This is a genomic window from Cedecea davisae, from assembly GCF_044095835.1.
GTDB classification, from domain to species: domain Bacteria; phylum Pseudomonadota; class Gammaproteobacteria; order Enterobacterales; family Enterobacteriaceae; genus Cedecea; species Cedecea davisae.
The window spans coordinates 2,342,208-2,572,893 of the sequence record NZ_CP172054.1; the positions used below are offsets into that span (position 1 = coordinate 2,342,208).

Consider the following 230,686-nt stretch of genomic DNA (forward strand, 5'->3'; position numbering starts at 1 on the left):
GGCACTGGATGCGTTCGCAGAAAAATGGGATGACAAATATCCGCAAATCAGCAAAAGCTGGCGTGCGCACTGGGAAAATCTCAATACGTTCTTCGGCTATCCGCCTGACATCCGAAAAGCTATCTACACCACGAATGCCATCGAATCGCTGAACAGCGTTATCCGTGCCGCTATAAAGAAACGCAAGGTGTTCCCGACGGATGACTCGGTGCGGAAGGTGGTGTATCTGGCGATACAGGCAGCATCGAAAAAATGGAGCATGCCGATCCAGAACTGGCGGCTGGCGATGAGCCGTTTTATTATCGAGTTCGGTGACCGCCTGAGCGATCACCTTTAACACGATGGCAGTTACACAGAATTATTTACAGGGTCCCAATCTTCATTTTGTTTCTGACCTTCTTTTCTGACCCCGTAAAACTGTGCGATGTGGTTTTCTTGATGATCGAAAATCTCCAGGCTAGTAATGTAATCGTCATTTGATCTCTTATTTACCACCCATGCCTGAGCAATATCTTTTTTTGATAAATTGATGACTGCTGGTTCTCCTTCTTTTGTTACTCCATGAATAAATATTTTATCACTGCCTTTCACTTCGGCGATCTTTAATACCGGACCGGTATATATCTGTACAACGGCATTGTTGCCAACGAAGGCCATGATGTTATCTTTTCTCTTATGTATATTCTGTAGAGTCAGCCCTAAACTATCGGTGTCAACCCGGGAGGCCAGATCGGGCGGCACACGCCGAAAAGCGTCCAGCTTGCTTATCCCAAGCTGCTGTAACATAGGATAAAAATGATGAGGGTCCGTCATGCCTCTCCAGAGTTCCTCAATGCTTTTTTGACTGTCGATACTCTTCATTTGGATTTGTCTGGAGTAGACAGGCCTGGCGCCGCTATCAATTTTTTCATTAGAGGTAAAGCTCATGCTCATCACATCATTGCTATCACAATCTTTAAACCGGGCCTTGTATCTATCACCTGAAACGTTCTCGTATTCAACGTTATTTATTTTCCCTGGTATTATTCTGACGTCAACACCCTCCGGATTGAGGATTAAATGACCATTTGCGGAGGGTTGTTTTACCCGCCCACACACGCGTATGTTCGAACGATTAAGTGGCCCTGGGGTAGCGACCTCAACATTTGAGTTAGCGACATTTTTTATACTTTCTATTATATTTTTTAATGATGAGGGGGTTGGTGTTTTGTTTAAATCAACGCCCCAGGCATTACTCGTTTCCTTTATTGAATAGTTTACATTGTTAATCATAATGAACTCCTGTTTTAAAAAATATTAAAAATCATTTTACTTTTAGTTTACCTCCATAAAATAATCTATCAAAAAAAGGCTATATTAAATAAAGTGACGATCGGTTAGTTATTGTCGTAATAATTAGTGGCAATGCTCAATAAATAACCCGATCGCCATGTTTCCTGTGCGATATTTAATCAATTTGAGCCCGATCGATAAGGGAAATAAAAGCCTCAAGCTGCCGCGTTTTAGCATCCCGTCGCCACAGCAGCCAGGTGTCCAGATAGCGCTTCTCCTCCGGCAGCGGCCAGGTGCTCACCTGATGACTGCCAGGCATACTCTCCAGCATGCTTTTGGGCATTAACGCCAGCCCGGCTCCGGCAATAACGCAGGCCAGCATGCCGTGATACGACTCCATTTCGTGGATTTTCCCCGGTATGGCTTTGTCATCGTGAAACCAGCCCTCGAAGTGGCGGCGATAGGAGCAATTGGCCCGGAAGGCGTAGATATTAGCGCCGTTCACCTGGCTTCCCCGCAGAATTGGCGGATGGTCGGCGGGCGCGACGATAACCATCTCCTCCCGGTAAACCGCAATGCCTTCAAGCGACGGATGCAGCACCGGCCCGTCAACAAAAGCGGCGGAAAGCCTGCCCTCAAGCACGCCGTCGATCTGGTCCCCGGAAGGCCCGGTAGCCAGTGAAAGATGGATTTTGGGATAGCGCTGGTTAAAGTTCGCCAGCAGCCCGGGAATGCGTACGGCCGCTGTGCTTTCAAGCGAGCCTAAAGCCAGCGGCCCCTGAGGCTCATCGCCGGAAACGACCGTTCGGGCCTCATCCACCAGCGCCAGAATGCGTTTGCTGTAGTCGAGGAAGCTGTGGCCGGAAGGCGAAAGCCTCAGCCGCTGGTTTTCGCGGATAAATAGCGCAACCCCGAGGTCAGCCTCCAGTTGTTTGATGCGGGTAGTGAGGTTAGACGGTACGCGGTGTACCTGCTGCGCGGCGGCGCTGATACTGCCCGTTTCGGCCACGGCGTTAAACATTTCCAGCTGGGTCAGGTCCATGAGCTTTCTCAAATCGTGAATGGTTTGCTCAGTATTATTCATTTTTAAACTTCGTGCCTCAAGGCTACTGTTAACATCTCATTCACCTGTCGAGGCACCACCATGCAATCAGTAACCGGGCAAACCCACGCCATTTCACGCAATCCCGCTACCGGTGAGCGCATTGCGGTTTATCCTTTCGAGAACGCAGAGCAGATTAATGCCGCGCTTGCCCGCAACCACCAGGCTTTTAAACAGTGGCGGGCTACGCCGCTGGAAGCCCGCGCGCAAAAGCTGCGTGATTTAGGTGAAGCGGTGCGCCAGCACGGTGAGGCGATGGCGCAGATGATAAGCGCCGAGATGGGTAAGCCTATCCTTCAGGCTCGTGCCGAAGTCGCTAAGTCGGCCAACCTCTGCGACTGGTATGCGGAACACGGCCCGGCGATGCTCGGCGCTGAGTCCACGCTGGTTGAAAATAATAAAGCGGTTATTGAGTACCGTCCTTTGGGGCCGATCCTTGCCGTGATGCCGTGGAACTTCCCTTTGTGGCAGGTGCTGCGAGGTGCGGTGCCGATTTTGCTGGCCGGTAACAGCTATGTGTTGAAACACGCTCCAAATGTGATGGGCTGCGCCGAGATTATTCGCCAGATGTTTATCGCTGCGGGTTTCCCTGCCTCGCTGTTCGAATTGCTTAACGTCACGCCGGAAGGCGTTAGCCAGGCGATTAACGACCCACGAATTGCCGCCGTCACGGTGACCGGCAGCGGCAGAGCGGGGGCGGCAATTGGCGCTCAGGCAAGCGCGGCGCTGAAAAAATGTGTGCTGGAGCTTGGCGGTTCCGATCCGTTTATCGTCCTGAACGATGCCGACCTTGACGAGGCGGTAAAAGCCGCGGTGGCGGGCCGTTTCCAGAATACCGGGCAGGTCTGCGCCGCGGCGAAAAGATTTATCGTTGAAGCGGGTATCGCCGATGCCTTTACCGACAAATTCATTGCCGAGCTTAAACACTACCAGCTGGGTGCGCCGCAGGAAGAGTCAACCCGTATCGGGCCTATGGCTCGCTACGATCTACGAGATGAGCTGCATGAGCAAGTGACAACGTCACTTAGTCAGGGTGCAAAATTGTTGATTGGCGGCGAAAAACTGGCCGGAGAAGGCAATTACTATGCGCCAACGGTGCTGGCTGGTGTTACGCCAGATATGACCGCCTTCCGCCAGGAACTGTTTGGCCCGGTGGCCGCTATTACCGTTGCCCGCGATAGTCAACATGCCCTGGAATTGGCTAACGACAGCGATTTCGGCCTGTCGGCAACGGTCTTTACCGCTAACGAGAACCTGGCGCTGGAAATGGCGGCTGGCCTTGAGTGCGGCGGCGTATTTATCAACGGCTACAGCGCCAGTGACCCACGAGTAGCATTTGGCGGGGTGAAAAAGAGCGGTTTTGGCCGCGAACTTTCCCACTTTGGCCTGCATGAGTTCTGTAACATTCAGACCGTATGGAAGGATCGTCGCTAGTTTAAACCACACCAGACTGCCGGCGGATAATGCTCCATTGTCGCCTCAAATTAAGAGATAGAGCTGGATTTTGGTGATTTAACCAGCACTAAACAAGGTCACTCTTCAGGTGGCCTTGTTTGTCATGGGAATGAAATATTTCTGTCATTTTCGCTCAGTACACTCGCGGCATCGTTGTGTTACTGAAGAAAATCATGAACATAAGTCAAATTTTTCGCCGTTTAAATCCCCTTAACCTGTTCATCGGGCGGCCGCGCGAGTTTGGGCTGTTGAGCGGGGTTGTTGGCGTGATTGCGCTGTTTTCGGTGCTGCAAATTCTCTCGACCGTTTCGCTTTCCAACATCCTCCGTGATACCCGCCAAAGCGTGCTTGAAAGCGGCCAGCTTCACCAGCAGCAGGTGGTAATGGAAAAGGCGAGAACTTCATTGTTAATGACCAGCGACCTCTTAAACCGCGCGGGTGTCTACTTTATGCAGGATAAAGAAACCGGCTCGGTCGGCAGCTGGAACAGCCTGGTAGATGAAGCCGATAAGTCGTTAAAAGAGTCGCAGCAAAACTTCTCCGCCTGGCAAAAACTGCACCCGGCAAGCAGCGACGCGCTGGCCAGCAGCTATCAGTTATTTTTCAGCGGCCTGAAAGAGCAACTAGAAGGGATGCAGAAACACGCCTCGATAGACGCATTCTTTGAAGTGCCGATTCAGGCGTTTCAGTCCGATTTCAACGAGCAGTACGCGCGCTACCAGAGCGAGGGTGAGAAGCAAACCGTGCAGGCCAGCGGCTCGCTTCTGAGCAGCCTGAGCCAGGCGCAGACTTTGTTTATTATCGCGTTGGGTATTCTGTTGGTTGTTGCAATCGCGGTATGGCTCGGCGTCGCACGCTGGGTTATCCGCCCGCTTAGAGGGTTGATTGAGCATCTGCATGTGCTGGCAGCCGGAGATTTATCGCGCCTGCCAGCCGAACGCAGGCTGGTAAACCGCGAAGTGAAGCAGCTCCACGGCAGCGTGCTGGAAATGCAGCAGGGAATACAGCAGCTGGTGCTGGAGGTGCGAGAATCTTCCGCTACGCTGCTGAGTAATATCGGCCAGCTCGCCGAGAGTAATAATGAGCTGTTTAACCAATCCGCTCAACAAGAGCAGGAGCTGGAAAGGGTGACGCAGCACATTACCGAGCTGGAATCTCGCGTTCAGGAAAACAGTCAGTATGCTATTCAGGCCAACCAGCGCGCCGATGAAGCGCGGGAGATGGTAGCCGGAGGTGACCAGATGATGCATACGGTTAACGCCTCGATGCAGGATATTGTCACCCGTTCGGCGGAAATGCGCGGCATTGTGGCGATGATCGATAATGTCGCCTTCCAGACTAATATCCTGGCGCTTAATGCCGCAATTGAGGCTGCTCATGCCGGTAATCAGGGGCGTGGCTTCGCCGTTGTGGCGCGTGAAGTTGGCCTGCTGGCGAAGCAGAGCAGCCAGTCAACGAGAAATATTCAGGCGCTTATCAACAACTCGTTGCAGGGCATTGAACAGGGCAGCGAGGCGGTGTCGGAACTGGAGAATCAACTCAAGAGCGTTATTGCTCAGGTCACTCGTCTGAGCGGGTTGTTAAACGAAATTTCCAGCGCTTCGGTAGACCAGGGGACCAGCGTACATCATGTGACTAGCCGTATTACCACGCTCAACCAGGCGGTGAATCAAACAGGACGGCTGATTAAGGCTTCGACGCATACCTCCCAGCGGCTGCTCAGCGAGTCGCAGCGACTGGAAAAAGCCGTTGCTCGCTTCCAGATGACGGCCTGAGTTCGTTTTATTATCGGCCCGTCGCTCTGATATACTTGCGCCGCTTAACACATCGCTCAGGAGAGCACGGTGCCGGTCCAATTAAATAATCAGTTACTGGAAGAGATCCTCGAACAAGTCCGTCCTTTGCTCGGTAAAGGGAAGGTTGCCGACTATATTCCCGCGCTGGCAGAAGTGTCCGGCAGTAAGCTTGGCATCGCGGTGTGTACCGTTGACGGGGAATTCTTTAGCGCCGGGGACGCCGCTGAACGCTTTTCTATTCAGTCGATTTCAAAAGTTCTGAGCCTGACGCTGGCGCTGGGCCGCTACGAAGAAGATGAAATTTGGCAGCGCGTGGGCAAAGAGCCTTCCGGCCAGCCGTTTAACTCGCTTGTGCAGCTGGAGCTGGAGCAGGGAAAGCCGCGAAATCCGTTTATTAATGCCGGGGCGCTGGTCGTGTGCGATATGCTGCAAACGCGGCTCAGCGCGCCGAAACAACGCATGCTGGAAGTGGTACGCCAGCTTTCAGGCGCAGACGATTTGGTTTACGACACCCGCGTGGCGCGTTCCGAATTTGAACATTCTGCCCGCAACGCCGCCATTGCCTGGCTAATGAAGTCCTTCGGCAACTTTGAAAATGACGTAATAACGGTGCTGCAAACTTATTTCCATTATTGTGCGCTGGAAATGAGCTGCCTTGAACTGGCTAAAACTTTCCTGTTCCTGGCAAACCAGGGGCAGGCATTGCATCTCGATGAGCCGGTGGTTTCGGCCCAGCACGCAAGGCAGATTAACGCCCTGATGATAACCAGCGGGATGTATGACGGAGCGGGCGAATTCGCTTATCGTGTTGGCCTGCCGGGTAAGTCCGGCGTCGGCGGCGGGATTATCGCAGTGGTGCCGAACGAGATGTCTATCGCGGTGTGGTGCCCTGAACTGGATGCGTCAGGTAACTCTCTGGCGGGCACGGCAGCGCTGGAAATACTTTCTCAGCGCATTGGGCGTTCAATTTTCTAAACTTGCCGGGGTTTACAGCAGCAACAATCCCGGCACACGCAACCACAGGACGCCAACCAGGCTAACGGTTGCCAGAACGGTTAGCATAATGGCGGTGATGATTAATCGTTCCGCCCACGGTGTTTTGCGCATTTCATCTCCGGGAAAACCTGTATGCTGTGACTATAAGGCAGTCACTTTAAACATCGGTTAAACCTGAGGCTGCTAATTATTAATTGGCAATAAGTCTGAATTTTTAGTCAGAAATCCCGAAGCTTTCCATCACCAGGTTATCAAGTGGCGAGAATTTAGCTTATGAGTAATAGTTGATGCGGTGAGTCGGGCCAGGGCGGTGATTTTCCCTTTTTCTCTCAACAACCGGGCTCCTGGCCGCAGCAAACATGCTAAGCTATTGCTTATTTCCGCAATCACCTGATGGCGCTATTCTTTTCAGCGGTGAATGAATAAACATGAATCATGATGGCATGATTAATCGACCTAAGTTTTTATTCTTTTCCCCGGAAAAGATGCTGTTAAATGCTGTCAGTATCTTCGTTTTTACCACGCTGTTTTACTTCTTCGGCGCCTCATTGCGGCTGGTTAACGATCTGTCGCTATTTTGGCCGTTGAACGCGGTGCTGGCCGCCATTTTTGTGCGTAATCCGTGGCTCAATAAAGCCGTATATTACTTTATTAGCTATGCGGCAATGCTGGTTTATGACGCGTTCACTACGCAGTGGGGCTGGCAGTCAACCATCATTAACTTTTCCAACATGGTGTTTATCGTTACCGCGGCGCGGCTATTATTGCGCTATTCGCGGAATATGGACGAGAGCAACTGGGCGCTAAACGCCTTTAATATTTTCAACTTTTCGCTCATTGCGGCGATATTAAGCTCGTTGTTCGGTGCAATAGGTTCACTTGGCATAAGCGGCGACTACCATGAAAAATTTATGCCGCTGTACGCCGACTGGGTGAGCGAACAGTTCTCAACCGGCGTGCTTATGTTGCCTTGTTTGCTCAGCGCGAGTTGGCCGAAATGGCGCAAAATGCCCTCATTGGTGCCTTCCGATCTTTATCCGCTGTTCGCTGTGGTTATCGCAGTCGGCACCGCTATTGCTATCGGTGGGGCGGGTAGCCTCGCTTTCCCGCTTCCGGCGTTAATCTGGTGCGCCATTCGTTATCCGCTGCCGGTCACTGCGCTGCTGACGCTTATCACGGGTGCGACGGAGATAGTGCTGGTTTCCCACGCCGCGATTAACCTGCATTCCGAGCAGCCTTTACTGCTGGTCGATCAGATGTTTTCCGCCCGCCTGGGGATTGCAACAATTGCCATCTGCCCGCTGATTGTGTCTATCAGCGTGGATGCGATCAATCAGCTAATAAAGCAGACCTCACTGCGCGCCGACTTCGACTATCTTACCGGCGTTTATTCTCGCTCCGGCCTGTTTGAAGCATTAAAACGCACCGGGCATCTGCCGCTGAACAAGCAGCCGCTGCTGTGTGTAATGCTGCTTGATATCGATTTCTTCAAGCGCATAAATGACAGCTGGGGCCACGAATGCGGAGACGCGGTGCTGGCATCTTTTGCCGCCAGGGTACTGGACACCGTAGGCGATCGGGGGATGGTGGCTCGTATCGGCGGCGAGGAGTTCGTGGTGGTTTGCCGAACCCATGATCTGCAGGAAGGCTACGAAATTGCAGAGCAGATCCGTAAAACCATCGAGCAGGGCAGTTTCTTGTACCAGCAGCAGCCGTTATTTATTACCGTGAGCATCGGGCTTGCAGCCGGAGAAGTGGCAGAAAAAACGCTGGAAGATACCTTTAATATGCTTATCCCGGAAGCGGACAAGAATCTTTATTTGTCGAAGCGACAGGGGAGAAACAAGACGAGCATCACGGATAGCGGAGGCGAAGAGATGCCCGCGACGCCTCGGTAATCTTATGGCATAGCTTTGTCCATATGAGATCTCTTACACTCTATTGTTAGTGTTGCTGCCGGTCTGTTTGCCTGAGAAATTTATGATAGCCCCCGATCCTGCACCAAAAGCCAGAAAAAAAGGCTCACGATTCGTCAACCGCATGTATCTGATGCGGATGTTGGGCACGCTGCTGTGTTTCTTTCCTATCTTGTCGGTGCTGAACCAACACGGCGCGTCGTTACCGGTTATCTGCCTGCTGGTGGCTAACGCCTTTGTGTGGCCGCACGTTGCACTGCTGAAGGCTCGTTTCTCACGCTCCCCGGTAAACAGTGAAAAGCAAAACCTGGTGATAGATGCTGCCGCTGGCGGTTTCTGGATTGCCATGATGGCGCTAAGCCCGCTGCCATCGGTTGCCATCGTCACTATACTCATCTCCGACCGCCTGGCCGCCGGGGGAAAACCGCTGATGATCAAAGCCATGTTGGCGATGGTCGTGACGTTCCTGCTCACCTGGCTGAGCCACGGCATGCCGTTTGAGTCTGCCGTTTCGACGCGAACGATGTACGCCACGCTTCCGCTTATTTCCGTTTACACCATCGCGCTTAGCATGCTTACCGCCTCGATTGCGGTAAAGCTGCGTGAGAAAAGCCGCGAGCTGGAAAGCATTGCGATGATGGATCCGCTGCTGGGTATAGCCAACCGTCGCCTGCTTGAGAAAAAGATTGATAATGAACTCGCCAGGCTGCGCAGCGCCTGCGGCAGCTCGGCGTTAATGTTTATCGACATCGATAACTTCAAAGAAGTTAACGATCGCTTCGGGCACAAAGTCGGGGATTCAATTCTGATGGCGGTTTCTGACGTACTGCGGGTCGTAACACGCTCGACCGACACCCCGGCCCGGCTGGGGGGCGATGAATTTGTGGTGCTTATGCCGATAACCACGCTGGAAGAAGCAGAGGGCATTGCACAGAGGATATTGCTGGAGTCGATTAACGTACGTGTATTGCCGGAAAAGAACGCTTACTGCACGCTGAGCATCGGCATTGCCTGCGCGACTAAGGAGATGCCGGATGCCGTTGAATGGCTAAAGGCCGCCGACGATGCGCTTTACAACGCGAAGCGGGCAGGCAAGAACCGTATCTTTGCTTCCTGAAAATGGCTTAGTAATGAAAGCACGCCTGCGGCAGGTGCAGGCGTGCAACCGGGTTATTCTTTATTTGTTTTAGATATAATACGCATACCGATAAACGCAGTGTAAAGGTCACTTAAGGTATCCACTGAGGTATCAAAAATTGAATCATTTATTGTGGAGTCTATGCCGTTTAATCTTTGATGCTGGCTGAAGAGAGTGGTTAAATCTCCGTTCGCATGGTTTATTAACAGGTCTTCTGAATAGGCTGAAACATTAACAACTCCCTTGTTTTTGCTTAGCACAGCATAAGCGAGCGCCGTTCTGGATTGATCCTGATTTGTATGATATTTATTGTAGTCAAATGTCGTTACGTTAGTATATAAGTTTGATGTTATTCTCGTACTTCCTGTTGTTTTTGTATTCTTCCCTAAATAGGTTATTAAAGAACTGGAATAATCAGAGAAAATTGATGGCAGATCCTGGTTTTTTAATAGTGCTGTCTCAAAGCCAGATACCGACGTTCCTTTCATTAAAACATGAGCATTATAGATGCTCCGGACCCCTTGTTGGCTTGTTAGCCACTCGGTATCACCGGGTTGTTGCCCGGCATGATAAGCATAAAAATAGTGGTTGTCAGTTGCATAAATCATTGTGCAGCCACTGAGATTTCCGGCTGAAACAATCACCGGTTTGCCTTCAGGTAGTAGGTCAAAGGCTATTTTTATTGCTACACACCCTGAGTTTCCATTAGATATTTGTATGAATTCTACATTTTCATCCAGCTCTCCGAGTTTCCATTTTCCGATAATAGGCCCATTTATAGTTTGAGACGACAGATGATTTCCAGTTGTTGATTTTATTTTTCCTTGTAAAGTGCCTTTTAGATCAGAATGGGCGAACTCTTTTGTTATTGCCATATTAAATTTATTATCACGACGAACGTATGTAAATGGCGTTAAGATTTTTGTATTGCTCTTAACATCAAGAATGCCTTTGCTCCTAAAAGGAAGCGTCGAACCTGAAATTAATTGTTTCTGTAACGCATTGGTTTTGGCCTTGCCAGGAATTGTAGAGCGGTGATCAATAACCCATCGGTAATCGATAAAGTTCATGCAAATGAGGCTGGTATCTAACTCTATTAATGCTGTTTGTCTGGCCATCGCTCTCCCGGTATATATTTTATATAATTTTCCATCATTGATAACATAACGTATGTTTGACACTGTGGCTAAACCATACTCATCAATAGATTGTATCGAATTCATCACAGGTGATGTGATATCCTCTGAAATAGATATCGCCTCCGGGGTTGATAAGAATGATGCAATTTCATCAGAAACCGGGGTGTTAAATATAATTTTATTGTGTTCGGTTAATAGGTTTACTTTGTTGAAATATAGATAGTTAGATAGCCTGATTGGTAAACGTTGCACGCACTCCAATTCTTCTATTATTCTTCTGGTTTTTGTTAGTGTAGTTTCAATCCTATTGGGTACGGAAATATTTTTATTGACATATTTAGTTTCTTCATCCTGAAGATGTTGCAGAATGGTTTTCTGCGTATCTATTTTCTCATCAATTGAGTCAAGCATACTTAAGGTTGTTGCATTTTTGACTCTATGACTATCTGTAGAGTATGTGTGTGCGAAATCATTAATAAATCCCTTTGGGATATTTACCATGTGGAAATCAGGATCTTTTACAAATGATGATTCAAGGTAATTATAACTGCCAACATTAGATAATTCATAGTTTGCGGCGGTAAGATTATCATATTCCTTTAGGATAATAAGATTGTTTTTTAACTTATCAGATTGAGTAATATCTCTAACCCATTGCTCCCAGGATGTGATCCTAATCTTATACTTCCGATCCATTAAGGAAACAAACTGTTCAAAAGTTGCATCGATGAGCAATTTATCATCAGCTTTATTAGCTAAAACAGTATAATGGGTAAGTGGGGCGGTATCTGACGGGAATTTGTATACCAGACATCCGATGATTTTTGTGTCGTAGCCATGACTTTGCAATATATTAGACGCTTGTTGGCAGGCTTTATCAGATTGCCCCTGAGGTATTCGAACAAATTTTTCTAGTATTTGATCTGTAAATAATTTATTGGGGGCTCGTGATATCATTTCATCCAGTTCAATACCTGTTATTTCATCAATATATTTGTAATTATAGGCCGGGTTTCCTGTAAAATATTTTGATTCTGGATTGGTAATTGTCATACCTGTAGCGGGTATTTTGATCGATATATTATTACTATCACCGAGAATTGTCCCCCTTGTTCTGGTTGATGTTTTTATTATGGCACGGTTACCCAGACCTGCTAATTTAGAACCCATAAGTATAAAAGGATCAATAGGGTTTAGTAGAGAAGCGGAGAATTCAATGGTATTAACAATAGCATCCTGAATTCTGGGTATTTTTTTTCGCACCATAGGTAATGATAGCTGGAGGGTTTTTATATATTTTTCTGTTCCTCTAAGGGTGGGGTCAGATTTTAATAACATTTTTTGAGTTTTTCTTGTGATTTTTTTAAAAGTGTGGAAAGCAGAATTTGCGAGTTTAATGCCGGGAAAAGAAAGTCCTGCGCCGACATCTATAATATCCCACACCATGTCTGCCATAACAGGTTGATACTGTGGGTCGTAAATTTTTCTTTTTAGCATCGAATAGAATGGTATTAATGAAAGTAAATCGTCGAAAATAGATTGATTACCTTTGTTTTTTAACTCATTAGCGGCGTGGGTGTATCTTTTATGGAAATCATCGATAATTACATTCTTGAAGATCACAGAATCTGAATGATTTTTTTTGTCAACCTCTATCAAAATCTCCGCAATTGTTATGTTATCATTAAAAGGCATTTTTGCCTGGAATGAAAGGTCATCGCCAATATTCAATGCTTTATACACATGGGTGTATAATTCCTCATATTTTGGTGTTGCACTGATTTTCTTTGTTAGTTTTTTATCGAGGTTAATTAGTGCCGGATGACCAAGTATGTTGGTATATAAATATTTTTCTGAGCCTTCAAGTTCTATGGTTATCGCTGAACCAAGATACTCTCTTTTTATCGGATAATGGCCCACCCTGGAGTCTTTTATCGAGATTTCACGTATGTATTTATATTCCTGTGTGCTTTCAACTGTTTTTATAAGACTTTCCCATGAAATAAATTGCTCTCCAAATAAATAAAAGAAATTTGTTGCCGTTATAATAGCCTCTTTTTTTGCATCGCTGACAATGTAGTCATTGTAAATCCTGTACAATTTTTTTGCGGTTATAGAAGCACCGTGAGCTTCTCTCTGTACCTGTTCAAGAGGATGTAGGTTTCTTTCAAAGAAGCTGCCCGTTAATAATGGAACGGATTTTATTTCAAGCATGTTGCGGTCTATTGAATAGAATGTCTCAGGGGAAAAATCTGAATTTTTATACTCTTTGGTGCCTTTCGACATGTATTGATACAGCAGGTAACTTCCTGTTTTTATATAATTATCAATTTCATATTTTAACGTTATTGCTCTATTGGATAGATCCAACGCCAGTGCATCATAGAAGTCATGTCTAATTTCAATGCTTTGGATTTTTTCTACTTCGTCTAATGTCTTTTGAATAGCGGTTGATTTTAAAATCTTTAGAAAATTAGATATATTGTCATCTTTAGTATTATAAAGAGCGATTACTTTTGAATTTATTTCTTTATCATTAATAAGATCTCGCCAATACAACATTATTTTATCCCATTCCTGTTTGAAAGAGGCTATTTTGTTTATTTGCAACGAAAGCGTAATGTATAATGCGTACTGCTGATAAGCATCTGGTGGACTAGTGAAGTTTTCAATTAAAAGAGTTGAGATTTCATTTCTATCGTTTAATAAACTATTGATGGCTGAAGTTGCGGCAAGAGAATATAAATTACCATTATTGCCTGTTGTTGTTTTGGGTAAATTATTTTTTATGATCTCCATATAATCAATGCTACATTTTGCCCATTTTTTCCGGTAGTTTAATAATTTTGTTGAATTGATAAAGCTTACATCAGTTTTGAGTGCTATAGACTGAGAGTTTTTTATAAATCCATCATAATCACTTGTGAGCATGATGTTAATAATTTTATCTCTGCCGCGTATTAGCATGTATTCCATCTCATCCAGAGACACATCATAACGATCATCCTGTTGTAAGGAATTTACTTTCTTTATTAAGAAATCAAAGGCTGATTTTTTATCAGTGATGACATCATCGGTTTTATCAAGTTTAAATAATTCTTTCGATATCAACTCTTCGAGTTTTTTATAAGTGTCTTCCGCGTACGGACCAATCTGATTACGGAATGAAAGATTTTTATTTTCGGACTCCATTAAATCTCTGAGGTGTGGAAATTGGTTAAATCCAAAAATAATACTATTGCACATAAAGTCGTAAATTATCTCAGGAATGTTATTTTTTGTTGCGTGTTTTGTATATAAATTTGCAGAGAGATTATTTTCAATAAAATAACATAGGATGTGATATTCAATGGTTGCTGAAACCCTTTTATTTATGTCCACACCAGGATTTATTCTATTTATCCTCGAGATCATTTTATCCAATAGAATGAGGCTGTAGATGAAATACTCTGCATCAAATTGAGTTGGTGATAAAGATGAAGATGAGTTACCTTGTGGATGAAGATTTTGCACATAATTACTGAGGGTTTTCATGAAAAATAAGATTGCTCCAGAAACAATTTTCGTTTCCTCTTTGATGGGGGGATTTTCAGCATTTAATATATTAATAAATGTGCTGATGTGTTTATTAATTATCTTATTGGACGAAATATTCCATGTTTTGAAACGGAGATTAATATCACTGAGGCCTAACTCTGGCTCTGGCTTGTTGTAATTTTGAGCAATTCGTGTTGCATTGCCAGGACTTAACTCGCGTTTCACCCTGGTTGCTCTGGTATTTAATGCTGGTTCGTGATGTTTAGCCTGGTCGCGGTACTCATCATTAAGTATATCCCTGAAAACCTGCTGCAACGTTAGCGTCTTTTCTGCTCCCCAGTTCTGCCAGGCAACCCAGGCTGTAGCGGCTCCCATACCTGAAAGAAGTGCTATTGGTACAATATATTTATGGCCATGAGCCGGTGCAGTAGTCGGGGGGATCGTCGTTACGCCCTGTGGTTGTAGTTCCTGCATCTCGGCCCCGGTTGCGATTTCCCGCTGAGGAGCCTGGGGATTATAGGCGCGCCAGAACATATAGAGCGAGGCCAGCCACCCCGCAGACAACCCGGCAACCACGCCAATTTCTTTTGCGGGAGAGGTATCACCTTTTGCCCATACTGACTTATTGCCTTTGTCGTATTCCTGGGCAATTTCGAAGAGTTCCAGTAGGAATTCGCTTTCCTCCTTTTGAACTACACCGTCGTTTTCTTCTACCAGGGCCTGCGGTATAACGGCCGCGTCGGCTTCAGGAAAGCGTAATGGGTCGCTGAATTCCGGCAATTGCGCCCAGAGAGAATCAAAAGTCGCGACCAGACTGTCGCTAAGGTAATTGGCTATTCGTGTTTCCATCTCTCTACGCAAAGTTGCCAGCCCGGGATGAGGATCCTGCTCTATCGCCGCCAGCAGATTGGTGGTCCAGGTTAACCAGCTGTCGGTAGGCGGTATTTGTTTTATTGCGTCGTGCAGGTTCGAAAGCAGCGGCAGGTAAGGCACCAGATCGACTAATCCGGTAAGCTCCGAGTTTGGCCGGATTGCAAAATAATCTTTCAGGTTAACAGTAAGATCGCGCAGTATGGCTTCACGCTCCAGGGCATCACCTTGCAGCAAGGACTCATAAATGCCCCGAATCAAACACAGCTCAATATATCGCTGACAAAGCCAGTCATTAACCTGGGACAGGCCAAGTTTTCTGATGGCCCAGCGCAGCGTATCCTGCCACGGCTGGTCGACGGGCAGTTCAACAAGGGCTGAGAGCGTTTCTGCACTCTGTAGAACATAGTCGGGCAGTAATTCCCTGAGCAGGTCAGGCGTAGTGTTAATCTCTCGCTGAAGATCGGTAAAAAATCGCTCCATCGTTTGTTGCCAGGTGAGCCTGGCGGGAAGCTGTTGATACCAGTCCCAGGTGCTGAGAGCCAGCGAGCCCCCTGAAAATGTTCGCACTGCTCCACGCATGGCATAGGCAACTCCCGCACGAAATTTAAAATTTCTCAGGCATAGTGAAATAATACGGTTGGATTTCTCCCGGATAGATGATTCCGGGTTGGCGAGGATAATAAGCGCATTAAAAAGGGTGGGATTGACCACTCTACTGTCGACCTGCTGGCGGAGCGCGTTAATAAATTCACAGAGGGGCTGCTGCGCCAGCAAAGGATTTAGCTCGCTGGTAGGAGCATTTGCATTCTGCCTGGCCCATTCCAACTGCTGAGCCAGCGTTCCTTCTGCAGGAAACTGGCTGACCATACGCAGTAACGGCGTGCTCAGTTTTACCGCATCAATTAAAGCTGAGGGGAGTTCTGCTGCAATATGGCGTACAACACGCGGATCGTTTAAAAGCCGCAAAAACCAGTTGATGCGCTCCGGCCAGTCGCTGCCGGTAGGTAAAGGAAAGCGACTGGCCAGCTCTCTGCTGCTTTCATGTAGCGCACGCAGTTGCGTCCAAAGCTGCGTATAACTGGCGAGCATGTGCTGTAAGGGCTTTGGTAATATGTCATGCTGCTGGATAACCAGTAGCCATTCTTCTGGGGTGGTGCCCTCCGGCATAAGGCGGGCCTGAAGCAGTACATCAGCCACCTTGCGCAGCTGCGTGGGAAGCGCGGATAACTGATGGAGCAGAGTGGTAGGTAATTGCTCTTTCACAACTCCCAGTGACAACAGGTATTCAGCCTGGCTGGCGAATTGCCGTATTTCAGCACAAAGCGTGGGGAGCCTGGTGGCAGAAAGCTGGTAAATACTCAGTCCTGCACGAGCCAGTTCATTGAGATTAGTCAACAGGGGCCGGTAGTGCTCAGGAACATGTTGGTGATAGCGGGACAAGAGCTCGCAGAACATCCTCAGGCGAGCGCTTAATACATCATGGCTTTGCGCCAGGGTGCGTAACTCGGAATGTAACTCCTCCAGGCCGCCCAGCCGCGAGAGTACCCTTAGCGATATATTATAGAGCATTTTATCCACTATATGCCCGAAGAGCGCATTAACGGGGGAAACAGCGGGGGCGTTTCCACTGTTACCCAATACTTCAGGTTCAGATGCCGTTGTTGTGGTTTGGGGGAAATGGTCAAGCGCGTCAAAATATATTTCGTCTTCGGAGTCTACATTTTCCACCGCGTCGGGTTGATGCGAGGAGGCATTATTTATTCCTTGCCAGGATGTTCCTTTACAATCAGAAATATTCATATCCATTTTCTCTTTGTCAGTTGTGAGGGAAAACCGCGCCAGGGACTAACCGATTCAGAGATTTCAAGAATCATATTGACCCGTAATATCGATTAACCGGCCTGATACTATGCGCGGTTTTATGCGCAATGCCAGGTAAGCTATTTGCAGAAAAAGCGCCTTTACCACGGCGTATGGCACCATTGGCCCAAATAAGAGTCTATTGACCAGGATGTTCGTGCTTTGGGCATGGATATCGTCTACGCCATAGATATGCCGGAGTGGGTTATGGACCGCAGGGACTGTGCTTTGCAATGTTAAGTGCAGGGGAAAGCATATTTTTATTTGCCCGGAAGAGCCAAAATAATGGGAAGTACGCCTGCGGGTGTAACAGGCGTAGACAACAACATCAAGCAAGTTCATAGCGCTTCGTAGATGATTATTTCTATCGAGTCGTCGCAAATGCAAAATAAAGATCGCTTAAAGTGTCCTCCGAGGTATCGAAGATTGAGTTATTGGTGTTGGTTACGTTCCCCGTTAATCTTTGGTGAAGTCTGGAGAGGGTTGTCAATTTATTATTTTCAACAGATATTGATAGATCTTCCGAGTAAGCTACGGCATTAACAACACCATCGCTTTTACTTATTACGGCATAAGCCAGACCCACTCTGGCCTGATTCTGAATCGTGTGATGTTTGTTATAATCAAAAGCTTTGATATCAGAGAACCGATCAATTGCTATGCGAGTATCACCTGTTGCCTGGGTATTTTTTCCCAAATAGGTTATCAAACTGCTGTTATAATCAGAAAGTATTGTAGGGAGATGCTGGTTTTTAAGGTCTGCCGGTGCAACTGAATCTATGGTCGTTCCTTTTAAAGCGAGATGCGCCTCATAAATACTGCCGACGCCTTGCTGGCTTGTGAACCATTGTGCGTCGCCGCGTTCTTGCCCGGCATGGTAAGCATAAAAATATTTATTATCAGTAGCATAGATCATAGTACAACCGCTCAGGCGACCCGCGGAGATGATTAATGGCCTGTCTGGCTGTAAGTCTGCGAAAGCGATTCGTATACCAACACATCCAGAACTACCATTGCTAACATGGATAAAATCTACGTCATTATTGATATCACCTTGCTTCCATTCTCCAAGAATGGGACCCTCGAGAGTTCTTGATGTGAGATTATTTCCTGTAGTGGTGCTTATTTTTCCTGCCAGTAAATCCTTCAAATCAGAACGAGAAAATTTTTTTAAGCCAGCCATACGCGTTTTCTCATCTGTTCTAAAAAAATCAAATGCAGTTTGGATAGGGCTATTTTCAAGCGTGTTTAATAACCCTTTGTTTCTTAGTGGCAAGGTTGAGCCAGAAAGCAAAGTTTTCGTTATCGCCATGTTTTTTTGTTGAATAGTCATGGTTGACCCTTTTTCAAGAACCCATCTGAAATTGACGAAATTCATATTAAGAGTTCTGCTTTCGAGCTGTAAACGCAGGCTGTTTTTGAACCCGCGATTGCTTTTATCTACCCTGAAAAGCTTACCATTATTGGCGAGATAAGTTAGGTTATCAGCATAGACCAACCCATGTTCATCGATGGTTTCAATCATCCTCATCAAAGGGTGGGGGATGTTTTCAGAGGTGGAAAGGGCACCGGGAGTTGAGAGCAATGTCACTATTTCATTAGAAACCGGGGTGCTAAAGGTAACTTCCTTGTTGTCGGTCAGAAACTGTCTTTTATTATAATAAGGATAGTTATACAGCCGATTAGGTAAATGACTGGTTTCTTCAAGGGAATACAATGTCTCTTTGACTTTTATTATCTCGTCAGAAATTGATTGCGGTACTTCTATTCCTTTTAGAATGTAAGATGATTCATTTTTATAAAGTTCATTTAGTTTTATCTGCTGCTCATCTATCTTCGAATCAAGTGAGTCAAGCATACTTAGCACCGCAGGGTTTTTCATCCATTGCATATCTCTAAAATAAACCTGGGCATAGTGTTTTATAAATCTGGTTGGAGTGTTAATAATCTGGAATTCATCATCTTTTATATTATTAGCCTCAAGGTAGTTAACACCATCGAAAAATGCAAGATCTGACTTTGCATCAGTAATATTTTTAAACTGCTTAATAATAATCAATTTGTTTTGCAGTTTTTCTGAACTAGTTATTGACTTTACCCAGTCTTCCCATGAAGTAAACATTGGCTGGTGTTTTCTTTTTGTTTTAGCGATGAATTGCTCATAGGTTATATCAATCATTAATTCATCGCCTTGTTTGCTGGCGTAAGCTGCGTAGTAGTTAAGAGGTGCCTTATCCAGTGGGTTCTTATATATGAGGCAACCAATAACCCGGGTGTCATATCCGTGGAGCTGTAATACATTAATTGTAAGTTGTGTCGCTTCCGCACTTTGCCCCTCAGGTGAAAGAGTAAATGCTTTTAATTGTGCATCTGTCACCAAAGTATCAGGAAGTTGGTTCTTTGCTATGGACAGATGCTCGGGTGGAATTTCATCGATATATTGAAACTCGTCGATAATATTCGCTCCGATTGATTGAAACGCCTGATAAGGCGGCGTAATATTTAACTGTGGCAAGAACACTGACATATTGTATAGCTCACTGTCCTCGGCTAATTTTCGCGCACGAGCGGGTACATTTCGAATGCTCTGCTCAAGAATCTGGGAAATTTTGGTGCCAACGTACTTAAAAGGTTCGACCGGGTTGAGAGCATTAGCCGTAGTCTTCAGGGCGTTTATCATCGATTCCCTTGCTATGGGTAGTTTCTCTCTCAAGGAGGGTAATGAGAGCTGAACTATTTTTTGATACTTCTCAAACCCTTTCAGTTCGGGTTCAGATTCTTCTAATACCCGGGTTGATTCAATGAATATTCTTCGAAGAGTTAAAAATGCAGTGTTACCAAGCTGGATACCCGGTAGGGATAGAGCCATGCCGATATTAATAATGTCCCATTTCATATCTGCAAACGTAGGATGATACATTGGATCGTTAATTTCCCGCTTAACTATAGTGTAGAATGGTATAACACTGAGTATTGAATCTAATATTGAACCGTTACCTTTTTCCCTTTGCGCCCTGGCAGCATTTACATATTGCTTGTAGAACTCATCTATGAAGATGTCTTTGATGGTAGTAAAGTCTGTTATATGATCGGTAATAGCATCAACTTTAATTGAGGAACTCAGATTTTCATTTTTATAAGGGGTTATTAACTTGAATTTATCGTGATCAATTATGTCTGAGATTTTGTATAAGATCTCATATATTTGGTCATATGTTGGTGGGGTACTTAACCTATTTTTAGATTGTTTACTGAGAAAAGCAATTGCAGGGTAGCTAAGAAAGTTAGCATACAAATACTTCTCATTATCGTTAATTGTAATGATTTTTGCCTCGCCAACATTGGTCCAATCAGACACATAGGCGGCTGTATCTGGCGCGTGGATAAAAAAAGCATGAGTAAATTTAAAGTTTTCAATACTTTTTATTTTTTTCACAACGCTATGCCATGTCAGTAACCGATCTCCATATTTATAAATCATATTAGTTGCAGCAATCCTTGCCTCTGCTCGTGCATCACCTGCGATATAATTATCGTAAAGGTTGTAAAACATTTTAGTGGTTATAGATGATCCGAGAGACTCTCTGCTTACCTGTTCCAGCGTATGAATATTTCGGTCATGAATGCTGCCAAACATATAGGGAATAGCTGCTTTTTCAAGTGTATTAAGGTCCAGCGAATAATAACTCTCTGGAGAGAATGTATTTTTTGTATATTCATGAATTTTTTTCGTCAGATATTGGTAGAGTAAATACATTCCAGCTTGTACATAGTGTTTAAGCTCTTCTTTGATTATTATCACATCTTTATGGCTGCTGGTGGTGATTTCATTATAAAATGCAATTGCATCATTGTCACTTGGCGTGATGTTTATCTTCTTAAGCGTTGTTTTAATTGATTGTATTTTTATAACCCTGATTGTTCGATCTACGCTGTAATCAGTTTGCTGATAGAGAGAGATGATGGCTTTTTTTATTTCCTGGTTTTCAATGACGGTTTTCCAGTAAAATTGGATTTTATACCAGTCCTGCCTGAATGAAATTATTTTGTTGACTAGTGTTGATGTTATTATATACAAGGCATATTGCTGTTCAGCCCCAGGAATGTCTGTAAAGTTGTTGAGAAGATCTTTAAAAACCATAACTCTTTCATTAAATAAACAATTGATCGCATCCGATGCCGCTAATGTGTATGAATCAGCATTATGCTGATTGACTTTTCTATCCAGAAAATCATTTATCACATTCGTATAGTTTTTATTAAATCTTTCCCACTGCTCTACATATATATGCAGCTGCTCTTCATTTATTATGCCATAAAGATTTTTAGATATATTTTCCTGCGCGTTATTTATTATTTTTTCGTAATCGGAGAGGGTAAGCATGTCTATAATAGCGGTTCCGGCACGCATCATAATATCTTCCACTTCGTCCAATGATGCATCAAGGGGAGCATCATTCTGCATTTCATTTATTTCTTTCATGAAAAACTTAAAGGTTTCCTTTTTGTTGGAAATAACACTTTCGCTTGTCTCAAAGGGTAACATTTGCGCGGAGACCAACTTCCTCACTGTTTCAATAGTTTTACTGTTATACACTCCTACGGCATTCCGTAGAGAAAGGCTTGGGTTGTTTTTCTCCATTTCACTTTTTATTTGAGGAAACTTTATAAAGCCAAAGGATGTGTCATTACACATAAAATCATAAGTCGCAGTATAAACATCATCCTTATGGTTGTATTTTTCATTAAGAATCGATGATAATTCATTCTCTATAAAATGGATGATTTTTTTATAAGGATCAGTTTTTTCCAGTCTTGATATTATTTTTATATCTGAATTTATTTTATGTAATCTGTTTATTATTTTTGAAATCAATATAAGAGTGTAAGTGAAAAATCTCACATCGAATACATTAATTTTGACTGAAGATTTGATGCTTCCCTTCGGGTATACTGCGTTGATTTTTTTTCCCAGAGCCTCAACCAAATGCATTATCATTCCAGCAATAATGATTTCTTCTTTGCGTATATCTTTTCGGGTGTTCTTTAACACCCGAATAAGCGCGTCAGTATGTTGTTTGATTTCAGTGTTAGCTGAGACATTCCAGATACTTAAGTTTGCCTCGAGGGCTTTATAATCTATCTCATGATCGGGCGATAAGGGGGCTTGTCTGACTGTTCTGCTCTGAATATTCGGCAACATACGTTTTGTTCTGCCATTATTTGTACCCAATGTTAGCTTATGCTGGTTATTCAGATATTCCCGTTCGTCACCAAGCATATCCCTGAATACCTGCTGGAGCGTTAAGGTCTTTTCGGCTCCCCATGCCTGCCAGGCAACCCAGGCTGTAGCGGCCCCCATGCCTGAAAGGAGCGCCATAGGTAAGATATATTTATTGGCATTAGCGATACCTGCCGAGGCAGATGTAATAGCAGGAGTCATTCTCGGGCGCGCCCCGGATATGCGCTGCGGCTGAAGTACCTGCATCTCTGTGTCAGAGGCTATTTCCTGGTGTGACACAGGGTAATTATAAGCACGCCAGAGCATATAAATAGAAGCCAGCCATCCGGCAGACAACCCGGCAACTACGCCCGCATCCTGCGTAAGAGAAGCATCCCCCTGTACCCATACTCGCTTATTGCCTTTGTTGTATTCCACGGCAATAGAGAAGAGTTCCAGCAAGAATTCTGTTTCTTCTTTTTCATCATTCTGTACTTGTGGAAAAGCGGCCGCGTCGGCTTCAGGAAAGCGTAATGGATCGCTGAATTCCGGCAATTGCGCCCAGAGTGAATCAAATGTCATCACCAGGCTGTCGCTGAGATATTGGGCTATCTGCGTTTCCATCTGGCTGCGCAAAGCTGCCAGCGCAGGGTGAGGATGTTGTTCTATCACCCTCAACAGGTGGGTCGTCCACGTCAACCAGCTGTTGGTAGCCGGTATGTGTTTTATGATTTCATGCAGGCTCGAGAGTAGAGGCAGGTAAGGCAATAGATCTACTAAGCCCGCGAGTTCCGAATTTGGCTGTAATTCAAAGTAATCTTTCAGGCTGATGGCCAGATCGCGCAGTAAGGCTTCACGCTGTACGGCATCACCATGCTGCAATGACTCACAGACACCACGGATTAAACATAGCTCGATGTAGCGCTGGCAAATCCAGTTATGGGCCTGAGAGAGGCCCAGTTTTGCGATGGCCCAACGCACAGTATCCTGCCAGGAAGAGCCGACGGGTAGATCAATCAGCGCCGAGAGTGTGGATGCGCTTTGTAAAACGTAATCTGGCAGTAGTTCTCTGAGCAGTTGAGGGGTAGTGCTAACCTGCTCGTTTAGCTCGCTAACAAATCGTTCTATCATTTGTTGCCAGGTGAGACCCGCCGGAAGTTGCTGGTACCAGTCCCATGTGCTGAGGGCCAATGCACCACCGGAAAATGTTCTTGCTGCCCCACGCATGGCATAGGCAATTCCCCCGCGGAATCTACAGTCTCTCAGGCATAGCGCGATAATATTATTGGATTTTTCCAGTAAGGAGAGGTCAGGGCTGGCGAGAATGAGCAGAACATTAAAAATGATGGGGCTGCTGATTCTGTTGCCAGCCTGCTGGTGCAGAGTGTTGATAAATTCGGCCAGAGGTTGCTGTGTAAGCAACTGTTTCAGTTCTCTGGAGGGAAGTGCGGCATGCTGCCTGGCCCATTCCAACTGTTGAGCCAGCGTTCCTTGTGCAGGAAACTCGCCGACCATGCGCAGCAAGGGTTCACTCAACTTGACCGCGTCTACTAAGCCGGAGGGTACATTTGCCTTGATTTGGCGTGCGGTTTGCGGATCTTTCAAAATCCTCAATATCCAGTTAATGCGCTCCGGCCAGTTGTCCTCAGCCGGTAAAGGATAGCGGCGGGCCACGGCAATATTGTTGTCGTGCAGTGCGCGCAGGCGCGCCCAGAGTTGCGTATAGCTGGCCAGCATTTGCTGTAAGGGCTCAGGTAATACGCCATGCTGCTGGATAACCAGCAACCAATCCTCCAGGGATGAGTCCTGCGGCATTAATTGCGCCTGCAGCAGAATATCGGCCGTCTTTCGCATCTGCATTGGCAAACGGCATAATTGATTGAGCAACGCGGCCGGTAATTGCTCTTTCACAACCCCCAGGGACAATAGATATTCAGCCTGGTTGGCAAATTGTTTTATTTCACTGAAAAGCGTGGGCAGCCTGGTTACAGAAAGCTGATAAATGCTCAGCCCTGCGCGAACCAGTTCATTGAGATTATTCAGCAGGGGTTGGTAGTGCTCAGGAACATGTTGGTGGTAGCGGGAAAGGAGTTCGCAGAGCACCCTCAGGCGAGCGCTTAACACATCATGACTTTGCGCCATGACGCGCAACTCGGAATGTAACTCCTCCAGGCCGCCCAGCCGCGAGAGGAGCCTTAGAGAAATACTGTAGAGAATTTTATCCACCATATGCCCGAAGAGCGCATTAACGGGGGAAACAGGGGGGGCATTTTCACTGTTATCCAACTCTTCAGATGCAGATGTTATGGTTTGGGGGAGATGGTCAAGCGCGTCAAAATATATTTCTTCTTCGGAGTCTACATTTTCCGCCGCGTCGGATTGATGCGAGGAGGCAATATTTATTCCTTGCCGGGACGGACCTTTGCAATCGGAAATATTCATATCCATTTTCTCTTTGTCAGCGATCGGGGTGGAGATACTCATTTCTTATACAGCCAATTTTTAAGCCCGGGCTCCGGGGGCTGGGCTGGTAAGCCCTGTTGCGGGATCAATCGAGGGAGGTAGTCTCTTCTTCGCCGGGTGAGGGGCCTGCCGCCGACGAACTTACCCATATGTTTCTTGAATAGCTGGAGAGTGAATTTGCGGTTAATCTGGCTTCTTAATATGCGCCGTTTTATTTGTCCGGGCGGTTAAGTTTGATGCAAATAACGCTCATTGCTTTGCCCGGCGCAATCAACATAAAAATAAATCATCTCAATAATCAGGAGCAGCCGTGCCGGAGTATCGTATTCGTTCGCTTAAGGCGACAGAGTTTGAAAGCGCTAACAAAGCATTGACCGACGTGCTGATTGATTGTGTAGAGGGGGGCGCCTCGGTCAGTTTTATGCATCCGCTGGCCCGCGATAAAGCGACCGCCTTCTGGCTCAATGTCGGGCAAAGCGTGGAACGCGGCGAAAGAACGGTAATCGTCGCGGAAGATGGGGAGGGGAAAATCATCGGCACAGTGCAGTTGATCACCAGCCAGCCGGAGAATCAGCCTCATCGCGCTGATGTGGCTAAACTGCTGGTCCACAGCAGTGCGCGCCGCAGGGGTGTCGCCCAGCGTCTGATGGCCTATCTCGAGGCCGTTGCCACCACTCAGGGCAAGTCTGTTCTGGTGCTGGACACCGCAACGGGCAGCGATGCCGAAACCTTTTATCAAAATATGGGCTGGCAGAGGGTGGGCGATCTGCCGTTTTATGCCCTTATGCCAGACGGCAGCCCGTGCTCCACGACTTTCTATTATCGCCATTTGTAGGCGGAATGGGGTGACGCCGTCACCTTTCTCCCATAACGATACAGCATGTTATAGTGCCCGCATTACGGTTGTTGCAGGCACTTTGTATGGATAACTCGGCACTCTGGTTTCGCCAGTTTGGTGAGCCGGAACAGGTTCTGACCCTCGAAAAAACACGGCTTCCCCCCCTTTGCCCCGGCACGCTGCGGGTGAGAATGCTTTATGCGCCAATAAACCCTTCCGACCTGATTCCGATTACCGGCGCCTATAGCCATCGGGTTTTTCCTCCGCTAGTTGCGGGCTATGAGGGCGTTGGCATAGTTGAGCAGGCGCATGAGCCTGAATGGCTGGGGAAACGAATTCTGCCGCTGCGCGGAGACGGGACCTGGCAGCGCTGGGTTGACTGCTCTCCACGGTGGGCCGTGCCTGTTCCGGACACAATATCCAGTGAACTGGCGGCGCGCGGCTATATTAATCCGCTGGCTGCCTGGCTAATGCTTACTCGCTGGCCGGTCGCCGGTAAAAAATTACTGGTAACCGCGGCAGGATCGGCCTGCGCCAGCTTGCTTATTCAATGGGCAAAAGCGCAGGGCGCAGGCGAAATATACGGTGTCTATCGATCTGAGCAGCATGTTGCCGAATTACTCGGCCACGGCGTAATTCCGTTGAGTATTAAAAACGGCGCGGCCATTGCAGAAGCAGCAGAGCGGGTAGACGTGGTATACGATGCGGTAGGCGGCGAGCTGGCTACTCTGATGCTTGAGAATCTGAATCCCTCAGCGGCCATGGTCTCTTACGGTTTGCTAAGCGGCAAAGCATTTTCCCCACGAGGGAAAAACGTTATTGCTCAACGTTTTCATCTGCGGGACGTGCTGGCGGTTACGCCAGTGGAAGTTTGGCAGAGCTGGTTTGTCACCATGTGGCAACAGCTGGATCACTGTAACCTTCCCGGCACGGAATGTTACCCGCTGGAAGAATGGCGCCAGGCACTGGCGCTGTTTCGCAAGCCTGGCCGCCAGAGTAAGCCGCTGCTGGTGCTCTAGCGGTTATTTCTCGCCCATAATGGTTTTCATCGTTTCTGCATCCGGCATGCCCTGGTGCTGCTGCAAGCGGCCTTCCGCATTGAGGTAATAAATCGACGGGGTGGCGTTTCCTCCCAGGTCGTCCATCAACGTAAGGTTGGCTTTTATCGCCTCACCAACTTCAGGCGTGATTTTTTCCGGTTTTTGCAGCGCAATTTTGCCTTTACTGTTCTCGTAATCGGCCAGGGTTTTAGACGGATCTTTTGCCATCATAATAGCAGCAGCTTTCTGGCCGCTGTCAGGGCGCAGCATGCCGACCAGCAGCACTCGGAGTTGTACCTTTCCGGACTTGAGCCACGGCTGCGCCTGCTCCCAGAACTGAGTGCAGTACGGGCAATAAGGGTCGGCAAAGACATAAACAATCTGCGGGGCTTTTGCGTCGCCGGCCGCTATCCAGCGATGTTTTTCCAGGTTCTGCCACATTGCCTTCGCCATGGGAGCATAGACAAACTTTTCAACCTGCTCGTCGCTCAGGTTTTTGCCTGCCGAATCCACCAGGTTGCCCATAATTGCGTGCTGCCCGTCCGGCGTGAGGTAGACGGTGGTGCCCTGGCCCTGGTACTGCATCGCATAACCCTTTAAGTCACCGGGCGCTTTGAACTCGCCTTTTATCTCAAAGCCTTGCTTTTCCAGAGCCTCAATGGGCGCTGGCTGTTTGCCTTCGGCGGCAAAGGCGGAGGACGTCACCAGCAGGCTTAGCGAAACGGCGAGGGCAGCGTTTTTTTTCATCGGGCGGTCCTTGATTAAATGTTATCTTCAAGCGCAGGGTAACATTCCTTTTTATGCTAAGTAATCACTCTTACTTTCAATTACGTAACCAGGCATCAGGAGCGGGGCGATCCGATTATCCGCCCGAAGTAATGACGGCGCTTTGCGCTGTTTTGAGATGATTTGCGAGCCGTAGCACCGGGCAATGATGGGAAGGACATCGTTATGAGCAATCGCATCGACTACCAGATTGAAAAATACAGTTTTATCGAGATTGAAGAGACGCCGCGGCTCGCCCGCCAGTGGGCCGAGGTCAGGGACGAGTATCAAAAAGATCCTACGGATAGCGAGCAGCGCCTGCGCCTTGCGTTACTCAATGTGGATTACGTCACCAGTTTCGAACTGCCTTTTCGCCTGCTGCTCCTGCGGGCGCCGCAGCTTATTGATAAATTACGAGACGAACTCCAGCTTAGCCAGAAGAGCGTGCTGGTGAACGGCAATAAACGCGGGCAGGTTTACAGTATTAAAGCCGATCTGAGCGCCGTGCCGGATACATTTCGCTATCGGTTCTCAAACCGTATCCGCAGGACTGAGGCGGGAGGCGCAACCGCAGCGGCCTACCAGCAGGTTGCCCTACAGGTAAAAAATCCTCGCGGGCGTTTGAAGCTGGCGCTGGAGTCCGGGCTGGAGGTTACCGCCCTCGACGGTCTTTTCTGGCTGGGGCAGCAGCGTATTGCCGCCGATGTGTCGGTGCTGAGGCAGTCCGGTCTGCCCATTTCCACGGTGGAAAGAGAAGTTTTCGACAGCCTGACCGGCACGACCAGAGCTATTCCGGCCTACCGGCTTGAAGAGAGTGTTCCTGAAACATCAGGCTAAATATTCTCTTTTAACGTCCGGAAGGTTCGCAGACCGCTAAAGGCGATGGCCAGCAGAGTCGCGCAGGCCGCAATCCAGAGGCTGAGGCGGACCGCCTGCGGCTCTTGCGTGAGCTGGTTGCCATAGAGGGCCAGAATAATGCCGACAACCGCCGCCCCAAGACACTGCCCGAAGGTACGCATAATAGCCAGCACGCCGGAGGCATAACCGCTGTGTTCACGCGAAGCATTGGCCATCATCTCTCTGTTATTCGGGCTCTGGAAAATACCAAAGCCAATACCGCACACCAGGCTGCGCAGGCCGATATCCCAGGCCGATGCGTGCTCAGGAAGTAGAGCTAATAGCAGTAACCCGAGGGTAAAAACGCTCAGGCCGAGCGTGGCAATAATCGCCGGCGGATGGCAGTCGGCGAGGCGCCCGGCATAAGGAGCTGCCAGCATGATACCAACCGGCCACGGGGTAAAGAGCAGCGCGGAACCAAAGGCGCTATAGCCGTAAACGTTCTGGAACAAGAAGGGCAAAGCGACAAAGGTGATACCCTGGCCAACGAACGAAGCGAGTGAAGTCAGCGCCGCGAGTGAAAACCTTGAAGAGGCGAAGATCTCCAGCGGCAACAGAGGCTGAGAAGCGCGGCGCTCACGCCAGATAAAGGCGACGATGGCCACCAAAGCCGTGGCGCTGTAACACAATGCAGAAACCAGGCCGCTAGCTTTCGTGAAACTGTCCGCAGCCATAATCAGCGCCCCCAATAAAAGAGCGGAGAACACGCCGCCGGCATAGTCAAACCGTTTGCTGTTCCGGGCCGGGTTGCACGGTAATGCACGCAGGCTCAGCAGTAACGCCACCATTCCCAGTGGAAGATTGATTGCAAACAGCCATTCCCAGCCCAGCGTCGAAAGCAGCGTGCCGCCCAAAAGAGGCGCAACGGCCGTACTGGTGGCAATAAGAAATGCGTTCAGCCCGAGGATCCGCCCCAGCAACCTGTTGGGGAAGATAGACCGTAAAATAGCGGGTGAAATACTCAGAACCGCCGCGCCGCCGATCCCCTGCAATACTCGCATAAAGACCAGCATATCAAGAGATGAGGAGAGTGCGCAGCCAGCGGAAGCCAGGGTAAACAGGCTCAGACCAAATACGAATATCTGCCGGAATCCAATGCGGGTAGCCAACGCCGCGAAGATGGCAAGCGTCATCGCGGCGGCAAGCAGGTAGCCATTTGCCACCCAAACGGCATCGCTGGCGGAGACGCCCAGCGCCCTTGAGATTTCCGGGAGCGCGATATTGACCATTGAGCCGTCAAATACCGCCATGGTTACCGTCGTCATCACGGCAATCATCGCCAGCAGACGCGGACGCCCCGGTAAACCCTCATCTCCGGGCCGGGTTGAAAGTAATTCCATCATCGTTCCTTGCCGCAAAGCAGCGCATTCGGTTGTCAGTGCTGAGAATATAGTGATACTTGATACAAGGCGGAAGACGCACCAGTTGCAATTAATAGCTGCATGAGACGCCATGTCTTTTTACAGGAGCCATAATGAGCGAGCCAGATCTGAATTTGCTGTTGGCGCTGGATACCTTTCTGGCAGAAGGAAGCGTGGCCGGGGCAGCACGCAGGCTGGGTTTAAGCGCCTCTGCCATGAGCAGGACGTTAAGCCGCCTGCGTACGGCCACCGGTGATCCGTTGCTGGTGAGAGCCGGGCGAAATATGGTGCTGACGCCCTATGCGGAAGCCATTCGCGAGCGGGCAAGAAACGCGACGCTTGAGGCTCGTAGCTTGTTAAGCCCTTCAAGAACAGAACTGGACCTGACGACGCTGGATAGCGTTTTTACTCTTCGGGCCAATGACGGTTTTGTTGAGGCCTTTGGCCCGGCGCTGATTGCCGCTGCGGAGCGTGAGGCTCCGGGCGTACGGTTGTGCTTTATGCCCAAACCTGAAAAAGGCTCCCGACATTTGCGCGAGGGGCTGGTTGACCTTGAGATTGGCGTGCTGGGTGAGATGGGGCCGGAAATTCGGCTTCAGACGCTGTTCCGCGATAGCTTTGTGGCAGTGGTACGCGCCGGGCATCCACTCGTGCAGTCGGAAAATATCACTCCCGAACAGTATATTGCCTGGGGGCATGTAGTCACTTCCCGCAGGGGAGGTATTCCTCACGGCCCCGTGGACGTTGAGCTGGCCGAGCTGGGCCTGAAGCGTAATATCGCCGCCGTTGTGCCAAGTTTTCCCGCTTCATTGCGAGTGGCGCAGGCCTCAGACTTGATAGCCCTTGTGCCTGCATCGTTTGTGGTTAGCCAGCCCGCAGGCCAGCTTTATGCTTTTGCGCTTCCGGTCGCTACGCGGCAAATCACCGTTTCGCAGATGTGGCACCCACGCTCGGAAGCGGATCTCGCCCATCGCTGGCTGCGGCAGCTGGTATTAAGCGTTTGCCGGGAACATGCAGCGTGACCGGCGGCGCAGATTTATAACCTGCCTGTTACCGCGGTCAGTATTTTTTTTGCCCCTTCCAACAGATGAGGTGCTGATTGGTACGAAGTATGGATCAGATGGATGTTGCCGTTTATCGTGGCAACGCCGATGGTTTGCTCACCCTCGGTACCGATTAGCACATTAGGCCCCCACAGTGATTCCAGGGTTAATTCCCCAATATTTCGTGAGAAATTAAGCACGCCAAGATTTGAGATTAAAATGTCCGGCGCACAGATCCTACTGTCAAAATGAATCATCTTATTGAGTCCGTGATTGTTCATAAACGGCTCAACCAGACCTATCAGGGCAGCCATTCCCGGCTGAATTCTGTAGGCTTCTAAGTCGGCGGTCACCGAGCGAGCAATCTCCCAAAAATTTTCTGCTTCACCGTCGTGATAGCCATAGGTTGGAAACAAGGCTAAAAAACTGAGGCCGTAATCCAGAGAAGAATATTTCCTGGCGTTAATGGGCGTGCAGATACGAACCGGGCGACTTGTCCGGGCAGGGGATTGAGATAAAGCAATAACAAAAGCGGCGGCCAGGGCTCCATGAACCGTCGTGTTCTCCCGTTTGGATTGTTCCCGTAAAGAGGCAGAAAGTTCAGGGGAAAGCCGCTGGCGAACAACCTGGAGCTTATCTAAACTTCGCTCCGCGTAAGGCACCGGTTCATTTGTAAAAGCGGGCGAATTAATTGCTCCAGCGGCCTGGTTATTGGTAGAGCAGATCTCTTCAATGGAAGGTAGCAAGGCCAAATGCGGCAGGGATTCGCCGGCTAATGTTTGCAGAATGTCATGGATAAAATGAGCCAGAGACATGCCGTCTGCGATGGCGTGATGTGCGGTAATAATTATCACGCAGCGCTCTTCACCATAAAGCAACGCGGCTTTAAGCAGAGCCACATCTCCCGTTCCAAAAGGGGCCGAGAACTCTCTTTTAATTTCGTGTTCAATAGATAAGATTTTATCTATCCGCGCGATGCGCAGCGGGATCTCCACGGATTGATCGTGCAAAAAATACAGGCGGCCATCGCTGCCGCCGTCCACGCGTGCATTCACCAGCGGGTGCCTTAGCTGAACCTTTTTAAGCGCGACCTGCCAGTCGGCGGGTTTGGTCCTGCCGCTAACTTCTGCGGTCACCGTAAAATGTTTGGGGCTGGTGGTGTCAATCTGCCAGGCGTAACTTTCAAGTGCGCCAAGCGCGCGAAGAACTGATTTACTTTGATCTGTATTTATCATTTACCTGTCCACAGTGAATGGTTTAAATATATTCTAATTGTTTCATTGATATTGATTGTGAATAAAGCGTGACAATGGGAGGTTTAAATATTTATCAATGCAGAGAATGCTGAAATCGCATTTTATCTATAATTGGCCTGCTATCAACAGGTATTTTATTATATGAAATTAATATGCATGTATATGGAATATATTCAGGATATATAATGAATAATATATTTCAAAAAATAAGGTGCATGAGCGAGTACACCCGCATGAATATTACCTGTGTTTTGCATCTGGCTAAAGATCCAGGGTTACCCTGGTCGGGCCGTTAAAGTGCTGGCTATCTCCGCAGGGCTGTTATCCCCCGGCTCGCCCTTCAGCCACTGTGCAGCACTCAGGCTCAAAATGCACGCCTCCTCGGGATCGGAGCTTTCCTGGAATGCTTTTACTGCAAAACTGGGAGGTAAGCCGGAGCAGCACTATATGCTATACTCCCTCTCATCCTGAAAGGCAGAATTTTCTGAGGGAATACATCATTTTGTCGCCGACTAAATATATAAACGCAGTTATTGTTATTTTTATTTTAACGACTGCAATCTTCGCCGGTTTTGCACTCCGGGAGTATCGTAGTCTGGAAGGCTACATGGGGTATATTGCCGAGAACGGTAAGTCAGCGCTGTTTCATGAAGAATATATTAACCAGAACATTGCCTTTCGGATGTCACGTGTATTCTCAACTGCTCCGGCGGGTATCAACGCGGCAGGAAATAATCTGGATAATGTATGCCAGTATGCGGAATCACTGAATGGCGTTTACGGGGTAAATCTATCCAGTCAGCGTTTCAGGGCATTAAGTGGCACTTTGCAAACGAGGAACCCCGCCTGCGATAGCTGGAAAAACGACGTACTTGCCCTGCATCTGGTTCAGGGGAACAGTTCGGATACCGCATCAAAATACAGTTTCTCGAACTATAGCGGCTATCTGTTCAATAATGTCAGATACTACATCGATATTAAAAATAATTATATTTACATCAATAAGTTAGTTGACAGCAATCACTATACTTTTAGCAACTGGCTGACCAGCGAAAACGGGGAGATAGATATCGACCGGAGCGGGGAAACCATCAACATCGATGCTGCGGCGTTACATGATTTGCGCCTTGGGGAAAATATTGTTTCCCACATCTATCATGATGGCTATACCCGGAAAAATATCATTAGCATGATCACTCCTGTTTTCCAGCACGACACCATTAAAGGGCTGGTGCTTACTGATATCAATATTGACGATCTTGCGACCTCATTTTATACAGCAGAGAGACCTTTGCTGTGGCGTTTCCTTTCGCTGTATGTGACCGATAATGCAACCGGCGATAAAATCAGCTTCCACCACCCGGTGTTGAAGTCATTCACGCCGATTACGCGCCAGGAAAAAATAACCGGCTATTACACGCTACACATAAAACTGGATGCGCTCTATTTCCTGATCAACATCTTCTGGCTGATAGTGATTTACGCTGTAGGCACCTGGCTGTTGTGCCGCTATGCCAGAAAGCAGCTGGACAAGCATCGTTCCTTGTCCCGGGACAATATGACCGATGCGATGACCGGTCTCTATAACCGCAAGGTACTGACGCCCGCGCTTGAACAGAAAATTCAGGCTCTGCTACAGGCAAACATTGCTGTAACGGTGATTTCCGTCGATAGCGACGGCCTGAAAAAAATTAACGACACCCTTGGCCACCACATGGGGGACAGGGCTATTCAGTATCTCGGCAGAGCGCTGGCGCAGTCGATTCGTAAAAGCGATTACGGTATTCGGCTCGGTGGCGACGAGTTTAGCCTTATTTTAATTGATTACAGTCTGGCGAAATCGCATGAAGTGATAAACCGCATTCAGGCGTATCTGGCCGGGATTGATGAGGAAAAAATGGTGGCATTTTCCTACGGAAGCTACCAGTTAGTGCAGGGTGATACTCTGGAAACCGCGTTGCTCAAAGCCGATGAGTTGCTATATCAACATAAGCGCAATAAATATGGGGAAACATCTACCAGCAGATAATGGGTTGAGCGTTAACGCTTTGGTAGATAGGATATTGCCATTCCTCCAACCTCAGCACAAAGTCGCTAATTTTCCTGTCGCACAAAAACTACCACTCATTGATTATCATCACCCGGTCTTCAGAAAGCTTTATCCTGGTTATCTTCGGGGGTAGCCGGTCGGACATTATGGTCATGCTGACCTGGATACTGGCCGTTACCGAGGCAAAAGAGAGCTTCAGGGGAACAAGCATAAAGAGGGCCAGCAGCAGGTGTTTCATAATGATATGTTCTGTTTACAGTTTTTTTAACCAGTGAAAGTGGTCAAAATTATATCATATATGATGTTTGCTGAGAACGGTCCCGAGGTAGCGCCGGTAGTTGTGTTCGATTTCTTCCAGCAGTTGGCTCTCATTGCTTTGGTGCAATAGCGCGGTGCGCTCCGTTCCTAAATCAATGCTCTTGCATAGCGGATAATAGACGGCCCGGAGTGATGATTTGATGGCGTTGAAGTAACAAACCGTTGGCACTGCAAACGCTGCGGCAACATGCAGTGCGGAAGAGTCGCAGGTATAGAGCGCGCTGGCATGCCGGATAATGGCGATAAAATCGAGGGTGGATTGCGAGCGGGCGGAGAGGTCAATAAAAGACGGGTGGTCTACCGCCGTAAATCCGGCCACAGTTATCTTATGCTGTCGGTAAATATGCTCCACGAGATCCACGAGCACGCTTTGCGGAATACTGCGTAGAGGCGTGCTCGCATTATGGCTGAGTAAAACGTAAGGCGTATTTAGCGGGGAGGGTTGCTCCGGAATAGATTCACGCAGCCAATGATTAGTCCTGATACTGGTCTCTACCGTCGCAGGTTCGATCCCGAGGTGCCGCAGGAAGAAATCGTGCATCTCCATTGTGCCGAAATCATCCCGGAACAGCTGGTTCCCCATATCAATCAACACATCTTTTTGCGCCAACATGCTTTGAAGATTTGCCGGCAAGTAGCGCAGGTCATCAACTACTGCATCTGCAAGCTGGTAAATTTGCTCAATATAGGTCGGGCAGGTATGCGGGCGAAGCAGGGTAAGGTGAATTTCAGGATTGATCGCTTTTATCGCCTGAAGGGCGCTGATGCCTATAATCGAATCTCCAAGCGTCACGCCCATGCCGTTAATAATGCAGAGACGCCGGATAGTGCGGTAATCAACAGAAAATGGCCGTAGAGCATAGTTATAAACTACAGGCTCGTGCAGCGGCTTTAGCTGCATAGCGGTATCTGCAGGGAGCGGTGACTGCTCGAGGTCGTAAGAGGCGACAAGCGTCTTTCCATTGAGAAGCAAACTGCCTGCAAAGGTCTCAAGCTCTGGATTCATGTCATTCCTGTGCTTATGGTGGAATCGTAACAGGCATTAAGACACCAGCCTCTGGTAAATTCAACGGGGCTATCTTTGTGGGTAAAGACGGGGCGGATTACCAGTCAGGAGAGGCAGTCAGGCGCTATCTGATAATCCGGAGCCGCGCAGGCGTTTGCGAGGTAGTGGGGCACATCTTAATAGGGGAACAAACCCAGCTCATGTAAGGCTCCCACCACAAGCAGGACAAACATACAGGCATCAAGTGGATTAGGCATTTTGCTTCACCTTAACGTGTTACTCACCGCTATATAGTATAGGTGATGAATAGAAACCTGTTGATGATTGAGAACCGTTGTAATGCGTATATGGACTGGCGAGAGAGCCATTAGACAGGGCTAAAAAGGCCGCTAAAGATAATGTGTTTCTCCAAAGTGGCCTTTGAGTTTTATTCCTGAAAGGTTAAGGAGTTATTTCTTCTCCAACCCTGGAATGTTATGAATTAAGTCTTTTACTTCGCTATGCTTTGTATTAGCGGGCAGGTTGTTTTTTAGCAGCGTTCTGTTCGCCGCTGTTTCTCTGTAACCATACTTGCTCAAGAGATCGTTTAATTCATAATCCTGACTTTTGTTAACGTAATCCCAGTCTGATTTTGGCATATCCTTTTCCCTCTATTTAAAGCTGTGTGATTATATAAATACAATATATTTTCTTTGTGAATGAAATATAAAGAAAACCATAAAACAATACTAAATGAGCTTCTTATCTTCAAGCTTAAATGCTTAATTTCCTTATATTTTTACTTGAAGTTAATAGCTCGCTAGTGCTTAATCTTTCCTGAAATGGCCACTAAATTAACCCCCAGGCCTGTTTTAACCTTTATCGGCGTGGGGGCCAGTTGTATTAAATATTTCCTGAACTATCACAGTCTACTGCGCCTGAAGTTGCCAGCGGGATTCTTCAAGCAATAAACGTCCGGTGAGGTTGAGGTTGTTAAGAAACACCTCGTCATGCGAAACCACCATAAAGGCACCCTGGTAACCTGAAAGCATGCTCTCAAGCGCGTGAAGGGATGCTAAATCCAGGTGGTTGCTGGGTTCATCAAGCAGCAACAGTTCAGGAGCAGGGTCGGCATACAGCACGCAGGCCAGAGCCGCCTTCAACCGTTCGCCGCCGCTTAATAAGCCGCTGGCTACCTGAATTTTGTCTGCATCCAGTCCTAGCTGTGCCAGCCGCATTCGTAGGTTACCTTCTCCGGCAGTGCGGTTGGCCTCGAGCATTTGCTCCAGGACGCTACGCTGTGGGTCAAGGGTTATGAGGTGTTGATCGAGCCACGCGTAATTAGCCGTTATCCAACAATTGCCACTCAATGGCTGAGTCTGACCGGCCATAACTTTTAGCAGCGTAGATTTCCCGCCTCCGTTACGCCCGACAATTCCTATGCGCTGGCCGCTGGTCAGCATAAGAGTTAATGGTGGGGTAAAAGGGCGGACGAAGGGAAGTTGTACTCCATCCAACTCGGCAACGCGGCGGCGGGAAGGCGCATTTACCGGGAGCGAATGCAACGCAATAACCACGTCTTCATCAATGACGGCTGCGGCTTCGCGAACCCGCTCGTCGAGTAACGTCTGCGTAGCCTGATGTTGCTGGTTTAATTTACCTGCCGAATTTTCACTGCGCTGTTTTTGCCCGCCAAGCAAAATATTGGCCTGATTTGCCTCACGCCCCCGGCGGTTACCGCGGGATTGCCTTTTTTCAAGGCGTTCTCTTTGCTCACGAAGCGCCTTTATTTCACGCTGACGCTCCTGTTTACGTTGATCCAGAAGCAAAAGTGCGCTCTGCGTTTCCTGTTTTTTCTGCCGTGCATAAAACGAATAATTACCGCCATAGCTGTTTAAACCAGAAGGCGTCAGTTCAACAATCCTCTCCATTGACTCCAGTAGTTCACGATCGTGGCTCACTACCAGCAGCCCGCCGCGCCAGCGTGTGAGTTGGGAAATAAGCGACAGGCGAGAGGCGTGGTCAAGATGATTGCTTGGTTCATCGAGGATGAGAAAATCCGCTGAAGATAGCCAGGCCCCGGCAAGTGAAGCCCGCATAGCCTCGCCTCCGCTTAACTGAACTGCGGGCGTGGATGAATCAAGATGCCCAAGCCCGCAACGTTCCAGCTCCATGCGTAGCTGCTGGTGGATATCCCAACGCTGGCCGACAATATCGAAATCCTTCTCGGATGTACTACCTTGCTCAATGCGGGAAAGGGCATCAATTATCGGCTGGACGCCTGCAAGATTGGCGACCGTGGCTCCCTCAGGGTAGAGAATTTGCTGCGCAAGATAATATGCAGAACCCGGGCAAGTGGAGCGCCCGGATGACGGCGATAATTGCCCGGCCATGATCTGCGATAGCACGCTTTTACCCACGCCATTGCGGCCAACCAGGCCCGTTGCGCGTGTGTCGAAAGTTTCGTTTAGCTGCGAGAACAGCGGCGTACCGTCGGGTAAATTAAAAGACACGCCTTCCAGCGCAAGATAAGAATTCGTCATGGGTAATACTCCATAGATGCCGGAAACTGACCCGATAAATCGGGACAACTTAATCGGCCGTCAGAAAGACGGCGGCATCAATAGCGCATTGGACGAATACCTCTGAAGAAGAAAATGACTGCGGGTATTTTAGCCGGGCTAAACACAAAGTAAAGAGGAGAAAAGGCCGGCTAATAACATCATTGCTGGAGGTCTTCTCTGTAGATATTTTTTATAATAGTGATCTGGATAACGGCAAATTAATTTATGCAACATTTTCACAGAATAAATCCAACGAGGTTGTTTTTACTCTGGCATAAATTCACGCCACGGCTAAGATATCACATGAGGTATATGAGCATGGACTCCTGAATTATATAATATATCCAAACGCCTGTTTTATTGACTCTTAAATAGAGAGAAGAATATGAAACAACGTATTGTTATTGTAGGCGGTGGTACCGGCGGGACTATTTTAGCTAACCTGCTGGCCGCAAAGCTTCACAGAGAAATCATCAATAATAAAATTGAGCTATTGATGATTTCAGACTCTCCTGTTCACTATTACAAGCCTGCATTTATGTATGTGGCTTTTAATAGCTTTTTCAAACAGGAGTTAACGCGCTCACAGCAAAGCCTGCTGAGGCCAGAAGTAAGGTTTGTTGTTGATCGTGCTGACTATTTTGACCTTACTCAGCGTTGTGTGCATACCACAAGCGGGAAGCATTACTCTTATGATTTTCTGGTCTTTGCTACGGGTTGCGTTCCGTGGCCTGATAAAATAGAGGGGCTGGCCCAGGCTGGCGATCATTTTTATCAATACCGGCCCGCACGTCAACTGGCGCAAAAGCTGGCGACAATTGAAAAAGGACGAATATTTATCACCGTCTCTTTCCCTCAAACGCCGAACGTACCTCATCAGTGCGGTATTGCCCCAATAGAAACAACGCTGATGCTTGATGATTATCTCCGCAGGCGGGGTGTACGTAAAAACGTTGAAATTGTTTATACCTATCCAACGGTTTCTCAGCTATTGCGTAATTGTCTTTTCTTACAGCGCCCAACCGGTGATATATTGCCATCCATTTTTTCTTCCAGAGATATAAAACACCAACGAGGTTTTACTTTAAACAGAGTCGATGCGGAGAAAAATATCGCTTATTCGGAAGAAGGAGAAGAACAGCCGTTTGACATTCTGATGGCGACGCCGCCAATCCGGGCCGTCGAGGCCGTACGAAATACCGGCCTGAGCGATATAGATAACGGGGAAGGGTGGCTGCCAACCGATCCACAGACTTTGCAGGTTTACGGCCAGCCTGGTGTTTATGTCCTCGGGGACACGGTCGATCTGCCGGTGAGTAAAGCTGGCGGATCTTGCCATAATCAGGCCCCGGTGGTTGCAGACAATATCGTGGCGGAGCTGCGCCTTGGGCATACTGTCAGCGAATATGATGGCAAAGTTCAGGCGGTGGCGCAGATGGGATTAAATGCCGGAATGCCGCTGGTTTACGATTATCGCCACGATGTGTTACCGACGCCGCCAACCAAAATCGGCGGCATGTTGCGCAACGGTTTTAATCGAGGGTTGTACTGGGCTACCGTGCGCGGGCTAATCTAACCGGAGAATAAGATGAACGCTTCAACAGAGGCATCTGAGTCTTTTGCCGCATTGATTGAAAAATTACAGCCGTTACTTTCTGGCGGTCGGCTCGATAACGTGGTTGATATGCTGTCATTACTTTCAGATATTGCGGATATTGCCGATAACGCGCTGGTAGAAAAATTAGCCGGTGTTTTCGAAGGCGTGGTTGCCGCGGGTTGGGAAAGTGGCACCGCGCTAAAGATGGCTCATACCGAGTTACAGCTGGGCGATCCGCAACCCAGCTATCGTGCAGTTTATTCGTTGCTGCGCCAGCCGGACACTTTACTGGGAGTGATGCTGGTACTGCGCACGTTACAAATAATCGGTCAGCGTATTCGTACCAGTTCGGTAACGGATGAGCCTTCGGCCAGTTAATAATGTTGAGCCGCTGCATCCAAGCCGCGGCTCATGTCAGGTCGGTTCGATAAGATGAAAGAGCCTACGGCACTTAAAAACAACCAGGCCAACGATGAACGATGCCCACAAAACGCCAGATTCTGCCTTACCTCATGTCGGTGCGCATAATGTATATTATGTTAAATTGCATTTATTAGTGCGCAGTCAGGCTAACCCAGCTTCATATCAAGCCTTCCCTCTGGTGAAGCCAACACGTTCTGGCTCATTAGCTCGGCCTTCAACATACAACCCGTCAGTTCCTGAGTCTCTGCATCGTCTACAGTTAAAGTTATCCATTACTCTTAGAAAACTTATCCTCATGGGATTTTCGCTAAGGACTCACCTGTTCGCCAGGCTGCGGCTGCTGATTTCAATTCTTGCAGGCGTTATCTGTTATTTCGCGCTTCCGGCTCAGACCGGCACTCTGCAACGCATGTTGATCGGCTGGAATGTTCTGGCGTGGCTGTATCTGATTTTTATCTGGTTTCGTATGCTGCGTACCGACGTGAAAGACATCCAGCACATCGCAAAAATACAGGACCAAAGCGCGGCGCTTGTTTTGGGCATGGTCATCCTGGCTTGTATGGCCAGCATTGTCGCTATTCTGAGCGAGCTTTCTTCACTGCACTCTCTTACCGGAACGCCGCGTATACTCCATTTATTGCTGACGGCAACTACGCTGATTGTCTCCTGGGCATTGCTGCCAAGTTCATTTGCTATGCATTACGCTCACAACCATTACCTGCACCGGAGCGAAGATGTCACTCCGATGATCTTCCCTGATAAACCAGCCGCTCCCGGCTACTGGGATTTTCTCTATTTCGCCTTTACTATCGCCGTTGCGTCGCAAACTGCGGATGTGGCAACGGGCACCACTGAGATGAGAAAGATTACGCTGCTGCAATCGGTTATCTCATTTCTCTTTAACCTGGCTATTCTGGGGTTATCGGTCAACGTGGGTGCCGGATTGCTAAGTTGAGGGAAATACAGGGCTGACGGCGCTACCCTTCTGTCTCGACTCATCTTCAGCAATGAGCTGCCTGCATACCGTCAGGTTTAGCGCCACAAATTCGTCCCATGTATAAAGGTGGACATAATTAAGTTTGTATTGCAGGTCCACACGGCATATGTCCGGGCGTTCGTTGTAAATACTGCAACCCCTGCTGGCCGCATTATAGTATCGGCAAGTGCCGTCTCCCCGATCAAGAGCGCGGGTTTCCTCTGCAAAATTTACGCGCTGGCAGCAAAGCCCGCACTGGACACAGGGAAAGGAAGAAAAGTTGTCGTTGCAGTGCATAGGCAGGTCTCGCAATCAGGCCCGCCTTTTCAGCGAGCCTCAACTTAGACTATGCGATAACTTCGTCGAGTTCGTCTTTATTGCCCTCGGCCACAGCAGCAATATCAATGATGCGACGTTCGGTTGAGAGCACCAGGTTACCGTCCTCGTCAAGGATAGGCGTATCGATCATCGCTTTCAGCAATTGCGCATACTTAACGGACTTGAACACAGCTTCTTTACTCTCCTGCGGGAAAGCTTTGAAGTCTTCACCGTAGCTTTCCAGAGCTTCTTTCATTTCATGCACGGTTCCACGCAGGCGACCGCTGGTGTGAGAAAATACGTTGTTTGCCAGCGCCGTGACCTTTTCGATAGCCTGAAGTTTACTAACCATCAGCAGTCCCTCAGCTCGAATTGTTTGAGCCTGCTCCATATTGGTTCGGGCATTGTTCAGCGCCTCCTCACCTTTACTCCCCAGGATATGGCCGAAAATTGCCAGCGCCGGCCCGGCGATAATGCCGCCCAACACCATCATGCCGCCGGCCATTCCAAAACCGCCGGTGGCCAGGGAACCGCCGCCCAACCATGCAAGTGTAGCGTTAGTTGCCGCGACGCCTGACAGCGAAGAGATTGCTGTACCTGTGCTTGCAGTGGCCAGTAACATTGTGCCGTTATAGGCTCCAAATGCCAGAGCCGCACCGCTTCCCATCCCAGCACCAAGCCCAAGCCCTGCATCCTTAAGCATTTGGTAATCTTGCCTCAGCCCGGCTAAAGTCGTGGTCGTAAAATCACCGGCATTAAGTTTGTCCAGCTCTGCGCTACTGGTCAATTCAACGTTTTTGAGGCTACTAAAAGTGACGATAAATTCATTAATGACGCCATTAAATGCGCGAAGTTTACGCTGACCATAATCTTCAATGATGTCATTGGTCGCTTTACGGCTTAAATCAATTTCAGCGCTGGTGCTGTCCACCATATTTTGTGCACTTTCATTGAGATCTTTTGCATCACTGTGATCTTTCGCACCGCTAACGCCTTTGGCGATACCGTAAATCCCGGCGGCGGCAGCTATAGCGCCAACAATAATAGGAATAGGCATTTAATAACTCCGTTATTCAAGAATGAGAGCAAGTGTTTTACTCATTTCACTATTCAGTGATTCGGCACGATCCAGTAAATCTTTAAAAATAAAATCGGGTAACTTGTAATAAAGTTGAATTTCTTTCAGCAGCATCCACTCAATGTTGGAAATTTGACCATCGCGCAGCGCCACCAGGAAAAGCTGGAAAAGAATGATTTTTGGCGTCGCCAGGTCTTCCGTTTTCTTGCCCTCCAGCATCGCTTTTAACACCGATGTTGCAGCCTGGATACGGCTTTCAGGCTCATCAATTTTAGAGAGTGGGAATCCCTTAAGCTTTTCGATCAACCGCTTTTCAGTGTCCTTATCCCATTCCACTTCAAGGATACCTATCAGCGGATAAGAACGTGCAGGAGCATATTGCGCCATCTCTTCCAGCAATTCGGTTTCCAGCGCGTTTTTCTGTATGGATAGGTTATTCAGATTGGAGTCCGACGTTAGCTCATCTTTTGCTTTCCCATCCCACAGTAGCGGGTTATCGGATAATGCCAGCAGCCTGGCCAGCTCTACCAGCAGGACTTTTTTCTCTTCGGGTAGCATGTTGATAAACATCGAGATCGTATTCCTTTTACAGCATTAATGGTTTATCGGAGTCCATAAAATCTTCAAATTCAGAGATAGTCTGGAATTGCATATTAGTGCCCAGCAAAGTAGCAAAGTCATTTATTGCAAATGCAAAATCATCAACGCTATTAGTGTTACTGGCCATCGTTCTAAATAGGTGCTGAGTGTCTTTTTGTAATTGAGGGATTTCTCTTTCGGTAAATTCGTCGATTAGTGTCTGCTGTCGGGCAATCTGCGCCCGAGCTTCACTCTCTATTCCACGAATATAGGCCAGACGTTCGCGTGACAATGCCGCTGCTCGCGTAGCCTCAAGGGCACTTTGATAAAACATAGATGAGAGTGTGTAACCGATCATGCCGCCAATTATCCCGCCAACTACAGGGATCGGAATGGCTATCTGTCCAAGGGCAGCCATCATGCCGCTGGAGAGCATACCTGCGCCCTTCTCTCCGATTTCTTCAAGCAGTTCAGCACCATCAATTTCATCGTTGATATAGCGCTTGATCGATACACCCAGAGACAGGCAGATATTGACTACCAATGTAGGAGCGGATGTTCCGGCTATGGCCCTTAACCCCTGGCCCCCGGATTGTTGTAGACCTGCTTTGATTGCGGAACCGGCAAATGCTGTACCGTAGCCCAGAGCGGCAGCTTTCGCCGTATCGATCGCGATATCTTCAATTGCTTCACCCAGCGCCTTTTCATGCTGGGCAACACTGAAAATATTCGTGAATAATGAAATAGCGGCCCCTACCATTGCCCCATTCTTTGCCCCTTCTATGCCGGCGCGGTGGCTGGTACGTGCGATATCCATCGCCGTTGCAATCTTAGGATGCTCGCGATAATAGATCGCTTGCTCCGTTGTCAGGCCGCTGTCACTAACATTATCAGCCAGTTGCTCATAATTATCGGCTTCACGGCGAAATCGATCGGCTACATCCTGCTTACCTTCGGCTTCAACCCTGTCTGCCTGAGTGCGCAATGAGGATGCTTTTGCACGACAATGTGCAGCAGCCCCCTCATATTGTTCTGATGGTAATTCCAGTTTAACCCCGCGATAGCGGCTGAATTTCCCCTCTTCTCCGGCGATATTTTTAAAAAGATCGTCCCGGTTACCAACAAATTTCATCTGGCTCTGAGAGCCTTCAATAACTACGCCATCCTGAATTTTTACGCGGTCGACTACGTTGTGATTACGGCCATACTGAGGCAAATCGTCACTGCGGACGGTGCGAGCGCTATCGCCGTTAATAATGGCTTCAGCGTTATCTCTGCTTGTGGTTGCTATCTCGGCAGAAAATCCTGCCTGTTGCTTAATATTTTGCTTAGCGTAAGCGGGATTAACCTTATGCTTCGCAACGTCCGCCAGACCTTTAGCAAACTGTTGTCCCGTTTCATTATCAACGCCGCGGTATCCTTTGAGGTACTCAGCGCTTGCACTCCCAAAACGCTTTACAACCTCATCTCCCGCCAGCGCAGTGGCGGTACGAATACGATCTCGTTTTACTTCATCGTTATTATCGTTTTGTTTTCGGCCTGAATCTGAAGGAAATAACGAGTCGTTCGCTTTTTTGTCCATAGTAATCTCACCCAGATTTCTATTGAATCAAGGTACATCCAGAGCCAGAGCTATTGGCTCTGGTTAAACATAAAAGTGTCAAAATGTTACTTCGGAAATGCTCGCGGTCAATACATCAATCAGATAACTACTAAAATTTGTAGTTATCCCTCTTTAAACTTGATTATCTCCCCACACCACATTGACAGATCTTTGACAAACACCGGGCAAGCTAAACCTCATATCGACGTTAAATGGGAAAACTATATGTATCAGAAAATCGTGTGTCACCTGGTGGTTTTATGTTCAATTTCTATGCTGAGCGGCTGCGTGTCGCTTTTCTAAACGCCGGGGTTATTCAATGAAGCGGTTAACAATCTTGTTTGTACTGTCATCCCTGTTTCTGCTCAGCGGGTGTCTTTCTGTTGGCACTCATCTTTTCGGTAAATAAATGCACTCAAATAACAGGCTCAAAGAGCCTGTTCATACTTTCAATTGATTCATAAAAATCTTGTAGTCCTGAGCCTACAGATCAAAGATGCCCTGTCCTATTTTAAGTTTCTGCCTTCGACATTATATTTCCCCATAGCAAAACAAGACTGGCGGCCATAGAGTCAGAGCATTGCTAAAAATATAAATTTGTCTTTTTAATAAAGCATTAACGGGCAGGGAAATAATGCGTAGCGAATCAACATTGGCTTTTTCTGAACAGCAAAACGATGCAAAGAAGATAGTTGTTGTAGCCCGCTGCGTGTATACGTTGCTCGGTATCAAAGCTTTGTGCGACGCACACCGTGACTGGCAATTCTCCGATGCCCGCGCCGATCTGGACGAGCTGGAAGACATTCTGGTAAGGCCGCAAGTAGATTTGCTGATTATAGAGTCGGATAGCCTTTGCCCGGAAATCTCGACGTTGTTTAGCGCCCTCAATGATTATTCGGGCAAAACAATTTTATTGACCACCAGCTATTCTGGCGGGCAGCGCAAGGTCAGCTCGAAGGCGGGAAGCATGACCGTAATAGATAAATCACGCCCGCTGGCGGTATTAACAAAACTGGTTCAGAAGATCGTTAGCACCCCTCAAGGTAACTCATCGCTTTCAGCCAGAGAATTTCAGAGGCACCCAAGAAAAATGGAGCGTGAAGTAGTCTGTGCCCTGCTGGATGGTCAAAGCCCAGGAGAAGTGGCCCTGAGAATGGGTATCAGCTATTCCGCGGTGAGCCGCTATAAAATGATTGCCCTGCGCCGCGCGGGAGCCAAAAGCCTGAATGAAGTTATCACCGGTCATTACCAGACTTTATTTAGTGGTTAATGAATATAAAACACCTGATTATTAATATCCCTTCCAAACACTGACAGGTAAATACCGGCGGTAAGGCCAACGCTACTATAACGTTATAACTAGCGTTGGCCTGCGGCAAAGCGTTACCAGCCTTTTACCGCATCGCCTTTATAAATTGCGTCGGCCGCGGCGGCCACTTCATCGGTCTGGTAGGCTTTCACCAGATTCTTCACCTTCTCGCTGTCTTTATTGTCTTCCCGGGCGACGATAATGTTCACGTAAGGCGAGCTTTTATCCTCAACGAACAGGCCATTTTTCGCCGGGGTCAGGCCAACCTGGCTCGAATAGTTAGTGTTGATGATGGCAAGGTCTATCTTGTCGTCATCAATGGCGCGGGTCAGCTGAGCCGCTTCCACTTCCACAATTTTCAGATGTTTTGGGTTTTCCACAATATCCAGCGAGGTGGGCAGCAGGCCAACGCCTTCTTTAAGTTTGATAAGTCCCTGAGCCTGTAACAGCAGCAGCGAGCGGCCAAGATTGGTTGGGTCATTTGGCACAGCTACCTGAGCCCCCTCTTTTAGCTCGGCCACTGATTTGATTTTGCGTGAATAACCGGCAATCGGGTAAACAAAGGTATTGCCTACAACCGCCAGCTTGTAGCCACGCTCGGCTATCTGTTTTTCCAGATACGGACCGTGCTGGAAGGAGTTGGCGTCGATGTCGCCGCTGCTCAGCGCGGAGTTTGGCAGAACGTAATCGGTGAAGGTGACCACCTCAACATCAAGATTGTATTTGTCTTTAGCGACTTTTTTAACCGTATCCCACAGCGGCTGGTCGATACCCGCGCTGATGCCCACTTTAATGTGGTTATCGTCTTGTTTTGGGCCGCAGCCGGAAAGCAGCATCGCGCCTGCCAGAGAAACGGCTAATAGAGAAACTTTCACAGTATGTTTTATCGCCGTACGCATAAACAATGTCTTCCTTAAACCAGTAAAAACAGCAAAATTGAAATTACCCACCAGTCGGGTGCGGCTGCGAGAGTTTTTCAAACCGTGCTGATACTGGCAAATAAGAAAAAGACATAACCTATGCATGAAAAAATATGAAAGCAACCGTGCTAGCTGCGCCCAGGCAAAATAGCACATTCTTTATCCAGCAAAGATTCTACCGATGCGCGATTCCCGCTGTCCGAGCCTCTCCTTGTGGCCAGTAGAATAAAACCAGGCTGACCTGAGAATGTGGTTGAGACTACCGCCACGCCCCACTCTGCCAACGCCTGAGGCCATAAATTGAAATAACTGGCCAGGGATTTAACCGGGTAAATCCCCATCGCGGTGGGCTGTATCACTCGGCGGGCATAATAGGTATGTCGTAATAATTTATCCGGCAGCGGTCGCCAGCTTTCCTGAATATAGGGGCGTTCAGCAAGAAGCTGCCGCCGCACGTCTTCCCGCAGGCAGGTAAGGTGAATATGAAGCTGATTCTGGCTGCGGCCATAGGCTGAGTTAAGCGCCATCCCGAGCATGTCGTCGTCAACCGGACGATGATATTCATAAGCTAAAAGATTGCGCATCAGCCAGGCATAACCGAAGTAGTCCGTGCGCCCATCTTCTAAAAGCAGCGGGCTTTCAATACCCGATAGCGCAACCGTAGGTACCAGAATGAAGTGATAAGGATAACGCGGGTTCTGGATAACGCTGAAGCCGCGCTCTTTCCCTTCTGGCATATAGATTTGCTGGCAGGGTGCCGGATTACTCGTATGTTGATAATTGCTCATACAGACTTTGTCCACCACGCCCCACAGCGCGTCGGAGCGTGCGCAGCCCGTGAGCAGAAATATCCCCAGCAGAAAAATCGCCCGACGCAGGTTTCTATAAACCAAGACCATCACCATCCATTGATAAAAAAATTAACAGCAGGCAGGCAGCAGTTTAGCAGATAGCGAGTCGCAAACTGCCCGGTTCGGGCGAATAAAGGGTATGCTGATTCAGTCATAACACGGCAGGTCACGATAAACCCTGCTCCACTCAGCGCCAGGAGGCACCAGAAATGGCACGTATTTTTATTACCGGATCTTCAGACGGACTTGGACAGATGGCGGCGAAACTACTCATCGCGGGCGGGCATCAGGTTGTATTGCATGCACGCAATGAATCACGTGCGGCGCATGCTATAGCCCAGGTTCCTGAAGCCGAAGCGATTTTTACCGCCGATCTTTCGAGCATTGCTGAAACTAAATCGCTGGCGGAGCGCGTCAATGAATATGGCCGCTTCGATGCCATTATTCACAATGCCGCCGTCGGCTATCAGGAAAGAGAACGCATCGGCACCGTTGATGGTCTTCCTCAGGTTTTTGCCGTTAACTCGCTTGCGCCCTATATCCTGACCGCCCTGATAAATCGTCCAAAACGCCTGGTTTACCTTAGCTCCGGGCTGCATCTGAGCGGCGACGACTCGCTGGCGGACCTGGCATGGGAAAAACGACGCTGGAGCGGCGGGCAGGCTTATTGCGATTCAAAACTGCATGTCGCCCTGCTGGCATTTGCCGTGGCGAAACGCTGGCCTGAAGTGATGTCTAACTGCGTTGAGCCGGGCTGGGTGGCAACCAAAATGGGTGGCCCGGCGGCCACGGATGACCTCGCGCAGGGGCCGCTAACTCAGGTCTGGCTGGCATCCGACCCTTCTTTATCATCGGAGCCAACGGGCGGGTATTATTACCATCAAAAACCGGGGAAAGTGGCGAAAGAGGCCTACGAGCCGGCTTTACAACAGCGCTTTTTAGACGCCTGCGCGGAGTATTCCGGCGTGATACTGGTTTAAGCCTCACCAACGGGCGGAAACTGCCGGAAGTATTCAGTCAGAAAATCAATACTGGCCTTGAGCTTTGCCGAACCGCTGGTGCGGTTGGAATAAACCGCCCAGATATTGGCGCTCTGGTACCACTCCGGCAGGATCTGCACCAGTTCACCGCTCGCCAGATGCCGCTGCACTTCCCATAGCGAACGTAAAATAATGCCGTGGCCTTTTAGCGCCCAGCTCAGCACCACGCTTCCGTTATTAGAGGAAAGCTGGCTGCTGACGTGGGCCAGCACGCTTTTGTCACCGTTGGTTAGCGGCCAGGCACCAAATTGCGAGCTACGTTCCTGAATGACCAGGCACTTGTGCTGTTTAAGCTCGTCGAGACTCTGCGGCGTGCCGTGTCGCTTGAGGTAAGCGGGCGCGGCGCAAAGCACACGACGGTTTGGAGCAAGCTGGCGGGTAATATAGAAATCTTTGATATCGTCCCCAACGCGGATCTCGATATCCACGCCCTCTTCCATCAGGTCAACCACCCGGTCGGTCAGAGTCAGCTTGATGTTTAAGGCGGGGTAACGTTCGGCCAGCGCCGAAAGCACTTCGGGCATATAGGTTGAGCCGAAGCCAAACGAACAGCTAATTTGAATATTCCCTTCTAGCGTGTCGCGCCAGGCGGCAAGTCCGGAAACAAAATCCCCCATGCTTTCCAGAACCGAAAGTGCGCCGGTCAGCGCTTTATGGCCGTCCGCCGTGAGGTGAATTGCGCGGGCGCTGCGGTGAAAGAGCCGCATGCCCAGGCTTTTCTCCAGCAGCGCAATACGTTTACTGACGTAGGAAGGCGAAAGCCCCAGTTCGGCGGCGGCGTTGGCAAAGCTCTCTTTGCGTACCACGGTAACGAATACGTTCAGGTCTTCAATCAGCGGCAGCGGTGCGCGCGGCGTTTCGTTGGGGCTCATAGTTATGCCATTGCTCAGCTCGGGTCATGTGAGAAAAGGCATGATGGCGGCAAGTAACTCTTCCGGGCACTCTTCCTGCGGACTGTGCCCGCACGGCATCGCTTTGCCGCGCACATCCATCGCCTTTTCTTTCCAGGTTGATGTTACATCATAAAGCTGGCCAACGGTGCCTTTCTCTCCCCACAGCACCAGCAGCGGGCTGGTTATGCGTCGGTGCTTATCCTGCTCGTCATCCTCAAGATCTATGGTTGCCGAAGCACGATAATCCTCGCAAACCGCATGCAGCATTTCCGGCTGCTGGTAGCAGCGCAGGTATTCTGCAAAGATTTCTGGCGATGTCGCCCCCGGCGTTTTGAGCTGCCCGTCGATGTGCTTACGCAGGAAGAATTCAGGATCGGCGGCGATCATTTTTTCCGGCATCGGCGCGGGCTGGATCAGGAAAAACCACCAGAAATAGCGCGTTGCGAACGTTTTGTCGGTCAACGCATACATGGTTGCGGTTGGCGCGATATCGATAAAGATGCTGCGCTTAACCTGCTGAGGATTATCCAGCGCCAGGCGATGGCCAACCCTCGCGCCACGGTCGTGGCCTATGAAGGAAAAGCCTTCTTCAAAGCCCAGACGCTGCATCAACAAAACGATGTCTTTTGCCATCTCCCGTTTTGAATACGCCAGGTGCTGCGCGTCGCCCTCGGGTTTGCTGCTGTCCCCGTAGCCACGAATATCGGGCATTATCACGGTAAAATGCTGCGCCAGCACCGGGGCGATGTTGCGCCAGGTGACATGGTTTTGCGGGTGGCCGTGCAGCATTACCAGCGGTTCGCCTTTGCCGCCTACCGCCGCTCGTAGCGTTACGCCGTTATCCAGCGCAACGTCAAGCAGTTGAAAGCCGGGAATAAACGGAGATTCGCCCTTCCCGCTAATACAGCCAGAGGTCTCTTTCATCATTGAATTATCGTCCTAGGCCACCAGCCACGGGTGAGTGGCAAAATAGTGCTGCTCAAACTCGCGAATGTCCTGCTGGTACTGCAGGGTATAGCTAATAGCGTCGTGGCCTTCAAGCAGCATGTGTTTTTTCAACTCATCAACCGCAAATGAGAGATATTCTCCCGCCATGGCAATCTTCTGTTGCGCAAGGTCAACGGTAATACTGTTGTTGGCAGGGTTGCCTGCTGCCTGCGCCAGCCTGGCGATATCTTCTGCCGGTAACGTCAGGGTCAGCACGCCGTTACGCTGGCAGTTATCGTTAAAAATCCCGGCAAAACTGGTGCCGATAAGCGCCCGAATACCGAGCTGGCGCAGTCCCCAGACCGCATGTTCACGGCTGGAGCCACAGCCAAAATTTGGCCCGACGATAAGGAACGTAGCGCCGCGCCATTCCGGGCGGTTAAGAATAAATGCCGGGTTTAATTTGCCGTCGGCTAAAAAGCGCCGATCGAAAAACACGCCTTTATCCAGGCCGCTACGGTCAATACCTTTGAGAAACTGCTTAGGCATGATGACATCGGTGTCTATGTTGGCCGCCATCATCGGGGCGGCAATCCCGGTAACGCTGTTAAAGGGTTCCATTGGCTATTTCCCCTGCTCTAAAAATTGACGAACATCCACCAGATGACCGGCCACCGCCGCCGCGGCGACCATAGCGGGACTCATAAGATGGGTTCTTGCTCCTGCCCCCTGGCGACCGGCAAAATTACGGTTAGTGCTCGAGGCGCAGCGATCCCCAGGCTGCAAAACGTCCTCGTTCATGGCAAGGCACATAGAACAGCCCGACTGGCGCCATTCAAAACCAGCATCAATAAAGATTTTTGCCAGACCTTCCTGCTCCGCACGCGTCCGCACCTGGGTTGAACCCGGCACGATAATGCCTCTTACGCCAGGCGCGATTTTTCTGCCGCTCAGTACCTGAGCTACGGCTCTCAAATCTTCTATGCGGCCATTCGTACAGGAGCCGATAAACGCGTGGGAAATCGCAATTTCACTCAGCGGTGTTCCGGGCTCAAGGCCCATATAGGTCAACGCATTTTCAATGTCGCGGCGTTTGGCCGGATTGGTCTCAGCAACCGGGTCGGGCACTAAATCAGTGATGCTGCCCCCCTGATCCGGGCTGGTTCCCCAGGTCACTCTCGGCGCAAGCCTTGCGCAGTCCAGAGCCACTTCTTTATCGAACACAGCACCGGCGTCGCTGTGCAGGGTGCGCCAGTAAAGTAGCGCCTGCTCCCACATCTCGCCTCTCGGCACGCGTGGGGCCGGTTTGATATAGGCATAAACTTTCTCATCCGGGGCCATAAAAGCTCCGCGAGCGCCCGCCTCAACCGCCATATTGCAGATGGTCATACGCCCTTCCACGCTCAGGGCATCTATGGCGCTGCCGCAAAATTCAATCGCGTAACCCGCCGCGCCGTCAGCACCAATATCTGCGATAAGCAGCATCACGATGTCTTTAGCCGTGGCGGCAAACGGCAGTTCACCGTTCACGGTCACGCGCATAGTTTTGAGCTTTTTATAAGCCAGGGTTTGCGTTGCCAGCATATGCTCAATTTCGGAAGTGCCGATCCCGAAGCCAAAAGCGCCGAATGCGCCATAGGTTGTGGTGTGGCTGTCACCAGCCGCAATCACCATGCCCGGCAGAACAATGCCCTGCTCGTGGGCCACTACGTGCTCAATCCCCTGGCGGGCGTCCATGACGTCAAACAGCTCCAGGCCGAAATCGCGGCTGTTGGACTCAAAATAACGCACCTGTAATTCGCCGCCAGGGTCGGTCATTTCGGGAGTACGATCCGGACGTGTCGGGTTAACGTGGTCGACGTTAAGCAGGATGCTGTTTGGTTTCCATACTTTGCGGTTGGCATCGCGCAGGCCGCTAAACGCCTGCGGGCTGGTATACTCGTTGAGAATCGAGCGGTCGATGTAGAGCAGCACGTTGCCCTGGTCGTCCAGCGGGCGGATAACGTGGGTGTCGATGAGTTTGTCGTACAGCGTTCTGGCTTTCATTTTGGGGGAACCTTGCTTCGGATTACGCTAAATCGATAGTAGCAACCCGGCGTCAAAGCTGTCAGTAAACCCACGATGCACAACCGTGATAGGATAAAATACGAAATGTGTTTTGTTTTTTGTGATTTGACTTAACGTTGAATCGTAAGAGAATGCCTGTTGTTCAATGGCTGGCTAAAATCTGGAGCATATTATCGCCCGTACTCAGCGCTTCCTCCCCGTGGCTCAGGTTAAAAAGTTAGGCGTAGTTGTCGCTACGGCTTTGCTGCTTGCCAGCTGTGCTTCTAAACCGCCGGTTTCTCTGGTGACGCCGCTTCCCGGCGTGCAGCCAAAGCCCAACACCCAACAAAATAACCAACCAATGCGCGGGGTGTGGCTGGCAACGGTTTCGCGCCTGGACTGGCCGCCGGTGGCTTCGGTTAACCTTAGTAACACCGCCCGTATCAGCCAGCAGCGGCAAGCGCTAACGGACAAGCTGGATAAGCTGAGAACGCTTGGGATCAATACCGTTTTCTTCCAGATAAAGCCCGATGGAACCGCGCTTTGGCCGTCAAAAATTTTGCCCTGGTCAGATATGCTGACCGGCAAGATTGGCGAAGATCCTGGTTACGATCCGCTCCAGTTCATGCTGGATGAGGCCCACAAACGCGGGATGAAAGTCCACGCCTGGCTGAATCCGTATCGCGTTTCAACCAATACCACATCGGGGACGGTATCAGCGCTTAACCGCACGTTGTCGATGCAGCCCGCCAGCGTGTTTGTATTGCATCGTGACTGGATACGCACTTCCGGCGACCGGTTCGTGCTCGATCCCGGCATTCCAGAAGCCAGAGACTGGATAACCAGCATCGTCGCAGAAGTGGTTTCGCATTACGCGGTCGATGGCGTGCAGTTTGATGACTATTTCTATACCGAATCACCAGGATCGGCGCTTAACGATAATCAGACCTTCCGCACATATGGCGCGGGCTATGCGTCAAAAGCAGACTGGCGGCGGCACAACACCCAGCTGCTTATCGAACAGGTTTCCCGCACCATCAAACAGCTAAAACCCGGCGTTGAATTTGGCGTAAGCCCCGCCGGCGTCTGGCGCAATATTTCCCACGACCCGGCGGGCTCCGAGACTCGCGGCGCGGCGGCTTATGATGAATCCTTCGCCGATACCCGCCGCTGGGTGCAGATGGGGCTCCTGGACTACATTGCGCCGCAAATCTACTGGCCGTTCTCCCGCAGCGCTGCTCGTTACGATGTGCTGGCAAACTGGTGGGCAAATGTAGTGAAGCCTACGCATACCCGGCTGTATATCGGCGTGGCGCTGTACAAGGTAGGTGAGCCTTCGAAGAATGAACCAGATTGGACGGTGAACGGCGGCGTGCCGGAGTTGAAAAAGCAGCTCGATTTAAACGAGTCCGTGCCCCAAATTAACGGCACCATCCTGTTCAGAGAGAACTATCTTAATCAGCCTCAGACGCAGCAGGCGGTGAATTACATCAGAAGCCGCTGGGGAGAATAAATAAACAAAAAAGCCAGGCCGCCCTTCCCTGAGCGTGCCTGGCTGCTGGCCTAGCCGCCAGCAAGTTCGTCGTAGAGGTCGCGCAGCCGCATGCGCAGATAGAGAACGGTTTTGTGCTTGCGGGAAAGCAGAGCCTGGACGCTATCCCCGGTTTCTTCCGCCAGCTCTTTAAAGCTGTAGCCCTGCAATTCCGTTTTTTCGAACACCTCACGCTGCGCTGCGGGTAATTCAGACAGCGCGGCGTTTAGCTCTTCCCACAGAAGTTGTTTGAGATATTCATCCTCCGGCGTTTGCGGCACGCCAAAGAGCGTTTCGGCCAGTTCGTCTTCGGGGTAATCATCGCCTTCGTCGCCGCCGCCAAAATAAGCGGTTAGCGGCAGTTCTCGCTTTTTACGCGCCCGGTCAGTCATTTCGTTGCGGGCGGCGCGGAACAGCCAGGCAGCGACATTCTCCACCGGCTGGTCCACCCTCATGAGTTGATAGCTTATTTCCTGAAGGATATCGTCGGCATCTTCCCGTACCGCGGTGCGACCGCGAATAAAGGCTTTAAGCCGCGTCCGACAACCGTTAAGCGCGGAGGCAAGCAGCGAGTCTCCAGCCGTTGCGGCTTTCATGGGTTTCACTCAGCATCCGGTTTTTTCGGAGCGTTCTCGTCCGCTGGCTTCTGCGGGTGCTCCCCGGCAGCCTCATCGCGGCGAGTATGCCAGCCGCAGCGGTCACGCTGCCCGAAGCCGAAACGCTCGCGGCGATGCTGCATAAATTCTTCGCGCTGCTCCGGCGTCATCTGCATCCAACGCTCGTGCATTCGGCGGTGTGCTTTCCCCCACATGCCGGGGCGAAAACCGAGGCCACCAAACAGAATGCGGCACAGCGCAAGCAGGCCTAAAGACTGCCAGAAGCCGATGGTTTTAACGCCCAGCAGCTCCGGCAGTAGTGCATTCCAAAGCGTCATGACGACCAGGCCGAGCACAACAACCAGCGCGGCGCAAAGCAGAAGCGGTTTACCCATACGCGTGTGGCAGGATCCGCGACGGCGGTGATGGTGGTCCCGGTGCATATCAAAATCTCTCATCGTTATTACCTCATTACAGTAGCTGATTATCACTTGTGATGAGGTAGACGATTGGGCAACGGAAATATTGCTGAAAAAATAAAAATTTTTATTCAGCGGTCAGGACAGCGCTCCCGGCGGGTTAAGCATATCCTCCCCCATCTTACTCAAAGCTATAAAAGGGCTTTCCCCTTTTTGCAACCTGGCCAACGCATACATGGCGCGGGCGGTTCTGCCGTTTCCATCGCCAAACGGGTGATAGCGCACAATAGTTGTATAAAGCGCATCGGCAAGATTCATCCCACCGGTGAAGCTTCTGGTTTCGAGCCGGTTTAACATTTTTAAGAATCCGGAGCGCGCAATATCCGACCCCATAAATATGGGATCGCTGCTGGAGCGAAAAGCTCTGAAAGTATGGCCCTCAATCGGCTGGTAAACGGCGTTATGGAGGCTTTCGATGGTGCTGATATCCAGCAAATCCGCAGAATGGTGGCTTATCAGCGCGGTTTTAATTCTGTTTTTCAATTCGGCGCTCTGTGCCAACGTTTTGGCCGAGCGGCTTTTAGATGCTATCCAGTCAGTTGCCACGTCAACAGGCTTGCCCAACCACTTTTGCCGGGGAATGATCGGTGGGTTGTCCAGCAGCCTATGAACATGAGTATTTGTATTGACCAGACGAGTATAATCAGAGTTCAGCCTCCTTTGAGCACTGGCCTGCTCGACGGCATATGTTCCCCAGGCCAGCCGTTTTTTTTGTAATCCTTCGTAGTCCAGCATCAGATTGTTGCGTATTGACTGCTCCACGACTTTCCGGCTCGTCAGCTGTGCCAGTCTCCGTGCACGCTCCCCATCCTGAAGCGTAGTGACTAACTGCTTTACCTTGCGGCCGTCGGGCAGTCGATTCCAGTTCATCTCGCTCAGCACGACAGGCAAAACCCGGCGTGAGGTGGCTCTTGCGCTGCGGTAGAACTGGATGGACTGATTAACGTTCTTTATCATAAACGTTCTTTTAGCGCTTTGCCGAAGCAGCGGCAAAGCGCCGGTTACCAGGTCTACACTTGCCATCACGCCCGCGAGAGTGGCATCGGTCCGGAAGGATTGAGCCTGGTCAGGCCGTTCGGATAGATGGGACTGTAATGCGCTGGTGCCTACGTAGAGAGCATTCAGCGTCAGAGAGGTCATAAACAGGCTAAAACGTGCCAGCACCGAGCCGGTACCGGGTATAAATGTCGATAGTGCCATGGAACTGATGCCAAAAACCCTTTTAGCTGCTTCCAGTATTTGAGTGGTAATATGCTCAGAATAGCTGAAAACTGAGGTATCGATGTCCGACTCAATCCTGGTCATCAGGCCGTCGAACAGTTTGCTGACCAGGACATCCCTGCTGCTGCAGTCGGCAAAGGTAAATGGGCGATCGATTACTTTATTGATGAACTTAGGCCCTGAATAGATACCCGGCGTCATTAAGTTATTGGTCAGGTACCGAAACGCACGCTCGTCATTTTCATGTTCCATGGCATGCCAGGCAGGAATTTTACTCAACACCCACTCTTTGAATCTGGCGTTTTGTGGAAATGCCGTCAGCATTTCAACTTTCGTTACTGTTTCCCAGTATTCATGCGGATAACTGCCGAAATGAAAAAAGATATCTTCATCCACGCAAAACAGGACACCGCCACTCGGCCCTGCGGGAATTAAAAACACGCCATTTAACACCGTGCCCCGGAATAACACCGTCCTGGCATTTATTTTACCTTCAAGGAAAGCTTTCACCTCCCGCCAGTAGATCGGTACCTGATGAGGGCGACTGAGGTAATCGAGGCAGCGCAGAGTGATCATTTCATTATAAAAGGACTTCATACTGACTACATTAGCGGGGTTATTCCGGTAGGCCTGAAGCTCCTCTTCCATTCGTGATTGCAGATTTACTGAGGCCAGGTCATCCACCAGCGACTGGTGATCCATTCCCGTTATTTCATATTCACGCCTGACGGGGTCTCTCATCTGGTTGCTTTCGTACAAATAATGACCTGTGACAATTTCTGTCAAGGTGAAGAATCGTTTGACGGGCACCGGCCCCGCATGACCATTCGCATTCATGTTGGGGTGAACTTTGGGATAATAAGTCACCCAAATGTAGCTGTCCGGCAGTAAATTCATCACCGTCCCGCTGCGTTGTTCATAATTTCTGATCCCCGTTCGGATGTAATCTTCAATATAAGATTCTGGGTTCAGGATAGGATGGTACAACTGTGCCACCTGCTCCAAAGCCACCTCGCTGAGGTTTTGAAATGCCAGATCGGAGATACTGTGCTCACCGTTAATTGTCGCTACAATATTTACCGTCTCATCGGCCGCTAGCCTAAAACTACGGCGATAACGGTCGACAATCGATTTACTGAAGTCGTTAATCTGCCCGTCAGCAAGCGCCAATAGTCCGGCCTGAATTTTGCTATTGAGGCTGCTATACACGCTCATGCCTGGAGCACTTCTTGCGTCATTAACGAATGCGTCAAACAGTTCCATCGTTTTAAGTAATTGCCGGATCTCTCGCGTTTTGCCTGGTGGAACCTCCAGAACCTCACTTTCCCGTTTTGCTCTTGTGAAAATACGCTGATACTCGGTGCGAATCGCCCTGCCCATATCCTCGTTATGCAGTACTTCTTCAATCTGAAACGCCAGCCCCTCTTCTTCGGTCTCGCTTTCATCCTCCGCGCTTCTTCTTTCCCGGGAAGCGACATGAATGGACTCCACGGCAGGCTTGCTGACAAACTGCGGCGAATCAAAAACAAACTCAAGACTGTCCACCTCAAGTTCAGAGATTAGCTGATGTATCCTCCGCAGATCATCAACGCTGGTCCGGGGAGTCGCTACCCGGCGATAAAGCAAAACACCGCCCACGGACATAGCCGCGACGCCGAGCAGCAGCGGCGTTTTCTGCTGCCATAGCGCCCCAAAGTCTGAGGCAGCAATTTCATCTTGCCTGGCACTCCATAAAGCATAACCGACGGCAGCGAGGCCCAGGGCTTCCAGGCTAACGCAGGCCGCCACTTGCCCCCACCCGCTGTCCAGCTGCGGATCGTAATTGCGTGGCGGAGCAATACTTGCGGCCTCGGCTCCGGGCAATAGCCCCCATGGCTGCTGTACCAGAGAATCACAGGCTGAAACTATGGCGTCCGCCAGCCATGCCTCCACCTGCCGGGATAGCCTTTCACGCACCTCGCGCACGCTGGTATTGTCGCTGTTGGCGAGCGAGTTTAGCCATTGGCTGCCCCACTCAATCCAGCTCCCGGCGGCAGGGCGTTCGCCCAATGTTTTGCCGACTTCTCTCAGCGCCGGTAGCAGAGGAAGCATATCGACCAGTTTCTCCAGCTGCGGGTAATAACGCACCAGCTGGCAATCTTTAATCTGGCGCGCCAGCAGCCGCAGGCGATCCTCAGTCTCTTGCGGGTATTGGCTATTGAAAGCCTGAAAAATCTGGCAGGCCAATCGGGCGTTCAGATATTGGGCGTAAGCAAAGTGAAGCGCGGGGGCCTGCTCTTGAGCCTGAGTCACAAACCATTGCAGCGTCTGCTCCCAGTTAAGGTGGTTTTGTAACGCCTCCGCATATTGCACGGTGGCGGCGGCAAGCGGGTCGCCCATGAGCTGTTCTATCAGGTACGGTTTCGCTACCGTCATGAAACCAGATGCCATCCGCTGGAGCAGGCTGGTCCAGCTTTCATCGGCGGAGGTTTCGCGATAGAAGGTTTCCAGCGCCTGAGCGGCATGAGTCGGCAGCCAACGGCCCACAGCCCAGAGACCAATTCCGGGAGCGGCAGCCCTGGCAACATCTCGCATCAATAACGCCCAGCTCTCCGGGGTGGAGTTAAGCGTGAGCAGGCGGTTCAGCAGAGTTAGCACTTGCGAATCGATATCGAGAGCGCGCTGAAACTGCCGTAGCCACGGCAACGCTGGTCTCTCCTGATTAATGATGTTGAGCAGCCATATTGCCTGCTCGCCTGAGCAGCTCTTTGCCGGAAAACCGCCCAACAAGGAGGTAAACTTGAATACGGCGAGCAACGAATCGGCCTGGACTGAACCGCCTAATAACGATACCAGCTGTGGGCGCAGGAGTTCATCCATCCCGGGTCGGGCCAGGATTTGGCTTAGCCACCCCAGACGTTGGCTAAGAGACCCTGCTGCGGGATAAGGCTCAGCGGCTAGCGTTTGCCTCAGCGCCTGACCCAACTGCAATAATGAGGCGTCAAGCTGCTGTACCAGCTGCGGGTTGCCCATCACAATGTCCAGATAATCCGCCAGATTTGCCCCCGGAGGTAGTTTTTGCCACAGCACTACCTGGCTTAATATCTGCCGCAGCACATCGACCGATTGGGCGATGCCGCCAAAATAATCCTGATGCAGCAGCGGGTCCGCCAGCAGCTTTTGTATTGCTGACATCAGTTCCAGAGCCTTACCTGGCAGCGAGGGCTGATTTTGAATCTGTTCAAGCGCCATCCACCGTTGGCTCACGCTTTTTAGCCACGGCCTTGCCGCCTCAAGCCAGGCTCTCAATCCGCGGGCTTCCTCGGGTGTTACGCCGTTAGCGCTCACCAGCAGCTTATCCAGCCTGTCCAGTAGCATCTCCAGCTCTTCCAGCCTGCGTTGCAGGGTGTAATTACCCTTCCATATTTCGATAAGTTCTTCGTAGCACGCCTTAAAGATGCCAAGCTGCGGCAGCGGACTGGCTTCAATAAACAGGTGTTCGAGTACCCGCTGAAGGACGTTGTTTGCCATCGCGGACATAATCCCGCATGGGGTGATACCGGGAAGAGGTTCGGGTGGGGTTGCCCCACCCACAGGAGAAAAATCTACAGATCCCAGAGGCGACAACGCGGAATGTACAGCAGGTATTTCAGTGGAAGGGCCGGAATACCGGGGGGGAAAGTGTACTAACCTCGCTGAAATCATCAGATTTACTCCCTTAATATTTGATGATTTTAACACCAAATGCCGGGGACTTTTTTCTACAGCCCCGCTTCACATGCCAGGAGGTGAACCAACTCCCTTGCCGGCATTTCCCTGATTAAGTTAATTCCTTGTCCCGCCCAGTGAGCGCCGTAGCCCTGATGACCTACTGCTTTCGCAGCGTTTGCCAGCGCCTTTCCCAGATCGTAGGCAACGGGATAAGCAGGTATCGAGTGCGGGGAAAAGGTACGGCCATGGCGGCAAAAATCGTTATCGAGGCTCCTGGCCGCACGGCCTGAAATGGCGCGGGTCATAAAGGTTTGATGCTCGCGGCTGGACTTTATTACGCTCCGGTAGCCATCATCGGCGGCGGACTCCGGGCAAAGCAGGAAAGCGGTTCCCATCTGCACGCCGTCCGCACCTATAGCCATCATGGCCCGAATGCCTGAACCGTCCATAATTCCACCCGCTGCAATAATCGGCACCGAGAGCCGGCTCTTAAGTAACTGTACCAGCGCGAAGGTGCTTAACCTGGCATCCAGAGCCGTTTCGTCAAACATGCCGCGATGACCGCCTGCCTCATAGCCCTGGGCAATAACAATATCGACGCCGCTTGCCACAATCAGTAATGCTTCTTCAAGGTTGGTTGCGCTTGCCATCGTCACGATTTTTTTAGCGCGTAAAGCCTGAATAACGTGGCTTTCCGGCAGGCCAAAATGAAAACTAACCACCGCTGGCGCGGTATCGAGCAGCATCTCAAGCATCTCGTCATGCCCGATAAAGCTCTGATAGATTTCCGCCAATTTTACAGGCGGAATGCCGCCAAACGAGGTAAAAAGCGGGCGAAGCAGCTCAATCCATTCCTTTTCTAACGCCTCGTCCCGTGGTGCTGCAGCGTGGCAAAACAGATTGACGTTGAATGGCCGGGAAGTCAGTTCACGGGTTTTTATGATTGCCGCCCTCGCCTGAGCCACGCTACTGGCTCCTGCGCCAAGCGATCCAAGCCCTCCCGCATTGCTTACCGCTGCCGCAAGTTCGGGGGTTGAGACTCCGGCCATAGGAGCCTGGATGATGGGGAAGTCGATAGCGAGTTCTTGCGTAACGCTGCGGGTCATGGCGGTTCCTGGGAAAAAATTGATGACTAAACATCTTATTGTGAGATGTTAATATCAAGATCATTTTCATATTGAGAATTAAAAGTATGAACCACACCACATTGCAGATTTTTCAAACCGTAGCCGAAGAGCAGAGCGTAACAAAGGCGGCGAAAAGACTGGGGCGCGTGCAATCGAATATCACTACCCGCATTCGCCAGCTTGAAGAGGAGCTTGGGGTGACGCTGTTTGTCAGGGACAGCAAAAAAATGACGCTCTCAGCGGAGGGGGCAAGCTTTCTCTCCTACGCACAAAAAATATTGAGTCTCGCGGAAGAAGCCCGCCAGGCGCTACATCCGGCCAAACCTGCCGGAACCCTGAATGTAGGCGCGATGGAAGCTACCGCCGCGAGCCGCCTGATGCCGATACTCCAGCAGTTTCATCGCCACTACCCCGACGTCGCCGTGACGCTAAAAACGATGCCGACCGGACAACTACTGGCAGGAGTTCGTAACGCTACGCTGGACTGCGCCCTGGTAAGCTTACCGCCAAACGCCAGCGGGGAACCGGAATGTCCAACGGATATTGAGTGCGTTAACGTTTTTACCGAGCGCCTGGTATTGCTCACACCGCGTCAGATGATGGCAGGCGGTGAAGCAAAAATTCGTTTCGCCGCATTCCCTAAAGGCTGTTCATACCGCGCCAGAGGTGAAGCGCTGCTAAACAGTCTGAGCGAAGGCGGTAAAACCGTTGAAGTCCAGGAGGTTGGCTCCTATCACTCGATGATCGCCTGCGTGGCCTCCGGCGGTTACAGCTGCCTGCTGCCGGAAAGCGTTGCTGCTACGCTAACGCTTCCGCAGGAAAGCCAGCTTCAGTTCGTCGATGACGCCCTCACCCAGCTGGTCTGGCGCAGGGGTTATGCCTCACCGGCGCTGGGTGAAATGCAAAAGATTTTAGCTACGGCCAGCAATCTTTGAACTTCCTGCCACCGCCGAATGAGCAATGACTGAACCAACAGCGGATTACTGACGTCAGTCATCAGGGAAAAAAGTACGTCGAAATATTTTTGTCATATTGAGTATCCAGGGGCGATCCATTAAAAAGCTATTGATAACGTAGCTTTAATATTTGGTAGAAAACCTATTAACAATGCCTGGTGATTTGTAGAGTAAAAATTTAGGGATTGTTGAGTTCCGGCTCATTTTAAGACCGGTTGAAATTAATGATAAATGGCAAGGGTAAGGACATAAGATGAAGAAAAGTTTGTTATGTGGCGCAATAGCGCTGGTGCTGGTAAGCCTCACAGGCTGTGCTAATCAACAGCAGGCGGCGGACCAAAAACTGGCCAGCCAGACGGTGATGGCGGTTGACTGGTTCCAGCAGTCCGGCGAGTACCGCGCGCTGGCTTACCAGTCGTTTAACAGCGCCCGCGCTTCGTGGGATCTGTCTGCCAAACAGGGCGGTGCTAAACGTGCGGTTATCGTCGACCTCGACGAAACCCTGATGGATAACAGCGCCTACAGCGCCTGGCAGGCCAAAAATAATAAGGCCTTCGATGATAAAACCTGGTCCCAGTGGGTTCAGGCTCACCAGGCGCTGGCCGTGCCGGGTGCGGTGGATTTTGCTAACTACGTTAACAGCCACGGCGGCACCATGTTCTACGTGTCAAACCGCGACAGCAAAGACTTCGACGCCACCGTTGCCAATATGAAAGCGCTCGGCTTTACCGGCGTGAGCGACAAAACCGTGCGCCTGAAAACCGACAGCTCCAACAAACAGGCCCGTTTCGACGCGATTAAAGCCGAAGGCTACAACGTAGTCATGTATATCGGCGACAACCTGAACGACTTCGGCAAGGCAACTTATCATAAAGATCAGAGCCAGCGTCAGCAGTTCGCCAGTGACAACCGCAACAAGTTCGGCACCCAGTTTATCGTGCTGCCGAACCCAATGTACGGCGACTGGGAAGGCGCTCTGGCCCCAAACTACTTCAAGCTGAACACCGAACAGCAGGCTCAAGCTCGTGAAAACGCGCTGCGCGCCTGGTCCGGCAAATAAGGCTGCCGACGCCAGCATAGTAAAGGCCGATGGGAAACCATCGGCCTTAGTTTTATCGAACGTTCAGCTCATTAACGACGTCCAGAACACTTTTGATTTCTCTGATACTGCCGATTCCGGTGCCAAGGGCGATATAGCCCTCATCCGTGTTGCCTTCCAGCATCCCAATACGCAAGCCGCGCAACCCGCCCATCTGCTTAGCAATCTCCTCTTTGCTGGCCCCGTCTTTATCCATCGTCACCAGCTTATCGGCCAGCTTGCCGGGCAACGAGCGGTAGTAATCCGGCACGGTGCGAAACAGCTGCATATCCAGGCCGTTGGCGGCGATGATTTTCTCTTTCACTGAAAGCGGTACGCGGCTTTCAACCGTGCTGATAAAAACCGAACCAGCAAATACGCCTTGTGCGCCAAGCGCGTGGGCGGCCAGGGCTGTTCGGCTATCGGTAATACCGCCGGCCGCCAGCACCGGGATATTTGTTGCGGCGTCTGCAATCAGCGGCACGATGGAAAAAGTTCCCAAAGCAGTGGCCGGTAAGGTGCCACCTTCATCAAAACCCGTTGCAACAATGATGTCCGCGCCTGCGGCTTCCGCGCGCCGGGTATTTTCCGGGGTTGGGTTGATATCCCGATAGATGATCTTAATTCCGGCGTCTTTGAGCTCATTAAACAGCTCTGGTTTCAGAGAACCGTCTCCATAGCCGGTATAAACCACGGCGTGGACGCCCTCTTCTTTTATGACGTTAACAATGGGCGCCGTCCAGATGTCATTTTCAGGCATTGGGATAAGGTTAACGCCGAAAGGCTTCTCGGTTAGCTTTTGGGTTTTGCGAATTTCTTCGCGCAGTTTTTCGGCCGTTTCTTCCGGCGTAGAGACGGCGGTTTCAGCCGTTAATCCCGCGTTTGGCCCCAGCACGCCGAGACCACCAGCGTTGCTCACCGCCGCCACCAGTCGGGCATCGGTTAACCAGGAAAGCGGGCCCTGAATAACGGATTTTTCGATACCAAGAATTTCGCTGACAGTTAGTTTATTCATCTCGTATTTCCTCCGAAGTATTAGCTTCCGGCCACTGTGAGCCGGGAATGGAGGAAGTGTAATAACCGCTATTGTTTAGAAAAATAGCCAAAGTTATTCATCACTGTTATTAAATAAGTAATAATTGGCGTAATCTTCACCAGCAAGTTCCACTAAAAAAGAAGCGCTTATGCAAATAAACTTATTTGAATCCATCAGGATTTTTATAGAGATAGTCGAATCTGGTAGCTTCTCCCAGGCCTCTGAAAATCTTCAAATTCACCGTCCGGCGGTGACCAAAGCACTGCAACAGCTGGAGCAACACTGCGGCGTGCGCCTGATGCAGCGCACAACGCGACGAATAAACCTGACGCCCGAAGGGGAAGAGTTTTACCGCAATAGCAAACCATTGCTGTCGCAGGCGGATGATTTAATCGGGTCTTTTGCGCCCAATCGCCCTCTGCGCGGGCAGTTGAGGGTTGATATGCCGGTGGCCTTTGCCGCGCTTTGGGTTGTGCCTCATCTGCCCGAGTTTTACCAGGATCATCCTGAGATTGAAATTATCCTCAGCGGCTCTGACCGCAGAAAGGATATGTTGCACGACGGGCTGGATTGCGTATTGCGGATGGGCGAGCTGGAGGACGGAGATTATGTTGCCCGGAATCTCGGCAGTATTAAAATGGCAACCTGCGCCAGCCCAGCTTATCTTGAAGCGCACGGTGCACCCGAAACACTTAGTGATTTACGGGATCATCGGGCCGTGAACTGGATCAACAGCAGCAGTCGACAGGTTATGCCGTGGACATTTCAAGCGGCGGACGGGCCGGAAGAAATTTATCTCCCCGGTAAGCTGGTGCTGGATAACTCCGAAGCCTATATCGCCGCTGCTGTCGCCGGGTTGGGGCTGGTACAAGGAATGCATTTCTACTTAAAGCCCCATATCGAAAACGGCAGCCTGGTCGAGGTTTTGCCCGGCAACCCGGCTCCGCCGCGCAGGCTATCCCTGCTCTATCCGCACCGCCATATTTCGTACAAAGTTCGCGTATTTTCTGAATGGCTGGAGAAATTGCTCCTTGCTTTGCGCTGAACCCACTTTTTCCTACCGGAGCCTTGTTTCACACTTAAACCCCTTGCCTAAACAATAAGTCCAGATATAGATTAATAGTCCAATTCTGGTAAAAGGCTGAGAGGCAACCATGGCTCCCGATATCACTTTGCGCAATATCGAAAATTCTCCCGCGCCCGTGGGGCATTATTCTCATACCACGGCAGCCGGGGGCTTTGTCTTTATTTCCGGGCAACTGCCGGTGACGGCTGAAGGTGAGCCGCAGTGCGATGCTCCATTTAAGCAACAAGCCGCGCTGGTGCTGCAAAATATAGAAGCTTGTCTGGCCTGCGCCGGAGTGACAAAACGGCATCTGGTTTCGGTTCGCGTCTATATCACGGACATCAGCCTTTGGCCGTTATTTAACCAAATCTATGCGCAATGGATTGGCGAACATCGCCCTTCCCGCGCGATGGCGGGCGTTGCGCAGCTACATTATGGGGCGGCTATTGAGGTTGAAGCAGTCGCGCTCGGTGAATAAATCAATCTTTTGAAGGTAGCATGATGAAATTAGTTCTTCCTGTTTATGCGGACGTAGTGGCGGCGGCCGGGCGCATTGAAGGCCATGCAAACCGCACTCCTGTAATGACTTCCCGAACCGTGAATGAAGAGTTCGGCGCAGAGGTGTTTTTCAAATGTGAAAACTATCAGCGCATGGGCGCGTTTAAATTCCGTGGGGCAATGAACGCCCTCGCCCAATTTACGCCGGAGCAAAAAGCCGCTGGCGTGGTGGCGTTTTCGTCCGGCAACCACGCGCAGGCCATTGCGCTCTCGGCAAGGCTGCTCGGTATTCCTGCTACTATCGTGATGCCGGAAGATGCCCCGGCGGCGAAAATCGCCGCGACGAAGGAGTATGGCGGAAAAGTCATTCTGTATAACCGCTATACCGAAGATCGGCAGCAGATTGGCGACGATCTTGCGCAAAAACACGGCATGACGCTGATTCCGCCATACGACCACCCGCACGTTATCGCGGGCCAGGGCACTGCCGCTAAAGAATTGTTTGAAGAAGTTGGCGACCTGGACGCGCTATTTGTCTGCCTCGGCGGCGGCGGTCTTATCTCCGGCTGTGCGCTGGCGGCGCGCCATCTGTCGCCGAATTGCAAAGTCTATGGCGTGGAGCCTGAAGCGGGCAATGACGCCCAGCAGTCGTTCCGCTCCGGAAAAATCGTGCGCATCGACACCCCGAAAACCATTGCCGACGGCGCACAAACCACGTTTCTGGGCAATTATACTTTTGAGCTTATCCGCCAGAACGTGGACGACATTTTCACCGCCAGCGACGCGGAACTCGTTCAGTCGATGAAATTCTTTGCCGAACGTATGAAAATGGTGGTTGAGCCAACCGGCTGCCTCGGCTTTGCCGCCGCACGCGGGCTTAAAGATGAACTGCGCGGAAAGAAAATCGGCATTATCATCAGCGGCGGCAACGTCGACATTGGCCGCTACGGTGAATTCCTCACCCAGGCCAGCCAGCTTTAACCCCAAGGAGAGAAAAGTGCCAAAATCCCAAACCAGCCCCCTGCTCAGCCAGCTCGATGCCATCGCCCAGGGCGTGAGTGAGACTTTCGCGCCGTTTTGTGAGGTTGTGGTTCACGATCTTGGCAATCCTGAGCACTCTATTCTCTCCATACACAACAATCTTTCTGGCCGCAAAGTGGGCGATGCCGCCACGGAGATGGGGCTGGCGCGCATCGCCTCACCCGAGTTTCCAAACGTTATCGCCAACTATGCCAACCAGTTTGCGGACGGACGTCCGGTAAAAAGCACCTCCATCGGGTTAAAAGATGAGGCCGGGAACTACGTCGCCGCGCTTTGCCTGAATGTGGACATGACGCTGTTCCGGGGCATGCAAAGCGCCCTGGCCCGCTTTACCGAAACCGGCAACAGCCCGGTAGAAGAGCATATGGAGCCTGCCGGAGCGGAAGCCATCAGACAGCGCATCGACAGCTACGCTGCGCGCCTGGCAAGCACGCCAAGGGCGCTGAAAACGCCTGAAAGAATTGAGCTGTTGCAGGTGCTTAAAAAAGAAGGATTACTGGAGATCCGCAAATCAATGGAAACCGTTGCCCAGCACCTCGGCGTGTCCCGGGCTTCGGTTTACCTGTATGCGAAACAGCTGCCTTCTGCGGAGAATAGCGCGGAGGGCAAAGAGTAATTTATGGTTAAGGAACATGTGGGGCTACCGTTTTAGCCCTCAGTTGGAAAACGCGCTCTATAAATCTCCCTCAGCCAGTCGATGAACACGCGTACGCGCGGAGAAAGCTGGCGATTTTGGGTATATAGCGCCGAAACGGTGATTTTCGGGCTTTGCCAGTCGCCCAACACTTCCACCAGGCTTCCCTCGCTTAACGCCTGCTCTACGTGGTAGCGAGGTAGTTGCACCAGCCCGCAGCCGCGCAATGCGCAGATAACGTAATTTTCCGCTTCGTTGACCGTCACCCAGCCTTTTGGCGAGTAGGCGCGTTTCTGGTTATTCACTATCAGCTCGATGGGATAGTTGATTCCGCCGGTGGTCGAGAAAAAGTTAACGCACTGGTGGAATTCCAGCTCGTCCGGGTGAACAGGAGCGCCGAAAGCGGCAAGATAATCCGGGCTGGCGCAGATTATCTGCGGGAGATCGGCGAGATGGCGCGCCACCAGAGAGGAGTCCTGCAATTTACCGGCCCGCACCACGCAGTCTATCCCCTCCCGCACCAGATCAACCAGCCTGTCGCCGCTGCTGATAATCAGCTCGATATCCGGGTAGCGGCGATGAAATTCATCCAGCTTCGGCAGGACTATTTGTGATGCATGCGTACCTTGTAAGTCAACCCGCAGAATACCGCGTGGTTTAGCCACAACCGGGCGCAGCGCCGCCTCCGCCTCGTTGAGTTCAGCAAGGATATATACGCAGCGCTGATAATAGGCTTTGCCGTCCTGCGAGGGACGAACATGGCGCGTAGTCCTTTCCAGCAGGCGGCAGCCGAGTCCATTTTCCAGCTCTTTTATCGCATTGCTTGCCGTCGCTCTTGGAATACCAAGCTGGTCGGCGGCCTGGCTGAAGCTGCCCAGCTCCACAATGCGGGTGAACAGTTGCAGGGTGTCGAATTTATCCATGCGCTGTTATTAACTAAATTGGAATTATCATATCAAATTAGCACCATTTATCCCGTAATCAAAAACATTAACAATGGCTCCCACGCACCCATCCCGGGTGAATCTTGAACCCTATCTGGAGAGCATGATGACAACAACAAACAAAACAGCCCTGGTCACCGGCGCATCACGCGGTATTGGCCGTGCTATTGCTGAACGACTGGCGCGCGACGGTTTTACCGTTATCGTCAACTATGCGGGCAACAAGGCCAGCGCCGACGAAACGGTACAGTCAATCCAGTCTCATGGCGGCGAGGCGATAGCCATTCAGGCCGATGTCTCTTCTGAAGCCGACGTTTCTCGCCTGTTTGCCGAGGCGAAAGCTGTTAATGGCCGCCTGGACGTAGTGGTTCACAGCGCGGGCGTGATGCCGATGGTAAAAATTACCCCGGCGGGCCTGGCCGATTTTGACAAGGTGATAAATACCAACCTGCGCGGCGCATTTATGGTGCTGGCTAATGCCGCAGAATCCCTTGCCGATGGAGGCCGCATAATCGCTCTTTCTACCAGCGTGATTGCTAAATCCTTCCCTGCTTACGGCCCTTATATCGCCTCAAAAGCCGGCGTTGAAGGCCTGGTACATGTTCTGGCCAACGAACTGCGTGGCCGCAATATCACCGTCAACGCCGTCGCTCCGGGGCCAACCGGCACCGAACTGTTCTTAAACGGTAAAACGCCGGAACAGATCCAGGCGATTGCCAGCCTGGCCCCGCTCGGGCGCATCGGCGAGCCTGCTGAAATTGCAAGCGTGGTCGCCACGCTTGCAGGCCCGGACGGCAGCTGGGTTAACTCCCAGGTGATCCGCGTAAACGGCGGCTTTGCCTGAGCCTGAATTGAACAGGAGATAACCATGCAACAGATCATTTTGATAACCGGAGCCTCAAGCGGCTTTGGGGCGCTGTCTGCCCGTGCGCTGGCCCATGCCGGTCATATCGTCTACGCCAGCATGCGCGACACTACCGGGCGTAATGCCCCGCAGGTTGAGAGCCTGAATGAATATGCCGAACGGCACGGAGTTGATCTGCGAGCCGTTGAGCTGGACGTACTTTCTCAGGCATCAGCGGACGAAGCCGTGGCGCATATTATTGCCGAACAAGGCAGGCTGGACGTTGTAGTTCATAATGCCGGGCATATGTCCTTCGGCCCGGCAGAAGCTTTCCTGCCGGAACAGTTTAGCCAGTTGTATGACATCAACGTTCTTGGCACTCAGCGGGTAAACCGGGCCGCGCTGCCTCAGCTGCGTAAACAGGGCAACGGCCTGCTGCTGTGGGTAGGAAGTAGCAGCACCAGAGGCGGCACCCCGCCTTATCTGGCACCCTACTTTGCCGCAAAAGCAGCTATGGACGCCGTGGCGGTCAGCTACGCCGCAGAGCTGAGCCGCTGGGGAATTGAAAGCTCGATTCTGGTTCCCGGCGCGTTTACCAAAGGCACCAATCACTTCCTGCACTCCGGCAAACCGGCTGATAGCGAGCGAGAACTGGAGTATACCCGGCAAGGCCCAACCGCCGGACTGGAAGATGAAGCCTTGAAGGGGCTTGCCGCCTGCGAGCCGGAAGATGCTGACGTAGCAGATGTTGCCGCCGCGATGGTTGATATTGTCAATGCGCCTTACGGAAAGCGCCCGTTCCGGGTACACGTTGACCCTTCCGATGACGGTGCCGCGGTAGTCAATGCGGTGGCGGACCGCATTCGCAAAGAGTTTTTACAGCGCATAGGTCTGGGGGATCTGCTGCTAACACATCGGCCAGCTTCTGTTTAAACCATAATCGCGGCCCCACTGTTTAAGACGCCGGGGCCGCATCAAGCGGACTCTTTATGCGCACGCTCACTTTTTTACTTAGCGGCTTTTTACTCTCCGCCGCCTGCTATTTGCTTATCAGATTGTTTACGCCCGTCTACCCACCCGCCCCGGTAATTATCGCCCGAGGCTTCGCCGTGCTGTGGTGCGCTATCGCCGCCGTCAATATGTTTTTTGGCGTAATTAAAGCGGGATACGGATGGGGTGAAGAAGCGGTTATTTTCATGATTATCTTCGCCCTGCCGGTTGTTCCCCTGCTGTGGGTCGCGGAGAGTTGATCAAGACACCAGCCCGCTAACAAAGTCCAGCAAAGCGCGGGTTTTGGCGGGAACGTGGTGACGTGAAGGATAGTATGCATACAGGGGGAAGCGGTGATCTGACCAAAACGGGAACAGCGGCTTCAGCCGCCCGGAAGCGATGTACTCCTCGCTCCCCAGTTCAAAAATTTGCGCCACGCCAAGCCCCGCAAGGCAGGTACTTAACACGGTTTCGGCATCGTTTACCGTGAGCCGTCCCTGGGGCTGGATCATCAGTTTTTCCCTGTTGCGATGAAACTCCCAGCGGAAAGGTTTTCCGGTTGTCGGTTCCCGGAACAGAATGCAGCGGTGGGCGTTTGTTTCCAGCTCCTGCGGCTCTTGCGGTGTGCCAAAACGGCGCAAATAATCAGGCGATGCCATAGCGATAACACGCGTTTCGAACAGTTTTCTGGCTATCAGCGAAGAAGACTGTGGGTGGCCGAAGCGAAGCGCCAGGTCGAAACCCTCAGAAATCAGGTCGCCCAGCTCATCACGGGTGCGTAGCTCAATCTCCAGCTCTGGGTGAGCATCCATCAACGCGCCCAGCCTCGGCCCAAGGATCTGGCTTGCAAACAGCGGATCGACGTTAACGCGCAGGCGGCCACGAATTTTTTGCGCATCGCCCGCTGCGCCGCCGGTCACTTCGGCAAGCTCGGCCAGAAGCGGCATCACCTGCTGGTAAAATTCCCGACCTTCATCGGTCAGGCGAACGGAGCGCGTAGTGCGCTCAAAAACCCGGATGCCCAACCTGGCCTCAAGCCGTGCAATCGCCCTGCTGACGCCGGATTGGGACATATCCAGCACTTCGGCAGCTGCACCAAAACTCAGCGTATCAACGACCGCCGCCATGACATCCACGCCTTCCAGCAGTTGGGAACTTAATACCCTCATTGATGCGCCTCAGTCATAAGTCTTATGTCTTTCATGCTATCGCATTCTGAACGTCGGAACCGCAAAATTCTCTCGTCATCTCGACCCGTTCACATTTTCAGGATGCTTTTATGCAATCAGGTACTTCCCATACCCATTCAGACGCACATCATCATGCGGGGAAAATCTCCCGCTCACGCAGTATCGCTGCGGTGCTGGCGCTTAGCCTCGGCTGTTTTTCATTTGTCAGTACCGAGCTGATGCCGGTCGGCGTGCTGCCCGGCATGGCCGCCGGGCTTAACGTTTCGCTTGGCGTTGCCGGTTATCTGGTAACAATTTTCGCCTTTATGGTGGCGTTAACCGCCGCCCCGCTCACCGGCCTTCTCGGGCACATTAACCGCAAGGCGCTGATGGCCGGGCTGCTGGCCGCCTGCTTTGCCGGTAACTTGATAACCTATCTGGCCGTAGATTACTTCGTGGTGTTTATTGGCCGCATTCTGGTAGCGGCAGCCATCGGCGTCTTCTGGTCTACCGCCGTTGTCACCGCGGTCCACTTGGTTGCATCGCGCAATGCGGTTAAAGCTACTTCGGTAGTGTTTGGGGGCGTTTCTCTGGCTACGGTGCTTGGCGTACCGGCAGGCACAATGCTGGGCGAGCTCTACGACTGGCGAGCGGTGTTTGCCGCGCTCTGCTTCCTCTGCCTGGTGGTGTTTACCCTTATTGTCTGGTCAGTTCCTGCGGTACGTATCGCAAAATCAGCAAAACGTGGGGCGATGTTAGCGGTATTTAAAAGCCGCGCTTTACTGGCCGTTTTTGGTATTACCGCGCTAGTTGTCACCGCTAATTTTCTCGCCTACACCTATATCACACCCTTTCTTGAGCAGATGGCCGGGCAAAGCGGAAGGCAAATCAGCATGTTGCTGCTGGTCTACGGAGCCGCCGGCGTGATAACTAATTTTGCCATTGGCCCCTTTGCCGCCCGCTCGCCTCGAACAAGCCTTGGCATCGTCGCGCTGTTGTTCGCGGCAAGTCTTGCCTGCCTGAATATGGCCGCTGCCAGCCATACGGCAATTTTTATTACTATCGCGTTTTGGGGAGCGGCATATGGCGCCCTGCCGGTGCTGCTGCAAACCCTGGTGTTTAAAGAGGCATCACGCCTGGAAGGCGGCGCGGATGCGGCAACATCAGTCAACGTGTCGGTGTTTAACGCCGCTATTGGCCTCGGTTCGCTGCTTGGCGGATTGATGATAAACCTTACCGGCATCCGCCCTATTCCTTACGTGGCCGCCGCTTTCGCGCTGGCCGGACTGCTGGCTGTAGTTATTAGCCGGGAAGGTAAACAGACATCGTAAAGGTTTAAATAATCAGCGTTTTGTTAAATCGCTACCCGGCAATCAGATGTTATATACGCCACTGTTTTCTTAATTGAGGATTTGCGATATGGATATCATCGGCATTTTTCGTTCCGCCCCTGTACCCAAAGTTTTGTCTGAGACTGAATCAAAAATATCAGCCTCTGCAAAAAATATGATGTTGGCTCTGAAAAGCGTTAAGAATGATGCAAATGCAAAGGGCATCAAAGTTGAGAGGATGTATGAAAAAACAGAGTCAAGCGCCAGGAAATTAATTAAAAACACTGCGAGAGGTGATATAAAAGCCGCATTAAAATATGTGAAGGTTTATGAGAAACGCTCTGGCAAATTATTTGAGAACATTGGCAATCCTTTTTATAAGGCAAATATCTCTGTCGCCGAGCGCGAACGTCTGTTTATCACTACGTCATTATATAAACTGCACTACAAAAATTAAATCTTAGTACCCGGCCAGGCACGGTTTTAACGCGCCTGGCTTGTCATTTTTTTGTCATTTCCACGTCAGCAGTTTGTTGGCCTTCGGCGGCTACATTGGCTCATGAACCCCTTTGTTGAACCCCGAGGATTGAACATGAAACTGCGTCATCTCTCTACCATCGCTTCCCTTGTCCTGGCCGCTCTTAGCGCCACCGCCGCACATGCCGACACGGCAACACCCCAGGAAGTGAAAAACATCGTTCTGGTACACGGCCTGTTTGCCGACGGCTCAAGCTGGGGCAAGGTCATCCCGCTTTTGCAGGCCAAAGGGCTGCACGTCACGGCGGTGCAGAACCCAACCACCTCTCTGGATAACGACGTAGCGGCGGTAAAACGCGCCCTCACGCAGCAAAATGGCCCGGTCATTCTGGTTGCCCATTCTTACGGCGGCATGGTCATCAGCCAGGCAGGCGACGAGCCGGAAGTGAAAGGCCTGGTTTATATTGCCGCCCGCGCCCCTGAGGCAGGGGAAGATTACCCGGCGCTCACTAAAAAATACCCAGCGGCTCCAGCTTCGGCGGGCCTGAAGTGGAATGACGACGGCTATGGCGCGTTGTCTGAATCAGCCTTTATTCACGATTTCGCTGGCGACCTGCCGGAGAAAGAAGCTGAGGCTTATTACGCGGTACAGCAGCCGATGGGCAAGGCAGTCACCATGGCAAAAACCACCGTTGCCGCGTGGCATGACAAACCAACATGGTACGCGGTGTCCACCGAAGACCGCACTATTAACCCGGATCTGGAACGTTTTATGGCTAAGCGCATGCATGCCCAAACCATCGAGCTGAAGTCCAGCCATGTGTCGCTGATTTCCCAGCCGGAAGCAGTCGCCAGCCTGATTATGAAAGCCGCACACGTACCGGGCTACTAAGTTATAATCTCGGGATTGGGACGGTCTCCACGCCCTTTTCTCTCCTTATTACGGGATTGCCGCCGCTTGAAAATCCTCATTATTGAAGACGAAGCTAAAACCGCAGCCTATCTGGTCAGCGGGCTTAATGAAGCGGGCTATACCGCCGACTGGGCCGCTAACGGGATCGATGGCCTGCACCTGGCGCGCGAATCGGCCTACGATCTTATTTTGCTCGACGTGATGCTGCCGGAAATGAACGGCTGGACGGTGATGGAGCGCCTGCGCGCACATAGCCAGACGCCGGTGCTGTTCCTCAGCGCACGAGGCACGCTGGAAGACCGCCTTCGCGGGCTGGGTCTGGGGGCCGACGAGTATCTGGTTAAACCCTTTTCATTTGCCGAACTGCTGGCAAGAATTCGCATTATTCTGCGCCGCGGTTTACCGGCCGCCGAGTCTGAAGAGGTGTTGTCACTTGCCGATTTAACGGTAGATGTGGCCAAGTTTCGCTGCGAACGCGCGGGCAAACGCATCACCCTGACCAATAAAGAATTTAAGCTGCTGGTCTGTTTCCTACAGCATCCGGGCCAGGTGCTGTCCCGCACGTTCCTGGCCTCCCGAGTCTGGGATATGAACTTCGATAGCGACACCAACGTGGTTGACGTGGCAGTACGCAGGCTGCGGCAAAAAGTGGACGATCCTTTCCCCCTGCGACTGATCCATACGGTTCACGGCGTGGGCTACCGCTGTGAGACAGAATCATGAGGCGTGCTTCTCTCACTTTTCGCCTTGCGGTGCTGCTGGCGGCTTTCTCTTTTGTTGCCTTCACCGTGATGGGCGGCGCGCTGTATTACGCGCTTCGCCAGCAGCTATCGATTCGTGACGATGCGGCGCTGGTTTCCCGCGTTGACCAGATTAGTACGCTGCTACGCGACCTTGATGCTCAGCAACTGATCCGTGAAAAGCCGCACCTGTTTGCCAATATGCTCGGGAATACCGAGTCGCTGCTGGTGGTTCGCTACGTTGGCGGCGCGACGTTATTAGAAGTGAACCCGATGCAGCGCGATATCCCGTCCGTGACTCCCGTACCCGCTAACCAGCGGCTGACGCTTGAGGCGGTGCATCATGCCAATACCCAGGACGGCACGCCGATGGTTTATATGGCGGCCGTTAGCCCGTCGGCCAATAATCTGCCGCCGCTGGAGATCCTGTCAGCCAGAGTGCTGGCCGACCGCACCCATATTCTCGAAGAGTATCGCAATAAAATTATTCTTTTTGCCTCGATGATGGCGGCGATCTCCGTGGTGCTGGCGGTGATTTTTGCACGGCGCGGCGTTTCGCCGCTGCGCAGGCTTGCCGAGCGAACGGCGCAGATCGGGACCGGAACGCTCTCCTCACGCCTGAACAAAGACGATCTCCCGCCCGAACTGGATACGCTTATCGACCAGTTTAATGCCATGCTTGCGCGGCTCGAGCGTGGATTCCAGCAGTTAAAACAGGTCAGCGCCGATATGGCTCACGATCTCCGAACGCCGATAACCACTCTGCTGGGGCAAACAGAAGTTGGCCTGGGAGCCGCGCGTGATAATGACTATTATCGGCGGCTGCTCGGCTCAAATTTTGAAGAGTTGCAGCGCATGTCGCGGATGATCGACAACATGCTGTTTCTGGCTCAGGCGGAACAGCCCGACCAGGAAATTGAGCGTGGTAATATCGACGTAAGCGACGAAATTGGCCGCATTTGCGAATACTTTGAAGATCTCGCCGCCGACCGGGAAGTGACGATTCAGACCCGCGGCAACGGGCTGGTGTACGCCGATGCTCTGCTGCTGCGCAGAGCGCTGGCCAACCTGCTTTCCAACGCGGTGCGCTACGCCAGCCCGGAAAGCCAGATTGAAATTAGCGCCACATCCACGGCAGAGGGAATGGAAATTCTTGTCACCAACCACGGGGAAACTATCACCCCATCACACCAGGAACGCATCTTCGACCGCTTTTACCGCGCCGACCCGTCCCGCAACGACTCGGCGCACTCCAGCGGCCTCGGTCTGTCTATCGTGAATTCGATCATGCTGCTACATCAGGGGCGCTGCTGGGTTGAAAGCCGTGACGGTGTCACTACTTTTGGCCTGCGGTTTCCCGACTCAAAACGGTAGCTATTTGCGCCGACGAAGCAGCTTAGCAGGCAGATAACGCTGGAGCGGCTGCGGCGATGCCCCCTCGATAAGCTGGCTAATCAGGTCATAGCAGTGGAAAGCGAGCTGGCGATTATCCTGCTGAATAGTATCGATGCGAACCGAGAGAGAGTCATACAGGTAATGGTCGTCGAAGCTTGCCAGATGGATGTCGCTGTCCAGCAAATTATGCTGACTCATATAGCGCAGCACCCCTTCAAGCAGGCCACATGCCGCGGTGAATAACGCTTTTGGCGGCCTGCCAAGCTGCGCGCAAAGCGCCGCAAACTGTTCATAACCCGAGCTGGGATGATAGTTGCCGTGAATTATCCATTCCGGGCGTAGCGTTACGCCCGCGCGGGCCAGCCCCTGAGTGAATCCCTCAAGGCGGTCGCGGGTTGGCGAGAGGCGCGGCTGCCCGCCAAGAAAATAGATTTCATCGCTATGCGCTCTGGCGATTGGCTCAATCAGGTCGGCGGTTGGCTGGATTGAGTCGGTGATAACCAGCGGCAGCGCGCTGTCGTTCATGTGGCGGTCAAACAGCACAACCGGCAGTTGCTCGCTCAGCTTATGGTAGTCCGCCGCCGTCAGCATACTGGAAGCAACAATCAGGCCGTCAACCTGGCGGGCAATCATATTACTGACCACCATGTTTTCCTGGCCGGGATTTTCATCAGTACAGGAGATTAGCAACTGCACGCCTGCCTCGCGGCACAGCATCTCAAGCTCGTGGGAGAAAACGGCAAAACCGTAGTTGGTTATCTCAGGCACCACCAGGCCAATGGTGTGGCTACGGTCGTCGCGCAGGGAACGCGCGTGAATGCTCGGCTGGTAATGTTGTTGCTGCGCAATAGTCATGACGCGTTCACGGGTTGCCTGAGCCACCCGCAGCTCCTTGCCTCGCCCATTTAATACCAGGCTGGCGGTAGCCTTTGAGACGCCCGCCAGTTCGGCAATATCTTTAATCGTGACGCGTTTGTTTTTTTTCACAGCGCAACCGTGGCAGTTAATCCAAACCGCTATTCTACCATGGCGGAACGCAGCGACCAGTAGCGCAACGTGACTTCAGACGCACCGTTGAAACAGACCCGTGATGGATGCTGCGGAAAATAGCGGTTACTCATCACGCCTTCACCCTGATTGATAAAAATTTCGACGCTGGAGCTGTCACAAAGAATTTGTAGAGATGAGACGGTTCCTTTCCAGTAGCGAGAAAGCCACTCGCCGGAAGCGAGGCTGCGTCGTTGCAGCGTCACCCCCTGCTCGTTGATGCTCAGCTTTAAAGCCCCGCCAAAATCCATATCCAGGCTCCCGCATATGTCTACCAGCAGCTCCAGCCGTAGCGCATCGAGGGACGGCGCTTCACCTGCAATACCTTGCCAAAACTGTTCTTCTTCACGTAGAGCCGCCAGCTCGGCGATGGGCCGCTGGTACAACTTACCGTTTTGCAGCGTAAGTTCTCTCAGGCAAGTCATCTGATGGATCCAGCCGTTGGCCAGCGTTGGCTGCAACATCTCCTCCCCGTCCGGCACGCCCATCCAGCCAACCAACAGGCGACGGCCGTCCGGTGCCTGCGCCGTTTGTGGCGCATAGAATTCAAAACCGGCATCTAATTCGTTTAGCTCCCCGTGCCTGAAGCTCGCGGTTGCGTAATCAAAGTCGCCGATTAAACAGGCCGCGGGGTAAACATTAAGAAAGCGCTCCGGCTCGCGGGCGATGCCCTGGGGGCAGCAGATCAATACATGCCTGCCGCCAAGCTCAAACAGGTCCGGGCATTCCCACATGTAACCCGCATCGTCGAGGCCGTTAATGCCGTTCCCGGCGATTTCCCCTTCAGACTCCCAGGCGTGCAGGTCAGGCGATGAGAAGAGTAACACTTTTCCCCGTTTGTCCTGGTCCTGCGCGCCCAGCACCATGTACCAGCGCCCGTTATGCTGCCACACTTTCGGGTCACGAACGTGGCCGGTATAGCCTTCGGGCAGGGCCAGCACCGGGCCAATTTTATCAAACTCACCGCGCTCATTTTCAACGGCCAGGCACTGCCAGGCGGTGCGTCCGCCGTCACCAAACTTTACGTTGCCGGTGTAGCAGAGCGTAAGCCTGCCCTGATTATCAACCGAGCTGCCGGAATAGCAGCCGTTGCGGTCGTAATCTTGACCCGGCATCAGCGCCAAAGGTTCGTGCCGCCAGTGCAGTAAATCAGCCGAGCTCCAGTGCCCCCAGCATTTGTATTTATGATCGGGGGCCAGCGGGTTCCACTGGTAAAACAGATGCCAGCGCCCGGAAAACCACACAAATCCGTTCGGGTCATTCATCAGCCCGGTTACCGGCGCGTGGTGCCAGCGCGGATAGTGCTCGTCCCGCAGCGCACGCGTTTGCCCTTTCATTACGGCCTGCAAAATGGCAGGCATGCTGGAGGATTGCGTCATTATTCAGAGTCCGTGTTGTACTTCAGCAGCAGTGAAATGATAAACGCCACGCCAAAGGCGATAGCCATCCCGATGATGTAGTTAAGCAGCGAGCTTGCCTGAACAATTGCCATACCGGGCAGCGCGGTTAAGCCAACCGCCGTCATATAAACGTGAACCGAAACGACCCAGGCTCCGCCCGCCGCACCGCCGATAAGCGCAGCAATAAACGGTTTAACAAAGCGCAGGTTGATGCCAAAGATAGCGGCTTCGGTTATTCCCAGCATCGCCGAAAACGCGGAAGGCAGCGTAATAGCCTTAATTTTTACGTCTTTGGTTTTAAACCAAACCGCCAGGCAGGCACCGCCCTGCGCTACGTTGGCCATTGCCCAGATAGGCAGCAGGAAGTTTACGCCAATAGATGGATTCCCCAGCAGACCCGCTTCGATAGCGTGGAAGCTATGGTGGATGCCAGTTATCACGATAACCGAGTAAAGCCCGCCGAACAGTAACCCTGCCAGCCAGCCCGCGTGAGCAATCAGAGTGCTGAGCACCAGAGAAATTCCGTCGCCAAGCGCTCGCCCGGCCGGACCAATAATCAATAGTGCGATAAAGCCGGAAATAATAACGGTGAGGAAAGGCGTCAGAATAAGATCCAGCGCGTCCGGAATCACGCGGCGCAGCTGTTTTTCAACAATACTCATAAACCACACCGCCAGCAGCACCGGGAACACCGTGCCCTGGTAGCCAATCATCGCCACTTCCAGCCCGAAGAAGTTCATGGTGTGGAACCCTGCGGCCACGCCCCAGGCGTTGGTTAACGCTGGATGGGTAAGAATACCGCCCAGGGTTGCCCCGAGATACGGGTTGCCGCCAAATTCCCTCGCGGCGGTAAAACCGATCAGGATCGGTAAGATAATAAATGCCGCTGAGCTGCACATATCCAGCATGATATACAGCGCATTTTCCGGGTTGGCCCAGCCGTAGGTTTTAACCATCCCCAGCAGCCCCATCAGCAAACCGGAGGCAACAATGGCCGGAATGATAGGCACAAAGATATTCGACAGCAGGCGCGCTATGCGTTGGAACGGGTTCAGTTTCTTAGCCGCAAGATTAGCCGCTTCGGATTTGCTGGATTCGGCAATACCGGCAGTTTCGATAAAGGCTGCATACACCTTATTCACTACCCCGGTACCAAAGATAATCTGCATCTGGCCGGCATTGCGGAAGCAGCCTTTTACCCCTTCTACTTTTCCTATTGCCTGCTGGTCGGCCAGTGAATCATCCACCAGAACCAGGCGCAGACGAGTGGCACAGTGGGCCGCGCTGCCGATATTCTCCTTGCCTCCCAAAAGCGGTAAAAGCTCGTGGGCAATTTTCTTGAAATCCATAGTAACCTCTAAAACTTTATTGTTATTAATCGACTCTCCCGCCGCAGCGGGAGGTAGATGGGTTAAAACCAGGTTTCCATCTGCACGCCAAAGTTCCATTCCCCACCGGCGTTAAAGCCGCTGCTGCCGAAGGCGTCGTTGCTGGCGTAGTTGTCCAGCTTGCTGCTCCAGTCCATCCAGGTGGCAAACAGGCGCAGCTCAGGGCGGCTGAAGAAATCCCCGATGCTGCCTGCTTTCAGGGTCGGTGCGAAGGTCAGCTTGTAGAAGCTGCCGTTAACCGCATTGCGCTCCTTATAGCCCTCGGGCTTTAAGTCCATATACTGATAGCTGCCTTCGAAAGCCAGGGCAAAGTTCTGGGTCACTTCTTTTATCAGGCGGGCATTCAGGGTTGCCCACTGATAGCTGTCGCCTTTCACGTAGCGGTCTTTACTGCTTTGCGCCAGCAGCGCCGGAGCGATATGCCACCCGTTACCGATTGGCGTTACGCCAAAGCTTGCAAACCGCCAGGTATTTGCCTCAGACAATAGCGCGCCGTCTGAGCCAATGCCTTTAACTTCGGCCCCAAGGCCATGCCCGTAAAGCAGCGCGGTTTTAGCCGTGCCGTCACGCAGCCCGTAGAAGCTTTCGTTATGCAGGCCAAGCAAAGTGTGCACGCCGTTATTAGCCGCCTCTTTCTGAATAAGTTCGCCGCTGGCGTCTTTGCGGTCGTCGTTATCTTTAGCGCGCAACCCGGTGACCATCAGCTGGAACGGTCCGGCAAAGTGATTCATGGTTAGCATGTAGTTTTGAACGGTATTGCCCGTATCTTCGAGACGGCCAAAGTTGCGGCCATACACAGCAAAGTTACTACGCAGGCTGTCGTTCCACTTCACGTCATACACACCGCCGCCGGTCCCGGCAAGAAACACCACGTCGGAGTCCAGCCAGTGGATATCGAAATTATCGCGGTCGAAGCGTTTACCCGCCCACCAGGTGCTGCCCTTCAGCGGCCCGTCCAGCCCCGGCAGGTTTCCCAACTCCGCAAAGGCCTGGCGAATATTGAGATCGCTCGAGTCCGCCGACCAGTCGTTATAGGTTTTTTGCCCGTCCGCCAGCATCGCCTTAAAGCGCGTGGTTGCGCCATTATCCAGCGTTTGGTGATGCTCAAGATTCAGCTCGACGTAAGTATCGGCCTCATTACCCAGGCGGCCAATTGCGCCGCCGGTTTCTCCCGCCGGAGTCAAATAAGGCCCGCTTTTACTACTGGAGGCAGAGTCGTTCATCAGCAGCCCGGAACGCGCATAGCCATGAAACTCAAAGCCGCTCGCCTTATCGGCCTTGCTTTCAAGCTTTGCGGTGCGCTGAGCAACCTCCTCTGTGGAAGCCTGGGTTTGCTGCTGCCGGGCTGCAAGCTGCTGCGCCTTTTTCTCCGCTACCGCAGCGCGGCTCTCTGCCGCCTGTGCCCTGCTTTCCGCATCCTGCAAACGCTGTTCCAGCGCGGCAAGACGGGATTCAATGGTGTTTAAGTCCGTAGTAGCCTGGGCGGAGGCCGTTCCAATAAGCAGCGCTATCATCACCGCCAGTTTGCTTTTCTGGTACATGTTTGTCGTTTCCCTGAGAGGCTGGTGCCATTTGTAATTTTGCTAAACCGGTTTAGTTAAAAAATCTTAACCAGGCATAAAGAGGCGGATCAATGAATTTTGCTAAACCGATTTAGTAAATGTGACAAACACGACAAACAGAATATATTTACAGCAGTTTCTCAACCTCTTCGCGGTGAGGAAGCGCCGTCATTGCGCCTTTGGCTGTGGTCGCCAGCGCGCCGCATAGCTGGGCAAGCTCAATGGTCTGCGCAAGCTGCCCGGTGTTTTCCGGCATTCCCCTGGCTGCCAGCGCGTTCAGCAACCCGCCCACGAATGCGTCGCCCGCCCCGGTGGTATCCACGCAAACCACCGGCCGGGCGGCGAAGTGATGAACTTCTCCCCGATAACTGGCCATTACGCCCTCTTTACCCAGGGTGACCAGCAGCAGTTCCGTGTTGTAGCGGCTCGCCAGCTTTTCAATGCCCGCCCGCAGGTCAGCCTGCCCGCTGATGAACACCAGTTCCTCTACGGACAGCTTAACCACGTCTGCCAGCAGCAGCGCGCGGGTGAGGCACGCCTGTAGCTCGGCGCTATCGTGCCAAAGATCGGGGCGAATATTGGGGTCGAAGCTGACTTTGCCCGCGGCCTTTTTTATCTGTTCCATTGCGCCAAAGGTGGTGGCCCTGCTCGGCTCCGCGCTCAGGGCTATAGAGCAGGTGTGCAGCCACTGGCCGCGTTTAAACGGCGGCAAATCGGCAGGTTCGAGGAAAAGATCGGCGCTCGGGCGGACCATAAAGGTGAAGCTACGCTCGCCTTGCTCATCGAGACTGACAACCACGGTTGAGGTGCGATGTTGTGCATCGGCATGCATAAACGTTGTATCGACCTTCTCACTCGCCAGCGTTTTCCTCATAAAACGACCGAAGGGATCGTCGCCCACGCGGCCAATAAATCCGCTGCTGCCGCCGAGGCGAGCAATACCCACCGCTACGTTAGCCGGTGCGCCACCGGGGCATTGTAATAATCTTCCGTTGCCGTCCGGCAGCAGGTCAACAACCGCATCGCCCAGCACCCAAACATGTGCGCTCATGGTTCCTCCATCTGTAAGCTAAATATTGCTAAACTGGTTTAGCTATTTAACCACACTCTGATTATGCTCAGAAACAAAATTCCTGATGATTTGGGGACTTGTGTAACCAAAGTTCTTGGACAGGCTGTGTCGGATGCGGTACCGCTGTGCCATAATATCGCGCGACAACTCACCGAATGAGCCTTACGGCAAGACATTACGTCGAAAAAAAGAGTATGCACATGGACATCAAACCAAAAAAACATCGCTCGCTTTATATCCCTTACGCCGGACCCGTTTTACTCGAATTCCCCCTACTCAACAAAGGCAGCGCTTTTAACATTGAAGAGCGCCGTAACTTCAACCTGCTCGGGCTGCTGCCTGCCGTTGTTGAAACCATTGAAGAGCAGGCCGAACGCGCCTGGATCCAATACCAGGGCTTCAAGACCGAAATTGATAAGCACATCTACCTGCGTAATATCCAGGACACTAACGAAACGCTGTTCTATCGCCTGGTAGAGAACCATCTCGAAGAGATGATGCCGGTGATTTACACCCCGACCGTTGGCGCGGCATGTGAGCGTTTCTCCGAGATTTATCGTCGCTCCCGCGGCGTGTTTATCAATTATGAAAATCGTCACCATATGGACGATATTCTGCAAAACGTGCCGAACCACAACATTAAAGTCATCGTGGTGACCGACGGCGAACGTATTCTTGGCCTGGGCGACCAGGGCATCGGCGGGATGGGTATTCCTATCGGCAAGCTGTCGCTCTACACCGCGTGCGGCGGCATTAGCCCGGCTTACACCCTGCCGGTCGTGCTGGACGTCGGCACTAACAACCAGCAGTTGCTCAACGACCCTCTGTATATGGGTTCTCGCCATCCTCGTATTACCGGCGACGAATATTACGAGTTCGTTGATGAGTTTATTCAGGCCGTGCGCCACCGCTGGCCGGATGTGCTGTTGCAGTTCGAAGATTTCGCGCAGAAAAACGCCATGCCGCTGCTGACTCGTTACCGGGATGAGATCTGCTCGTTTAACGATGATATTCAGGGCACCGCTGCGGTAACCGTTGGCACGCTGATCGCCGCCAGCCGCGCGGCAGGCAGCCAGCTTAATCAGCAGAAAATCGTGTTCCTTGGCGCAGGATCCGCAGGCTGCGGTATTGCCGAGCAAATCATCGCCCAGATGCAGCGTGAAGGTCTGAGCGAAGAAGCCGCCCGCAGCAATGTATTTATGGTTGACCGTTTTGGCCTGCTGACAGACAACATGCCTAACCTGCTGTCGTTCCAGACCAAACTGGTGCAAAACCGGGAGCATCTGTCTGACTGGGATCTCGAGAGCGAAGCAATTTCGCTGATGGATGTCGTGCGCAATGCTAAGCCGAATATTCTGATTGGCGTTTCCGGCCAGACCGGCCTGTTCACCGAAGAAATTATTCGTGAAATGCACAAGCACTGCCCGCGCCCTATCGTGATGCCGCTGTCTAACCCAACTTCACGCGTGGAAGCCACGCCACAGGACATCATTACCTGGACCGACGGCAATGCGCTGGTTGCAACCGGTAGCCCGTTTGCACCGGTTGTCTGGAAGGATAAAACCTTCCCAATCGCCCAGTGTAACAACGCCTACATCTTCCCAGGCATCGGCCTCGGGGTGATTGCTTCAGGCGCGTCACGCATTACCGATGAGATGCTGATGGCGGCGAGCGAATCGCTGGCGCAGCACTCTCCTCTGCTGCAAAACGGTGAAGGTATGGTGTTGCCTGAGCTGAAAGATATTCAGAAAGTATCTCGCGATATCGCCTTTGCGGTAGCGAAAATTGCCCAGCAGCAAGGCGTGGCGGTTGTCACCTCTGCCGAAGCGCTGAAGCAGGCAATTGACGATAACTTCTGGCTGCCGGAATACCGCGACTACCGCCGTACTTCGATTTAATCGGCAGTGAACTGCTAAAACCCGCCTTTCATTCCGGCGGGTTTTTTATTGGATGATTTTAACCGTAAAATATAAAATCTATTTAATACATGCTATTTTTTGGTCGAACAACAAACGATCCCAAAGATAATCAACACTAAAGTAATCATGTGATGTGCTTCCAGGCTATCGCCGAGGAACAATATTCCCATAAGACCGCCTGATACAGGGATCAGATGAGTATATATTTCACTTCGGGTTGTACCGATAAGCGCCACACCTTTGTTCCAAAAAACATATGAGAGCCAGGATGGAAATAAAATAAGATAGAATACTCCTATTATTAACAAGGGTGAAAAGCTAAATCTAATCATTTCAGGAGGGTCTACCAATGTGATTCTAACCAGAACTATTGGCACTAAAATAATTGTACCAATCAATGAACTAAAAGCCACAAATGAGGTGCTATTAACCTGTTTGTTTTTCAGCCTCAACAGGGCACAGTAAAATGCCCAACTTAATGCCGATATTATCGTCAGAACATCGCCCCAGCCGAATGCCTGCATATCTTTAGCATCCTCCCCCCCAGAAAAGGCAAGATATACAACACCAGTAGTACTGGCTAAGACACCGACTATATTTCGCCAGGAAATATTTTCATGAAAAATAAAATAGTTAATCAATAATACCATGCATGGAGTACAGGATATATAGATTGCTGCATTAAGTGAGGAGGTGTATTGAAGTCCTATATATAATGTTAAGGGAAAACTCACCTGGCCAAGAAATGAAAGCACGATATTGCCCCCGAGATTATCAGCCAGAACCGGCAGATCTTGTCGAAACGATCGCCAGTAAAAAGACAGCATCAATATCGTGGTCCCTCCCCAACGGACCAGGCTCAAGATATAGGGATCAATTTCCTGTACCAGCATATGGCCAACCACATAGTTACCGCCCCAGAAAATGGCCGCCAGAGTAAGTAATAAATACGCCATACACTCCCCTTTAATATATAATTATTTGCATTCCATTATTTTTAAATCAATCCTCTCAGGGTTAACAGTAACCAATCATAGTAACGTTCTGCGGTGCGTAATCTTAACAAGCTTCCGATATAGAACTCTTTTTTTGTTTCTGGATTTTTTTGTGCAATGATATCAATCACATTATAAAGCCAATCGTCTCCATGTTTTATATCTATCGTAATATGTTCAGTATAGTATTTTACATCACGGTCTATTAATCCGAGACGCAAACAGCCATTTACTAATTTCTCATACTGTGGAGGGTCAAGAACTTCTGTCATTGCCATAACACCCAATAATTTATAATAATGGTTGCGATTAACAGAACCCAGCATGAAAGCGTTATAACCGCAAAGTGCATCTACCCCATAAATATCAATGTAATGATTATCTGGCAAGACTATGTTTTGCCGTAACAGCACATCCTTATAGAGGTTCACATGTGTGAAGACTTTGTCTCCATTTCCTATTTCATCCCATAGATTTTCACTAATAGTCGCTCTGGTTTCCGGTTCAGAGCCAATAAGAGTATAGGCAACCAGATCAAAAAACACTAAATTGAGCGCACTATCACTTTTCAGGAAGTAATAAAGTTGTTTTTTTGATGCGTCATTTTCCAAAAAATCAAACAGGGGATGGTGAGAAGCATTGTGTCCATGCCATACCGTTTTTAAATAATCACCGAAACGTTGTGAATTATAAAGATCATCAGGAACAACAAGGTCTGAAAACTCGTTATCCAGCCAGGATTTTTCAATCCTTTTTTTCATATCTAACAACTCATGATCATCTTGCATAGATGCAGCTATTGATAACGGATTTGTCAGCCTGATTTGATAGATTAGAAACAATGCATGTTGTAGGATTTTTTGATCACTGAAAGAATTATATTCATAAGCACTTTCAAGTATACGATCGAACTCTTCTCTTTTTGAGAATGACTCATTCCCCTTGTTTATATAATTCAGTAACTCCTCGGTAAACCCATAACTATCATCAATAAATACCGCTTTAACTTCCTTTAGATCGAACATATTACTCTCCTTGTTATCTGAAGAGTTTATTATGAAACGTTCAAATAACCATTATTGCGAGATTGGTCACATGAATAAATATTTTTAACCAAAGCGTTAATTGCATGCAGATTTATTAACATGATATTAAAGAAATGGCTACAGAGTGAAAGCAACCCCTACTTACCAAATATTTGGCTTTCGGGGCTGAATTACAGCGCAGGCATGATTAATTTTTGCTTAGCGAGTAGCTCAGCAATATCGGATCGTCCGGCAGCTGGGTGAAGCGGGTAATGATTTGGTGATAATCCGCGGTCGGGTCGAGATCTTTTAACTGCTGCGGATAAAGATCTTTGGCGAGAATTTCCATGCCGATAATATTATACGGATGGTTATAGAAGTGGTGATAAACACCGTAAACCTTCCCTTCTTTCACCGGCTCAATGCTCTGGAAAGTCGGGCGTGCCAGCAGTTTATTAAGAGCGGCACTTACTTCCTGCTCGTTGCTGCCATAACCAAACGGCAACACGCTCGGGTTAGGACGCTTAGAGCCGGACATAATATAAACGTCCGGTTTCATGGCAATAATCTGCTCCATAGGCACAAAACCGGCGCTGCCAGGCAGCAGCGTGGAGCCAATGTTTTTACCGCCGACGGCCTCAACAAGCGCCCCCCAGCCGTTATGCCCGTGAGTGAAGCAGCAGTTTTCACTGTTCCCGGCTATAGGTTCAATGAATACCGTTGGTTTGTTTTCTACCCCGGCAGCAACCTTCTGAATATTAGTCAGATGCTGCTGATAAAAGTCAGCGTACTCTTTGGCGCGTTTTTCCTGGTTAAGCACCGTGCCTAACAGCGTCACGCTGCTGGCGGTGTTTTCCACAGGATGCAGTTCGTAATCAACGAATACCACAGGGATATTGAGTTTTTTCAGTGATTTTATAACGCCGGTCTGCTCGAGCGCAGGTTTAGCCCGCAATTGCGCAATCATCATGTCAGGCTGCTGCGCCAGCACGCTTTCAAGGTTTACTTCTCCCTGATCGCTAAAGCCCATATCGATAATTTTGCTCGCTTCCGGCCATTTACCCTTCAGCACATCCCAGGTCTGAGTGTCCTGTTTTTTCGGAAGGTTGTTCCACGCCACCACGCGTTTGAACGGGTCTTCCCTGTCCAGCAGCGCCAGCGAAAGAATATCGCGGCCATCCTGCAAAATAATGTGCTGTGGTTCTTTTTGGATAGTGATGCGCTGGTTATCCATATCGGTAACGGTGATGGGATAAGTCGTTGCGCCGCAGCCCGCCGAAGCCAGCAGTAACCCTGTCATAACAAAACTTGCTTTCATTGATGCTCTCCATGAGAAAGAGATTAGTTATTATTACTATTTATATTAATAAAGCCTTAACGCAGCCTCATCTGGCAAGTATTCAATGGTTTAATTTTATTACGTGACATCGTCACTTTTATATTACCCCCAAAACGTAAAGATAACTGTACACAGGCCGTAACCCTCATTTGACGCCCTAGTGCTTTTCCCTTACCCTGCGCGGCATAATTGCATACAACTATTCGTAAATTCAGAGGGAAGCGTGAAGAACAGGACTCTTGGCAGTGTTTTTATCGTGGCGGGAACCACAATTGGCGCAGGAATGCTGGCGATGCCGCTGGCGTCCGCCGGGGTGGGCTTCGGCGTCACCCTACTGATGCTCGCCGGCCTCTGGGGGCTGATGTGCTACACCGCGCTGCTGCTGGTTGAAGTCTACCAGCACGTCTCCGCCGACACCGGTCTGGGCACCCTCGCCCGGCGTTATCTTGGCCGCCCGGGGCAGTGGCTCACCGGATTTAGCATGCTGTTCCTGATGTACGCCCTCACCGCCGCCTACATCAGCGGCGCAGGTGAACTGCTGGCCGCGAGCCTCAGCCAGTGGCTTTCAACCTCCATTTCGGCTACTTCAGGCGTGCTGCTGTTTACCGTGGTTGCCGGGGCTATTGTCTGTATCGGCACGCACATGGTGGATATGTTTAACCGTGTGCTCTTTACTGCAAAAATTGTCCTGCTGGTCGTGATGCTGACGCTGATGATGCCGCACATTCATCACACCAACCTGTTAACTCTGCCGATTGAAAAGGGGCTGGCGCTTTCCGCTATTCCGGTTATTTTCACTTCGTTCGGCTTCCACGGCAGCGTGCCGAGCATCGTCAGCTACATGAATGGCAACATCCGCAAGCTGCGCTGGGTGTTTATCGTCGGCAGCGCCATTCCGCTGGTGGCCTATATTTTCTGGCAGCTTGCTACCCTTGGTGCGATTGATTCCGCCACTTTTACCGGGCTGATGGCCGAGCACTCGGGTCTAAATGGTTTCCTGCAGGTTGTGCGCCAGGTTGTGGCTACGCCGCACGTTGAGCTGGCGGTGCATCTGTTTGCCGATTTCGCGCTGGCAACCTCTTTCCTCGGGGTTTCTCTGGGGCTGTTTGACTACCTTGGGGATTTATTTGCCCGCAACCGCAAAGCCTCAGGCCGCCTGCAAACCGGGTTGATGACATTCCTCCCGCCGCTGGTGTTCGCCCTGTTCTACCCTCAGGGCTTTGTGATGGCGCTCGGCTATGCTGGCGTGGCGCTGGCGGTGCTCGCCCTACTGGTGCCGTCCATGCTGGTGTGGCAGAGCCGTAAACAGCACGCGGATGCAAAATGGCGCGTGGCGGGCGGCAAGCCTTTACTGGCCCTGGTCTTTGCCTGCGGTATCGCGGTTATTGTTATTCAGTTCCTGATTACCGTCGGCCTGCTGCCGGAAGTCGGCTAACCCTGCTTTCTCACCGCGAGGTATTCTCCTCGCGGTTCCCTGAATCCTTCGCAGCATTTCCCTCTTAACTATCAGGATTTTGTATATAAAACCAGTACTTATGTAAGCAGAGTTAATATTGTAAATGCTAATTATTGTCATTATCATCTCAATTCCCATTATAAAATCGCTTCAGCATCGACAATAAACATCATGACTCGCATTCCATTTGGTTCTACTTTCGTTCGCCAGGCGCTGTTAAATTCAAAATTACTCATTCTTTCAACATTCATCATCGGCGGGCAGGCCCATGCCGCCGACAAGCCGAAGGAAGACACGTTAACGGTGGTGGCAAACACCAACCCGGACGGTTCCCCGACAAGCTATACCCAGGATGAATCTTCCATTGCCTCGCGCAGCAAAACGCCGCGCAGCGAAATTCCGCAGTCCGTCAGCGTGGTTACGCCTCAGGTTATTGATGACTACGATGTCACTTCGGTGAATGACGCCATGAAGTTCGTCAGCGGCGTGACCCAGAGCAACACGCTGGGCGGCATAGAAGACGGCTTTGTCAAACGCGGCTTTGGCTCTAATAGCGACGGCTCGGTGTTTATCGACGGTGTGCGAAGCAATCAGGGGCTGGCGATGGACTCCAGCATCGACCACGTTGAAGTCCTGAAAGGCTCAGCCTCTCTGCTGTACGGCATTCTTAACCCAGGCGGCGTTATCAACCTGGTCAGCAAGAAACCGCAGTACAGCTGGAACACCCACGTCAGCGGCACCAGCAGCAGCAACGGCGGGGGCTCCGGTATGGTTGACGTTACCGGGCCGCTCGGCAATGGTTTTGCCTTCCGCCTGGTGGCGGAGCGCCAGCACGAAGATTACTGGCGTAACTTCGGCAGCGACGAGCACACGCTGATCGCCCCTTCCCTGAGCTGGTACGGGGACAAAGCCTCGTTCAATATCAGCTACGTGGAGTACAAGTTCGATATTCCGTATGACCGCGGTACCGCATTCATCAACGGCAAACCGCTCGATATTCCCTACAACCGCCGCATCGACGATTACGCGAACCACGCCTGGGGCAAGAACAAACGCCTGACAACCAACTATTCGTACAAGCTGGACGACACATGGGAAACCAACCTCAACTACGCATGGATGCAGCGCCGCTACGACAGCAACGAAGTTCGCGCCACCGCGGTCGATCCTAAATCCGGGATTGTTTCCCGCCGGGCCGACGCCAACCGGGGCTTTAACCACCAGACCGATTACGCTTCCTGGGACATCAGCGGCAGCCCGGAACTGCTGGGTATGACGCACGACATCACCCTCGGCGCGGACTACGAGCAGAACGAAACCTACAAGAAGTATTCGTACCGCGGCAAGGTGTCGAAAACCTTCAATATGAACAGCCCGGTTTACGGGGAAGCGCCGATCGTTGGCAGCAGCACATACAATGACTCCAACAGCAACCTGCGCACCAATCTCTATAGCCGCTCGCTGTTTACCAAAGACAGCATCCATCTGACCGACCAGTGGATTGCGGTGCTCGGCGGCCGCCTCCAGCGCTACACTCAAACCTCAAGTTCGGGTTGGGTAAAACCTCAAACTACCCTCGAGGACAGAGGCAATGCCTTCCTGCCTCAACTGGGCCTGGTGTACAAAGTCATACCTGATGTGTCGCTTTACGGTAGCTACAGCAAGTCGTTCACCCCTTCGACGCAGACCGATGATAACGGCAATGTGGCCTCAACCGAGAAAGGCACCACCTGGGAAGTTGGCGCGAAGTGGCAGATGATGCCGCATCTGAGCAGCAGCCTGGCGCTTTATCGCATCGACGAGAAAGATATGTCGGTGTTTATTAACGGCGTCACTCGTAACATTCCAAAAGCCCGCTCCACCGGCGCAGAACTTGAGCTGAACGGTGAAATTGCACAGGACTGGAACCTGACGGCCAACTACAGCTACGACAAAACCGAGATCGTCGAAGATAACGTTAACCCAATCAACGTCGGCAATCGCCTGGTGAATGCCCCAACGACTATGGGCGGCCTTTATCTCAGCCACACCCTGCGCTTCTCCTGGTTGCCGGGTGAACTGCGTCTGGGCGGCGGCGGACGTTATGTGGGAAGCCGTGCGGGCGATCCGGAAAACAGCTTCACCATGCCTTCCTATACCGTGGCCGATGCGTTTATCGCGTGGGACAGCAAGCTTATTGGCAAAAACACCGAGCTGAAACTGAACGTAAAAAACCTGTTTGACCGGGAATATTACGAATCAAGCGCCGGTAACCTGCGCGTGATTGAAGGTGAACCTCGCACCGTATACCTGTCCGCAAGCGTGGATTTCTGAGATGAAAAAGTCGCTGTTACTTGCGGCCCTGCTGGCACTCAGTGCCGGCATTCAGGCCAAAACCATAACCGATATTCTCCAGCGTAAAGTCGAAGTGCCGGACAATCCGCAGCGTCTGGTGGTCGGCGAAAGCCGCATGATCTATACCCTGGCGCTAGTTGAGGACGGCAACCCGGCTAAACGCATCGTCGGCTGGCCTGCGGATTTAAAGCGCCTCGACCCGCAGACATGGAACCGCTATAGCGCGGCGTTCCCGCAAATTAAAGATATTCCGATCATTGGCAATAATAACTTCTCGCAGATAAGCGTTGAGAAAGTTATCGCCCTGCGTCCGGATCTGGTCATCCTCCCGATTTATGCCAAAAAGGAGAGCAACCACGACAGCTTCCTCGCCCAGCTGACTCAGGCGCATATTCCGGTCATTTATGTGGATTTCCGCGTCGATCAGTTAAATAACACAGCTCCGAGCCTGCGCATTCTTGGCGAGGCGCTGAATGACGAGGTGAAAGCGCAGAAGTTTATCGCCTTCTATCAGCGGCATATGGATAAAATTGCCAAACGCTTAGCCGATGCCAAACCGGTAAAGCCAACGGTGATGCTCCAACTGCACCTTGGCGATAAAAGCGACTGCTGTACTACCGTCGGGCGCGGCAATCTGGCCGACCTGCTGGCCTTTGCCGGAGGCGACAATATTGCGGCAAGCCACTTCCCCGGCGTCTACGGCAAAATCGCCCCTGAAGCCTTGCTCGCCGCGAAACCTGATATTTATATTGCCACCGGTAGCGCCGGACCACAGCAGGACGGCAGGTTACAGCTTGGCTCCGAAGTGACGGCGGCTCAGGCGCAGCAAAGTTTTACTCAGGTCGTTGGGCAGCAGAAGATTATTTCCGGCCTGAGCGCGATTGAGAACGGCAATGCATGGGCGATGTGGCACAATTTTTATCTCTCACCGTGGCACCTGCTGGATGTGGAGTTCTTCGCCAAAACCTTCCATCCGCAGCTGTTCGAAGATATGGATCCGCAGCAAACTCTCGATGAGATGAATCGCGAGTTTATGACGGTGAAAGAAACCGGAACCTACTGGACAAAGCTGAAATAATCCTCCGGCGGCCCGGGTTCGGGCCGCTACATTTTCGGGTTAAGAATGGCCGCGATTTGCTCGCCGCTAAGCGTCAGGCCAAAGAAGCTGCGGTAAAAATCTCTGGTCTCTTTTTGCATATCCACATCGCTGAATTGTTCCGGGTAGAGTTTTTTTGCCAGCCACAAAAACTGTAGCGCCTCTTCACTCGTTTCCCGGCACCACCAGAACATCCCTTTGGGATTCACATAGACGCGATGATGAAGCACCGCATCAACACTTGCCCACTGCGGGGAAGAGAGGATCTCGTCCGCATCTCGCTTGTTCATCGCCACTATAACTGCGGGATTGGCCGCAACCAGTTGCTCCATTGAGACTTCGCCCGGGCGATTTTTCCTGCCATCAAACCAGTTTTCAGCCACGTTTTTGGCCCCGGCCAGATCCATCCAATCCTGATTTAGCGACGGTCGCCCTGTCGTGGTCAGCGGGCCACCCATACTGTGATACACCGTCAAGCGTTTATCATCGGAAACGTTCTGAAGGCGCGTTTTGACCAGGGCCACATTGCGGTCGAAATAGCGCTGATACAGGCCGGCTTTTACCTGCGCATCCTCACCCAAAACGTCCGCCGTTTGCTGCACCCTACGCGTTAATGCCTGCATGGAATTAGCCTCAAAAGCCAGCACGCGTACGCCAGCCTGCTCCAGCGTTTCCTGCCGGGGTATTTGGGTGCCTTCCGGGATAAATACCAGCTGCGCCCTCAGGGCAATAAGCTGCTCCGGGTCGAGTTCTCGCCCGCTATTCATACTGACTATTGGCACGTTTTTAATTCGCGGCAGGCTCTGACTGAACAGCGGGATTTGCTGAGCAATCTTCGACGTGCCGACAATGCTGTCGCCGTATCCCAGCATGGTAATAATGGTGTTTTGTGCCGGCCACGGCGAAGCAATTCTCAGCTCGCCGTGAGGAAGAGCAGCTCTCACGCTGCCCGTAGATAACGCACAAACTCCCATCGCTAATGCGAGGAAAATGCGCTCAAGTTTCATTTTGTCACCCGTCAGAAATTGAAAGTGACAGAGGCGCGAACTTCTCGCCCGTTGCCGAGGAATGCGCTTGGGGAACCGCCGTCACCGTCGGTGCCTGACGGGAAGATCGAGGCCCAATAATGCTCATTGGTCACGTTGTTCACCGCCACGCGCAAGGTGGTGGGGACTTTGTGGAACGTTGTGGAGTAGCGTGTGCCGAGGTCAAGCGTGGTATAGCTCCCCGCCCAGGCGGTGTTGGTATCATTCGCAGCACGTTTACCGGTGTAATGAACGTTGGCGCTGTAGACCCATTGCGGGAGTGAAGGCAGGCTGTATTCTGCCAGCAGGTTGGCCTGCACTTTCGCGACACCGACAACTCGTTTGTCGCTGGTGCTTTGCGAAACGGTATCTTTTAATTTCGGATTAAGGAAAGTTACACCGCTATAGATATTAAGCCCCTGCCAGGCTTTGCCGGTAGCCGTCAGTTCAAGGCCATTATTCATCTGCTCGCCCTGGTTTTTATAAACCATATCAGCAGCATCCACATAGGCGAACGGTCGTTTCAGGCTAAACAACGCCGCGCCGAGATTCATCCCGCCGACATCCGCCTTTAAGCCAATTTCATACTGCTGGCTGCGATATGGATCCAGCGTTTGCCCTTCGTTTTTAACACCCATCCCTGTTGGGGCGGTTCCGCCCTGCTCCAGCGAGTCGGCATAGCTGACGTAGGCCATCAGCTCGGGAGTAATTTTGTACATCAGAGCCGCATTCGGGCTTAACCCGTTCTGATCGTTCTGCCCGGTTTTTTGCCCCTGTTTATTAAAACTTTGCGTCTGTATCCAGCTCTGGCTGAGGTAGAACATGGCAGACCACTGCGGGTTAAAAGTCACCGTATCGCCAAGAGTCACGCTCTGCTGGCTATTTTCGCCGGATTTGTAGCGCGCGCCGTGTTTATTGATACGCCCGTCGGAAGGCTCTGCCATCGGCGTGGAGTCATACATGTTAGAGCTGCCAAGGTTATAACGCGTGTTGGCGCCTTTCCCGCTGTATAAAGACCAGATATAGCCGGTGGTGGAGAGCGCCAGATCGTGCTCAATTGAGCCGGTATCGGCATGGCCGTTAAGCGTCAGCGTATTGCTCAAAACACGGAAGCGGCCTGCCGCGCTGGAATCACTCAACGAGCGGGAGATATCGCCTTTGTCATTCAGAATGGTGCTGGAAACCGAGCGCATGGCTCGATCGGCCTGCTGCCAGCCTACTCCGGCAGTTACCGACCAGTCATCATTGAGGTAATGAATCAGGCGCGTACTGACGGTATCGGTGGTGAGATCGTTCCCTGCGGTGCTAAGCGCCAGATTTTTGTTTTTCGGATCCGGTGCCGAAGGGAGTTTGACGTTCGGGCCGTAGCTAAAGCCGCCCGGATTCCCTTTTTGCACCATCTCATAGTGGCTGGCGTCCAGTTGGAGCTGGGTGCCGGGCCGGATATTCCAGTCAAAGGCGACGGAGAGCAGCTTGCGGCGTAACGTGCTGTCGTCGATGTTGCCTTCGCCCTCCTCGTTCAGCAGGTTTACGCGGTAGCCAAAACGGTGCTCGTCATCGAAGTGGCCGCCCAAATCCGCATGCCCGCTAAAAGCGCTGCGGCTTTGGTAGCCCAGCGTCACGTTATTCAGCGTTTCTTCCGTTGGCCGCTTAGCGATAAAGTTAAATTGCCCAGCAGGACTCGCCGGGCCATACAACGCTCCGGTCAGGCTATTAAGCACATCCAGGCGCTCCAGCATTTCCACCGGGAAAGCCGTCGTGGAGACAATATTCAGACCATCAAGTCGGCTATTGGAAACAACATTACCCTGCATACCGCGGCTTTGCGGGCGGCCAACATCCATGCCACCACGCGCCTGCATTTGCGTACTCGGAGAATATTTTAATAATTCACTGACGCTTTTTGCCTGCTGATTCTCAATCATCTGTTGAGTCACGGTGGTTGACGAATAAGGCGTATCTATCCAGGCTTTATTTCCCAAAGGCCCAACGTCAATATCCGCTGTTTTAAAACCAGCGCCAGCCGCATTATCTTCCGCGGAGGCGGGTGTAGCGGTGACCAGAATCTGATCTTCTTGCTTGCCGGATGTTTCCGCTTTTTTATCCGCAGCACCTGCGCCCGGGCTAACCAGAGACGTGAAAAGCGGCAATGCCACTGCCGACTTGAATAGAAACTTCATTACGCACCTACCGTTATATAAATAATTATATTTCGAAAGCGTGCGATACTAAGCGCCCAAAAGTGACAGGCAGTTGATCGAGATCAGATTGGCTTCGATTATGCGTTAATTACTCCTTTAGGGTTATTGTTCTGAACAAGGAAAAATTGGAAATAGCGTTTTTGTTTTATCAAAACATATTAATAAAAAGCCTTAAGGCAGCGGCTAAAATAATCAAAAATTCGTCTGCCATTTTTGATAGTTGCTTCTTTTTTCCGACCGGTAGAAAGTAAGTTCAGGCATAACATCCCATGAGGCACAAATGACCCCATCAAAACCGACTCTTCATTTGCTGTGCGGCAAAATTGCCGCAGGCAAATCCACGCTCTGCGCGCAGCTTGCGGCTTTGCCGAATACCGTTGTAATAAGCGAAGATAGCTGGCTTGCGGCACTGTATGGCGAGCAAATGCAGACGGTTGCCGACTATGTGAACTATTCGGGCAAGCTTAAGCAGGCGCTGGGGCCCCATCTTGTTTCGTTGCTGAAAAATGGATTATCGGTAGTGCTGGATTTCCCGGCCAACACGCTGGCTACACGCCAGTGGATGAAAACGCTTGTTGACTCTTCCGGCGCAGACAACCGGCTGCATTTCCTTGATGTCCCGGATGATATTTGTCGCGAAAGGCTACGCGCCCGCAACGCCAGCGGAACCCATGATTTTGCCGCCACGGACGCACAGTTTGATTTGATTACCCGTTATTTTATTGCTCCGGGCGAAGAAGAAGGCTTTAACATCGTAAGATATGAATGAGATTGACGCCTTCTCCAGGCACGTTTATTCCGCCTCTATTATCAGGTGATAACATCTGCAATAGAGGTTTTGTGGTTTTTTATTTCTTCCAGGATCTTATTGAAATCATCCTCACTCATAGTATTAAACTGTACCTTACTTTCGGCGCTGGCATCAAAAAAGGAATGCTTGCCATTGTTTATATCAATGGGGAAAAAAGATTGTGAAGCGTCATCCCACAAAATATTTTCGAGATGAAGATCGTCATGCGTTATTCCAAGGCTATCAAGCCTGTTGATCATATCAAAAAATCTTTGCTCTGCATCATATGGTAAACTGCCAGCAGGTAAAGAATCCAACGCTTTCCCCGGCACACGGAGCATTCTTATGTAATGATCCCCATGTTCATCTACCAGCAGCGATGCCGAGTCCTCACCGTAATAGAGTTTAAACATAGCCGTTTCATGCCTTGCTATCTCTGGCACATCATCCATAGTTTCATTATGATAACGTTTGATTAAATATTCTTCATCGTCGGCATCTATATAAACATCTCCTACTTCACCGCTACCAATAAGATCCCCAAAATTGAATGTTGATTCTTGTTTGGGATGACCGGGTTCAAAATGAGCTTTTTTAGAAGTCACTGCGGTGACATCAGGTTCGCCTGTCACAGATTTTCTTTTTCCTGTGCGCGGTTTGTTATCAACCCCATGCTCATCGGCAAAAGACTGCTTATGTATTATCGCTTGTTTCACCGGCGAAGAAGAGCGTGGAGCCGTCCCCTTAAACTCCTCCGGCACGTTGCTCAATCTATTGATTTTAGAAGTGAAAGAACAGTTCAGGCTAGCGTCAGACATATGTTCGGCAGATGTTCTTTTAACTTGTGAGGTACTACCGCTCTGAGCTATATCATTTTGTTGCTGACAAACTGCCGCTCGTCCCGTTGTCGTTCCCGGCAGCAAGGCTGAATAAGGCATGTGTCGCTCCTTTTCTATCATGACGCATTATTATCGGCCAGTGTATTTATCCACCAGCGCATAAATTATTGCCGCCGTTTCAGCATCTATTTCGCCAGCGTAATCACTCTGGCGGAAATGGAGCTGGAAGGCCTGAAACAATAACTTTTTCCCTTCATCTGTACCGGCACCGGATACGTCATAACCGTAGGCGGCAAGTTTTTCTATTACTTCACTCTCCGCCGGCATTTGAGCAGTAAACTGGCGAAGATAACTATCTTTAATATCTTGCTGATACCATGCCCCTACGCCTGCCTCACTAAGTTGTTGCCAGGGGAATGCCGCACCGGGATCATTTTTACGGCCGGGGGCAATATCTGAATGCCCGACAATATTATTCGGTGAAATATCCGGGTAGCGCTGGAGGATATTCAGGCTGAGTTGCCTGACGGCTTCTATTTGCTGTTCATTAAAGGGAGGGAAATTCAGATTACCCTGGCCATCATCCGAGGCAAGATTAACAATTTCAATACCTATCGAGGTGTCATTAATATTGCTCCGTCCGGCCCAGTTGCTGACGCCCGCATGCCAGGCCCGCTCTTTTTCATCAACAAGGTTAAAGATGCGCATATCGTTGAAACCTGAGGCAAGATAGGTTTTGTCCGTAGGATCGGGTATCAGATAATGGGCACTTACGCTATTCCCGGTTAGCGAGGTTACTGAGTCTGCGAAATTCTGCGCCGTATAGTGCATGACCAGAAAACGAACTCTGGGATTGTAACTTTTGACGGAACGGTATGCGTTATAGTCAATTTTGACCGGTACTGGCGGGTTAAACTTCATTTCCGGGCCAGCCTGCCCGGCATGTTTTAACTGGCTCAGTGAGGATTTTGTCTCTCCGGTGCTCTGTTTGTCATCCGGAACGCCTGGACCCTTTTGCATACCGGGAACGACACCGGCAGCTATTTTATCTATCGGCATGTTTAAGCACCTTTGTTTTCAATAAGAGGTCGCCCCTGTTGTTCAGCAATCTCAACCAAAACGTCAAGTTGCCGATCTTTCTGGACCATAAAACCACTGCGGGTATTGCGCATATCGGTGACGATTTTCTCAAGACTAATTTGTTTATCCTGTTTATCCATCGCCATTGCGGCAATAATCTGCCCGGTGCGGCCTACTCCGGCCCGACAATGCACTACCGGTAACATTTTATCCGGGTCGTTAGCCGCGAGACTGCCTTGTTCCTTAAGTTTTGCAACCCCATTATCGGTCCATTTATTAATTGTCCGGGCGAGCTTTTTAGTTAACCTCGAACTTAAAGCCGTTTTATCTGGCCAATTGTGCACATGCAAAACATGGGTTGAGATGCTCTTATCATAACCGTGAATATCCAGGCGATAAACATTTGCTTCGACGCCATCGCCTAATAATTCTGTCTTCATTAATGTGGATTGCGTATTTACCCCGCAAGGATATCTATTCGACGTGGTGAAATAGTCCGGCATTTGATTGCTGCTATCATCGATTTCCTGACGTGATGCCAGAACAGCCATCACAGGCGTGCGGTTATCAACCAGCATCTTTAAATGGTTTTCAATTTGATGTTTTAATGGGTATTGACTGGCAATGGCGAGATTATTTTCATTAACCACGACTCTGTTTGCATTGAGATTATTGCCAACACGAGTAAAAACATCTGCCCCGATGTCTTCAAAACGGTTAATCCTGCATTCATCCGGCACCTTATCGCTTTGCGCCTGGCTTGACAGGAAATATCGACCAAAGTTACGACGGGCACTGGGTAGCAACTGCTGCTGTAATTCTGTTAGTCGTGTCTTCAAAATATCACGATCGCCAGGGATGTTTTTTTCTGGAATCTGGATTTTCTTTAAATCCCAAATAACCTTGTAAAGTACATCATATTTTTCACCCTTACTTACCTTCCTTCCCATAAACTCAATGATTTTATCTCTATTGAATCGAGATGAAGATTGTCTTGCACAGAGCAGCTTTTCTGCAAAACGAATATTTCCGGGCGATCTTCTGTTCTCCGCCAGCATAACAGCTGATGTAACATTCCTGAATAAATAAGCTTTTATACCAAGAGATATATTATTCATTTCAATCCCCATTTAATCTTAGCAATTCACATTGCGTGTGTAATACGAGATAACGAACCGGGATGAATGTTAAAGGTTAGGGGCTGGTTTTCTTGCATAAAACGATGTTTTACTATGAATAATATAGATATAAGCCCCCGTTGCAGGGGCCAGTCACGATAAAAACTACAGGCTATAACCCGGTTTTTTCAATAGAGAATCCATTTCAGGGGCAAGCTGCGTGTCCCAGACCTCCTCTTTCCAGCGCGCCTGCTCAATCATTTTTAGCGCCACGGACAGCGACTCATCCTTGGAGCCAAAATGCTTTTTCAGCACATCACACATTTCGCTGGCAATGGCCTGCTTCTGCTCTTCGCTCAGCTCACGGGGAAAACATTTGATTTCGATATGCGGCACGGTGACTCTCCATCTTGTTGTTGAACAGTAGTTTTACTGCTTATTGAACGAGTGAAGCAAGCGGCACAGAGAAGAAAGGCCAGCAAAGCTGGCCTTTAATGGTTACTGAATTTTGCGGGCCGGTTCGTTTCTTACCGGTGCACCTTCTGCTTTATAGTAGCTGGCGCTGCTGCGCGGGAGCGGGGCTTTGCCGCGTATGGCATCGGCAATTTTCTCGCCAATCATAATGGTTGTCGCATTCAGGTTGCCGGTAATAATTTGCGGCATGATGGAAGCATCCACCACCCTCAGCCCCTGCAAGCCGTGTACGCGCCCTTCTCCGTCAACTACCGCCATGTCGTCGTGGCCCATTTTGCAACTGCCGCACGGGTGGAAAGCGGTTTCGGCATGGTTACGCACAAACTCGTCCAACTGCTCGTCGCTCTGGCAATCCAGACCAGGGCTGATTTCGCGGCCACGATATTTATCCAGCGCGGGCTGGGCCATAATTTCACGCGTGATGCGAATCGCGTCCCGGAATTCCTGCCAGTCCTGCTCGTGAGCCATATAATTAAACAGAATGCTCGGATGCTGGTGCGGATCTCTGGATTTAAGCTGTACGCGCCCGCGGCTTGGCGAACGCATAGAACCAACGTGACACTGAAAACCGTGCTCTTTCACCGCATTGGAACCGTTGTAGTTAATCGCCACCGGCAGGAAATGATACTGAATATTCGGCCAGCTAAACTCTTCGCGGCTGCGAATAAATCCGCCAGCTTCGAACTGATTACTGGCCCCCACACCGGTGCCTTTAAACAGCCATTCCGCACCTATCTGCGGCTGGTTATACCATTGCAGCGCCGGGTATAACGATACGGGCTCTTTACATTCATACTGCAAATACATTTCCAGGTGATCCTGAAGGTTCTCCCCCACGCCGGGTAGATCGTGAACCACCGGGATCTCCATACTTGCCAGCAATTCGGCATTACCCACGCCGGAACGCTGCAAAATTTGTGGGGACGCAATAGCGCCCGCGCTCAACAATACCTCTTTACGCGCTTTTGCAACCGAGTGGATAGTGCTCTCACCGGCCAGATATTCAACGCCAACCGCACGCAGACCGTCAAACAGAATACGGTCAGTCGTCGCGTGGGTCACGATAGTCAAATTGTCGCGCTTTTTCGCTACGTCAAGATAACCACGCGCGGTACTGGCGCGGCGGCCCTTCGGCGTTACCGTGCGGTCCATCGGGCCGAAACCTTCCTGCTGATAGCCGTTCAGGTCATCGGTTCGCGGATAACCAGCCTCAACGCCCGCCTCTATCATGGCGTGGAACAGCGGGTTATTTCCCTGCTTTGGTGTGGTAACCGAAACGGGGCCTTCACCGCCGTGGTAATCGTTCGGCCCGATATCGCGGGTTTCCGCCTTGCGGTAATACGGCAGGCAGTCAAGATAGCTCCAGTTTTCAAGGCCTGGCAATGTTGCCCAGTTGTCGAGATCCATCGCATTACCGCGGATGTAGCACATGCCGTTAATCAGCGAGGAGCCTCCCAGACCTTTACCGCGCCCGCACTCCATGCGGCGGTTGTTCATAAAGGGTTCAGGCTCGGTTTCATAGGCCCAGTTATAACGCTTTCCCTGAAGCGGGAAGGCCAGTGCCGCAGGCATTTGGGTACGAAAATCAAAGCGGTAGTCCGGGCCACCGGCCTCCAGCAGCAGAACTGTGGTCTGCGGATCTTCGGTTAAACGTGCAGCTAAAACATTACCTGCGGAACCGGCTCCAATAATGATGTAATCAAATTCCATTCATCCTCCTCAGGTGGGGTTAAAAGACTGATTGATAAGTGCCCATCTCCAGTTGGATTGACTTAACTTGCGTATAGCTTTGCAGGGTCATCAGGCCATTTTCGCGACCGATACCGGAGTGCTTATAGCCCCCAACCGGCATTTCTGCGGCAGACTCACCCCAGGTGTTGATCCAGCAAATACCCGCTTCAAGCTGATGAATAACGCGGTGAGCACGAGTCAGGTCGTTAGTCACCACGCCCGCCGCCAGGCCGTAATCTGTATCATTGGCACGGCGGATAACTTCGTCTTCCGACTCGTAGCTAAGAATTGCCATGACCGGGCCGAAGATCTCTTCGCGCACGATTTTCATCTCGTCACGGCAGTCGGTAAACACGGTAGGCGCGACCCAGGCTCCGTTATCGAACCCTTCACCACGCAGCCTGTCGCCGCCGCACAGCAGCGTAGCGCCCTCTTCACGGCCAGACTCGATGTAGCGCAGCACGTTTTCACGGTGTGGGAAGCTGACCAGCGGGCCAAAATTGGTCTGGGGATCCATCAGGTCTCCTGCGCGGATACGACCTACACGCTCGATAATTTTCTGTTCAAACTCGGCTTTAAGCGCGGCAGGAACAAAAACTCTGGTTCCATTGGTACAGACCTGGCCGGAACTGTAGAAGTTGGCCATCATCGCGATATCCGCCGCCATGTTGAGGTCGGCATCGTCGAAAATAACCAGCGGAGATTTACCGCCAAGCTCCATGGTGACTTGCTTCAGCGTGGAGCCCGCCGCGTTGGCCATCACTTTTTTGCCGCTGGCTACGCCGCCGGTGAACGACACTTTGGCAATCCCCGGGTGCTCGGTCAGCAATTGCCCCGTTTGAGCGCCAACACCCGGCAACACGTTGAATACGCCATCCGGCAGGCCCGCCTCGGTGTAGATTTCCGCCAGCTTCAGCGCGGTAAGCGGAGTCACTTCGCTCGGTTTAAAAATCATCGCATTACCCGCGGCCAGCGCCGGAGCGGACTTCCACAGGGCAATCTGAATCGGGTAGTTCCACGCGCCAATCCCTGCAACCACGCCCAGCGGTTCGCGGCGGGTGTAGACAAACGAACTGTCTCGCAGCGGGATCTGCTGCCCTTCGAGTGTGGTGGTCAGCCCCGCGTAATACTCCAGCACGTCCGCGCCAGTTACGATGTCCACGCTCGCGGTTTCGCTAAACGCTTTGCCCGTGTCCAGCGTTTCCAGTTCCGCGAGTTCGTCATTGCGTTCGCGCAAGATTTCCACCGCGCGGCGCAGCACGCGGGAGCGTTCCATCGGCGTTTTTGCCGCCCACTCTTTTTGCCCTTTTTTAGCCGAGGCAACGGCACGATCAACATCTTCCCGACCGGCGGCCTGCACGACCGCCAACACTTCACCATTCGCCGGGTTGATGGTTTCGAAAGTCTCACCGCTTAAAGCGGCAACGTAACCACCGTCGATATAGAGCTGTTGTTCACCGAATCGGGACATGTTTTCTCCTCACTAAATTACTTTTTGACCGTAGCAAGATGCTGGTCGATAAATTGCGTTGTCAGCACGCTCGCGGCTTTACGATCGAACGGCTTGCCGCTTAGTGCAGCCCGCAGCCACAGGCCGTCTATCAACGCCGCCAGCCCGTAACCGGCAAGTCTCGCTTCCTGCTGAGGCAGTTCGCGCCGGAACTCTGCGGTTAACGTGGATAGCAGACGGCGGCTGCTGACCTGCTGTAGCCGGTAGAGCATCGGCTGGTGCATGCTGCTGGCCCAAAAAGCCAGCCACGCCTTCATCGCCGCGCTGTGCGTCTGGGTCTCATCAAAGTTACCGTCAACAATCGCACACAACCGCCTTGCCGCTGGTGCACCGGGCAGAGCCTTTAACCTGCCGACCACCGCGTCTCGTAGTTGCCTGGTCACGTCGCGCATGGTGGCTTCCAGCAGGCCGTTCTTATCCTGAAAATAGTGGCTGATGATGCCGGTGGATACCCCGGCGCGCCTGGCAATCTGGGCAACCGTCGCGTCGTGCATTCCCACTTCATTTATTGCATTCAGGGTGGCGTCAATCAGCTGACGCCGCCGTATCGGTTGCATACCTTTTTTCGGCATGGCTCCGCTCCATCCATCAATTATGGTTATCTATTTAAACTTTTATTGATTGAACGTTCAATATAAAATGTGTATTAATTGTTACGTTACGGTAGGAAAACAGCGAATCATTCGCATCCACGACAAGAAAAAGAGGGTTTAATTTGATTTATTTCAATGAGATAATAATAAAGGCCTTTTAGAGACCCAACATTCATTATGGATTTGTTAAAAATCCACCTCGCATGAATCCACAAGAAAAACTTAACTGCTCATTAGAGTAGTCACCGTTACTTAACCAGAGGTAATCGATGACGAAGCCCGTTATTGCCGAAAGCGAAAAAGACAAAATCAACCCGGTGGTGTTCTACACTTCCGCCGGGCTGATTTTGTTATTTTCCCTGATGACCATTTTTTACAGCGATCTCTCCGCAAACCTGATTGGCCACACCCTGAACTGGGTCTCCTCCCGCTTCGGCTGGTATTACCTGCTGGCCGCCACGCTTTATATTGTATTTGTGGTATTTATTGCCTGTTCACGCTTCGGTTCCATCAAGCTTGGCCCCGAGCAATCTAAGCCAGAATTCAGCGTGCTTAGCTGGGCCGCAATGTTGTTTGCCGCCGGGATCGGCATCGACCTGATGTTCTTCTCGGTTGCCGAGCCGGTGACGCAATATATGCAGCCCCCGGAAGGCCAGGGGCAAACCATTGAGGCCGCCCGCCAGGCGATGGTCTGGACGCTTTTCCACTACGGTCTCACCGGCTGGTCGATGTATGCTCTGATGGGCATCGCGCTTGGCTACTTCAGCTACCGCTATAACCTGCCGCTGACGATTCGCTCGGCGCTATATCCCATTTTCGGCAAGAAGATTAACGGCCCAATCGGCCACACCGTGGATATCGCCGCCGTTATCGGCACCATCTTCGGCATAGCGACCACGCTCGGCATCGGCGTAGTGCAGCTTAACTACGGGCTGAATGTGCTGTTTGATATCCCGGACAGCATGGGCGCAAAGGCTGCATTAATCGTGCTTTCGGTGATTATCGCCACCATTTCAGTGACGTCTGGCGTAGATAAAGGCATTCGCATCCTCTCCGAGTTAAACGTGGCGCTGGCGCTTGGCCTGATCCTGTTCGTGCTGTTTATGGGCAATACCGAGTTTCTGCTTAACGCCCTGGTGCTCAACGTCGGGGATTACGTCAATCGATTCATGGGCATGACGCTGAATAGCTTTGCCTTCGACCGCCCGGTGGAGTGGATGAACAACTGGACCCTTTTCTTCTGGGCCTGGTGGGTGGCCTGGTCGCCGTTTGTCGGCCTGTTCCTGGCGCGTATTTCACGCGGGCGTACCATCCGCGAATTTGTACTCGGAACGCTGATTATTCCGTTCACCTTCACCCTGCTGTGGCTTTCGGTATTCGGCAACAGCGCCCTGTACGAAATAATCCACGGCGACGGCACCTTTGCTCAGGAAGCGATGGCCCACCCGGAACGCGGTTTCTATAGCCTGCTGGCTCAGTATCCCGGCTTTACCTTCAGCGCCTCGGTTGCCACCATAACCGGCCTGCTGTTCTACGTGACCTCTGCGGACTCCGGCGCGCTGGTGCTGGGGAACTTTACTTCGAAGCTGAAGGATATAAACAGCGATGCGCCAAACTGGCTGCGCATTTTCTGGTCCATTGCCATTGGCCTGCTGACCATGGGCATGCTGATGACCAACGGCATTTCTGCGCTGCAAAACATGACGGTGATTATGGGGCTGCCGTTTAGCTTTGTTATCTTCTTCGTGATGGCCGGGCTGTATAAATCACTGAAGATTGAGGACTACCGCCGCGTCAGCGCCAGCCGCGATACCGCACCGTATATGATGACGGCGCAGGATAGACTCGGCTGGAAGAAGCGTCTGTCACGCCTGATGAACTACCCCGGTACCCGCTATACGCAGAAAATGATGGATACCGTCTGCTACCCGGCAATGGAAGAGGTTTCTCATGAACTGGAACTGCGCGGCGCGAAGGCCGAGCTTTCTATAGAGCCGCCGCTACCCGACGAGAAACTGGGGCATCTGGAACTGCGGGTACATATGGGCGATGAGCAAAACTTTGTTTACCAGATCTGGCCGCAGAAATATTCGGTACCGGGCTTTACCTACCGGGCGCGCAGCGGTAAATCGACCTATTACCGGCTGGAAACCTTCCTGCTGGAAGGCAGCCAGGGCAACGATTTGATGGACTACAGCAAAGAACAGGTAATCATCGACATTCTTGACCAGTACGAACGTCACCTGAACTTTATCCACCTCCATCGTGAAGCGCCGGGAAGCAACATTACTTTCCCGAACGTATAATCCAGGCGCGTTTCTGTTCGAGCAGGAACGCGATTAATAAAGTTTCTTATATGCGGCGGGCGTTATCCCCATGCGGCGAACAAATGCCCGCCGCAGCGTATCCACTCCTGAAAAGCCGCTGGCGGCTGGGATCGCTTTGACCGGCAACTCGCCCGCCTCCAGTAATTGCCTGGCCTTTGCCACCTTCTCCGCTTCCAGCCACTCACCCGGCGTCATCTGCATCTCCTGATGAAACAGACGCGTCAGGTGGCGCACGCTGAGATGTATATGCGCGGCCATCTGCTGCACCGTGGCAACATTTGCAAGATTAGCCAGCGTCCAGCGCTGAAGATCCTGTAAAGCGCTGCGCCCGCTCAGAGAAGTTTTCTGCTCGCGAATAAAGTGATTTTGGTTCACCGGGCGCTTGAAGAACATGACCAGATTCGCCGCCACGTCCTGGGCAACTTCACGCCCCAAATCTTCTTCCACCAGCCGCAGCGCCAGATCCAGGCCTGATGTCACGCCTGCCGCGGTGCGCAGTGGCCCGTCCATAACGTATAAAGCATCGGCGGTAACGTCAGTTTCCGGGTAACGCGCCGCCAGCAGCGAAGCCGTTGACCAATGAGTAGTGACCTTCTTTCCGCTCAGCAAACCGGTTTGCGCGAGCAGCAGTGCGCCGGTACATACCGAGCCAAAACGACGGCTACGCTTGCAGAGACGGAGAATATCAGCGCTCTGTTTTTCGCTAAGAAAACGCTCCCCCGCGTCCGGCGCACCGGCCAGTAAAAACGTGGCTTCTCGCCCCGCTTCCACATCGGCCAATAGGCAGTCCGCCAGCAATCTTACCCCGGAGGAGGCCACAATGATGGTTTCATCCAGGCCCACCACTACCGGGAGATAAACCTCGCGCCGCAGGATACGGTTTGCTTCGGCAAACACATCCAGCGGGCCGGAAACGTCGAGCAGCTGAACGCCGGGGACTGCCAGAATCAGTACGTTATGGGCCATTGCCGTCTCCACGTCGCTTATTACGCCATATGTCTATAATCGTCGCCATACGATCATTTGAGACATTTTGAATGCGGCCTATGCTACCTCAACACCAACATGAGGAGAAAGAGATGAGCTTGAATATTGATGGCGTCGCCATTCCGGACAGCAAAATGGCCCGCGATGCCACGCAGCTGGTGCGTGATACCGAGTCAGAGCTGCTGTTTCACCACTCCAGCCGCGTTTACTACTGGGCCGCGCTTGCGGGGCAGCGCCGCGAGCTTAACGTTGACCATGAACTGCTCTACATCGGCTGTATGTTTCACGACATGGGGTTGACCCACGAGCACTGTAGCTGCGATAAGCGCTTTGAAGTAGACGGCGCTTTTGCCGCCCGGGACTTTTTACGCCAGTACGGCGTAAAACAGGAAGATATCGACAAAGTGTGGACGGCAATTGCGCTGCATACCACGCCGGGGATCCCAGAATTTATGGCACCGGAAATCGCTCTGGTCACCGCAGGGGTCGAAATGGATGTGCTTGGGATTGATTATGAGAAATTCAGCGACCGACAGCGCGAACAGGTTGTGAACCAGCACCCTCGCCCGGCGGCGTTTAAAGAAGAGATTATTCAGGCGTTCTACGACGGGATAAAACACAAACCAGCCACCACGTTTGGTAACGTGAAGGCCGATGTCATAAAGGATAAGGAGCCAGCGTTTGCGCCGCTGAACTTCTGCAGTATTATCCGCGCCTCCCGCTGGGTAGGTTAAGCTTTTCCCGGGCGGGTGGCGAAGCCGTTACCTGCCCTGAACCGCCGCAATAGCGTCAAGCCCGGAACCAGGCTGCGGATCGTGCGCAAATGCGCCAATAACCATAAGAGAGAGAACGATTGCCAGAAAGATGTTTTTCATAACGTTTGTTTGTTAACCGGTGTGCCAGGCTGAGTTAGAACCGCCGTTATGCTAAAAGAAAAAAGCTCAAATTGATAAAGGAAATTTTCAAAGTATCGTCAATTTTTGAATATTCATCATATTATCGCTGCCGCAGCGCCACCCTCGCGCGCGAAACCAGATAATTTCACTGCCCTAAAAAATAAAAGCACAATTTTATGCCGCATTTTAAACGAGGTCACAGGGATCGTTGGCGATCTCCGCGCCCCGTTTGGCACAAATACTGCGGTTCATCGGTCAGGCGTGAGGAATAACGCCAATTCGATCCAGCATTGTTGAGAACTCATCAAGCTGAATACCGTGGCGCGGGTGATCCAGCCTCAGATTGAAATCGCTTTGAAGATGATGGTAAAGCTGCTCTGCGCTTTCAAACGCGGGAGCATTTTCCCCAGCGCTATAGAGCGTATTTTTCTCTCCGTTTGGCAGGTAAAGGCTCAGAGTCAGGCAGTGGCGGAAATGCGACTGTGGCCAGGTCGCCACATAGTGATTACCCATTTCATAATCAGAGAGATATTGCGGTTCGAGATTGAAGCGATAAAGGTTAATAATTTTGTCGTCGCCGTGGAATTTAAGCAGCCAGTCATTTTCCACTCTTTCCAGGCTGTAAACGCCGTGAGTGGTGGCCTGAAGCTCGCCTTCAACCAGCCGTACCGGCGCGGGCAAAGTTTTGCCTCCGAATCCAACGTCGGCAATCCACGCTTCGCCATTGAGGGTAACTTTGGTCAGGCGATGGCTACGGGCGGGCATCTGCGGCGGGTTTGCCAGCAGCACTCGGCCTGACAAATTCTCCACCTCAAAACCCAGTTCAGCGAGCACGTTGCGAAACAGTCCGTTTTGTTCAAAGCACCAGCCGCCACGCCCAGCAATAACCAGTTTTTCAAACACGCTATCGTCGTCAACTTGAATAGTTCTGCCGAGCAGGACGTCCAGATTCTCAAACGGAATAGCACAGGTATGTGCCAGATGAAGGGCTCGTAAAGTTTCGAGAGAAGCGGCGCGTGGCCCACGATAGTGAATACGCCTGAAGTAGCGGTCGAGATCTAATGCCATTTTGCTGATTCCATGCTGTAAATAATGGCATCACTATAAATGCGCCTCCTGCAGAGGAGATGATCGTTAGTGCTCTGGTACCAGAAATTTTTCGCAATAGCACACCGCCTTTACCATCGTTGAAAACAGTTATGGGCGTTTTTTAATAATTAGCATGACCGGGGTGTGTTGCACTACTCACTCCACAGTTGAATTTTTAAAGGAAATCATCGTGAATACTACAGACACCTCAGCTACGAAATCTGTGAGCCCTGGACTAAGGACCGTGGCATTAAATGCATCACAACAAAACTCCCAAAAAAACAAATTACCACTTCATATCACTGACGTTTGCAATAGTAATGAAAAAATAATTTTTGATGAAAAAGATACCTGTGCTAAAAATCAGCACCAGTATACTAAGCCGCTGCGTAAAATAAAATTCAATCCAGATGTAACTTTCAATAAACCCATCCCGGGCGCAGTCAAGAAACTCTATGACATGGGAGAGTTTTAGTCCATAAATCGTAATGACAGGTTTGTATCACTACACAAACCTGCCTTAATCTAGCGCTAACTCTCTATTTTGCAGCCAATTCCAGTCAATTTATGGCTACATTCCGTTTTTCTCACCCCTTTCCATCGGGTTTTGCAATAAGCGTGAACGAACAGGCTTTGCGGGCGACCTGCCCTTCAACAAAGGCCTCATCCCTAAATGGCTTCGCCATAATAAAGCTACAATCATTTGTATTTGCGGCTTTTAGCAGATTTTCACCCACTGGCGAAACGCTCCTCGTTTCTTTATTACTTAACTTCTCTTTTTGATGCACTGCCTCAACGTTCACCATAGTGCGGGATGATTGAGCGCAGCCTGATAATTTAACCATTAACAAATCCACTCCTGACATAGATATTAAAATTTTTTTATATCCTTTGGTGCCCGCCAAGCTAAGCATATGGGTAAAATTAAATTTGCATAAAAAGATCATTTTTATGGGTGATTATTAAAGTGATATCAGCATTTATTGGCAGTGAAAATGGATTAGCTGCTGATCTAACGATATTAAATTAACTCTATTTGTAACTTTAACGACTAATTCCCCCTGAATTTTATTGCCTGCCTGGCTTCTGTGCTCGGGGCGCTTTGCCTGGTTTTCACCCAGAACAAGACGGGATATACATTTTGCAAATTTGTTTTCTTCCGAACCCGGTCACCTATTTACTTCATCGGCTTTCGGCAACATATTGCCCTGAACTGTGTAGACAGTAAAAAAAGAGGCCCGGCGAAATGAGTCACAGAACACTATCACTAAGCGCTATTCTTGCCCGGCGAGACTGGGAATCTCCGGCGGTTACGCAGCTCAATCAGCTGGCAGCGCATCCCCCCTTTTCCAGCTGGCGAGGTGCAGAAGCCGCGCGCAACGATGCACCGTCACCGTCGCTTAAAAAGCTTAATGGCATCTGGCAGTTTAGCTATTTTCCTCGCCCTGAGTCGGTGCCGGAAAGTTGGTTAACGCAAGACCAGGGGGATGCGAAAGAGATTCCCGTGCCCTCTAACTGGCAAATGCTGGGCTACGATGCGCCGATTTATACCAACATTACTTATCCAATCCCGGTGACCCCTCCTTTTGTGCCGGAAGAGAATCCCACCGGTTGTTACTCGCTCGTATTTGATATCGAACAGGCGTGGTTAAGCAGCGGCCAAACGCGCATCGTGCTTGACGGAGTGAATTCGGCTTTTCATCTGTGGTGCAACGGCATATGGATAGGTTACGCCCAGGACAGCCGCCTTCCCTCAGAATTCGACCTTAGCGCTGCGTTAAAATCCGGCCAAAACCGCATTGCGGTTATGGTGCTGCGCTGGAGCGACGGCACGTATCTGGAAGACCAGGATATGTGGCGCATGAGCGGGATCTTCCGCGACGTTTCGCTATTGCATAAGCCGGATGTCCGAATCAGCGATATCCGACTGGTGACCCATTTAAATGAAGACTTTACCCGTGCCGAATTAGAAGCGTTGGTAATGATTGAGGGGCCTGAGGTTTCAGGCTGCGAAATTGCCGTTCAGCTCTGGTATGCAGACCAACTGATTGCCGTTCATCAGCAGGCCATCGGTAGCGAAATCATTGACGAACGCGGCAGTTATAATGACCGTACCTGCCTGCGTCTGCCCGTTCAAAGCCCGCTGCTCTGGAGCGCAGAGGTACCGAACCTCTATCGCGCCGTAGTGCTGCTCAAACGCGGGAATGATGTCATTGAAGCCGAAGCCTGCGATGTTGGCTTCCGTAAAGTTGAAATCAGCGGCGGATTATTAAAGCTTAACGGCAAGCCGCTGCTGCTTCGCGGCACCAACCGCCACGAGCATCACCCGGAAAACGGCCAGGTGATGGACGTCGAAACCATGCGCCGGGATATTCTGCTGATGAAGCAGCATAACTTTAACGCCGTGCGCTGCTCCCACTATCCTAACCATCCACTTTGGTATCGCCTGTGCGATTACTACGGGCTTTATGTGGTGGATGAAGCGAACATTGAAACCCACGGCATGGTGCCGATGAACCGCCTGAGCGAAGACGCACGCTGGCTACCGGCGATGGCCGAGCGCGTCACCCGCATGGTGCAACGAGACCGTAACCACCCGTCGATAATTATCTGGTCGCTGGGCAATGAGTCCGGCCACGGCAGCAATCACGATGCGCTCTACGGCTGGATTAAATCTAACGATCCTACCCGCCCGGTGCAGTACGAAGGCGGCGGCGCAAACAGTGCGGCAACCGACATTGTTTGCCCTATGTATGCCCGAGTTGATATGGACCAGCCCTTCCCGCAGGTGCCGAAGTGGTCGATTAAAAAGTGGATTGGCCTGCCGGAAGAGAATCGTCCGCTGATTTTGTGCGAATACGCCCACGCCATGGGCAACAGCCTCGGCGGCTTCAGCAAGTACTGGGACGCCTTCCGTCAGCACCCTCGCCTGCAGGGCGGCTTTGTCTGGGACTGGGTAGACCAGTCGCTCACGCGTTACGATGAAAACGGTATGCCGTGGGCGGCCTACGGCGGTGACTTTGGCGACAAGCCAAACGATCGTCAGTTCTGTATGAACGGCCTGGTGTTTGCTGACCGCACGCCTCACCCCGCGTTGTACGAAGCAAAACAGGCGCAGCAGTTTTTCCAGTTCCAGCTTTTGCCCGGCAACCGGCTGGAAGTGACCAGCGAATACTTGTTCCGCCACTGCGATAACGAACATCTTTTCTGGGCGCTGAAGTGCGAGGGGGAAACGTTAGCAAGCGGAGAATACTCGCTCGACTTGCCACCGCAGGAAACCCGGATTATTGAGTTAAGCCTGCCGGAAGTTAGCCGCAGCGGGCAGCTTTGGCTCAATGTCGAAGTGCGGCAGGTGGCCGCTACGGCCTGGAGCGATGCCGGTCATATTTGCGCTAAAGATCAATGGCAGTTGCCGTCAACGCTGGCCGCCCCGCAGAGCGGCAAACCGGGTATTGCACCCGTCCTGCAAATGGATGAGCGCTATGCGGAGGTATTCCACGGCGAGCAACACTGGCGCTTTGAGCGCACAAGCGGCCTGTTTTGCCAGTGGCTTAGCCATCAGCGTCCCGTTCTTCTTACGCCGCTTGAGGATAACTTCACTCGTGCCCCGTTGGATAACGATATCGGCATCAGCGAAGCCGCGCATATCGATCCGAATGCCTGGGTAGAGCGCTGGAAGGCGGCCGGTATGTATAGCCTTACGACTGAACTGCTCGGCTTTGAAGCCTTCTCGTTGGGCAAGGAAGTCCTGATTCGTAGCGAACATGCTTTCCGGGGCAACGGCTGCACGCAGTTTATTAGCCGAAAAAGCTACCGTATGGACTGCGAGGGCGAACTGCATATTAGCGTGGACGTTGAGGTTGCCTGCGGCATTCCGGCTCCGGCGCGAATTGGCCTGAGCTGCCAGCTGGCAGAGATTGAACCGGAGGTTAGCTGGCAGGGGCTTGGCCCGCACGAAAACTACCCCGACCGCCAAAGCTCTGCGCACTACGACCGCTGGACGCAGCCGCTTGCGGCCATGTATACGCCATACGTCTTTCCGGGTGAAAACGGCCTTCGCTGCGGCACAACGTTGCTTGAGTATGGTGAGAACCGGCTAAGCGGTAATTTCCAGTTCGGTATAAGCCGTTACAGCCAGCGCCAACTGCGCGAAGCTACTCACCGCCATCTGCTTAAAGAGGAGGCAGGTTGCTGGCTGAATATCGACGGCTTCCATATGGGCGTCGGGGGCGACGACTCCTGGAGCCCCAGCGTCTCGCCGGAGTTTCTGCTTTCCGGCTCGCGTTACTGTTATGCGATAAGCTGGAAACGCAATTAGCGGGTCAGGCTAAAGCTTTCATCAAGCAGCCCGAGGATATCTTCATCGGGCACCTTATCCAGCAGCACCGTTATCCAGTGCTCTTTATTCATATGATAGCCGGGCAATATGCCCGGCTGCATTCTTAACGAGCCCACCGCCGAGGGCATCACCTTAACGTTAACGATATCTACTATCTCATCGCTCTCGAGTCCGAGTTTCGCCCCAGAAATGCTCAGCACCACGCCAAACCACTTTCTTTTGTAGCGGTGACGCAACACAGCGTAATCCTTAAATTTATCCCACGGATAGTCAGGCTCAACCTGGTATTTTTCAAATACGGCGGCAAAGAGGGCTTCACGTTTCATCGTTTCTCCTTGAATGCGTGCCAGAAACCGGGTGCCTGCACGCTCCGATTATAACGCCATTAGAGGGGGCTCTGCCGCAACGGCTAACCGTTTACGGCTACCCTTTTCTTTTCCGGGCTGATAACCAGCCAGACTGAAACACAGACAATCAGCGCGCCGATGATAAACCCTTCGCTGATGGTCTCGTTTAGAATCAGGTATCCCCATAAGACGCCAAAAGGAGGGATTAAAAAAGTCACCGTCAGGCTACGCAGTGGCCCAATATCAGCAATTAAGCGGAAATAAAAAATATAGGCAACGGCGGTACAAATAATACCGAGCCCAAGCACGCTTAGCCACACATTACCCTGCATCCAGTTTATGGTTGGGCCTGTGCTTACGCTCCAGGCAAAGAATGGAAGCAGGAACAGCGTCGCGCCAACCTGGCTGCCAAAAGCGACAATTTTAGGATCAAGCCCGCCTTTATCAGAGATCCAGCGGCGGGTTAAGAACCCGGCAACGCCGTAGCAGGTAGTCGCCACCAGGCAGGCAATGATGCCAAAGATCTTCTCGTTAGTTGAATGAGTATCGCCGACTGAGGTGATGACCATTATCCCCGCCAGCCCCAGCACCACGCCGACCCATTTTCTGGCGCTAAGCTTCTCGCCAAAGAAGGAAAAGCCGACGATCGCACCCATTAACGGAGTTGTTGCATTTAAGATTGCCGAATACCCTGCGGGTAACAGTTGTGCAGCAAGGCAATACATAAAAAATGGCAGCCCGGAGTTTATTGCTCCCAGCACAAGCGCGGAGCGAAACTTGCCGTCAAAGTTAAAGGATGATTTCAGAATAAAGAGAATAACGGCCAGCCCAAAAAATCCGAAAAAGACCCTTAAAAACGCCGTATTAATAGCGCCAAACTCCGGCGCGGCTATTTTCATAAAGAGAAAACTGGCGCCCCATACCGCGGCAAGAAACAACAATCGGAGATAATCTGATGCTCGCATGCTCTATCCTTCCCCTGTAAAAAGAACTTGTTTTTTCTATGTGTAATAAGACCTTACAAGCATTAAGCCTGGTGGCGACTGTAAACCAGACGCCCGGGTAAACAAACAAGTTTTTCGTCTTCAGGCACGAGTTAGCAAGATTTGGGGTAAGCAGGTAAAGAGCTACATGCGATTTTTAAGACTCACCTTCGTTATGCCTCCGCTCCTTTCTCGCCCTTTCAGAAGCGTTTCTTGAAAGCTTTCCAACATTAACTAACGCATTATCGGAAAAAATATATCGTTGAGTAATTTTTTTTGCCTTTTACCTTTAAAGAGAACACACCTATGAATATGAGTGTCAATAATAATCGTCCTACACACATCTCAAGCCAGTCTTTGCAGCCGGCAAAAGCGGAGCTGCAAAATAAAGAACGTACGCTGGGTTCGGAGATCAGAGGCGTCAAAAACTCGATTGATAAATTAGATACGTCAATCAAAAGTAACCAATCATCACTCAATACGCTCAATGCCATCTCGGATAAGCACGGCGGGGACGCCAGCATCAGACTAAAAGGCAATAACTTCAAACCCGGTTCAGGAAATGCTCTATTCAGCGGTAGTCGCTACCAAAAGGAACGCGCGGATGCGGCATCAAAGCTCGGCGTGCCGGGCAAAGAAGTCTCCGCCTCAAAGGCAATTTCCATCGTTTCTTCGGAGATCAAAAACGACAAAGCAGAACTCACCTCCCTGAGGCAGGATCTTGGGCATAAAGAAGCCGAACTCAAAGACGTCAGGATTATGCAGATTAAAGACGGAAAGCTGGGGAACGTGAGTACCGCTAAAACCGGCACAGACAGTGTTGACCCGCAAACAAAAAAAACCAGGCAGGAATTCTCACTTATTTATCAAAGTGATGCAGGCTGCAAAGCGTTAAATACCGAGGCGCGCTACCAGTCCGGGCAGTCAAAAACACCGGGCAGCCTGAGCGGCAGCAAAGTTATCGCCGAGTACCAAAGAAGCAAAGGCGATGATATTTTCTCCGGCGGGAATAAAGATATAAAAAACACCATTAATGCCTGTTCGACTAACCTCAGTTCGCTGGTCAAAGCTGGCGCTAAAGCGTGGTACACACCGGGCGGTGAAACCATTAAAACACACCGTGGGCAGGGAATGACGCAGGCCGGTTTTAATGCCCTCACCAACGGCCAGACCTATAAGCTGGGCCAGTTTTTCTCCACTTCAAAGAGCGCCAACGTGGCCAAAGAATTCGCCAACGACAGCAAAGATGCGGTAAAAGTCATGTTTGAGGTTGAGGGCAACAGCTCGAGAGGGATCTTTGTGGCTAACGGACTTTCATTCGGTAATAGCGTGACCGAAGAAGAAAAAATTTATTCTCCGCTGGCAAACTTCAAAGTCACCAGGATAGTGCCAGCCGGAGCCAGCGGCATCAACAAAGTCGTACTGAAAGAAGTAAAACCGTCAGATAACGCCAGCCTGCTGCCTTACTGATCCCACAATCCTCTATAACTAATCGCGAAGCGGCAGTAAGAATGCAAAACGACTGCCGCTACATCCCCCATTCAGAACAGGCTGGATAACGCCTCAAGTCTGAGAATGTTACCCGCGTCACAGCTACTGAATATCATCAGTAAAATGGCAAGTTTGTAATTTTGCTTCTCATTCAATTTTCTGCCAGGATTCCTCGCCCTCTTTTTCACGGCCTCCGCAGCCAGAATTAACGGGCGGAAAAGGACGGCGCTTTTTAACTCAAAGGCAGACAGGAATCTCAATGAAAACAAAGACTGAAGCGGAACACCGCGCCGCCAAAAGGCGTTGGTTAAATTCACAGGACTCGGGCTATCACCAGGCGATGGGCAACCGCCACGTACAGATGATTGCCATCGGCGGCGCTATCGGCACCGGCCTGTTCCTCGGCGCAGGCGCCCGCCTGCAGGCAGCCGGCCCCGCGCTGGCGCTAATCTACTTAGTTTGCGGTATCTTCTCTTTCTTCATTCTGCGTGCGCTGGGCGAGCTGGTTATTCACCGCCCGTCGAGCGGCAGCTTCGTCTCTTATACCCGTGAATTTCTCGGCGAAAAAGCGGCCTACGTTTGCGGCTGGATGTACTTCGTCAACTGGGCGATGACCGGCATCGTGGATATCACCGCCGTTGCGCTCTACATGCACTACTGGGGCACGTTTGGCGATGTCCCGCAGTGGATATTCGCCCTGGGTGCGCTGGCCGTGGTCGCCGCCATGAACATGATTGGCGTGAAGTGGTTCGCCGAAATGGAGTTCTGGTTTGCGCTAATCAAAGTGCTGGCGATTGTCGCCTTCCTGATTGTCGGCACCATCTTCCTCGGCACCGGCAAACCTATCGACGGCAACACTACCGGTTTCCACCTGATAACCGACAACGGCGGGCTGTTCCCGCATGGACTGTTGCCTGCACTGGTACTGGTACAGGGCGTGGTATTCGCTTTTGCCTCCATCGAGCTGGTAGGCACCGCCGCCGGGGAATGTAAAGACCCGAAAACCATGGTGCCCAAGGCAATTAACAGCGTTATCTGGCGTATCGGCCTGTTCTACGTGGGCTCGGTGGTGCTGCTGGTGCTCTTGCTGCCGTGGAACGCCTACCAGGCAGGCCAAAGCCCGTTTGTTACCTTCTTCTCGAAGCTTGGCGTACCGTACATCGGCGACGTGATGAACATCGTGGTGCTGACGGCGGCGCTTTCCAGCCTGAACTCGGGGCTGTACTGCACCGGGCGTATTCTACGCTCTATGTCGATGGGCGGCTCCGCTCCGCAATTTATGTCGAAGATGAGCAAGAACCAGGTGCCGTATGCCGGTATTCTGGTAACCAGCGGCGTCTACGTTATTGGCGTATTCCTCAACTATCTGGTTCCTTCTCAGGTGTTCGAGATTGTGCTGAACGTCGCTTCGCTCGGCATTATCACTTCCTGGGCGTTTATCGTGCTGTGCCAGATTCGCCTGCGCAAAGCGATTAAAGAAGGAAAAGCGGAAGAAGTAAGCTTCAAGCTGCCGGGTGCACCGTTTACCTCATGGCTGACGCTGCTGTTCCTGCTTGGCGTTCTGGTGCTGATGGCGCTCGACTACCCGAACGGCACCTACACCATCGCGTCTATTCCGGTACTGGGTGTGCTGCTGACTCTGGGCTGGTTCGGGGCGCGCAAACGCGTGCATGAAGTGGCTCAGCAAGTTCACGATCACCACGAGTAACCCGCCTTACCCCAATCCTCTCCCCGCCGGGAGAGGATTAATCGCTACAGCACTCCGCTATACACCACCGGCCCGGTTGGCTGACCCGTTGGCGAACCGCCCTGCGGCTCAAGGCTGATGGCGATAGTCACCCCACGTGACAACGTCACGCCTCCGTTACCCACTTTGCTCTGTGCTCTGCTATCCAGCAGCCCCAGAGAAACCGGCTTCGCCCCCACCGGAATAGCCCACAGCTGTAGACTATTGTTGGCGGAAATCGCCGCCGTCTGGAGCGGCGTCAGGCTAAGGGTTTTACGTTCGCTGTCTGCACTAACCAGCCACTGCCCCTGCTGGTGCGCGCCGTTAAGCACCACCAGCGGAGCCAGTTCCGGCGCTTTGCTGCTGAAATAAGGCACCAGCGCCACGGCCGCAATACCGGCGGCCAGTGCCCAGCCGAGATAGTTCCAGCTCCAGCGTGAACGCTCATTGCTGCGCTCCGGCGGCAGGCTAAGCTGAATTTTCTTCCACACGCTTTCGGGCGGCTGCTGTGGGGCAAGATGGCTGTCCAGCCCGCCCAGCAGCGTCTGCCAGCGGCCCGTCACGGCGGCAAGCTCCGGCTCAAGCCGAAGGCGCTTTTCAAACCGTAAACGCGCATTGCCGCGCAGCGTGCCGAGGGCATATTCGGCGGCAAGGGCGTTATCTCTTTTTTGGCTGCTGTTCATAGGCCGACACAATCCTTCAGATGATCCAGCGCCCTGCGGATCCAGCTTTTAACCGTGCCGAGCGGCTGTTGAAGCCAGTCGGCGATATCGCCGTGGGACATGCCCTGATAATAGGCCAGCACCACGCTTTGCCGTTGCTCACTGCTTAGTCCGTCGAGGCAGCCACGCAGTCGGCTGGCCTGCTGTTCATCGCACCAGCCGTTATCCTGCTGCTCTTCAACATCCGGCGTTTGATCGCTCAATTCATCTTCCTGATTTGCCGCGCGAGACTGCCCGCTGCGCAACCAGTCAATACAGCGGTTACGCACGATATGGGTAAGCCAGGTGACCGGAGAGCTTAACGCAGGGTCGTAACCTGAAGCCCGGTTCCATACCGTAAGGAATGCGTCATGCAGGCACTCTTCTGCCCAGGAGCGGCGCTGAACGGTACGCAGCGCCACGGCAAAAAGATGGGACGAAGTCTGACGATAAAGTTGCTCAAATGCGCGACGGTCGCCTTCCGCGACCGCCTGCATCAATTTTACCTGCTGTTCTACCAGAGTTTTATCCATAGAGTTCCCGACCGGGCAACAAGCCTGAATCGAGTATAGACACTCACTTCGGCATCAGTACGGTATCAATAACATCGATTACGCCATTTTTCTGATTAACGTCATAAGTGCTGATATTGGCAATGTTTCCTTTGCCGTCTTTAAGCTGAATATTGTGCGGGCCGTTGCTCATAATCCACAGCGGCTGGCCGTTAACGGTTTTCAGTTCCGCGTGCCCGCCGCCCTGCTGAATTTTTTTCTCCAGCGCTTTCATGTCGTACCTTCCGGCAACAACGTGATAGGTAAGGATAGAAGTCAGCGTGGCTTTATTTTCAGGTTTTACGAGATTACTCACTGTTCCAGCCGGGAGTTTGGCAAACGCCGCATCGGTAGGTGCAAATACGGTAAACGGCCCTTTGCTCTCCAGGGTATCCACCAGGCCCGCCGCCTTAACTGCCGCAACCAGCGTGGTGTGGTCTTTGGAGTTCACGGCGTTTTCAACGATATTTTTTGAGGGATACATAGCCGCACCGCCGACCATGACTGAGTCATTATTCATCGCGGCAATGCTGATAGTGCTGAAAAAAGCGGAAGCACACACGGCAGAAGCAAAGTATTTGTTCATTTTGAATTCCTCAGTTGTAGGAGCAAAAGTTGCTCACAACTGGATATACGTTTGAGGTACTCCCGCCGGATGCAGCAATTTTAAAAAAAATTTTGCCCTCTTTTTCATCACTCGCAACCAATAGTTAACGTTACGTGCGCTAATAATTTTCAAAATTTACACACAACCACTAACATATACCCTTCCTGTCCAGAATAACTGGCGCCAGCCGCAAAACACTTCCTGATGAAAATAGCCCTGAAAAACAAGCCTCACAGAATGAAAACCGCGTTCCCTCTTCTTTTAATCCCGGCTCTTACGCCCTGCTTTGCCCACGCCGCCGAAACGGCTAAAAGCGACGAAACCACCCTGCTGGTTACGGCAAAACCGGCTACCGTCTCAGAACTGGATACGCCAGCGGCGGTTAGCGTGGTAAATGGCGACGATATGCGCCTGGCTGCTCCGCGGATAAATCTTTCCGAAAGCCTTAGCAGCGTGCCGGGGCTACAGATACAAAATCGCCAGAACTATGCCCAGGACTTGCAGCTCTCGGTTCGCGGCTTTGGCTCGCGCTCGATGTACGGCGTGCGCGGAGTGCGCATGTATGTTGACGGTATTCCCGCAACCATGCCCGACGGACAGGGGCAAACTTCGAATATTGACCTGAACAGCGTGGAAAGTGTTGAAGTGCTGCGTGGGCCATTCTCTGCGCTTTACGGCAACGCTTCCGGCGGCGTGGTAAACGTTAAAACCCAAACCGGAACCCAGCCGCCAACCCTGGAAGCCAGCAGCTATTACGGCAGTTTCGGCAGCTGGCGCAACAGCGTGAAAGCAACAGGCTCCACCGGCGACGGCACCCACGCCGGAGACGTGGACTACGCGATTTCAGCTTCCAGGTTCACCACCCACGGCTATCGCGACCACAGCAGCGCCCAGAAAAATCTCGGCAATGCGAAATTGGGCGTTCGCCTGGATGACGCCAGCAAGCTGACTCTGATGTTTAACAGCGTGGATATCGATGCCAATGACCCGGGCGGCCTGACGGAGCAGGAATGGCGGGATAACCCGCGCCAGGCTCCGCGAGCAGATCAGTACAACACCCGCAAAACCACCAAACAGACTCAGGGTGGCCTTCGCTACGAGCGCCAGCTCAGCGAGCACGATGATTTAAGCGTGATGATGTACGCGGGCGTGCGAGAAACCACGCAATATCAGTCAATCCCGCTGGCTCCGCAGAAAAACCAGACCCACCCCGGCGGCGTTATTCAGCTCGCGAGGCACTATCAGGGGATTGATACGCGCTGGACGCACACCGGCGATCTGGGCGTGGTTCCGGTGACCTTCACCACCGGTCTGGACTATGAAACGATGACCGAAAAGCGCAAAGGCTACGAGAATTTTGTGGTTGAAAACGGCGCACCGGTATTCGGTGAAAAGGGTAATCTGCGCCGCAATGAGCGCAACCTGATGTGGAATCTCGATCCGTATCTGCAAACCGCATGGCAGTTAACCGACAAACTTAGCCTCGATGCGGGCGTGCGCTACAGCTCGGTCTATTTCGACTCAAACGACCATTACATCGTCGGTAAAAACGGGGATGACAGCGGCGACGCCAGCTACCATAAATGGCTACCTGCGGCCTCGCTCAAATACGCGATAAACGACGGGTGGAATGTTTACACCTCAGCGGGGCGCGGCTTTGAAACGCCGACAATCAATGAACTCTCCTACCGCGATAACGGCGAATCCGGGCTTAACTTTGGCCTCAAACCGTCCACCAGCAACACCTTTGAGGTTGGCAGTAAAAACCGCATAGGCAACGGCCTCTTCACCGCGGCCCTGTTCCAGACCGATACCGATAACGAGATCGTTGTCGATCAAAGCAGCGGCGGTCGCACAACCTACAAAAATGCCGGAGAAACTCGCAGGCGCGGGCTTGAGCTGTCGCTTGACCAGCAGTTCGGCTATGACTGGCGCATGAAAATGGCATGGACTTACCTTGATGCGACGTACCGCAGTAACGCCTGCGGGGCGAGTGACTGTAATGGCAACCGCATGCCGGGCATCGCACGCAATATGGGCTATGCCTCTCTGGAATACGCCCCGGAAGAAGGCTGGTACGCCGGAGCAGATGTGCGCTATATGAGCGATATTCAGGCCGACGACCAGAACGATGCAAATGCGCCAACTTATACCACCGCCTCACTGAATACCGGCTACAAATTGCATGTGAAGCAAAACTGGCTGCTGGACGTCTGGGGCCGGGTAGATAATCTGTTTGATCGGGATTATGTTGGTTCGGTGATTGTAAACGAAGGAAACGGTCGCTATTTTGAACCGGCTCCGGGCCGTAATTATGGCGTGGGCGTTAACCTGAGCTACAGCTTCCAGTAATCATCTCCCCTTCGGCTAAACCCGGAGGGGCGATATAGAACAGGATTTGATGATGGATGCCCGACTCAAAATCTGGCGAGTCGGACATTCGTTTTGAGAAATCACGTTCACCTGCCGAAGGACTTTGACACGTCATCTATGCGGTGAGTAGCTTAACGCTGACATTAAAAGAGGCGTCAGCGGAAGCTTTAAAACGATCGGCACATATACAGATGAAGCGTTTTATCTTCATCAGACAGAGAAGATATATCGCGGAGTAAATTTTTCAACGTCACCTCACCATGATCTTTAATCTTTATAATAATTTTATTTGATTCAACCGCTAACTTAGCGTAATTAATTTGTGAATCATGATCAAAAGCTATATCGTAAGCCTCAATGTACTCACCTCCGTTTTTTGTTTCTACCGTATTAAATTTTCCATTCACTAAATCTTGCAAATCATCAACATGGCCATAAAGAGACCTCCCTTTCTCTGTATAGAATTTTAATTCGAGGTTATCAGGTATTCGACTGAAAAGATTAATATCCTGTGCAGCATGTGCTGCAAGGTATACATCGCGGGACGTTTTTTTAGGAATGTACAGATCAAAGTTTTTGAACTCTATTTTATTTAGTTGTTTATTTATATCATGTATCGAGATAGCATGAGTGTTAACCAAATTGTTTTTGTTTTTATCATATTTCATAACCTGCGCTTTTTCTGTTACCATATCAGTGCTGATATACAACCCGGTATCTCCATGATATGTCAAAATGGACTGGTCAAGGTATTCATCGATATTTTTTATGCTACCATCCCCCACCCCATATATGCAGGCAAAGCGAACTTCATTTGGTGAGCCAATAAGAACCACTCGTCTATCCTTACCCATAAACTCGACTGGATAATGTTCACCGTTTAACTTTATATAAAGACTGCCATTATCTGTAATGTAAATATTTTTATAATTTGGAACAGAGTGAACGCCAAGTGCGGATATATCTATGTTCGCTAGCTTTCTGGCATCAAATCTATCTGTAATCTTATTCCCATGCAAAAAGAACTCATCTTTCTTAAAATAAATAAATAAATAAATTATCACCATTATTTTTTCTGATGCAATATAACTGCTCATGTTTATAAACATTAACAAAGTTATTATCGATTTTAATATATCTATTTTCATCAGCATCATATCTTAACCCCTGATGGTCAGGGGCCGAAATTTTTCCCACGTCCACTTTCGCAACAACAATTTCGGGATCAATTATTTTCTCTAAATCTTCAGATACATGAGCAGATGTTTTTCGCTCAAATAACCAGCGTTCACCATCCCACTCAATCCGATGGCCTTTTTTCTCAGGAAACGACCGGTCGTACACTTCATAATGGGAACCATGTCCCGGTGTTATCATTTCTTTAACTGGAACCAGTTCACCGTTCATTTCAACATAACGCCCCCAGGGATAGCGATTGTAGTCACCTATTTGTTCCTGTACATATATATTACCATTCCCGTAGTAGTTCTGATTATTGTTTCCTCTGCGGGTATAATAAAATCCATTTTCTTTTTTTACTTTTATTTCTGTAATGGTATTAATTTGTTTGTTGCTGAATACAGAGTGTTCATTATGCGTGCTGAGGTGCCATGTCCGTGATAATGGCTCCATATAAATCGGAATAAACTTCCTCACCTCTGATTCTTTATTTACAACGATTTCATATTTACCGACAGCATTCTGCTGAAGTTCATAGTTTTCACCATGCAGTCTTACCTGTCGCTTTCCTTCACTGATTTCGACATTGAGACCCGATGAGTCAAAACTATCCGCATAACGCCATGACATATTACTTTCATCAACAATAACTCGCCTGTCCAGTAACTCCGGATTTACCGCATCAGGGTAATATGTTGTGAATTCATTTGTTTTATCAGTTGGTTTGAGATAAACCTTGCGTCCATTATCATTTATTGCTCCATTTCCCTGTTTCAGCTCCAGCAGAATTTCCTTTCTGATGCCGGAGTGTGGGTTACGGGTATAAAAGGCAGCCCTCTCTTGTTCCGGCAAAGCGTGGAAAAGTTCTGATGGTTTCACTTTCCCGGTACCTCCCCGCTGCGCAAATGTCAGCCCGTCCACATCAAGAGACGTTGCCACTTCCGCAATAAACAACCTTCTGAATCGTTCTGCACAAATTTCATCCCCTTTGTTCTGATAATATTCCCGTCGTTTGGCGTTTGCTATAAGTCCCCCGAATAAGGGCAAAATTCCCAGCGTAAGAATGCCGGCAACTATGTTAAGGCCATTTGCAACGCCACGGGCTTCCGGAGAGGGGCCTCCATCAGTATCATCATATATCATGCGAAACGGATTTTCGGCCCTTTGGGCCTCGAATAAAAGCAGCTTTCCCTGGTTCTCCCCCCTTGCATTAAGTATGTCTTCTTCAAATGCGCAGTGTTCTTTTATATGTTCTCCAGTTCCAGGGTCAGACTCTTCGACCAGAGCCCGTCTCGTGCGGGTGGTGCCCGAACTCTCATTATCAAGGCGGGCAACAACCATCGGCATGCCGGCGGCTTCCGACCTAAGCCACAGTTCAGTATCTCCGCTTTCATCTGCGGTCAGTTGCCCGTCAGAGACCCAATACTTTACCAGGCTGGAAATTAATTCGCTCTGCTTCCGATCGCCTGTAACAATATAGCCATCGCTTTTCAAATCCCGGAAGATATCTGCTGCCATGGTTGATTTTGTTTCAGCCAGCGGCAGCGGCGATGCCTCCGCTGCCGGAAATCTCAGTAGGTCAGTTGAAAACGGGATAGCATCAAGTCTTACCTGACTCAACAGCAACAACAGCGGTGCGGCTATGCCCTGCCGCGGCGCTGTAGCCTGGTATGATGGTCTGCTTAGCTCTTCGTAGGAATTGACTACTCTGTTGATGCTGCTTCCTACATTGCGTATTTCATCCGGAATGCCAGAGCGGTCCGGGTTTATGTCCTGGGTCTTTATTGTGGAATTTACCCTGAAATTATCGTGAAGTTTTTTCTGGTAAGCTCCGGCTGAAACTCTGTGCTGCGGCGCTGATACTGGCATGATTAAGCCTTTTTCCATGTAAATATAGCTTATCGCATATCAGCGCCGGTATTACTTTCAGTTAATGGCTTTTAGACTCAACTGCGTTCTATATCTTTCGCCGCCTGGTCAAGGGTATCGACTATCTTGTACAGCGTTTCCTGCGACAAGCCTGCACTCCCCAACTTTGTATTCAGCGCCATTTTAAAGTTATGAATGGCGCGCTGCACTTCGGGCAGACGGCGGTTATCGCCAAGCAAGCCCAGCGTGGCCAGCCGCCCCGTGACCGCCTCAAACTCCTGAGACTGCTCTGCCAGAGACGTTTTCCCTTCATCTGTTAACACAAATACTTTTTTGCCACTTTGCCCTTCGCCGGCAACGATCAGCCCCATCTCTTCCATCAGCGTCAGGTTCGGGTAGATGATGCCGGGGCTGGGAACATATTCTCCCTTTGCCAGTCCTTCAATGGATTTGATTAGCTCATAGCCGTGCGCCGGGCCACCGGAAAGTAAATGCAGGATCAGCAGACGAATATCGTTGGCGTCAAACAGGCGCTCACGGCGATGACGGGCGCGACCTTCCGGGTTGCTTTGCTCATGACGACCGTGGCCGCCCCTTCCTCCGTGGCGTTCATGACGTTCGCATTTTTGCTGCATTAAATGATGAATTCGCATCGCCCGCTCCTTATTTACCGTGCCAGTAAGCGACGGTGCGCACCAGGTCTGCATCCAGGCCGCGAACTTCCAGCAGATAGTCGCCCAGCTGTTTAGCCTGCTGGCCTTCGCCCACTATCCAGATGAAATAATCTTCAGCGGGGATCTCAAGCTCTTTCAGTAGCTCAACGATTTCATCATGCTTTAGCGCCTGTACCTGTGCGGAGGTGAACGCTTCAAGATAGCTGAGGCTTTCTGCTTTGTGGCAGTTGACCAGCACCAGCGGCCGCGCTTCAGCCGGGAGGGATTGCAGGCGGCGGCGCACAGCCGGAAGTCCACTTTCGTCGCAGATGTACAACTGCCAGCGATAATCGGTTGGGATAACCAGCGAGCCGCGTGGCCCGCCAATGGTGAGCTTATCGCCCGGCTTCGCGTCCCTCGCCCAGTTGCTGGCAACACCGTCTTCATGCAGATAGAAATCTATCGTCAGCTCCTGGCGTACCGCATCAAAGTCCAGCGGCGTATAGTCGCGGGACTGTGGACGCGGCCCGTCGCCCCAGACGATACCTTCGTCGGTGATTTGAGGTGGAGTAAAAGCACTCTCCACCGCCGGGAAAAACACTTTGATATGGTCATCAAAGCCCCGGGAGGAAAAGTCGGCCAGCTGCGGGCCGCTGAATACAATACGGAAGAAGGTATTAGCGATAAAGTCTTTGCTTTTTACCGTCAATTCACGGAATTTGAGTTCATTTCGCACCCTTACAGGCACTTTTTTGCCGCTATTTTGTATCGTCATAGGTTATTCTCTTGAGGTGTAAGATATATCATAGACATATCTTAGAGCACAAAAGTGACTCCGTCTTTAGCTTTTTACGGCATTATTTTTCGCTGATGAATGAGAATGCATGTCATTACATGCTGGAACAACCTGGATCGCAAATTGACAATTCGATGCTTTTTTAACCTTTCCTTTGCGGGCCTTCTGCTTCTACACTGAACTCTGGCATCTGCCAGTTTCATTCCATTCACCTACCATCCGACCAGGGAGGCCTGACATGTTTCCTGAGTACCGTGAATTGATTTCCCACCTGAAATCCGAAAACCCCCGCTTTCTCAGCCTGTTTGACAAGCACAACCGTCTCGATAGCGAAATTATGCGCAGGGAGGGTCCGCAAGGGACGGGATATAACGATGAAGTCGTGCAAATGAAGAAAGAAAAACTGAGGCTTAAAGACGAGCTTTATCAGATGTTGAAGCGGGCGAGCCAGCCTGCCTGACCGCCGGAACCTGAAACCGGAAAGACTAAGGAAGGGGCTTCCCCTTCCTTATTTGTTTATCAGATAACCACTCTTAATCTGCGCAACTCTGCCGCCATCCTACTGGCACCGGTAAAGTTCAGATGATCGCCGTCGCGGAAATCCTCGGGCCGGAACGCCTGGTTTTCTGAAAGATCGATAAAACGCGAACCCGCACTCTCCAGCCCGGCAAAGCAGCGCCGATGGGTGGACTTCATCTCCTCATCAAGATGCTCCACGTAGGCCGGAGGGAAAGGCGGTGTCAGCCAGACTACCTGCTTTCCGCGCTGCTCCAGCTCCGTCGCCAATGCTGTTACCCGCAGCTCATTCTCATTCAGCGTTAAATGATGGCGAATCGATTTCGAATGTGAAACGCCCCGCTGCTGAGCGGCCTGCTGTTGCTGTTCAAAAGGCAGATAACCGGTGCTGGCAAATATCGCCCGGGAGTTGTCGCACACCTGGTCGCGCGCGTTTAAATCCTCTAACCCGTCTATTTTCATCCCCTGAGCGGGAGACGGCATCGCCAGCCGGCTGAATACCAGGCAGCCATCCATTGCCGACTCGCTGACTTCCTTTATCTGGTAATGGCTGTTCAGCTGGCTCCAGACATGGATTATCTGCTGATTGAAGTCATCTTTGCTTTTTAATAAATCGCAGTAGAGGTCAAAAAAACCGAGGCAGTACACAAAATTTTCAATATGGGGAAAGCGGTCAAGAATATGGCGGGTCAGCTGCTGCGCCTGCTTAAGGCCAAGGCTGTGGGTAGAGATGTTAACGCTGTGCTCAAGGAGCGTTTCAGGGAAGCCATAGAAGCTATAAGAATTACCGATAATCGCCGTTTTTATCTGCGGATTAGCCAAATCACAATAGGGTTTCGCCAGCAAATGCGTGAGGCTCCCGGCATCGGGGCTTGCCGGAATAAAATTATCAATCAACAGGTCAAAAAAGGAGAGGCAGGCAATAGCCTGGGAATGTTCAACGGCCAGGGCCAGCTTGAGCCCCTGAGGATCGTAAATGACAAATGGCGCTACGCTCCCGGCAATCTTCGCGTAAAAATCGTCAATTTCCTGCCTGTTGGTCTCTGCCGCACTGAGGAAATAAAGATTATTAATCACGGGCGTGCTGAAACGAGCGCCCAGAAACTGCAGATGATTCAAATCGCCAAAATAAAAGACCTCGATACCGTTACGGGTCATTGCGCTAATCCAGTACAGGTATAGTGCGAGGTAAAGCTGGTTCGGCTGCAATTCTATTCCGTCCAGCCAGTCGCCAAGGGTATTTATTAGCGTCAGCGTTGTTTCGGCATCATCCAGTAATTGCTGATGTGAGAAAAGATAATCAGCCAGGTAACGAGGTAAATCAGGGTTCAGGGGCGCGCTTTCAAAATCCACCAGGAACTGCTGAATCTGTTTTAGAAAGTTATTTTCCATGAGGTTTTTTAGTAATAGTAAGAAGTTATTTACTGATACTAGCACCCCAAAACCCCGGCAAACGGACGATAACCGCCCATCTGACCACCCTTTCTCTAAGGATTAGCGTTTAATTTAGGGCAGCCCGATTCGGCAGGCTACCCCAGCGCTGTCGCTTAAACGAAAGGTGCCAGCGGGTCAGCCGTTTCAAACGCAATTTTTCTGTCGGCTACCGGCGGGTAAATCAGCTCCTGGGTGATTGAGAGCTTAATTTTCTTGGCCTCTTCGCGAACGTGCTTCACTTCCTGCTGCCAGCCTTCGGTGAACACCGCTCCCCAGTTGCCGAGATCGAGGCAGGTGACGTAATTAATCTGGCGATAAGGCAGAGGCGCAACGTTGAGCAAGTCTGCCGCCACGTTGTAACCGACGAAGCGGCCAAGCATTATTGCGTGCTGGCAGGTCATCAGCGCCAGGTTACCTTTATCATCGGTTGCTGCCCGGGCTACGTCGCCGGTGGCGAAGATTCCCGGCTGCCCTTCTACTTTGAGGAATTCGTTTACATGCAGCCGCCCTTGCTTATCGCGCGGGGCTTTAATCTGCTCCGTCAGCGGGCTTGCCTGTACGCCAGCGGTCAAAATAACCGTGCTCGACTGAATTCGCTCCCCGTCGGCGAGGACAAGACCTTCGGCATCCACTTCACGCACTTCAGCACTAAGACGCCATTCTACGCCCAGCGCCTCGCTGGCGGTGGCGATAACTTCACGCAATTCGCTGCTGTAGCGGCCGCCAATCTTATCGCCCCTCTCCACCACAATGACGCGGGCTGCGGCATCGGCTCCAAGAATGGTGCGCAACCTTGCCGGGAGTTCAGTCGCCATTTCAATTCCGGTGAAACCGCCGCCGCAAACGACAACCGTATTACGCGCTTCGCTGTCCGGCCGCTGTGCCAGAGCGGAAATATGCTGCTCAAGGCGCAGCGCGCTCTCCAGTTGGTCGAGGTCGAAAGCGTGTTCCGCCGCCCCGCTAATCAGGTCGCGTTTGAGGTTGCTGCCGGTAGCCAGTACCAGCCGGTCGTACTGGCGCGGAGTGCTATTTCCCTGCTCATCGCGATACCACACACAATGATTTTCGCTGTCGATGCGCTGCGCTTCTCCTTTAACGAACGTCACGCCGGTCACGTCAAACAGCGGCTGCAACGGAGCAACCAGCGAGGCAACCTGGGTTTCATAAAAACGTGGGCGAACCCGCAGCTCCGGCTGGGGTGCAAGCACGGTAATCTCAATATCTTCACGCTGGTGCATTGCCGCCAGGCGCGCTGCGCTCAGGGCCGCCCACATACCGGCAAAACCGGCGCCAAGAATCAGGATCTTCTGTTGCATTGCTCTACTCCAATAAAGGCCCTCGATGGCCAACGACTGCGACTATACTTGTCGCAGTTGACTACGACAAGATCTTTCGTAGTTAATTTTATATACCGACACTTCACGCCTGCGGATTGCATCCCGGGCGTAAAATCCCTACATTACCTGGATTAAATCAGTCGGAGGCAGCATGGCGTTTTACAGTTCGGGCGTGGAGTACGGCATTCACAGTCTGATATGCATGGTGGACAGTAAAGGCGAAGGCCGCGAAATGAGCGTGCGTGAAATTGCCGAGCTGCAGGGCGTGCCGTACGACTATCTTGGCAAAATTTTTACCCGGCTTTCTAAAGGTGGCCTGGTAGTCAGCAGCGAAGGTAAAGGCGGAGGTTTTAGCCTCGCCCGGCCCGCGGACCAGATTAGCGTGCTGGATATTGTCGAAGCCATCGACGGTGAAAAGAGCATTTTCGACTGCAAAGAAATTCGCCAGCGGCTCGCCATTTTCGACGAACCTGCGCCCAAATGGGCCTGCGAAGGTATTTGCGGCGTGCGCGCCGTCATGAACATTGCCCAGCAGCGTATGGAAGAAGCGCTGGCCCAGCACACCGTTTTGGATCTTGCCCGCCGCATGTATCGCAAAGCGCCGGATGAGTTCGTTGTAGAGGTTCAGGAGTGGATCCGCGACCGCCGCAGCAGCTAGTCGCTCGGACATTTTCCCGTTAGTACAATTTCGCAAATACTAAGCCAGCCCGTGCATAACAGGCTGGCTTTTTTGTATATAAAACGAGCCGGATCCCGCAAAAAACGTATCTTTTAGCCATCCCCCACTCTGGACATCCAAACGGCTTTCCCTCCCTACCGCCAAACCAGCAGATTATATTACTTTCAGTTCTAAACAGCGGGTTTATGTTCTTTAGATGGGGCAATTGGCCGCCCTATCATTCCATACATGAACACTTTTCATGTTGCGAGAGAACCATGATTGCCGACTCTGTACTTGACCTGATAGGCCACACTCCGCTGCTGCGGCTGAACCACCTCGATACCGGCTGCTGCGAGCTGCTGCTGAAGCTGGAAAACCAAAATCCCGGCGGCTCAATTAAAGACCGCGTTGCGCTATCGATGATTGAGCAGGCTGAACGCAGCGGCAAATTGCGGCCAGGCGGCACGATAATCGAAGCAACCGCCGGGAATACAGGGCTGGGCCTGGCGCTGATCGCCACGCAAAAAGGCTACCCGCTGATTCTGGTGGTGCCAGACAAAATGAGCCAGGAGAAGATTTTCCACCTTCAGGCGCTGGGCGTTGATGTGCGCCTGACCCGCTCCGACGTCACCAAAGGCCACCCGGACTACTACCAGGACTACGCCCTCAGGCTGGCGGCGGATATTCCCGACAGCTTCTACATCGACCAGTTTTCCAACCCGGCAAACCCGCTGGCACATGCCCGGGGTACGGGACCTGAACTTTGGAAGCAGGCCGAAGGAAAAATCGACGCCATTGTGGTAGGCGTTGGCTCCGGCGGTACGCTTGGCGGGCTACAGCAATTTTTCCACCAGCACTCGCCAGATACCGAGTTTGTCCTCGCCGATCCGTGCGGTTCGATCCTTGCCGACGTAGTTGAACACGGGAGCTACGGCGAAGTGGGAAGCTGGCTGGTTGAGGGCATAGGCGAAGATTTTGTTCCCGAACTGGCGGACTTTAAGAGCGTACGGCATGCCTACCGCATCAGCGACCGCGAAGCCTTTGCCACCGCACGCAACCTTTTGACTCACGAAGGGGTACTGGCTGGCTCTTCGACCGGTACCCTGCTCGCCGCCGCCCTTCGTTACTGTCAGGCGCAAACCTCACCGAAGCGCGTGGTTACTTTCGCCTGCGACAGCGGCAATAAATACCTGTCGAAAATGTTTAACGATCAATGGCTCAGCCAGCAAAACCTGGCATGAATACAAAGGAAATATGATGACTAAGTTTGCCACCCAAAGCGTACACAGCGGAACTTTTGAGGATGCACACGGCGCGGTAATGCCACCGATCTACGCCACATCCACCTTCGAGCAGCCCGCCCCCGGCCAGCACACCGGCTTTGAATATTCCCGCAGCGGCAACCCAACGCGCCAGGCGCTGGAAACCGCGATTGCCGAGCTGGAAGGCGGCAAACAGGGGTATGCCTTTGCTTCCGGCCTGGCGGCTATCTCCACTGTGCTCGAAATTCTGGACAGCGGCAGCCACATTATCGCCGTTGATGACGTTTATGGCGGAACATGGCGACTGATTGAAAACGTGCGCAAGCGCAGCGCTTCTCTCCAGGTTAGTTGGGTAAAACCGGACGATCTCGAAGCGTTAGAGGCGGCCATTCGCCCGGAAACTCGCATGATCTGGGTCGAAACCCCGACCAACCCGCTGCTTAAGCTGGCCGATCTCGCGGCCATTGCGGATATTGCCAAACGCCACCGCCTGATTAGCGTGGCCGATAATACTTTTGCCTCTCCTGCATTGCAGCGCCCGCTGGAAAGCGGGTTTGATATCGTGGTGCATTCGGCAACCAAATACCTGAACGGTCATTCTGACGTTGTTGCCGGGCTGGCGGTAGTGGGGAATAACGAGGATCTCGCTCAGCAGCTGGGCTATTTGCAGAATGCGGTTGGGGGCGTGCTTGATCCGTTCAGCAGCTTCCTTACTCTGCGCGGTATACGTACCCTGGCGCTGCGCATGGAACGCCATAGCACCAATGCCCTACAGCTGGCTAAATGGCTGGAAGCGCACCCGGCGGTGGAAAAAGTTTATTTTCCGTGGCTGGAAAGCCACCCGCAGCACAGCCTGGCGCGCCGGCAAATGTCCCAGCCTGGCGGCATGATCTCTATTGTGGTTCACGGCGGCGAGCAGCGTGCGGCAGAGGTGATTAAGAAACTTAAGTGGTTTACCCTGGCCGAAAGCCTCGGCGGCGTGGAAAGCCTGGTCAGCCAGCCTTTCACCATGACGCACGCGTCCATTCCTCTTGAGCAACGTTTAGCCAATGGCATCGTGCCGCAGCTGATTCGTTTATCTGTGGGTATTGAAGATGCCGATGATTTGCAGGCCGACCTGGCGCAGGCGCTGAGCTGAAGTTAAATACTGGCAATAAATATTGCCAGTAATATAAGAAATGGCCTTTTGTTTGCGTTAGCTGAAAAAATTCAGTGCAACAAAAGGCCATTTATTTATCGGGCCTGAATAAAATAACGCTGTGTGTTATTTAGCCAAAATACTGGCGACGTAAAATATCCGCGCCATCATCAATTGCTTTATGAATTGCCTTCACGCTGCGGGCTTCATCTTTCTCGGCTAAAGCCTCGAGCAAGTCATCATAATTATGATGACCCTGGCTCATTACTTCCGACTGCGGGTAGAGATAATTGAAACAAGGGCCAATACGCACCCACAACTGTTCAATTAAGACGGTCAGAGTCGGCATATCCGCATAGTCAAAGAGCTGGAAACGGAACTCTCTGTTTGCCTGTAGGGCGGCTTCAACGCTTTCCTGTTTTGCCTGAAGAAATGCATCGCACAGCTGCTGTAAGCGGGCAAGTTTGCTTTGATCCATATGCCGTGCAGCCTGCTCTACCGCCATTCCTTCCAGGTTCTTCCGGATGACGGTTATTTCATGATAACGGCCAAGCGAAATTTCAGGGACCAAAAAAGCCTGAGCCGGGGTCGCATCCAGCGCCCCCGAAGAGACAAGTCGAAGCAGAGCCTCACGCACCGGCGTAATGCTGGTTCCAAGCTGCTCCGCAATCTCTTTGGTGACTAATCTGGCTCCGGGTTTTAGCGTTCCCACGATTAATGCACCCTTTAACCTTGCTTCAACCTGCATGGTTAAACTCATTCTTTGCGCTTTTTCTAAGTCAAGCATGTTTATTTCCTATAGCAAAATAACTACTTTGTATTTGCAGTTTAATAACTGGCTTGTCGTCCATGGAGTATATAGGATATATCATGTACTCTTGCTACTTAATTTATACTGCCATGCGATTAAGCCTGAAAAAACATTCGATACTCATCAATAATTTAGACGGTAACGTATAGGGATAGACCAAAAATGAAAGCATCCGGTCGTAAACTTGCAGCTCTGGCTGTATTAATGAGTCTGGTAACCCCCTTCAGCTACGCCAGTGAATTAGTCATTGCTCAACCTGCTTCCGCCACCGCAATGGATCCCGGCTTCCTGAAAGAGGCCGCCACTCTGGTGGATAATATTTTCGACACTCTGGTGCTGCGTGATAAAAACATGCAACTCCAGCCAGGACTTGCGACATCCTGGAAAGCTCTGGATGACACAACCTGGCAGTTCGATTTGCGTCCTGGCGTCAGTTTTACTAACGGTGAGCCGGTCAACGCAGCTGCGGTAAAATTTTCAATCGATCGTATTCTTGATCCGGCCAACCATGCGCCGACCATTTCCTATATTCGCACCATCAAATCCGTAGAGGTCACCGGCGAATACCAGGTTCGTATCCATACCGACGGCCCGGATCCTCTTCTACCCACTCGTATGAGCCGCTATCCAACCTATATCGTGCCACCGGCCTATGTAAGTAAAGTCGGTGCCGCAGAGTTTGCACGCAAACCTATTGGTAGTGGCGCATATACATTAACAGAATTTATACCAGATGAGCGTGTAGTTATGCAGTCTAACCCACATTACTGGCGCGGGAAACCAGTAATTGATCGGGTGACATGGCGGCCTATTCCTGAAGCGACCGCTCGCATTACTTCCTTGCTAACCGGGGAAGTTCAGCTGGTTGATAGTGTCCCTGCGGACCTTGTTTCTGCCCTAAAAAACAAACCAGGCGTTCATCTTGAGCAGGTAAAAGGTGGTGGGTTAACCATTTACCTTGGCCTCAAGAATAGTGAGAAACCTTTAAGTGATGCACGCGTACGCCAGGCACTTTCGCTGGCATTAAACCGCCAGGCTTACACCAGCCAGCTCTTGCACGGTTTTGGCACTCCAACCGGCACCATGGCGGGCGCTAAAGATTTCGGCTATCTCAATATTCCGGCCACGCAGCAGGACGTAGCTAAGGCCAAAGAGCTGCTGAAAGAAGCCGGTTATCCGAATGGGTTTACGCTGAAATTCCAGGCGCCACGTCGCTATATTGCCAGTGCAGAAGTGGCTCAGGCCATCGTTCAGGATCTGGCCGCTATCGGCGTGAAGGCGCAGCTTGAGGTGCCTGAATGGTCGGTTTACACCCAGCAGGTGGCTTCCGGTAAGCAAGCGGAAATGTACATGCTGGCCTGGGGTTCAACCCAGACCCTGGACGCCGACGCCGCGCTGTATCCCATTCTGCACTCCGGCGAGCCGTACTCCACGGTGAGCAACCCGGAACTGGATAAACTGCTGAACGCCAGCCGCTCCACGGTTGATGCAAAAAAACGCGAGCTTATTCTGCAAGATATCCAGAAAGTCGTCGCCAAAGAGCAGCCGCTTATCCCGCTGTATCGCGAAGATTCGCTGTATGCCAACAGCGATAATCTCACCTTTACCGGGCGTGCCGATGCGCGTATTCCGCTGTACGACCTGAGGCTGAAATGATTTTCCCCCAACGCGCCCTTGCCCGCCGCCCTCGCCGCCTGATTTCTGGCGACGGGGCGCTGGGGGGCTTATTGTTAGGCATAGTGATTTTGCTGGCGCTGGTGGCCCCGTGGCTACCGCTGCCCGACCCGCTCACCAATAACCTGGCGGATATTTTCCTGCCGCCGGGTAGCGAAACGGCAAGCGGTATGCACTGGCTTGGCACCGATCAACTCGGGCGCGATTTGCTGTCAAGAATATTGGCGGGTACCCGCCTTTCCCTGACGGTAGTGTTACTGGCGGCGGCTATTGCCGCCGTTATTGGCACTCTGCTTGGCATGCTGGCGGGCTACGTTGGCGGCTGGCTTGATGCCGTCATCATGCGCCTGATGGATATTCAGCTGGCGGTGCCGTTTATTCTGCTCATCCTGCTGGTGATGGCGTTATTTGGCACCTCGCTGGAAAACATCATTCTGATTATGGGCGTCACCAGTTGGGCGATTTATGCCCGCGTGGCCCGCGCTAAAACCCTCGAGATCCGCGAACTTGAATACATTGAGGCGGTCAGGGCGATGGGCTTCTCCACGCCGCGCATCCTGCTGCGCCATATCCTGCCTAACCTGGCCACGCCGCTGATAGTGCTGCTGACGCTGGATATCCCGCGCCTCATCGTGCTGGAGGCCTCAATCGGCTTCCTCGGCATGGGGATTCAGCCGCCCACGCCAACGCTCGGCAACCTGATTGGCGAAGGCCGTTCGTATATGCTGCTGGCCGAATGGCTGGTGCTGTGGCCGGGGCTGATTATTGCCGCGCTGGTTGTCGGCTGCAATTTGCTCGGCGACAGCCTGCTGCGTAAAACCCACACGAGGCTCGACTGATGCTGCGCTATATTCTTTCTCGCTTCGCTCAGGCCGTGCTGGTGATGTTTGGCGTGTCGCTGCTGATTTTTTACAGCCTGCACCTGACGGGCGACCCAGCCGCGGTAATGATGCCGCCGGGCTCGTCAAATGAAGAAATTGAGACCTTCCGCCATGCTATGGGTTTCGACCGTCCGCTGCTTTGGCAGTACGGCCATTATCTGAATAGCCTGCTGCACGGCGACCTCGGCCTGTCTCTGCGCTATGAACAGCCGGTTACCGACCTTATTGCCCAGCGCGTTCCCGCCACATTGCTGCTTGCCGTTTCCGCCCTTGCCTGGAGCACGCTTATCGGCCTGCTGCTTGGGGTAATAAGCGCGGTATGGCGCAACAGCTTTTGGGACTTACTTGCCCGCCTGCTGGCCTTCAGCGGCCAGGCGGTACCGGTCTTCTGGCTCGGCCTGCTGATGATCCTCTATTTCAGCCTGCATCTGCGCTGGCTGCCCTCCAGCGGCTACGGCAGCTTCAGCCACTTGATAATGCCCGCCATTAGCCTTGGGGCCTACTATATGAGCGCCATCGCCCGCCTGGTGCGCGCCAGCCTGATAGATGTTCTGGCCCAGGATTATATCCGCACCGCGCAGGCCAAGGGCCTGAGTTCATGGCGCATTCTTATCCGCCATGGCTTACGCAATGCGCTTATCCCGGTAGTGACCGTGCAGGGCATGTATTTTGCCTCGCTGCTCGGCGGCGCGCTGGTCACCGAAATTATCTTCGCCTGGCCGGGTATTGGCCGCCTGGCGGTGCAAGCCATCCAGAACCGCGATTTCCCGCTGGTACAGGCTATTGTCCTGCTCGCCGCGCTGGTATTTGTGATGATGAATTTAGTGATTGATTTACTGTACGTGGTGCTGAACCCGAGGATCCGGCTATGAGTCAATTAGAGGCAACGCTGGATCTGCTGCGCCAGATAACGCCATTTGAAAGCGTGGCCGGAAACATAGGCCAGCAGCGCGAACTGGCCGCCTGGCTGGAGCGCTGGCTGGTTGAAGAAACCGATGCCGAAGTGCTGTTCCCGGTAGCCGGACAGCTTCAGGATAGCGCCCCGCCTCTGGTTCATGTCCGGGTCGATATCGGTTCGCCGCGCACGCTGGTGCTGTACAACATGTACGACGTAATGCCTGCGGATACCGCGGGTTGGGAAGTTGATCCTTTTGTTGGCGGCCTGAAACACTGGCCGGACAAAGGCGAGGTGTTTATTTCCCGCGGCGCTGAAAATAACAAAGGCCCGCTGGCGGGCATGCTTATGGTAGTGCGCGACCTCTATCACTCGGGACGGCTGCACGCCAACATCGAAATACTGCTCGAAGGTGAAGAAGAGATCGGCAGCGGCAACCTGCGCCGCTATCTTGCGCAGCAGCCTTGCCCGATTAACCCCGCCGAAGCCGTGCTGTTTCCCTCACTTTGCGAATACGGCGGGGGCGCACCTCGTCTCTATCTCGGCTTTACCGGCCGCAGCGGCGGACGCCTGCAAGTAAAAGGGGGAAGCTGGGGCGGCCCGAAGGCGGCCATACACGCCAGCAATGCCGCCTGGATAGATAATCCGGTCTGGCGGCTGGTGCAGGCTCTGAATACCCTCGCGCCCGCCCACGCTAACGGCGTGCTCGAAACCGGCAAACTTGATGAAGAAGCCCGTTCAATTCTCGACGAGCTTGCGGCCAATTTTAATCCTGACGACGAGCTAACCTTTCGCCGCAGCGAAAAATTCTCGATTGAAGGAGACAGCTACAGCCTCCTGGCTTATCTGCTTGGTAGCGCGGTGCTGAACATTTCTGAAATAGCCAGCCTGCCGCACGGCGCGCAGGGCGTTATACCCCCGGAAGCCTTTGCCGACCTGGTGCTAAGAACGCCGCCTGTAGTTGACGGCGAAAAACTTATGCGCCGCATTGAGCAGCAGGTCGCCGCGCTTTCAGGAGTGGAACTGGTGCCCGGCGACAGTTACCCCGGTTACCGCTTTAGCATCGACGATCCCGGCGTAGCAGAGCTTATGGTCAGCTATCACCAGCAACACGCCAGGCCGCAAATTTGGCCGTGGGCGCCGGGCTGCGCCCCCGCCTACGCTTTCGCTCCCGTTGCCCCCGCTTTTTTAATCGGCGGGCTTGGCTACGGCGGCAACGCTCACGGGGTGAACGAATTCGTTACGCTTCTCGGGCTTCAGCGCTTCCAGCAGTCGCTTAACGACTGGCTTGTCGCTTTTTAACGACCTCCGGCATCAGGGAACCAGACAGGATAATGCATGAAAAATGTGAATGATTTTGAACGTGTTACGCTAGGATTCTTCCCCACTCCGCTGGAATCATTGCCGCGCCTGTCCCAGGCCTTAGGCATTGAATTAACCATCAAACGCGACGATTACAGCGGCTTCGGCGGCGGCGGGAATAAAGTCCGCAAGCTGGAATACCTGATGGCAGAAGCCTGCCGCGAGGGCGTAAAAGTCGTTATCACCACCGGCGGCCACCAGTCTAACCATGCCCGGATGGTTGCGGCGGCGGCGCGCAAATTCGGCATGAAGCCGGTGCTGGTCCTGCGCGGCGATGAGCCGCAAACCTACCAGGGCAATTTACTGCTGGACAAGCTGTTTGGCGCGGAGCTGCAATTCCTCGATCCCGAAGGCTACTTTACCCAGATTGAAGGCGCGATGCAGGCTCATGCCGACGCGGCCAGCGCCCGCGGTGAAAAACCTATGATCATTCCTCTCGGCGGCGCAACCGCGCTTGGCGCACTGGGCTATGTGCGAGCGGTGGAAGAGATAGATGCTCAATTACGGGCGCAGGGTAAATCCGCGCCTGACGTTATTGTCGCCCCAACCGGCTCCGGCGGCACGCTTGCCGGGCTGTATGTTGGCGCGCGCCGCTACTGGCCAAAAACACAAATTGTTGGCATCAGCGTCAGCGCCAAAGCGGACTGGTTCCAGGCCCGCATCTCCGCTATGGCGGACGACTGTGCGCGCCTGCTCGACTGGGATCAAAGCTGGCAGCCGCAGGATATCTGGATTGAAGACGGCTTTGTTGGCAGCGCCTACGGCGTACCTTCTGAAGGCGGCATTAATGCTATTTATCAGGTTGCTCAGCAGGAAGGCGTGCTGCTCGACCCGGTTTATACTGGTAAAGCGATGCACGGCTTAATGACGCTTGCAGAGCAAGGTCAGATTCGCCCCGGCAGTTCGGTTATTTTCATGCACTGCGGCGGCTCTCCGGCGCTCTATCCCTTTGCCCAAACGTTACTGGAACACTGAGCATGCAAATACTGAACCGTCAGCAGGTTACCGGCCTGGGTGGAAGTGACCCTGTCACGGCCTTACGGGATATTGAGGACACCGTCCGCCTGCTGAGAAGCGGTGAAGCGGTAATGCCCGCCGAAACGCATGTCGACCTCGCTACTCCCCTGGGCAAAGTTTACGCCCTTCCGGCCAGAGTTGGTGGGCGGTTCAATGCCACCGGCGTGAAGTGGACAGCTCACCGTCCCCGCGCCAGCGACGGCTACCCGCAGGCAATGGCGATGACGCTGCTCAACCGCGCCGACAACGGCCTTCCCATCGGGCTGCTGGAAAGCGGCAGCCTCACGGCAACCCGGACGGCGGCGGTTTCGGCCCTTGCGCTACAGAAAGCAGCCCCCCGTGCGCCAAAACGTATTTTACTGCTTGGCGCAGGCGTTCAGGCTCGCGCTCACCTTGAGATGCTGAGCGCGCACTTTCCCGACCTTGAAATGGTCTACTGCTGGAACCGCACGCCAGAGCACCTGGTGAAAATGCTGGGCCAGACCGGCGATTTACCCTGGCCCGTCACGCAGTTTGAAGCGCTGCATGATGCGCTAAGCCAGCACTGGGATGCGCTCATCACCTGCACCAGCGCCAGCGAGCCTTTTCTGCGCCCCGGTATCTGGCGAGCGGGCACCATGGTGCTACAAATCGGCTATCACGAAGTGGCGTTCGAAACGATTGCCACCGCCGACCAGGTGGTGGTGGATCTCTGGGGCGATTTCAAACAAACCAGCGCCAAGAGCCTGTTTCAGATGTACCGCGCCGGGCTATTTGACGAGCTAAAAGTGGCGGCTGACTTAACCAACCTGGTGGTTGACGGCTGGCATGCCAGCCCGACGGACAAAGTTTATTTCTCCTCTTTCGGCCTTAACGTCTTTGATATCGCCCTCGCCGCCCGAGTTCTGCAGGAGGCGCTCTCGCGGGGCGAAGGCTGCAAGCTGCCGTTTGGCTGGGAAGCTACTGATGATAATTAGCGCCAACGATTTGCGTCAGCGCCTTGCCAGCGGCGAGCGGCTGGCGCTGATTGATGTTCGGGACATTGCCGCCTGGCGAGAGGCCTCCTTGCCTGGCGCATACGGCCTTAACGTCTACGACTACTTTGTTCCCGACTCCACGCAGGAAGACTACGCGGCGATGGCCGGGGCTTTTATCCAGGCCTGGCAGCAGCTAAATATTGCCGATGACGCAACGCCGGTCTTTTTTGAGCAAGAAGTGGGAATGCGTTCTCCACGCGGCCTGTGGTTTCTGTGGTTCGCTCTGGGCAGGTCCGGCCTTGTTCTGGACGGCGGTATTAATGCGTGGATGGAGGCTGGCGGCAATTTAGCGCCGGGTAGCGGCACCTGGGCTGATGTTTCCCCAGTTAATGCCCCTGCCATTCCGCCTGCCATGCCGCAGCTGGCCGCAACCCGCCAGGAAGTGCTTGAGGCTGATACGCAGACGGCTGTCTTACTCGATGCGAGAAGGCCAACGGAATACGCAGGCAGCTTTGTTCATGACTGCTGCGCACGGGCGGGAAGGATACCCGGCTCGACGCTATTGTTCTGGGAGGATGTAGTGGAGAGCGGCAGCTTTAAATCAGCCGAAGCTATTGCCCGCCTCGCCGCCGAGGCCGGGTTTAATCCTTCTCAAAGAATTATCGCCTGGTGTCATCGAGGCGCGCGTGCCGCCACGGTTCTTGTGGCTCTGAGGCTTGCCGGATACCATGACCTGGCGGTTTATGTCGGCTCGTGGCACGAATGGGCCGGGCACCCGGAATTACCTCTGCATAGCGGAAGCTAACCCGGCATTTTCACCGCTGATTAACCGGCCGCACGGAGCTTCAGCGCCTGCTGAATATCCGGCGCGGCGGCCAGAAGCTGTCGCGTGTATTCGTGCTGCGGGCGGTCAAGCACCTGCTTTGTAGCTCCGGTTTCCACTATTTCACCACGATACAGGACAACTACGCGGTCGCACGCCTGGCGCACCGCTCCGAGATCGTGGCTGATAAACAAAACGGTTAAACCCAGACGGTTGCGTAGATCCGCAAGCAGCGCGAGGATCTGCCCTCGCACCGAGAGATCCAGCGCGGAAACCGCCTCATCGGCCACCAGCAGTTCCGGCTCCAGGGCCAAAGCTCGTGCAATAGCGATGCGCTGCCGCTGCCCGCCGGAAAACGCAGAAGGCAATCGCGTCGCCGCGCTGGCTTCAAGCCCCACCAGTTCCAGCAGCTCAATTACCCTGCTTTGGATCTGGTCCGCCGGGCGCAGCTTGTGTACGCGTAGCGGCTCGGCAATCTGCTCTCCAACCGGCATTTTGGGGTCAAGGCTGGCGTAAGGGTCCTGGAATATGATTTGCGCCCTGCGCCGCATACCCTGCTGCTGCTCGCGGCTGGCGCGGCGTACATCGAGACCGTCAAAAATAATAGTGCCGCTGTCTGCCGGAATTAAACCGATAGCCGCGCGGCCAAGCGTGGTTTTTCCCGAACCGGACTCGCCAATCAGCCCAACAATTTCACCCCGTTCGATCTCAAGACTTGTTGGCTTGAGTACCGTCTGCCGTTTGGCCGGGAAGAACGGCAGCGCGTGAGCCTGCGGGTAGCTTTTGGTTAGCTGAGAGAGCTGAACCAGCGGGGTACGAGTCACATCTTTACGCCTGCAGGGCCTGGATTCGGGCTGCGAGGCGGCAATCAGCCTGCGGGTATAGTCGGCCTGGGGTGAAGTCAGCAGCGTCGGCACGTCGCCCTGCTCAACAATATTGCCCTGATACAGCACGCAGGCGCGGTCCGCATAGCGGGCGACCACGCTTAAATCGTGGGTGATAAACAAGATGCCCATCGCCATTTCACGCTGTAGTTCCTGGAGCAGGGAAAGGATCTGAGCCTGGATGGTAACGTCCAGCGCGGTGGTAGGCTCATCGGCAATCAGCAGCGCTGGCTTGCAGCTAATTGCGCTGGCGATCATCACGCGCTGGCGCATCCCGCCGGAAAGCTGATGAATATACTGTTTTGCACGCTGCTCCGGGTTAACGATGCCCACTCTGTCCAGCAACGCTATCGCCTCACGATGCGCCTGTTTCCAGCTTAATTGTTGGTGGCGCACCAGCACCTCGGCAATTTGCTCACCCACTTTCAGCACCGGGTTCATGCTGCTCATCGGCTCCTGAAAAATGGTGGCAATTTGCTGCCCGCGCAGCCGCCGAGGATAGGTTTTCCCGGGCGCGGCAATAAGCTCGCCGTTGAAACTGATTTCACCGCCGCTCTGGTACACGCCGCCGGGCAGCAGCCCCATGACCGCCAGAGAGGTTAAGGTTTTACCCGAGCCGGACTCACCTACCAGGGCCACAATTTCGCGGCGCTCGACGCTAAACGAGGCGCTCTGCACCAGCGGTTTTCCATCGGGCGTATTAATGCAGAGTGAGCTAACGGTTAATAGCGGATTCTGGGCGGCCATAGCGGTTCCGGGTCGGGGCTAACATCGTGATTTTTGAGACTATAGTATCTGCCCGGACACGACAAGATGATTTGCTGATAGCTTATTCAGGAGGGAGTTAATGTCGAAGGCCCGGCAAACCGGGCCGCAGGGAGGCTCAGAACAGCGAAAACATCAGCGCCACCGGGAAGCTCATCGGCCAGGTCGCCCCAACCAGCACGGAACTGAGCAATTTGATGCGTTTAGAATCTTTGGCCAGCAGCCAGGTGATCCCGGCGCAGATTAACGACATTACGGCGTAAAAAACCAACATATGTTGATAAAGGGTCATACCAGACATGACTACTTGTTAAAAAATTTTGCAAAATATGCTCTTTTTTATGACGCAGATCAAGTTTCACAACCTGTTTTTTTAGTGTAAAAACCCACCGAAGTGGGTTTATTTGCAGCGCTACAGCTTAGGAATGATCAGCACCTGCCCGGGGTAGATTTTGTCCGGATGGCTGAGCATAGGTTTGTTGGCTTCGAAGATTTTGTTGTACTTATTGGCATCGCCATAAACATGTTTAGAAATGGCGCTTAGCGTATCGCCGGATTTGACGGTGTAATACGTCGCCTCCTGCGCGGAATCCGTCGCTTTAATGTTGTTTTCAACGCTGCTGATACCCGCAACGTTGCCAACAGCGACCTGGATTTTCTCTTTCAGCTCCTGCGTAAGCCCATCCCCGGTTATCACTGCTTTGCCGTTTTCGACGCTCACGCTCACCTTGTCCGCGCCCTCAATGCCGCTCTTTTTCAGGTGCTCTTCCAGTTTGCTTCCCTGATCGCCGTCATTTCCTTTCAGCGAATCCCACAGTTTCTCACCTGCTTCTTTGACAAAATCAAATAAACCCATGGTCGTCTCTCCTGTTTACAAGTCCCTGTAAGCCTGGCAAAGGAAGCCAAAAATGCCCACTTTTGCGGACAGGTGAATCGTGTTAATGCTTTATCATCACATGGCGAATAACGGTGTAATCCTCCAGGCCGTAGAGCGACATATCCTTGCCGTAGCCGGAGAGTTTCTGGCCGCCGTGCGGCATTTCGCTGACCAGCATAAAGTGCGTATTAACCCAGGTGCAGCCGTATTGCAGGCGGGCGCTGAGGCGATGGGCGCGGCCAACATCCTGCGTCCAGACAGACGATGCCAGCCCGTAGCTCGAGTCATTTGCCCACTCCAGCACCTGCGGCTCATCGTCAAAACGGGTGACGCTGACCACCGGTCCAAATACCTCTTTTTGCACGATAGCGTCGCTCTGCTTCGCGCCTGCCAGCAGCGTAGGCTGGAAGTAATAGCCGGAACCTTCTACCTTCCCGCCCCCGGTAATCACCTTAACGTGGGGCAGCGCCTTCGCCTCCTGCACCGCCTTATCGACCCGCTCCAGATGCGCCAGCGAGCTTAACGGCCCAAGCTCGGTGCTTTCATCGTCCGGGCTGCCGTATTTAAGACTGGCGACCGCAGCGCCCAGCTTTTCCACCAGCCGGTCATAAATTCCGCTTTGGGCGTAGATTCGACAGGCGGCGGTGCAATCCTGCCCGGCATTGTAATAACCGAAGGTGCGCACGCCTTCGACCACCGCTTCCAGTGAGGCATCGTCAAAAACAATGACCGGCGCTTTGCCTCCCAATTCCATATGGGTGCGTTTTATCGACGGCGCGGTATGGCTGATAATGTGCTCGCCGGTGGCGATAGAGCCGGTCAGCGAAACCATACGCACTTTTTCATGACCGGTCAGCACATCACCAACGGTTTGCCCCCGGCCAAACAGCACGTTCAGCACGCCAGCAGGAAAGATATCTTTTGCCAGTTCGGCCAGCTTAAACACCGTCAGCGGCGTGATTTCCGAAGGTTTGATAACCACGCAGTTACCGGCAGCTAACGCAGGCGCAAGCTTCCACGCGGCCATCATCAGCGGATAGTTCCACGGGGCAATAGAGGCGACAACGCCCACCGGATCGCGGCGGATCATCGAAGTATGCCCGCTAAGGTATTCCCCGGCGGCCAGCCCTCCCAGACAGCGGCTGGCTCCGGCAAAGAAGCGGAAGACATCCACTACCGCCGGAATTTCGTCGTTAAGCACGCAGTGATAAGGCTTGCCGCAGTTTTGGGACTCCAGGCGAGCGAAGACTTCGCTATGCTGCTCGATAACATCGGCCAGCGCCAGAAGGTGCTCAGCGCGCTCCTTCGGCGTTGTCTGCCCCCACCCGGCAAAAGCCCGGTCCGCCGCCAGCACCGCATCATTTACCTGTTCCACCGTCGCCTCAGCGACTTCAATCAGAACCTTGCCGGTTGCCGGATTGTAGACCGGCTGCTTTTCCCCGAGGCCATCCACAAGCTTGCCGTTAATCAACAGTTGGCTTTGCATTCCGCTCCCCTTACCCAGTCTGGTTTTTATGGCCCGCAGGCATCGATGATTCGTGGTAAAAAGCTTAGCTTCGGCATTCCGGGCGCAGTCTGCCGCATCCGAAAATTTCACCACGTTGTGACGCACCACGCAGTAAGCTGCGCCAGTTTTGCTCTTTGCTCTGGTATAACAGCTGCGCGGTCAAATTTGATATCTATAGAAAATTAATATGAATCAGCGGCCGCCGGTTCTATGCTTTATCTCATCCCTTTCAAGTTGAACGCCAGGAGGCACCATGACCATTTCTGCCCGTAATCAGTTAACCGGCACCATCAGCCACGTCACGGATGGCGCGGTTAACGACGAAATAGAATTAACGCTCAACGGCGGCGGCAAGCTGGTGGCCGTCGTCACGCGCACCAGCAAGGATGCGCTGGGCCTGGTCAACGGCAAAGAGGCTATCGCCCTTATCAAAGCGCCGTGGGTAATGCTGGCAAGCGAAGATTGCGGCTACCGCTTCTCCGCCCGCAACCAGTTCCCCGGCGAAGTGAAATCCGTGCTGGCTGGTGCGGTAAATACTACCGTGCACATTAAAACTGACGCAGGTTTTGAGCTGACCGCCGTAGTAACAAACGAGGCGGCAGAGGAGATGGCACTTAAGGCCGGAGGCCGCCTGTTGGCTCTGGTAAAAGCCTCTTCTGTGCTGATAGCGGTTAAAAAGTAATAGGTATTTGAGAGGCAATCTGGCGACGACTACGCCAACTTTAATTGAGCGGGACGATTAATTTAAAGTTGGCGTAAGTTTTTTTGGAGACTGTAATTAAAATTGTGTAATTGCCTGTTTTTGATATGTTCACTCCCACAACGGAGACAGGCAAATTATGGACGAGAAGAAACTTAAAGCCCTTGCGGCTGAGCTGGCCAAAGGCCTTAAAACTGAGGCTGACCTCAATCAGTTTTCCCGCATGCTCACGAAGCTGACCGTTGAAACGGCGCTCAATGCAGAGCTGACTGACCACCTCGGGCACGAGAAAAATGCCCCTAAAACTGGCACCAACACCCGCAACGGTTACTCTTCAAAAACGCTGCTGTGCGACGACGGTGAAATCGAGCTGAACACGCCGCGCGACCGGGAAAATACCTTTGAGCCTCAGCTGATTAAGAAGAATCAGACGCGTATCACGCAGATGGACAGCCAGATTTTGTCCCTGTACGCCAAAGGCATGACCACGCGGGAAATCGTCGATACGTTCAAAGAGATTTACGATGCCGATGTGTCACCGGCCCTGATTTCAAAAGTCACGGATGCCGTTAAAGAGCAGGTCGCCGAATGGCAGAATCGCCAGCTGGATGCACTCTATCCCATTGTTTATATGGACTGTATTGTTGTTAAGGTTCGCCAGAACGGCAGCGTGATTAACAAAGCGGTGTTCCTGGCGCTGGGCATCAATACCGAAGGCCGGAAAGAGCTTCTGGGGATGTGGCTGGCTGAAAATGAAGGTGCAAAGTTCTGGCTGAACGTGCTGACGGAACTTAAAAATCGCGGCCTTCAGGACATCCTGATTGCCTGCGTGGATGGCCTGAAGGGCTTCCCGGATGCGATAAACAGCGTCTATCCGCAGACTCACATCCAGCTGTGCATCATCCACATGGTGCGTAACAGCCTGAAATACGTGGCGTGGAAAGACTACAAAGCGGTCACGGGCGGGCTGAAAGCCGTTTATCAGACCCCCACAGAAGCTGCCGCGCTGATGGCACTGGATGCGTTCGCAGAAAAATGGGATGACAAATATCCGCAAATCAGCAAAAGCTGGCGTGCGCACTGGGAAAATCTCAATACGTTCTTCGGCTATCCGCCTGACATCCGAAAAGCTATCTACACCACGAATGCCATCGAATCGCTGAACAGCGTTATCCGTGCCGCTATAAAGAAACGCAAGGTGTTCCCGACGGATGACTCGGTGCGGAAGGTGGTGTATCTGGCGATACAGGCAGCATCGAAAAAATGGAGCATGCCGATCCAGAACTGGCGGCTGGCGATGAGCCGTTTTATTATCGAGTTCGGTGACCGCCTGAGCGATCACCTTTAACACGATGGCAGTTACACAGAATTATTTACAGGGTCTTTTTTTGCAACCGCTATTTCCTGCCTTAAGGGATTGTTAAATCGCTCAAAGCCGAGAGCTGCGTATGAATTATTCACTATGCCACTTCGGTTGGTTGAAAAAACATTATTATATTTCTGAGCTTCTCTTTGATGGCTGAACTAAAACCCATCTGCCATCAGCATTCATCCCTTGTTTCCATTCTCCCAGGGGGGATTTTTTCCCTGTATTCATTTGCCCAAAATTCTCTGCCTTATCTATTAACTTGTTTCTCACAAGATTTTTTGATAACCCGCTTGCATCCAGGTAAGAAGCTACAACTCCCGGACCTGTTGCAGAAACAGTCACCAGATGTCTGAGTAATGGAACAGATCTTTTTCCCTCCCACATAAGATCATCAATAGTAAAACCTTGTTTGGAGTAATCGTTCATTAGCTTTGTGAGCTCACCTCTTCCTGCTGTTTTTCCGAACCCCATTTCAGGTAGTGTGCCCTCGTAGGGAGCAACCGCAGCATTAAGCATTTTTTCTATTCCTTTCGAATGTTTTGGTGCCGCAATCACAGCATTTGAAAATCTTACACCTCGTTCGGTTTTCTCCTGAAAAATAAGGCAATCAATTTCACCTGTACTGCTTTGCCTTTGGGCTTTTATTTCACCTAACGGAGCTTTCATGGCGACATCCACATCCATATAAATACCACCGCAGTCTTTTAATACTGCCAGTCTCATGATATCAGACGCCGCCGCATAGTTTTTGAAATTGTTATCAGTACATTCCCGATTAATTGCAGCCGCAACTTTTGTTGATAAATTTGGTTGTTTGATGTTAACTCTGGAAAAAATAGCTTTGCTATATCCTGCATTTAAAATTTGGCTCTTTATCTTTTCTGGATTATCTGACCACAGCATGATGTTGTAATCTGGATTTTGTTTTGATGCACTAATAACATTACTCATTGCCGCGCGAGGAATTTCCTCCTCACCCAGTCATATATAGTGAATTTCTCTTGGGATATTTACGAATCTGGTTGGCAAACTATTTTTATGTTTTTTAAATTGAGAAGCGTCATTCCCGCCCATAATGCCTATAATATTTTCAGCTAAATTTGACTTAGTGCCCTCGCTGCTTTTTTCATTAATTTCAATGGTATTTTTAAGTAAGGATAAATCACTAGCATTAGCGATATTCATGCTTATACACCTATATCATTTAATACATTAATTCTTTATAACATACCATTGCATTAATCTCTTTCAATATTAGCTTAGGTTTATTTTAATTAATAAAAAACAAAGAGTTGTGTGTTGCGCGTATTTTTTCGCAACTCAGATCATATCAGGCCAGATATGTTCAAGAATTTTCCTACGTTCAGCCTGAGTCACAGCAGGCAGGGAGAAGAAGACGGGAATGAGGGCATCGCCCGATTATTCCCGCTGATGTAGGGCATTATTACCGATTGCCTGCCCGGCAGCCTCCAGGCCGCCGGGTTTAAAGCCATTACTGGTAACGTACGTCCAGCTTGCTGTAGGCTACCTTCGCTTCTGTACCGTCTCTGTCTTTGTCCTGATTATAGTTCCCGGCCTTAAAGTACAGCTGGATGCCCTTCCAGCCCTGCTCCGGGTAACTGAATGTTTTACTGGCCGTTTTCCCGTCTGCGCTGACTTCAATCGTGACTTTCATTCCGCCCGAAGTCCCTTTAGCCTTCAGCTTGTAATCAATCTTTTCGTTCAGCCCGATGCCGGATAACAGCGTGCTTCTCTTCTCCGCATCGCCATAATTTTCTTTAACGCCCGCAACCACCGCCCCGTTTTCCCAACGCAGCTTGAACATCTCCGATCCGCCGGGCTTATCGCCGTGGATCTGGGCGAAGATAATCGAGCGCGTAGACGGTGCCTGCACGATATAGACCGAGCCGCTTTGCTCGTTATCAAACTCGCTACCGTTAACGAAGTTCTGCGTGGCTCTTAATTCAACGCGCGGGAACTCACTGTGCGCCGTTGAACCGAACCCGGATGGCGCTTTAAACATGATTGCCCCCTCAGGGAGCGCCGAATCACAACCTTTGGAGCCGCCGCAATTGCTGTAAAAATACTGATTTTGCAATTCCGGGGTAATCTTCTCTTCCTTCACTTTTTGGCTGCTATCAAACGACTGCAATAAATAACTTTGGGTTAATACCGGGTAGTTTTCACCCGGCGCACCCTGTTCGCTTTTCGCCCAGGCACTGGCGCTCAACGCCGCCAGAAGCAGACCCGACGTTAACCCGTAAAGCTGGCTTTTACTCTTCATCTCTTACCCCAATGCAAATTTAAAACCGCTCGACAAGCTAATCATTAATTCCCGTAACGGCTTTACTTTAAATCTGTTAGCAATGGCATATCAGTAGTAACAACCGGTGTCCGGGTTCAAAATTTGATGAATTAAGGAAATAAACGGACAATTGCTCATGCTAAAGAGCAAATTTTAGCGCCGGGGGTGTGGTTTCAGACAACGCCAGAAATGAACACGCTGGCCCGGTGAACTGAGCCAGCGTTCTGAGTGACAGCAATTAGCGATATCTGTTACGCCATCGAGCTAAACTTATGCTTCAATTCCGGGTTGGAGTTAACGCGGGTCAAAAACTCTGAAAACTGGATTTTTTTGTTCGTTTCGCTACTGGATAAAAAATGTGATGGCATATGCAGGTGCTCGATATTTGCATAGCCTACGCCGTTTGGGAATGTTGCCCTTTTCCACTCTTTACCTTTAGTTGGCCGATTATCGCTATTGCTGATCCGGGTTAAGCTGCTGACTAGCTTACTCACGCCGCTACCAAATTTAGTCGCTCTTGATTTAATTGCGCTCAGCCCCTGCACAATCATTCTCCCTGCCAGCGATATGCCGATATTCATAATTTCCATTCCGTAAAAACATTTTTGAAGGCGTAGTTTTGCAGAACTCACGCCGTGATTGCTCTCAAAAATTGTTCATTTCTTACGGCTGGCGGGGCAATATCGACAGCTACCGCTGAGTTTGATACCAGACGTGCCGCAGCAGCGGGTGGCCTTCAGACACCATAGGATGGTCGAACTCACCTTCTCTCGTCATGCCGAGCTTCTCCATTACCCTCTGCGAAGGCATATTTGGCAGCGCGGTAAACGCCACAATGCTTTCAAGCCCGTACTCTTCGAAGCCGACACGCAGCGCCCGCGCCGCAGCCTCTGGCGCATAACCCTTGCCCCAAAAAGCCTTCCGCAGCCGCCAGCCTATTTCCACGCAGGGAGAAAATGGCAGCGTATAACCCGGCCGGTTTAACCCGACAAACCCGGCCAGTTCGCCGCTGCTCCGCTCTTCCAGAGCCCAGAAACCAAATCCGTTTTCAGCCATGCGCTGACGAAACGACTCAAGATAGTCCCGGCTTTCGTCCTCGGTTAGCGGATTCAGGAAATAGCGCATTACTTCCGGGTCAGCATTCATCTCGGCAAACGCGGGTAAATCTTCCTCGCGCCACGGGCGCAAAATAAGTCTTTCCGTTTGATACATTACGCCTTCTCCTCAAGTTGTCGGGCGATTAAACGTGACAACGTCACCGCGGCCTGCTGCTCTCTTTCCCCCCACGCCCATGAAGCGTTAAAGCGGAAGTAGTTGTCCCACGCTTTGCCGGTGGTAAACATTTTCCCGGGAGCAATGCTGATTTTATGCCCCAGAGCGCGCTCGCTTAGAAGGCTGGCATCGCAGCCTTCAGGAAGCTCGACCCATAAAAAATAGCCGCTTTCGCTGCGGTGAATTTTAACCGCCTCCGGCAGCAACTCTCTCAGGGCCTGCCACGCCTGCTGTTTGCGTTCGGCCAGCATGCGGCGAAGTTTACGCAGATGCGTGTCGTAGCGACGGGTCGCCAGGAAATCGACCAGCGCCAGCTGCATCGGCGAACTGGTGGATAAGGTACTCATCAGTTGAAGCTGCTGAATGCGGCGGGCATGTTTCCCGGCGGCTACCCAGCCAATGCGGAATCCGGCCACCAGACATTTGGAGAAGGATGAGCAATGCAGGGTCATTCCCTGCTCGTCATACGCCCTGGCCGGTAACGGCCTTTCCCGCCCATAATAAAGCTCGGTATAGACATCGTCCTCGATAAGCGTGACGTTATGGCGCTGCAATAGCTCAATCAGCTGCGCCTTTTTCTCCGCCGAAAGCGTCACGCCCAGCGGGTTCTGGCTATTGGTCATCAGCCAGCAGGCTTTCACCGGGTACTCCTTTAGCGCTCTGGCCAGCGCCTCAAGATCGATACCGCTGACCGGGTCGGTCGCCACCGACAGCGCTTTAAGCCGCAGGCGTTCCAGCGCCTGTAACGCGCCATAGAAGCACGGATTTTCCACAATAACCCAATCCCCCGGCTCGGTAACGGCCTGTAGACTGAGGTTTAGTGCCTCCAGCGCCCCGGCGGTGATAACAATCTCATCCGGGGAAACCTGAATCCCCTGCTGGGCATAGCGCTGCGCAATAGCGTGACGCAGCGCCTCATTACCCGGCGGCAGGCTTTCTATCACGCTGATGGCGGTCGCGGTCTTGCTCACCGCAGCCATTGAGCGGTTTAGCTGCTGTAAAGGGAAAAGGCGCGGGTCGGGAAACGCGGAACCGAAAGGCACTACCGAGGCGTCGCAGCTCGCCTGTAGCACATCGAAAATATAGGTATTGATATCGACAGTTTCATCGCTGGTGACCTGCACCGCAGCAGGTATACTGCGCGCCACAGAGCGAGGTGCAACGTAGTAGCCGGACTGAGGCCTGGCAACGATTGCGCCCTGGCTTTCAAGCATCTGGTAGGCGTGACCGACGGTCATAAAACTCATGCCGCTGTGCCGCACCTGCTCGCGCAGAGACGGCAGACGGTCGCCGGGCTGCCACACGCCAAGAGCAATCTGCTCGAGGATTTGCTGTGCCAGCTGCTGGTATTTTTTCATGCCCTGCTCCCTGTCTATATCAGAGCGCTAAAAATACGCTTTTTTACGCAACTGTTATAGTCAGAAAGTGATTTTTGTCGATGATAATCGAAAGTGGAAAATCGGGCGACGGCCGCCGCCCGATCGATAACGCTGGTTACCTGGAATCAGCTAAAGCCGTTTTCTCAACATAAGGCTTCATTAACTCATCCGCGGTTTTCTGAGCGGATTTCGCAGCCGCCTCCGGGTTCACTTTCTGGTCGTTAACTACCGCCGCCAGCTGGTTTTCCATCGCCTGGCGTACCGCCACCGTTTCGTAGGTCGAATACCACGGGTGGGCGTACTTAAGCTGCTCGAGGGCGATTTCCGCGCGCGGATCTTTTTGCAGATACTCTTTCATCTCCGGCGTGTCGTAAGAGGCTTTGAGCGGCGAGAAGTAGCCGGTAAAGCGGCTCCACTCTCCGTTGACTTTCGGGCTGACCAGATAAGTCAGGAACTGATAAGCCGCTTTTTTCTGCGCGTCGGAAATACCTTTGAAGCTGACCAGGCTGGCACCGCCGATAGGCACAGCGCGTTGCTCTTTGGCTGGCATCATGGCAACTTCCATATCGAAGTCTTTGCTGTTTTCACGCATAAAACCCAGCGCGCCGGTACTCAACATCGCCATACCCAGCTTGCCGCTAAAGAATGCCGCGCTGATCTGCTTAGAGTTCAGTACGCCGGAAGGCATTACCTTGTCGCGGTAGATCAAATCCTGCCAGAAGCGCAACGCGCCGATGGTGGTCGGCGAGTCGTAGTAAACTTCGCCCGGATAGTTTTCGTTGAAGTAGTTGCCGCCGTTGGCGCGAACCAGCGACGAGAAAATCCAGCCGCCGTAATCGTCATTGGTGGACGGCAGCATAATGCCCCACTGCCCTTTGCTGGCGTCGGTCAGCTTCTTCGCATCTGCCAGCATTTCCGCCCAGGTCTGCGGCGGGTGCTTGATCCCGGCCTGGTCAAACAGAGTTTTGTTGTAATAGAGAATTGGCGTGGAGTTGTGGAACGGAATGGCATACGTCACGCCCATCACCTGAGCATTCTTATGCATTGCGGGCCAGAAGTCGTTCATCAGGAAGTCACCCGCCTTACGGTTGCCGTATTTAAACAGCTCGTCCATCGGCAAGATTTCATCTTTTAGCGCCAGGTCGGTAGTAAAGTTGGCGGACATAATCACCAACGCAGGCGGTTGACCGGCCTTCTGCGCTGACTCGGCTTTGATTTTGGTGGTGTCGTAGCCGCCGGTGAAGATCCCGCGAACCTCAACATCCTGCTGCGAGTCGTTAAACGCTTTAATGACGCGGGTCATCTCCATCGTCAGTTTGCCGTCTACGGGCGCAGGGAACATAAAGTCGATTTTTTCTTTCGCCAGTGCCGCGCCGCTTAAAGCCAGCGAACAGCAAACGGCAAGCGCCCGCCATTTATGCATCAGGGGGTTAAACATGGTCAATCTCCTGGTGTAAGTTGTGGTGTTGGTCAATATGAAAAAGATGAACATCAGAGGGTGAAAAACCGAGGGTTAGCGTATCGCCTTTTTCTGGCACCACACCGCGATGGCGGCGGGTATAGCGTAACGTTCCCACGGGCGTGCTGACATGGAGCAGATAATCTGCCCCCATCAGTTCTCGTTGTACCACCGTGGCAGACAGCGTCAGTTGCCCTTCTTCCGGGCTATCGGTGATATGTTCCGGGCGAATACCCAGCCAGACGTTTGTCTGCGTAGAGGCAGACGGCGGCAGCGGCAGGTTTAAAACGTCGGGCTGCACCCGGGCTTCCGCGCAGGGTAAAGACAGCAGGTTCATCGCCGGGGAGCCGATAAATCCGGCTACAAAGAGGTTGGCGGGCCAGGCATAGAGATGTTCCGGTTTCCCCACCTGCTGCACCACGCCGCCGTTCATCACCACGATGCGGTCGGCCATAGACATCGCTTCCGTCTGGTCGTGGGTGACGTAAATGGTGCTGGTTTTAAGCTGCTGATGCAGCGCCATAATGCTGTCACGCACTTCGGTGCGCAGGCGTGCATCAAGGTTAGAAAGCGGTTCATCCATCAGAAACAGGCGCGGGTTACGCACGATGGCTCGCGCCATTGCCACGCGCTGCCGCTGGCCGCCAGAAAGTTTGGCCGGTTTTCTGTCCAGTAATTCTCCCAGCTGTAACAGCTTAGCCACCTGCTCAAGCCGTGGCTGCCAACTGCATTTATCTTCTTTGCGGATCTTCATGCCAAAGGTGATGTTGTCCCGCACCGTAAGATGAGGAAACAGCGCATAGTTCTGGAAGATCATCGCAAAGTTACGCTCGCGCGGCGACATAGCGGTGATGTTCTCATCGTTAAGCCAGATTTCCCCGGCGCTCACCTCTTCCAGCCCGGCCAGCATGCGCAGCAGCGTGCTTTTCCCGCAGCCGGATGGCCCCACCAGCACCACAAATTCACCGTCGTCAATGCTCAGCGACAGGTCATTAAGCGCCGCTTTGCCGTCGAACTGCTTGCTTACCTGATTCAGTCTTAACATGGCGATTAAAGCTCATCCGTTGGGCAGCTAATACTTGCGTCGTAAAGCCAGGGCCCGGCATAGTGCGCCAGCGAGTGCTGATAGCTGACCCACTGCGCGCCCACCTGGCGATGCATCAGGCAGGATGGCGGCGACAGGTCGTAATAAGGGCGGCTGTCTTCAAAGTGATACGGAACCTGGTGAACCGTTCCGGGAATAGTGGCGATGGTGGCCTGGCGATATTGGGTCATCGTCAGGCTGTGATTATGGCCGCAAAAAATGCGCACCAGCGCCGGGAAACGCTCGATAAGGTTCAGCAGCAGATGGCCGTTTTCGCAGGCGATAGGGTCCATCTGCGCGTTGCCCAGGCGCAGCGGCGGGTGGTGCATAAATACCGCCGTAGGCCGTTCGCCGCCGGCAATAAGCTGAGCTTCGAGCCAGGCAACGGTCTCCTCCGTGAGCCAGCCTTTGGACTGCCCCGCCAGGCTTGAGTCAATAAACAGCAGGCGAGTAGCAAAATCATCCACCGCGTAACGGATGTTTTGCGGGTCGTTGCCGAGCTGCGGGCAGAGCGGACGGAGGTATTCGATAAACTGCTCTTTATCGTCATGGTTGCCGGGAATCAAATACAGCGGCGACTTTATTGTGCCGAGAACCTGTTTCGCAACCTGGTACTCTTCCGGGTGACCGCAGTTAACGATATCACCACTGACAATCACCGCATCCGGGCGCTCGCGCAGGGCGTTAAGCTGTGAAGCCACGTCGGCATTCCCGGCATTGATATCAATAAAACCGTAGAGCTTCTGGTTCTGACTGCGGAAATGGGTGTCGGAAATATGCGCTAATAACATCACTCAACTCCTTATTTAATGCCTGAAAAACCAAAACTTCGCAGAAACTGCTTCTGGAAGGCGATAAAGGCCAGCATCAGCGGCAGGCAGACCATAATGGTCCCGGCGCTGATGGTGCCCCACTGGCCGCCGGACTCGGCGCCCATAGCAAAAGAGACCAGCCCGACGGTCAGCACCTGTTTATCCGGGTCGTTCAGCATCATCAGCGGCCACAGATATTCGTTCCAGTGATAGGTAATGCTCACGGTGGCAAACGCCAACACCGACGGCCAGCACATCGGCAGCAGTACGCGGTAGAGCACCTGCCACCAGCGGCAGCCCTCCATCAGCGCGGCCTCTTCAAGCTCTTTCGGAATGGCCAGAAACGCCTGACGCATCAAAAACACCCCGAAAGCCGAGGTGAAATACGGCATCATCACGCCTGTTAAGGTGTTGAGCAGCCCGAGGGCTTTCAGCGTCATCATGTTCGGCACCATCATCACCACAGGCATGACCATCAGCTGCACCAGGAACAGCAGGAACAGCGTCTGTTTGCCGCGAAACTCATGGCAGGCAAACACATAGCCAGCGGTGGTAATAGTGATTAACTGCACGAAGAATGTGCCAAAGCTGAAGATAACGGTATTGGCGTACAGACTCAGCCAGTCGGCGCTTTGCCAGGCGTCGCGGAAATTGTCCAGCGTCAGGGGGAAACGAGGCAGCACGGAGGCCATGCCCTCGCCAAAAGTGCTGGCGCTGAACGCAGAGGAGAGCATCCAGATAAACGGGCTGATCCAGAGCAGAGCCAGGCAGCACATCAGCACGCTGAGGGTGATGCCCTTCGATTTTCGCAGGCGAAACCACAGCGGTTGCGCCACGCTACGCGCGTTGACAACCGGGGAAGAAAACTCAACGCTCATGGTGTGCGCCCCTTTCCAGCAGCTTCAGATTAACGAATGAGAAGATAAACAGGCCAGCCAGCGTCAGGAAAGTCGCAGCGGAAGCTTTACCCAGATCGTGCGTATCCCAGGCAAGGCTCTGGATGTAATAAAGCAGCACCGTGGTCGAGTTGTCCGGCCCGCCCCGGGTCATTACCGCAACGTGGTCAATTTGGGTGATCGAGTAGATAAGCGCGGTGGTAATCACAAAGCTGAGCGTCGGGCGCAGCAGCGGCAGCGTTACCTTAAAGAACACCTGAGTGGAGCTTGCGCCTTCCATAATCGCCGCTTCACGGGCAGAGGACGGCAGGCTTTGCAGCCCGGCAAGGAAAAACAGCATGTAGTAACCGGCAAACTTCCACACGCCAATCAGCGCCAGGGCATAAAGCGCGCTATTGCTACGCCCCAGCCAGTTGTTGTTCATCGGCCCAAAGATTTTTGCCAGGTAGTAATCCAGCATTCCCATCCCCGGCATAAAGATAAACAGCCACAGCGCGGCCGCGCTGACCATCGGGATTATCATCGGAAAGAAGAATGCGGTGCGCAGCCAGCGGTTAACACGATGGTTTTCCCACAGCGAAACGGCCAGCAGCAGCGCTAACAATACGCCGGGAACCACGGTCAGCACGATGTAGACCAGGTTATTGAGAAGCGACTTCCAGAAAACCGCATCGGCAAACAGCCGAATATAGTTTCCGGCGGCGACATAAACGCCGGTATCGCTCGCCATGCGGGTATCGAACAGGCTGTCATAGACCGAACGTACCAGCGGAAACCAGGTGAAAAGCAGGAGAAAAATGAGAGACGGCGAGAGTATCAGCCAGGGGAGCCAGGGTCTTTTTTCCATTGTCCGAAGCCTGTAAGGGGGTCAGAAGTCAGGAAGTATGGGAGCGATATATGGCAAAAAAGTTACGGAGAAATGGCAGTTCAGCGACCATGAAACCTTGCTGCATCAGGGTTTATCGGGTAACTGCTTCTGGCTAAAGGAGAATCTCTTCACACGGATATATTCTCCGTGTGAAGAAAAATACGGCGGGACTAAAACGGATTACTGCATTTCAGCGAGGCTGGCGGATTGCGTTTTTCGGTTATACAGGCAAAGCTCTTTTCCCGGAGCCGGGCTGCTGTTCTTGGACTTGTAGCTTCCGGAAATAACCACTGCGGAATAGCCTACGTCATCGCTAAAATCGATACGTTTGCCCTCCACTTTTTTCTCCTGCAGGGCGCTAATTGCCAGGCAGCTCTTTTGAACATCTTTATCCAACGCCTTCCACGCCTCGTCGGAAGAGGCGAAGCTGCTAAAGGTAGCCAGCAGGACGGGAACAACGGCAAACGGCAGAATTTTCATACTCACCTCTTAGGCTGTTTTCCCCGGCTTTGCTAAGCCAGGTGGCTGATAATCTATAACATTATCAGTGCGGAATTATCTGTATTGTAGCCAATAACCCGCCCTACTTGCCCATTTTCGCCAACATTTCCGGACGCATAAACTTATTGATAACCAGCATAAACAGCAGCGAAGGCACCAGCAGGATCAGCGCGGTAATCGACGAAACCTGATAATTGCCGGACATGCTGGCGTTATACAGCAGCAGCGGCAGCGTGGTGATGTCCGGCGCGCCGACAAAGAAAGTACCGGTAAACTCATCCAGCGATTCCAGGAACACAAAGATCCCGGCGGCAACGATGCCCGGCGCAGCCTGCGGCAGCACGATATGCCAGAAGGTAAACAGCGGCCCCGCGCCCAGGTTGCGTGAAGCCCGGGCCTGTAGCGGGTCAACGGACGAAAACGCGGCTACGCAGATCCATACCGAATACATAAGCCCGTGTACGCTGTGCACCAGCACCACCCCGGCGACAGTGCCGTTAAGCCCCCACTGATAGAACAGCCGGGCGATATTCATATACACCGTCAGGTTCGGGAACGCCTGTGGGATCAGGAACAGCAGCATAAATAGCACCCGCAGCGGCATGGCACGGCGTGAAAGCGCAAACCCGGCCGGGATAGAAATAGCCAGGCAAACCAGCACCGACAGCACGGCAATAAAAACGCTGGTTAACAACGAGCCGGAGACATCGCTGTAGGGGCTGAACACCTGATACCAGTATTTAAGGCCCCACTGGCTGGGCAAAACATGCGGGTAAAACCAGCTTTCGGTCACCGTCCAGATAAGCAGGTTGAGCAGCGGGCCAAACATGGCGAACAGCATAAAAGCCAGCAGCAGCGCCTGCAGCAACCGGCCTGGCCGGGCTTTACGCCAGAGATAATTAAGCTTCATTTATTCGCCTCCTTTCTGGCGCAGGCTGTAGCGCAGATAAAACCAGGAAAGCGCGCCGCAAATCAGCAGTGAAATTACGCCCAGCGCGTTAGCCACCGCATAATCCCCGTAGGAATTCACGCGGAATGCCATATCCACCGTCACCATGGTTGGCGAACCGGTGCCTATCATCAGCGGAACGGAAAGCACCGACATCATAATCACCGTAGAAAGCACCAGCGCGACGCCCACGGCGGGCAGCACCTGAGGCAGAACAATGTCGAACAGAATGCGAGGCTTTGAAGCGCCAAGGTTTCTGGCCGCCAGAATTTGCGACTCGTCTAGCGCGGCCATCGCGCCGGAGATAAGCAAAGTGGCAAACGCCAGCTGCTTCCAGACAAAAGTAATAATGATGCCCTTCCAGCCCAGCCATGAAATAGTGTCCAGCGGCCCCACCATATCGGTTGCCACCAGCAGGTTATTCATCAGTCCGTTTTTGGCGAGAAAAGTGCGCATCATCTGGGCGGCGACGATAAAGGGAATAAACAGCGGCAGACGGTACAACACGCCCAACAGGCGCACAATCGGCCGACAGGATGAAAGCGTAATCACCGCCGACAGCGTGATGGAGAGCAGCGCCAACAGCGCCACCGAAACCAGCACCATTATCACGGTAAAAACGATATCGCTCGAATAGAGCGTAAATACCTTAGCGAAGTGTTGCAGAGTAAAAGCCTGAGTGTCCGAAGTAAAAGCGGCCACCAGCGAAAACCCAAGCGGGTAGAGAAATAACAGCGTAATCATCAGCGCGGCGGGACTGACCAGCAGCAGATATTTTAGCGAGACGCGCATAAGAAACCTTAATGCTCAGACAATAACGCTCAGGGCTGGCCTGAGCGTTCGGGAGTGATTAGTTGGAAACCTGGCTTTCATAGCCTTCTTTGATGTCGTCGAAATAAGGCGCAATCGGGAAGCTTTTACCGTAGTCGGCCAGCGCTTTCGGCGATATTTCTGCAAACAGCTTCTGCCAGGTTGCATCATCCAGCTTCGGCTTGACGTACTGCGCGTCTATTCCCGGATACCAGTTAAACTGCTTCACAATCCCTTCGGCCTGCACTTCCGGGCTGGTCGCCAGCTCGATAAATTCACGCGCCAGCTGAGGTTGTGCCGCTTTGGCCGGCGTCACGTAATACATTGGCTGCCCCGGCATGCCCGGTGCCAGCAGGGAAAGCTTGATTGAAGGCGGCAGCTTGCCCTGATCTTTCCAGGTGTAGAACATATCCACCCACACCGGCCCCATGGCGATTTCGCCTCGCGTCAGCATGTCCAGTGTGCCCGCGTTGCCCGGCGTAAAAGTGACATTTTTATTGAATTCTTTCAGCTTCTCAAAAGCCTGCGGCCAGTTTTTCTCCACGCCTTTATCGTAAGGCAAAGCGGAGAGGCGCTGGGCGTCGGTGCCATAGGCGTAAATCCAGCCCACCACGAAGCTGACGCCGGACATGCCGTTTTTAATACCGTTATAGCCGAACGCCTGCGGATGCTTTGCCGCCCAGGCGACCAGCTCGTCGTAGGAAGCCGGAGGCGCCTTCATGGTTTCGCTGTTCCACGCGATTGCCGTCTGGCTCAGGAACATCGGCATCACATAGCCTTCAACGTTCACGCCCAGCGCGTTTTTGGCGTTATCAGCCGTTACCATAGAACCGGTTTTAATCTGCTGACGATATTTTTCCAGCAGCCCTTTTTCCACCAGTTCGCCCCCGGCTTTCTGGTGCACCACCGCTACGTCGATATCCCAGGTTTTCGCTCCGCTTTGCTGCTGGGCGCTGAGTTTTTCAATTATCTTGTTCGAACCGGCATCGCCTGGCCCGGTACCGACTACGCGCACCTTAACGCCGGGGTGCGCTGCCTCAAACTTAGACCCGAGCCAGGTTTTAACGTAATCAACCATATTCTGGTCGCCCGCGGTGGCAACGTTGAGAATAGTTTCTGCATGAGCGCCGTAGCTCAGAAATAAAGCCGTAACTGCCGCAATCCTGGTTTTATTAAACATGACCAACCCTCAGAGTAATATAATGTTATCAAGCTGCGTGAGACGAACTAAAAATATGAAGCGCCGAGACAGGAACGGATAGCCTGACCTCACTATTTATTGAATAATTACCGACAGAATCAGCCAGAAGTAATTTTTCACCACAGCGAACGCCGTAGCGATAGTTATGCCCAATAAAAGCATGCTGTTCAACGATGCCCTCAAAGGTTAAACCGCCATCTGGCTTTTGATCATTTAATGCTGAAAGGAAAACATCCGAGCTGCGGAAGTAAATAAGCTGTCCATCGGCGGAAATAATATTATCCGCACCCATAAAGTCGGCGACAAAAGGCGTAGCCGGTCGCTGGTAAATCTCTTCCGGGGTACCAATTTGCTCAACCTGGCCGTTGTTCAGCACCACGATGCGGTCGGCCATTACCAGCGCCTCCTGCTGGTCGTGAGTGACGATAACCGAAGTGAACCCGAGCCTTTTCTGCAACTGCTTGATTTCGTGACGCACGCTGAGCCTGACCTTCGCATCGAGGTTAGACAGCGGCTCGTCCAGCACCAGCACGTCCGGCTCTATGGCCAGCGCCCTTGCCAGCGCAACCCGCTGCCGCTGCCCGCCGGAAAGCTCGGTTATTTTTGCCCCATCCAGGCCGTCCAGGTTAACTATCTGCAACAACTCTTCGACCCGCTTTTTAATATCTTCCCGCGGCCATTTACGCAATTTCAACCCATAGCCAATATTTTGCGCCACCGTTAAATGTGGCCACAAGGCATAACTCTGGAACACCATAGTGATATTTCTTTGCTCCGGCGAACTTTGGGTAATATCTCGCCCGGCGACGTTAATCTCGCCCTTCTCCACCGGGATAAAACCGCATAGCGCATTTAATAATGTTGTTTTCCCGCAGCCCGAAGGCCCCAGCAGCGCAATCATTTCACCTTTATTCACGGCGAGATCGATATTTTTTAACACCACCTTATCGCCGTAGCTGATTTGGAGGCTTGTTATATTCAGGTAGCTCATGGGCAATATCCGAAAATCTCTGTTTGGTGCATTTTCTTTCCAAAATGAACACGTGTTCATTTGACTGTAAAAAAAATGAAACGCCGCTCATGGATGATGTGAGCCTACTGTGGCGTGTGTTTGTGACACTTTAATTAACCGCGAAAAATTTTTAGCGAGGGATAATGAAAATCGACGTAATTGGCTGCGGCAGCGCCTTCTCCCGCTGGCAAAACACTTCTGCATTACGGGTCATTGATGATGAAAATCGGCAATGGCTCATCGACTGCGGCCCCACCGTTCCCAGGGCGCTGTGGCAGCGCGGCGGTGGAATTAATGACATCGACGTGCTGTTTTTTACCCACGTTCACCCTGACCACTGCACCGGGCTGACCGCCCTGCTCAACCACTGGAAGAGTTTTTCGCGCCACAAGCCGCTGATTATTTACAGCCAGCCCGGGCAAAGGGCGGTGCTGATGCAGCTGGCGCTTCTGGCTAACTGGCCGGAAACATCGCTCTGCTTTGCCATTGAGTGGCGAGACAGCCAGCCTGAGTTCAGCTGGCAGCACTGGCAAATTCGCACCGCACATACCCGCCATGAAATGGCTAACCTCGCGATACGCATCGACATCAGGGAACACAGCCTGTTTTATAGCGGCGATGGCCGCCCCACGCCAGAGTCCATTGCGCTGATGGCCGGAGCCGAACTGGCGTTTCAGGAGTGCGCTTCGCTATCTGAATTAGCCGATGACGCCTCCCACGGCGACTTCCCCGGCTGCCTGAAATTGTTTAACGACCTGGCGTTACCTGCGCTGGGGCTGTACCACTGCAACGACGCCATTTTACCGGCGCTAAAGCTGGCCTGCCGCCCTCACCCCGGGCTTTTCGTCAGCCATGACGGGCTGCAATATGACTTCCGCCAGCAGCGTTTTTACACCGAGGATTATCTGCCTTGAGTTCGTTGATAAAACAAAGCGTCACCGCCGAAGACGTGGCCCGCCGCGCCGGAGTCTCCCGTGCCGTTGTTTCCCGTGCGCTTAGCAATAACGGCAGCATCTCTCCCGCAACCCGCGAGCGCGTGCTACTGGTCGCTAAAGAACTGGGTTATCAGGTTAATTTTCTTGCCCAGGGACTTAATCGTCGGCGCAGCCATCTGATAGGCGTCATCGTATCGCGCATTAACGATCCTTTCCGCAGCAGCCTGTTGGACGGCCTGCTGGGTGAAATTCAGCGTCACGGATTTCAGGCTCTGGTAACCGAAATTCGCAGCGAGCAGGAGCTGGCAGACACTCTGCGGCATTTCGCCCAGTTTCGCGTTTCCGGCGTTATCGTCACCTCCGGCAAGCCGCCGGAAGCGCTGGTCAACGAGTGCGTACAGCAGCAAATTCCGGTGGTGGGCATCAACCGTCAGCCCGATATTCCCGGCGTTGATTACGTCTGCTCCGACAACGCGGCAGGCGCGGCGCTAGCCGCTGAGCAACTGGTACGAGGCGGCTGCCGCCGGTTTGGCTGGCTGAACAACGACAATTCGACCTGGGCGGGAAGAATGCGCGGCGAGGCATTCAGGTTGGCGTTGGACGAACTTGGCGTAGATACCGCGCGGAATCTGGTCACGCTTCTTGCCCCGCTGGAAGGTTATGACGGAGGCATGCAGGCAGTTGCGGCAATTGAACCGCCGCCGGAGGGAATTTTTTGCGCTAACGCCCAGCTCGCCTGTGGCTTTCTCGACGGCATGCGCCAGCAGGGTAAAGATGCACCTCAGGACTTCCAACTGATTGGTTTTGACAACACGCCGCAAACGGCGCAATACGGTTATCGACTTACCACGCTTAATCAGGATGTGGCCGAGATTTCCCGCCTGGCGCTGATGCACCTGCTGGAAAGAGCCCGCGATCCGTTACAGCCTTCGCGCACCAGCTGGGTGAAGGTTGACTTAATTCATCGACACACGTCGCTACCCACCACATAAGAGCAGAACATGACCGAACAGCAGCAGCAGGAACTATGCGAGTTAATACGTCAGGCTGGCGCCCATGCCCAGGCGCTGCGCGACAAGGGATTGCAGGTAGAAACCAAGGGGCGCCAGGACTTTGTCTCGCAGGCGGATGTTTTAGTTGAGCAACAGATTAAAAGCTGGCTACAGCAGCATTGCCCCGAAGACGGTTTCCTCGGGGAAGAGAGCGGCCTGGCCGAAGGCGAGCGCGGCGTGTGGGTGCTCGACCCGGTTGACGGCACAACCAATTTCATTCTCGGCATGGACTACTGGTGCGTATCTCTGGCCTATGTTCGCCAAAATACAATTGAGCTGGGCATTATCTATGCCCCGGATCGCGATGAATTCTTTTTCGCTCGCCACGGCGCAGGTTCCTGGCTCAATGGCAAACGGCTGAAACTGCACGACCCCGCGCCGGAAAGCGTGGTTATAGGCCTTGGCCGCTCCAGCCGCGCGCCGGTGCCGCTCTACGCACGCACTATTGAAGACTTGCTCAATGACGGTATGGAATACCGCCGCTTCGGCGCGGGCGCATTGATGCTGGCTCACGTTGCCGCGGGCCAGGTCCACGCCTACTACGAAGAGCACATGAACAGCTGGGACGCGCTGGCCGGGCTGCTGCTGATTACCGAGGCGGGCGGAACCAGCAATGCGTTTCTCGCCAATGACGGACTACTGCGCGGTAACCTTGTGCTGGCGGGCTGCAACAACGTTCAGGAACGGCTGTCGGCTTTGCTGGAAGCCTGAGTATTTTCCCCTGTTCCCGGCCCGCAACGTTATGCGGGCTGAGTTCTCTCAACGTTCGATAACAAAATCTTCATCATTGGTTCGCCAGCGCAGCGGAGGCGACAGGCTGTAGTTGCCTTCCTCCAGGAATCGGCGCTGCTCAAGATTGACCCTCGAAGTCTCTTCATGCGCCTTCTCTTCGCGCATAATTTTGACTCGCTCGTCGAGAAACGTGCTCAGCCAGGCTTTTTCATTCCCACCCTCTGCGGGCGGCAAGGTGCTGCGCAAGGCCGCAGAACGTATCCCGCCAAAAGCTTCACGCTGGTTGCCGGGGCCGTGCATAACCAGCGCATCGTAATAGATAAACTGGCCGAGAATACCCAAACCGTCAGCCTTCGCCTGCTTCACCGCCGGTGCCAGGTACTGCTCGTCAAGAATGCGGTCCTGCGCCGCCCGGAACTTTTCATCCCTAGCCGCCGCCTTCCAGTTTTGGATAAAGTCGGGTTCAAGCCCTTCGTGCGAGTCGTCATTATTTTCAGCCAGCCTGCGCAGCGCGGGTAAATACTCCGCCAGCCGGTTTGACGGCGCAAAGGAGGTATAGCGCTCAACCACGTCGAGCATATCGCCGTTGGCAGAAGTAAAGCCGATAAGCCCGGCGGTATAGCCGCGCCCGTCGTCAATATCCTCGATATAAGCATACTGCTTGCGCCAGTCCAGCGATGAGTTTTCGGCGCTCGAAACTAACTGCATCGCAATCTCTCGTTTTGCCGGAGAAAGCAAATCCTCAGCGCCAGCGGCACCCGAGAGCGAGATCCCCAGCAGCAAAGCAACCCCATAAACTCTCGGACACATAAGCCTCTCCCGGCTAATTAACTACAGGTATTTGGCAATTTCTTTGAATTCGCTAAGCGTCTCGTCCGCAGGGTGATGTTCACCGTTAAGCGCATCTTTCAGGCAGTGATCCAGATGATCGTGAATAAGCGTGCGCTTGGCGTTGGTTATTGCCTTCTCGACCGCCTGAAGCTGCTGGGTAATGTCCAGACAAGGTTTTTCATCCTCCAGCATCTGAATGGTGCTTTTCAGATGCCCGGCCGCCCGCTTCAGCCGCTTAATAATATCCGGGTGTGAGCTATGAATCGTCATTGATTAGCCTCTTGTGTTTTATGTTCCTGGGGCCAGATAGCAATGGCGGCGGCCAGCGATACCGCCGCAATCGTCGCCATCAGGGCGAATGCCGCCTTAACGCTAAAAGCCGCGCCAACCCAACCGGCCAACGGATAAGTTAGCAACCAGCATGAGTGTGAAAGCGCAAACTGAGCCGCAAATAAGGCCGGCCTGTCCTCTGCGGAGGACGAACGTTTGAGCAGCCTGCCGACCGGCGTTTGAGCCAGGGAATAACCTACCCCAAGCAGTAGCCAAAGTGCGAGCAGCATCCGGTAATTATGGATAAATATTCCTGCCCCCAGCCCCACAACCAGCAGCAGCGTTCCTGCCAGCATCGGCAGGCGATCGCTAATGGAATCCAACAGCCTGGGCAGGAGTAACGCGGCCAGCATCGAACCGAGGCCAAACAGCGCCAACGCGGCGGCAGTCGAGCTTTGCGGCAGGCCGAACCCCGCCTGTACCAGCACCACGGTATTAACAATAACCATCGAACTGGCGGCGGCGACCGCCATATTAAGCGCCAGCAATCCCCTTAGACGCGGCGTAGCGAGAAAAATGCGTATCCCGCTGGTCGCTTTGTCATAAAAACTACGCGGCGCGACGGCGGAACGGGCTTTTGGCAGGCTGGATGAAACCACCAGAGCGGCAGAGGCCATAAACCCCAGCGCGGTTCCGGCAAACAAATTATGAAAGCTCATCATCGTTAGCAGCGCGGCGGCCAGTACCGGGCTTATCACACTCTCAAGATCGTAGGCCAGGCGGGAAAGTGAAAGCGCCCTGGTATAATCCCGCTCCTGCGGCAGAATATCGGGGATTGTGGCCTGAAACGTCGGCGTGAACGCCGCGGATGCGGACTGAAGAACAAAAATCAGAATATAGATTTCCCAAACCTGGCTGACGAACGGTAACGCGAGAGCGGCCAGAGCCCGCACCAGGTCCAGCGCCACCAGCATACTACGCCGGGGGAATCGTTCAGCAAGAGCCGTCGCAAAAGGAGCGACCAGAATATAAGCGCTCATTTTGATAGCCAGCGCGGTTCCCAGCACGGCCCCCGCTCTGTCTCCGGCCATATCGTAAGCCAATAGCCCAAGCGCCACGGTTGCAAGACCGGTGCCGATAAGCGCGATAACCTGCGCCATAAACAGATGTCTGTAAGTACGGTTGGCAAGAATAGCTAACATATAACACCCCCGAAAACATGAGATCAAATATCCCCCACGGGGGATGCAGGGAGCATAGAGAGGCGCAGTAAAAATGACAATCAATATCCTGGGTGGGGGGATGTAAAATATGGTAAGCAATTGAGAGAAATGAAGTTAAAAATTGAGCCTTTGATAGCAGTGTGGGAAGCAAACCATGACGCACCGGCCAATCTATAACAGGGCCTTAAGAAAACGTGCTATTCGCAAACTGTTATACCTTTATCCCGCCTCTCTGTTTCTACAACCCGAAAGAGACGAGGCCTACAATCGAGCCGAATAATTTGCTATGCGGAGTTCTGCATGTTCGGTTTAGACGCTTTCCACCTCGCGAGGATCCAGTTTGCTTTTACTGTCTCCTTCCACATTATTTTCCCGGCTATCACCATCGGTCTTGCCAGCTACCTCGCGGTGCTGGAGGGGCTGTGGCTGAGGTCTAAAAATCCGGTGTACCGCTCGCTGTACCAGTTCTGGTCAAAAATTTTTGCCGTTAACTTTGGTATGGGCGTGGTCTCCGGGCTGGTGATGGCTTATCAATTTGGCACCAACTGGAGCGGGTTCTCGCAGTTTGCGGGCAGTATTACCGGCCCCCTGCTGACCTACGAAGTTCTCACCGCCTTCTTCCTCGAAGCGGGTTTCCTCGGCGTAATGCTGTTCGGCTGGAACCGCGTTGGCCCCGGCCTGCACTTCTTCGCCACCTGTATGGTGGCGCTCGGCACCATTATCTCGACCTTCTGGATCCTCGCGTCTAACAGCTGGATGCAAACGCCACAGGGCTTCGAGATCCACAACGGGCAGGTGGTGCCGGTAGACTGGCTGGCGGTGGTGTTTAACCCCTCCTTCCCTTACCGCCTGCTGCACATGTCGGTGGCCGCGTTCCTCAGCAGCGCCTTTTTTGTTGGCGCCTCTGCCGCATGGCACCTGCTGCGCGGTAATAACAGCCCGGCAATCCGCACGATGTTTTCAATGGCGCTGTGGATGGCAGTCATTGTCGCCCCGCTTCAGGCGATGATCGGCGATATGCACGGCCTGAATACTCTCAAGCATCAACCGGCGAAAATAGCCGCCATTGAAGGCCACTGGGAAAACGTTCCAGGCGAACCTACTCCTCTGCTGCTGTTTGGGCTGCCGGATATGGAACAGGAGCGCACGCGCTACGGCCTCGAAATCCCTGCCCTTGGCAGCCTGATCCTGACCCACAGCCTGGACAAACAGGTTCCGGCGCTGAAGGAGTTTCCAAAGGAAGACCGGCCTAACTCGCCGATTGTTTTCTGGTCGTTTCGCATTATGGCCGGGCTGGGCATGCTGATGATCGCACTCGGCATTGCCAGCCTGTGGCTGCGTTATCGCCAGCGCCTGTATACCAGCCGCCCGTTCCTGCATTTTGCGCTGTGGATGGGGCCTTCTGGGCTGATTGCCATTCTCGCCGGATGGGTCACCACCGAAGTTGGCCGCCAGCCGTGGGTCGTTTACGGCCTGCTGCGCACTAAAGATGCCGTCTCAGCCCACGGAACGCTGCAAATGAGCATCAGTCTCGCCGCCTTCTTCGTGGTTTATATGTCGGTGTTCGGCATCGGGTATAGCTACATGATCCGGCTTATCAGAAAAGGGCCACAGCCATTTGACGGCGACTCACCGGCCACCGGCACTCCGGCACGCCCGCTTTCTGCGGTGACAGAATCTCTTGAGGAGCAGCGCTAATGGGCATCGATTTATCCGTTATCTGGTTCGTTATCATCGTCTTTGCCACCCTGATGTATATCGTGATGGACGGCTTTGACCTGGGCATTGGCATTCTTTTCCCCTTCATCCGCAGCGGAGAAGATCGTGACGTGATGGTCAACAGCGTTACGCCGGTATGGGACGGGAACGAAACCTGGCTGGTACTCGGCGGCGCGGCGCTGTTCGGGGCATTCCCTCTGGCTTATGCCGTCATCATAGATGCGCTGACTATTCCGCTAACGCTGATGCTGGTGGGTCTGATTTTCCGCGGCGTGGCGTTTGAGTTTCGCTTTAAGGCAACGCCCGCTCACCGCCCGTTCTGGGATCAAGCCTTTCTGGGCGGCTCTATTCTGGCGACTTTTTGCCAGGGGATTGTGGTTGGCGCGGTGATTTCCGGCTTTGAAGTTAGCGGCCGTCAGTTTGCCGGGAGCCAACTCGACTGGCTTACCCCTTTCAACTTGTTCTGCGGCGTGGGGCTGACCATCGCTTATGCCCTCCTTGGCGCAACCTGGCTTGTGATGAAAAGTGAAGGCGCTTTGCATCACAAAATGCGCATCCTGACCTCCGGCCTGCTGCTGGGTCTGCTGGCGGTGATTGCCGCGATAAGCATCTGGACGCCACTGCGCCACCCGGCCATTGCGATACGCTGGTTCAGCATGCCAAACCTGCTGTTCTTGCTGCCGGTTCCGCTGCTGGTTGTGTTGTGTAGCCTGTGGCTGTGGCGCAGCGTTCGCTCGCACCAAAGCCTGCACTCAACGCCGTTTGTGCTGACTCTGGGGCTTGTCTTCCTCGGTTTTAGCGGCCTCGGCATCAGCATCTGGCCTAATATCATCCCGCCGGGCATCACGCTGTGGGACGCGGCCGCGCCGCCGCAGAGCCAGGGCTTCATGCTGGTTGGCGCGCTGTTTATTATCCCGATAATCCTGGTTTACACCTTCTGGAGCTACTACGTGTTTCGCGGCAAAGTGCAGCCCGGGGAGGGATATCACTGATGAAACAGACGGCCAAAAGAGTGATGTGGATGGTGATTTTATGGAGCGCCAGCGTATTAGCGCTGGCCGCCGTAGGAATGGGGTTTCGTTTATTGATGAACGCAGCCGGATTTAAGTCATAGCTATTCTCGGGTATAAACGAAGCGGATCGAATCATAAAAACGTGAATATCGAAGTCTTCAAAAAATAAAATTAACGGCCCTTTTTTCATTGAATAAAGGGCCGTTAATCATTTTACTTTTTCTCTGCGTCAATATTTACCGGCGGAGAATTGCGATATTGTAATATTCCGGCAGCGGCGCCCATATAGCGCAGCGAGAAGTACACCCTGTCTTTCCCCGCCGGAGGGCGAGTCTCCAGCAAACGACGCTGTTCAGACGAGTCGAGCGGCGTAGCGCTAAACCCGGCGGCATTTTTATCCTGACGGAACAGTTCAACCACCTGCCCGCCGCTGTTGGTTTGTAAATACAGCGCCCGTGCCTGAGGCGTCATGACGCCGGTTCCCGCTCCGTCCTGCACCCAGACTTTAACCCCGCTATGGCTCAGGTTTGTGACCCATTTCTGGTAACCGTCCGGCGACATATTTCCGGCAAAGAAGCTGCTGACGGCAATCGGCTTATCCGCCACCGCCGCCAGAGATTCGTGGGTCTTCGTGAGCCAGGCAAGAGCAGCCTGCTGCATTTCCGGGCTACGCCAGCGGCGGTCATCAAGTTCGCTGCTGATGTACCACCCGGCGATATTTTCTTCCCCGAGCACCAGCTTCCAGCGAGCGGCCACCTCAGCATCACGCGTGCGCAGGCCGTTAAAGTAATTTTCCAGCGCGGAAAGCGGCTGATTCTGGCGCTCAAAGAATTTATCGTCCGCCGCCAGGCCCATCACCAGCTTCAGCCCGCTGTCTTTCACCAGCATCGCTTTGTTTTCGAGCCAGTGCTGCGGCTCTCCGCCGTTAAAGGCGTCGCCATAGCGGCTCCACTGGAACACCAGGGTGTCGATGCCCTGCTGTTTCAGCTGCCCGAGGATATTTTTCCACTGCTGGTCGGTCATCGACATATCGCGCAGCTGCGGCTGGTACATCACCGCGTTGATGGCAAGAGCGTATGTCGGGCAAAGTAGCGCGGCCGCCAGCGTTAATGCAGGAGTAAATTTCATTACCAGCGCACTCCGATTGTGAGGAACAGACTATTTTTGGAATCAACATCGCGGTTATGACCGTCGATCACCCGCTGGTATTCCAGACCTACGCTTGCCTTGTGGGGGAATGCATCGTAATGCGTTTCGCCAAACCAGGTATTAAAGCGAACGCCAACCCCGGCAAGTTTGGTATCGCTGCTGCGTGAATGTTTCGTCTGGTTGTTGTACTGCACATGCCAGTACGGTTCGAGCGTTTGCCTGCCGGAAACCTTCTGATGCCAGCTTTGACGGTAATCAGCGGTATATAGCTGGTTATCACCTTTCACATAGTGCGCGGCATCCAGATAGATATTTTGCGCAAACCAGCCTTTACCAAGCGGGTGCCAGTCATCGCTGTGGGTGCCGCCGTTCAGGAACGAGGCGCTGGCGCGAACCATTACGTCGGCTTCGGTCGTGGCTTTGTCGAGCGGCAACTGCTGCTCTACTGCCAGATAAATGACCTGCTCACGCAGCGGCTTCCAGCGCACGCCCAGCCCCAGCGCAGGCATGTAAATCGGTGCGATATTGGTATGCTCGCCGCTGCCGCCAAACACGCGGCTGTAGACCGAAAGCGTATCGCCTTCCAGAATTTTGTTCTGGCCGATGCGGTATTCCGCCTCGAGCTGGCCATAGCTGCGGCTGCTTCGGTTGCGTGGGCCGGAAGAGTCGGCACCGGCCACGTTTTTGGATGCGGTGGTCAGGCCCAGGGAGCTATCAAAGGAGAACGTCCAGCCGCGCTGGCTATCTTCATGCACGCGGCGGAAGGCAAAGCGGTCTTTCTGCTGCTCGTCGCTCAGCCCCTTAGACGGAGTTACCGTGTTATCGATATCGTCGACTACGCGTTCGCTAAAGCGACGAGTTTGCACCCCGTCGTCCAGGCGCTGATTGATGTAAACCATCTGGCGCATGATTTCCGGGGAGTCCGGCATGGTGACGAGCGCTTTTTCTAACTCACTGCGTGCGCCGGGCATATCGTCCGCTTTAAACAAGGCGAACCCGCGAGTCGCGGCATCTTGTGCCGGCGGCGTTTCAAAGTTCTGCTCGGGCATTCCGCGCTGCCAGGCAACCTGCTGCCAGTACTCCTGCGCCACGGTGTCTTTTGCCAGCCATGCGCTGCGTGCTGCGGCGGTGACATCTTCGTCGCTCAACTCTTTAGCGGGCACGCTGCGCATACTGCTTTGAGCCAGTTCATAATCTTCTACCGCAAACGCAAGGTAAGAAACCTGGCGGGCATAATAAGGATTGTTGTCCCGCGAGTTTGCCTGCTGGGCAGCATACAGCGCCATTCCCGGCGCGGTCTGCTGGTAGCACTGCGCCAGATGAGACCAGCTTTGGGCGTCATACTGAGGCGACATATCGCCCAGAATCGAAATGACTTTATCGCACTGTTCTTTGAGCACGCGCGCCTGAGCCATGCGCATTTCAGCGGCGGTAAGCGGCTTAGGTTTATACACCGGCAGCACCGGAGCGGGCTCTTTCATGCCGCCCCAGGTCACCATCAAATAGCGCCAGTTATGCTTCTCGCTTTCGGTGGCCAGCTCGGGCTTATGGCTGGCCAGATAGCTTTCCAGCTCTGGGATTTTTTTGCGCTCGGCAAGAGAGCGGGCATAGGCAAGCTGCATACCGGGCGAGTTCATCACGCCCTGCTGCTGAAGGTCGAGAATACGGCGGTCACGCCCAAGGTGCAGCAGAATAGCGAACCATTGCTGATATTGCTCTTCTGTGAGCGTTGCTGAACGATCCTGAAGAGCGAAACCACGATCGGCCATCTGCCAGTTTTGCAGGTAAATCGCACGCTGGATCAGGCCATTGATAAGCTCATGGCCCGCCGGTGACGTGCGAAACGCAGTATCGTTTATCTGGGCGAAAGCCACTTCAAGCTCGCCCAGCTTCAGGGCATAGTTGCCCACTTCAGACCGGCATTCAGCGTAAGGCTCGGCGTTACATTCCGCGCTCAGCGCCAGCAGTTGATCCCGGGTGGTGATATTTTTAACTTCCCGGGGAATAGCGTTAAGCGCGAGGCGCACCTGCTTATTATCCGGCGTTTTGCGCAGCTGTTCTTTGAGCAGTTCTCTCGCTTTATCATCATGGTCAAAGTGGCGATACGTTTCCGCCAGCCACAGCGTCAGGCGAACGCTGTCCGGCGCAAGTTCATGGGCGTGACGGAAGCTGCTGATGGCGCGCTGCTCATCGTTGGCTTTAAGGGCTTTTTGCGCGCGCTCAATGTGCGGGTAAACTTTAAAATAGCGATAGTCGCTCAGCCCAAGGTCTTCTTTTGAGCCTTCGGTTGCCGCCAGGCTTTGCCCGGCAATTAACAGGCCGCACGCCAGCGCGGCCAAAGGTTTCAGGCGAAGCTTCATGCTCCCTCCCCGGCAAGGCTGGACAGCTGCAGGCTGCTCAGTCCGGCTTTATGCATCAATGCGGTTAAAGAAGGCTGTAGTTTTTTCTGCTGCTCCAGCGCGTGGTCAACAACCTGCTGACTGATTACCCCTTCCTGAACCAGGAATTCGCCAAACAGCATCGGGCTGCGCTCATAGCGTAGTAACACGGCTTTAAGCACCGCCTCATCGAGGTGACTTTCAGTTATCAGCACTTCGGCAAACAGGATTTGCCTTGAGACATACTCCTGCCAGATTTCAGCGGCCTGCTGCTGGCTAAGCATTCCTGCCTCAACGGCTTTGTTAAGCAGAACGGAAGGATCGTTTTTCTGCTGGCTGTACCAATAGCGCAGCCCTACGACAACCTCACCGCGTGGAACGATGACATAGCTTACCGGGCGCTGAACTTTGCGCCCCAGCGCCGCGAGGGAAACCGGGTCGATGGCGCTTTCGCTGGCAAAGATAAGCGTGCCTTGCACTTCACGCAGCGGCAGAACCGCGTAATGCAGCGCCACGCTTGCCGGAACCCTTTTAATTAACGCTTCATCTAAGCGACGGCTGTCGATAATTTCCATCGGCACGCTCGCCTGCTCGGCAAGCGCTTCGGCCAGCTGCACGGAGGTGATCATGCCGCTGTTCACCAGACTACCGCCAAGCTTCAGGCCTGGCGTTCGGGTTTGCAGCGCTTCCGTCAGTTGTTCCTCGGTGATAACCCCGTTGGCTATCAGGATCTCACCCAGCGGGCGCAGCGCGCGGTTACGGGTGTTGACGGTCGGGAAGTCGTGGGTGGTTTTATCCCAGGCCACGCGGCGCGGGTCACCGTGCTGGATAACCTGACGAATCGCACGCCAGTTAGCCATAAAGTTGATCAGGTTGCCCCAGAATAGGCGCGGAATAGACATCAGCCCCTGCCATATTCCGTAATAGCCGGTAACGAAGATAATGCGCTGTAAAATTCGGTTCGCCATCAGGAAGAAGTTGATCCACAACAGCGTGCTGAGCCACGCCCCGCCGACGAAAATCGACAGAAACTGCCAGGCTCCTTCCACGCTACGCTGATAGATAAGCAGCGCAACCAGCTGCAACATCACCAGCATCGCGGCAAAGCTAAGGAAGTTAGCGATAGCGCCTTTACGATCACGCCACAGGAAGTAGTTCAGCACCCAGCTGCTGCTCCAGCGGTGCGTTTTAAACCCCTGGAAAACGATGCCGATAATCCAGCGGGATTTCTGGCGGACCGCCGTGGTGTAGGTATCCGGGAAGTACTCGCGCACGCAGATAACTTTAGAAGTGCGTTTACGCTGACCGAACGGCCTGGCCGATTTGTCCGTATCGTCCACCACCGGGAAGCGGCAGAAGATTTCTTCCATGCCTTTTTGACGCAGGCGGAAGCCGATATCGTAGTCTTCCGTCAAACTCTGCACGTCAAACGCGATGCCGTCACCGTCCGCAAGCAGCGCCAGCACGGCACGGCGGCTGAAACACGTGCCGACCCCGGCGCTTGGCACCTGGCCCGCCAGCGCCTCACGCACCGGGACGTCTTTCCCGTGCAGCTCTGAAAACTCATCCAGATAGCTGAGGCTGGTAAAGTGGGTCCAGCTGCGCTCAAACGGGTAAACAGGGATCTGAATCAGGTCTTTACGGTCAACCAGATAGTTGAACAGTCTTAATTCCAGAGGCGAGATAACGTCTTCTGCGTCGTGGAGAATAAAGCCGGAGAAGGAGAAGCGAGCGTTACGCTCAAACTGCAAAATCGCATCAAGAATGTTATTCAGGCAGTCGGCTTTACTGGTCGGCCCCGGACGAGCGCAGACCACTTTGTGCACGTTAGGGAAACGAGCGCAAACTTCGTCGACGTCGCGCTGGGTATCCGGATCGTTAGGATAGGTCCCCACAAAAATATGGTAGTTCTCATAATCAAGCGTACTGGCCGCAAGGCTTGCCATATTGCCGATTACGCCGGTTTCATTCCACGCGGGCACCATAATCGCCAGCGGTTTTTCCTGCGGCTCATAAAGCTGTTTATGGCCTAAATGATTATGCCGACGATAAACCGTACAGGCACGCCATGCACGGCGAACCCAGAACACAATATCAATAAAAAGATCGTCGATGCCGCTGATAAGCATCAGGATAGCCAGCCCAATCGCTATCACTTTCAGTCCGTACAGATAAGTAGAGAAATAATCTACTAACCAATCCATGCCTCACCCCTGAGGTTAATTACCGTTAACGACGCCGCTCACCAGAGGCGGGCTAATCGTGCCTGACCGCATCTCAATGTTACCGGTATCATAATTGAATTACATAATGTTACAAAGGACAATATACTAAATAATTTATGACTTTAATTAAAGAACAACTCCAAATTAACATTCAAACCAGTCAGATAATCTGCAATTAACAATAAAGGCAGTTGATTCATAAGCCAGATGATAATCACTCTTTTTTACCTTCAGGGGGCTTCCGCAACCGCCGTCCGCCAGGCAAAATGGCGCTCCGCAATTGCCCTCTCTCGTTGGAAACAAGACATGACCTACAGCTGGCTTATTCTCGCAATCGTTGCCGAAGTGATTGCCACCACCGCATTAAAACTCTCCGACGGCTTCAGCCGCCTGTGGCCCAGCGTGGTGACCATTTTGTTTTACGGCGTGGCATTCTACGCGCTCTCTATTACTATGCGCACTATTCCAACCGGCATAATTTACGCTATCTGGTCCGGCGCGGGAATTGTGCTTATCGGCCTGATTGGCTGGTTTTTCCTCGATCAGAAGCTCGACTGGCCTGCTATTGCAGGGATGGCGCTGATTATTCTTGGCGTGCTGGTGATTAATCTGTTTTCCAAATCCGTCGCCCATTAATAATGCCCGGTTGCGGGGAAAACAAAAAGCTACCCGTTTTTAATTTTGCTCGGCAATCATAATTGCCATGGTATCCGGCTCCAGCGCATTAAATATATGCGGCTGGTCAGCCGGGTAACAAATGTAATCTCCAACGCCTAATTCTTGCGGGGCATCCACCAGGCCAATTAGCGCCCTTCCCTGAGTCACAATAATATGCTCGACCGATCCGGGCGAATGAGGTTCTGAAAGCCTTGGCGTGCCGGGCTGCGCTTCCAGTAAATAGATATCCCGCCGCGCGCCTGGCGGGCAGGTAGCGAGCAATATTGCCTCATAATTAGCGTGCTCCGAAGAAACCCGGCTCCCTTCCCCTCGCCGTATAATCTGCGTTCTGGCACTTTGTGGCTCCAGCAGCGTGGCAAAAGGAATATTCAGCGCAACGCAAAGCGCCCACAGCGTTTCCAGGCTCGGATTACCGTTCCCGGCCTCAAGCTGAGAGAGCGTAGATTTTGCAATTCCGGCGCGGCGGGCAACTTCCGCCAGCGACAGCCCGGCGCGGTTTCTCTCCCGGACCAGGCTCAGGGCTATAGTGTCTATCGGCTGCGTCATGGCATCACCCGCTGTTCGGTAAAATGAACGATTCGTTCGCTTGATATAGCATCAGATTGCGGTCATTATAATGAAAAATTCGTTCGATATGGAAAACATTAGATGATGCGCAAACATCTTGCCGCTCTGCCGGGCGACACCAAAAAGGCGATTTTCCTTGTCTGCCTTGCCGTGGGCGTGGTCGGTGTCTCTTACGGCTCGCTGGCAATGGCCTATGGCTTCCCGCTCTGGCTGCCGGTTTTGGCCTCTTTTGTGGTGCTGGCCGGGGCTTCTGAATTTATGTTTATCGGTATTATCGCCAGCGGCGGCAACCCTTTTGCGGCAGCCATGGCCGGTCTGCTGGTTAACGCCCGCCATATTCCCTTCGGCGTAGCGGTGCGCGAACTAGTCGGCACTCGCCTGTTAAGCGCCGTCGGCTGCCATATTATGAATGACGAGAGCGTTGTTTTCGGACTTTCCCAATCCTCACCGGAAAAACGTAAAGCCGCCTACTGGCTATGCGGTACCGGCGTGGCGCTGTTCTGGCCGGCGGGAACCCTGCTCGGCGCGGGCGTAGGCAGCCTGCTTCCTTCTCCTGAAGTTATCGGCCTTGATGCCGTATTCCCGGCTATTCTGCTGGCGCTGGTGATCCCGGCGTTTAAAAGCCGCACCACTCTGGTTCGCGCTTCAACGGGAGCGGCGATTTCGCTGGCGGCTACGCCGTTTGCGCCGGTCGGCCTTCCGGTACTGCTTTCGATGCTTGGCCTGCTGGCGAGGAAAAAATAATGAACAATACCCTGACGATTATTGCCGGGCTGGCGGTGCTTTCGGCCGGTACGTGGCTGATGCGCTTTAGCGGGGCAAAACTTGGCGGCAGAATGGCGCTTTCTGATCGCTCGCAAAAGCTGCTTAACGACGCGGCAACCACCCTGCTGTTCTCGGTTGCGCTGGCGACAACCTTCTTCGAAGGCTCCCACTTTGCCGGATACGCACGTTTTGCGGGCGTGGCCGTCGCCGTGTTCCTGGCCTGGCGTAAAGTGCCGCTTATCTTCGTTATTCTTGCCGCCGCGCTGGTTACCGCGCTTCTGCGACTGGCCGGGCTCCACTAAGCTGCACACTTCGCCTTAACCAGACCACAACAAAACCGGTTCCTTGCCGGTTTTTACCTTGCTGACAAACCTTTAACGCACTTTTGAAAAGTCGAATAGTTTCGCGGTGGCATTATCGTTAAAGTGGCTTCGTTTCGCCGAGGAGAAGCACGATGGCCAAAAAACACCGACTCAACACAATCCTGTTATTAATTGTTACCGCTCTGTTCTCCGGCCAGACCATGGCAGAGCGCCAGGGGCATGAATACTTCGTAGTGAAAGATGTGGATATCCAGCTGAGTCACCAGGCCGACAGCGATGAACTGCGCCAGGCGGCAGAGGATTCTGCCGATGATTTTCGCGAACACCACCATGAGGTGACGCACAGACGTCCAGCCAGCTATTTGCGTTAAGTGAATTTCTGACAATCGTTAGCAGTTTTTCTTCGTTCTCATCCTTTATTGCCTGAGTTGTTATGAGTTTCAAGGCGCGCCAGCGCCGCTAACAATCAGACAATAAAGGATAACACCATGCCATCATCGCCTCGCCGGACCGCGCTTACCCGCGGCCTGGCATTAGCAGCAACTTTTGCCGCTTTCCACGCCAGCGCCGCCCCGGTAAAAGGCGGGGAATTGGTTTACCTTGAGCAACAGGCACACACCAACCTTTATCCGCCAGCCGGGGGCTTCTACCCGAACGGCGGCATTCTGAACCAGATAACCGACAAGTTAACCTGGCAGAACCCGAAAACCCTCGAGGTAGAGCCGTGGATTGCCGAGTCCTGGACCAGCAATGCCGACAAAACCGAATACACTTTCAAACTGCGCCCCGGCGTGACGTTCTCGGACGGCACACCGCTGGATGCCAACGCGGTAGCCAAAAACTTCGACACTTACGGGCTGGGCAACAAAGCCCTGCGCCTGCCGGTTTCCGAAGTCATTAATAACTACGACCATAGCGAAGTTGTCGACCCGCTGACCGTTAAGTTTTTCTTTAAAAAACCGTCGCCTGGTTTTCTGCAGGGCACGGCCACCATCGGTTCCGGCCTGGTATCACTCAAGACCCTGGGGCGAAATTTCGACGAGTTGGGCGACGCCCGCAATATCATCGGCTCCGGCCCGTTTGTGGTGCAAAAAGAAACGCTGGGGCGTGAAGTCGACTTAGTGGCCCGCAAAGATTATCAGTGGGGGCCAAAGAACAGCCCGCAGCAAGGCCCGGCTAACCTCGACGGCATTAAAATTCTGGTCACGCCTGAAGATAGCGTGCGCATCGGCGCGCTGCTGGCGGGCCAGGCGGACTTTATTCGCCAGGTACAGGCCTATGACGAAAAGCAGGCTACTGAGCAAAAATTCCCGATCTATGCGGCACCGACTCGCGGCGTCAACGACGGCATAGCCCTGCGCCCTGACAACGCGCTGGTTGCCGACGTAAAAGTGCGCCAGGCGCTGCTGCACGGCACCAATACCCAACAAGTGGTCGATACGCTGTTTTCCGCTAACTACCCGGTGGCAACCTCGGTTATCGCCAGTTCTGCGGCGGGCTACGTTGACCTGCGCGACAAGCTGAAATATGACCCGGAGCTTTCTAACAAGCTGCTGGACGAAGCGGGCTGGAAAAAAGCGGCCAACGGAATACGCGAGAAAGACGGCAAGCCGCTGTCGTTCACTATCTATGAATCTCTGCCGCAGCCGCAAAACAAAGAAGTGCTGCAACTGGTAGCCCAGCAGTGGAAGCAGATTGGCGTCGGCCTGGGCGTGCGCGCCGGTGACGCAGGCAGTCGCGTGCTGGACACCAATAATCCACAGAAAACGGCGGTAAACGTGATTGAAGTTGGCCGCGCCGACCCGGACGTTATCAAGAGCCAGTTCCACCCGGCAAATCGCGATGCCCTGCTGCAAAAAGGCGGCCTTAGCGCCACATCTCAGTTTAGTGACGACAAGCTGAACGCCCTGCTGGTGGGCATCTCGTCCGAAGTCGACTCGCAAAAGCGCCTCCAGCTTGCCGGTGACGCTCAACGCTACCTTATCGACCAGGCGTATGTGATTCCAATTTTCGAAGAGCCGCAGGTCTTTGCCGGTGCGCCGTGGCTGAAAGGCGTGGCCTTTGAAGCCGTGGGACGACCTTCATTTTATGCCGCATGGCTTGAGAAACACTAAGGGGAGCGACGATGACACGTTATCTGACCGGGCGTTTTGCTCAGGCGGTGCTGGTACTTTGGGCGGCCTATAGCGTGTCGTTCATTCTGCTCCAGCTGCTGCCGGGCGACGCCATTTTGATTAAATTCCAGAACCCTGACCTGGGCCTGAGCGCGGCGCAAATTCAGGAAATGCGCGTGGTCTACGGGGAAAGCACCCCAATCTGGCAGCAATACCTGACCACGCTCGGCAATATGCTGCGCGGCGAGTTCGGCTACTCGGTGGAGGCCGGAGTTTCGGTCAGCCAGCTGATCGCCGCTAATCTGCCTTCGACTTTACGGCTGGCGGGGCTGGGTTTTGCCGCTGCCATCGTGCTGGCGGTGGCTATTTCTGCCGCTTCCACCCTCGCCCCTTTACGCTGGCTACGCACCCTGTTTGCTAATCTTCCGGCGCTGTTTGTCGCGGTGCCGACTTTTTGGCTCGGCATCGCGCTTATTCAGCTGTTTTCCTTCCAGTGGCGGCTGATTCCGGTTATCAACCCCGGCTTCTGGCAGGGATTGATTTTACCCGTTGCCACCCTCGCCGTGCCGATTAGCGCCCCGCTGGCTCAATTGCTGATGCGTAATATCGACCAGGTGCTGACTCAGCCCTATGTCTCCGTTGCCAGAGCAAAAGGCGGCAGCCGCGCAGGAGTGCTGTGGCGGCACGTTGCCCGCAATGCGATTCTGCCGGTGCTGACGGTTGCCGGGCTGCTGCTGGGCGAACTTATCGCCGGGGCGCTTATCACCGAAACCGTATTTGGCCTCAACGGCCTGGGGCAGCTTACCCAGCGGGCGGTGAACAACCAAGATGTTGCCGTTTTGCAGGCGGTAGTGATGATTTCCGCCCTCAGCTTTGTGGTGATTAACCTGCTGGTGGATCTGATTTATCCGCTACTCGATCCGCGTCTTCAGTCCGTTCGGGGGGCTACCGCATGACTACCGTTGATATTAATACTCCGCTGCCTCGCCGCTCTTTACGTCGGCTTTCCGGCTTTAAAACTGACTTCCAGCCCGGCCTGTGGCTTGCCTGGCTGACGGTGATTGTCGTCGCGCTTTGGGCGCTATTTCCTTCGCTATTTACCGCCTGGAGCCCGACCGAAGGCGTTGCCGGGGCGCAGCGGCTTGCGCCCCAGGCCGGACACTGGCTCGGGACAGATCAGCTTGGCCGTGACCTTTACGCCAGAATTGTCTGGGGAGCTTCTCATTCGCTTTCAGGTGCGCTGGTGGCCGTGGCGCTTGGGCTGGTTGTCGGCAGCGCACTTGGGGTACTGGCCGGGGCAACAGGAGGCAAAACCGAAAGCGCTTTAATGCGCGGCGTTGACGTCCTGCTGGCTATCCCTGGCCTGCTGCTTTCCCTGAGCGTGATAATCCTGCTCGGCTTCGGCACGGTCAACGCAGCCATTGCCGTGGGTATTACCTCTATCGCCAATTTCACGCGTCTGGCGCGGGCCGAAGTGGTTCGCGTGCGGCACAGCGACTATGTAGAAGCGGCGGTGGGCAGCGGCGGAACCTTCTGGCAGGTGCTCTGGCGCCATATTCTGCCGAACGCCCTCACTTCGGTATTCGCCTTTGCCGCGCTGCAATTTGGCAGCGCCATTCTCGCACTCTCTACCCTGAGCTTTCTCGGCTACGGCACGCCGCCGCCTACGCCGGAATGGGGCCTGCTGATAGCCGAAGGCCGTAACTATCTGGCAACCGCCTGGTGGCTCTCAACCTTCCCCGGCATCGTCGTGGTTGCCGTGGTGCTGGCCGTTAACCGTTTAAGCCACTATTTTGCCGGGAGAGTTGCATGAGTACGCCGCTGTTAAAGATTGAAAATTTGAGCATCGCCTGGCGCCAACGCGGGGGGAACAAGCGCGTGGTTCACAATGCCTCGTTCAGCCTGAACGCCGGTGAAGTGCTGGCGATAGTCGGCGAATCCGGCTCAGGAAAGACCACGCTCGCCCAGTCGATTATCGGCCTGCTTGGTGAAAACGGCGTCATCGAGTCCGGGGAAATTCGCCTTAACGGCGAACCAATTAGCCGCTGGTCTGAACGCCAGCTCGACGCCCTGCGCGGCGCCAGCATTAGCCTTATCCCGCAGGACCCGGGCAGTTCGTTAAACCCGGTCAAAACTATCGGGCAGCAGGTTGCCGAGGTGCTGAAGCTCCATACCCGCATACCAAAAATGCAGCGTGACGAGCAGGTTGTTGCCCTGCTGGAAAAAGTCGGCCTTAGCTACCCGGCGCAGCGTGCTGGCCAGTACCCGCACCAGCTTTCCGGCGGTATGAAACAGCGGGTTTTAATCGCCATGGCTATCGCGCTTAAGCCCGCGCTAATTATTGCCGACGAGCCGACCAGCGCCCTGGACGTAACGGTACAAAAACGCATCCTGGACCTGCTGGATAACCTGCGCCGTGAATCCGGCACCGCCGTGCTGTTTGTCACCCACGATTTAGCGCTTGCCGCCCAGAGATCTGACCGCATTCTGGTCTTCCGTGACGGCAGGATCCAGGAGTCAGGGTTGACTGCCGACGTGGTACAGCGACCCAAAAATCCTTATACGCGACAGCTGTTTGCCGACGCGCCGGGCCTGTCCCGCACTTTACGCCCGTGGCCGCTACGTGCGCCACAGACGGCGGCTATCGAGATCCGTAATCTCAGCCTGAATTTCTCACTGGGCAAAGGCAGCGAGCAAACATTACGTGCATTGGATGACGTGTCATTTACCGTTGCCCGGGGAACAACCCACGCCCTGGTGGGCGAGTCCGGCTCGGGTAAATCGACCCTGGCGCGCATTCTGCTTGGCTTCCAGAAACCTGACTCCGGCAAAGTGTTGATTGACGGCATCGACACCACGGACCTCAGCCCTGAAGCCCGGCGGCAGCTGCGCCAGAAGATTCAGCTGGTGTACCAGAACCCCTTCGCTTCTCTGGACCCAAGCCAGACGCTGTTTCGCATTATTGAGGAGCCACTGCTCAACTTTGGCAAGTATTCAAAAGCGGGCCGCCGCAGCCGGGTCGAAGCTATTACCAAACGGGTAGCGCTCCCGCTGGAGGTTTTAACCCGCAGGCCGCGCGAGCTTTCCGGCGGACAGCGTCAGCGCGTTGCGATCGCTCGCGCGCTGATCCTGGAACCTCAAATTCTGGTGCTGGATGAAGCCACTTCTGCGCTGGACGTCACGGTGCAGGCACAAATCCTGCGCCTGCTGGACGACCTGCAACGGCAGCTCGGGCTTAGCTACCTGTTTATCTCTCACGATCTGGCGACCGTACGGCAGCTTGCGCACAGCGTTTCGGTGCTCCGCGCCGGTCAACTGGTGGACAACGGCCCGATAGCCGACGTGTTCAACGCGCCTGCCAGCGATTACACCTGGCAGTTGCTCAACGGCATTCCCGATACCGGCCTCATTCATAAGGACGTAGCATGACGATTAAACGCCTGGGTTTCTTCACCCGCCTGCTCGACCACGCGCCTGCCGCAGAGCGCTACCGGCTGGCAGCCGAGCAAATTATTCACGCCGAATGGCACGGTTTTGATGCCGCGTGGGTGGCGCAGCACCACTTTCACGAAGCGGAAGGCGGCCTGCCCGCTCCGCTGGTTTTTCTCAGCCACGTTGCCGCCCATACCCGCCGTATCCGGCTTGGCACCGGGATAATCACCCTGCCGATGGAATCGGCGCTGCGCGTTGCGGAAGATGCCGTGGTGCTCGATCTTTTGAGCAGTGGCCGCCTTGAACTGGGCGTAGGCTCCGGCGGAACACCGGGGTCATTTCCGGCATTTGGCCTGCAAAGCAGCGAACGCGGTAAAATTTATGCCCAAAACCTGGCGCTGCTGCGCTCGGCGCTTAACGATGAGCCGCTCAGCGGAACGGATAATCATCTCTACCCGGCGTCTCCGCTGCTGAAAAGCCGTATCTGGCAGGCAACATTCTCGGTGGACGGCGGTGCAAGAGCGGGTAAAGCCGGTGACGGACTGATGTTATCGCGCACCCAGCCCCGAAGCCCGGACGCGCTCGACACGCCGCTGGACGCGATTCAAAACCCGATAATAGATGCTTATCTGGATGCCTTACCCGACGGCGTGGAGCCCAGGATTCTGGGTTCACGCACCGGGTTTGTTACCGACGACGGTCAACTGGCTCGCCAACTTGCGGCCAGAGGACTTCGCCAGCAGGCAGAGCAGCACCGCGCGCAGGGTCACCCGGTTCCCGGTGACACGCTGGACCACCACATCGCTGCATTTGATGTCCACCTCGGCACGCCGCAGCAGGTCATCGAGTCATTACAGCGGGACAGCACATTGCAGCGCGTGACCGATCTTTCGTTCCAGGTTCACTCCATCGATCCACCGCACTCCTACATTTTACGATCCATCGAACTGCTGGCGGAGCACGTTGCCCCGACGCTTGGCTGGGTGCGCAGCGGCGCTCGCCCCGGCACTACATCTTCGACACTGGCTAAGGAATCATTATGAGTCATCAGGATTTGCTCGAACGGTTGGCAGACATTACCCCCGGCTCCGCGCTGGCGGAGGCACGCAAAACTCGTGAAGCCGCAACGGCACATGCCCAGGGCAGCTATGACGCGCTGTTTGGCGAACTCAGCGCCAGCGGTCTGACCCTGGCCGAACGCCTGCACCTCGCCCGGCGCGTAGCCGAATGGCATGACGACGCGCAGCTGGCAGAACACTACGCCGAACGCCTGGCGGGAAAAGCCGCAAGCGAACGCTTTGAACAGGCTCTGGATCAAGCAGAACGGCTCAGCTTCCAGCCGGTGCAGGCCACCCCGAACGACGTTCAGGCCCTGAGTGAAGCGGGGTTTAGCGAAGAAGAAATAGTGACACTGTCACAAATTATCGGCTTTGTTGCCTTTCAGACCCGCCTGCTGCGCGGCCTGCGCCTGATTGGGCGACAGCCGGTTAACGGCGAGCAGGTCCGCATTCCGGGCGCGGGAGAGTGGCACCGCCAGCCGCAGTCCCACACTGGCAAACCGGCACCGCAGGCCTTCACCCAGGCCGAGCTTGGCTGGGAACCGTGGATTGCCGCAAAAACTTACGCGGAGTTTACACCTGAACAGCAGGAAACCCTGAAGCGCTTCGGCCACCAGGACTCCGACTACTTCCGACTTCTGGGGCGCAACCTGCCGGTGCTGGAACAGCGAACGCTAACCGATAAAGGCATTTTCTATACGCCCGGCGGCCTGCCGCGCGCCGAGCGTGAATTAGCTGCGACCGTTGCCAGCAAGGTTAACGGCTGCATCTATTGCGCGTCGGTTCACGCCCGTAAAGCCAGCCAGCTTTCTAAACACAACGAATCGGTTGAGCGCCTGCTGGCTATTGCACCCGGCAATACGCTTAGCGACGGGCAGTCTCCACGCTGGCAGGCGGAAATTAACTTTTCAGCCGCGCTTTCTGCCACCCCGGCCAGCGCCAGCGCACAGCAAATAAACGCCCTCAGGGAGCAAGGCCTTAGCGAGCTGGAACTGCTTGATCTGGTGCAATCAACCGCATTCTTTGCCTGGGCAAATCGGCTGATGCTAACCCTCGGCGAACCGTTTAACTGATAGATAAATAACCCCCTTGCCCTCTTCGCTGGGGGCAAGGAATATATCCCTCAAGCCACTGCCCCCTATTAAGAGCGTTTTCTTTAATTAAAGATCTTAATTAAAGAGTTAAATGTGAATGTTATTTTCATATTAGCTTTTACCAGAGGTAACATGCCGAATGCTCATATCAGCCCCCCTTGCAACTCCCACATTTTATATTTATCTACATTCAGGCCGTCAGGGGACAATGCTATTCCGATAGCGGAAGAGCCGGACACCTGGTTCGATGCTGAAGACAGCATCCGGGTGGAGGAAGCCTGGTTTGATGCCAGCGACACCACCTGTAACGGGAAAAATTCACCCGAACAAAATGCAGACTCACTTGTTCCTTTCACCGAGGATTGCCGACGTAGCATTCAGCAGTTGATGGCAACCCTGGGCAACCATGAAGAGAGCAAAATCCTCTCTTTCTGTCTTTCAAAATTACTCCCCGGTGTTCCCGCCAATCTCGCTATTGCCGCCAACAGTCTTTATACCGCCATTACCGAGCGCAGAAATATAGATACAGCGATATTGCAGGCGCTCGGGCTGGCTTCCTGGTTCTTGCCCGACAACACTATCTTTTCTCAATCTGCCTGCTATATCAGAGAGACGGTGACCGGCTGGCTTGGAGAGGCCTTCGTGCACCAGTTTCTGGGCGATGAGGAAAATCAATCATCCAGCACGGTGTTCACTGCTTTGGCCGTCACCGCTCTGGTTGCAAAACACTGGATGAGTGACCGGGGAGCGGCCCAGCGCGGATTGCTCAGGCTTCCGGCCTCCATCGCCAATCTTTTTATCCGCCTCAGCCACTGCTGGAATGCGCTGGGCCTGATGGCTCGTAATAACCTCCCGAGGGGGTCACTACAACAGGCACCTGCTTTTGAGGTTGATAGCTGTATTGAAGTATCCGGCGCGACCTCAGCTTCCAGGATTACCGCGTTTACGTCGAATTCAACCGCCACTCCCCAGTCTTTCATCCGTGGTACGGTGCTGAACAGGCCACTAGTCGTTCCGGAAGCAGACGGCTCTCTGGCTGAACAGGCACACCTGCTGGCCGTAGATAAATTCAGGCAGCAAAGTGGGCTTTCACTGCTGATGAACTGTGCCACCCGCAGCGCTAAAACCCATCAGCAGGTGAACAATAGTGTTATTACGTACACCCACCTCAATACCCAATGCGATGCCACAACCCACCCGAAACCGCTGCCTCCGGAGATAGAAGGCAGTATTGTGCAGGCTTATTCTTCCCCGGCGGCGCAAAGGTCTGGGGGGGAAGCCCTGCTTCCTCTGGTCGCGGCGGCAGCGGCTGCGCCATTGGTGACTTCATATGTGCGGGCATTAAAGAGCAAAACGGTCATTGCCGCCGGTACCGTAGCAGGTCTGACAGGGCTTGGCCTGGCCGGAAAAGTGCTGTGGGACAGAACCGGGTCACCGCATCAGGCAGAGGCAACAACAGCAGATGGGCAAAGCAGTGAACTCCCGCCGGGTAAGGTCAAACGGCACCCGCCGGATAAGCCACCTAGAGTTATGAATAAAGAAAATCACAGCATTATCAAAATGCTTAGTAAAAAAGGCATTCTATTCTTAGATGAAACGGAAAAAATCAGTACTGTGAGTAAAGAAAAAATGCTTGCTGCGCTGGCCAGTTATCTATTCAACCAAAATCACAACGCAACTGAATATAAAACAAAAATAAAATTACTCGCCAGTAAAATTTTAGCAGCCAGCTATCAATATGGGGGAGCGAAAGATGAAAAAATTTCTTTTGCTCAAGCAGGCTCGGTGGTGCGGAGGTGGGCATTTAATAATGTTCTCGGCTGCTCCCCAGAAAAGATCCTTATAGATAAGGTGCGTTCATATTATTTTAAACAAACCTCAACCATTAAAGATGCTTATATTCAGTTAACAATAAGCCGACTATATAGTACTGGAACATTAAAAGACGACAAGGTTCCTTTATCACAACGTAGCGCATTAGCTGATATGTGGAACGCCTTCCTGATGGAAGAAATGCCTTTTCTTAACTTCTCACACGGACGAGTAGCCAATCTCAAACTAAGCAATTACGATTTAGCCAATCTCTATACTGGCTCTCGCTTTTTACAACTCAACTCTGACAAAGCCTATACTTATCAGGAGGCGATGAGTACAGGTGAAAAAATGTGGCAGTTAGCCGTCAATGAGGGAATAGCGGAAGATAATATAATTTATTATAAATTCCCGGCACTGCTATTTTCAACTTTCTCCCCTTCAACAGAGGGATATTGGGCAAGTGATAATGAATTTGATGATATCAACCGCTACATCCTGTACAGAAAAGAAATAATGACATTAGAGCAAGATATAGAAAATAAATATACAGCCTACCATTCTGCAACTCTACAATGGCTCAATAAAGGCAAGTTGGCAGAGAAGATAATTTCTCAGTGCCCTGAGATCCCTCATATACGAGCTATTCGCACTCCTGGCTTCGGTGCACAAGAGATCGACTGCAACAAATTTCCGGAATCATGTAAGGAAACAGACCAGAAAGCAGCAATAGAATTTTATTTACGTGGCACAAAAAAACCTTGTGGCGAGGCTCCTGATAGTCTTGACGTCGAATATAAGAAACTTACCGCCGCCGTGGCCGACACGTTTCGTGAAATAGATCCATACCTCATTCAATCGGCGATGAAATCGCTGAGCAAAGATGATTACGATATGATTTCATCGCCCGAGTCCTTTGTGTACCCTGCGGATATTCACGTACGCTCTCAGCGACCTGCATGGGGTTCTATGGGCGGCGGCGTTCATATTAATGACTTCGATATCCGACTCAACAAAACGGACATCTTCGCGGTTCATAACAATGGAATGGAACGAATATATGCATTACAGGGAGTCAATAGTGATACAGAGGGTTACAGAATTATCCGTGTAGACCGCAATATTGCGAATTTTATCAACCACGGCCTGTTCGATTATAGTTTTGATAAGAATTTTACAATTAATGATAGGGACTTAACTTTCACAGCTGGCTCCGACAAGTTCAAATATTCATTTAGTATAAATAAAACCGCAGGAAAGTATAATGATGAAGCCGCTCTTGTTAACTGGCTCAAGAACAAACACCGAGAAGCGCTTTTCAATAACCTTTATCAATCAGGCAATGACCAATCTGAATTCCAAAAAATTTGGAGTTTCATTAAACACTTAATTCCTTTTTATGATTGCATTGAAAGTATAGTTAACAAAGATCCTTTACAGGCAATTCCGGCATGCCTTACGGATGCCCTTTCATTCCTTCCCGTTTTTGGCCAGGCCACCCGCCTGAGTACAAAGTTTGGTATGCAAGTTGCAAAAGGGCTTAGTCACGCCCCCGCTCTGGCAGGTATAAGGAGCTGGTCAGTATTAGGGAGAAATATACTTCATGAAACGCGTTTGCCCACTTTGAAAGAGCTGGCTTTGCTTGGAGCAAATACTCTCAGAGCGGCCGATCCTGGCTTTGAATTACTCACTTTTACCGGCAGGGCTTTTCGTCAGAGTATTTTGCACCTGCTCGCCTCCGACAAAAAAACGGCTGAACTGGCAAATCGGCTTGGCCAAAATAATGGCTCCGGCTGGTCACAAAAAAAAACGCCCCCAACTTCAACGATGGCAACCCTTCCGCGGACCAGCTTGCAAGTTCCCGTCATCCCGGTGGGAATAAAGGGAGGTAAAGCCATTTATGCGCGGGTTAATCCGGAAACCGGGGAAGCTTTCGGGAGTAAATACTGGCTTAATAGAATGGGGGGCCTATTTGAAATAAAACCCGCATATCGTGAGTATGGTGGCGTGAATGTCGGACAAAAAATCCCGACAGAGTTACAAAGTGATGTTGATATATTCCGCAAGTACATCAAACAACTGGAGTCCACATCATGCAATTTATCCTCTGCAAGACAAAAACGGCAAATAAATTGCCAGCCGCTGAGTTTATCAACCCACTCGCTAGCGTGCGTTTTGAAATATGCAACTATTTATGAACTTTTACACCTGTCACATATCCCGGAGTTTCGTCAGTCTATAGCTCGTGCAATATATGATACCATTGCTCATGAACCCATTTCGGCAGAAGGGGTACTTCACAGTATTGTCTATACCGCAATGGAAAATGATGACACCCATCTTCTGTCAGCCATATTGGCAGGACATGTACCCGAGTATATCTATAACCATATACTCAGCTACCACCGGGCCTTCTGGCCAAATTCAGGTGTAAGTCAGGGCATAGAGTCGCCAAGAATACTGGATTTTTATTCTACTACTGGACAGACTACCGGAATCCCGGATTTAAGTGATAAGGTATCTTTTACGGCAATTGATATGGACGGTTCTGAGCGTCGGTTGAATATTCTCGCTCACGGTTGTCCGGGAATAGCATCGCTTGATATGATCCATTATATGAATGCTGATGATTTTTATAACACACTGTATATGCGGGGTATCTTATCACAGAATTTCGACAAGATAAGGCTCTTCGTTTGCTCTGGTGCCGATTCTTCTCCCGGAAAAATTAGCATTGCTGAACGCCTTGCACAACTGACGGGTAAGCCTGTTGAGGGATTTTCCGGTGCCGTAGTCAGTTCCGTTAAATTTATTTTCGGACAATATGAATTCCCATTCTATGAATTTATTGCCAGAGAAAATTTAGCTGGTGGGTTTGTCGGCGCTAATGCTATTATAAACCATTATCGCCATTTTATCACTATTGGGATTAGCCCAAATAATCCTTACCACTCCAGAATATTCAACCCTCCTGATTAATTTTTCTCACACTAATTTTTTATAGTGAACAAGTAGCATCAAACTACTTGTTCACTACTCTGACATAGATGTTGAGTGCGAATAAAACCTTGCCACAAGTTGGCACCTTATCGCTTCATCTAAAAATATTCATCGTCATTTTTTAATCAATTTGTTATTCAGGATGAAATATGCCAAATATTCATATCAGCCCCGCCGCATATTTCGACTTTTGGTGTAGATGCCGCGGAAATCACCATGAATCCAAATGATCCCTCTCAAGGGCCAGAAACTCAGGTTACTCTCTTTTCAGCCAATTCAACCTCGACTCCTGGCACTTACGCTACAGGAAACGTTCAGACCAGGCGACCGCCTACCGCTCCAGAAACGACATCGTCTATGCGGACATTTAAAACCGAAATAACAGTAGCTGTCAGCACCGAAAGCCAAGGCCAGACATCCGGACAGCTTATCTCCCCAATACAAATGAAGAACGATAAATTTATGGATATGCTCCGGGAGAAAGATGTTCAGGAAGCATGAGAGGACGGGTTCCCCAGGAGTATGGAATGAAGCCAAACGCATGATCCCTTTTTATGCCTGTGTAGCGGGTAGTAATAGCGCCCCGTGGCAAGTGGTTCCTCAATGCCTCCTTGAAGCTGTTTCATTCATTCCCACTGTTGCCCAGCCCACAAATTTGAACACGCGGTTTGGCGCAGAGATTGCCAGCAGGACTCTCAGTCCACACTCGACGAAATGAAGGTTTTTTCGCACACTTAGCGCTCGTTTGCCCGGCAAACCGACCAATCGGTTCTAAAATAAGATGGCGGTAAATTTTTGCGTTTAAAAGGTAACAACTATCAAATTCGTAGGCTCATCCAGATTCTAATTATCAATCGTAAAGACTATGGTTAACGGGCACATATAAAACGGAGAGCAAAATGAGCAATTCTACAGACTTACACAACGCTTCCCCGGCGGGCGCTGGAAAGTGCCCCTTTCATCAGGGCCAGAGCACGGACATCGCAGGCGAGGGAACCAGCAATCAGGACTGGTGGCCGCATCAGCTACGCGTCGACCTGCTAAATCAGCACTCTAACCGTTCTAACCCGCTGGATGAAAACTTCAGCTACCGCAAAGAATTCAGCAAGCTTGATTACTACGCCCTGAAAGGCGACATCAAAGCCGTATTAACCGACTCTCAATCATGGTGGCCTGCCGACTGGGGCAGCTATATCGGCCTGTTTATCCGCATGGCGTGGCACAGCGCAGGAACCTATCGCTCCCGCGACGGCCGCGGCGGCTCCGGGCGCGGCCAGCAGCGTTTTGCTCCTCTTAACTCGTGGCCCGATAACGTCAGCCTCGATAAATCCCGCCGCCTGCTGTGGCCAGTAAAACAAAAATACGGACAGAAGATTTCCTGGGCTGACCTGATTATTCTGGCCGGTAACGTGGCGCTCGAAAACGCAGGCTTCCGCACCTTCGGTTTTGGCGCAGGGCGTGAAGACGTGTGGGAACCAGATCTCGACGTGAACTGGGGGAGCGAGAAAGAGTGGCTCGAGCACCGTCATCCGGAATCCCTGGCGCAGGCACCTTTAGGCGCAACCGAAATGGGGCTGATTTATGTCAACCCGGAAGGCCCTAACCACAGCGGTGACCCGCTTTCCGCCGCCCCGGCTATTCGCGCCACCTTCGGCAATATGGGCATGGACGACGAAGAGATTGTCGCCCTGATAGCGGGTGGCCATACGCTGGGTAAAACCCACGGTTCCGCGGCGGCAACGCATGTTGGTTCCGACCCGGAAGCCTCCCCTCTTGAGGCCCAGGGCCTTGGCTGGGCCAACAGCTACAACAGCGGCGTAGGCGCGGATGCGATAACCTCCGGCCTGGAAGTGGTCTGGACCCAAACACCTACCCAATGGAGCAATTACTTCTTCGAAAACCTGTTCGGCTATGACTGGGTACAAACCCGCAGTCCGGCCGGAGCCATCCAGTTTGAAGCGACTAACGGACCGGATATTATCCCCGATCCGTTTGACCCGTCGAAAAAACGTAAGCCAACCATGCTGGTTACCGACCTTACGCTGCGTTTCGACCCGGAGTTCGAAAAAATTTCTCGCCGCTTCCTGAACGATCCGCAGGCGTTTAACGAAGCGTTCGCCCGCGCCTGGTACAAGCTGACGCACCGCGATATGGGGCCGAAGGCAAGATACATTGGGCCAGAAGTACCAAAAGAAGATCTGATTTGGCAGGATCCGTTACCGCAGGCAGTTCACGCGCCTACCACCGCCGATATCGAAGCGCTGAAGCAGGCGATTGCTGATTCCGGCCTATCGGTGAGCGAATTGGTCTCCGTGGCGTGGGCTTCAGCCTCAACCTTCCGCGGCGGCGACAAACGCGGTGGCGCGAACGGGGCTCGCCTGGCGCTGGCTCCGCAGCGCGGCTGGGATGTGAACGCCATCGCCGCCCGTGCTCTTCCAACGCTTGAGGCAATCCAAAAAGCGTCAGGCAAAGCCTCTCTGGCAGACATTATCGTGCTGGCAGGCGTTGTCGGGATCGAAAAAGCCAGCGGTCGCAAAGTACCGTTTACTCCGGGCCGTGTCGATGCAAGCCAGGAGCAAACGGATATTGAATCCTTTGAGCTGCTTAAACCCGCTGCCGACGGCTTCAGAAACTATCGCCGCATCGCCAATGCGACTTCTACCGAAGCTCTGCTGATCGACAAAGCGCAGCAGTTGACGCTGACCGCGCCTGAACTGACGGTATTAGTGGGCGGGCTGCGTGCGCTCGGCGCTAACTTCGATGAGAGCCAGCACGGCGTGTTGACCTCTCGCCCTGGCGTGCTGAGCAACGACTTCTTTGCCAACCTGCTGGATATGCGTACCGAATGGAAAGCGACGGGAGAGGGTTCTGAACTGTTCGAGGGCCGTGACCGCCTGAGCGGTGAAGTGAAGTACACCGGCACCCGCGCTGACCTGGTGTTTGGTTCAAACGCGGTGCTGCGCTCGCTGGCAGAAGTCTACGCCAGCCAGGACGCAGAAGAGAAATTCGTTAAAGACTTTATCGCCGCCTGGACTAAAGTCATGAACCTTGACCGTTTCGACCTGCAACAGTAATTAGCTCACAAAAAGGGAGAGCTTTACGCCCTCCCTTCATTTGCAACCTGAGGGAAAGCATCGCGCTTTCCCTTTTTTTGATTATTTGTCGCCGAAATGAATAACGGTACGAATAGACTTGCCTTCGTGCATCAGGTCAAACGCCTCGTTGATCTGCTCCAGCGGCAGGCGGTGGGTAATGAACGGGTCGAGGTTAATTTTCCCGGCCATCGCATCTTCTACCATACCCGGCAGTTGAGTGCGCCCTTTCACGCCGCCAAACGCGGAACCGCGCCACACGCGCCCGGTCACCAGCTGGAACGGACGAGTTTTGATTTCCTGACCGGCACCGGCTACGCCGATAATCACGCTCTCGCCCCAGCCTTTATGGCAGCATTCCAGCGCGGAACGCATCACGTTCACGTTGCCGATACACTCAAAGCTGAAGTCCACGCCGCCGTCGGTTAATTCTACAATCACGTCCTGGATTGGTTTCTCATAATCCTTCGGATTGATGCAGTCGGTGGCGCCCATTTCGCGTGCCAGCTTGAATTTTTCCGGGTTGGTATCAACGGCAATAATGCGGCCAGCTTTTGCCTGTACCGCGCCCTGAATAACCGCCAGGCCAATACCGCCGAGGCCGAACACAGCAACGCTGTCGCCTTCTTTCACTTTAGCCGTATTGTGTACCGCGCCGATGCCGGTAGTGACGCCGCAGCCCAGCAGGCAGACTTTATCCAGCGGCGCCTGCGGGTTAACTTTAGCCAGAGAGATCTCGGCCACCACGGTGTATTCGCTGAAGGTGCTGGTGCCCATATAGTGATAAATAGGCTCGCCGTTGTAGGAGAAACGGGTGGTGCCGTCCGGCATCAGGCCTTTACCCTGGGTAGCGCGAACCGCCTGGCAGAGGTTAGTTTTGCCGGACTTACAGAACTTACATTCGCGGCATTCGGCGGTGTATAAAGGGATAACGTGGTCGCCCGGCTTCAGGCTGGTAACGCCCTCGCCCACTTCTACCACGATACCGCCGCCTTCATGGCCCAGTACCGCAGGGAAGACGCCTTCCGGATCATCGCCGGACAGGGTAAACGCGTCGGTATGGCAAACGCCGGTATGGGTGATTTTTACCAGCACTTCGCCTTTCTGTGGTGGAGCAACATCAAGTTCAACAATTTCCAGTGGTTTACCCGGCCCAAAGGCCACCGCAGCACGTGATTTCATAACTCTCTTCCTTTTGGTGAGGGTGTTTTTATTTTAGATAAGAGCGGATTAAAGTCCCGACTTCCGCCATACGCAGCGCGCGCTGGTCTTCTGAAGTGTCGCCGGTGACCAGCTCATCTTTGAGGTGAATTTCCATCATTTCGCCCATCAACCCGTTGGCTGCGCCGCGAACGGCGGCGATCTGCTGCAAAATAGCGAGACACGGCTCGCCGCTTTCCAGCGCGCGCTCCAGCGCTTCCGTCTGGCCGCGAATACGCCGGACGCGGGTGAGAATGCGTTTTTTGTCTTCGGGTGAGTGTGGCATATTCGCCCCCTATATACTGTAGGGGGGTATAGTACATGAGTTTACAGCAGATTGATAATTTACTATTAACTATGTTGTTATGCGGTCTGAGAAACACAGGAAGAGCAATGCGCGCCTATCAGGCGATATTCGGATAATTCCTGGGTCAGGGGAGAACAATCAGCCCCTGCTGATATAAAGAATACAGTGGCATACGATAGTCTGTTGTTAACCCGTGATTAAGGATGTCCCTTTCCGTTCGTTCTGAGTCGATGTCACAGGTGGCTTTACTCTTCTTCAAATTTTCGGGCAGATAACCTCTCTGCCCATTTTTTTGTGCATGGCATAAAGAACTCATATACGGACTGTCCCCTTCCACCGTATCAACAAAGTAACCATGGACCCAAAATTGTTGCCCTATAGCTTCTTTTTTATGTGTGGAAAACGAGTGCAGAGTCTGGCGCTACGGCCTTTCAGATTTTATATCGAGATTTTCGGTGGGATAATTACAAGCAGATGCACGCGATCAGGCTGAACATTTTATTTCAGAATCTTATAATCTTTTTTCCGCAGAGAATGTAGATTGCCGTGTAAAACACCACCTCCCCAGGAGGTGGTATATAATTACGCAGTTATCTTTTAATGCTGTTGACTCTCCAGCAAAAGAAGATAATCAGGAAGATAAGAGCGACCTGTTATTATCTCCAAAGAATGTATGCAGCGTATCACCATATCCACTGAGCCGTAGCAATAATGCATTATTATAGCCATCTGTTTCAGCTGCTCTGCTGTGAACACGGACATATCAGTAAAGTCTTTAACATACACCATATCCATTTCCAGCAACTGATTTGCGGGTTTGTCTCCACAGTGGCTGACGGGATACAAAAACATATTTTTTTGAGCAGCAATACAATGAGGCAAAAAGCCCTGCCTGCGCATCTCAAGATCAATATCACCAAACGAGGGCTGGCCTAGATACAGAGGGAGGAAAGAGACCTCAAGCTGAACAACCAATGTGTTCCTGAGTGTATCCACGCCATGTTGTAATATACTTAACTCACTGCCCTGCACATCCATTTTAAGTAAATCAATGCGTTCTATTTCATTGATATCATCAAGACGCCGAGTCGAAATAGGTATTTGCTCTTTGACATCACTATATTGCCCGGCACGATAATTGGAGCTGAGGCCAAACATGACTGGGTTAGCGAGAAAAAGGGACGCTAACCCGCTGTATTTATATAGATAGAGTATATGTTCATTTCCATCCCCAATAGCATAAGGAAGGAAAGTAACCGAGGCGCTAGCCATCTCCATAAGTGCAGCATAAGCTTCCGGCTGCGGTTCAAACCCGACAACATTGGCAATCCCTTTTTTCATTAATATACTGTATGGCGGGTCACCGTCACATGGGTTTGCACCTATATCTACAACTCTGGTTTTTTCTTCAGCGCTTAATATTTGCTCCAGTGATAGTTTATGCATTACTACTCCGCCCTTTGACTATTTTGAAAGGAAAGAAAACATCAAGCAATCTCTGATTAAATGTATACATAACAAGGCAGAGGATGTCGGGAATCAGCAATATGAGCGCAAGTTCATTATCGAATCCTGGCCCACCCAGCCACATTCCGGTAGTCATAAAGATACTGATGATGCTACCTGCAAGTATGGTAAAGTAACAAACTCTCCATATATTGCTTGCTTTGCTGCGGAAGTAATAAACAAACGCACATATCAGGCACGGCAGACCCGCTAATAGCGAGATATAAAAGCATATTGCATAAGGCCAAAATACAGATGAGATATCTTGCGGGATATCGATCCCAATATAAGCAAAAACCAGGGTTGTTACCCATGCTTTACCCTGTATCAGCATCAGCACCCAATGATACCACGGAAGCGTTAGCTCCCCATTAGCATTATAATCATGCTCCGAAAAGTAAGAGTGCTTCATGATTTTTCCTTATACAAGGACAAAACAATTGGCCCAAATTGTTCGGGGTGCCCCTGGAATAGAACATTATCAGGATTAATATTCATGATATGGCGAGCAATACGATTGCGTAACACTGTATCATCAATCAGTTTAATTACCATATCAGTATACTCCTGCACGGAGCGAGTCACTAACTGAGCAGGTAAATCAAGTCGATTGAACAAACCTTCATCTATATGTTCATGAACTTCAGGCCCGGTAAGACAAACCCCCGGAAGCCCCTGGCGTACGGTATCAACAATGCCATTCGTATTACCAAACGGGAATGGGTTGATAAACATATCACAAGAATTAATTACGCCGAGATAATCGTTATACCCTAACTGAGCATACACCTTTGCATCTGGTAAATAATTATGGACAGCTTTTTCAAGCGCCAGGTGCATTAATCCATGGCTAAAACCGACAAGAAAATGAAATTCAATCATTCTTTTAGAATCAGCCTGAATGCGCTGGCATGCATGCAAGAATCCGGGGTTGATTTTCATAATTGAGGCACATACAGCCACATGAATTTTATCACGCTTTGGTTTAGGCCAGATTATCTCGGGTATCTTAATATTTGCCGGTGGTACATAAGGTAAACAATCTTTAGGCAACGCGACAACCCGCTCACTAAAGCAGCCAGGGTCACCAAGATAATCTTCTTCTACAAGAACCGCATCAATAAATGCAGAGTTTGTGGTAGCGGGGTGCCCAAGTGCCATAACTTGCAATGGTGCCAGTCTTAGATTTGTTAGCAGTATGGTTAACGGGAACATTCCAATACTTGGGAAATAAATTACATCTGGTTTTATTTTATTCGCTAGCTCAACAATTTCGGCCACAGAACTGCCGTAATTAACCTGTGTAAATTCATCAAATACTCCGCGTGTTATCTCGTCAGTTGTATCCGGTAACGCTACGCCGTGTGTGACGAACTGAGCCCTGGCGGCTCGCAGGGTACTGGAATGTGTTCTATAAATAGAATGGCCGCTATTAAACCATTCCAGAACGACCAGCATGACGGGTTTTTCACGCACCGGCGGAAGACTGGTTATATCACTTAACCCTTTTTTATGGAGCGATTTACGGAGATGGTAGTTCAGGCTGCCTTTAATTGCATGTTTTTCTGGCAGGTCTGCATAGCTGCAATGCATATAAACATCGTGAATGATATTTTCAGGCAAACCTGAGAGATCGTCTAACTCAAGTAATTTAGGTGGCAGCCATGCGAGAAGCTGCTCTTTCTTTGCATGACTCTGCTCGCTAACGGCCATACGGGGAGACAACATAGCAAGGCATAGCGCCGCAGTAGCTTTCGGCTTATAACTCCACAATGCGTCCGGCTGTAGCGGGATATTTGAATCTGGAAAATACATCATGCAAAACTTATAAAAGTTATTGCCTTCAAATCGCAATGGATGAGCCTGTGCCTCACCGGCCTGATTAAGACTTGTTATAACATGGTCAGCATGCCCAAACGAAGACCCGGCAAATAACGCTGCCATCCAGCGATGCAGGTTCATCATCAGAACAAATCCATTTTCTGAAAGTTCAAAATCCGGATCTGAAAACAGTGCAGATATAGCCGCTGCCGCTCTGTTGCAATAAACGTATGGTTCAATATTATTTAAATCTTCACCAAAAGCGGTCCACTTTCCGTAATGGCGATCGAGGGCATTCAATAAAGACATCAGCGAACGGCCAGCATCTTCATGTCTACGATGGGCTACCTGATATTCAAATAGCGCAAGGGAAAATTCTTTTTGAGGACTGGACATTCTATTCCTTGATATATAAATGCTTTTCTAAGCAATGATCTGTTTCACAGAAAAATAAAGCCCTACCCTTCACAATGCATTAGATAAGATGCTTTGGAGAATAAGACATTCAATCGCTCTATAATACAGACTATTCCCACCCGAAAGTATGGGACAACCGCCCCCTGGAAAAGTAATTACCAGGAAAAATCCTAACAACTGCGTTCAATAAAAATGCCGCCCCAGTTAGGGCGGCATCACATTACTCAAGAAAGATATTGTTACTGCGGTTTTTTCGTGTCCAGGGTGATAATTCTGCAATCATTGCCGCTTTCGTCACACAGGCGTACGGTCGTGACCGCACTCTGCGATTCATCATTCAGCTTGCTTAATACAACCGGTGTATCTTTCTGTTTCTCCAGCGCAGTGCCGCTCTGACCATAGGCTGCATTTCCAGGCTTAGGTGGAATCACCGGGCCGACCGGAGTAACCGGGTCAACCGGAGTTACCGGACCGACTGGGTTAATAGGTTTAGGCTTAATAACCAGCCCGGTAGCATTTTTGGTAACATTCTCCCCTTTTCCATTGACTGAATGCCCCGATATCGTATTGCCTTCAAGATCGTAGTCACTGTCAATCCCGTTTCCGTCAATACTTCCGCCGGTAATATTTGCATCTATAATGGTTGACGGTTTTCTGAACATAATGCCATCTTTATGCGTTGATTCACCCGTAATATTACCCCCCGTTATTGATCCATTATCAACCAGCGTACCCGTCCCATTGGTGGAATTACCATTGATGGACGACCCATTGGTGTTGGTCACATTGCCATCAATGTGGGTCCCGTTACCGTTGGTCGAGTTGCCGTTAATGGTCGAGTTGTTGTTGCTCAGGTTACCCGAGATATCCACGCCCGCGCCGTTGGTCGAGTCGCCGTTGCCGGTGACATTGTTCAGCGTACTGTTGCCGTTGATATCCAGACCGGTGCCGTTGTTCGACTCGCCGGAGATATTCCCGCCCGTCACCGTTCCGTTGTCGATCACCAGGCCACTGCCGTTGTTGCTGGCATTCCCGTTGATGGACGATCCATTGGTATTGGTCACATTGCCGTCGATCTGGGTCCCGTTACCGTTGGTCGAGTTGCCGTTAATGGTCGAGTTGTTGTTGCTCAGGTTACCCGAGATATCCACACCCGCGCCGTTGGTCGAGCCGCCGTTGCCGGTGACATTGTTCAGCGTACTGTTGCCGTTGATATCCAGACCGGTGCCGTTGTTCGACTCGCCGGAGATATTCCCGCCCGTCACCGTTCCGTTGTCGATCACCAGGCCACTGCCGTTGTTGCTGGCATTCCCGTTGATGGACGATCCATTGGTATTGGTCACATTGCCGTCGATCTGGGTCCCGTTACCGTTGGTCGAGTTGCCGTTAATGGTCGAGTTGTTGTTGCTCAGGTTACCCGAGATATCCACACCCGCGCCGTTGGTCGAGCCGCCGTTGCCGGTGACATTGTTCAGCGTACTGTTGCCGTTGATATCCAGACCGGTGCCGTTGTTCGACTCGCCGGAGATATTTCCGCCGGTCACGGTTCCGTTGTCAATCACCAGGCCGCTGCCGTTGTTGCTGGCATTCCCGTTGATACCCGCCCCGTTGGTGTTGGTCACATTGCCGTCAATGTGGGTCCCGTTGCCGTTGGTCGAGTTGCCGTTAATGGTCGAGTTGTTATTGCTCAGGTTACCCGAGATATCCACACCCGCGCCGTTGGTCGAGTCGCCGTTGCCGGTGACGTTGTTCAGCGTCGTGTTGCCGTTGATATCCAGACCGGTGCCGTTGTTCGACTCGCCGGAGATATTCCCCCCGGTCACGGTTCCGTTGTCAATCACCAGGCCGCTGCCGTTGTTGCTGGCATTCCCGTTGATACCCGCCCCGTTGGTGTTGGTCACATTGCCGTCAATGTGGGTCCCGTTGCCGTTGGTCGAGTTGCCGTTAATGGTCGAGTTGTTGTTGCTCAGGTTACCCGAGATATCCACGCCCGCGCCGTTGGTCGAGTCGCCGTTGCCGGTGACGTTGTTCAGCGTACTGTTGCCGTTGATATCCAGACCGGTGCCGTTGTTCGACTCGCCGGAGATATTCCCGCCCGTCACCGTTCCGTTGTCGATCACCAGGCCACTGCCGTTGTTGCTGGCATTTCCGTTGATGGACGACCCATTGGTATTGGTCACATTGCCGTCGATCTGGGTCCCGTTACCGTTGGTGGAGTTGCCGTTAATGGTCGAGTTGTTATTGCTCAGGTTACCCGAGATATCCACGCCCGCGCCGTTGGTCGAGTCGCCGTTGCCGGTGACATTGTTCAGCGTACTGTTGCCGTTGATATCCAGACCGGTGCCGTTGTTCGACTCGCCGGAGATATTCCCGCCGGTCACGGTTCCGTTGTCGATCACCAGGCCACTGCCGTTGTTGCTGGCATTCCCGTTGATGGACGATCCATTGGTATTGGTCACATTGCCGTCGATCTGGGTCCCGTTACCGTTGGTGGAGTTGCCGTTAATGGTCGAGTTGTTGTTGCTCAGGTTACCCGAGATATCCACGCCCGCACCGTTGGTCGAATCACCGTTGCCGGTGACATTGTTCAGCGTACTGTTGCCGTTGATATCCAGACCGGTGCCGTTGTTCGACTCGCCGGAGATATTCCCGCCGGTCACGGTTCCGTTGTCGATCACCAGGCCACTGCCGTTGTTGCTGGCATTCCCGTTGATGCCCGCCCCGTTGGTGTTGGTCACATTGCCGTCAATGTGCGTCCCGTTCCCGCTGGTCGAGTTACCGTTAATGGTCGAGTTGTTATTGGTCAGGTTCCCGGAGATATCCGCACCCGTACCGTTGGTGGAATTACCCTTGGCCGTCGTGTCCTTCACGGTACTGTTGCCGTTGATATCCAGGCCGGTGCCGTTGGTTGAGTTCCCGGTAATGTTCCCCCCGGTCACGGTCCCGTTGTCAATCACCAGGCCACCTTTGTCGGTGGAGGTCCCGTTGATACCCGCCCCGTTGGTGTTGGTCACATTGCCGTCAATGTGCGTCCCGTTGCCACTGGTCGAGTTGCCGTTAATGGTCGAGTTGTTGTTGCTCAGGTTACCGGAAATATCCGCACCCGTGCCGTTGGTGGAGCCGCCGTTGCCGGTGACGTTGTTCAGCGTACTGTTGCCGTTGATATCCAGGCCGGTGCCGTTGGTGGAGTTCCCGGTAATGTTCCCGCCCGTCACGGTCCCGTTGTCGATCACCAGGCCGCCTTTGTCGGTGGAGGTCCCGTTGATGCCCGCCCCGTTGGTGTTGGTCACATTGCCGTCAATGTGGGTCCCGTTGCCGCTGGTGGAGTTGCCGTTAATGGTCGAGTTGTTATTGCTCAGGTTGCCGGAGATATCCGCACCCGTCCCGTTGGTCGAGCCGCCGTTGCCGGTGACGTTGTTCAGCGTACTGTTGCCGTTGATATCCAGGCCGGTGCCGTTGGTGGAGTTCCCGGTGATATTCCCGCCCGTCACGGTACCATTGTCGATCACCAGGCCGCCTTTATCGGTGGAGGTCCCGTTGATACCCGCCCCGTTGGTGTTGGTCACATTGCCGTCAATGTGGGTCCCGTTGCCGTTGGTCGAGTTACCGTTAATGGTCGAGTTGTTGTTGGTCAGGTTCCCGGAGATATCCGCACCCGTGCCGTTGGTGGAACTGCCGTTACCGGTGGCATTGGTCAGCGTGCTGTTACCGTTGATATCCAGACCGGTGCCGTTGGTGGAGGTCCCGGTAATATTGCCGCCGTTGACCGACCCATTGTCCAGCACCACGCCCGCGCCGTTATTGCTGGCGTTACCGGTGATGGCTCCGTTACCGTCCACTTTACCGTCAATGTGGGTCCCGTTGCCGCTGGTGGAGTTACCGTTAATGGTCGAGTTGTTATTGGTCAGGTTGCCGGAAATATCCGCACCCGTGCCGTTGGTGGAACTGCCGTTACCGGTGGCATTGGTCAGCGTGCTGTTACCGTTGATATCCAGACCGGTGCCGTTGTTGGAGGTCCCGGTAATATTCCCCCCGGTCACGGTCCCGTTGTCAATCACCAGGCCACCTTTGTCGGTGGAGGTCCCGTTGATACCCGCCCCGTTGGTGTTGGTCACATTGCCGTCAATGTGCGTCCCGTTGCCACTGGTCGAGTTGCCGTTAATGGTGCTGTTGTTATTAGTCAGGTTCCCGGAGATATCCGCACCCGTACCGTTGGTGGAACTGCCGTTCCCGGTGGCATTGGTCAGCGTGCTGTTGCCGTTGATATCCAGGCCGGTGCCGTTGGTGGAGTTCCCGGTAATGTTCCCCCCGGTCACGGTCCCGTTGTCAATCACCAGGCCGCCTTTATCGGTGGAGGTCCCGTTGATCCCCGCCCCGTTGGTGTTGGTCACATTGCCGTCAATGTGCGTCCCGTTGCCGCTGGTTGAGTTGCCGCTGATGGTCGAGTTGTTATTGCTCAGGTTCCCGGAGATATCCGCCCCCGTCCCGTTGGTCGAGTTCCCGTTGCCGGTGACGTTGTTCAGCGTGCTGTTGCCGTTAACGTCCAGACCGGTGCCGTTGGTGGAGTTCCCGGTGATATTCCCCCCGGTCACGGTCCCGTTGTCGATCACCAGGCCACCTTTGTCGGTGGAGGTCCCGTTGATGCCCGCCCCGTTGGTGTTGGTCACATTGCCGTCAATGTGCGTCCCGTTGCCACTGGTCGAGTTGCCGCTGATGGTCGAGTTGTTATTGCTCAGGTTCCCCGAGATATCCGCACCCGTGCCGTTGGTCGACCCGCCGTTGCCGGTGACGTTATTCAGCGTCGAGTTGCCGTTAACGTCCAGACCGGTGCCGTTGGTGGAGTTCCCGGTAATGTTCCCCCCGGTCACGGTCCCGTTGTCAATCACCAGGCCGCCTTTATCGGTGGAGGTCCCGTTGATCCCCGCCCCGTTGGTGTTGGTCACATTGCCGTCAATGTGCGTCCCGTTGCCGCTGGTTGAGTTGCCGCTGATGGTCGAGTTGTTATTGCTCAGGTTCCCGGAGATATCCGCCCCCGTCCCGTTGGTCGAGTTCCCGTTGCCGGTGACGTTGTTCAGCGTGCTGTTGCCGTTAACGTCCAGACCGGTGCCGTTGGTGGAGTTCCCGGTGATATTCCCCCCGGTCACGGTCCCGTTGTCGATCACCAGGCCACCTTTGTCGGTGGAGGTCCCGTTGATGCCCGCCCCGTTGGTGTTGGTCACATTGCCGTCAATGTGCGTCCCGTTGCCACTGGTCGAGTTGCCGCTGATGGTCGAGTTGTTATTGCTCAGGTTCCCCGAGATATCCGCACCCGTGCCGTTGGTCGACCCGCCGTTGCCGGTGACGTTATTCAGCGTCGAGTTGCCGTTAACGTCCAGACCGGTGCCGTTGGTGGAGTTCCCGGTGATATTCCCCCCGGTCACGGTCCCGTTGTCGATCACCAGGCCACCTTTGTCGGTGGAGGTCCCGTTGATACCCGCCCCGTTGGTGTTGGTCACATTGCCGTCAATGTGCGTCCCGTTGCCGCTGGTGGAGTTCCCGTTAATGGTCGAGTTATTGTTGCTCAGATTTCCGGAGATATCCGCACCCGTCCCGTTGGTAGAGCCACCGGTGCCGGTGACGTTGTTCAGCGTCGAGTTGCCTTTAACGTCCAGGCCGGTGCCGTTGGTGGAGTTCCCGGTAATATTGCCCCCGGTCACGGAAGCATTATTAATTACCACGCCGGTACTTTCGGTGCTTTTACCATTAATGGAACCACCATTGGTATTAGTAACATTCTGGATAAATTCAAGACCTAAACCGCTGGTGGATGTGCCATTAACGGTGCTGTTATTATTGTTTAGCGCCCCCCAAACATACCCACCGTGCCCAGAATCAGAAACCCCGCTCAAGGTAGAATTAATTAATCTGTAGCCCATGTCCTGGATAAGAAAACCAGCAGCGCTAGTTGACTTTCCGGATAGAGTGCTATTTGTCGCTACACTGTAACCCCCTAGCTCTACTCCATAACCATTCGTACTGCTACCAGTAACACGAGTGTTTGTAAGATCTGAATATAGTCTTACTCCTGAATCCTCCTGGCTGGTGCCAATAATAGTACCTCCAGTAATTGTTGAACCACTGAAATACACACCGACACCAGTATCAGTTGTTCCTGTAATAGTTGAATTATTCATTACTAAATTGGGTGTATTTACCCCATCACTTCTCCCCATGACCCCAACACTTGATGTTGAAGTCCCGGTTATTACGCTATTGCTAACAGATATGTTACCACCCTCGAAATAAACGCCACTGTTATTGTCAGATGTACCATTAATCGTCGCTGATGACGCATTAATTGAAGATCCTAATAATAAAGAAATTGCATTGCGCCCAACAGCCGTTACCACGACGGTCATATTACCCGCAGTATTCAGGGTACTATTACTCATAGAAAAGGAATGATTACTGGTGCCCGCCTTCCCCTTCGCGCTGAAATCCCCACCGTTTAAATTCAGGGTGCTGTTCGCCAGCGTGATGGTGCTGTTATTGCCCGACTGCAGGTCCACACCCAGCTTGCCGGTGGTGGAGGTAATATTATTATTAATATTGATGTTACCATCCGCCAGCATCGACAGCGTTGCATCTGTCCCCGCCGTTTTTTCGATGGCCGCGTTCAGCGTAATGTTCCCCAGTTGGCTGCCGGTCGCCGGGCTGCCGTTGGTGGTGATGGTGACGCTGGTCCCATTGTTCAGCTTGTTATTGATGCTGGTATTCAGAATCTGTGAGCCGTTCGCGGACGGCGTAAATGTGGTGTCCGTCCCCACGGACGTAGTTACATTCGCATCCGCACCGGTACCCACGATGGTCACGTCCGTCGGGTCAAGCAGCCACAGTCCGCCCTGGCCCTTCGTTGCGCCGGCATCCGCTTCGCCAAAGGCCTGGAGATTGTTTTTGCTCGAGGTTTCCACCCTCCCGCCGTTGCCGCCCAGCAGGCCGCCCCGCGCCGCGATAGTACCGTGGAACGCCGTATAATCATCTGACCAAAGTACCACCTCACCGCCGTTACCGTTGCCGGTAGCGGAGGCATCAATGGTGGCGCCTTTTTGCATTACAACGGCACCGGCGTGCTTAATAGCCGGATCTTTCCCCTGCCATCCTCCGCCAATATGAACCGCGCCGCCTACGTCACCGCGCGCATCGATACGGCTCTCTTTAGACAAAAGAATGTTTTGTCCTTCAATAAGCACTCCACCAGCTTTCTCACCCGCCGCGAGGCCTCTCGCATCAAGAAAGCCTGCCTGGTTCACCACGCCGCTTTCCCCGCCATCCAGCACGATACTGCCGTTGTGGGTGCCGATCGTTTGGGCCTGAAGAATGCCGGTGTTATTCACCACCGTATCCATCAGCATGTTTTTACCGCGCGCGGTCAGCTGGATAGTACCGCCATCCGCGCGGATAAGCCCGCTGTTGCTGACCAGAGCATTAATCGTCGCGGTGTTAACCACCACGCCAATCAGCTGGGACTGGTTAATTGACAGCGATACGGTATCACCCGCGGCCAGCGCCGTGCGCCCGCCGGGGGTATGGATCTCACCGCTGTTGCTGACATGCTTGCCCAGCAGGGCTATATAGCCATTGGGGGCGCTTTTCAGGTTCCCCTGGTTGATAACTTCGCCCTGGCTTCCGTTCGCGTCCAGCACGTAGCGGCCTTCAGCAAAGTTTTTGTCGCTCATGGACAAGGTACTGGCGACCAGGCCCCCCACGTTGACCTGGGCGCCTTTGCCAAACAGCACGCCGTTCGGGTTCAGAAGGAAGACCTGGCCGTTGGCATTAAGCGAGCCCAGAATTTCTGACGGAGTATTCCCCACCACCCGGTTAAGGGCAATGCTGTTGGCATCCGGCTGCACAAACAGCACGCCGTGGCCCTTGGCGATATCAAAGGTATCCCAGTTAATGCCCAGCTTGCCGGTCTGCTGCTGGATAGTCATGTTGGTGCCGTCGCTGGCGATGCTGCCCTGGCCGTTAATAATCTGCCCGTTGGTCGGCAGCGCAGGGTTGGCCATTACCAGGTTGGGTAACGTTCCCAGTAAGGCACCTGTCAATAATGCCAGTTTGCTCAGGCGCGAACCCAGCTTGCCCAACGCACCAGCGGAGGGAGAGGAAGTCCCAAGGAAGGATCCCCCATAAGATTTGGTAAACTCACTTACAGCAACCAGGCATCCCAGGCGCTTACAGAAAACTAATTTATATAAATTCTTATTCATAATAGATATCCATATGTGAATAAACTCCCCTCAGCAGGTGAATGCATAGAGAAGCGTTAAACATGGGGGGTCAGAATGCCTTGTAGGCGCTGAGCCACAGCTGATCGTTATCTGGCGCAACGCTTGCAGCTTCACCGGTGCGGTGTGCCCAGGTCAGGTTCACGCTGTAATCAGCGCTGCGCGCAAGCGCTACATACGCCCCGTAGCCCGACATATTCAGATTATTGTCTTTGGTGGCGCTCATAGGGTTGCGGTTGTACTGGCCAATACCCTGGTCGAAGAATGCAGCAACGGTAACGGTATGCCCCTGGCCCGCCCACTGCGGCAGCGCGGGTGTCCAGTAAGAGCGAATCTCGGTGGTAAAGACGGCGCCGTTATCCACCGCGCCATCGTCCAGCCCGTAAGCGCGTACGCCATTAGGTCCGCCCATCAGCATCTTCTGGGAGCTGTCGAGGTTTTTGCTGGCCAACTGGCCACTAACCTGGTTGTAGAAGGAGAAATGGTCGCTCAGCCCCTGGTCATGATTAAGCTGGTAGTTCATACGGCTGAACGCGCCGCTGGTTTTTAACGTAGCATCGTCATATTGCTGGGCCAGACCGTCGCGAAGCGTCAGATTACCGGCCGTCCCGCTCAGGCTAAAACCGGTCACGCCCTGCGGCGTAGAGGCAACAGCCCCTTTAATCCCGGCCGTACCTGCATTAACCACACGGCGCTGGTTTGTGGAGAGAAGCGAATCTTTCAGGTTCTGGTTGAATACGTCGACGCGGAGATCAACACGCGCTTTTGCGGTACGGATAACGGGATGAGTCACAAATGCATCCCAGGTTTCGGAATACCCATGGGCATCCAGCGGCGAAAAACGCCCTTTCAGCTCATAGTTAAGGTGGCTGTAGTTCAGGCCGGCACGGGTGCCGTAATGGTTTACCGGAGCGTTATATTCCAGCGAGCCGGTAAAGATATCGGCAGTACTGGACAGCATGAGGTCGGTTTTCAGCTGGTCGCCATAACCCGTCAGGTTATTAATGTAGGCCCCGCCCAGAGCACGGTTATGCCCTGCGGACTCATTGCCCATATTATCGGCACCAATGTAGCCACCGTAGGGCTTACCCGGGGTGAGCTCGGCCTTGATTTGCGTACTCCCCGGCCTGCCACCCGGCTGTAGAGATAAGCCAGCCAGTACGCCCGGCAGTTCGTTGAGCAACAGCGCCGTACGCTCAATGCGAGCCAGCTCGGCTACCGAATCTGCACAGTCGTTCTTGCAGGTGTTGGCTTCAATCATGCCGACTGCAAAGTCTGAATTCAGGCGGGATGTGTTAGCCACGACCGGAGTATCCAGGGTGCCCTCGATCACACGAATGACCATGTTGCCCTGGCCTAAGTTCTGCGGAGGGAGGACGGCACGAGCCACCAGGTAGCCGCGCTCACGATAATATCTGGTGACCTGAGCAGCCATAAGCTGAAGTTCAGAGAAAGACAGTGGTTTTCCCAAAGACGGGGCCAGTAACGCCTTAAGAGCATCATCGTCTTCAGCTTTATGCAAACGGCCAGACTGAACATCAACCGTGCGCAGCACTACGCGTTTGCCGTTATCAGACGATAAACCAGCCGCACTACCCGGCTGAGCGGGAGCCTGAAAATGAACGGCAGACGGACTCACCGTGCGAACAGGCGCAGCCTGGCGAGCTTCATTCCCGAGGGAACCCGCGTTGGGTGGCACAAAGAGGCTAGCCGACGCCTGGGGGGCAAGCGACAGGAACAGCGCCGCAGGGATATAAAGTGCAAGGGGTTTCTTAGCGAAGATAACCCGGCGGGCCGGAACAGCTTCCTTTGACATGATGTACTCCTTTTATTGAAGATATGTATACGCGTGCAACCTGGAAGGGATAAAAAAAAAGCCCGGAAAAGCAGGGTCTTTACCGGGCGAAACAATGTAGAAATACAGAACAAATACAGACAATAAGTAATATCCCACAAGGTTGCTTTCTGCTTACACAGGATAAGCTTCATATGAATGCATGGACATCAGCCGGAGATTAAGTTAGCCTCTTCAGCCAGGAATAATCCTATATTGCTATTTCTTTTCGCCTCGACCAGGATACGCAGGCTCTGAGCCCGTCGCTTTCAGCGAAAATTTAAAAACAGGTATCACGTTTAAGATTTCTTTCTCTCAGAACATGACACCACCATTTATCAGAGGCATAGCTACCATTATTTATCCTGGGAAAATCGAGTGATGACGCAGAAAAAAAAGTACAACATTTTGCTGGTTGACGATCATGCATTTATTCGAATGAGCGTTGCCGGCATGCTGGCCGGTGAGGACATTGTTAATAGCGTCACCGAAGCCGAAAGCAGCCAGCAGGCGGAAAAATTGATCGGTGAAATGGCCTTCGACCTGGTTATTCTTGATTTGTCTATGCCCGAGCGGGACGGTTTTACGGTGATAAAAAAAGTAAAAACGTCCGCTCTCAACCGCAGCGCCAAAATTCTTATTTTTTCCAGCTTCTATGAAACCAACTACATTAACCGGGCCGTTCAATTTGGCGCCCACGGCTACGTGTGTAAAAAGGAAGATATCAGCCAGCTGATCCTGGCAATTAAGGCCGTATTGTCCGGATATAGCTGCTTTCGTTTTGATGATATGGCACATATGAGAAGTGATGACATCGACCCGGTACGGCTCACTCCTCAGGAATTTGATATTGCACGGCATATCTCTAACGGCCTGACGAATAAGGAAATTGGCCGACGGCTTAACCTAAGCGAAAAAACCATCAGCTCCCACAAGCTAAATATCATCCGAAAAGCCGGCACCCGTAATAAAGTCGAGTTTCTTGACTTTCTGAAAACAATTAATAATGAAATTTTGTAATGCCTTTAAAAAAATCACCCTGGTAATAGTCATACTGTTTTCTGGTTCTGTATTAGCCGCCCGGGATACGCTCCTCGTCGGCTATATGGAGGGAATGAAACCCCTTATTTATCAGGAGTATGACGGGCGAATCAAAGGGTTATCTGCTGATTATTTCAATCAATTTTCAAAATCCCATCCCGGCATTAATTTTTCATACCAGGCATTTAGTGATGAAAAAAATCTCTGTACCGCCTTCAGAAAGGGCGAGGTCAAAATAGCGCTGGGATTCACCCAATATTCATCTTGTAAACTTAGCACTCATCCGCAGACGCTCTGGCGCTCATCGCTGTACGAGGTAAGAAACCGAAAAAAAGAAAATACCTCCTACTCCACCGTTTATTACTCTGATAAAGAAATTGACAACGCCACCCTTGCTGACCAATACCCTCATGCAAAATTAATCCCTACAGACAATGAGCAAACGATAGTTGAGGCACTGCTGACCAAAAGCAACGCCGTCTATATTTCCAGCCTGCTACAGGCGGACAGGTTGCTGGGTGAATACCCCTCACTGTTAACAGCCAATCTTATGGAAAATATGGAAAAAGTCAGATATAGCATGAGAGTTTCCTGGCAAGTTCCTCAGACCGTCGCTACAGATCTGGCTGAATTCATCCGTATCCAGGGTGAGCATGTACCTAACAATTTTGAAACAAAATGGTTTAATTATGCCAATTTCTATAGCCAGAAGCCGCTGTCATTATCCTATGAACAGCAACAGTGGATAAAGGCTCATCCGGTGATTAAAGTTGCCGTTCCCCGCTACGCCTATCCCTTAGGTTATATTGATGATAGTGACAATTTTCAGGGCGTTTCCGCTGAGATTTTGAAGTCAGTATCGAATAAAACAGGGATTACTTTTATACCGGTTCCGGTCATTACCGTTGGCGACATGATGGATGATATTAAAAACCATCGCGTTGATATGGGTGCCCACAGAGCTATCGGCGATAAAAACGATAAAGCCATATTCTCCGACCCGATTTTAATTACCCGATTTGTCGCAATGGTCAGGAAAAATGCCACTATCACCAGCGAAATACTCTCATTAAACAATAAACGCCTTGCCCTACCCAGAGGCCAGACTCTTAGAGACTATTTCCTAAAAAAAATACCCGGCGTTCGCCTCATCACCATTAATGGCACAATGATAAATGGCCTGAATTTAGTTGTGAATAACACGGCAGATGCCGTTATCGCGCCCGAAATTATTGCCCGTTATTGGGTTGACACCTATTACTTAGGAAAGATTAAGCTAGTGCCGCTTGCTATTCCGGCAATTAATATTGCTTTCCCTGTGCGCGAGGATTTTGGGATACTGAAGTCCATACTTAACGACACCATGAGCGACATACCCTACAGTAGTTTACGCACGGTTGACCCCCACTGGACCGATAACATTACTCCTCCCACGACCATTATCCCCAAAATTTCATTATTTGTAGGGCTGGCAGTCTCCTTTATTCTGACCTGCATGGTTATTATTAGCCTGATTATCTACCGCGTTAAACTCAGTAAGCAGCAGCGGAAAAACCTCGAGCAATATAACAACACCTTAACAACAATCCTCGACTCAACGCCTTTCCCTGTCTACATTTCCGATTGCTCCGGAAAATTACTATTTCGAAATAAAGCGCTACAATATCTGGTGATGAAAGTAGATAACCACCGGGCAAGCTCTGAAAATTTATTTAACCTGTTTAATGACAAAACCGGTGCAATCAGCGATCTCCATGCCCTGGCCCTGGAAAAAAACAGTGATGTGATGTCAGAAAATCGCTTTGTTCTGGGTGATCGAAACGTATTTTTAAAGTTCTGGGCACTGCCCGTCAGTTTTCAGGATAATGCCGAAACGCATATTCTCGGTGGATGGATTGACCTTACAGAGAAGAAAATACTTGAAGACAGTCTGAAGCAGGAGAAGCAGATTGCTATCAACAATGCCGAAGAAAAAACGTTATTCCTGGCTAAAATTAGTCATGAAATCAGAACCCCCCTGTCCATTATCATTGGCTTAATGGAGATTATCAGCAGTAAAGCCCGAACCCTGCCGAGAGCCAATCTGGAGCATCAGGCTCAGATTGCCTTTCGTAATACATCTTCATTACTCGGCCTGCTTGACCAACTCATTACTTTTGCAAAAGAAGGTAGCGAACATAGCGACCGTGACGATGAAAAAACATCGGTAAATATCCAGCAATTGCTTGACGATACGCTGGCGCTATTCGCCATCAGGGCAGCTGAAAAAGGCCTGGAATTTAATCAGCATTTTGAATCTTCTTCCGGTACGCAATTTTTGTGCGATCGACTTAAAATTCAACAATTGCTCAGCAATTTATTGTCCAATGCCCTGAAATTTACCCATTATGGCTCAGTATCAGTTTCTACCCGTATTCAGCCAGTAAGCGACACATATTCAACCATAGATATTGAGGTAAAAGATACCGGCCCCGGTATCAGGGAGGAGCATGTCGAGCGCATATTTGAGGTATTTGAGCAAGAAGATACTCTGACAGACCCTCGCTATGGCGGGTTTGGGCTGGGACTGGCCATCTGCAGACAGATTAGTCTGGCTCTGGGGGGAACGATAACCTTAAGCAGCAAGTATGGTCAGGGAACTTGCGTAACAATGACGATCCCTCTTCAGCATACCCTTCAGAAAGAGACTGATATCCTCGTCATTCCGCAGGAGGCTGACTTTACGCTACTGCACGTCGCGATTTTAGAAGACAATCGTGCCAGCCGATTTTTACTCAAAACCCAGCTCGAAACGCTGGGCGTTGTCGTTTCAGAGGTGGATTCTATTGACGCGCTGGACACCCTTAACCAAACCGATATCCCCGATGCCATTATTAGCGACTTTGAGATGAAGACCTTCACCGGGATTGACGTTCTTCGGCATCTACGAAGTAAATTTGTCTTCCCTCCATTGTGTTATATCCATACCGCGAACGCAGGTCATAAAGATGCCGGGTTGTATCTGGATGCCGGTGCTACCGGCGTCATCATCAAGCCCGTTTCTGTCCAGCACCTGACAATGATCCTGTCAGATATTGTCACCAAACAGCCCGCCCAGCGCTTCATGAGGCAGATTGAAAGGTTGGCCTCGGGCAGGCACGGTACGATAAAAGCCATGCTGCATGAGTTACGTGAATCAATCTATGAGGATGTCGCCATGCTCGAGATTAAGGACAATATGGATGAAGAAAGGACGCGGCACCATATTCATAGCTTAAAAGGGGCCATGAGCATGATCAAGAGGCTGGATATCGTCTCCTGTTGTGATGATTATCTCGCGGCTGTCCGCTCTCACACTGCAAACACACCACAAGCCTGGTTAGCCCTCAAGTCTCAGTTGGATCAGTTGACTGGAATAATTGATGAGTGCACAGAATGTTTGTAGCCCCTCGAAACACACTCCAGTCGCGATTAGTAGGGTGGCCTTAAACAACTGCGACTAAAAATTACAGACTCATTTTAACGCTTCTTATTACTACAACCAGGATAATTCTGATAAGGCAGTCCCCATACCGGGAACTGCCGATAGCATTATCGCGCCTGCCCGCTCAGACTGAGCTCATTCAGTTCACCGGGAATTCTGTCGCCTTTATTCAGTGGCTAAGTCGGGTTACCTGATTATTATCACGGACGACAATGAGTAAGAAATGCGTACCCATATAGAATTTGCTCTCTCTTATTTCACTAAAGTCCCTTTTCTTTCGCTTTATATTGCCTCATTTTCAGCAACACTCCTTGGCCTGAGCTTCCCCGGTTATACAGCGGCACCGCCTGAGGATGTACACCACAGGATTAGCATCTCTTTGCAGCAGGCGCTGGAGAACGAAAAAATCAATTCACAGGCCGCTCTCGCAACCTCCTTTCGTGCCATGGGCAGTAATCTGCAAACCCAGTCCGCGAAGCAAAGTACCCTTTCATTCGCCCAGAGTACCGCCCAACAGCACGTCAGCAACGCCGTGGGATCCTTTTTAAGCCAGTTCGGCACGGCGAACTTACGGCTGAATGCCGGAGCGGGACTGCAAGCGGAAGGGAGTGAGTTCGATTTTTTACTACCGCTTTATGATACAAACGACTCGCTATCATTCAGCCAAATCGGCACCCGTCGGCTAGATAGCCGAACCATGGTCAACGCGGGAATGGGACAGCGGTACTGGTTTTCCAACAAAATGGTAGGTTTTAATCTTTTTTTCGACCGCGACCTTAGCCACCAACATAGCCGCCTTGGGATCGGCTTTGAATTTTCTCGTGATAATCTCCGTTTCCTGGGGAATGCATATCTTCCCCTGAGCAACTGGAAAACATCGCCAGCAATGGAGGATTATCTCGAAAGACCCGCCCGAGGCTTTGACCTTCGCAGTGAGGCCTGGCTGCCAGCCTTCCCTGCTCTGGGTGGGAAAATTGTCTACACTCGCTATTATGGTCAGGAGGTTGGTCTCTCCGGGCACGCTAATCGCTTTAAAAGCCCTGAAGTTATTGATGCCAGCATACTCTTTAACCCTATTCCATTAGTCACCTTTGAAGCTGGACAACGGACGCTGCCGGGCAAGGGGCGCAGTGAAACCCTGTTTGGCCTCACACTTAGTTATTCACCGGGAACACCGCTGAAACAGCAGTTGAGAACAGATGCCGTCAGGCAGCGCCACCTGCTTTCAGGCAGCCGATATAACCTTATCGAGCGCAACAATTATATTGTGCTGGAATATCAGAAATCCTCCCCGCTGACGCTAGCCCTTCCCTCCCACCTTGTACGTTCCGGGGACATAGTAGACAGATGTTCGGGGACATAGTGAACACCTTTTAACATCTTTTACCCATGATGATCGACCGGTTCTTCAGGTCGATCATTCCCACTTTCGTGCTGTACCACCACACCTCATAACAACCGTCCTCACCGCTTTCCTTCAGCCCCACTCGCTCTCCCCTGAACGCTTTGCCCGCTTTCAGGCTGATACCTCTGATGCTCAGGCTTCCACTGATATCCACTTTTCTTACCGCCACGCCGTCATCGTACTCCGGCCCGGGAGCATCGCTTCTGTACTGTCTGGCCGAAGGCTGATAGCGCGAACCCGGGACCGCCATATTCAGTCCCTCATGCGGGCGTTCAAAGTTATAGACCTCCCGCCAGTGGTCAAATACCCGCTGGAGCTGGTCGCTGTCCGTGAACCATTTCCCCTGCAGAACCTCCGCCTTCAGACTGCGGTGAAAACGCTCGAGCTTGCCCTGCGTCTGGGGATGATAAGGCCGCGAGTGCCCCACCCGGATACCCTGACGCATCAGCCACAGCTCCAGCGCGGTCCAGGTCCCGGTGGTGTCTCCCCAGGGCGCCCCGTTATCCATGGTCATCCTCTCCGGCAGGCCATAGCGCTCAAACACCTTTGTCAGATGTGACTGCACGGTCTCACGCCGCTCGTTGTCGCAGTGCGTCAGGCAGAGTGAAAACCGGGAGTGGTCGTCCAGCAGCGTGAGGGGATGGCTGCGCCCACCGGCGAAGGGAAAGTGTCCCTTAAAATCCATCTGCCAGAGGGCGTTCGGCCTGCCGTGTTCGAAGCGACCGGCAGAGGGGATACCCGGCGGTACACCGGGTAGCAGGCCGTGACGGTGCATCAGGTTGTGCACGGTACTGACGGCAGGAAGGTGGTGCCCCTGCGCTTCCAGCCAGGCCTTAATCTTGCGGGCTCCCCAGCGGGGATGGGCCAGGTGTGCCTGCTGTAACAGGTCAGCCACCTGAGCGGCGGTGGCGTTGGGAGAATGATGGGGAGCCCGTGAGCGGTCAGCGAGGCCGGGAAGTCCGGCCTCGAGAAAGCGGCAAAGCCACTTATATCCGGTGGCGGGCGCGATGCCGAAGTGGCGACAGAGCGCCCGGATGTTAGCCCCGTCCTGCGAGGCAAAGTGAACAAACTCGTGACGTAATGACATGGTATCTCTCGCATCCCAGGGCATAAGCGACTCCGGAAGAGGGTTCTTATGCCGTAGTTGTAAGTGTCTACCATGTCCCCGAACAAGTGTTCACCATGTCTCCGGTATGTACACACCTGGAGGGAGTGGAAGAAACCGCAATATCTCTAAATGTTATGCTCCAGTCGAAACATCCCCTGGCAGGAATTGAATGGCACGCTCTGGAATTTTTCGAATCCGGAGGAGCAATAACCGGCACCGCACAGGGATATCAGGCGCTATTACCAGAATGGAAAGAGAACTCGACGAATCAATATATTATTAAAGCCATTGCTCATGATATTAAAGGCAATGTTTCACAACCCGTTTCTTTAACCCTGACCGTAACGCCTGAACTAGTCAGGGTTTCACTGGCGGGGAATATCAGCGGTGAAGAAGGCCAAACGCTGCCACTGGGACTAAACGCCAGAACAGCCAGCCAGGTCGCACGAGTCGAATGGGATGCCCGCGAGTTCAAGGCTGCCGGGGGGAAAATCCAACAACAAAAGAGCCGCTCTCCGGGTGCTGTCAGCCTGAATTATTACGCCGTATTGCCGGCTTTCCGTCCGGGTGAACGTAATACCTTCCCACTCAATGTAACCGTGTGGGACAGTGAGGGACATTATTCAGAAAAACAAAGTATTACTATCACTGTTGCCCCCGTATCGGTTCGAACTGAGCTTCCGGCCATCATCAGTGCGTCCGAGGGGAGTCGCGTCGTCATTCCTTTAAAGATAACGGCAAACTATGGCCTGGAGCATCTGGACTGGCAGGCTACTGAGTTTTATAGCGCCGGAGGCAGCATAGAAGAACATGCGGGAGAATATATCGCCGTAATGCCTGCCTGGCAGCCGTCCGGAAATGACTACCCCCTGACCGTGACCGCCATTGATAAACGTGGAATTTCCTCTCAGCCCACGACGACGATGCTTCAGGTTTCCTCTTCGGCTATTTCACTGGCCTTCGATGGCAATATTGAAGCAGAAGAGCAGCAACAACTTGTGCTTACCCCGCGGATCATTTCGTCCACTGATGTTGACCGCATAGACTGGCAGGCAGATTCTTTTTTCACCGCGGGGGGAAAAATCGAGGTGGGTGAACAGGGTAACTATTTATTATCTTTACCTGCCTGGCAGGCAGGCCAGCCCAATAAATATGAGATTTCCGCACGAGCGGTTGACGTCCAGGGGCGTTTGTCAGCTATTGCTCGCTTCAGCGTGAATATCATTGCCCGGACGCTAACGGTCACCTTACCTGCAGATATGGCTGCCGGTGAAGGAGAGCAACTCCCTTTTGAAATGGTGACCTCTTCCAACATGGAGGTTGATAGTGTGGACATCCATGCCGATGAGTTTATTGCGGCAGGAGGGAAAATCAGCGGCACCGGCCTCCTCCGTCAGTTAACGCTTCCTCCCGTTCAGCATACAGCGGCTGATACCTATTTACTCAACGTTGTGGTTCGGGATAAAAACGGGCGCGCATCTCCACCTGCCAGCGTCCACCTGACCGTACAGCCTCGCCCAATGGCCCTGTCTTTTAGCGGAAATACTGGGGGGCCTGAAAGCACCCTGCTCCTCCTTGCCACACATGCAAAAGGGCCTTTTGCAGTGCAAAGAATTGAATGGGAAGCAGCAGCGTTTTTGTCGGCTGGCGGCCAAATCACGCCGACTGATGAAGGGTTCAGCCTGAAATTGCCACCATTTAGCATCACCGGTTCGAATGCCTATGATCCTGTTGCAACAGCAATCGATATTTATGGCCGTCATTCTGAGGGCGTTCCTCTGCACATTACCGTTACCAGCGCTCTGTTAAATAAAGTGGGCCAGTGTGACGTTGTTGGCGGCGGTGCGGGATATACAGGGCTTATTGACAAAGCGGCGGTAGATTATCGGGAGGCAACGGATTTCCCAACGTTGCAGGCGCTGGTGGCCCGGGGTGAGAAGTATATTTATATCCCGGGGAACGTCACCATTGACGTCCCTAACCAGGGTTCCGCATTGAATATTCGCAGTGGCACGACTATTTTCAGCGACAGAGGCTTAAATGGAAGCCAGGGTGGGCGGCTGCGTGTGGCCTACAACGGTGAGACGGACAATAAATACGCCGTTATCATTGCCGACAGCGACACAAGAATGTCAGGTTTACGCTACGAAGGCCCCTATAAAGGAACCACTACGCGGAACACAACTATTGGTATTCAAAGCAGGCCGGGGAGTAAAAACATCGAAATAGACAACACCGAGCTATGGGGCTGGCCCTGGGCCGCGGTGAGCGCCAAACAGTCAAAAAGTGTACGTGTGCATCATAGCTTCATACACGACAACATTCGCACAGAGAGAGGATATGGCGTAGTCACCCAGAATGGGGATACTTCGGCTGAAGTAGCCTGCAATATTTTTGATGCTAACCGCCACGCCATTGCCGGGGAAGGCAAAGCAGGTGAAAGCTATAATGCTCACCATAATCTGGTGCTGAACGGCGGTGGCAGGGGCGCATACCATCAGTTTGACATGCACGCCAGCGCAGGAGGGATTGCAGGAGAATTTATCGGCATCCGTGAAAACTGGTTTGATTATGGCCGGTATGGCACCAGCAACCGTTCCTCCGTACTGGTTCGAGGCCAGGCCACCAGCGGACCGATTATTGTGGAAAATAACTGGTTTAGTCAGCCCTGGCTGAACGGCACCAATAAGCAGGTCAGCGGATTGTATGGCCAGTGGGTAGCATCGGAAGAAGACATCCTAAGCCACAACAGCTTCAGCACAGCCTTGCTGTATCACCAGTTTGCGCCGGAGCACTGTGTGATGAACTGGCTCAATTTCAGCCAAAATATCAACTGTTCAATTCCAGGCCTTAAATAAGGCCTGGAAATTAAGATAATACCGACATCATGCAAAGCAAACCAGCATTGTCTGCATAAATGACAGGCATTATTATGCTACGCTAAATCCTCAAATTTAATAATGAAACGTTCCCATTACTGGGGATAACACAAACCTGGTGATACAGTGGTTTATTTAATAAGTGATGATAACTATTTTAGTCTGGGCGTTATTAGTTACTTTGAGGCAATAAATATTTCCGTAGCCCAACTTAACCTACAATTGCCTCAGAACGTTCATTTCAACTCCAATGATAGTATTCTTCTGTCTGTATCGGAACATAGTAGAATAATGGAATTATTGAACATTATCAGCCTCCACCCTTGTCAAATTATTTTTTGCATCGACGCACCTCATGAATTTGATACCGTTAACTTACAGTCGCTGATTGTGTGTCAAAAAAACCTATCCTTTCGCAAACTAAACTCAATGTGCCGTAAACGAAGCCGTAAAACAGCGGTCATGTTAACGCCTGTACAGAAATGTATTCTGGCCAGTTTACTTTCAGCCCCTCTGGTCGGCACAGAAAATGCCGACCACGCGTATTCCAGACGTACTGTTAGTTCAATGAAGCATAGAGTTTTCAAACAATTAGGACTGAGAAGCTTCACCTCGCAGACTATTGCATTATTACGCTTCGTCATCGCTCAAGCAGCATAAAACATATTCACTACTGATAGGTTTGACGGAACAGTATCAGAGCATATTAATAAAGGAAAATGTTATGAAGAAAATCATCCTCTCCGCGATCGCCCTGTTATCTTTTCAGGCTAGCGCACAATTATCAGAAACATGTGCATTAAAGGACAGAGATATTCAAATTCAAATTGACTATGCCAGGCTAAATCACAATCAGAATCAGATAGCTGGCCTTGAGGCAGCAAGAAATAACCTACGCCTAAACTGCACAGAAAAATCAATTGCTGAAGAAGGCAAAATTAAAATTGCAGAAAAAAGAAGAAAAGTAGTAGAGCGTGAAGAAAAACTTGCTGAAGCCAAACGAGATGGAAGAATAAATAAAATCGCCAGGGCCGAATCCCGGTTATCCGAGGCCCGTGAGGAGTTAAGCGATACTCAGGATAAATTTCAGTCGACTCAGTAGATTGAACTTGATAAAGAGATAGAACTTCAATTGCGGCTACTACAGCGTTTTCCGGGCCATCTTAGTGAAGCGGTTGTTCACCAGGATGGCAAGGTGGGAGAAGAAGCCTGGCAGTATTAGCCAGCCAGTTCAACAGGTACTTCTGGGTAGCGATAAATTCGCCACGATTAGAGATTATTTAATTTTTTTAGTCAGGTTAAAGATGATAATAATTATCCTTTTGATTTCCTGATATCGAGATAGGAGAGCAAATCGGTATTCACATTTTCTCTGGCATCGGTATTTAGCGCGACAAGATAAAAATCTTCGCTCTCACTCTCCGGATAAACCTGGTACTGAAAGCTGTGCTTGTCATAGCCAACATCGCAGATGATATCCCATTCTCCGTCGGGCTCCTCGCGGCTGTCGCAGTTGCCAGGCCCAAAGGTGTATGTCAGATTCGATTCCAGCTTCTCTTCTGCATCAGCGACATAGGGCGGTTTAAAATGAAGATTGAAAGCAAAGATCGATACACCCAGAATCCAAAATACGGCAATAAACCACAATGATTTTCTTTTATTCATTATCACATCCCCAGGAATATCCCGGAGCCTGAATCATAATTGTTTTCAGGTATTATCCACGCGACCAAAACCATGTAAAGAATAAGGGTAGATGAAAAGTCTGAAATATTAAATGCCGCGCTTGCCGGTCTGGATGCCGGGGAAAAAGTCACCCTCCCTTCCCTACAGGAAGGAAGCGAATGGGATGCCTGGGAAGCAGACCGCCGGGCGATTAGCGGCCGCCTGAGTTCAACTCATCCCGCCCCACGTTACGCTCGCTAGCGCCTTTCACTATTTTATCCCGCCAAAAGCCGCTTACATGCGGCATTTTCTCTGTAACAATGAGGTTTTACGGTAAAAAGATAACCTTACAAATTAAATGCAAATGATAATGAGTATCATTCGGTAAATTTATTTGTTAACATCCCGCCCGCTATAAACCGATCGGTATCAATAACAGCGGCCAGTGAAGGCCACCTCCGGGCAAAGATATGCATAAAAAATTGATCCTTAGCTCTTTGATAGCGTTAGCCAGCCTGGGCCTCAGCGCCTGCAGCCAAACCACTCCCCCACAGCCGAAAGCATCGGCACTCAAAGCCGCCGTTGTCGAAGGACAGATCCTCGACTTGCACAGCGGCAAAACGCTGACCGAAAGTCAGCTATTAACGCAGCTTGCGGCCGCACCGCGGCTTATCGTCGGCGAGAAACACGATAACGCCGAACATCATGAAATTGAGCTTTGGCTTATCCAGAACCTGGTTCGCCAGCGCCCTCAGGGCAGCGTGCTGCTTGAAATGCTCACCGCAGGCCAGCAGCCGCGGGTTGCCCAGGTTAAAAACTGGCTGAAAGAAGATCCGGTCGTACGCGATGGGCGTATTCAGGAACTACTAAGCTGGCAAAAAGGCTGGCCGTGGGAGATGTATGGCGGCGTCGTTACCGAAGCTTTACGCGCGCCTTACCCGCTGCTTAATGCCAACATCGACCGCAGCCGGGTTATGGAGCTATATAAAAAGCCCGAATTCCCCGAAGGCAAAAAATCTACCGCTCCCGCCGTTCAGGACGCACTGCGCACAACCATTATCGCCATGCATGATGGCAATATTGAGGGTCAGCAGCTTAAATCGATGCTCTCTATTCAGCAGCAGCGCGACCGATATATGGCCCAGCAGTTGCTGAACGCCCCCGCTCCGGCATTGTTGATTGCCGGCGGTTATCACGCATCGAAAAGCATCGGCGTACCGTTGCATATGGAAGATCTCGCTCCATCATCCCGCCCGGTTGTGCTAATGCTCGCGGAAAAAGGCATGAAGATTACCGCTGACCAGGCTGATTACGTGTGGTTTGTGAAGCCAGCTGCTGCAAAACGGTAAAAGCGGATGACGGATATTCTCTACGCGCCGCGGACGGGAAGATGGAGCGGCGGATTTGTTTTCTCTCTGCTGCTCCATAGTCTGCTTTTTCTTGCACTTTTCTGGCAGGTTGCCGACGTACAGCCCTCTCTGCCTCCTGCTCCGGCGGTCATGCTGCAATGGTCGGACAATATCGAAGCGCCCGCGACTCCGGTTAAGCAGCCAGTGGGAATTGCCCAGCAGGAATCTGCTGCCGCCGAGGAAAAGCAGCAGGCCGAAGACAAGCAGCAGCAGGCCATTCCTGAAGACAAGGATGCGGTGATTGAAGTCACGCGGCAGAAAAAAGCTGCCGAGGGTGAAAAGAAGAAGCCGCGCCCGCAACACAAAGTTAAAGATCAAACCAGCGACAGCAGCCAGGCCGCCGTTTCCAGCGATGCCGCGCCCCAGGCTGCGGTTGTTTCATCCCGTATTGCCGCCCCTTTCAACAGTGACTCGCCAAAGCGAGACAACCTTGAAGACTCATGGGAAAGCCGGGTGAAAGGCCACCTTAACCGGTATAAACGCTACCCGGCCGATGCCCGCAGGCGAGCCCGTATCGGCACTGCCGTTGTAACGTTTACCGTTAATGCAGACGGCACGGTCATCGGCAATTCTCTGGCCGCCTCCTCGGGAACAATCTCGCTGGATCGCGAGGCGGTTACGGTGCTCGAACGGGCCCAGCCACTGCCCAAACCGCCGTCGGAAATATTACAAGGCGGGGTTTATAAAGTGAAAATGCCGATTACTTTTGACCTTACGGATCTAAGGCGAAGCTAGCGCCTTAGCCCCTGTTCCACCGAACTTACTTTTATGCTGAATCTCCCGGCAGGCTGCCCCTCAGCCAAAACTAAAGGATGCATCATGGAAAACCTATGGAAAGCTACGCCGCTGTTTATCGCCTGCTCGCTCTACGCCAGCTGCCTGACCGCCGCCGTTGAGCCGCCCGTTGCGCAAAAAATCCCTCACCAGCTTACCGGGCACGGTGATGTCCGTATCGATAACTATTTCTGGCTCAGGGATGACAGCCGCAGCAACGCCAAAGTTCTGCGCCATCTGGAAGCGGAAAACCGCTATGCCAGCGAGGTGCTGCGCCCTTCTTCAGAGCTAAAAGACAAGCTCTACCAGGAGATGGTGGCCCGGATGAGCCCGGAAAACCGCTCCGTGCCCTGGCAGCAAAACGGCTATCGCTATCAGGATATTCACCCGGCGGGGAAAAACTACGCCGTTAGCCAACGCCAGCCGGTGAGCGGTGGCCAGGTCTGGCAAACGCTGGTAGACGGCAACCAGCGAGCCGAAGGCCAGGCCTATTATCAACTGGCGGGCCAGGTAGTCAGCCAGGATAACCGGATGATGGCGATTGCCGAAGACACCAGCGGGCGACGCCAGTATCGCCTGGCGCTACGTGATTTGCAGAGCGGAAAATGGCTGCCCGACGTTATCGAAAACACCTCGGGGAATATGGTCTGGTCGAACGACGGCAGCGCTCTGTTTTACGTTCGTAATAACCCGCAAACGCTGGTGCCTTACCAGGTTTACCGGCATAAACCCGGCACACCAACCGCCGAAGACCAGTTGGTCTATCAGGAGCAGGACGGCGGCTATTATATCGGGCTCTCCCGTTCCTCCTCCGACCGCTACTTGATCATCACGCTTAGCGCCAGCACCTCATCTGAAGCTCGGCTGCTTGACGCGGATAACCCGGAAGCCGCGCCGGTATTGTTTAGCGCCCGCAGGCCTGGTGTCGAATATTACCTCGACCACTTTGACGGTAAATTCTACCTGCGAGCTAATCAGGAAAGCGCAAACTTCGGCCTCTACCAGACCGCGACCATCGGCGACTCATGGCGCGTGGTTGTTGCCCCGCAGCAGGATAAAATGGTTGAAGGTTTTAGCCTGTTTAAAGACTGGCTGGTGCTTGCCGAACGCCGCGACGGACTGAGCCAAATCCGTAAAATTAAATGGGCCAACAGCAGCGAAGAAACGCTGAAGTTTGACGATGCAAGCTATATGGCATGGCTCGGCTATAACCCCGACCCTCAGTCCGGCAAGCTGCGCTACGGCTATTCCTCCATGACAACGCCAACCAGCACTTATGAGTGGGATTTGGCAAGCGGCGAGCGGACTCTGCTCAAACGCCAGCAGGTCAATAACACCGAACCGCAGGATTACCACAGCGAACGTATCTGGGTCACCGCGCGCGACGGCGTAAAAGTGCCGGTCTCGCTGGTTTGCAACAAGCATAAATTCAAACCGGCCCACAGCCCGCTGCTGGTCTACGGCTACGGCGCATACGGCATGAGCATGGACCCGGCGTTTAGCGCTAACCGCCTCAGCCTGTTGGATCGGGGCTTTGTGTTTGCTCTGGTACATGTGCGCGGCGGCGGTGAGCTGGGCCAGGCGTGGTATCAGCAGGGGAAACTGGAGCATAAGCAGAACAGCTTCAACGACTTTATTGATGCCACCCACGCTCTGGTCGAACGAGGGTACGGGCAGCCGGGCAGGCTCTACGCCATGGGCGGCAGCGCGGGCGGCCTGCTGGTCGGCAACGTTATCAACCAGCAGCCGGAGCTGTTTAATGCCGTGGTCGCTCAGGTACCGTTTGTCGATGTTGTGACCACCATGCTTGACGACTCACTCCCGCTGACGTTGGGCGAATATGATGAGTGGGGAAATCCGCACCATAAAGCAGATTATCTGCGGCTCAAATCCTGGAGCCCTTATGACAACGTGAAACCGGCCGATTATCCAAATCTTTTGGTGACCAGCGGGTTAAACGACTCGCAGGTGCAATATTGGGAGCCCGCGAAATGGGTAGCGAAGCTACGTGAGAACCAACGGGGCGACGGAAAAATCTTGCTGCTGACCGATATGCAGGCCGGGCATGGCGGTAAATCGGGGCGCATTAAACGCCTGGAAAATACCGCCGTGGAATACAGTTTTATTCTGGAAGCAGATAAACAACGGTAATTTGGCGCCCTCCTCTTAACCGGGGAGGGAAAGCCCGACACCGCATAATTATAAAAATAACAATTATTCTTTATTACAATACTTTCAAGGACATTTATGAACGTTAATAAGTTAGCGGCCGCTATCGGCTCGGGCATGCTATTGCTCAGCAGCGGCACTTACGCACAATCGGGAAATGAATCATCCGGCAGTGATAAAAAAGGCTCGGCGGAATTTAGCCCGCTCAACGTTTCCGCCGGGAATATTACGCCCGAGCAGCAGGCGCTTGAGAAAACCGGAGCAACCAGCTCCCGTTCCACCGACAAAAACCTGCAATCGCTCGACGCCACCCTGCGCAGCATGCCCGGCACCTACACGCAAATCGACCCGGGTCAGGGAGCGGTAAGCGTGAATATTCGTGGTATGAGCGGTTTTGGCCGCGTGAATACCATGGTGGACGGCATTACCCAGAGTTTTTACGGCAGCTCAACCTCAGGCACCACGCAGCATGGCTCTACCAATAACCAGGCCGGGGTGCTTATTGACCCTAATTTTTTGGTGGCCGTTGACGTTACGCGCGGCGACAGCAGCGGTTCAGCGGGTATTAACGCCCTGGCCGGTAGCGCAAATATGCGCACGATCGGCGTGGACGATGTGGTGTTTGACGGCAATGCTTACGGCCTGCGCTCGCGCTTCTCGGTCGGCAGCAACGGCGTCGGGCGCAGCGGAATGATTGCGGTAGCCGGGAAAACAGAGGCATTTACCGATACCGGCAGCTTCGGGGCAATGGCCGCCGTCAGCGGCAGTTCTGTTTATTCTAATTTCTCAAACGGTTCGGGCATTAGTAGCGAGGAGTTTGGTTATGATAAATATATGAAGCAGAATCCAAAATCCCAGCTGTATAAGATGGATATCAAGCCAAACGAATTTAATAGCTTCGAACTTTCTGCGAGAACCTATGAAAACAGATTCACGCGCCGCGACATTACCAGCGATGATTATTATCTTAAATATCATTACACGCCGTTCTCAGAGTTAATTGATTTCAACCTAACGGCCAGTACCAGCCGGGGCAACCAAAAATACCGCGACGATTCTCTGTATACCTTCTACAACACGTCAGCGCAAAACCGCTCCAACGCGCTGGACATCAACAACACCAGCCGCTTCACCTTAGCGGATAACGACCTGGAATTTACCCTCGGCAGCAAACTAATGCGCACCCGCTACGACCGTATTATTCACTCGGCGGCGGGCAACGAGAAAAAAAATCAGGAATCAATTGAAAACAACCCGTTTGCCCCTTCCGGCGAGCAAGACATTTCGGCGCTGTATACCGGACTGAAGGTGACGCGCGGCATCTGGGAGGCGGACTTAAATCTCAATTACACCCGCAACAGAATCACCGGCCACAAACCAGCGTGTGATACCCGCGTTATTTGCGTCCCGCAGGGCAGCTACGATATTGACGAAGAAGAAAGCGGCTTTAACCCATCGGCCCAGCTTTCGGCCCAGGTAACCCCCTGGCTTCAGCCTTTTGTGAGCTACAGCAAGTCGATGCGTGCCCCAAATATTCAGGAGATGTTCTTCTCCAACTCCGGCGGCGCATCCATGAACCCGTTCTTAAAACCTGAACGCGCTGAAACCTGGCAAACCGGTTTTAATATTGATACCAAAGATCTGCTGGTCGATAGCGACGCCCTGCGCTTCAAGGCATTGGTGTACCGCAGCAAGATCCAAAACTATATCTACAGCGAGTCGTACCAGGTCTGTTCCGGCGGACGTAAATGCAGCATGAGGGAGCTGCTGGGCAACAACTGGCAGGATATGAGCGAAGAATATAGCGACAACATGTACATTTACGTTAACTCGGCCAGCGGCGTTACCGCGAAGGGCTTCGAGCTGGAAATGGACTACGACGCGGGCTTTGCTTTTGGCCGCCTGTCGTTCAGCCAGCAGCGCACCGACCAGCCCACTTCTATCGCCAGCACCTATTTTGGCGCAGGTGACATCACCGAGCTGCCGAGAAAATATATGACGCTGGATACCGGCGTGCGCTTCTTTGATAAAGCGTTAACCCTGGGCACCATCGTGAAATACACCGGGAAGGCGCGCCGCCTGTCGCCGGACTTTGAAACCGACGAGAACACCGGCGACATTATCAAGCAAGACTTGCCGCAGATCCCGACGATTATCGATCTCTACGGCACGTATGAATTTAACCGCAACCTGACGCTGAAGCTCAGCGTGCAAAACCTGATGAACCGAGACTATTCGGAAGCGCTGAATAAGCTCAATATGATGCCGGGCCTGGGGGATGAAACCCACGCGGCCAATAGCGCACGCGGCAGAACCTGGATATTTGCCGGGGAAGTTCGCTTCTGATGAAAAAGCCGCCCGGTTTAACACCGGGCGGCGCACATTTAGCGGTAATTCATGTTTCTGAGATCGTCGAGCAAAGTCGGCCCCACCGGCTGCCAGCCGGTACGCTGGCGGGTCAGCTCGCTGGAGGCCGACATATCGTGCCCGGCGAACGTGTTAAGCCAGCCGAAATGCGCCTCCGCTTCTTGTTGCGTAATACTTTGAGCGGGAATGCCCAACCCCTGGCCGATAACCTCCGCTACTTCCCTGGTCGTGATGCCCTCTTCCGCAACGGCATGGTAGCGCGCACCCGGCACTTTTAGCCCCAGCGCTAAAACATAAAGGCGAGCGGCATCTTCCAGCGGCACCGCAGACCAGCGGTTTTTCCCTTCTCCAATCCACGCGGCAACGCCCTTCTCCCGCGCCAGTTCGATAAGCGGGCTAATCAGGCCCTGCTTAACGGTGTTATGCACCTGCGGCAGGCGGACAAACGAGACATTCCCCCCCTTTTCAAGCTGTGCAACCCCGGCCATTTCCGTCGCTTTACGCGGGTTCGGCGTTTGAATGTTATATCCGTCTTCCGTTGCTGGTTTTCCTGGTTCACTGGCTCCCATCGCAACAAAAGAAGTGATGATTAAAGGCCGGTCCGATCCGGCCAGCGCATCCCCGAGAGCCGCAATAACCTTGCCATCCGCCTCGCAATTTGCGGCAAATGTCGAAAAATCATGGTTGAAAGCGGTATGGATAACGCCGTCAGCCGCCTGCGCTCCACGCTGAAGACCCGGCAGGTCATCCAGATTGCCAAAGTGTGCTTCAGCCCCCAGGGATTTCAGCAGCTCGGCCCCGCGTTCGGAACGCGTTAAACCCAGAACCTGGTAGCCAGAAGCTATTAGCTGCTGAACGATAACTGTGCCAAGAAAGCCGGTCGCACCGGTAACAAAAATACGCATATCTGTTATCCCAACGAGTAACTAAGGACTGAGTTGCCGTCCAACGGGATTTACTGTAAACAGGGTGATAAATACGAACAATGTTCAAAAGTCGCTACTTTTGGTCTTATCGTCCGGAGTTAATATGGATCCGCTCTCCGATCTGCTCTCGTTACTGAAACCGCAGAACTATGCCTCCGGCGGTGTCGCGCTGCTTGAGAATATGGCTATCCGGTGGCCGGAACATGCAGGCATCAAATGTTACGCCGTGGTGTCCGGCAACTGCTGGCTTACGGTCTCGGGTATCAGTCAGCCCATACGCCTGGAGGCCGGAGACTGTTACCTGCTGCCGCCAGGCCCCTCTTTCAGCCTGACGACGGACCTGAACGCAAGTCCGGTAGATTTCTATACTCTGCGCCAGCAGGGGAAATTGGGGCCGGACGTCCTGCCCGGCGAGCAGGAAAGCTGCTTTCTTGTTGGCGGCCATTTTGTCCTAAGCGGGGAAGCGGCAGACCTGCTGCTGAGTTCGCTGCCGCCGGTAGTCTGCATCCAGCAGCCGGAAGGTAAAGCGGCGATGCGCTGGTCGCTGGAACGCATTGCCGACGAGGTGCGTCACCCTCAGCCCGGTAGCGCGCTTATTACCCGGCAACTGGCATACATGATGCTGATCCAGGCTTTACGGCTGCACCTTGCAAACCGGCCCTCCGTGGGCTGGCTGTATGCCCTGGCCGATAAGCAACTTAATACCGCGCTGAGCTGCATGCATAAAGATCCGGCGTTTAGCTGGACGCTGGAATTACTTGCCGAACGCGCAGGCATGTCCCGCTCGGCCTTTGCCGCACGCTTTAAAGAAGTTACCGGAACATCCGCCATCGATTACCTTACGCGCTGGCGCATGATGCTGGCCTGCAACCTGCTGAAACAAACGGGCCAGTCGTTAGCGCAAATTTCAGCCGAGCTGGGTTATGAATCGGAAAGTGCTTTTGGTAAAGCGTTTAAGCGGGTAATTGGCTGCTCGCCGCGGCAATATGCCCACGGGGCGAGCAATGAAGACTCCGACAAACATTATCAGTTAGCCTGAAAAACCAGCGTATTGGTCAGCGTGTAACTCGCGCTTGTCGCCTGGGGAGCAAACACTATTTTCTTCGGCGTACTAACGCTGATTGAGGCCGGCGTCGCGGCGCTACGCGCCGGCAGCAAGTTTAATTCAGGCAGGGTAAAACCCGTCTTAAGATTAGTCACGGTTAAATAATATGAGATCTGCGAAGTATCATATATATAGCTGGTGTTTGGCATGCCCTTCATCACTAAAGAAGGGTTGCCGCTCAAATATAATGCAACATTCATCGTCGCCGCATTATCAACGGTAAAACTTTTATCCGTTATAATTTCTAAATTAGTATCTGTTTGCCCATCAAAATAAGGTGTGCCGGAATAAAACCCAGCCTGATTATACTGAACCGGTAGCGCATTACTTCCGCCAGCGACGTTTGGCTCTACCGAGGCTGGAGCCTGGCCGCTGGTAAATAACACGCCCGCATCAATTGGTCGCGTAGTATTCCCCCAGCCAAGCCCAAATGCATTTTCATCCCATGAAAAGATATAACACACTTCATTATTTACTGAGGCAGACTGCCAGACCAGGGAGTACACTCCGCCACCGGATGCATCATTAATAAAAAGTGCGATATTCTGACCAACTCCGCTGCAATTAGTGACCGACACGCTTTTCATATATCAGTGCCTCATCATTAAAATATAAAAAACAGTAACAGGCAAGCCAGACTGCGTGTCAGGCAAACCGGCCTGCCAAATTACATTAAGATATTGAGATTAAAAATAAATAGCGGTAGCAACTGAATTAAATAGGAACAAACTTCAGAGTTTCATCGAGTTTAAAATTCAGCGAGCTGATGCCGTCTGCAAAGGCAAATTGGGTTGGGCTACTGACAAATGTCCCGGATACCGCAACGCCCTGTTTTGAGTCGGTAGTACAGATCCAATAAGTAGGATGGGTATCAAACAGGAAATTACCGTTTGGTTTCCCCTGCATAGCAAATGCAGGCAGCGAATTCATATACACTGCCAGGCTCATAGCAAGAGATTGTGTCACGGTAAAAGTGGAGTCCGTTTTGACTAACATACTCCCTCTTGGTACAGCATCATCATGGAAAGCCGGGGGTTT

General features: G+C 52.3%; 182 protein-coding genes and 2 pseudogenes (2 of these 184 only partly in view). 84 read left to right on the forward strand and 100 right to left on the reverse strand.

From position 1 onward, the window contains the following. Positions 1–337, forward strand: the final stretch of a protein-coding gene (locus ACG1VR_RS11445; protein WP_395488870.1) for an IS256 family transposase. 872 nt of this gene lie to the left of the window's left edge; the window shows 337 of its 1,209 coding nt (coding positions 873–1,209); the start codon falls outside the window, past its left edge; it ends in the stop codon at positions 335–337. A gap of 11 nt (positions 338–348) precedes the next feature. Here ACG1VR_RS11445 and ACG1VR_RS11450 read toward each other — a convergent pair whose 3' ends face one another. Next, positions 349–1,272: a ChuX/HutX family heme-like substrate-binding protein gene (locus tag ACG1VR_RS11450; protein WP_395490971.1), complete on the reverse strand. Its 924-nt coding sequence runs from the start codon at positions 1,270–1,272 to the stop codon at positions 349–351. Between the two features lie 175 nt (positions 1,273–1,447). Then, positions 1,448–2,314 carry a LysR substrate-binding domain-containing protein gene (locus ACG1VR_RS11455; protein WP_395491095.1) on the reverse strand — a complete coding sequence of 289 codons (867 nt, stop codon included), beginning with the start codon at positions 2,312–2,314 and terminating at the stop codon, positions 1,448–1,450. A 102-nt stretch (positions 2,315–2,416) separates the two neighbouring features. On the opposite strand from ACG1VR_RS11455, the gene sad reads away from it, so the two are divergent. From sad to ACG1VR_RS11480, 5 genes are all read left to right on the forward strand, one after another. Beyond that, a complete protein-coding gene (gene sad / locus ACG1VR_RS11460; protein WP_395490972.1) occupies positions 2,417–3,808 on the forward strand; it encodes a succinate-semialdehyde dehydrogenase in 1,392 nt (463 codons plus the stop codon). Positions 3,809–4,002: 194 nt separating this feature from the next. Then, on the forward strand, positions 4,003–5,604 hold the full coding sequence (locus tag ACG1VR_RS11465) for a methyl-accepting chemotaxis protein (protein ID WP_395490973.1): 1,602 nt from the start codon (positions 4,003–4,005) through the stop codon (positions 5,602–5,604). A gap of 69 nt (positions 5,605–5,673) precedes the next feature. Further along, complete coding sequence (gene glsB / locus ACG1VR_RS11470) at positions 5,674–6,600, forward strand: glutaminase B (protein WP_172569924.1); 927 nt, start codon at positions 5,674–5,676, stop codon at positions 6,598–6,600. Positions 6,601–7,049: 449 nt separating this feature from the next. Then, positions 7,050–8,519, forward strand: coding sequence for a diguanylate cyclase (locus ACG1VR_RS11475; RefSeq protein WP_395490974.1), 1,470 nt, complete (start codon positions 7,050–7,052; stop codon positions 8,517–8,519). Positions 8,520–8,601: 82 nt separating this feature from the next. After that, positions 8,602–9,654 carry a diguanylate cyclase gene (locus tag ACG1VR_RS11480; protein ID WP_395490975.1) on the forward strand — a complete coding sequence of 351 codons (1,053 nt, stop codon included), beginning with the start codon at positions 8,602–8,604 and terminating at the stop codon, positions 9,652–9,654. A 53-nt stretch (positions 9,655–9,707) separates the two neighbouring features. Here ACG1VR_RS11480 and ACG1VR_RS11485 read toward each other — a convergent pair whose 3' ends face one another. Both ACG1VR_RS11485 and ACG1VR_RS11490 read right to left on the reverse strand, forming a co-directional pair. Then, complete coding sequence (locus ACG1VR_RS11485; protein WP_395490976.1) at positions 9,708–17,024, reverse strand: cytotoxic necrotizing factor Rho-activating domain-containing protein; 7,317 nt, start codon at positions 17,022–17,024, stop codon at positions 9,708–9,710. Positions 17,025–17,448: 424 nt separating this feature from the next. After that, positions 17,449–24,789: a cytotoxic necrotizing factor Rho-activating domain-containing protein gene (locus ACG1VR_RS11490; RefSeq protein WP_395490977.1), complete on the reverse strand. Its 7,341-nt coding sequence runs from the start codon at positions 24,787–24,789 to the stop codon at positions 17,449–17,451. Positions 24,790–25,078: 289 nt separating this feature from the next. On the opposite strand from ACG1VR_RS11490, the gene ACG1VR_RS11495 reads away from it, so the two are divergent. Both ACG1VR_RS11495 and ACG1VR_RS11500 read left to right on the forward strand, forming a co-directional pair. Continuing rightward, a complete protein-coding gene (locus ACG1VR_RS11495; RefSeq protein ID WP_016536511.1) occupies positions 25,079–25,603 on the forward strand; it encodes a GNAT family N-acetyltransferase in 525 nt (174 codons plus the stop codon). An 86-nt stretch (positions 25,604–25,689) separates the two neighbouring features. Beyond that, entirely contained in the window at positions 25,690–26,625 is a 936-nt protein-coding gene (locus tag ACG1VR_RS11500) for a zinc-dependent alcohol dehydrogenase family protein (RefSeq protein ID WP_395490978.1), read from the forward strand. A 3-nt stretch (positions 26,626–26,628) separates the two neighbouring features. Here ACG1VR_RS11500 and dsbG read toward each other — a convergent pair whose 3' ends face one another. Then, positions 26,629–27,393 (reverse strand): thiol:disulfide interchange protein DsbG, encoded by a 765-nt coding sequence (dsbG, locus tag ACG1VR_RS11505; RefSeq protein ID WP_016536509.1) that lies wholly within the window; start codon positions 27,391–27,393, stop codon positions 26,629–26,631. 204 nt (positions 27,394–27,597) lie between these two features. Between dsbG and ACG1VR_RS11510 the strand changes: the two genes are divergently transcribed. Further along, complete coding sequence (locus ACG1VR_RS11510) at positions 27,598–28,248, forward strand: DNA-binding protein (protein ID WP_395490979.1); 651 nt, start codon at positions 27,598–27,600, stop codon at positions 28,246–28,248. On the opposite strand, the gene ACG1VR_RS11515 is transcribed toward ACG1VR_RS11510, so the two are convergent. After that, positions 28,245–29,648, reverse strand: coding sequence for an MFS transporter (locus ACG1VR_RS11515; protein ID WP_395491096.1), 1,404 nt, complete (start codon positions 29,646–29,648; stop codon positions 28,245–28,247). The genes ACG1VR_RS11510 and ACG1VR_RS11515 overlap by 4 nt on opposite strands. A gap of 134 nt (positions 29,649–29,782) precedes the next feature. On the opposite strand from ACG1VR_RS11515, the gene ACG1VR_RS11520 reads away from it, so the two are divergent. Then, positions 29,783–30,691 carry a LysR family transcriptional regulator gene (locus tag ACG1VR_RS11520; RefSeq protein WP_395490980.1) on the forward strand — a complete coding sequence of 303 codons (909 nt, stop codon included), beginning with the start codon at positions 29,783–29,785 and terminating at the stop codon, positions 30,689–30,691. Between the two features lie 14 nt (positions 30,692–30,705). Here ACG1VR_RS11520 and ACG1VR_RS11525 read toward each other — a convergent pair whose 3' ends face one another. Continuing rightward, positions 30,706–31,947 (reverse strand): condensation domain-containing protein, encoded by a 1,242-nt coding sequence (locus tag ACG1VR_RS11525; RefSeq protein WP_395490981.1) that lies wholly within the window; start codon positions 31,945–31,947, stop codon positions 30,706–30,708. A 370-nt stretch (positions 31,948–32,317) separates the two neighbouring features. On the opposite strand from ACG1VR_RS11525, the gene dgcJ reads away from it, so the two are divergent. Next, a complete protein-coding gene (gene dgcJ / locus ACG1VR_RS11530; RefSeq protein ID WP_395490982.1) occupies positions 32,318–33,997 on the forward strand; it encodes a diguanylate cyclase DgcJ in 1,680 nt (559 codons plus the stop codon). Positions 33,998–34,085: 88 nt separating this feature from the next. Here dgcJ and ACG1VR_RS11535 read toward each other — a convergent pair whose 3' ends face one another. The 4 genes from ACG1VR_RS11535 to ACG1VR_RS11550 all read right to left on the reverse strand — a co-directional run bounded on the left by ACG1VR_RS11535 (position 34,086) and on the right by ACG1VR_RS11550 (position 37,864). Beyond that, a complete protein-coding gene (locus ACG1VR_RS11535) occupies positions 34,086–34,256 on the reverse strand; it encodes a hypothetical protein (RefSeq protein ID WP_395490983.1) in 171 nt (56 codons plus the stop codon). A 54-nt stretch (positions 34,257–34,310) separates the two neighbouring features. Further along, a complete protein-coding gene (locus tag ACG1VR_RS11540; protein WP_395490984.1) occupies positions 34,311–35,342 on the reverse strand; it encodes a glycosyltransferase family 9 protein in 1,032 nt (343 codons plus the stop codon). Between the two features lie 449 nt (positions 35,343–35,791). Beyond that, positions 35,792–35,980 (reverse strand): hypothetical protein, encoded by a 189-nt coding sequence (locus tag ACG1VR_RS11545; protein ID WP_016536500.1) that lies wholly within the window; start codon positions 35,978–35,980, stop codon positions 35,792–35,794. 270 nt (positions 35,981–36,250) lie between these two features. Then, entirely contained in the window at positions 36,251–37,864 is a 1,614-nt protein-coding gene (locus ACG1VR_RS11550) for an ABC-F family ATP-binding cassette domain-containing protein (RefSeq protein ID WP_395490985.1), read from the reverse strand. 406 nt (positions 37,865–38,270) lie between these two features. Between ACG1VR_RS11550 and ACG1VR_RS11555 the strand changes: the two genes are divergently transcribed. The 3 genes from ACG1VR_RS11555 (at position 38,271) to ACG1VR_RS11565 (ending at position 40,860) form a co-directional block, all read left to right on the forward strand. Then, on the forward strand, positions 38,271–39,461 hold the full coding sequence (locus ACG1VR_RS11555) for an NAD(P)/FAD-dependent oxidoreductase (protein WP_395490986.1): 1,191 nt from the start codon (positions 38,271–38,273) through the stop codon (positions 39,459–39,461). Between the two features lie 12 nt (positions 39,462–39,473). Continuing rightward, positions 39,474–39,860: a hypothetical protein gene (locus ACG1VR_RS11560; RefSeq protein ID WP_395490987.1), complete on the forward strand. Its 387-nt coding sequence runs from the start codon at positions 39,474–39,476 to the stop codon at positions 39,858–39,860. Positions 39,861–40,200: 340 nt separating this feature from the next. Then, the gene (locus tag ACG1VR_RS11565; RefSeq protein ID WP_395490988.1) at positions 40,201–40,860 is read left to right on the forward strand and encodes a DUF1345 domain-containing protein; all 660 of its coding nucleotides are present in this window, start codon (positions 40,201–40,203) and stop codon (positions 40,858–40,860) included. On the opposite strand, the gene ACG1VR_RS11570 is transcribed toward ACG1VR_RS11565, so the two are convergent. Genes ACG1VR_RS11570 through ACG1VR_RS11585 form a run of 4 tightly spaced genes read right to left on the reverse strand, consistent with a single transcriptional unit; the run spans position 40,852 to position 44,438 of the window. Then, entirely contained in the window at positions 40,852–41,178 is a 327-nt protein-coding gene (locus tag ACG1VR_RS11570) for a YkgJ family cysteine cluster protein (RefSeq protein ID WP_395490989.1), read from the reverse strand. The genes ACG1VR_RS11565 and ACG1VR_RS11570 overlap by 9 nt on opposite strands. Positions 41,179–41,227: 49 nt before the next feature. Continuing rightward, positions 41,228–42,256: a hypothetical protein gene (locus ACG1VR_RS11575; RefSeq protein WP_395490990.1), complete on the reverse strand. Its 1,029-nt coding sequence runs from the start codon at positions 42,254–42,256 to the stop codon at positions 41,228–41,230. 12 nt (positions 42,257–42,268) lie between these two features. After that, on the reverse strand, positions 42,269–42,847 hold the full coding sequence (locus tag ACG1VR_RS11580; protein ID WP_395490991.1) for a hypothetical protein: 579 nt from the start codon (positions 42,845–42,847) through the stop codon (positions 42,269–42,271). Between the two features lie 16 nt (positions 42,848–42,863). After that, positions 42,864–44,438: a hypothetical protein gene (locus ACG1VR_RS11585; RefSeq protein ID WP_395490992.1), complete on the reverse strand. Its 1,575-nt coding sequence runs from the start codon at positions 44,436–44,438 to the stop codon at positions 42,864–42,866. A 655-nt stretch (positions 44,439–45,093) separates the two neighbouring features. On the opposite strand from ACG1VR_RS11585, the gene ACG1VR_RS11590 reads away from it, so the two are divergent. Next, positions 45,094–45,729 (forward strand): helix-turn-helix transcriptional regulator, encoded by a 636-nt coding sequence (locus ACG1VR_RS11590; RefSeq protein ID WP_395490993.1) that lies wholly within the window; start codon positions 45,094–45,096, stop codon positions 45,727–45,729. A 113-nt stretch (positions 45,730–45,842) separates the two neighbouring features. Here ACG1VR_RS11590 and metQ read toward each other — a convergent pair whose 3' ends face one another. Beyond that, on the reverse strand, positions 45,843–46,604 hold the full coding sequence (metQ, locus tag ACG1VR_RS11595) for a methionine ABC transporter substrate-binding lipoprotein MetQ (protein WP_395491097.1): 762 nt from the start codon (positions 46,602–46,604) through the stop codon (positions 45,843–45,845). A gap of 212 nt (positions 46,605–46,816) precedes the next feature. Beyond that, a complete protein-coding gene (locus tag ACG1VR_RS11600; protein ID WP_395490994.1) occupies positions 46,817–47,587 on the reverse strand; it encodes a CDP-diacylglycerol diphosphatase in 771 nt (256 codons plus the stop codon). 161 nt (positions 47,588–47,748) lie between these two features. Between ACG1VR_RS11600 and ACG1VR_RS11605 the strand changes: the two genes are divergently transcribed. Then, entirely contained in the window at positions 47,749–48,519 is a 771-nt protein-coding gene (locus ACG1VR_RS11605) for an SDR family NAD(P)-dependent oxidoreductase (RefSeq protein ID WP_395490995.1), read from the forward strand. On the opposite strand, the gene ACG1VR_RS11610 is transcribed toward ACG1VR_RS11605, so the two are convergent. From ACG1VR_RS11610 to leuC, 4 genes are read right to left on the reverse strand one after another with little or no spacing between them, the layout of a single operon-like run. Then, on the reverse strand, positions 48,516–49,451 hold the full coding sequence (locus ACG1VR_RS11610; protein ID WP_395490996.1) for a LysR substrate-binding domain-containing protein: 936 nt from the start codon (positions 49,449–49,451) through the stop codon (positions 48,516–48,518). The genes ACG1VR_RS11605 and ACG1VR_RS11610 overlap by 4 nt on opposite strands. A gap of 24 nt (positions 49,452–49,475) precedes the next feature. Further along, complete coding sequence (locus tag ACG1VR_RS11615) at positions 49,476–50,399, reverse strand: alpha/beta fold hydrolase (RefSeq protein ID WP_395490997.1); 924 nt, start codon at positions 50,397–50,399, stop codon at positions 49,476–49,478. A gap of 12 nt (positions 50,400–50,411) precedes the next feature. Further along, on the reverse strand, positions 50,412–51,020 hold the full coding sequence (gene leuD, locus ACG1VR_RS11620) for a 3-isopropylmalate dehydratase small subunit (protein ID WP_016536484.1): 609 nt from the start codon (positions 51,018–51,020) through the stop codon (positions 50,412–50,414). A 3-nt stretch (positions 51,021–51,023) separates the two neighbouring features. After that, on the reverse strand, positions 51,024–52,445 hold the full coding sequence (gene leuC, locus ACG1VR_RS11625) for a 3-isopropylmalate dehydratase large subunit (RefSeq protein ID WP_395490998.1): 1,422 nt from the start codon (positions 52,443–52,445) through the stop codon (positions 51,024–51,026). A gap of 220 nt (positions 52,446–52,665) precedes the next feature. Between leuC and ACG1VR_RS11630 the strand changes: the two genes are divergently transcribed. Next, positions 52,666–53,958: a glycoside hydrolase family 10 protein gene (locus ACG1VR_RS11630; protein ID WP_395490999.1), complete on the forward strand. Its 1,293-nt coding sequence runs from the start codon at positions 52,666–52,668 to the stop codon at positions 53,956–53,958. 50 nt (positions 53,959–54,008) lie between these two features. On the opposite strand, the gene ACG1VR_RS11635 is transcribed toward ACG1VR_RS11630, so the two are convergent. The 4 genes from ACG1VR_RS11635 to ACG1VR_RS11650 all read right to left on the reverse strand — a co-directional run bounded on the left by ACG1VR_RS11635 (position 54,009) and on the right by ACG1VR_RS11650 (position 61,068). Next, a complete protein-coding gene (locus tag ACG1VR_RS11635) occupies positions 54,009–54,572 on the reverse strand; it encodes an RNA polymerase sigma factor (RefSeq protein ID WP_395491098.1) in 564 nt (187 codons plus the stop codon). Between the two features lie 5 nt (positions 54,573–54,577). Further along, positions 54,578–55,030 carry a hypothetical protein gene (locus ACG1VR_RS11640; protein WP_395491000.1) on the reverse strand — a complete coding sequence of 151 codons (453 nt, stop codon included), beginning with the start codon at positions 55,028–55,030 and terminating at the stop codon, positions 54,578–54,580. A gap of 99 nt (positions 55,031–55,129) precedes the next feature. Next, complete coding sequence (locus tag ACG1VR_RS11645) at positions 55,130–59,782, reverse strand: Fic family protein (RefSeq protein ID WP_395491001.1); 4,653 nt, start codon at positions 59,780–59,782, stop codon at positions 55,130–55,132. A 230-nt stretch (positions 59,783–60,012) separates the two neighbouring features. Then, positions 60,013–61,068, reverse strand: a complete 1,056-nt coding sequence (locus tag ACG1VR_RS11650) for an NAD(P)H-dependent flavin oxidoreductase (protein ID WP_395491002.1) — start codon at positions 61,066–61,068, stop codon at positions 60,013–60,015. Positions 61,069–61,154: 86 nt separating this feature from the next. Between ACG1VR_RS11650 and ACG1VR_RS11655 the strand changes: the two genes are divergently transcribed. Both ACG1VR_RS11655 and ACG1VR_RS11660 read left to right on the forward strand, forming a co-directional pair. Then, a complete protein-coding gene (locus tag ACG1VR_RS11655) occupies positions 61,155–62,024 on the forward strand; it encodes a LysR family transcriptional regulator (protein ID WP_395491003.1) in 870 nt (289 codons plus the stop codon). Between the two features lie 274 nt (positions 62,025–62,298). Beyond that, positions 62,299–63,105, forward strand: a complete 807-nt coding sequence (locus ACG1VR_RS11660) for a 5'-nucleotidase, lipoprotein e(P4) family (RefSeq protein ID WP_395491004.1) — start codon at positions 62,299–62,301, stop codon at positions 63,103–63,105. Positions 63,106–63,157: 52 nt separating this feature from the next. Here ACG1VR_RS11660 and ACG1VR_RS11665 read toward each other — a convergent pair whose 3' ends face one another. Next, positions 63,158–64,138 (reverse strand): NAD(P)H-dependent flavin oxidoreductase, encoded by a 981-nt coding sequence (locus ACG1VR_RS11665; protein WP_395491005.1) that lies wholly within the window; start codon positions 64,136–64,138, stop codon positions 63,158–63,160. A 169-nt stretch (positions 64,139–64,307) separates the two neighbouring features. Between ACG1VR_RS11665 and ACG1VR_RS11670 the strand changes: the two genes are divergently transcribed. The 4 genes from ACG1VR_RS11670 (at position 64,308) to ACG1VR_RS11685 (ending at position 67,380) form a co-directional block, all read left to right on the forward strand. After that, positions 64,308–65,204, forward strand: coding sequence for a LysR family transcriptional regulator (locus ACG1VR_RS11670; protein WP_395491006.1), 897 nt, complete (start codon positions 64,308–64,310; stop codon positions 65,202–65,204). A 109-nt stretch (positions 65,205–65,313) separates the two neighbouring features. After that, positions 65,314–65,703 carry a RidA family protein gene (locus tag ACG1VR_RS11675; RefSeq protein ID WP_395491007.1) on the forward strand — a complete coding sequence of 130 codons (390 nt, stop codon included), beginning with the start codon at positions 65,314–65,316 and terminating at the stop codon, positions 65,701–65,703. 20 nt (positions 65,704–65,723) lie between these two features. Then, a complete protein-coding gene (locus tag ACG1VR_RS11680) occupies positions 65,724–66,704 on the forward strand; it encodes a threo-3-hydroxy-L-aspartate ammonia-lyase (protein WP_395491008.1) in 981 nt (326 codons plus the stop codon). Between the two features lie 16 nt (positions 66,705–66,720). After that, entirely contained in the window at positions 66,721–67,380 is a 660-nt protein-coding gene (locus ACG1VR_RS11685) for a transcriptional regulator (RefSeq protein ID WP_395491009.1), read from the forward strand. Positions 67,381–67,412: 32 nt separating this feature from the next. Here ACG1VR_RS11685 and ACG1VR_RS11690 read toward each other — a convergent pair whose 3' ends face one another. Continuing rightward, the gene (locus ACG1VR_RS11690) at positions 67,413–68,321 is read right to left on the reverse strand and encodes a LysR family transcriptional regulator (protein WP_395491010.1); all 909 of its coding nucleotides are present in this window, start codon (positions 68,319–68,321) and stop codon (positions 67,413–67,415) included. A 127-nt stretch (positions 68,322–68,448) separates the two neighbouring features. On the opposite strand from ACG1VR_RS11690, the gene ACG1VR_RS11695 reads away from it, so the two are divergent. From ACG1VR_RS11695 to ACG1VR_RS11705, 3 genes are read left to right on the forward strand one after another with little or no spacing between them, the layout of a single operon-like run. Continuing rightward, on the forward strand, positions 68,449–69,186 hold the full coding sequence (locus ACG1VR_RS11695; RefSeq protein ID WP_395491099.1) for an SDR family oxidoreductase: 738 nt from the start codon (positions 68,449–68,451) through the stop codon (positions 69,184–69,186). 24 nt (positions 69,187–69,210) lie between these two features. After that, positions 69,211–70,119, forward strand: coding sequence for an SDR family NAD(P)-dependent oxidoreductase (locus tag ACG1VR_RS11700; protein WP_395491011.1), 909 nt, complete (start codon positions 69,211–69,213; stop codon positions 70,117–70,119). Between the two features lie 56 nt (positions 70,120–70,175). Beyond that, a complete protein-coding gene (locus ACG1VR_RS11705; RefSeq protein WP_395491012.1) occupies positions 70,176–70,436 on the forward strand; it encodes a hypothetical protein in 261 nt (86 codons plus the stop codon). Here the strand turns inward: ACG1VR_RS11705 and ACG1VR_RS11710 are convergent, their stop codons facing one another. Then, entirely contained in the window at positions 70,437–71,345 is a 909-nt protein-coding gene (locus tag ACG1VR_RS11710) for a LysR substrate-binding domain-containing protein (RefSeq protein ID WP_395491013.1), read from the reverse strand. 110 nt (positions 71,346–71,455) lie between these two features. Between ACG1VR_RS11710 and ACG1VR_RS11715 the strand changes: the two genes are divergently transcribed. The 5 genes from ACG1VR_RS11715 to ACG1VR_RS11735 all read left to right on the forward strand — a co-directional run bounded on the left by ACG1VR_RS11715 (position 71,456) and on the right by ACG1VR_RS11735 (position 76,180). Further along, positions 71,456–72,676: an MFS transporter gene (locus tag ACG1VR_RS11715; protein WP_395491014.1), complete on the forward strand. Its 1,221-nt coding sequence runs from the start codon at positions 71,456–71,458 to the stop codon at positions 72,674–72,676. An 88-nt stretch (positions 72,677–72,764) separates the two neighbouring features. Further along, positions 72,765–73,133 (forward strand): hypothetical protein, encoded by a 369-nt coding sequence (locus tag ACG1VR_RS11720; protein ID WP_395491015.1) that lies wholly within the window; start codon positions 72,765–72,767, stop codon positions 73,131–73,133. 135 nt (positions 73,134–73,268) lie between these two features. After that, positions 73,269–74,045, forward strand: coding sequence for an alpha/beta hydrolase (locus ACG1VR_RS11725; protein ID WP_395491016.1), 777 nt, complete (start codon positions 73,269–73,271; stop codon positions 74,043–74,045). A gap of 66 nt (positions 74,046–74,111) precedes the next feature. Then, the gene (locus tag ACG1VR_RS11730) at positions 74,112–74,789 is read left to right on the forward strand and encodes a heavy metal response regulator transcription factor (protein ID WP_016536462.1); all 678 of its coding nucleotides are present in this window, start codon (positions 74,112–74,114) and stop codon (positions 74,787–74,789) included. Further along, positions 74,786–76,180, forward strand: a complete 1,395-nt coding sequence (locus ACG1VR_RS11735) for a heavy metal sensor histidine kinase (protein ID WP_172569961.1) — start codon at positions 74,786–74,788, stop codon at positions 76,178–76,180. Before ACG1VR_RS11730 ends, ACG1VR_RS11735 begins: the two co-directional genes overlap by 4 nt. On the opposite strand, the gene ACG1VR_RS11740 is transcribed toward ACG1VR_RS11735, so the two are convergent. The 5 genes from ACG1VR_RS11740 to ACG1VR_RS11760 form a co-directional block, all read right to left on the reverse strand. Continuing rightward, positions 76,181–77,188, reverse strand: a complete 1,008-nt coding sequence (locus ACG1VR_RS11740; protein WP_016536460.1) for a LacI family DNA-binding transcriptional regulator — start codon at positions 77,186–77,188, stop codon at positions 76,181–76,183. A gap of 29 nt (positions 77,189–77,217) precedes the next feature. Beyond that, positions 77,218–78,627 (reverse strand): sucrose-6-phosphate hydrolase, encoded by a 1,410-nt coding sequence (locus ACG1VR_RS11745; RefSeq protein ID WP_395491017.1) that lies wholly within the window; start codon positions 78,625–78,627, stop codon positions 77,218–77,220. After that, a complete protein-coding gene (locus tag ACG1VR_RS11750; protein WP_039898232.1) occupies positions 78,627–79,997 on the reverse strand; it encodes a sucrose-specific PTS transporter subunit IIBC in 1,371 nt (456 codons plus the stop codon). Before ACG1VR_RS11750 ends, ACG1VR_RS11745 begins: the two co-directional genes overlap by 1 nt. A 62-nt stretch (positions 79,998–80,059) precedes the next feature. Next, positions 80,060–81,577: a carbohydrate porin gene (locus tag ACG1VR_RS11755; RefSeq protein WP_016536457.1), complete on the reverse strand. Its 1,518-nt coding sequence runs from the start codon at positions 81,575–81,577 to the stop codon at positions 80,060–80,062. A 148-nt stretch (positions 81,578–81,725) separates the two neighbouring features. Next, positions 81,726–82,649, reverse strand: a complete 924-nt coding sequence (locus ACG1VR_RS11760; RefSeq protein WP_172569965.1) for an aminoimidazole riboside kinase — start codon at positions 82,647–82,649, stop codon at positions 81,726–81,728. Positions 82,650–82,870: 221 nt separating this feature from the next. Between ACG1VR_RS11760 and ACG1VR_RS11765 the strand changes: the two genes are divergently transcribed. Further along, the gene (locus ACG1VR_RS11765; RefSeq protein WP_395491018.1) at positions 82,871–84,568 is read left to right on the forward strand and encodes an NAD-dependent malic enzyme; all 1,698 of its coding nucleotides are present in this window, start codon (positions 82,871–82,873) and stop codon (positions 84,566–84,568) included. Between the two features lie 92 nt (positions 84,569–84,660). Here ACG1VR_RS11765 and ACG1VR_RS11770 read toward each other — a convergent pair whose 3' ends face one another. The 3 genes from ACG1VR_RS11770 to ACG1VR_RS11780 form a co-directional block, all read right to left on the reverse strand. After that, positions 84,661–85,545 carry a DMT family transporter gene (locus ACG1VR_RS11770; RefSeq protein ID WP_395491019.1) on the reverse strand — a complete coding sequence of 295 codons (885 nt, stop codon included), beginning with the start codon at positions 85,543–85,545 and terminating at the stop codon, positions 84,661–84,663. Positions 85,546–85,586: 41 nt separating this feature from the next. Further along, positions 85,587–86,609, reverse strand: coding sequence for an iron-containing redox enzyme family protein (locus ACG1VR_RS11775; RefSeq protein ID WP_395491020.1), 1,023 nt, complete (start codon positions 86,607–86,609; stop codon positions 85,587–85,589). A gap of 208 nt (positions 86,610–86,817) precedes the next feature. Beyond that, positions 86,818–87,927 carry an ABC transporter substrate-binding protein gene (locus tag ACG1VR_RS11780; RefSeq protein ID WP_395491021.1) on the reverse strand — a complete coding sequence of 370 codons (1,110 nt, stop codon included), beginning with the start codon at positions 87,925–87,927 and terminating at the stop codon, positions 86,818–86,820. Between the two features lie 244 nt (positions 87,928–88,171). Here ACG1VR_RS11780 and tyrP point away from each other — a divergent pair, with 244 nt between their 5' ends. The 3 genes from tyrP (at position 88,172) to ACG1VR_RS11795 (ending at position 92,816) form a co-directional block, all read left to right on the forward strand. Beyond that, on the forward strand, positions 88,172–89,383 hold the full coding sequence (gene tyrP, locus ACG1VR_RS11785) for a tyrosine transporter TyrP (RefSeq protein WP_172569968.1): 1,212 nt from the start codon (positions 88,172–88,174) through the stop codon (positions 89,381–89,383). Between the two features lie 192 nt (positions 89,384–89,575). Continuing rightward, the gene (locus tag ACG1VR_RS11790) at positions 89,576–91,717 is read left to right on the forward strand and encodes a TonB-dependent siderophore receptor (protein ID WP_395491022.1); all 2,142 of its coding nucleotides are present in this window, start codon (positions 89,576–89,578) and stop codon (positions 91,715–91,717) included. A gap of 1 nt (position 91,718) precedes the next feature. Continuing rightward, entirely contained in the window at positions 91,719–92,816 is a 1,098-nt protein-coding gene (locus tag ACG1VR_RS11795) for an ABC transporter substrate-binding protein (RefSeq protein WP_395491023.1), read from the forward strand. A gap of 26 nt (positions 92,817–92,842) precedes the next feature. Here ACG1VR_RS11795 and ACG1VR_RS11800 read toward each other — a convergent pair whose 3' ends face one another. Next, positions 92,843–93,841, reverse strand: a complete 999-nt coding sequence (locus ACG1VR_RS11800) for an ABC transporter substrate-binding protein (protein ID WP_395491024.1) — start codon at positions 93,839–93,841, stop codon at positions 92,843–92,845. Positions 93,842–93,852: 11 nt separating this feature from the next. Next, a complete protein-coding gene (locus ACG1VR_RS11805; protein WP_395491025.1) occupies positions 93,853–96,039 on the reverse strand; it encodes a TonB-dependent receptor in 2,187 nt (728 codons plus the stop codon). A 301-nt stretch (positions 96,040–96,340) separates the two neighbouring features. Here ACG1VR_RS11805 and ACG1VR_RS11810 point away from each other — a divergent pair, with 301 nt between their 5' ends. Further along, positions 96,341–96,829, forward strand: coding sequence for an AAA family ATPase (locus ACG1VR_RS11810; RefSeq protein WP_395491026.1), 489 nt, complete (start codon positions 96,341–96,343; stop codon positions 96,827–96,829). A 41-nt stretch (positions 96,830–96,870) separates the two neighbouring features. On the opposite strand, the gene ACG1VR_RS11815 is transcribed toward ACG1VR_RS11810, so the two are convergent. The 7 genes from ACG1VR_RS11815 to betI all read right to left on the reverse strand — a co-directional run bounded on the left by ACG1VR_RS11815 (position 96,871) and on the right by betI (position 104,174). After that, the gene (locus ACG1VR_RS11815) at positions 96,871–97,788 is read right to left on the reverse strand and encodes a hypothetical protein (RefSeq protein ID WP_395491027.1); all 918 of its coding nucleotides are present in this window, start codon (positions 97,786–97,788) and stop codon (positions 96,871–96,873) included. A 30-nt stretch (positions 97,789–97,818) separates the two neighbouring features. Continuing rightward, complete coding sequence (locus tag ACG1VR_RS11820; protein WP_395491100.1) at positions 97,819–98,610, reverse strand: N-acetylmuramoyl-L-alanine amidase; 792 nt, start codon at positions 98,608–98,610, stop codon at positions 97,819–97,821. A 140-nt stretch (positions 98,611–98,750) separates the two neighbouring features. Next, complete coding sequence (locus ACG1VR_RS11825) at positions 98,751–99,887, reverse strand: protein-tyrosine phosphatase family protein (protein WP_395491028.1); 1,137 nt, start codon at positions 99,885–99,887, stop codon at positions 98,751–98,753. Positions 99,888–100,052: 165 nt separating this feature from the next. Further along, on the reverse strand, positions 100,053–100,283 hold the full coding sequence (gene pptA, locus ACG1VR_RS11830) for a tautomerase PptA (RefSeq protein WP_016536442.1): 231 nt from the start codon (positions 100,281–100,283) through the stop codon (positions 100,053–100,055). Positions 100,284–100,385: 102 nt separating this feature from the next. Further along, positions 100,386–102,071 (reverse strand): choline dehydrogenase, encoded by a 1,686-nt coding sequence (gene betA, locus ACG1VR_RS11835; RefSeq protein WP_395491029.1) that lies wholly within the window; start codon positions 102,069–102,071, stop codon positions 100,386–100,388. A gap of 19 nt (positions 102,072–102,090) precedes the next feature. After that, positions 102,091–103,563 (reverse strand): betaine-aldehyde dehydrogenase, encoded by a 1,473-nt coding sequence (betB, locus tag ACG1VR_RS11840; protein ID WP_395491030.1) that lies wholly within the window; start codon positions 103,561–103,563, stop codon positions 102,091–102,093. 17 nt (positions 103,564–103,580) lie between these two features. Next, positions 103,581–104,174: a transcriptional regulator BetI gene (gene betI, locus ACG1VR_RS11845; protein ID WP_172569978.1), complete on the reverse strand. Its 594-nt coding sequence runs from the start codon at positions 104,172–104,174 to the stop codon at positions 103,581–103,583. Between the two features lie 290 nt (positions 104,175–104,464). Between betI and ACG1VR_RS11850 the strand changes: the two genes are divergently transcribed. Continuing rightward, positions 104,465–106,501 carry a choline transporter gene (locus tag ACG1VR_RS11850; protein WP_016536438.1) on the forward strand — a complete coding sequence of 679 codons (2,037 nt, stop codon included), beginning with the start codon at positions 104,465–104,467 and terminating at the stop codon, positions 106,499–106,501. Positions 106,502–106,534: 33 nt separating this feature from the next. Here ACG1VR_RS11850 and ACG1VR_RS11855 read toward each other — a convergent pair whose 3' ends face one another. After that, positions 106,535–107,488: a GlxA family transcriptional regulator gene (locus ACG1VR_RS11855; RefSeq protein WP_395491031.1), complete on the reverse strand. Its 954-nt coding sequence runs from the start codon at positions 107,486–107,488 to the stop codon at positions 106,535–106,537. A 113-nt stretch (positions 107,489–107,601) separates the two neighbouring features. Here ACG1VR_RS11855 and ACG1VR_RS11860 point away from each other — a divergent pair, with 113 nt between their 5' ends. Then, on the forward strand, positions 107,602–108,243 hold the full coding sequence (locus tag ACG1VR_RS11860; protein WP_395491032.1) for an HD domain-containing protein: 642 nt from the start codon (positions 107,602–107,604) through the stop codon (positions 108,241–108,243). A gap of 417 nt (positions 108,244–108,660) precedes the next feature. On the opposite strand, the gene ACG1VR_RS11865 is transcribed toward ACG1VR_RS11860, so the two are convergent. Then, the gene (locus ACG1VR_RS11865; protein WP_395491033.1) at positions 108,661–109,473 is read right to left on the reverse strand and encodes an arylamine N-acetyltransferase; all 813 of its coding nucleotides are present in this window, start codon (positions 109,471–109,473) and stop codon (positions 108,661–108,663) included. Between the two features lie 211 nt (positions 109,474–109,684). Here ACG1VR_RS11865 and ACG1VR_RS11870 point away from each other — a divergent pair, with 211 nt between their 5' ends. Then, positions 109,685–109,969, forward strand: coding sequence for a hypothetical protein (locus ACG1VR_RS11870; protein WP_395491034.1), 285 nt, complete (start codon positions 109,685–109,687; stop codon positions 109,967–109,969). A 112-nt stretch (positions 109,970–110,081) separates the two neighbouring features. Here ACG1VR_RS11870 and ACG1VR_RS11875 read toward each other — a convergent pair whose 3' ends face one another. Next, positions 110,082–110,339: a hypothetical protein gene (locus ACG1VR_RS11875; RefSeq protein ID WP_039898225.1), complete on the reverse strand. Its 258-nt coding sequence runs from the start codon at positions 110,337–110,339 to the stop codon at positions 110,082–110,084. Between the two features lie 401 nt (positions 110,340–110,740). Between ACG1VR_RS11875 and ACG1VR_RS11880 the strand changes: the two genes are divergently transcribed. After that, on the forward strand, positions 110,741–113,812 hold the full coding sequence (locus tag ACG1VR_RS11880; protein ID WP_395491035.1) for a beta-galactosidase: 3,072 nt from the start codon (positions 110,741–110,743) through the stop codon (positions 113,810–113,812). On the opposite strand, the gene ACG1VR_RS11885 is transcribed toward ACG1VR_RS11880, so the two are convergent. Both ACG1VR_RS11885 and ACG1VR_RS11890 read right to left on the reverse strand, forming a co-directional pair. Continuing rightward, entirely contained in the window at positions 113,809–114,159 is a 351-nt protein-coding gene (locus ACG1VR_RS11885; RefSeq protein ID WP_016536430.1) for an MmcQ/YjbR family DNA-binding protein, read from the reverse strand. The genes ACG1VR_RS11880 and ACG1VR_RS11885 overlap by 4 nt on opposite strands. An 83-nt stretch (positions 114,160–114,242) precedes the next feature. Next, complete coding sequence (locus ACG1VR_RS11890) at positions 114,243–115,145, reverse strand: DMT family transporter (protein ID WP_172569986.1); 903 nt, start codon at positions 115,143–115,145, stop codon at positions 114,243–114,245. A gap of 324 nt (positions 115,146–115,469) precedes the next feature. Between ACG1VR_RS11890 and ACG1VR_RS11895 the strand changes: the two genes are divergently transcribed. Both ACG1VR_RS11895 and ansP read left to right on the forward strand, forming a co-directional pair. Beyond that, on the forward strand, positions 115,470–116,633 hold the full coding sequence (locus ACG1VR_RS11895; RefSeq protein ID WP_395491036.1) for a hypothetical protein: 1,164 nt from the start codon (positions 115,470–115,472) through the stop codon (positions 116,631–116,633). A 280-nt stretch (positions 116,634–116,913) separates the two neighbouring features. Further along, positions 116,914–118,362: an L-asparagine permease gene (gene ansP, locus ACG1VR_RS11900; protein ID WP_395491037.1), complete on the forward strand. Its 1,449-nt coding sequence runs from the start codon at positions 116,914–116,916 to the stop codon at positions 118,360–118,362. A gap of 44 nt (positions 118,363–118,406) precedes the next feature. Here ansP and ACG1VR_RS11905 read toward each other — a convergent pair whose 3' ends face one another. The 3 genes from ACG1VR_RS11905 to ACG1VR_RS11915 are packed head-to-tail and all read right to left on the reverse strand — an operon-like array spanning position 118,407 to position 120,218. After that, positions 118,407–119,063: an anti-sigma factor domain-containing protein gene (locus tag ACG1VR_RS11905; protein ID WP_395491038.1), complete on the reverse strand. Its 657-nt coding sequence runs from the start codon at positions 119,061–119,063 to the stop codon at positions 118,407–118,409. Continuing rightward, a complete protein-coding gene (locus ACG1VR_RS11910; protein ID WP_016536424.1) occupies positions 119,060–119,614 on the reverse strand; it encodes an RNA polymerase sigma factor in 555 nt (184 codons plus the stop codon). The genes ACG1VR_RS11905 and ACG1VR_RS11910 overlap by 4 nt, the downstream gene beginning before the upstream one ends. 43 nt (positions 119,615–119,657) lie before the next feature. Further along, positions 119,658–120,218, reverse strand: a complete 561-nt coding sequence (locus tag ACG1VR_RS11915; RefSeq protein WP_016536423.1) for a fasciclin domain-containing protein — start codon at positions 120,216–120,218, stop codon at positions 119,658–119,660. A 258-nt stretch (positions 120,219–120,476) separates the two neighbouring features. Between ACG1VR_RS11915 and pqqU the strand changes: the two genes are divergently transcribed. Beyond that, complete coding sequence (gene pqqU, locus ACG1VR_RS11920; RefSeq protein WP_395491039.1) at positions 120,477–122,591, forward strand: TonB-dependent receptor PqqU; 2,115 nt, start codon at positions 120,477–120,479, stop codon at positions 122,589–122,591. A 188-nt stretch (positions 122,592–122,779) separates the two neighbouring features. Here the strand turns inward: pqqU and ACG1VR_RS11925 are convergent, their stop codons facing one another. From ACG1VR_RS11925 to ACG1VR_RS11940, 4 genes are read right to left on the reverse strand one after another with little or no spacing between them, the layout of a single operon-like run. Continuing rightward, positions 122,780–123,709 (reverse strand): putative adhesin, encoded by a 930-nt coding sequence (locus ACG1VR_RS11925; RefSeq protein ID WP_395491040.1) that lies wholly within the window; start codon positions 123,707–123,709, stop codon positions 122,780–122,782. Beyond that, complete coding sequence (locus tag ACG1VR_RS11930; protein ID WP_395491041.1) at positions 123,648–125,678, reverse strand: hypothetical protein; 2,031 nt, start codon at positions 125,676–125,678, stop codon at positions 123,648–123,650. The genes ACG1VR_RS11925 and ACG1VR_RS11930 overlap by 62 nt, the downstream gene beginning before the upstream one ends. A 59-nt stretch (positions 125,679–125,737) precedes the next feature. Next, positions 125,738–126,313 (reverse strand): PadR family transcriptional regulator, encoded by a 576-nt coding sequence (locus ACG1VR_RS11935; RefSeq protein WP_395491042.1) that lies wholly within the window; start codon positions 126,311–126,313, stop codon positions 125,738–125,740. A gap of 10 nt (positions 126,314–126,323) precedes the next feature. Then, on the reverse strand, positions 126,324–127,088 hold the full coding sequence (locus ACG1VR_RS11940; RefSeq protein ID WP_395491043.1) for a siderophore-interacting protein: 765 nt from the start codon (positions 127,086–127,088) through the stop codon (positions 126,324–126,326). Between the two features lie 259 nt (positions 127,089–127,347). Between ACG1VR_RS11940 and ACG1VR_RS11945 the strand changes: the two genes are divergently transcribed. After that, the gene (locus tag ACG1VR_RS11945; RefSeq protein WP_016536417.1) at positions 127,348–127,569 is read left to right on the forward strand and encodes a YdcH family protein; all 222 of its coding nucleotides are present in this window, start codon (positions 127,348–127,350) and stop codon (positions 127,567–127,569) included. A 59-nt stretch (positions 127,570–127,628) separates the two neighbouring features. Here ACG1VR_RS11945 and ACG1VR_RS11950 read toward each other — a convergent pair whose 3' ends face one another. Both ACG1VR_RS11950 and ACG1VR_RS11955 read right to left on the reverse strand, forming a co-directional pair. Further along, positions 127,629–129,017 carry a hypothetical protein gene (locus tag ACG1VR_RS11950; protein WP_395491044.1) on the reverse strand — a complete coding sequence of 463 codons (1,389 nt, stop codon included), beginning with the start codon at positions 129,015–129,017 and terminating at the stop codon, positions 127,629–127,631. A 155-nt stretch (positions 129,018–129,172) separates the two neighbouring features. Next, on the reverse strand, positions 129,173–130,375 hold the full coding sequence (locus ACG1VR_RS11955; RefSeq protein WP_395491045.1) for an NAD(P)/FAD-dependent oxidoreductase: 1,203 nt from the start codon (positions 130,373–130,375) through the stop codon (positions 129,173–129,175). A 172-nt stretch (positions 130,376–130,547) separates the two neighbouring features. On the opposite strand from ACG1VR_RS11955, the gene ACG1VR_RS11960 reads away from it, so the two are divergent. From ACG1VR_RS11960 to ACG1VR_RS11970, 3 genes and pseudogenes are all read left to right on the forward strand, one after another. Then, complete coding sequence (locus ACG1VR_RS11960; protein WP_172569996.1) at positions 130,548–131,054, forward strand: Rrf2 family transcriptional regulator; 507 nt, start codon at positions 130,548–130,550, stop codon at positions 131,052–131,054. Between the two features lie 278 nt (positions 131,055–131,332). Beyond that, positions 131,333–132,292: pseudogene (locus ACG1VR_RS11965) on the forward strand (PLP-dependent cysteine synthase family protein); the annotation flags it as partial. 22 nt (positions 132,293–132,314) lie between these two features. Further along, positions 132,315–133,457: a PLP-dependent aspartate aminotransferase family protein gene (locus tag ACG1VR_RS11970; protein ID WP_039898223.1), complete on the forward strand. Its 1,143-nt coding sequence runs from the start codon at positions 132,315–132,317 to the stop codon at positions 133,455–133,457. Positions 133,458–133,587: 130 nt separating this feature from the next. Here the strand turns inward: ACG1VR_RS11970 and ACG1VR_RS11975 are convergent, their stop codons facing one another. Then, positions 133,588–134,244, reverse strand: coding sequence for a GntR family transcriptional regulator (locus ACG1VR_RS11975; protein ID WP_016536409.1), 657 nt, complete (start codon positions 134,242–134,244; stop codon positions 133,588–133,590). A gap of 186 nt (positions 134,245–134,430) precedes the next feature. Between ACG1VR_RS11975 and ACG1VR_RS11980 the strand changes: the two genes are divergently transcribed. Genes ACG1VR_RS11980 through ACG1VR_RS12010 form a run of 7 tightly spaced genes read left to right on the forward strand, consistent with a single transcriptional unit; the run spans position 134,431 to position 141,858 of the window. Continuing rightward, the gene (locus ACG1VR_RS11980; protein ID WP_395491046.1) at positions 134,431–135,924 is read left to right on the forward strand and encodes an ABC transporter substrate-binding protein; all 1,494 of its coding nucleotides are present in this window, start codon (positions 134,431–134,433) and stop codon (positions 135,922–135,924) included. Then, positions 135,921–136,781: an ABC transporter permease gene (locus tag ACG1VR_RS11985; protein ID WP_016536407.1), complete on the forward strand. Its 861-nt coding sequence runs from the start codon at positions 135,921–135,923 to the stop codon at positions 136,779–136,781. The genes ACG1VR_RS11980 and ACG1VR_RS11985 overlap by 4 nt, the downstream gene beginning before the upstream one ends. Continuing rightward, complete coding sequence (locus ACG1VR_RS11990) at positions 136,781–137,695, forward strand: ABC transporter permease (RefSeq protein ID WP_016536406.1); 915 nt, start codon at positions 136,781–136,783, stop codon at positions 137,693–137,695. Before ACG1VR_RS11985 ends, ACG1VR_RS11990 begins: the two co-directional genes overlap by 1 nt. Next, positions 137,692–139,020 carry a M20/M25/M40 family metallo-hydrolase gene (locus ACG1VR_RS11995; RefSeq protein ID WP_395488865.1) on the forward strand — a complete coding sequence of 443 codons (1,329 nt, stop codon included), beginning with the start codon at positions 137,692–137,694 and terminating at the stop codon, positions 139,018–139,020. The genes ACG1VR_RS11990 and ACG1VR_RS11995 overlap by 4 nt, the downstream gene beginning before the upstream one ends. Positions 139,021–139,056: 36 nt before the next feature. After that, on the forward strand, positions 139,057–140,055 hold the full coding sequence (locus ACG1VR_RS12000) for a 1-aminocyclopropane-1-carboxylate deaminase/D-cysteine desulfhydrase (RefSeq protein WP_016536404.1): 999 nt from the start codon (positions 139,057–139,059) through the stop codon (positions 140,053–140,055). Positions 140,056–140,057: 2 nt separating this feature from the next. Beyond that, positions 140,058–141,053: an ornithine cyclodeaminase gene (locus tag ACG1VR_RS12005; protein ID WP_395488866.1), complete on the forward strand. Its 996-nt coding sequence runs from the start codon at positions 140,058–140,060 to the stop codon at positions 141,051–141,053. Further along, positions 141,043–141,858, forward strand: a complete 816-nt coding sequence (locus ACG1VR_RS12010) for a sulfurtransferase (protein WP_395488867.1) — start codon at positions 141,043–141,045, stop codon at positions 141,856–141,858. Before ACG1VR_RS12005 ends, ACG1VR_RS12010 begins: the two co-directional genes overlap by 11 nt. A 20-nt stretch (positions 141,859–141,878) precedes the next feature. Here the strand turns inward: ACG1VR_RS12010 and ACG1VR_RS12015 are convergent, their stop codons facing one another. The 4 genes from ACG1VR_RS12015 to patD all read right to left on the reverse strand — a co-directional run bounded on the left by ACG1VR_RS12015 (position 141,879) and on the right by patD (position 145,888). Beyond that, the gene (locus tag ACG1VR_RS12015; RefSeq protein WP_395488868.1) at positions 141,879–143,507 is read right to left on the reverse strand and encodes a dipeptide ABC transporter ATP-binding protein; all 1,629 of its coding nucleotides are present in this window, start codon (positions 143,505–143,507) and stop codon (positions 141,879–141,881) included. A 136-nt stretch (positions 143,508–143,643) separates the two neighbouring features. Then, the gene (locus tag ACG1VR_RS12020) at positions 143,644–143,817 is read right to left on the reverse strand and encodes a GhoT/OrtT family toxin (RefSeq protein WP_395491101.1); all 174 of its coding nucleotides are present in this window, start codon (positions 143,815–143,817) and stop codon (positions 143,644–143,646) included. Between the two features lie 120 nt (positions 143,818–143,937). After that, a complete protein-coding gene (gene lysM, locus ACG1VR_RS12025) occupies positions 143,938–144,381 on the reverse strand; it encodes a peptidoglycan-binding protein LysM (RefSeq protein ID WP_016536399.1) in 444 nt (147 codons plus the stop codon). Positions 144,382–144,463: 82 nt separating this feature from the next. Beyond that, a complete protein-coding gene (patD, locus tag ACG1VR_RS12030; protein ID WP_395488869.1) occupies positions 144,464–145,888 on the reverse strand; it encodes an aminobutyraldehyde dehydrogenase in 1,425 nt (474 codons plus the stop codon). Between the two features lie 274 nt (positions 145,889–146,162). Here patD and ACG1VR_RS12035 point away from each other — a divergent pair, with 274 nt between their 5' ends. Both ACG1VR_RS12035 and ACG1VR_RS12040 read left to right on the forward strand, forming a co-directional pair. Beyond that, positions 146,163–146,591, forward strand: a complete 429-nt coding sequence (locus ACG1VR_RS12035; RefSeq protein WP_172570008.1) for a molybdopterin-binding protein — start codon at positions 146,163–146,165, stop codon at positions 146,589–146,591. Between the two features lie 157 nt (positions 146,592–146,748). Beyond that, positions 146,749–147,957 carry an IS256 family transposase gene (locus ACG1VR_RS12040; protein WP_395488870.1) on the forward strand — a complete coding sequence of 403 codons (1,209 nt, stop codon included), beginning with the start codon at positions 146,749–146,751 and terminating at the stop codon, positions 147,955–147,957. A 144-nt stretch (positions 147,958–148,101) separates the two neighbouring features. Here ACG1VR_RS12040 and ACG1VR_RS12045 read toward each other — a convergent pair whose 3' ends face one another. From ACG1VR_RS12045 to ACG1VR_RS12120, 16 genes are all read right to left on the reverse strand, one after another. Next, entirely contained in the window at positions 148,102–148,929 is an 828-nt protein-coding gene (locus ACG1VR_RS12045) for a glycosyltransferase (protein ID WP_395488871.1), read from the reverse strand. Positions 148,930–148,959: 30 nt separating this feature from the next. Continuing rightward, complete coding sequence (locus tag ACG1VR_RS12050; protein ID WP_395488872.1) at positions 148,960–149,163, reverse strand: hypothetical protein; 204 nt, start codon at positions 149,161–149,163, stop codon at positions 148,960–148,962. Between the two features lie 307 nt (positions 149,164–149,470). Continuing rightward, complete coding sequence (locus tag ACG1VR_RS12055; RefSeq protein WP_395488873.1) at positions 149,471–150,262, reverse strand: polysaccharide lyase family 7 protein; 792 nt, start codon at positions 150,260–150,262, stop codon at positions 149,471–149,473. 272 nt (positions 150,263–150,534) lie between these two features. Then, the gene (locus ACG1VR_RS12060; RefSeq protein ID WP_395488874.1) at positions 150,535–150,864 is read right to left on the reverse strand and encodes a hypothetical protein; all 330 of its coding nucleotides are present in this window, start codon (positions 150,862–150,864) and stop codon (positions 150,535–150,537) included. Between the two features lie 109 nt (positions 150,865–150,973). Next, on the reverse strand, positions 150,974–151,495 hold the full coding sequence (locus ACG1VR_RS12065) for a GNAT family N-acetyltransferase (RefSeq protein WP_395488875.1): 522 nt from the start codon (positions 151,493–151,495) through the stop codon (positions 150,974–150,976). Beyond that, positions 151,495–152,913, reverse strand: a complete 1,419-nt coding sequence (locus ACG1VR_RS12070; protein WP_395488876.1) for a PLP-dependent aminotransferase family protein — start codon at positions 152,911–152,913, stop codon at positions 151,495–151,497. The genes ACG1VR_RS12065 and ACG1VR_RS12070 overlap by 1 nt, the downstream gene beginning before the upstream one ends. Positions 152,914–153,049: 136 nt before the next feature. Further along, positions 153,050–154,357, reverse strand: coding sequence for an ABC transporter substrate-binding protein (locus tag ACG1VR_RS12075; protein WP_395491102.1), 1,308 nt, complete (start codon positions 154,355–154,357; stop codon positions 153,050–153,052). Positions 154,358–154,364: 7 nt separating this feature from the next. Beyond that, on the reverse strand, positions 154,365–155,438 hold the full coding sequence (locus tag ACG1VR_RS12080) for an ABC transporter ATP-binding protein (RefSeq protein ID WP_395488877.1): 1,074 nt from the start codon (positions 155,436–155,438) through the stop codon (positions 154,365–154,367). Positions 155,439–155,443: 5 nt separating this feature from the next. Beyond that, complete coding sequence (locus ACG1VR_RS12085; protein ID WP_395488878.1) at positions 155,444–156,268, reverse strand: phosphodiesterase; 825 nt, start codon at positions 156,266–156,268, stop codon at positions 155,444–155,446. Between the two features lie 11 nt (positions 156,269–156,279). Then, on the reverse strand, positions 156,280–157,167 hold the full coding sequence (locus tag ACG1VR_RS12090; RefSeq protein ID WP_016536389.1) for a carbohydrate ABC transporter permease: 888 nt from the start codon (positions 157,165–157,167) through the stop codon (positions 156,280–156,282). Continuing rightward, positions 157,157–158,032, reverse strand: a complete 876-nt coding sequence (locus ACG1VR_RS12095) for a carbohydrate ABC transporter permease (protein WP_016536388.1) — start codon at positions 158,030–158,032, stop codon at positions 157,157–157,159. The genes ACG1VR_RS12090 and ACG1VR_RS12095 overlap by 11 nt, the downstream gene beginning before the upstream one ends. Positions 158,033–158,233: 201 nt before the next feature. Beyond that, complete coding sequence (locus tag ACG1VR_RS12100) at positions 158,234–158,533, reverse strand: hypothetical protein (RefSeq protein ID WP_395488879.1); 300 nt, start codon at positions 158,531–158,533, stop codon at positions 158,234–158,236. A gap of 103 nt (positions 158,534–158,636) precedes the next feature. Further along, a complete protein-coding gene (locus ACG1VR_RS12105; RefSeq protein WP_395488880.1) occupies positions 158,637–159,464 on the reverse strand; it encodes an ABC transporter permease in 828 nt (275 codons plus the stop codon). After that, entirely contained in the window at positions 159,465–160,295 is an 831-nt protein-coding gene (locus ACG1VR_RS12110; RefSeq protein WP_395488881.1) for an ABC transporter permease, read from the reverse strand. A gap of 58 nt (positions 160,296–160,353) precedes the next feature. Next, entirely contained in the window at positions 160,354–161,493 is a 1,140-nt protein-coding gene (locus ACG1VR_RS12115) for an extracellular solute-binding protein (RefSeq protein WP_395488882.1), read from the reverse strand. A 28-nt stretch (positions 161,494–161,521) separates the two neighbouring features. Then, entirely contained in the window at positions 161,522–162,505 is a 984-nt protein-coding gene (locus ACG1VR_RS12120; RefSeq protein ID WP_395488883.1) for an ABC transporter ATP-binding protein, read from the reverse strand. 164 nt (positions 162,506–162,669) lie between these two features. Between ACG1VR_RS12120 and ACG1VR_RS12125 the strand changes: the two genes are divergently transcribed. The 3 genes from ACG1VR_RS12125 to ACG1VR_RS12135 are packed head-to-tail and all read left to right on the forward strand — an operon-like array spanning position 162,670 to position 165,224. Further along, a complete protein-coding gene (locus ACG1VR_RS12125) occupies positions 162,670–163,440 on the forward strand; it encodes an MBL fold metallo-hydrolase (protein WP_395488884.1) in 771 nt (256 codons plus the stop codon). Positions 163,441–163,445: 5 nt separating this feature from the next. After that, entirely contained in the window at positions 163,446–164,453 is a 1,008-nt protein-coding gene (locus tag ACG1VR_RS12130) for a LacI family DNA-binding transcriptional regulator (RefSeq protein ID WP_395491103.1), read from the forward strand. Between the two features lie 9 nt (positions 164,454–164,462). Next, on the forward strand, positions 164,463–165,224 hold the full coding sequence (locus ACG1VR_RS12135; RefSeq protein WP_395488885.1) for an inositol monophosphatase family protein: 762 nt from the start codon (positions 164,463–164,465) through the stop codon (positions 165,222–165,224). A gap of 48 nt (positions 165,225–165,272) precedes the next feature. Here ACG1VR_RS12135 and ACG1VR_RS12140 read toward each other — a convergent pair whose 3' ends face one another. From ACG1VR_RS12140 to ACG1VR_RS12150, 3 genes are read right to left on the reverse strand one after another with little or no spacing between them, the layout of a single operon-like run. Continuing rightward, complete coding sequence (locus ACG1VR_RS12140) at positions 165,273–166,055, reverse strand: chitosanase (RefSeq protein WP_395488886.1); 783 nt, start codon at positions 166,053–166,055, stop codon at positions 165,273–165,275. Between the two features lie 21 nt (positions 166,056–166,076). Next, positions 166,077–166,346, reverse strand: a complete 270-nt coding sequence (locus ACG1VR_RS12145) for a metal-sensing transcriptional repressor (protein WP_016536373.1) — start codon at positions 166,344–166,346, stop codon at positions 166,077–166,079. Then, a complete protein-coding gene (locus tag ACG1VR_RS12150; RefSeq protein WP_395488887.1) occupies positions 166,343–167,548 on the reverse strand; it encodes an MFS transporter in 1,206 nt (401 codons plus the stop codon). Before ACG1VR_RS12150 ends, ACG1VR_RS12145 begins: the two co-directional genes overlap by 4 nt. Positions 167,549–167,869: 321 nt before the next feature. On the opposite strand from ACG1VR_RS12150, the gene ACG1VR_RS12155 reads away from it, so the two are divergent. Genes ACG1VR_RS12155 through ACG1VR_RS12165 form a run of 3 tightly spaced genes read left to right on the forward strand, consistent with a single transcriptional unit; the run spans position 167,870 to position 170,402 of the window. Then, positions 167,870–169,267: a cytochrome ubiquinol oxidase subunit I gene (locus ACG1VR_RS12155; RefSeq protein ID WP_016536370.1), complete on the forward strand. Its 1,398-nt coding sequence runs from the start codon at positions 167,870–167,872 to the stop codon at positions 169,265–169,267. Then, the gene (gene cydB / locus ACG1VR_RS12160; protein ID WP_395488888.1) at positions 169,267–170,280 is read left to right on the forward strand and encodes a cytochrome d ubiquinol oxidase subunit II; all 1,014 of its coding nucleotides are present in this window, start codon (positions 169,267–169,269) and stop codon (positions 170,278–170,280) included. The genes ACG1VR_RS12155 and cydB overlap by 1 nt, the downstream gene beginning before the upstream one ends. Continuing rightward, a complete protein-coding gene (locus ACG1VR_RS12165; RefSeq protein WP_016536368.1) occupies positions 170,280–170,402 on the forward strand; it encodes a DUF2474 domain-containing protein in 123 nt (40 codons plus the stop codon). Before cydB ends, ACG1VR_RS12165 begins: the two co-directional genes overlap by 1 nt. Positions 170,403–170,514: 112 nt before the next feature. On the opposite strand, the gene ACG1VR_RS12170 is transcribed toward ACG1VR_RS12165, so the two are convergent. Genes ACG1VR_RS12170 through nrfB form a run of 3 tightly spaced genes read right to left on the reverse strand, consistent with a single transcriptional unit; the run spans position 170,515 to position 176,032 of the window. Beyond that, positions 170,515–171,429, reverse strand: coding sequence for a DUF4434 domain-containing protein (locus ACG1VR_RS12170; RefSeq protein WP_395488889.1), 915 nt, complete (start codon positions 171,427–171,429; stop codon positions 170,515–170,517). Beyond that, positions 171,429–173,810: a tetratricopeptide repeat protein gene (locus tag ACG1VR_RS12175; protein ID WP_395488890.1), complete on the reverse strand. Its 2,382-nt coding sequence runs from the start codon at positions 173,808–173,810 to the stop codon at positions 171,429–171,431. The genes ACG1VR_RS12170 and ACG1VR_RS12175 overlap by 1 nt, the downstream gene beginning before the upstream one ends. Beyond that, on the reverse strand, positions 173,807–176,032 hold the full coding sequence (gene nrfB, locus ACG1VR_RS12180; protein WP_395488891.1) for a cyclic di-3',5'-guanylate-activated glycosyltransferase NrfB: 2,226 nt from the start codon (positions 176,030–176,032) through the stop codon (positions 173,807–173,809). Before nrfB ends, ACG1VR_RS12175 begins: the two co-directional genes overlap by 4 nt. 327 nt (positions 176,033–176,359) lie before the next feature. Between nrfB and ACG1VR_RS12185 the strand changes: the two genes are divergently transcribed. Continuing rightward, positions 176,360–176,689 carry an SMR family transporter gene (locus ACG1VR_RS12185; RefSeq protein ID WP_039899282.1) on the forward strand — a complete coding sequence of 110 codons (330 nt, stop codon included), beginning with the start codon at positions 176,360–176,362 and terminating at the stop codon, positions 176,687–176,689. A 39-nt stretch (positions 176,690–176,728) separates the two neighbouring features. On the opposite strand, the gene ACG1VR_RS12190 is transcribed toward ACG1VR_RS12185, so the two are convergent. Then, positions 176,729–177,277, reverse strand: coding sequence for a helix-turn-helix domain-containing protein (locus tag ACG1VR_RS12190; protein WP_016536363.1), 549 nt, complete (start codon positions 177,275–177,277; stop codon positions 176,729–176,731). Between the two features lie 105 nt (positions 177,278–177,382). Between ACG1VR_RS12190 and ACG1VR_RS12195 the strand changes: the two genes are divergently transcribed. The 11 genes from ACG1VR_RS12195 to katG all read left to right on the forward strand — a co-directional run bounded on the left by ACG1VR_RS12195 (position 177,383) and on the right by katG (position 193,970). After that, entirely contained in the window at positions 177,383–178,042 is a 660-nt protein-coding gene (locus ACG1VR_RS12195; RefSeq protein WP_039899280.1) for an AzlC family ABC transporter permease, read from the forward strand. Then, complete coding sequence (locus tag ACG1VR_RS12200; protein ID WP_395488892.1) at positions 178,042–178,365, forward strand: AzlD domain-containing protein; 324 nt, start codon at positions 178,042–178,044, stop codon at positions 178,363–178,365. Before ACG1VR_RS12195 ends, ACG1VR_RS12200 begins: the two co-directional genes overlap by 1 nt. A 152-nt stretch (positions 178,366–178,517) precedes the next feature. After that, positions 178,518–178,757 carry a DUF2554 family protein gene (locus ACG1VR_RS12205; protein ID WP_016536360.1) on the forward strand — a complete coding sequence of 80 codons (240 nt, stop codon included), beginning with the start codon at positions 178,518–178,520 and terminating at the stop codon, positions 178,755–178,757. A 117-nt stretch (positions 178,758–178,874) separates the two neighbouring features. Further along, a complete protein-coding gene (locus tag ACG1VR_RS12210) occupies positions 178,875–180,500 on the forward strand; it encodes a TIGR04028 family ABC transporter substrate-binding protein (protein ID WP_395488893.1) in 1,626 nt (541 codons plus the stop codon). 11 nt (positions 180,501–180,511) lie between these two features. After that, positions 180,512–181,456, forward strand: a complete 945-nt coding sequence (locus ACG1VR_RS12215) for an ABC transporter permease (RefSeq protein WP_016536358.1) — start codon at positions 180,512–180,514, stop codon at positions 181,454–181,456. Next, positions 181,453–182,313: an ABC transporter permease gene (locus ACG1VR_RS12220; protein ID WP_395488894.1), complete on the forward strand. Its 861-nt coding sequence runs from the start codon at positions 181,453–181,455 to the stop codon at positions 182,311–182,313. Before ACG1VR_RS12215 ends, ACG1VR_RS12220 begins: the two co-directional genes overlap by 4 nt. Further along, positions 182,310–183,929, forward strand: a complete 1,620-nt coding sequence (locus ACG1VR_RS12225) for a dipeptide ABC transporter ATP-binding protein (protein ID WP_395488895.1) — start codon at positions 182,310–182,312, stop codon at positions 183,927–183,929. Before ACG1VR_RS12220 ends, ACG1VR_RS12225 begins: the two co-directional genes overlap by 4 nt. Next, positions 183,926–184,975 carry a putative FMN-dependent luciferase-like monooxygenase gene (locus ACG1VR_RS12230; RefSeq protein ID WP_395488896.1) on the forward strand — a complete coding sequence of 350 codons (1,050 nt, stop codon included), beginning with the start codon at positions 183,926–183,928 and terminating at the stop codon, positions 184,973–184,975. Before ACG1VR_RS12225 ends, ACG1VR_RS12230 begins: the two co-directional genes overlap by 4 nt. Continuing rightward, positions 184,969–186,063 (forward strand): alkylhydroperoxidase domain protein, encoded by a 1,095-nt coding sequence (locus ACG1VR_RS12235; RefSeq protein WP_395491104.1) that lies wholly within the window; start codon positions 184,969–184,971, stop codon positions 186,061–186,063. Before ACG1VR_RS12230 ends, ACG1VR_RS12235 begins: the two co-directional genes overlap by 7 nt. Before the next feature lie 153 nt (positions 186,064–186,216). After that, positions 186,217–190,875 (forward strand): hypothetical protein, encoded by a 4,659-nt coding sequence (locus ACG1VR_RS12240; protein WP_395488897.1) that lies wholly within the window; start codon positions 186,217–186,219, stop codon positions 190,873–190,875. A 920-nt stretch (positions 190,876–191,795) separates the two neighbouring features. Beyond that, entirely contained in the window at positions 191,796–193,970 is a 2,175-nt protein-coding gene (gene katG, locus ACG1VR_RS12245; protein ID WP_395488898.1) for a catalase/peroxidase HPI, read from the forward strand. Positions 193,971–194,051: 81 nt separating this feature from the next. Here katG and ACG1VR_RS12250 read toward each other — a convergent pair whose 3' ends face one another. The 8 genes and pseudogenes from ACG1VR_RS12250 to ACG1VR_RS12285 all read right to left on the reverse strand — a co-directional run bounded on the left by ACG1VR_RS12250 (position 194,052) and on the right by ACG1VR_RS12285 (position 209,319). After that, positions 194,052–195,170 (reverse strand): S-(hydroxymethyl)glutathione dehydrogenase/class III alcohol dehydrogenase, encoded by a 1,119-nt coding sequence (locus ACG1VR_RS12250; protein ID WP_172570042.1) that lies wholly within the window; start codon positions 195,168–195,170, stop codon positions 194,052–194,054. 28 nt (positions 195,171–195,198) lie between these two features. Next, complete coding sequence (locus ACG1VR_RS12255) at positions 195,199–195,474, reverse strand: metal/formaldehyde-sensitive transcriptional repressor (RefSeq protein ID WP_016536335.1); 276 nt, start codon at positions 195,472–195,474, stop codon at positions 195,199–195,201. Positions 195,475–195,829: 355 nt separating this feature from the next. Then, a pseudogene (gene tnpA, locus ACG1VR_RS12260) lies at positions 195,830–196,040 on the reverse strand (IS200/IS605 family transposase); the annotation flags it as partial. A 52-nt stretch (positions 196,041–196,092) separates the two neighbouring features. Further along, positions 196,093–196,941 (reverse strand): FkbM family methyltransferase, encoded by an 849-nt coding sequence (locus ACG1VR_RS12265; RefSeq protein WP_395488900.1) that lies wholly within the window; start codon positions 196,939–196,941, stop codon positions 196,093–196,095. After that, positions 196,934–197,413 (reverse strand): DUF2919 family protein, encoded by a 480-nt coding sequence (locus ACG1VR_RS12270; RefSeq protein ID WP_395488901.1) that lies wholly within the window; start codon positions 197,411–197,413, stop codon positions 196,934–196,936. The genes ACG1VR_RS12265 and ACG1VR_RS12270 overlap by 8 nt, the downstream gene beginning before the upstream one ends. Continuing rightward, positions 197,410–199,218 (reverse strand): glycosyltransferase, encoded by a 1,809-nt coding sequence (locus tag ACG1VR_RS12275; RefSeq protein WP_395488902.1) that lies wholly within the window; start codon positions 199,216–199,218, stop codon positions 197,410–197,412. Before ACG1VR_RS12275 ends, ACG1VR_RS12270 begins: the two co-directional genes overlap by 4 nt. 260 nt (positions 199,219–199,478) lie before the next feature. Next, positions 199,479–207,485, reverse strand: coding sequence for an ESPR-type extended signal peptide-containing protein (locus ACG1VR_RS12280; protein ID WP_395488903.1), 8,007 nt, complete (start codon positions 207,483–207,485; stop codon positions 199,479–199,481). 70 nt (positions 207,486–207,555) lie between these two features. After that, positions 207,556–209,319, reverse strand: coding sequence for a ShlB/FhaC/HecB family hemolysin secretion/activation protein (locus ACG1VR_RS12285; RefSeq protein ID WP_395488904.1), 1,764 nt, complete (start codon positions 209,317–209,319; stop codon positions 207,556–207,558). Between the two features lie 399 nt (positions 209,320–209,718). Here ACG1VR_RS12285 and ACG1VR_RS12290 point away from each other — a divergent pair, with 399 nt between their 5' ends. The 3 genes from ACG1VR_RS12290 to ACG1VR_RS12300 all read left to right on the forward strand — a co-directional run bounded on the left by ACG1VR_RS12290 (position 209,719) and on the right by ACG1VR_RS12300 (position 215,204). Then, positions 209,719–210,357, forward strand: coding sequence for a response regulator (locus tag ACG1VR_RS12290; protein ID WP_395488905.1), 639 nt, complete (start codon positions 209,719–209,721; stop codon positions 210,355–210,357). Beyond that, positions 210,344–213,802, forward strand: coding sequence for an ATP-binding protein (locus tag ACG1VR_RS12295; protein WP_395488906.1), 3,459 nt, complete (start codon positions 210,344–210,346; stop codon positions 213,800–213,802). The genes ACG1VR_RS12290 and ACG1VR_RS12295 overlap by 14 nt, the downstream gene beginning before the upstream one ends. Before the next feature lie 262 nt (positions 213,803–214,064). Then, positions 214,065–215,204, forward strand: coding sequence for an inverse autotransporter beta domain-containing protein (locus tag ACG1VR_RS12300; RefSeq protein WP_395488907.1), 1,140 nt, complete (start codon positions 214,065–214,067; stop codon positions 215,202–215,204). Between the two features lie 10 nt (positions 215,205–215,214). Here ACG1VR_RS12300 and ACG1VR_RS12305 read toward each other — a convergent pair whose 3' ends face one another. Continuing rightward, positions 215,215–216,357, reverse strand: a complete 1,143-nt coding sequence (locus ACG1VR_RS12305) for an IS481 family transposase (protein ID WP_395488908.1) — start codon at positions 216,355–216,357, stop codon at positions 215,215–215,217. 101 nt (positions 216,358–216,458) lie between these two features. On the opposite strand from ACG1VR_RS12305, the gene ACG1VR_RS12310 reads away from it, so the two are divergent. Both ACG1VR_RS12310 and ACG1VR_RS12315 read left to right on the forward strand, forming a co-directional pair. Continuing rightward, complete coding sequence (locus ACG1VR_RS12310) at positions 216,459–219,212, forward strand: hypothetical protein (RefSeq protein WP_395488909.1); 2,754 nt, start codon at positions 216,459–216,461, stop codon at positions 219,210–219,212. A 745-nt stretch (positions 219,213–219,957) separates the two neighbouring features. Beyond that, complete coding sequence (locus ACG1VR_RS12315; protein WP_395488910.1) at positions 219,958–220,335, forward strand: DUF1090 domain-containing protein; 378 nt, start codon at positions 219,958–219,960, stop codon at positions 220,333–220,335. A gap of 212 nt (positions 220,336–220,547) precedes the next feature. Here ACG1VR_RS12315 and ACG1VR_RS12320 read toward each other — a convergent pair whose 3' ends face one another. After that, the gene (locus tag ACG1VR_RS12320) at positions 220,548–220,898 is read right to left on the reverse strand and encodes a hypothetical protein (protein WP_395488911.1); all 351 of its coding nucleotides are present in this window, start codon (positions 220,896–220,898) and stop codon (positions 220,548–220,550) included. Between the two features lie 470 nt (positions 220,899–221,368). Between ACG1VR_RS12320 and ACG1VR_RS12325 the strand changes: the two genes are divergently transcribed. From ACG1VR_RS12325 to ACG1VR_RS12340, 4 genes are all read left to right on the forward strand, one after another. Further along, entirely contained in the window at positions 221,369–222,247 is an 879-nt protein-coding gene (locus ACG1VR_RS12325; RefSeq protein ID WP_016536330.1) for a ChaN family lipoprotein, read from the forward strand. A 6-nt stretch (positions 222,248–222,253) separates the two neighbouring features. Continuing rightward, positions 222,254–223,042 (forward strand): cell envelope integrity protein TolA, encoded by a 789-nt coding sequence (locus ACG1VR_RS12330; protein WP_395488912.1) that lies wholly within the window; start codon positions 222,254–222,256, stop codon positions 223,040–223,042. Between the two features lie 84 nt (positions 223,043–223,126). Next, on the forward strand, positions 223,127–225,232 hold the full coding sequence (locus tag ACG1VR_RS12335; RefSeq protein ID WP_395488913.1) for a S9 family peptidase: 2,106 nt from the start codon (positions 223,127–223,129) through the stop codon (positions 225,230–225,232). A gap of 96 nt (positions 225,233–225,328) precedes the next feature. Continuing rightward, entirely contained in the window at positions 225,329–227,596 is a 2,268-nt protein-coding gene (locus tag ACG1VR_RS12340) for a TonB-dependent receptor domain-containing protein (protein WP_395488914.1), read from the forward strand. Positions 227,597–227,634: 38 nt separating this feature from the next. Here ACG1VR_RS12340 and ACG1VR_RS12345 read toward each other — a convergent pair whose 3' ends face one another. Continuing rightward, positions 227,635–228,522: an SDR family oxidoreductase gene (locus ACG1VR_RS12345; protein WP_395488915.1), complete on the reverse strand. Its 888-nt coding sequence runs from the start codon at positions 228,520–228,522 to the stop codon at positions 227,635–227,637. A 124-nt stretch (positions 228,523–228,646) separates the two neighbouring features. Here ACG1VR_RS12345 and ACG1VR_RS12350 point away from each other — a divergent pair, with 124 nt between their 5' ends. Next, the gene (locus ACG1VR_RS12350) at positions 228,647–229,582 is read left to right on the forward strand and encodes an AraC family transcriptional regulator (RefSeq protein ID WP_395488917.1); all 936 of its coding nucleotides are present in this window, start codon (positions 228,647–228,649) and stop codon (positions 229,580–229,582) included. On the opposite strand, the gene ACG1VR_RS12355 is transcribed toward ACG1VR_RS12350, so the two are convergent. After that, complete coding sequence (locus ACG1VR_RS12355; RefSeq protein ID WP_395488918.1) at positions 229,570–230,235, reverse strand: hypothetical protein; 666 nt, start codon at positions 230,233–230,235, stop codon at positions 229,570–229,572. The genes ACG1VR_RS12350 and ACG1VR_RS12355 overlap by 13 nt on opposite strands. A 127-nt stretch (positions 230,236–230,362) precedes the next feature. After that, a protein-coding gene (locus ACG1VR_RS12360) for a hypothetical protein (RefSeq protein ID WP_172570052.1) crosses the window boundary here: on the reverse strand, positions 230,363–230,686 show its 3' portion. The gene runs 303 nt beyond the window's last position; only the last 324 of its 627 coding nucleotides appear in the window; the start codon falls outside the window, past its right edge; the stop codon is at positions 230,363–230,365.

Bases quoted from the DNA above. Each gene is read 5' to 3' on its own strand.
- ACG1VR_RS12255 (WP_016536335.1), bottom strand. From the start codon at position 195,474: ATGCCACACTCACCCGAAGACAAAAAACGCATTCTCACCCGCGTCCGG.
- ACG1VR_RS11635 (WP_395491098.1), bottom strand. From the start codon at position 54,572: ATGAAAGCCGCAACGGCTGGAGACTCGCTGCTTGCCTCCGCGCTTAAC.
- ACG1VR_RS12205 (WP_016536360.1), top strand. From the start codon at position 178,518: ATGGCCAAAAAACACCGACTCAACACAATCCTGTTATTAATTGTTACC.
- ACG1VR_RS12065 (WP_395488875.1), bottom strand. From the start codon at position 151,495: ATGTATCAAACGGAAAGACTTATTTTGCGCCCGTGGCGCGAGGAAGAT.
- ACG1VR_RS11710 (WP_395491013.1), bottom strand. From the start codon at position 71,345: ATGAGGGTATTAAGTTCCCAACTGCTGGAAGGCGTGGATGTCATGGCG.
- ACG1VR_RS12220 (WP_395488894.1), top strand. From the start codon at position 181,453: ATGACTACCGTTGATATTAATACTCCGCTGCCTCGCCGCTCTTTACGT.
- ACG1VR_RS11795 (WP_395491023.1), top strand. From the start codon at position 91,719: ATGAAAAAGTCGCTGTTACTTGCGGCCCTGCTGGCACTCAGTGCCGGC.
- ACG1VR_RS11935 (WP_395491042.1), bottom strand. From the start codon at position 126,313: ATGCGAATTCATCATTTAATGCAGCAAAAATGCGAACGTCATGAACGC.
- ACG1VR_RS11480 (WP_395490975.1), top strand. From the start codon at position 8,602: ATGATAGCCCCCGATCCTGCACCAAAAGCCAGAAAAAAAGGCTCACGA.
- ACG1VR_RS12050 (WP_395488872.1), bottom strand. From the start codon at position 149,163: ATGAATATCGCTAATGCTAGTGATTTATCCTTACTTAAAAATACCATT.
- betA (WP_395491029.1), bottom strand. From the start codon at position 102,071: ATGGAATTTGATTACATCATTATTGGAGCCGGTTCCGCAGGTAATGTT.
- ACG1VR_RS12005 (WP_395488866.1), top strand. From the start codon at position 140,058: ATGCAAATACTGAACCGTCAGCAGGTTACCGGCCTGGGTGGAAGTGAC.
- ACG1VR_RS11850 (WP_016536438.1), top strand. From the start codon at position 104,465: ATGACGAAGCCCGTTATTGCCGAAAGCGAAAAAGACAAAATCAACCCG.
- ACG1VR_RS11675 (WP_395491007.1), top strand. From the start codon at position 65,314: ATGGCTCCCGATATCACTTTGCGCAATATCGAAAATTCTCCCGCGCCC.
- ACG1VR_RS11880 (WP_395491035.1), top strand. From the start codon at position 110,741: ATGAGTCACAGAACACTATCACTAAGCGCTATTCTTGCCCGGCGAGAC.
- ACG1VR_RS11980 (WP_395491046.1), top strand. From the start codon at position 134,431: ATGAAAGCATCCGGTCGTAAACTTGCAGCTCTGGCTGTATTAATGAGT.
- ACG1VR_RS11665 (WP_395491005.1), bottom strand. From the start codon at position 64,138: ATGAATAAACTAACTGTCAGCGAAATTCTTGGTATCGAAAAATCCGTT.
- ACG1VR_RS11825 (WP_395491028.1), bottom strand. From the start codon at position 99,887: ATGAATAATATATCTCTTGGTATAAAAGCTTATTTATTCAGGAATGTT.
- ACG1VR_RS11960 (WP_172569996.1), top strand. From the start codon at position 130,548: ATGGCGTTTTACAGTTCGGGCGTGGAGTACGGCATTCACAGTCTGATA.
- ACG1VR_RS12145 (WP_016536373.1), bottom strand. From the start codon at position 166,346: ATGACGATTCATAGCTCACACCCGGATATTATTAAGCGGCTGAAGCGG.
- ACG1VR_RS12055 (WP_395488873.1), bottom strand. From the start codon at position 150,262: ATGAAGAGTAAAAGCCAGCTTTACGGGTTAACGTCGGGTCTGCTTCTG.
- ACG1VR_RS12015 (WP_395488868.1), bottom strand. From the start codon at position 143,507: ATGGCCGCCCAGAATCCGCTATTAACCGTTAGCTCACTCTGCATTAAT.
- ACG1VR_RS11950 (WP_395491044.1), bottom strand. From the start codon at position 129,017: ATGGAAAATAACTTTCTAAAACAGATTCAGCAGTTCCTGGTGGATTTT.
- ACG1VR_RS11655 (WP_395491003.1), top strand. From the start codon at position 61,155: ATGAACCACACCACATTGCAGATTTTTCAAACCGTAGCCGAAGAGCAG.
- ACG1VR_RS12060 (WP_395488874.1), bottom strand. From the start codon at position 150,864: ATGAATATCGGCATATCGCTGGCAGGGAGAATGATTGTGCAGGGGCTG.
- ACG1VR_RS12190 (WP_016536363.1), bottom strand. From the start codon at position 177,277: ATGACGCAGCCGATAGACACTATAGCCCTGAGCCTGGTCCGGGAGAGA.
- ACG1VR_RS11535 (WP_395490983.1), bottom strand. From the start codon at position 34,256: ATGAAACACCTGCTGCTGGCCCTCTTTATGCTTGTTCCCCTGAAGCTC.
- leuD (WP_016536484.1), bottom strand. From the start codon at position 51,020: ATGGAACCCTTTAACAGCGTTACCGGGATTGCCGCCCCGATGATGGCG.
- ACG1VR_RS11860 (WP_395491032.1), top strand. From the start codon at position 107,602: ATGAGCTTGAATATTGATGGCGTCGCCATTCCGGACAGCAAAATGGCC.
- ACG1VR_RS11690 (WP_395491010.1), bottom strand. From the start codon at position 68,321: ATGGATAAATTCGACACCCTGCAACTGTTCACCCGCATTGTGGAGCTG.
- ACG1VR_RS11890 (WP_172569986.1), bottom strand. From the start codon at position 115,145: ATGCGAGCATCAGATTATCTCCGATTGTTGTTTCTTGCCGCGGTATGG.
- metQ (WP_395491097.1), bottom strand. From the start codon at position 46,604: ATGCTGCTTTCCGGCTGCGGCCCAAAACAAGACGATAACCACATTAAA.
- ACG1VR_RS11525 (WP_395490981.1), bottom strand. From the start codon at position 31,947: ATGATAAATACAGATCAAAGTAAATCAGTTCTTCGCGCGCTTGGCGCA.
- ACG1VR_RS12175 (WP_395488890.1), bottom strand. From the start codon at position 173,810: ATGAAGCTTCGCCTGAAACCTTTGGCCGCGCTGGCGTGCGGCCTGTTA.
- ACG1VR_RS11580 (WP_395490991.1), bottom strand. From the start codon at position 42,847: ATGTTTATCAACATGCTACCCGAAGAGAAAAAAGTCCTGCTGGTAGAG.
- ACG1VR_RS11800 (WP_395491024.1), bottom strand. From the start codon at position 93,841: ATGAAACTTGAGCGCATTTTCCTCGCATTAGCGATGGGAGTTTGTGCG.
- ACG1VR_RS11745 (WP_395491017.1), bottom strand. From the start codon at position 78,627: ATGACGCAATCCTCCAGCATGCCTGCCATTTTGCAGGCCGTAATGAAA.
- ACG1VR_RS11485 (WP_395490976.1), bottom strand. From the start codon at position 17,024: ATGAATATTTCTGATTGTAAAGGAACATCCTGGCAAGGAATAAATAAT.
- ACG1VR_RS12315 (WP_395488910.1), top strand. From the start codon at position 219,958: ATGAAGAAAATCATCCTCTCCGCGATCGCCCTGTTATCTTTTCAGGCT.
- ACG1VR_RS12305 (WP_395488908.1), bottom strand. From the start codon at position 216,357: ATGCCCTGGGATGCGAGAGATACCATGTCATTACGTCACGAGTTTGTT.
- ACG1VR_RS11610 (WP_395490996.1), bottom strand. From the start codon at position 49,451: ATGAGCCCCAACGAAACGCCGCGCGCACCGCTGCCGCTGATTGAAGAC.
- ACG1VR_RS11915 (WP_016536423.1), bottom strand. From the start codon at position 120,218: ATGAACAAATACTTTGCTTCTGCCGTGTGTGCTTCCGCTTTTTTCAGC.
- ACG1VR_RS11725 (WP_395491016.1), top strand. From the start codon at position 73,269: ATGAAACTGCGTCATCTCTCTACCATCGCTTCCCTTGTCCTGGCCGCT.
- ACG1VR_RS11565 (WP_395490988.1), top strand. From the start codon at position 40,201: ATGGGATTTTCGCTAAGGACTCACCTGTTCGCCAGGCTGCGGCTGCTG.
- sad (WP_395490972.1), top strand. From the start codon at position 2,417: ATGCAATCAGTAACCGGGCAAACCCACGCCATTTCACGCAATCCCGCT.
- ACG1VR_RS12150 (WP_395488887.1), bottom strand. From the start codon at position 167,548: ATGTTAGCTATTCTTGCCAACCGTACTTACAGACATCTGTTTATGGCG.
- lysM (WP_016536399.1), bottom strand. From the start codon at position 144,381: ATGGGTTTATTTGATTTTGTCAAAGAAGCAGGTGAGAAACTGTGGGAT.
- ACG1VR_RS12355 (WP_395488918.1), bottom strand. From the start codon at position 230,235: ATGAAAAGCGTGTCGGTCACTAATTGCAGCGGAGTTGGTCAGAATATC.
- katG (WP_395488898.1), top strand. From the start codon at position 191,796: ATGAGCAATTCTACAGACTTACACAACGCTTCCCCGGCGGGCGCTGGA.
- ACG1VR_RS11510 (WP_395490979.1), top strand. From the start codon at position 27,598: ATGAGCAATCGCATCGACTACCAGATTGAAAAATACAGTTTTATCGAG.
- ACG1VR_RS11500 (WP_395490978.1), top strand. From the start codon at position 25,690: ATGGATAACTCGGCACTCTGGTTTCGCCAGTTTGGTGAGCCGGAACAG.
- ACG1VR_RS12135 (WP_395488885.1), top strand. From the start codon at position 164,463: ATGACCGAACAGCAGCAGCAGGAACTATGCGAGTTAATACGTCAGGCT.
- nrfB (WP_395488891.1), bottom strand. From the start codon at position 176,032: ATGGATTGGTTAGTAGATTATTTCTCTACTTATCTGTACGGACTGAAA.
- ACG1VR_RS12345 (WP_395488915.1), bottom strand. From the start codon at position 228,522: ATGCGTATTTTTGTTACCGGTGCGACCGGCTTTCTTGGCACAGTTATC.
- ACG1VR_RS11650 (WP_395491002.1), bottom strand. From the start codon at position 61,068: ATGACCCGCAGCGTTACGCAAGAACTCGCTATCGACTTCCCCATCATC.
- ACG1VR_RS11705 (WP_395491012.1), top strand. From the start codon at position 70,176: ATGCGCACGCTCACTTTTTTACTTAGCGGCTTTTTACTCTCCGCCGCC.
- ACG1VR_RS11450 (WP_395490971.1), bottom strand. From the start codon at position 1,272: ATGATTAACAATGTAAACTATTCAATAAAGGAAACGAGTAATGCCTGG.
- ansP (WP_395491037.1), top strand. From the start codon at position 116,914: ATGAAAACAAAGACTGAAGCGGAACACCGCGCCGCCAAAAGGCGTTGG.
- ACG1VR_RS11750 (WP_039898232.1), bottom strand. From the start codon at position 79,997: ATGGATTTCAAGAAAATTGCCCACGAGCTTTTACCGCTTTTGGGAGGC.
- ACG1VR_RS11865 (WP_395491033.1), bottom strand. From the start codon at position 109,473: ATGGCATTAGATCTCGACCGCTACTTCAGGCGTATTCACTATCGTGGG.
- ACG1VR_RS12215 (WP_016536358.1), top strand. From the start codon at position 180,512: ATGACACGTTATCTGACCGGGCGTTTTGCTCAGGCGGTGCTGGTACTT.
- cydB (WP_395488888.1), top strand. From the start codon at position 169,267: ATGGGCATCGATTTATCCGTTATCTGGTTCGTTATCATCGTCTTTGCC.
- ACG1VR_RS11640 (WP_395491000.1), bottom strand. From the start codon at position 55,030: ATGAGAGATTTTGATATGCACCGGGACCACCATCACCGCCGTCGCGGA.
- ACG1VR_RS12290 (WP_395488905.1), top strand. From the start codon at position 209,719: ATGACGCAGAAAAAAAAGTACAACATTTTGCTGGTTGACGATCATGCA.
- betI (WP_172569978.1), bottom strand. From the start codon at position 104,174: ATGCCGAAAAAAGGTATGCAACCGATACGGCGGCGTCAGCTGATTGAC.
- ACG1VR_RS12090 (WP_016536389.1), bottom strand. From the start codon at position 157,167: ATGAGCGTTGAGTTTTCTTCCCCGGTTGTCAACGCGCGTAGCGTGGCG.
- ACG1VR_RS12275 (WP_395488902.1), bottom strand. From the start codon at position 199,218: ATGTCCAGTCCTCAAAAAGAATTTTCCCTTGCGCTATTTGAATATCAG.
- ACG1VR_RS11545 (WP_016536500.1), bottom strand. From the start codon at position 35,980: ATGCCAAAATCAGACTGGGATTACGTTAACAAAAGTCAGGATTATGAA.
- ACG1VR_RS12285 (WP_395488904.1), bottom strand. From the start codon at position 209,319: ATGTCAAAGGAAGCTGTTCCGGCCCGCCGGGTTATCTTCGCTAAGAAA.
- ACG1VR_RS11955 (WP_395491045.1), bottom strand. From the start codon at position 130,375: ATGCAACAGAAGATCCTGATTCTTGGCGCCGGTTTTGCCGGTATGTGG.
- ACG1VR_RS12280 (WP_395488903.1), bottom strand. From the start codon at position 207,485: ATGAATAAGAATTTATATAAATTAGTTTTCTGTAAGCGCCTGGGATGC.
- ACG1VR_RS11605 (WP_395490995.1), top strand. From the start codon at position 47,749: ATGGCACGTATTTTTATTACCGGATCTTCAGACGGACTTGGACAGATG.
- ACG1VR_RS11815 (WP_395491027.1), bottom strand. From the start codon at position 97,788: ATGCCTTATTCAGCCTTGCTGCCGGGAACGACAACGGGACGAGCGGCA.
- ACG1VR_RS12270 (WP_395488901.1), bottom strand. From the start codon at position 197,413: ATGAAGCACTCTTACTTTTCGGAGCATGATTATAATGCTAATGGGGAG.
- ACG1VR_RS11780 (WP_395491021.1), bottom strand. From the start codon at position 87,927: ATGAAAGCAAGTTTTGTTATGACAGGGTTACTGCTGGCTTCGGCGGGC.
- ACG1VR_RS12185 (WP_039899282.1), top strand. From the start codon at position 176,360: ATGACCTACAGCTGGCTTATTCTCGCAATCGTTGCCGAAGTGATTGCC.
- ACG1VR_RS11885 (WP_016536430.1), bottom strand. From the start codon at position 114,159: ATGAAACGTGAAGCCCTCTTTGCCGCCGTATTTGAAAAATACCAGGTT.
- ACG1VR_RS12035 (WP_172570008.1), top strand. From the start codon at position 146,163: ATGACCATTTCTGCCCGTAATCAGTTAACCGGCACCATCAGCCACGTC.
- ACG1VR_RS11490 (WP_395490977.1), bottom strand. From the start codon at position 24,789: ATGAGTATCTCCACCCCGATCGCTGACAAAGAGAAAATGGATATGAAT.
- ACG1VR_RS11970 (WP_039898223.1), top strand. From the start codon at position 132,315: ATGACTAAGTTTGCCACCCAAAGCGTACACAGCGGAACTTTTGAGGAT.
- ACG1VR_RS11585 (WP_395490992.1), bottom strand. From the start codon at position 44,438: ATGGACAAAAAAGCGAACGACTCGTTATTTCCTTCAGATTCAGGCCGA.
- ACG1VR_RS11925 (WP_395491040.1), bottom strand. From the start codon at position 123,709: ATGAGCAGTTATATTGCATCAGAAAAAATAATGGTGATAATTTATTTA.
- ACG1VR_RS12080 (WP_395488877.1), bottom strand. From the start codon at position 155,438: ATGTTAAGACTGAATCAGGTAAGCAAGCAGTTCGACGGCAAAGCGGCG.
- ACG1VR_RS12045 (WP_395488871.1), bottom strand. From the start codon at position 148,929: ATGAGTAATGTTATTAGTGCATCAAAACAAAATCCAGATTACAACATC.
- ACG1VR_RS12230 (WP_395488896.1), top strand. From the start codon at position 183,926: ATGACGATTAAACGCCTGGGTTTCTTCACCCGCCTGCTCGACCACGCG.
- ACG1VR_RS11615 (WP_395490997.1), bottom strand. From the start codon at position 50,399: ATGATGAAAGAGACCTCTGGCTGTATTAGCGGGAAGGGCGAATCTCCG.
- leuC (WP_395490998.1), bottom strand. From the start codon at position 52,445: ATGAAAGCCAGAACGCTGTACGACAAACTCATCGACACCCACGTTATC.
- ACG1VR_RS11775 (WP_395491020.1), bottom strand. From the start codon at position 86,609: ATGTTCGATCTAAAGGAAGTTAAAGCGGTATTTATTGATGATAGTTAT.
- ACG1VR_RS11940 (WP_395491043.1), bottom strand. From the start codon at position 127,088: ATGACGATACAAAATAGCGGCAAAAAAGTGCCTGTAAGGGTGCGAAAT.
- ACG1VR_RS11895 (WP_395491036.1), top strand. From the start codon at position 115,470: ATGAATATGAGTGTCAATAATAATCGTCCTACACACATCTCAAGCCAG.
- ACG1VR_RS12000 (WP_016536404.1), top strand. From the start codon at position 139,057: ATGAAAAATGTGAATGATTTTGAACGTGTTACGCTAGGATTCTTCCCC.
- ACG1VR_RS12105 (WP_395488880.1), bottom strand. From the start codon at position 159,464: ATGAAGCTTAATTATCTCTGGCGTAAAGCCCGGCCAGGCCGGTTGCTG.
- ACG1VR_RS11770 (WP_395491019.1), bottom strand. From the start codon at position 85,545: ATGGCGTATTTATTACTTACTCTGGCGGCCATTTTCTGGGGCGGTAAC.
- ACG1VR_RS12155 (WP_016536370.1), top strand. From the start codon at position 167,870: ATGTTCGGTTTAGACGCTTTCCACCTCGCGAGGATCCAGTTTGCTTTT.
- ACG1VR_RS11855 (WP_395491031.1), bottom strand. From the start codon at position 107,488: ATGGCCCATAACGTACTGATTCTGGCAGTCCCCGGCGTTCAGCTGCTC.
- ACG1VR_RS11540 (WP_395490984.1), bottom strand. From the start codon at position 35,342: ATGAATCCAGAGCTTGAGACCTTTGCAGGCAGTTTGCTTCTCAATGGA.
- ACG1VR_RS11765 (WP_395491018.1), top strand. From the start codon at position 82,871: ATGGACATCAAACCAAAAAAACATCGCTCGCTTTATATCCCTTACGCC.
- ACG1VR_RS11590 (WP_395490993.1), top strand. From the start codon at position 45,094: ATGCGTAGCGAATCAACATTGGCTTTTTCTGAACAGCAAAACGATGCA.
- ACG1VR_RS12010 (WP_395488867.1), top strand. From the start codon at position 141,043: ATGATAATTAGCGCCAACGATTTGCGTCAGCGCCTTGCCAGCGGCGAG.
- ACG1VR_RS12195 (WP_039899280.1), top strand. From the start codon at position 177,383: ATGCGCAAACATCTTGCCGCTCTGCCGGGCGACACCAAAAAGGCGATT.
- ACG1VR_RS12170 (WP_395488889.1), bottom strand. From the start codon at position 171,429: ATGAAATTTACTCCTGCATTAACGCTGGCGGCCGCGCTACTTTGCCCG.
- ACG1VR_RS11695 (WP_395491099.1), top strand. From the start codon at position 68,449: ATGACAACAACAAACAAAACAGCCCTGGTCACCGGCGCATCACGCGGT.
- ACG1VR_RS11570 (WP_395490989.1), bottom strand. From the start codon at position 41,178: ATGCACTGCAACGACAACTTTTCTTCCTTTCCCTGTGTCCAGTGCGGG.
- ACG1VR_RS11555 (WP_395490986.1), top strand. From the start codon at position 38,271: ATGAAACAACGTATTGTTATTGTAGGCGGTGGTACCGGCGGGACTATT.
- ACG1VR_RS11720 (WP_395491015.1), top strand. From the start codon at position 72,765: ATGGATATCATCGGCATTTTTCGTTCCGCCCCTGTACCCAAAGTTTTG.
- ACG1VR_RS12325 (WP_016536330.1), top strand. From the start codon at position 221,369: ATGCATAAAAAATTGATCCTTAGCTCTTTGATAGCGTTAGCCAGCCTG.
- ACG1VR_RS11520 (WP_395490980.1), top strand. From the start codon at position 29,783: ATGAGCGAGCCAGATCTGAATTTGCTGTTGGCGCTGGATACCTTTCTG.
- ACG1VR_RS11600 (WP_395490994.1), bottom strand. From the start codon at position 47,587: ATGGTCTTGGTTTATAGAAACCTGCGTCGGGCGATTTTTCTGCTGGGG.
- ACG1VR_RS12330 (WP_395488912.1), top strand. From the start codon at position 222,254: ATGACGGATATTCTCTACGCGCCGCGGACGGGAAGATGGAGCGGCGGA.
- ACG1VR_RS11515 (WP_395491096.1), bottom strand. From the start codon at position 29,648: ATGGAATTACTTTCAACCCGGCCCGGAGATGAGGGTTTACCGGGGCGT.
- dsbG (WP_016536509.1), bottom strand. From the start codon at position 27,393: ATGAAAAAAAACGCTGCCCTCGCCGTTTCGCTAAGCCTGCTGGTGACG.
- ACG1VR_RS11700 (WP_395491011.1), top strand. From the start codon at position 69,211: ATGCAACAGATCATTTTGATAACCGGAGCCTCAAGCGGCTTTGGGGCG.
- ACG1VR_RS11810 (WP_395491026.1), top strand. From the start codon at position 96,341: ATGACCCCATCAAAACCGACTCTTCATTTGCTGTGCGGCAAAATTGCC.
- ACG1VR_RS11995 (WP_395488865.1), top strand. From the start codon at position 137,692: ATGAGTCAATTAGAGGCAACGCTGGATCTGCTGCGCCAGATAACGCCA.
- ACG1VR_RS12250 (WP_172570042.1), bottom strand. From the start codon at position 195,170: ATGAAATCACGTGCTGCGGTGGCCTTTGGGCCGGGTAAACCACTGGAA.
- ACG1VR_RS11465 (WP_395490973.1), top strand. From the start codon at position 4,003: ATGAACATAAGTCAAATTTTTCGCCGTTTAAATCCCCTTAACCTGTTC.
- ACG1VR_RS12240 (WP_395488897.1), top strand. From the start codon at position 186,217: ATGCCGAATGCTCATATCAGCCCCCCTTGCAACTCCCACATTTTATAT.
- ACG1VR_RS11755 (WP_016536457.1), bottom strand. From the start codon at position 81,577: ATGTACCAGAAAAGCAAACTGGCGGTGATGATAGCGCTGCTTATTGGA.
- ACG1VR_RS12070 (WP_395488876.1), bottom strand. From the start codon at position 152,913: ATGAAAAAATACCAGCAGCTGGCACAGCAAATCCTCGAGCAGATTGCT.
- ACG1VR_RS12120 (WP_395488883.1), bottom strand. From the start codon at position 162,505: ATGAGCTACCTGAATATAACAAGCCTCCAAATCAGCTACGGCGATAAG.
- ACG1VR_RS11735 (WP_172569961.1), top strand. From the start codon at position 74,786: ATGAGGCGTGCTTCTCTCACTTTTCGCCTTGCGGTGCTGCTGGCGGCT.
- betB (WP_395491030.1), bottom strand. From the start codon at position 103,563: ATGTCCCGATTCGGTGAACAACAGCTCTATATCGACGGTGGTTACGTT.
- ACG1VR_RS11930 (WP_395491041.1), bottom strand. From the start codon at position 125,678: ATGGAAAAAGGCTTAATCATGCCAGTATCAGCGCCGCAGCACAGAGTT.
- ACG1VR_RS11990 (WP_016536406.1), top strand. From the start codon at position 136,781: ATGCTGCGCTATATTCTTTCTCGCTTCGCTCAGGCCGTGCTGGTGATG.
- ACG1VR_RS12350 (WP_395488917.1), top strand. From the start codon at position 228,647: ATGGATCCGCTCTCCGATCTGCTCTCGTTACTGAAACCGCAGAACTAT.
- ACG1VR_RS12210 (WP_395488893.1), top strand. From the start codon at position 178,875: ATGCCATCATCGCCTCGCCGGACCGCGCTTACCCGCGGCCTGGCATTA.
- ACG1VR_RS12200 (WP_395488892.1), top strand. From the start codon at position 178,042: ATGAACAATACCCTGACGATTATTGCCGGGCTGGCGGTGCTTTCGGCC.
- ACG1VR_RS11575 (WP_395490990.1), bottom strand. From the start codon at position 42,256: ATGCCTATTCCTATTATTGTTGGCGCTATAGCTGCCGCCGCCGGGATT.
- ACG1VR_RS12335 (WP_395488913.1), top strand. From the start codon at position 223,127: ATGGAAAACCTATGGAAAGCTACGCCGCTGTTTATCGCCTGCTCGCTC.
- ACG1VR_RS12295 (WP_395488906.1), top strand. From the start codon at position 210,344: ATGAAATTTTGTAATGCCTTTAAAAAAATCACCCTGGTAATAGTCATA.
- ACG1VR_RS11680 (WP_395491008.1), top strand. From the start codon at position 65,724: ATGATGAAATTAGTTCTTCCTGTTTATGCGGACGTAGTGGCGGCGGCC.
- ACG1VR_RS11715 (WP_395491014.1), top strand. From the start codon at position 71,456: ATGCAATCAGGTACTTCCCATACCCATTCAGACGCACATCATCATGCG.
- ACG1VR_RS11790 (WP_395491022.1), top strand. From the start codon at position 89,576: ATGACTCGCATTCCATTTGGTTCTACTTTCGTTCGCCAGGCGCTGTTA.
- ACG1VR_RS11645 (WP_395491001.1), bottom strand. From the start codon at position 59,782: ATGGCAAACAACGTCCTTCAGCGGGTACTCGAACACCTGTTTATTGAA.
- ACG1VR_RS11975 (WP_016536409.1), bottom strand. From the start codon at position 134,244: ATGCTTGACTTAGAAAAAGCGCAAAGAATGAGTTTAACCATGCAGGTT.
- ACG1VR_RS11475 (WP_395490974.1), top strand. From the start codon at position 7,050: ATGAATCATGATGGCATGATTAATCGACCTAAGTTTTTATTCTTTTCC.
- ACG1VR_RS11660 (WP_395491004.1), top strand. From the start codon at position 62,299: ATGAAGAAAAGTTTGTTATGTGGCGCAATAGCGCTGGTGCTGGTAAGC.
- ACG1VR_RS11945 (WP_016536417.1), top strand. From the start codon at position 127,348: ATGTTTCCTGAGTACCGTGAATTGATTTCCCACCTGAAATCCGAAAAC.
- ACG1VR_RS12300 (WP_395488907.1), top strand. From the start codon at position 214,065: ATGCGTACCCATATAGAATTTGCTCTCTCTTATTTCACTAAAGTCCCT.
- ACG1VR_RS11985 (WP_016536407.1), top strand. From the start codon at position 135,921: ATGATTTTCCCCCAACGCGCCCTTGCCCGCCGCCCTCGCCGCCTGATT.
- ACG1VR_RS11910 (WP_016536424.1), bottom strand. From the start codon at position 119,614: ATGGATAAAACTCTGGTAGAACAGCAGGTAAAATTGATGCAGGCGGTC.
- ACG1VR_RS12085 (WP_395488878.1), bottom strand. From the start codon at position 156,268: ATGTTATTAGCGCATATTTCCGACACCCATTTCCGCAGTCAGAACCAG.
- ACG1VR_RS12125 (WP_395488884.1), top strand. From the start codon at position 162,670: ATGAAAATCGACGTAATTGGCTGCGGCAGCGCCTTCTCCCGCTGGCAA.
- ACG1VR_RS11760 (WP_172569965.1), bottom strand. From the start codon at position 82,649: ATGAGCGCACATGTTTGGGTGCTGGGCGATGCGGTTGTTGACCTGCTG.
- patD (WP_395488869.1), bottom strand. From the start codon at position 145,888: ATGCAAAGCCAACTGTTGATTAACGGCAAGCTTGTGGATGGCCTCGGG.
- ACG1VR_RS11455 (WP_395491095.1), bottom strand. From the start codon at position 2,314: ATGGACCTGACCCAGCTGGAAATGTTTAACGCCGTGGCCGAAACGGGC.
- ACG1VR_RS11905 (WP_395491038.1), bottom strand. From the start codon at position 119,063: ATGAACAGCAGCCAAAAAAGAGATAACGCCCTTGCCGCCGAATATGCC.
- ACG1VR_RS12140 (WP_395488886.1), bottom strand. From the start codon at position 166,055: ATGTGTCCGAGAGTTTATGGGGTTGCTTTGCTGCTGGGGATCTCGCTC.
- ACG1VR_RS12040 (WP_395488870.1), top strand. From the start codon at position 146,749: ATGGACGAGAAGAAACTTAAAGCCCTTGCGGCTGAGCTGGCCAAAGGC.
- ACG1VR_RS11805 (WP_395491025.1), bottom strand. From the start codon at position 96,039: ATGAAGTTTCTATTCAAGTCGGCAGTGGCATTGCCGCTTTTCACGTCT.
- ACG1VR_RS11875 (WP_039898225.1), bottom strand. From the start codon at position 110,339: ATGGTTAAATTATCAGGCTGCGCTCAATCATCCCGCACTATGGTGAAC.
- ACG1VR_RS11670 (WP_395491006.1), top strand. From the start codon at position 64,308: ATGCAAATAAACTTATTTGAATCCATCAGGATTTTTATAGAGATAGTC.
- ACG1VR_RS12165 (WP_016536368.1), top strand. From the start codon at position 170,280: ATGAAACAGACGGCCAAAAGAGTGATGTGGATGGTGATTTTATGGAGC.
- ACG1VR_RS11560 (WP_395490987.1), top strand. From the start codon at position 39,474: ATGAACGCTTCAACAGAGGCATCTGAGTCTTTTGCCGCATTGATTGAA.
- ACG1VR_RS11550 (WP_395490985.1), bottom strand. From the start codon at position 37,864: ATGACGAATTCTTATCTTGCGCTGGAAGGCGTGTCTTTTAATTTACCC.
- ACG1VR_RS12115 (WP_395488882.1), bottom strand. From the start codon at position 161,493: ATGTTTAATAAAACCAGGATTGCGGCAGTTACGGCTTTATTTCTGAGC.
- ACG1VR_RS12110 (WP_395488881.1), bottom strand. From the start codon at position 160,295: ATGCGCGTCTCGCTAAAATATCTGCTGCTGGTCAGTCCCGCCGCGCTG.
- ACG1VR_RS12100 (WP_395488879.1), bottom strand. From the start codon at position 158,533: ATGAAAATTCTGCCGTTTGCCGTTGTTCCCGTCCTGCTGGCTACCTTT.
- ACG1VR_RS12340 (WP_395488914.1), top strand. From the start codon at position 225,329: ATGAACGTTAATAAGTTAGCGGCCGCTATCGGCTCGGGCATGCTATTG.
- ACG1VR_RS12095 (WP_016536388.1), bottom strand. From the start codon at position 158,032: ATGGAAAAAAGACCCTGGCTCCCCTGGCTGATACTCTCGCCGTCTCTC.
- ACG1VR_RS12320 (WP_395488911.1), bottom strand. From the start codon at position 220,898: ATGAATAAAAGAAAATCATTGTGGTTTATTGCCGTATTTTGGATTCTG.
- ACG1VR_RS12225 (WP_395488895.1), top strand. From the start codon at position 182,310: ATGAGTACGCCGCTGTTAAAGATTGAAAATTTGAGCATCGCCTGGCGC.
- ACG1VR_RS12265 (WP_395488900.1), bottom strand. From the start codon at position 196,941: ATGCATAAACTATCACTGGAGCAAATATTAAGCGCTGAAGAAAAAACC.
- ACG1VR_RS11820 (WP_395491100.1), bottom strand. From the start codon at position 98,610: ATGAAGTTTAACCCGCCAGTACCGGTCAAAATTGACTATAACGCATAC.
- ACG1VR_RS12075 (WP_395491102.1), bottom strand. From the start codon at position 154,357: ATGCATAAATGGCGGGCGCTTGCCGTTTGCTGTTCGCTGGCTTTAAGC.
- ACG1VR_RS12020 (WP_395491101.1), bottom strand. From the start codon at position 143,817: ATGACCCTTTATCAACATATGTTGGTTTTTTACGCCGTAATGTCGTTA.
- pqqU (WP_395491039.1), top strand. From the start codon at position 120,477: ATGAAAACCGCGTTCCCTCTTCTTTTAATCCCGGCTCTTACGCCCTGC.